Source organism: Alkalimonas delamerensis, assembly GCF_030717955.1.
GTDB classification, from domain to species: Bacteria; Pseudomonadota; Gammaproteobacteria; order Enterobacterales; family Alteromonadaceae; genus Alkalimonas; species Alkalimonas delamerensis.
The window spans coordinates 1-230,686 of record NZ_JAUZVY010000005.1 but is presented as its reverse complement, the minus strand read 5'-3'; the positions used below and the strand labels follow the sequence as shown (position 1 = coordinate 230,686).

Annotated in this window: 204 protein-coding genes, 3 tRNA genes, 1 other RNA gene and 3 pseudogenes (1 of these 211 cut by a window edge); 92 read left to right on the top strand and 119 right to left on the bottom strand. The window is 53.9% G+C overall.

The features are described from left to right. The 3 genes in view from Q3O59_RS12785 to Q3O59_RS12775 are tightly spaced (at most 9 nt apart) and all read right to left on the bottom strand, a layout consistent with a single transcriptional unit that may run on beyond the window. Positions 1-47: the 5' end (the start) of an efflux RND transporter permease subunit gene (locus Q3O59_RS12785; protein ID WP_305945942.1), read on the bottom strand. The gene continues 3,022 nt to the left of window position 1, outside the view; the window shows 47 of its 3,069 coding nt (coding positions 1-47); the start codon lies at positions 45-47; its stop codon lies beyond the left edge, outside the window. Next, positions 40-3,348 (bottom strand): efflux RND transporter permease subunit, encoded by a 3,309-nt coding sequence (locus Q3O59_RS12780; protein ID WP_305945941.1) that lies wholly within the window; start codon positions 3,346-3,348, stop codon positions 40-42. The genes Q3O59_RS12785 and Q3O59_RS12780 overlap by 8 nt, the downstream gene beginning before the upstream one ends. A 9-nt stretch (positions 3,349-3,357) precedes the next feature. Then, positions 3,358-4,416: an efflux RND transporter periplasmic adaptor subunit gene (locus Q3O59_RS12775; RefSeq protein ID WP_305945940.1), complete on the bottom strand. Its 1,059-nt coding sequence runs from the start codon at positions 4,414-4,416 to the stop codon at positions 3,358-3,360. A gap of 269 nt (positions 4,417-4,685) precedes the next feature. On the opposite strand from Q3O59_RS12775, the gene Q3O59_RS12770 reads away from it, so the two are divergent. Then, positions 4,686-5,042, top strand: coding sequence for a thiol-disulfide oxidoreductase DCC family protein (locus tag Q3O59_RS12770; protein WP_305945939.1), 357 nt, complete (start codon positions 4,686-4,688; stop codon positions 5,040-5,042). 135 nt (positions 5,043-5,177) lie between these two features. On the opposite strand, the gene Q3O59_RS12765 is transcribed toward Q3O59_RS12770, so the two are convergent. The 6 genes from Q3O59_RS12765 to Q3O59_RS12740 all read right to left on the bottom strand — a co-directional run bounded on the left by Q3O59_RS12765 (position 5,178) and on the right by Q3O59_RS12740 (position 12,802). Beyond that, positions 5,178-5,432 (bottom strand): Txe/YoeB family addiction module toxin, encoded by a 255-nt coding sequence (locus Q3O59_RS12765; protein WP_305945938.1) that lies wholly within the window; start codon positions 5,430-5,432, stop codon positions 5,178-5,180. Further along, positions 5,429-5,680, bottom strand: coding sequence for a type II toxin-antitoxin system Phd/YefM family antitoxin (locus Q3O59_RS12760; protein WP_305945937.1), 252 nt, complete (start codon positions 5,678-5,680; stop codon positions 5,429-5,431). Before Q3O59_RS12760 ends, Q3O59_RS12765 begins: the two co-directional genes overlap by 4 nt. 276 nt (positions 5,681-5,956) lie before the next feature. Further along, positions 5,957-6,904 carry a tetratricopeptide repeat protein gene (locus Q3O59_RS12755; RefSeq protein ID WP_305945936.1) on the bottom strand — a complete coding sequence of 316 codons (948 nt, stop codon included), beginning with the start codon at positions 6,902-6,904 and terminating at the stop codon, positions 5,957-5,959. A gap of 238 nt (positions 6,905-7,142) precedes the next feature. Then, positions 7,143-9,707 (bottom strand): EAL domain-containing protein, encoded by a 2,565-nt coding sequence (locus tag Q3O59_RS12750; RefSeq protein WP_305945935.1) that lies wholly within the window; start codon positions 9,705-9,707, stop codon positions 7,143-7,145. An 81-nt stretch (positions 9,708-9,788) separates the two neighbouring features. Further along, positions 9,789-10,979, bottom strand: coding sequence for an acyltransferase family protein (locus tag Q3O59_RS12745; protein WP_305945934.1), 1,191 nt, complete (start codon positions 10,977-10,979; stop codon positions 9,789-9,791). After that, entirely contained in the window at positions 10,976-12,802 is a 1,827-nt protein-coding gene (locus tag Q3O59_RS12740; protein ID WP_305945933.1) for a glycoside hydrolase family 3 protein, read from the bottom strand. The genes Q3O59_RS12745 and Q3O59_RS12740 overlap by 4 nt, the downstream gene beginning before the upstream one ends. A 138-nt stretch (positions 12,803-12,940) precedes the next feature. Here Q3O59_RS12740 and Q3O59_RS12735 point away from each other — a divergent pair, with 138 nt between their 5' ends. From Q3O59_RS12735 to Q3O59_RS12720, 4 genes are all read left to right on the top strand, one after another. Beyond that, a complete protein-coding gene (locus Q3O59_RS12735; protein ID WP_305945932.1) occupies positions 12,941-14,146 on the top strand; it encodes an exo-beta-N-acetylmuramidase NamZ family protein in 1,206 nt (401 codons plus the stop codon). Positions 14,147-14,191: 45 nt separating this feature from the next. After that, positions 14,192-14,743 carry an NADPH-dependent FMN reductase gene (locus Q3O59_RS12730; RefSeq protein ID WP_305945931.1) on the top strand — a complete coding sequence of 184 codons (552 nt, stop codon included), beginning with the start codon at positions 14,192-14,194 and terminating at the stop codon, positions 14,741-14,743. Positions 14,744-14,895: 152 nt separating this feature from the next. After that, positions 14,896-15,609, top strand: a complete 714-nt coding sequence (locus Q3O59_RS12725; protein ID WP_305945930.1) for an OmpW/AlkL family protein — start codon at positions 14,896-14,898, stop codon at positions 15,607-15,609. Positions 15,610-15,728: 119 nt separating this feature from the next. Continuing rightward, positions 15,729-17,120 (top strand): Na+/H+ antiporter NhaC family protein, encoded by a 1,392-nt coding sequence (locus Q3O59_RS12720; RefSeq protein ID WP_305945929.1) that lies wholly within the window; start codon positions 15,729-15,731, stop codon positions 17,118-17,120. A gap of 63 nt (positions 17,121-17,183) precedes the next feature. Here Q3O59_RS12720 and Q3O59_RS12715 read toward each other — a convergent pair whose 3' ends face one another. The 5 genes from Q3O59_RS12715 to Q3O59_RS12695 form a co-directional block, all read right to left on the bottom strand. Beyond that, the gene (locus tag Q3O59_RS12715; RefSeq protein ID WP_305945928.1) at positions 17,184-18,038 is read right to left on the bottom strand and encodes a universal stress protein; all 855 of its coding nucleotides are present in this window, start codon (positions 18,036-18,038) and stop codon (positions 17,184-17,186) included. Between the two features lie 10 nt (positions 18,039-18,048). Continuing rightward, the gene (locus Q3O59_RS12710; protein WP_305945927.1) at positions 18,049-19,533 is read right to left on the bottom strand and encodes a SulP family inorganic anion transporter; all 1,485 of its coding nucleotides are present in this window, start codon (positions 19,531-19,533) and stop codon (positions 18,049-18,051) included. Positions 19,534-19,771: 238 nt separating this feature from the next. Next, positions 19,772-20,062 carry a type II toxin-antitoxin system RelE/ParE family toxin gene (locus Q3O59_RS12705; RefSeq protein ID WP_305946023.1) on the bottom strand — a complete coding sequence of 97 codons (291 nt, stop codon included), beginning with the start codon at positions 20,060-20,062 and terminating at the stop codon, positions 19,772-19,774. Next, on the bottom strand, positions 20,062-20,289 hold the full coding sequence (locus Q3O59_RS12700; protein ID WP_305945926.1) for an addiction module protein: 228 nt from the start codon (positions 20,287-20,289) through the stop codon (positions 20,062-20,064). Before Q3O59_RS12700 ends, Q3O59_RS12705 begins: the two co-directional genes overlap by 1 nt. Positions 20,290-20,472: 183 nt before the next feature. Further along, positions 20,473-21,921, bottom strand: coding sequence for an NAD-dependent succinate-semialdehyde dehydrogenase (locus Q3O59_RS12695; protein ID WP_305945925.1), 1,449 nt, complete (start codon positions 21,919-21,921; stop codon positions 20,473-20,475). Between the two features lie 158 nt (positions 21,922-22,079). Here Q3O59_RS12695 and aceK point away from each other — a divergent pair, with 158 nt between their 5' ends. The 6 genes from aceK (at position 22,080) to Q3O59_RS12665 (ending at position 28,826) form a co-directional block, all read left to right on the top strand. Further along, a complete protein-coding gene (aceK, locus tag Q3O59_RS12690; protein WP_305945924.1) occupies positions 22,080-23,828 on the top strand; it encodes a bifunctional isocitrate dehydrogenase kinase/phosphatase in 1,749 nt (582 codons plus the stop codon). A 152-nt stretch (positions 23,829-23,980) separates the two neighbouring features. Beyond that, complete coding sequence (locus tag Q3O59_RS12685; RefSeq protein WP_305945923.1) at positions 23,981-24,718, top strand: tRNA-uridine aminocarboxypropyltransferase; 738 nt, start codon at positions 23,981-23,983, stop codon at positions 24,716-24,718. Between the two features lie 119 nt (positions 24,719-24,837). Continuing rightward, positions 24,838-25,389, top strand: coding sequence for a GbsR/MarR family transcriptional regulator (locus tag Q3O59_RS12680; protein ID WP_305945922.1), 552 nt, complete (start codon positions 24,838-24,840; stop codon positions 25,387-25,389). Positions 25,390-25,399: 10 nt separating this feature from the next. Next, a complete protein-coding gene (locus Q3O59_RS12675; protein ID WP_305945921.1) occupies positions 25,400-26,773 on the top strand; it encodes a cytochrome ubiquinol oxidase subunit I in 1,374 nt (457 codons plus the stop codon). Next, positions 26,770-27,774 carry a cytochrome d ubiquinol oxidase subunit II gene (cydB, locus tag Q3O59_RS12670; RefSeq protein WP_305945920.1) on the top strand — a complete coding sequence of 335 codons (1,005 nt, stop codon included), beginning with the start codon at positions 26,770-26,772 and terminating at the stop codon, positions 27,772-27,774. The genes Q3O59_RS12675 and cydB overlap by 4 nt, the downstream gene beginning before the upstream one ends. A 110-nt stretch (positions 27,775-27,884) precedes the next feature. Continuing rightward, complete coding sequence (locus Q3O59_RS12665) at positions 27,885-28,826, top strand: LysR family transcriptional regulator (protein ID WP_305945919.1); 942 nt, start codon at positions 27,885-27,887, stop codon at positions 28,824-28,826. Between the two features lie 104 nt (positions 28,827-28,930). Here Q3O59_RS12665 and aceB read toward each other — a convergent pair whose 3' ends face one another. Beyond that, on the bottom strand, positions 28,931-30,550 hold the full coding sequence (gene aceB, locus Q3O59_RS12660) for a malate synthase A (RefSeq protein ID WP_305945918.1): 1,620 nt from the start codon (positions 30,548-30,550) through the stop codon (positions 28,931-28,933). A gap of 220 nt (positions 30,551-30,770) precedes the next feature. On the opposite strand from aceB, the gene Q3O59_RS12655 reads away from it, so the two are divergent. From Q3O59_RS12655 to Q3O59_RS12645, 3 genes are all read left to right on the top strand, one after another. Then, complete coding sequence (locus Q3O59_RS12655) at positions 30,771-31,466, top strand: DUF2726 domain-containing protein (RefSeq protein ID WP_305945917.1); 696 nt, start codon at positions 30,771-30,773, stop codon at positions 31,464-31,466. Positions 31,467-31,710: 244 nt separating this feature from the next. Beyond that, the gene (locus tag Q3O59_RS12650) at positions 31,711-32,085 is read left to right on the top strand and encodes a response regulator (RefSeq protein WP_305945916.1); all 375 of its coding nucleotides are present in this window, start codon (positions 31,711-31,713) and stop codon (positions 32,083-32,085) included. Positions 32,086-32,155: 70 nt separating this feature from the next. Further along, complete coding sequence (locus tag Q3O59_RS12645) at positions 32,156-32,350, top strand: hypothetical protein (RefSeq protein WP_305945915.1); 195 nt, start codon at positions 32,156-32,158, stop codon at positions 32,348-32,350. A gap of 26 nt (positions 32,351-32,376) precedes the next feature. Here Q3O59_RS12645 and Q3O59_RS12640 read toward each other — a convergent pair whose 3' ends face one another. Both Q3O59_RS12640 and Q3O59_RS12635 read right to left on the bottom strand, forming a co-directional pair. Further along, positions 32,377-35,538 carry an efflux RND transporter permease subunit gene (locus Q3O59_RS12640; RefSeq protein ID WP_305945914.1) on the bottom strand — a complete coding sequence of 1,054 codons (3,162 nt, stop codon included), beginning with the start codon at positions 35,536-35,538 and terminating at the stop codon, positions 32,377-32,379. A gap of 5 nt (positions 35,539-35,543) precedes the next feature. Further along, positions 35,544-36,560 carry an efflux RND transporter periplasmic adaptor subunit gene (locus Q3O59_RS12635; RefSeq protein ID WP_369812392.1) on the bottom strand — a complete coding sequence of 339 codons (1,017 nt, stop codon included), beginning with the start codon at positions 36,558-36,560 and terminating at the stop codon, positions 35,544-35,546. A gap of 264 nt (positions 36,561-36,824) precedes the next feature. Between Q3O59_RS12635 and Q3O59_RS12630 the strand changes: the two genes are divergently transcribed. From Q3O59_RS12630 to Q3O59_RS12615, 4 genes are all read left to right on the top strand, one after another. After that, positions 36,825-37,844, top strand: coding sequence for an SPM autocatalytic domain-containing protein (locus Q3O59_RS12630; protein ID WP_305945913.1), 1,020 nt, complete (start codon positions 36,825-36,827; stop codon positions 37,842-37,844). Between the two features lie 356 nt (positions 37,845-38,200). Next, the gene (locus tag Q3O59_RS12625; protein WP_305945912.1) at positions 38,201-41,563 is read left to right on the top strand and encodes a TonB-dependent receptor domain-containing protein; all 3,363 of its coding nucleotides are present in this window, start codon (positions 38,201-38,203) and stop codon (positions 41,561-41,563) included. 126 nt (positions 41,564-41,689) lie between these two features. Next, on the top strand, positions 41,690-43,150 hold the full coding sequence (locus Q3O59_RS12620) for an AlkA N-terminal domain-containing protein (protein WP_305945911.1): 1,461 nt from the start codon (positions 41,690-41,692) through the stop codon (positions 43,148-43,150). A gap of 12 nt (positions 43,151-43,162) precedes the next feature. After that, complete coding sequence (locus Q3O59_RS12615) at positions 43,163-43,633, top strand: methylated-DNA--[protein]-cysteine S-methyltransferase (RefSeq protein WP_305945910.1); 471 nt, start codon at positions 43,163-43,165, stop codon at positions 43,631-43,633. Between the two features lie 36 nt (positions 43,634-43,669). On the opposite strand, the gene Q3O59_RS12610 is transcribed toward Q3O59_RS12615, so the two are convergent. Then, the gene (locus tag Q3O59_RS12610; protein ID WP_305945909.1) at positions 43,670-44,206 is read right to left on the bottom strand and encodes a hypothetical protein; all 537 of its coding nucleotides are present in this window, start codon (positions 44,204-44,206) and stop codon (positions 43,670-43,672) included. A 165-nt stretch (positions 44,207-44,371) separates the two neighbouring features. Between Q3O59_RS12610 and Q3O59_RS12605 the strand changes: the two genes are divergently transcribed. The 5 genes from Q3O59_RS12605 (at position 44,372) to Q3O59_RS12585 (ending at position 52,547) form a co-directional block, all read left to right on the top strand. Next, positions 44,372-45,256, top strand: a complete 885-nt coding sequence (locus tag Q3O59_RS12605) for a pirin family protein (protein WP_305945908.1) — start codon at positions 44,372-44,374, stop codon at positions 45,254-45,256. 49 nt (positions 45,257-45,305) lie between these two features. Next, complete coding sequence (locus Q3O59_RS12600; protein ID WP_305945907.1) at positions 45,306-46,007, top strand: 5'-methylthioadenosine/adenosylhomocysteine nucleosidase; 702 nt, start codon at positions 45,306-45,308, stop codon at positions 46,005-46,007. 5 nt (positions 46,008-46,012) lie between these two features. After that, a complete protein-coding gene (locus Q3O59_RS12595) occupies positions 46,013-46,975 on the top strand; it encodes a cobalamin biosynthesis protein (protein ID WP_305945906.1) in 963 nt (320 codons plus the stop codon). Between the two features lie 218 nt (positions 46,976-47,193). Beyond that, positions 47,194-51,633 (top strand): EAL domain-containing protein, encoded by a 4,440-nt coding sequence (locus Q3O59_RS12590; RefSeq protein WP_305945905.1) that lies wholly within the window; start codon positions 47,194-47,196, stop codon positions 51,631-51,633. A gap of 65 nt (positions 51,634-51,698) precedes the next feature. Beyond that, positions 51,699-52,547 (top strand): DMT family transporter, encoded by an 849-nt coding sequence (locus tag Q3O59_RS12585; protein ID WP_305945904.1) that lies wholly within the window; start codon positions 51,699-51,701, stop codon positions 52,545-52,547. Between the two features lie 38 nt (positions 52,548-52,585). Here the strand turns inward: Q3O59_RS12585 and Q3O59_RS12580 are convergent, their stop codons facing one another. From Q3O59_RS12580 to Q3O59_RS12565, 4 genes are all read right to left on the bottom strand, one after another. Next, positions 52,586-53,701: a metallophosphoesterase gene (locus tag Q3O59_RS12580; protein ID WP_305945903.1), complete on the bottom strand. Its 1,116-nt coding sequence runs from the start codon at positions 53,699-53,701 to the stop codon at positions 52,586-52,588. 114 nt (positions 53,702-53,815) lie between these two features. After that, a complete protein-coding gene (locus tag Q3O59_RS12575; protein WP_305945902.1) occupies positions 53,816-55,993 on the bottom strand; it encodes a winged helix-turn-helix domain-containing protein in 2,178 nt (725 codons plus the stop codon). 143 nt (positions 55,994-56,136) lie between these two features. Beyond that, complete coding sequence (locus Q3O59_RS12570) at positions 56,137-58,956, bottom strand: TonB-dependent receptor domain-containing protein (RefSeq protein ID WP_305945901.1); 2,820 nt, start codon at positions 58,954-58,956, stop codon at positions 56,137-56,139. A gap of 313 nt (positions 58,957-59,269) precedes the next feature. Further along, the gene (locus Q3O59_RS12565) at positions 59,270-59,920 is read right to left on the bottom strand and encodes an outer membrane beta-barrel protein (RefSeq protein WP_305945900.1); all 651 of its coding nucleotides are present in this window, start codon (positions 59,918-59,920) and stop codon (positions 59,270-59,272) included. Between the two features lie 249 nt (positions 59,921-60,169). Here Q3O59_RS12565 and miaB point away from each other — a divergent pair, with 249 nt between their 5' ends. From miaB to Q3O59_RS12535, 6 genes and pseudogenes are all read left to right on the top strand, one after another. Continuing rightward, positions 60,170-61,594: a tRNA (N6-isopentenyl adenosine(37)-C2)-methylthiotransferase MiaB gene (gene miaB, locus Q3O59_RS12560; protein ID WP_305945899.1), complete on the top strand. Its 1,425-nt coding sequence runs from the start codon at positions 60,170-60,172 to the stop codon at positions 61,592-61,594. Between the two features lie 48 nt (positions 61,595-61,642). Then, positions 61,643-62,674 carry a PhoH family protein gene (locus tag Q3O59_RS12555; protein WP_305945898.1) on the top strand — a complete coding sequence of 344 codons (1,032 nt, stop codon included), beginning with the start codon at positions 61,643-61,645 and terminating at the stop codon, positions 62,672-62,674. Further along, positions 62,674-63,135, top strand: coding sequence for an rRNA maturation RNase YbeY (gene ybeY / locus Q3O59_RS12550; RefSeq protein WP_305945897.1), 462 nt, complete (start codon positions 62,674-62,676; stop codon positions 63,133-63,135). Before Q3O59_RS12555 ends, ybeY begins: the two co-directional genes overlap by 1 nt. 35 nt (positions 63,136-63,170) lie before the next feature. Further along, the gene (locus Q3O59_RS12545) at positions 63,171-64,043 is read left to right on the top strand and encodes a CorC family transporter (protein WP_305945896.1); all 873 of its coding nucleotides are present in this window, start codon (positions 63,171-63,173) and stop codon (positions 64,041-64,043) included. Positions 64,044-64,049: 6 nt separating this feature from the next. Further along, the gene (gene lnt, locus Q3O59_RS12540; protein ID WP_369812389.1) at positions 64,050-65,630 is read left to right on the top strand and encodes an apolipoprotein N-acyltransferase; all 1,581 of its coding nucleotides are present in this window, start codon (positions 64,050-64,052) and stop codon (positions 65,628-65,630) included. A gap of 188 nt (positions 65,631-65,818) precedes the next feature. After that, a pseudogene (locus Q3O59_RS12535) lies at positions 65,819-67,754 on the top strand (S8 family serine peptidase). A 57-nt stretch (positions 67,755-67,811) separates the two neighbouring features. Here the strand turns inward: Q3O59_RS12535 and Q3O59_RS12530 are convergent. From Q3O59_RS12530 to Q3O59_RS12520, 3 genes are all read right to left on the bottom strand, one after another. After that, positions 67,812-69,725, bottom strand: coding sequence for a TIGR00341 family protein (locus tag Q3O59_RS12530; protein ID WP_305945895.1), 1,914 nt, complete (start codon positions 69,723-69,725; stop codon positions 67,812-67,814). Then, entirely contained in the window at positions 69,715-72,108 is a 2,394-nt protein-coding gene (locus Q3O59_RS12525) for a Lon protease family protein (RefSeq protein ID WP_305945894.1), read from the bottom strand. The genes Q3O59_RS12530 and Q3O59_RS12525 overlap by 11 nt, the downstream gene beginning before the upstream one ends. Before the next feature lie 103 nt (positions 72,109-72,211). Then, positions 72,212-72,682 (bottom strand): zinc ribbon-containing protein, encoded by a 471-nt coding sequence (locus Q3O59_RS12520; RefSeq protein WP_305945893.1) that lies wholly within the window; start codon positions 72,680-72,682, stop codon positions 72,212-72,214. A 165-nt stretch (positions 72,683-72,847) separates the two neighbouring features. Here Q3O59_RS12520 and leuS point away from each other — a divergent pair, with 165 nt between their 5' ends. From leuS to lipA, 13 genes are all read left to right on the top strand, one after another. Further along, positions 72,848-75,436 (top strand): leucine--tRNA ligase, encoded by a 2,589-nt coding sequence (gene leuS / locus Q3O59_RS12515; protein WP_305945892.1) that lies wholly within the window; start codon positions 72,848-72,850, stop codon positions 75,434-75,436. Then, positions 75,437-75,928 (top strand): LPS-assembly lipoprotein LptE, encoded by a 492-nt coding sequence (locus tag Q3O59_RS12510; protein WP_369812388.1) that lies wholly within the window; start codon positions 75,437-75,439, stop codon positions 75,926-75,928. It abuts the gene before it with no gap. Next, complete coding sequence (holA, locus tag Q3O59_RS12505; protein ID WP_305945891.1) at positions 75,925-76,965, top strand: DNA polymerase III subunit delta; 1,041 nt, start codon at positions 75,925-75,927, stop codon at positions 76,963-76,965. The genes Q3O59_RS12510 and holA overlap by 4 nt, the downstream gene beginning before the upstream one ends. Beyond that, positions 76,952-77,605, top strand: coding sequence for a nicotinate-nucleotide adenylyltransferase (nadD, locus tag Q3O59_RS12500; protein WP_305945890.1), 654 nt, complete (start codon positions 76,952-76,954; stop codon positions 77,603-77,605). Before holA ends, nadD begins: the two co-directional genes overlap by 14 nt. A 77-nt stretch (positions 77,606-77,682) precedes the next feature. After that, entirely contained in the window at positions 77,683-78,003 is a 321-nt protein-coding gene (gene rsfS / locus Q3O59_RS12495; RefSeq protein ID WP_228591323.1) for a ribosome silencing factor, read from the top strand. 37 nt (positions 78,004-78,040) lie between these two features. Next, positions 78,041-78,511 carry a 23S rRNA (pseudouridine(1915)-N(3))-methyltransferase RlmH gene (gene rlmH / locus Q3O59_RS12490; RefSeq protein ID WP_305945889.1) on the top strand — a complete coding sequence of 157 codons (471 nt, stop codon included), beginning with the start codon at positions 78,041-78,043 and terminating at the stop codon, positions 78,509-78,511. Positions 78,512-78,513: 2 nt separating this feature from the next. Further along, complete coding sequence (mrdA, locus tag Q3O59_RS12485) at positions 78,514-80,376, top strand: penicillin-binding protein 2 (RefSeq protein WP_305945888.1); 1,863 nt, start codon at positions 78,514-78,516, stop codon at positions 80,374-80,376. 5 nt (positions 80,377-80,381) lie between these two features. Further along, a complete protein-coding gene (gene rodA / locus Q3O59_RS12480) occupies positions 80,382-81,488 on the top strand; it encodes a rod shape-determining protein RodA (protein WP_369812391.1) in 1,107 nt (368 codons plus the stop codon). A gap of 18 nt (positions 81,489-81,506) precedes the next feature. Further along, positions 81,507-82,391 carry a septal ring lytic transglycosylase RlpA family protein gene (locus Q3O59_RS12475; RefSeq protein WP_305945886.1) on the top strand — a complete coding sequence of 295 codons (885 nt, stop codon included), beginning with the start codon at positions 81,507-81,509 and terminating at the stop codon, positions 82,389-82,391. 36 nt (positions 82,392-82,427) lie between these two features. Next, a complete protein-coding gene (locus Q3O59_RS12470) occupies positions 82,428-83,579 on the top strand; it encodes a serine hydrolase (protein WP_369812387.1) in 1,152 nt (383 codons plus the stop codon). A gap of 86 nt (positions 83,580-83,665) precedes the next feature. After that, positions 83,666-83,947, top strand: coding sequence for a DUF493 family protein YbeD (gene ybeD / locus Q3O59_RS12465; protein ID WP_228591313.1), 282 nt, complete (start codon positions 83,666-83,668; stop codon positions 83,945-83,947). Positions 83,948-83,972: 25 nt separating this feature from the next. After that, positions 83,973-84,662, top strand: a complete 690-nt coding sequence (gene lipB, locus Q3O59_RS12460) for a lipoyl(octanoyl) transferase LipB (protein ID WP_305945885.1) — start codon at positions 83,973-83,975, stop codon at positions 84,660-84,662. Next, entirely contained in the window at positions 84,655-85,638 is a 984-nt protein-coding gene (gene lipA / locus Q3O59_RS12455; RefSeq protein ID WP_305945884.1) for a lipoyl synthase, read from the top strand. Before lipB ends, lipA begins: the two co-directional genes overlap by 8 nt. Here lipA and Q3O59_RS12450 read toward each other — a convergent pair. After that, positions 85,625-87,154, bottom strand: coding sequence for a sensor domain-containing diguanylate cyclase (locus Q3O59_RS12450; protein WP_305945883.1), 1,530 nt, complete (start codon positions 87,152-87,154; stop codon positions 85,625-85,627). The two genes, lipA and Q3O59_RS12450, sit on opposite strands and share 14 nt — an antisense overlap. A 149-nt stretch (positions 87,155-87,303) precedes the next feature. Between Q3O59_RS12450 and Q3O59_RS12445 the strand changes: the two genes are divergently transcribed. Then, positions 87,304-87,660 carry a PilZ domain-containing protein gene (locus tag Q3O59_RS12445; protein WP_305945882.1) on the top strand — a complete coding sequence of 119 codons (357 nt, stop codon included), beginning with the start codon at positions 87,304-87,306 and terminating at the stop codon, positions 87,658-87,660. Here the strand turns inward: Q3O59_RS12445 and Q3O59_RS12440 are convergent. From Q3O59_RS12440 to rlmE, 17 genes are all read right to left on the bottom strand, one after another. Beyond that, positions 87,572-88,858 carry a hypothetical protein gene (locus Q3O59_RS12440; RefSeq protein ID WP_305945881.1) on the bottom strand — a complete coding sequence of 429 codons (1,287 nt, stop codon included), beginning with the start codon at positions 88,856-88,858 and terminating at the stop codon, positions 87,572-87,574. The genes Q3O59_RS12445 and Q3O59_RS12440 overlap by 89 nt on opposite strands. Further along, positions 88,845-89,741 (bottom strand): lipoprotein NlpI, encoded by an 897-nt coding sequence (gene nlpI, locus Q3O59_RS12435; RefSeq protein ID WP_305945880.1) that lies wholly within the window; start codon positions 89,739-89,741, stop codon positions 88,845-88,847. The genes Q3O59_RS12440 and nlpI overlap by 14 nt, the downstream gene beginning before the upstream one ends. Further along, the gene (pnp, locus tag Q3O59_RS12430; RefSeq protein ID WP_305945879.1) at positions 89,734-91,857 is read right to left on the bottom strand and encodes a polyribonucleotide nucleotidyltransferase; all 2,124 of its coding nucleotides are present in this window, start codon (positions 91,855-91,857) and stop codon (positions 89,734-89,736) included. Before pnp ends, nlpI begins: the two co-directional genes overlap by 8 nt. A 407-nt stretch (positions 91,858-92,264) precedes the next feature. After that, positions 92,265-92,534, bottom strand: coding sequence for a 30S ribosomal protein S15 (gene rpsO, locus Q3O59_RS12425; RefSeq protein ID WP_305945878.1), 270 nt, complete (start codon positions 92,532-92,534; stop codon positions 92,265-92,267). 100 nt (positions 92,535-92,634) lie between these two features. Then, positions 92,635-93,606 (bottom strand): tRNA pseudouridine(55) synthase TruB, encoded by a 972-nt coding sequence (gene truB, locus Q3O59_RS12420; protein WP_305945877.1) that lies wholly within the window; start codon positions 93,604-93,606, stop codon positions 92,635-92,637. Further along, positions 93,607-94,041, bottom strand: a complete 435-nt coding sequence (rbfA, locus tag Q3O59_RS12415; RefSeq protein WP_305945876.1) for a 30S ribosome-binding factor RbfA — start codon at positions 94,039-94,041, stop codon at positions 93,607-93,609. Positions 94,042-94,116: 75 nt separating this feature from the next. Next, positions 94,117-96,798, bottom strand: a complete 2,682-nt coding sequence (infB, locus tag Q3O59_RS12410) for a translation initiation factor IF-2 (protein WP_228589731.1) — start codon at positions 96,796-96,798, stop codon at positions 94,117-94,119. 25 nt (positions 96,799-96,823) lie between these two features. Next, complete coding sequence (gene nusA / locus Q3O59_RS12405) at positions 96,824-98,320, bottom strand: transcription termination factor NusA (protein WP_305945875.1); 1,497 nt, start codon at positions 98,318-98,320, stop codon at positions 96,824-96,826. Positions 98,321-98,352: 32 nt separating this feature from the next. After that, complete coding sequence (rimP, locus tag Q3O59_RS12400) at positions 98,353-98,808, bottom strand: ribosome maturation factor RimP (RefSeq protein WP_305945874.1); 456 nt, start codon at positions 98,806-98,808, stop codon at positions 98,353-98,355. A 342-nt stretch (positions 98,809-99,150) separates the two neighbouring features. Beyond that, positions 99,151-99,227 (bottom strand) — tRNA-Met (locus Q3O59_RS12395). Between the two features lie 82 nt (positions 99,228-99,309). Beyond that, positions 99,310-99,394 (bottom strand) — tRNA-Leu (locus tag Q3O59_RS12390). Positions 99,395-99,407: 13 nt separating this feature from the next. Further along, on the bottom strand, positions 99,408-99,734 hold the full coding sequence (gene secG / locus Q3O59_RS12385) for a preprotein translocase subunit SecG (RefSeq protein ID WP_228589737.1): 327 nt from the start codon (positions 99,732-99,734) through the stop codon (positions 99,408-99,410). Positions 99,735-99,740: 6 nt separating this feature from the next. Next, complete coding sequence (tpiA, locus tag Q3O59_RS12380; protein ID WP_305945873.1) at positions 99,741-100,484, bottom strand: triose-phosphate isomerase; 744 nt, start codon at positions 100,482-100,484, stop codon at positions 99,741-99,743. A 78-nt stretch (positions 100,485-100,562) separates the two neighbouring features. Then, positions 100,563-101,897 carry a phosphoglucosamine mutase gene (gene glmM / locus Q3O59_RS12375; RefSeq protein WP_305945872.1) on the bottom strand — a complete coding sequence of 445 codons (1,335 nt, stop codon included), beginning with the start codon at positions 101,895-101,897 and terminating at the stop codon, positions 100,563-100,565. Then, positions 101,894-102,733, bottom strand: coding sequence for a dihydropteroate synthase (gene folP / locus Q3O59_RS12370; protein WP_305945871.1), 840 nt, complete (start codon positions 102,731-102,733; stop codon positions 101,894-101,896). The genes glmM and folP overlap by 4 nt, the downstream gene beginning before the upstream one ends. 64 nt (positions 102,734-102,797) lie before the next feature. Further along, entirely contained in the window at positions 102,798-104,717 is a 1,920-nt protein-coding gene (gene ftsH, locus Q3O59_RS12365) for an ATP-dependent zinc metalloprotease FtsH (protein WP_305945870.1), read from the bottom strand. Between the two features lie 49 nt (positions 104,718-104,766). Beyond that, positions 104,767-105,399: a 23S rRNA (uridine(2552)-2'-O)-methyltransferase RlmE gene (gene rlmE / locus Q3O59_RS12360; protein WP_228589747.1), complete on the bottom strand. Its 633-nt coding sequence runs from the start codon at positions 105,397-105,399 to the stop codon at positions 104,767-104,769. 83 nt (positions 105,400-105,482) lie between these two features. Between rlmE and yhbY the strand changes: the two genes are divergently transcribed. Continuing rightward, entirely contained in the window at positions 105,483-105,779 is a 297-nt protein-coding gene (gene yhbY, locus Q3O59_RS12355) for a ribosome assembly RNA-binding protein YhbY (protein WP_228589749.1), read from the top strand. On the opposite strand, the gene Q3O59_RS12350 is transcribed toward yhbY, so the two are convergent. The 6 genes from Q3O59_RS12350 to Q3O59_RS12325 form a co-directional block, all read right to left on the bottom strand. Then, positions 105,761-106,186: a hypothetical protein gene (locus Q3O59_RS12350; RefSeq protein WP_305945869.1), complete on the bottom strand. Its 426-nt coding sequence runs from the start codon at positions 106,184-106,186 to the stop codon at positions 105,761-105,763. The two genes, yhbY and Q3O59_RS12350, sit on opposite strands and share 19 nt — an antisense overlap. A gap of 136 nt (positions 106,187-106,322) precedes the next feature. Next, a complete protein-coding gene (greA, locus tag Q3O59_RS12345; protein ID WP_305945868.1) occupies positions 106,323-106,796 on the bottom strand; it encodes a transcription elongation factor GreA in 474 nt (157 codons plus the stop codon). Beyond that, positions 106,793-110,014, bottom strand: a complete 3,222-nt coding sequence (carB, locus tag Q3O59_RS12340) for a carbamoyl-phosphate synthase large subunit (RefSeq protein WP_305945867.1) — start codon at positions 110,012-110,014, stop codon at positions 106,793-106,795. Before carB ends, greA begins: the two co-directional genes overlap by 4 nt. Positions 110,015-110,045: 31 nt before the next feature. After that, the gene (carA, locus tag Q3O59_RS12335) at positions 110,046-111,176 is read right to left on the bottom strand and encodes a glutamine-hydrolyzing carbamoyl-phosphate synthase small subunit (protein ID WP_305945866.1); all 1,131 of its coding nucleotides are present in this window, start codon (positions 111,174-111,176) and stop codon (positions 110,046-110,048) included. Between the two features lie 196 nt (positions 111,177-111,372). After that, positions 111,373-112,182, bottom strand: coding sequence for a 4-hydroxy-tetrahydrodipicolinate reductase (gene dapB, locus Q3O59_RS12330; RefSeq protein WP_305945865.1), 810 nt, complete (start codon positions 112,180-112,182; stop codon positions 111,373-111,375). A 75-nt stretch (positions 112,183-112,257) separates the two neighbouring features. Beyond that, positions 112,258-113,412, bottom strand: coding sequence for an iron-containing alcohol dehydrogenase (locus Q3O59_RS12325; RefSeq protein ID WP_305945864.1), 1,155 nt, complete (start codon positions 113,410-113,412; stop codon positions 112,258-112,260). A gap of 210 nt (positions 113,413-113,622) precedes the next feature. Here Q3O59_RS12325 and Q3O59_RS12320 point away from each other — a divergent pair, with 210 nt between their 5' ends. Together Q3O59_RS12320 and Q3O59_RS12315 are read left to right on the top strand one after the other, a co-directional pair. Beyond that, positions 113,623-114,054: an NfeD family protein gene (locus Q3O59_RS12320; protein WP_305945863.1), complete on the top strand. Its 432-nt coding sequence runs from the start codon at positions 113,623-113,625 to the stop codon at positions 114,052-114,054. A gap of 21 nt (positions 114,055-114,075) precedes the next feature. Then, positions 114,076-115,005, top strand: coding sequence for an SPFH domain-containing protein (locus Q3O59_RS12315; protein WP_305945862.1), 930 nt, complete (start codon positions 114,076-114,078; stop codon positions 115,003-115,005). A gap of 53 nt (positions 115,006-115,058) precedes the next feature. Here Q3O59_RS12315 and Q3O59_RS12310 read toward each other — a convergent pair whose 3' ends face one another. Beyond that, entirely contained in the window at positions 115,059-116,081 is a 1,023-nt protein-coding gene (locus Q3O59_RS12310; RefSeq protein ID WP_305945861.1) for an SGNH/GDSL hydrolase family protein, read from the bottom strand. A gap of 347 nt (positions 116,082-116,428) precedes the next feature. On the opposite strand from Q3O59_RS12310, the gene Q3O59_RS12305 reads away from it, so the two are divergent. Further along, positions 116,429-117,772, top strand: coding sequence for a Na+/H+ antiporter NhaC family protein (locus tag Q3O59_RS12305; RefSeq protein ID WP_305945860.1), 1,344 nt, complete (start codon positions 116,429-116,431; stop codon positions 117,770-117,772). 7 nt (positions 117,773-117,779) lie between these two features. Here Q3O59_RS12305 and Q3O59_RS12300 read toward each other — a convergent pair whose 3' ends face one another. The 7 genes from Q3O59_RS12300 to hrcA all read right to left on the bottom strand — a co-directional run bounded on the left by Q3O59_RS12300 (position 117,780) and on the right by hrcA (position 127,513). After that, positions 117,780-118,595 carry a M48 family metallopeptidase gene (locus Q3O59_RS12300; RefSeq protein WP_305945859.1) on the bottom strand — a complete coding sequence of 272 codons (816 nt, stop codon included), beginning with the start codon at positions 118,593-118,595 and terminating at the stop codon, positions 117,780-117,782. Positions 118,596-118,730: 135 nt separating this feature from the next. Then, positions 118,731-119,864: a molecular chaperone DnaJ gene (dnaJ, locus tag Q3O59_RS12295; RefSeq protein WP_305945858.1), complete on the bottom strand. Its 1,134-nt coding sequence runs from the start codon at positions 119,862-119,864 to the stop codon at positions 118,731-118,733. 56 nt (positions 119,865-119,920) lie between these two features. Then, entirely contained in the window at positions 119,921-121,828 is a 1,908-nt protein-coding gene (dnaK, locus tag Q3O59_RS12290; protein ID WP_305945857.1) for a molecular chaperone DnaK, read from the bottom strand. An 87-nt stretch (positions 121,829-121,915) separates the two neighbouring features. Continuing rightward, entirely contained in the window at positions 121,916-124,732 is a 2,817-nt protein-coding gene (locus Q3O59_RS12285) for an FAD-binding and (Fe-S)-binding domain-containing protein (RefSeq protein ID WP_305945856.1), read from the bottom strand. A gap of 80 nt (positions 124,733-124,812) precedes the next feature. After that, the gene (locus tag Q3O59_RS12280) at positions 124,813-125,748 is read right to left on the bottom strand and encodes a sugar kinase (RefSeq protein WP_305945855.1); all 936 of its coding nucleotides are present in this window, start codon (positions 125,746-125,748) and stop codon (positions 124,813-124,815) included. A gap of 103 nt (positions 125,749-125,851) precedes the next feature. Beyond that, entirely contained in the window at positions 125,852-126,439 is a 588-nt protein-coding gene (grpE, locus tag Q3O59_RS12275; RefSeq protein WP_305945854.1) for a nucleotide exchange factor GrpE, read from the bottom strand. A 60-nt stretch (positions 126,440-126,499) separates the two neighbouring features. Beyond that, entirely contained in the window at positions 126,500-127,513 is a 1,014-nt protein-coding gene (hrcA, locus tag Q3O59_RS12270; protein ID WP_305945853.1) for a heat-inducible transcriptional repressor HrcA, read from the bottom strand. Between the two features lie 140 nt (positions 127,514-127,653). Here hrcA and nadK point away from each other — a divergent pair, with 140 nt between their 5' ends. The 3 genes from nadK to Q3O59_RS12255 all read left to right on the top strand — a co-directional run bounded on the left by nadK (position 127,654) and on the right by Q3O59_RS12255 (position 130,735). Beyond that, positions 127,654-128,535: an NAD(+) kinase gene (gene nadK, locus Q3O59_RS12265; RefSeq protein WP_305945852.1), complete on the top strand. Its 882-nt coding sequence runs from the start codon at positions 127,654-127,656 to the stop codon at positions 128,533-128,535. Positions 128,536-128,645: 110 nt separating this feature from the next. Continuing rightward, entirely contained in the window at positions 128,646-130,313 is a 1,668-nt protein-coding gene (recN, locus tag Q3O59_RS12260; protein WP_305945851.1) for a DNA repair protein RecN, read from the top strand. A 62-nt stretch (positions 130,314-130,375) separates the two neighbouring features. Continuing rightward, positions 130,376-130,735, top strand: coding sequence for an outer membrane protein assembly factor BamE (locus Q3O59_RS12255; protein ID WP_305945850.1), 360 nt, complete (start codon positions 130,376-130,378; stop codon positions 130,733-130,735). Between the two features lie 68 nt (positions 130,736-130,803). Here Q3O59_RS12255 and Q3O59_RS12250 read toward each other — a convergent pair whose 3' ends face one another. Both Q3O59_RS12250 and Q3O59_RS12245 read right to left on the bottom strand, forming a co-directional pair. Next, entirely contained in the window at positions 130,804-131,175 is a 372-nt protein-coding gene (locus Q3O59_RS12250) for an RnfH family protein (protein ID WP_305945849.1), read from the bottom strand. After that, positions 131,168-131,611, bottom strand: a complete 444-nt coding sequence (locus Q3O59_RS12245; RefSeq protein ID WP_305945848.1) for a type II toxin-antitoxin system RatA family toxin — start codon at positions 131,609-131,611, stop codon at positions 131,168-131,170. The genes Q3O59_RS12250 and Q3O59_RS12245 overlap by 8 nt, the downstream gene beginning before the upstream one ends. A gap of 104 nt (positions 131,612-131,715) precedes the next feature. Here Q3O59_RS12245 and smpB point away from each other — a divergent pair, with 104 nt between their 5' ends. The 4 genes and pseudogenes from smpB to Q3O59_RS12225 form a co-directional block, all read left to right on the top strand. Next, positions 131,716-132,195: an SsrA-binding protein SmpB gene (gene smpB, locus Q3O59_RS12240; protein WP_305945847.1), complete on the top strand. Its 480-nt coding sequence runs from the start codon at positions 131,716-131,718 to the stop codon at positions 132,193-132,195. Positions 132,196-132,352: 157 nt separating this feature from the next. After that, positions 132,353-132,713, top strand: a transfer-messenger RNA (tmRNA) gene (ssrA, locus tag Q3O59_RS12235). 203 nt (positions 132,714-132,916) lie between these two features. Beyond that, a complete protein-coding gene (locus Q3O59_RS12230) occupies positions 132,917-133,174 on the top strand; it encodes a type II toxin-antitoxin system ParD family antitoxin (RefSeq protein WP_305945846.1) in 258 nt (85 codons plus the stop codon). Positions 133,175-133,275: 101 nt separating this feature from the next. Then, a pseudogene (locus tag Q3O59_RS12225) lies at positions 133,276-133,479 on the top strand (type II toxin-antitoxin system RelE/ParE family toxin); the annotation flags it as partial. 63 nt (positions 133,480-133,542) lie between these two features. Here Q3O59_RS12225 and Q3O59_RS12220 read toward each other — a convergent pair. Both Q3O59_RS12220 and Q3O59_RS12215 read right to left on the bottom strand, forming a co-directional pair. After that, positions 133,543-133,950, bottom strand: coding sequence for a YccF domain-containing protein (locus Q3O59_RS12220; RefSeq protein WP_305945845.1), 408 nt, complete (start codon positions 133,948-133,950; stop codon positions 133,543-133,545). A 172-nt stretch (positions 133,951-134,122) separates the two neighbouring features. Further along, positions 134,123-134,986, bottom strand: coding sequence for a MaoC/PaaZ C-terminal domain-containing protein (locus Q3O59_RS12215; RefSeq protein ID WP_305945844.1), 864 nt, complete (start codon positions 134,984-134,986; stop codon positions 134,123-134,125). Positions 134,987-135,111: 125 nt separating this feature from the next. Here Q3O59_RS12215 and Q3O59_RS12210 point away from each other — a divergent pair, with 125 nt between their 5' ends. Further along, positions 135,112-136,005, top strand: a complete 894-nt coding sequence (locus Q3O59_RS12210) for a hypothetical protein (protein ID WP_305945843.1) — start codon at positions 135,112-135,114, stop codon at positions 136,003-136,005. Here Q3O59_RS12210 and Q3O59_RS12205 read toward each other — a convergent pair. After that, positions 136,002-136,865 carry a DUF1028 domain-containing protein gene (locus Q3O59_RS12205; RefSeq protein WP_305945842.1) on the bottom strand — a complete coding sequence of 288 codons (864 nt, stop codon included), beginning with the start codon at positions 136,863-136,865 and terminating at the stop codon, positions 136,002-136,004. The two genes, Q3O59_RS12210 and Q3O59_RS12205, sit on opposite strands and share 4 nt — an antisense overlap. Positions 136,866-137,011: 146 nt before the next feature. Between Q3O59_RS12205 and Q3O59_RS12200 the strand changes: the two genes are divergently transcribed. Next, positions 137,012-137,866, top strand: coding sequence for an MBL fold metallo-hydrolase (locus Q3O59_RS12200; protein WP_305945841.1), 855 nt, complete (start codon positions 137,012-137,014; stop codon positions 137,864-137,866). A gap of 63 nt (positions 137,867-137,929) precedes the next feature. Here the strand turns inward: Q3O59_RS12200 and rluF are convergent. Together rluF and Q3O59_RS12190 are read right to left on the bottom strand one after the other, a co-directional pair. Next, positions 137,930-138,724: pseudogene (gene rluF, locus Q3O59_RS12195) on the bottom strand (23S rRNA pseudouridine(2604) synthase RluF); the annotation flags it as partial. Beyond that, positions 138,721-140,679, bottom strand: a complete 1,959-nt coding sequence (locus Q3O59_RS12190; RefSeq protein WP_305945839.1) for a bifunctional 2',3'-cyclic-nucleotide 2'-phosphodiesterase/3'-nucleotidase — start codon at positions 140,677-140,679, stop codon at positions 138,721-138,723. The pseudogene rluF and the gene Q3O59_RS12190, both read right to left, overlap by 4 nt. Positions 140,680-140,858: 179 nt before the next feature. Here Q3O59_RS12190 and Q3O59_RS12185 point away from each other — a divergent pair, with 179 nt between their 5' ends. The 3 genes from Q3O59_RS12185 to Q3O59_RS12175 all read left to right on the top strand — a co-directional run bounded on the left by Q3O59_RS12185 (position 140,859) and on the right by Q3O59_RS12175 (position 142,643). Next, positions 140,859-141,134, top strand: a complete 276-nt coding sequence (locus Q3O59_RS12185) for a Rossmann-fold NAD(P)-binding domain-containing protein (protein WP_228592520.1) — start codon at positions 140,859-140,861, stop codon at positions 141,132-141,134. A gap of 91 nt (positions 141,135-141,225) precedes the next feature. Then, positions 141,226-141,621 (top strand): cupin domain-containing protein, encoded by a 396-nt coding sequence (locus Q3O59_RS12180; protein ID WP_305945838.1) that lies wholly within the window; start codon positions 141,226-141,228, stop codon positions 141,619-141,621. Then, entirely contained in the window at positions 141,621-142,643 is a 1,023-nt protein-coding gene (locus Q3O59_RS12175) for a metal-dependent hydrolase (RefSeq protein WP_305945837.1), read from the top strand. The genes Q3O59_RS12180 and Q3O59_RS12175 overlap by 1 nt, the downstream gene beginning before the upstream one ends. A 9-nt stretch (positions 142,644-142,652) precedes the next feature. On the opposite strand, the gene Q3O59_RS12170 is transcribed toward Q3O59_RS12175, so the two are convergent. Next, positions 142,653-144,296, bottom strand: coding sequence for a diguanylate cyclase (locus tag Q3O59_RS12170; protein WP_305945836.1), 1,644 nt, complete (start codon positions 144,294-144,296; stop codon positions 142,653-142,655). Between the two features lie 585 nt (positions 144,297-144,881). On the opposite strand from Q3O59_RS12170, the gene mgtE reads away from it, so the two are divergent. The 4 genes from mgtE to Q3O59_RS12150 all read left to right on the top strand — a co-directional run bounded on the left by mgtE (position 144,882) and on the right by Q3O59_RS12150 (position 148,470). Beyond that, positions 144,882-146,234 carry a magnesium transporter gene (mgtE, locus tag Q3O59_RS12165; protein ID WP_305945835.1) on the top strand — a complete coding sequence of 451 codons (1,353 nt, stop codon included), beginning with the start codon at positions 144,882-144,884 and terminating at the stop codon, positions 146,232-146,234. Positions 146,235-146,375: 141 nt separating this feature from the next. Further along, on the top strand, positions 146,376-147,092 hold the full coding sequence (locus tag Q3O59_RS12160) for an MgtC/SapB family protein (RefSeq protein WP_305945834.1): 717 nt from the start codon (positions 146,376-146,378) through the stop codon (positions 147,090-147,092). Between the two features lie 16 nt (positions 147,093-147,108). Continuing rightward, complete coding sequence (locus tag Q3O59_RS12155; protein WP_305945833.1) at positions 147,109-147,447, top strand: magnesium transporter MgtE N-terminal domain-containing protein; 339 nt, start codon at positions 147,109-147,111, stop codon at positions 147,445-147,447. Between the two features lie 270 nt (positions 147,448-147,717). After that, positions 147,718-148,470, top strand: coding sequence for a substrate-binding periplasmic protein (locus tag Q3O59_RS12150; protein WP_305945832.1), 753 nt, complete (start codon positions 147,718-147,720; stop codon positions 148,468-148,470). Here Q3O59_RS12150 and Q3O59_RS12145 read toward each other — a convergent pair. Together Q3O59_RS12145 and Q3O59_RS12140 are read right to left on the bottom strand one after the other, a co-directional pair. Further along, positions 148,454-149,710 (bottom strand): ABC transporter permease, encoded by a 1,257-nt coding sequence (locus Q3O59_RS12145; protein WP_305945831.1) that lies wholly within the window; start codon positions 149,708-149,710, stop codon positions 148,454-148,456. The genes Q3O59_RS12150 and Q3O59_RS12145 overlap by 17 nt on opposite strands. Next, positions 149,704-150,417 (bottom strand): ATP-binding cassette domain-containing protein, encoded by a 714-nt coding sequence (locus tag Q3O59_RS12140; RefSeq protein ID WP_305945830.1) that lies wholly within the window; start codon positions 150,415-150,417, stop codon positions 149,704-149,706. The genes Q3O59_RS12145 and Q3O59_RS12140 overlap by 7 nt, the downstream gene beginning before the upstream one ends. Positions 150,418-150,464: 47 nt before the next feature. Here Q3O59_RS12140 and Q3O59_RS12135 point away from each other — a divergent pair, with 47 nt between their 5' ends. Continuing rightward, positions 150,465-151,004 (top strand): DUF3299 domain-containing protein, encoded by a 540-nt coding sequence (locus Q3O59_RS12135; protein WP_305945829.1) that lies wholly within the window; start codon positions 150,465-150,467, stop codon positions 151,002-151,004. A gap of 72 nt (positions 151,005-151,076) precedes the next feature. Here the strand turns inward: Q3O59_RS12135 and Q3O59_RS12130 are convergent, their stop codons facing one another. Both Q3O59_RS12130 and dksA read right to left on the bottom strand, forming a co-directional pair. After that, on the bottom strand, positions 151,077-151,745 hold the full coding sequence (locus Q3O59_RS12130) for a ZrgA family zinc uptake protein (RefSeq protein ID WP_305945828.1): 669 nt from the start codon (positions 151,743-151,745) through the stop codon (positions 151,077-151,079). 80 nt (positions 151,746-151,825) lie between these two features. Further along, positions 151,826-152,239, bottom strand: a complete 414-nt coding sequence (gene dksA / locus Q3O59_RS12125) for an RNA polymerase-binding protein DksA (protein ID WP_305945827.1) — start codon at positions 152,237-152,239, stop codon at positions 151,826-151,828. A 128-nt stretch (positions 152,240-152,367) separates the two neighbouring features. On the opposite strand from dksA, the gene Q3O59_RS12120 reads away from it, so the two are divergent. Together Q3O59_RS12120 and Q3O59_RS12115 are read left to right on the top strand one after the other, a co-directional pair. After that, complete coding sequence (locus tag Q3O59_RS12120) at positions 152,368-153,900, top strand: cryptochrome/photolyase family protein (protein ID WP_305945826.1); 1,533 nt, start codon at positions 152,368-152,370, stop codon at positions 153,898-153,900. After that, a complete protein-coding gene (locus Q3O59_RS12115; RefSeq protein ID WP_305945825.1) occupies positions 153,897-155,399 on the top strand; it encodes an FAD-binding domain-containing protein in 1,503 nt (500 codons plus the stop codon). Before Q3O59_RS12120 ends, Q3O59_RS12115 begins: the two co-directional genes overlap by 4 nt. Here the strand turns inward: Q3O59_RS12115 and Q3O59_RS12110 are convergent. Further along, complete coding sequence (locus tag Q3O59_RS12110; protein ID WP_305945824.1) at positions 155,396-156,364, bottom strand: M28 family peptidase; 969 nt, start codon at positions 156,362-156,364, stop codon at positions 155,396-155,398. The genes Q3O59_RS12115 and Q3O59_RS12110 overlap by 4 nt on opposite strands. After that, on the bottom strand, positions 156,348-156,686 hold the full coding sequence (gene glnB / locus Q3O59_RS12105; protein WP_228593571.1) for a nitrogen regulatory protein P-II: 339 nt from the start codon (positions 156,684-156,686) through the stop codon (positions 156,348-156,350). The genes Q3O59_RS12110 and glnB overlap by 17 nt, the downstream gene beginning before the upstream one ends. A gap of 77 nt (positions 156,687-156,763) precedes the next feature. Here glnB and nadE point away from each other — a divergent pair, with 77 nt between their 5' ends. Both nadE and Q3O59_RS12095 read left to right on the top strand, forming a co-directional pair. After that, positions 156,764-157,612 carry an NAD(+) synthase gene (gene nadE, locus Q3O59_RS12100; RefSeq protein ID WP_305945823.1) on the top strand — a complete coding sequence of 283 codons (849 nt, stop codon included), beginning with the start codon at positions 156,764-156,766 and terminating at the stop codon, positions 157,610-157,612. A gap of 60 nt (positions 157,613-157,672) precedes the next feature. Further along, positions 157,673-158,164: a pilus assembly FimT family protein gene (locus tag Q3O59_RS12095; RefSeq protein WP_228593432.1), complete on the top strand. Its 492-nt coding sequence runs from the start codon at positions 157,673-157,675 to the stop codon at positions 158,162-158,164. Between the two features lie 13 nt (positions 158,165-158,177). Here Q3O59_RS12095 and Q3O59_RS12090 read toward each other — a convergent pair whose 3' ends face one another. The 19 genes from Q3O59_RS12090 to murJ all read right to left on the bottom strand — a co-directional run bounded on the left by Q3O59_RS12090 (position 158,178) and on the right by murJ (position 176,954). Further along, positions 158,178-158,582 carry a type IV pilin protein gene (locus tag Q3O59_RS12090; protein ID WP_228593434.1) on the bottom strand — a complete coding sequence of 135 codons (405 nt, stop codon included), beginning with the start codon at positions 158,580-158,582 and terminating at the stop codon, positions 158,178-158,180. Continuing rightward, positions 158,582-159,412 carry a hypothetical protein gene (locus Q3O59_RS12085; protein WP_305945822.1) on the bottom strand — a complete coding sequence of 277 codons (831 nt, stop codon included), beginning with the start codon at positions 159,410-159,412 and terminating at the stop codon, positions 158,582-158,584. Before Q3O59_RS12085 ends, Q3O59_RS12090 begins: the two co-directional genes overlap by 1 nt. Then, positions 159,405-159,773, bottom strand: a complete 369-nt coding sequence (locus tag Q3O59_RS12080) for a hypothetical protein (RefSeq protein WP_305945821.1) — start codon at positions 159,771-159,773, stop codon at positions 159,405-159,407. The genes Q3O59_RS12085 and Q3O59_RS12080 overlap by 8 nt, the downstream gene beginning before the upstream one ends. Before the next feature lie 3 nt (positions 159,774-159,776). Beyond that, the gene (locus tag Q3O59_RS12075) at positions 159,777-160,742 is read right to left on the bottom strand and encodes a PilW family protein (RefSeq protein ID WP_305945820.1); all 966 of its coding nucleotides are present in this window, start codon (positions 160,740-160,742) and stop codon (positions 159,777-159,779) included. Beyond that, positions 160,739-161,200 carry a hypothetical protein gene (locus Q3O59_RS12070; RefSeq protein WP_305945819.1) on the bottom strand — a complete coding sequence of 154 codons (462 nt, stop codon included), beginning with the start codon at positions 161,198-161,200 and terminating at the stop codon, positions 160,739-160,741. Before Q3O59_RS12070 ends, Q3O59_RS12075 begins: the two co-directional genes overlap by 4 nt. A gap of 83 nt (positions 161,201-161,283) precedes the next feature. Continuing rightward, positions 161,284-161,694: a type IV pilin protein gene (locus Q3O59_RS12065; RefSeq protein ID WP_305946018.1), complete on the bottom strand. Its 411-nt coding sequence runs from the start codon at positions 161,692-161,694 to the stop codon at positions 161,284-161,286. A 5-nt stretch (positions 161,695-161,699) separates the two neighbouring features. After that, the gene (locus Q3O59_RS12060) at positions 161,700-165,158 is read right to left on the bottom strand and encodes a pilus assembly protein (protein WP_305945818.1); all 3,459 of its coding nucleotides are present in this window, start codon (positions 165,156-165,158) and stop codon (positions 161,700-161,702) included. An 18-nt stretch (positions 165,159-165,176) separates the two neighbouring features. Continuing rightward, a complete protein-coding gene (locus Q3O59_RS12055; RefSeq protein WP_305945817.1) occupies positions 165,177-165,677 on the bottom strand; it encodes a pilus assembly PilX family protein in 501 nt (166 codons plus the stop codon). Continuing rightward, positions 165,674-166,708 carry a PilW family protein gene (locus Q3O59_RS12050; RefSeq protein ID WP_305945816.1) on the bottom strand — a complete coding sequence of 345 codons (1,035 nt, stop codon included), beginning with the start codon at positions 166,706-166,708 and terminating at the stop codon, positions 165,674-165,676. Before Q3O59_RS12050 ends, Q3O59_RS12055 begins: the two co-directional genes overlap by 4 nt. Then, positions 166,705-167,124 carry a type IV pilus modification protein PilV gene (gene pilV, locus Q3O59_RS12045; RefSeq protein ID WP_305945815.1) on the bottom strand — a complete coding sequence of 140 codons (420 nt, stop codon included), beginning with the start codon at positions 167,122-167,124 and terminating at the stop codon, positions 166,705-166,707. Before pilV ends, Q3O59_RS12050 begins: the two co-directional genes overlap by 4 nt. A gap of 13 nt (positions 167,125-167,137) precedes the next feature. Beyond that, complete coding sequence (locus Q3O59_RS12040) at positions 167,138-167,698, bottom strand: GspH/FimT family pseudopilin (protein ID WP_305945814.1); 561 nt, start codon at positions 167,696-167,698, stop codon at positions 167,138-167,140. Between the two features lie 100 nt (positions 167,699-167,798). Continuing rightward, entirely contained in the window at positions 167,799-168,509 is a 711-nt protein-coding gene (locus tag Q3O59_RS12035; protein ID WP_305945813.1) for a LytR/AlgR family response regulator transcription factor, read from the bottom strand. A gap of 38 nt (positions 168,510-168,547) precedes the next feature. Then, the gene (locus Q3O59_RS12030; RefSeq protein WP_305945812.1) at positions 168,548-169,570 is read right to left on the bottom strand and encodes a sensor histidine kinase; all 1,023 of its coding nucleotides are present in this window, start codon (positions 169,568-169,570) and stop codon (positions 168,548-168,550) included. Between the two features lie 80 nt (positions 169,571-169,650). Next, positions 169,651-170,580 carry a 4-hydroxy-3-methylbut-2-enyl diphosphate reductase gene (gene ispH, locus Q3O59_RS12025; protein WP_305945811.1) on the bottom strand — a complete coding sequence of 310 codons (930 nt, stop codon included), beginning with the start codon at positions 170,578-170,580 and terminating at the stop codon, positions 169,651-169,653. Beyond that, positions 170,580-171,032, bottom strand: a complete 453-nt coding sequence (gene fkpB / locus Q3O59_RS12020; RefSeq protein ID WP_305945810.1) for an FKBP-type peptidyl-prolyl cis-trans isomerase — start codon at positions 171,030-171,032, stop codon at positions 170,580-170,582. Before fkpB ends, ispH begins: the two co-directional genes overlap by 1 nt. Further along, a complete protein-coding gene (gene lspA, locus Q3O59_RS12015; RefSeq protein ID WP_369812386.1) occupies positions 171,004-171,516 on the bottom strand; it encodes a signal peptidase II in 513 nt (170 codons plus the stop codon). The genes fkpB and lspA overlap by 29 nt, the downstream gene beginning before the upstream one ends. Then, a complete protein-coding gene (ileS, locus tag Q3O59_RS12010; protein ID WP_305945809.1) occupies positions 171,516-174,347 on the bottom strand; it encodes an isoleucine--tRNA ligase in 2,832 nt (943 codons plus the stop codon). The genes lspA and ileS overlap by 1 nt, the downstream gene beginning before the upstream one ends. Before the next feature lie 20 nt (positions 174,348-174,367). Next, complete coding sequence (gene ribF / locus Q3O59_RS12005) at positions 174,368-175,321, bottom strand: bifunctional riboflavin kinase/FAD synthetase (protein WP_305945808.1); 954 nt, start codon at positions 175,319-175,321, stop codon at positions 174,368-174,370. Between the two features lie 73 nt (positions 175,322-175,394). Further along, positions 175,395-176,954: a murein biosynthesis integral membrane protein MurJ gene (gene murJ / locus Q3O59_RS12000; RefSeq protein ID WP_305945807.1), complete on the bottom strand. Its 1,560-nt coding sequence runs from the start codon at positions 176,952-176,954 to the stop codon at positions 175,395-175,397. Positions 176,955-177,165: 211 nt separating this feature from the next. Between murJ and rpsT the strand changes: the two genes are divergently transcribed. Then, positions 177,166-177,435: a 30S ribosomal protein S20 gene (gene rpsT / locus Q3O59_RS11995; RefSeq protein ID WP_228591907.1), complete on the top strand. Its 270-nt coding sequence runs from the start codon at positions 177,166-177,168 to the stop codon at positions 177,433-177,435. An 88-nt stretch (positions 177,436-177,523) separates the two neighbouring features. Here rpsT and Q3O59_RS11990 read toward each other — a convergent pair whose 3' ends face one another. Further along, a complete protein-coding gene (locus tag Q3O59_RS11990; protein WP_305946016.1) occupies positions 177,524-177,817 on the bottom strand; it encodes an ArsR/SmtB family transcription factor in 294 nt (97 codons plus the stop codon). Between the two features lie 126 nt (positions 177,818-177,943). Then, a complete protein-coding gene (locus Q3O59_RS11985; RefSeq protein ID WP_305945806.1) occupies positions 177,944-178,315 on the bottom strand; it encodes a response regulator in 372 nt (123 codons plus the stop codon). Between the two features lie 200 nt (positions 178,316-178,515). On the opposite strand from Q3O59_RS11985, the gene Q3O59_RS11980 reads away from it, so the two are divergent. Together Q3O59_RS11980 and smrA are read left to right on the top strand one after the other, a co-directional pair. Then, positions 178,516-178,851 (top strand): hypothetical protein, encoded by a 336-nt coding sequence (locus tag Q3O59_RS11980; RefSeq protein ID WP_305945805.1) that lies wholly within the window; start codon positions 178,516-178,518, stop codon positions 178,849-178,851. Between the two features lie 53 nt (positions 178,852-178,904). Next, entirely contained in the window at positions 178,905-179,492 is a 588-nt protein-coding gene (gene smrA, locus Q3O59_RS11975; RefSeq protein WP_369812390.1) for a DNA endonuclease SmrA, read from the top strand. 334 nt (positions 179,493-179,826) lie between these two features. On the opposite strand, the gene Q3O59_RS11970 is transcribed toward smrA, so the two are convergent. Next, complete coding sequence (locus Q3O59_RS11970; protein WP_305945803.1) at positions 179,827-180,753, bottom strand: 2-hydroxyacid dehydrogenase; 927 nt, start codon at positions 180,751-180,753, stop codon at positions 179,827-179,829. A 118-nt stretch (positions 180,754-180,871) separates the two neighbouring features. Between Q3O59_RS11970 and Q3O59_RS11965 the strand changes: the two genes are divergently transcribed. The 5 genes from Q3O59_RS11965 to Q3O59_RS11945 all read left to right on the top strand — a co-directional run bounded on the left by Q3O59_RS11965 (position 180,872) and on the right by Q3O59_RS11945 (position 189,034). Continuing rightward, positions 180,872-181,672, top strand: coding sequence for a UDP-2,3-diacylglucosamine diphosphatase (locus Q3O59_RS11965; protein WP_305945802.1), 801 nt, complete (start codon positions 180,872-180,874; stop codon positions 181,670-181,672). An 86-nt stretch (positions 181,673-181,758) separates the two neighbouring features. Next, positions 181,759-183,465 carry a bifunctional ornithine lipid synthase OlsF gene (gene olsF, locus Q3O59_RS11960; RefSeq protein WP_305945801.1) on the top strand — a complete coding sequence of 569 codons (1,707 nt, stop codon included), beginning with the start codon at positions 181,759-181,761 and terminating at the stop codon, positions 183,463-183,465. A 148-nt stretch (positions 183,466-183,613) separates the two neighbouring features. Beyond that, entirely contained in the window at positions 183,614-185,287 is a 1,674-nt protein-coding gene (locus Q3O59_RS11955) for a DUF3300 domain-containing protein (RefSeq protein WP_305945800.1), read from the top strand. A 286-nt stretch (positions 185,288-185,573) separates the two neighbouring features. Beyond that, positions 185,574-187,745: a glycosyl hydrolase family 18 protein gene (locus Q3O59_RS11950; RefSeq protein WP_305945799.1), complete on the top strand. Its 2,172-nt coding sequence runs from the start codon at positions 185,574-185,576 to the stop codon at positions 187,743-187,745. A gap of 68 nt (positions 187,746-187,813) precedes the next feature. After that, positions 187,814-189,034, top strand: coding sequence for a lytic polysaccharide monooxygenase (locus Q3O59_RS11945; protein ID WP_305945798.1), 1,221 nt, complete (start codon positions 187,814-187,816; stop codon positions 189,032-189,034). A gap of 9 nt (positions 189,035-189,043) precedes the next feature. On the opposite strand, the gene Q3O59_RS11940 is transcribed toward Q3O59_RS11945, so the two are convergent. Next, a complete protein-coding gene (locus Q3O59_RS11940) occupies positions 189,044-189,400 on the bottom strand; it encodes a hypothetical protein (RefSeq protein ID WP_305945797.1) in 357 nt (118 codons plus the stop codon). A gap of 58 nt (positions 189,401-189,458) precedes the next feature. Next, on the bottom strand, positions 189,459-193,352 hold the full coding sequence (gene purL / locus Q3O59_RS11935) for a phosphoribosylformylglycinamidine synthase (protein ID WP_305945796.1): 3,894 nt from the start codon (positions 193,350-193,352) through the stop codon (positions 189,459-189,461). Positions 193,353-193,696: 344 nt separating this feature from the next. Here purL and Q3O59_RS11930 point away from each other — a divergent pair, with 344 nt between their 5' ends. The 3 genes from Q3O59_RS11930 (at position 193,697) to Q3O59_RS11920 (ending at position 195,208) form a co-directional block, all read left to right on the top strand. Further along, positions 193,697-194,122, top strand: a complete 426-nt coding sequence (locus Q3O59_RS11930; RefSeq protein ID WP_305945795.1) for a hypothetical protein — start codon at positions 193,697-193,699, stop codon at positions 194,120-194,122. Positions 194,123-194,555: 433 nt separating this feature from the next. After that, a complete protein-coding gene (locus Q3O59_RS11925; protein WP_305945794.1) occupies positions 194,556-194,933 on the top strand; it encodes a hypothetical protein in 378 nt (125 codons plus the stop codon). 95 nt (positions 194,934-195,028) lie between these two features. Further along, positions 195,029-195,208 (top strand): hypothetical protein, encoded by a 180-nt coding sequence (locus tag Q3O59_RS11920; protein WP_305945793.1) that lies wholly within the window; start codon positions 195,029-195,031, stop codon positions 195,206-195,208. A 111-nt stretch (positions 195,209-195,319) separates the two neighbouring features. Here the strand turns inward: Q3O59_RS11920 and Q3O59_RS11915 are convergent, their stop codons facing one another. Continuing rightward, positions 195,320-195,817, bottom strand: a complete 498-nt coding sequence (locus Q3O59_RS11915; RefSeq protein WP_305945792.1) for a GNAT family N-acetyltransferase — start codon at positions 195,815-195,817, stop codon at positions 195,320-195,322. Further along, a complete protein-coding gene (locus Q3O59_RS11910; RefSeq protein ID WP_305945791.1) occupies positions 195,814-196,086 on the bottom strand; it encodes a type II toxin-antitoxin system TacA family antitoxin in 273 nt (90 codons plus the stop codon). The genes Q3O59_RS11915 and Q3O59_RS11910 overlap by 4 nt, the downstream gene beginning before the upstream one ends. 202 nt (positions 196,087-196,288) lie before the next feature. Here Q3O59_RS11910 and Q3O59_RS11905 point away from each other — a divergent pair, with 202 nt between their 5' ends. The 5 genes from Q3O59_RS11905 (at position 196,289) to Q3O59_RS11885 (ending at position 198,174) form a co-directional block, all read left to right on the top strand. Next, positions 196,289-196,567, top strand: coding sequence for a type II toxin-antitoxin system RelE/ParE family toxin (locus tag Q3O59_RS11905; RefSeq protein ID WP_305945790.1), 279 nt, complete (start codon positions 196,289-196,291; stop codon positions 196,565-196,567). A 10-nt stretch (positions 196,568-196,577) separates the two neighbouring features. After that, on the top strand, positions 196,578-196,865 hold the full coding sequence (locus Q3O59_RS11900; RefSeq protein ID WP_068998402.1) for a HigA family addiction module antitoxin: 288 nt from the start codon (positions 196,578-196,580) through the stop codon (positions 196,863-196,865). Between the two features lie 269 nt (positions 196,866-197,134). Continuing rightward, positions 197,135-197,386, top strand: coding sequence for a type II toxin-antitoxin system Phd/YefM family antitoxin (locus Q3O59_RS11895; protein ID WP_305945789.1), 252 nt, complete (start codon positions 197,135-197,137; stop codon positions 197,384-197,386). Beyond that, positions 197,376-197,660: a type II toxin-antitoxin system RelE family toxin gene (locus Q3O59_RS11890; RefSeq protein WP_305945788.1), complete on the top strand. Its 285-nt coding sequence runs from the start codon at positions 197,376-197,378 to the stop codon at positions 197,658-197,660. The genes Q3O59_RS11895 and Q3O59_RS11890 overlap by 11 nt, the downstream gene beginning before the upstream one ends. 337 nt (positions 197,661-197,997) lie before the next feature. Then, on the top strand, positions 197,998-198,174 hold the full coding sequence (locus tag Q3O59_RS11885) for a hypothetical protein (RefSeq protein WP_305945787.1): 177 nt from the start codon (positions 197,998-198,000) through the stop codon (positions 198,172-198,174). Here the strand turns inward: Q3O59_RS11885 and tadA are convergent. Further along, positions 198,141-198,653, bottom strand: a complete 513-nt coding sequence (gene tadA / locus Q3O59_RS11880) for a tRNA adenosine(34) deaminase TadA (RefSeq protein WP_305946015.1) — start codon at positions 198,651-198,653, stop codon at positions 198,141-198,143. The two genes, Q3O59_RS11885 and tadA, sit on opposite strands and share 34 nt — an antisense overlap. 206 nt (positions 198,654-198,859) lie before the next feature. Here tadA and Q3O59_RS11875 point away from each other — a divergent pair, with 206 nt between their 5' ends. Beyond that, positions 198,860-199,072: a hypothetical protein gene (locus Q3O59_RS11875; RefSeq protein ID WP_305945786.1), complete on the top strand. Its 213-nt coding sequence runs from the start codon at positions 198,860-198,862 to the stop codon at positions 199,070-199,072. Here Q3O59_RS11875 and Q3O59_RS11870 read toward each other — a convergent pair. Then, a complete protein-coding gene (locus Q3O59_RS11870) occupies positions 199,067-199,531 on the bottom strand; it encodes a YaiI/YqxD family protein (RefSeq protein ID WP_305945785.1) in 465 nt (154 codons plus the stop codon). The two genes, Q3O59_RS11875 and Q3O59_RS11870, sit on opposite strands and share 6 nt — an antisense overlap. Next, positions 199,531-199,965 (bottom strand): DUF2784 domain-containing protein, encoded by a 435-nt coding sequence (locus Q3O59_RS11865; protein ID WP_305945784.1) that lies wholly within the window; start codon positions 199,963-199,965, stop codon positions 199,531-199,533. Before Q3O59_RS11865 ends, Q3O59_RS11870 begins: the two co-directional genes overlap by 1 nt. 144 nt (positions 199,966-200,109) lie before the next feature. On the opposite strand from Q3O59_RS11865, the gene Q3O59_RS11860 reads away from it, so the two are divergent. Then, the gene (locus tag Q3O59_RS11860) at positions 200,110-202,134 is read left to right on the top strand and encodes an alpha/beta hydrolase family protein (protein ID WP_305945783.1); all 2,025 of its coding nucleotides are present in this window, start codon (positions 200,110-200,112) and stop codon (positions 202,132-202,134) included. 82 nt (positions 202,135-202,216) lie between these two features. Then, positions 202,217-202,723 carry a DUF3087 family protein gene (locus tag Q3O59_RS11855; RefSeq protein ID WP_305945782.1) on the top strand — a complete coding sequence of 169 codons (507 nt, stop codon included), beginning with the start codon at positions 202,217-202,219 and terminating at the stop codon, positions 202,721-202,723. Here the strand turns inward: Q3O59_RS11855 and Q3O59_RS11850 are convergent. From Q3O59_RS11850 to rluD, 7 genes are all read right to left on the bottom strand, one after another. Further along, positions 202,720-203,658, bottom strand: a complete 939-nt coding sequence (locus Q3O59_RS11850) for an arginine deiminase-related protein (protein WP_305945781.1) — start codon at positions 203,656-203,658, stop codon at positions 202,720-202,722. The two genes, Q3O59_RS11855 and Q3O59_RS11850, sit on opposite strands and share 4 nt — an antisense overlap. 111 nt (positions 203,659-203,769) lie before the next feature. Then, positions 203,770-203,994: a VF530 family protein gene (locus Q3O59_RS11845; protein WP_305945780.1), complete on the bottom strand. Its 225-nt coding sequence runs from the start codon at positions 203,992-203,994 to the stop codon at positions 203,770-203,772. Positions 203,995-204,083: 89 nt separating this feature from the next. Then, entirely contained in the window at positions 204,084-205,043 is a 960-nt protein-coding gene (locus Q3O59_RS11840) for a PA2778 family cysteine peptidase (RefSeq protein WP_305945779.1), read from the bottom strand. Between the two features lie 47 nt (positions 205,044-205,090). Then, positions 205,091-205,447: a PA2779 family protein gene (locus Q3O59_RS11835; protein ID WP_305945778.1), complete on the bottom strand. Its 357-nt coding sequence runs from the start codon at positions 205,445-205,447 to the stop codon at positions 205,091-205,093. 271 nt (positions 205,448-205,718) lie between these two features. Next, positions 205,719-208,289: an ATP-dependent chaperone ClpB gene (gene clpB / locus Q3O59_RS11830; protein ID WP_305945777.1), complete on the bottom strand. Its 2,571-nt coding sequence runs from the start codon at positions 208,287-208,289 to the stop codon at positions 205,719-205,721. Between the two features lie 101 nt (positions 208,290-208,390). Continuing rightward, entirely contained in the window at positions 208,391-209,131 is a 741-nt protein-coding gene (gene yfiH, locus Q3O59_RS11825) for a purine nucleoside phosphorylase YfiH (RefSeq protein WP_305945776.1), read from the bottom strand. Further along, on the bottom strand, positions 209,124-210,098 hold the full coding sequence (gene rluD / locus Q3O59_RS11820) for a 23S rRNA pseudouridine(1911/1915/1917) synthase RluD (protein WP_305945775.1): 975 nt from the start codon (positions 210,096-210,098) through the stop codon (positions 209,124-209,126). Before rluD ends, yfiH begins: the two co-directional genes overlap by 8 nt. A gap of 128 nt (positions 210,099-210,226) precedes the next feature. Here rluD and Q3O59_RS11815 point away from each other — a divergent pair, with 128 nt between their 5' ends. Next, positions 210,227-210,994: an outer membrane protein assembly factor BamD gene (locus tag Q3O59_RS11815; protein ID WP_228592272.1), complete on the top strand. Its 768-nt coding sequence runs from the start codon at positions 210,227-210,229 to the stop codon at positions 210,992-210,994. A gap of 46 nt (positions 210,995-211,040) precedes the next feature. Here Q3O59_RS11815 and radA read toward each other — a convergent pair whose 3' ends face one another. Then, positions 211,041-212,405, bottom strand: coding sequence for a DNA repair protein RadA (gene radA, locus Q3O59_RS11810; protein ID WP_305945774.1), 1,365 nt, complete (start codon positions 212,403-212,405; stop codon positions 211,041-211,043). Between the two features lie 148 nt (positions 212,406-212,553). Between radA and Q3O59_RS11805 the strand changes: the two genes are divergently transcribed. Then, positions 212,554-215,097 (top strand): PilZ domain-containing protein, encoded by a 2,544-nt coding sequence (locus Q3O59_RS11805; RefSeq protein ID WP_305945773.1) that lies wholly within the window; start codon positions 212,554-212,556, stop codon positions 215,095-215,097. Here the strand turns inward: Q3O59_RS11805 and Q3O59_RS11800 are convergent. Both Q3O59_RS11800 and serB read right to left on the bottom strand, forming a co-directional pair. Beyond that, positions 215,057-215,959, bottom strand: coding sequence for an alpha/beta fold hydrolase (locus tag Q3O59_RS11800; RefSeq protein ID WP_305945772.1), 903 nt, complete (start codon positions 215,957-215,959; stop codon positions 215,057-215,059). The two genes, Q3O59_RS11805 and Q3O59_RS11800, sit on opposite strands and share 41 nt — an antisense overlap. An 8-nt stretch (positions 215,960-215,967) precedes the next feature. Next, complete coding sequence (serB, locus tag Q3O59_RS11795; RefSeq protein ID WP_440132271.1) at positions 215,968-216,873, bottom strand: phosphoserine phosphatase SerB; 906 nt, start codon at positions 216,871-216,873, stop codon at positions 215,968-215,970. Positions 216,874-217,222: 349 nt separating this feature from the next. On the opposite strand from serB, the gene Q3O59_RS11790 reads away from it, so the two are divergent. After that, positions 217,223-219,307, top strand: a complete 2,085-nt coding sequence (locus Q3O59_RS11790) for a TonB-dependent receptor family protein (protein ID WP_305945770.1) — start codon at positions 217,223-217,225, stop codon at positions 219,305-219,307. Here Q3O59_RS11790 and Q3O59_RS11785 read toward each other — a convergent pair. The 5 genes from Q3O59_RS11785 to Q3O59_RS11765 all read right to left on the bottom strand — a co-directional run bounded on the left by Q3O59_RS11785 (position 219,291) and on the right by Q3O59_RS11765 (position 225,055). Further along, a complete protein-coding gene (locus Q3O59_RS11785) occupies positions 219,291-220,085 on the bottom strand; it encodes a TatD family hydrolase (protein WP_305945769.1) in 795 nt (264 codons plus the stop codon). The two genes, Q3O59_RS11790 and Q3O59_RS11785, sit on opposite strands and share 17 nt — an antisense overlap. Continuing rightward, entirely contained in the window at positions 220,076-220,714 is a 639-nt protein-coding gene (gene pdxH, locus Q3O59_RS11780; RefSeq protein WP_305945768.1) for a pyridoxamine 5'-phosphate oxidase, read from the bottom strand. The genes Q3O59_RS11785 and pdxH overlap by 10 nt, the downstream gene beginning before the upstream one ends. Beyond that, positions 220,714-222,453, bottom strand: a complete 1,740-nt coding sequence (gene argS / locus Q3O59_RS11775) for an arginine--tRNA ligase (protein ID WP_305945767.1) — start codon at positions 222,451-222,453, stop codon at positions 220,714-220,716. Before argS ends, pdxH begins: the two co-directional genes overlap by 1 nt. A 12-nt stretch (positions 222,454-222,465) precedes the next feature. Continuing rightward, positions 222,466-224,052: a peptide chain release factor 3 gene (prfC, locus tag Q3O59_RS11770; RefSeq protein ID WP_305945766.1), complete on the bottom strand. Its 1,587-nt coding sequence runs from the start codon at positions 224,050-224,052 to the stop codon at positions 222,466-222,468. Positions 224,053-224,173: 121 nt separating this feature from the next. Next, complete coding sequence (locus Q3O59_RS11765; protein WP_305945765.1) at positions 224,174-225,055, bottom strand: LysR family transcriptional regulator; 882 nt, start codon at positions 225,053-225,055, stop codon at positions 224,174-224,176. Between the two features lie 209 nt (positions 225,056-225,264). On the opposite strand from Q3O59_RS11765, the gene Q3O59_RS11760 reads away from it, so the two are divergent. Next, the gene (locus Q3O59_RS11760) at positions 225,265-226,164 is read left to right on the top strand and encodes a cation diffusion facilitator family transporter (RefSeq protein ID WP_305945764.1); all 900 of its coding nucleotides are present in this window, start codon (positions 225,265-225,267) and stop codon (positions 226,162-226,164) included. 114 nt (positions 226,165-226,278) lie between these two features. Beyond that, on the top strand, positions 226,279-227,217 hold the full coding sequence (locus Q3O59_RS11755; RefSeq protein WP_305945763.1) for a sodium-dependent bicarbonate transport family permease: 939 nt from the start codon (positions 226,279-226,281) through the stop codon (positions 227,215-227,217). A 6-nt stretch (positions 227,218-227,223) separates the two neighbouring features. Here Q3O59_RS11755 and rimI read toward each other — a convergent pair whose 3' ends face one another. From rimI to Q3O59_RS11735, 4 genes are all read right to left on the bottom strand, one after another. Then, positions 227,224-227,664 (bottom strand): ribosomal protein S18-alanine N-acetyltransferase, encoded by a 441-nt coding sequence (gene rimI, locus Q3O59_RS11750; RefSeq protein ID WP_305945762.1) that lies wholly within the window; start codon positions 227,662-227,664, stop codon positions 227,224-227,226. After that, a complete protein-coding gene (locus Q3O59_RS11745) occupies positions 227,651-228,022 on the bottom strand; it encodes a hypothetical protein (protein ID WP_305945761.1) in 372 nt (123 codons plus the stop codon). The genes rimI and Q3O59_RS11745 overlap by 14 nt, the downstream gene beginning before the upstream one ends. Before the next feature lie 44 nt (positions 228,023-228,066). Beyond that, a tRNA-Trp gene (locus Q3O59_RS11740) sits at positions 228,067-228,143 on the bottom strand. A 151-nt stretch (positions 228,144-228,294) separates the two neighbouring features. Further along, positions 228,295-230,325, bottom strand: a complete 2,031-nt coding sequence (locus Q3O59_RS11735; RefSeq protein WP_305945760.1) for a S9 family peptidase — start codon at positions 230,323-230,325, stop codon at positions 228,295-228,297. Positions 230,326-230,686 lie beyond the last annotated feature (361 nt).

The following is a 230,686-nucleotide window of genomic DNA, read 5'->3' as shown; positions in this document are numbered from 1 at the left end:
GGCCGGCTTAATGCCAGCCGGGTTATGGCCAATGGTTGCTCAGTCATGCTGCACCTCCGAAAGTACTGCAGCATCGGTTGCTGCCGGCTCAGTGCCAGGCGCACGATCCGGGCTCACCAGCGCATACAGCACCGGAATAAACACCAGCGTCAGCAAGGTAGAGAGCAAGAGGCCAAAGATCACGGTAATCGCCATCGGTGCCCGTACCTCGCTGCCTTCGCCGGTGCCAAGAGCCAGTGGCAACAAGCCCAGCACCGTGGTCAGAGTGGTCATCAGTACCGGGCGCAAACGACTCTCGCCGGCTTGCAGCACCGCATCGGCCAGCGCCAAACCGCTCTGACGCAATTGATTGATGCGATCAATCAGCACGATGGCGTTGTTGACCACAATACCGGCCAGCATGATAAGACCAATAAACACAATCACCGACAAGCCGGTACCGGTCAGCCAGAGCCCAAGGATGGCACCGGCACCCGCCAGCGGCACGGTAAACAGGATCACCAGCGGCTGCAGCAGATTTTCGAACTGCGAGGCCATCACCAGATACACCAGGAACACTGCCAGCAACAAGGCCATCAGCAAGGACTTATAAGCCCGGCTCATTTCTTCACTTTGGCCGACAACTTCGGCTACCACGCCAAAGGGCAGCATTTGCTCGGCCAGCAGCTGACGCGCCAACTGGGTGGCCTGCTCCAGATCGCCATAGGCCAGATTGGCGCTGACCACAGCTACCCGCTGCTGGGCAATGCGGGTGATTTCGCTGGGGCCGAGTTCACGGCGAATATCGGCCACTGCAGCCAATGGCAGCGGCGTGGCACTGCCCGGGTTGATCACCAGCTCGGCCAGTTGCTGCTCGGTCTGACGGTAGGCCTCGTCCAGCCGCACCCGAATATCAATTTTCCGATCCTGCACTGAAAACTGCCCGGCGACATCGCCGCCGACATAGACAGCCACCCGCTGCGCCACTTCTCGGGCCGTCAGGCCAAGCTGTGCCAGCCGGCTGTGATCAAAGTACAGCGTCAGCTCCGGTTGGCCGGGACGCAGGCTGCTTTTCACGTCGCTAAAACGCCCTTGCTGCTGCAAGCGCTGCACCAGTGCATCGGCTGCGTTTTTTAGCTCGGCCAGCTCGTAACCGGCCAGCTCAATTTCCAGCGGTGTGCTAAAACTCAGCAGCTGCGGCCGCTCAAAGCGGGCCTGCACATCCGGGTAACGCGCCAGGAAGCTGCGCAGCTGCTCAATGCTGCGCGCTTCGGCCGAAGGATCGGCGCCACCCGCCAGTACCAGCGACAGGCGACCCCAGTGACTGCCGCCAATGCTTGGATCCACCGTCATCTGACTACCAGTACCGGCCTGGCCATAACTGCGCTCAATCTCCGGCAACCCTGCGGCAAAGACCGCCAGTTCGGTCATCAGCGCATCGGTTTGCTCGATGGCCGAGCCTATCGGCAATTGAACTTCCAGGTAAAACTCGCCCTGTGCCATTTCCGGCAGCACATTGGCGCCAAGGCGTGGCAGCACACTGTAGCAAAGCGCGGCCAGTACCAAGGTGATGCCGATGGTGGCGAGCTTGGCTTGCAGCGCCAGCCCCAACAGTGTGCGATAGGCCCTGGTCAGGTGGCGCAAAGCGCCCTGCACCAGCCAGAGTAAAGGCGAGAACAGACGTCCCAATAACCAGCCAAGCGCCCTCCATAGCAGCAATAGCAGGGCCAGCACCGCTTGCAGCGACGTCTGCAGTCCTTTCAGCGCCCAGCGCAGCGGCATCAGTGGCCAGCGCTGCGGCTTCAGTGGCAACAGACACCAGCGTTCAGGCAACCAGCGGAAACTTGCTGGTTCTGTCAATAGATCTGCATCGCCAGAAGCTTGCGGGCGGCGCAACTGCCGCGCGGCCATGGTCGGAATTAAGGTCAACGCCACCAGCAAAGACACCAGCAGCGCAAAAGTAACGGTTAACGCCTGATCGCGAAACAGCTGGCCGGCAATGCCCTCGACAAAAACCAGCGGGAAAAACACCGCTACTGTGGTCAGTGTTGAAGCGGTAATGGCCATGGCCACCTCGCCGGTGCCTTTGCGGGCCGCCGTCGGCGCATCCGCGCCCTGCTCCCGGTGACGGGCAATGTTCTCCAGCACCACGATGGCGTTATCGACCAGCAAGCCGACCGCCAGCGCAATGCCGCCCAGGCTCATCATATTCAGGGTAATGCCCTGGCCATACATCAAATTAAAGGTGGCAATCACCGACACCGGAATGGACACCGAAATAATCACGGTTGCCCAGACATTGCGCAAAAACAGATACAGCACCAGCATCGCCAAAGCGCCACCTATCATGGCCGCGGATTTGACATCGGCAATGGCTTGCTTGATAAAGGCCGACTGATCGTACACCAGCGTCAGTTGATAGCCGGCCGGTAGCCGCTGTTGCAGCCTGGGCAGCTCGGCCAGCACCCGCTCGGCGACCTCGACGGTGTTGGCATCGCCTTCTTTGTAGATGGCGACTTCAATCGCTTCCTGGCCATTGACGTAGGTGACACTGCGCCTGTCGGCGAAGGCATCGCGCACTTCAGCCACGTCTTTTAGTAAAATGCGGCTGCCATCAATGGTGGTCAGGTACAGATTTTCCATATCGCTCAGTTGCTGAAACTGATTGATGGTGCGCACCAGGTAATCGTAGCCCGGCGTTTCTAAGCGGCCACCGGCCAGATTGAGGTTTTCCTGCTTTAGCCGACTACTGATCAGGTGCACATCCAGTTGCAACTGACTGAGTTTATTCGGGTCGACCAGCACCTGAATTTCCTGGCTCAAGCCGCCATCCGGGCGGACCGCCGCCACACCGGGCAGGGCTTCCATCCAGCGCCGTAATTCTTCGTCGGCAAAGGTGCGCAGTTCGACCAGCTGGCGTTCGCTTTGCAGGCCTTGCTCGCGGCTTAGCGCCAGTCGCAATACCGGCTCCAGATTGGGGTTAAAACGCAGCAACACTGGTTTGTCGCTATCGAGTGGCAGCATCAGAATGTCGAGCTTTTCCCGCACATCCATGCTGGCCAGATCCATATCGGTGCCCCAGTCAAACTCCAGCACCACATCGGAGCGACCCGCCCGTGACACCGACTGCACCCGGCGCACGCCTTTGACCACGCCAAGTGCTTCTTCAATCGGCTTGCTGATCAGCTGCTCCACTTCGGCCGGCGCTGCGCCGGCAAACTCGGTGCGCAGCGTCAGGGTTGGGTAGGACAAGTCCGGTAATAAATTCACCGCCAAACGGCTTAACGACACCAGACCAAACAACAGGATACCAAAAGTAAACATCCAGATAGCAACAGGGCGGGCAACCGCGACATCAACCAGTTTCATAGGGCGTCCTTAGTGAAAATCGCGGGTGTGAACAACCTGCACCAGGCTGTCATTTTTCAGCGCTGCATGGCCGGCAATCACCACCTGCTGGCCGCTTTCAAGGCCAGATACCACTTCAACCGCCTGCTCAGCCTGATAGCCCAGCACCAGGGTTTGGCGCTGCACCCGGCCTTCGCTGTCCAGCACATAGACACTGTGCTGATTGTCGCTACTCATCAGCGCCCGTTTCGGGATCAGCAAGGCATCGGTTTTGACATCAAACTGCACTTCGACCTGCGCAAAGAGCCCCGGACGCAGTTGGCCATGCTGGTTGTCCAGCAGCAAGGTCGCCCGCACGGTGCCGGATTGCGCATCCACCACCGGAGCAATGCGATTCAGCTCGGCCCGCAGTGGTGCATGACCTGCCAGCTGCAGCAACACGCCCTGGCCGACTCTGGCCTGTGCCAACTGCTGCTCTGGCAGGTGCACCACCGCTTCCAGCCGCTGATTGGAAATCAGATGAAACAGCGATTTGCCGGTAAACTGATTGATCAGCTGGCCAGTTCTGGCATAACGGCGCGAAATCACCCCGGCAAAAGGTGCACGGATTTCAGTTTCAGCCAGCGCCAGCTCGGCCAGATCAACCGCTGCTTTGGTGGCATCCAGCTGCCAGCGCAGTTTGTCGTACACCTCGGTGCTGACCAGTTGGCGCTGATGCATTTCGCTCATGCGTTGCAACTCGCCTTCCAGCCGGCTTAGCTCGGCCCGCTCTTTGGCCAGCATCAGCCGCTGCCGCTCGTTATCCAGCACCGCCAGCAGCTGACCGGCCTCTACCGCATCGCCTTCTTCGACCAGAATTTTTTCAATCACACCACTGGCCTTGCTGATCAAATCCGCTTCTTCGGTGGCTGCCAAAGTGGTGGTGGTACGGTAGCTGCTGCTGATTTCGCCCTGGCGGCTGATAGCCACTTCGACCGGAATGGCAATGTCATCTGCCGAGGCTTTGTTAGGACTGCTTTGCGCCTGATTGCAACCGGTTAAAACCAGACCGGCGGTGAATAGGGCACTGATAAAGAGAAGCTTGTTCATGATGGTGTTCCTTGCTAGAAGCTGAATCATTTCACCAGCTGGTGCAGCCATCGTGCCAACACAACAAAAACACCATAACATCATGAATTAAAATCAAATAATCAATTGACCATGATAGAGGGTGTCTGTTTTAATTTTGCTTAAATGGTCAAATCCCCCACTTTTTTAGTCAAATTATTCACCGATGCAGCAACCTGCCAGGCTTGGTGCTAATGGCCACACTATGGCATAGTGTTTTAGATTGGACAGTGTCTTTGAGAACAGCAGCGATGCCAAAAATAGTGGTTTTTTACGACGGCGCCTGCCCCGGCTGTGTTCGCGATCGGGCCTGGTATCAGAAGCATGCCGGCCAGGGTGTGCAGGTCGAATGGCTGGATATCAACGGGCGTGACGACGAACTACGGGCACTGGGCATCGAGCCCCGTGCAGCACTACTGGAGCTGCATGTCCAGGATGAGCAAGGACGGGTGCTGCGGGCCCTACCTGCCTACCAACTGCTGCTGTCCCGCCTGCCCGGCTACCGCTGGCTGGGCTGGTTGATTGGCCTGCCGCTGATACGATCTATTCTTTCCTGGCTCTACCGGCATTGGGTGCGCCGTCGTCTGGCGCGGGAGGGACGGCTTTAGAGTACTCCAAATTGTCGTATCGCTGTTACGACATTTGAGCAGGCCGCATATGCTGGCGCTCTTGCCGCTACGACAATCCACCTGCTCGCGGTATCGCTCAGCCTTGGTAAGTTTAGAGTGTATTAACCTGGTAAATCAGTAGTGATATCGAAGCTGAGCAATCAGCAAAGCATCGTCCGTGATCTTGTACACCATGCGGTGCTCTTCGTTGATACGCCGAGACCAGTACCCGGCAAGGTTGTGTTTCAGCGGCTCTGGTTTACCGACGCCCGCAAAGGGTTCCCGCATCACTTCCTTGATCAGCTTGTTGATGCGGCTGATGATCTTTTTGTCGGTTTTCTGCCAGTACAGATAATCTTCCCAGGCATGCTCGGAGAAGATCAGCTTCATTCAAGCAGTTCCTTTTCCTGCCCCCTGCCTTGCTCCAGCTCCGCAATGGACTCCAGCAAGCGCCGGGCATTGGTGGGTACACGAAGCAGATAAGCCGTTTCTTGCAACGCTTCGTAATCTTCAAGCGAGATCATCACCACGGATTGCGCCTTATTGCGGGTGATAATGACCGGAGCATGGTCTTCACAGACCTGCTGCATGGTTTTTGCCAGGTTGGTTCTGGCGGCAGTATAGCTAATGGCATCCACTCGATTACCCCTGTACAGGATGTTGAACATGGACAGAATACAGTACAAATTGATATTGTTCAATGCGCTAACCGGTAACCATGTTGGTAGCAACTTCGCGGCCAATCAGCGCACTATTTAGTTTTCATCCAGAAACGGGCTCCTGCCCTTATTCAGGAACGACAAATGAAAATTTCGATTTCCATTTATCTCACATTTTCAATGCGTTACCACGCAATGAAAATGGCAGCGCATCCCTGCGCTGCGCTAGTGCCCACCTTTCTGGACGGACACTATTTAAATCGAAAGCTTATTGATCTCAGCCAAAATCCGCTGATCCTGACTGCTGGCCTTTAATGGCTCCAGCAAGGCACGCGCCAGCTCGGTTTCCTCCTGCAGCAAATACAGCTGCGCCAGGCGCAAATCTGCCCAGTCCATATCAGGCAGTGCTGTGAATTCTGCTGTATCCAACTGAGTGCGGTAATGCTGTAAGGCGGCAATGCCCTTCTCCAACTGGGTTTTCCCCACTAAGGCGCTTCGACCCAGCTGGTACCAGGCGGTCAACACCTGCGCTACGGCCGCCTTATCGTCTGGATCGATACTGAGCTGAGTCGCCTGCTCAAACTCTGCAATGGCCTGTTCATGCGCATCCTGCTGCTGTTGGTAAATACCACGCAGCACAAAAGGCTCCGGTCGCGCTTGCAACAACTCGGATCCGCCCACCAGGGCTTCAAAAGCAGCCAGATCCTGATTGGCTACATGCACTTCCAGCGCCATCAACTCGCCTTGCAAGCCATCGATCTGCTTAACGTCTTGCGCAATCAATAAAGCCTGTTTTCTATCCCCCCCGGCGATAGAAGGTGCATGCATATGAAACTGAGCCAAGGCCCGCTGGTAGCTGATATTTTCCGGCTCAAGTTTCACAGCAGAAGCAAAGGCATCGCGACAGCGAATGGCAAAGCCTCGTGCTCTTAGCATATTGACGTTTTGAGCCTGATTGCAGCTGCTTTGACCGTACCAGAATTGATACTCAGCCTGATTGCTATTGAGCTCAGCGGCTCTTTTCAGATGCTTTTCCGCCGCAGCGGTATCGGACAAGCCCATAGCAGCCCGCCCCAGCAAATACCAATAACTGGCATCACGCCGGTACTGGCTCTGAACTGGCTCCAACAATGCCTGCAACTGTTGATAGTCCTTTTGCTCCATCAATGCACTGGCTTGTTCCAGGGGTGAGGGAGCTGCCAAAACGATACCGCTCCCGCAGAGTGCGGCGCCGAAAAGAAGTGTCCTGATGGATCTCATGATAGTGCTCCAAACGAAGATGACAGCCACATCCTACGCAGGATGTCGCTGTACCGCACCTAAAAAAGAGCATCAAGCTGCAACAAAGTGTAACCAGTTGTTTAAAAGTATCCACTAGAGCAGCAACACTGTTGGCTCGCAGCTATCCAGCCTCAACTCAACCGAGTTTTATCTGTTTGGCCTAGGAGCGTTCGTTCACCAACGTATAGAGTTGTTCAAGCGAAGCCGGGCGCCCCAGATAAAAGCCCTGAAACTGACGGCAACCGAGCTGGTGCAAGGCTTTAAATTGCGCAGCTGTTTCAACCCCTTCCGCTACGACTTCCAGCTCCAGGCTCTTACCAAGCGCCAAAATGGTTCGGACAATGGCCTCATCGCTGCTGTCATCCAACAGATCGCGCACGAAACTCCGATCTATTTTAAGTTGGCGCAACGGCAAGTTTTTCAAGGATTGAAGCGATGAATAGCCGGTGCCAAAGTCATCCATCGCAATCTGAATGCCCATCCTGGCAAGCTGATACAACTGCTTATGCGCCAGCTCGGTATCATCCAGCAATTGACTTTCTGTGATCTCCAGCAGCAAGCGCTGAGGTGGTGCCTCGGTCTGCGCCAGCATATCGGCCAGCCCTGACACAAAATGACTGTCCAACAACTGACGCGCGCTAATATTCACCGCTAGCTGCCAGTGTTGGTAGCGCGCATCGTTCGACCAATCCGCCAGCGTAAAGCAGCTTTGCATCAACACCCAGTTCCCAATCGGCACGATTAAACCCGTTGCCTCAGCAACCGGAATAAAATCAGCCGGGGCATAATGACCATGCTCAGGATGATGCCACCGCAGCAGCACCTCGGCTCCAATCATGCCCTGTTGCTCATTAAACTGCGGCTGGTACTCGAGATACAACTCCTGATTGCCAAGTGCAGTCCGCAACCGATTGGTCAAAACGGCCCGCTCTGTAACATCCAGCTGCATCTGCTGATTAAAAAAGCGCAGCCGGTTGCGGCCACGGTTCTTGGCATCGTACATCGCCATATCGGCCCGCTGCATCAACTCATCCACGCTGTTGCCATCGGAGAGCATGGCTACACCGATACTGGCTGAAGCCTGATAGGGTTTCTGTTGCAACAGCACTGGCTCGGCCAGCAGCTGCAAGACCTTGTCACCGATCACCTGCACCCGCTGCCAGGCACGTTGGTGGTCATCGGGCAACTCCAACAGTAAAATAACAAACTCATCGCCTCCTAACCTGGCCAGGGTGTCGCATTGACGAAGCCCCTGCTGCAAACGCCTGGCAATTTGCAATAAAAACTCATCTCCTACCGCATGGCCCAGGGTATCGTTTAAATCCTTGAAGTGATCCAGGTCGATAAACATCAGGGCACCTTGCTGCTGCTGACGCTGAAACAGCGCATAAGCCTGCTGCAGCCTGTCGAGCAGCAGCCTACGGTTCGGTAAACCGGTCAGCGCATCGTAAAATGCCAACTTATGAATGGCTTCCTGTTGCTGTTTGTGCTCGGTGACATCGGTGGAAATACCGCAGAGCGCATATATCTTGCCAATGGCATCCCGCAGCGGAATCTTTACGCTTAAAAAAGTTTGAGTGACCCGGCCATCGCTGGTGGTATTTTCCTCTTCATGCACCCAGCGCTTGCCACTTTGCAGCACCAAATGATCGTTGTGCTGCAGCTTGCTCGCGGTCTGATGATCAAAAAAAGCAAAGTCATCATGATCCACGGCTTGCTCTGGCGTGCAACCAAATAACTTAGCGACATTGTGATTGATGTATTGGTAGCGCAGCTGGGTATCTTTGATGTAAATATAGGCATCGACCGAATCAAGGATGGTATTGAGTCTGGCTTCGCTGGCTTTCAGGTGCCGGGTTTGCTGTTTTACCTGCCACCGCAGCACCAAAGCACCGGTAAAAACCAGCATCAGTACGATCATCGCAACCAGCAGCAGGCTGCGGTATAGCTGTCCACTTTGCTGCAGTTCCGGCTCTCCACTGCCCCAGCGCTGCAGAATTTGATAGTAAGGTGAGTCCGGCTGCTGCTGCCAGCGCTGCAGGTAGTTATCCAGCGTGCTTAACACCTGCTGTTGCTGCCCCAGCCGACTGGCATAGAACAGCCGACTGGGTTGAAACAACCAGGGGCTGGGGGTCAACTGGTAGCGTTGCGCTTGTTGCTGACCAAAATAATGATTGGCTGCCACCAAATCCGCGCGTCCGGCCTGAACCAGAGCAAATGCCTCTGCCAGAGACTCGACCAGCACCAGCTCTGCTTCCAAATGATGCGTTTCCAGCAATGCCTGCAGGTAGCTTTGCTGCACGGAATCCAGCAACACAGCGATGCGTTGTCCGCCTAACTCCGCAATCTCGGTGATCTGCACGCCGCTACGACCATACAACTGAGACCAGCTGTACAACGCCGGCGTTTGGTGAAAATGAAACTGTTCAGCTCGCTGCTCACTAAAGGCCATATCCGGCAATAAGTCGATCTCGCCATCCAACAAAAAACGCAGGCAATAACTCCAATCGCATGAAACCGTATGCAGCTGCCAACCTTCCCGTCGGGCAATTTCCACCAACAGCTCACCCAGAATACCGCTGGGGCTGCCATCAGCTGCAGTTTTGAGTTTAGGTGGGTTGTGGTACACGCCTACCACCAGTGGACGCTCACTGGTATCGGCCAAAAGCTGTGCCCAGAGCGGTTGCAACCATACCAGCAACACCATCATTGAAAGTAAGCGCATGGTTTCATTTTTGTTGACGGATAATTTAGAGCTTATGCCATCCTGCTAAAAATGCAAACCTTGCTGCCAGAACGAGCACCGTCATACTTTCCAAATCCAGCCTTTGCGGTAACAGCCGTACATGGCCAGATAAGCCAGCAACAAAAAGCACAGTGCAAACATCAAAGAGCCAAGCTCATTGCCAAAGAATGGCTGAAACCAGCTGCGGTACAACCAGGGCTGCAGCACCGTCGTGCCAATCGGGATCATGCCAAGCAAGCGGGCCACCAGCCCGGCCGCCACAAAGAATAAAATGGCATTGGCACCAAAGACCACAAAAGGTGCGGTCCAGCGGCGATACCCGCGGATATCACAGAGCCACAACGACAGCGCCAGCACCAACCAGGCATAGCCGGTACTAAGCAACACAAAGCTCGGCGTCCACAAAGCTTTGTTGATGGGCAACCAGCCATGCCAAAGCTCGGCCAGCAACACCGCAGCGACACCAAACAGCAGCAGCGTCTTAATTTTACTGGTCAAAGCTCCCGGCTGTTGCAGGTACTGGGCGGTGAGCACCCCGGCCAGGCAACTGCTGATGGCAGGCAAGGTGGACCAGAGCCCTTCCGGATCGAAGCTAAAAGGGGTCGCGCTCCGGTAGAGCAGATGATTGGGCCCCAGCAGCCGATGATCCAACCAGGCGGCAAAGTTGTTGCCATACTCCAGCAAGCCACGATAACTGTTGCCGGCATCATCCTGATAAGTCAGGCCAAACATGGCCAGCAAATAAACACCGCATAGCAGCAAAGCGGAAAGCAAACGCCCGCGCCAGGCAAGCACTAGCACCAGCAACAAACTGATAAAATACACCACACCAATGCGCTGCAAGACCCCTGGGTAACGCAGCACCAGCAAGCGCTGCTCGACCCAGTCAAAGTTGGGATCCCTCAGATTGTAGTAGGCCAGTGCCAGCATCAGACCCAGAGCAATCAGCTTGAGGCTGCGCAGGCTTCCGCTCAGCAGCTGAGCGGGTCGGCTGCGCTGCTGCTTGCTTAAGCTGAGCTGCATGGAGACACCGACAATATAGATAAAAAACGGGAAAATCAGATCGGTTGGGGTCCAGCCGTGCCATTCGGCATGGCGCAGCGGCGCATAGATGTGTACCCAACTGCCAGGATTATTCACCAGAATCATCGCGGTGATGGTGATACCACGAAACAGATCAAGCGCCAGCAGTCGATCGGCGGGCAGCTGCTGCAAAATACCATCGCAGTGACGCTGCCACCATGCTTTCATCGTGCAGGCTCCGCCGGCAGTTGCACCGGCAACTCCCCCCGTGCTGGATAGCGGCCAAGCAGCACATCGGCCAGGGCTTCAAAGGCTGGCCCGCTGTGCGTCCCCGTTGCAGGGTCAACCCGGGTATGGTAATCGTAACTGGCCAGCACCGCTGCCGCATTCGCCCCGAATTGTTGCAGATCGTAGGGGCTGCGTAAACTGAGGTAAACTTCCGGGATCTTCCGGACTTTGGCCTCGGCACTGAGTTGTTGCAGACGCTGTTCCAACTGCTGGTAGGCCCGTTGCAAACCACCCAAAGCCGCCACATCGTCCAATCCGCCCAACTCCGCCAGGCTTGGCATCGGAGTCACCATGGCGGTGATCAGCACAGCGCTGCTATCCAGCGCCGCCAATACATCGGGCCAATGCTCCGTCAGAGCACTGAAGCAGTGCAGCTGCCCGGAGGCGACGCCGCGAGCGCTCAGTGCCGCCAGCATGGCTTCACAGCGGCTTTGATCCGGCATCAACAGCAGCCAGGGTTTGGCAGCATCCGGCTTAAGCGGCAGCAGTTGCTTGTGGTTGCGCACCAGAGTCATGCTGTCACGCGCCAGTGCCAGCTCCAGCGCCCTATGTTCCGGGTGTGCCAGCACAGAGAGCTCCGGCAACTGGCTGGGCAGCTGCTGTTTTAACCGGTGCACACGAGCAAACGAGGCTCTTAACTCCGTTTCATCCAGCTTGCCAGCCGAAACGGCTTGTTCCAGCACATCAAGCAGAGCATCCAACTGCCCCAGCTCTGCCGGGCTTTGAATTTTTACCGGCATCAGCGCTATGTCGGCTCCAGCCGCAAAGGCCTGGATCACCGCTTGCTCCGGACTGAAAAAGTCGGTGATGCCTTTCATATCCAGCGCATCGGTCACCACCACTCCCTGATAACCCAGTTCGTTGCGCAATAAATTGGTCAGAATGTCCCGGGACAAGGTCGCAGGTTTGATAAAAGTGTGGCCATCCCGGCCCTCTAAGGTACTGCTATCGAGCGCCGGAAACTGAATGTGGGCGGTCATGATCATGGCCGGTGGAGCCTGGTCGATAATGTGGGCAAAAGGTGCCAGCTCGATGGCATCAATGCGCTCCCGACTGTGGCGCACCACAGGCAGGCCCAGATGGCTATCGACCTCGGTATCGCCATGGCCAGGAAAGTGCTTCAGCGCCGCCATCATACCCTGCTGCTGCATGCCGGCCACTTTGGCAGCGCCCAACTCGGCCACTCGGCTTGGATCGTCGCCATAGGAACGCACGTTGATCACCGGATTGGCCGGGTTGTTGTTGACATCCACCGTTGGGGCAAAATTCAGATTAAAACCCAGCGCCAGCAACTCTTTGGCCTGCACCTGCCCCACCTGAGTGGCATAACGCACACCATGCCTGGCGTAGGTCGCCCCTATGGCCATATTGCCACTAAAGGTGGTCGCCTGATGTCTGGGTAAGCGAGCCACCCGGCCCCCTTCCTGATCCACCGCAATAAAGAGCGGCAACCGATGTTGGCTTTGCCGGGCCGCCTGCTGCAGTTGCCGGTTCAGCCGCTGGATTTGACCAATCTCCTGCACATTCTCGGCAAAATGAATAACCCCGCCCAACTCGGTGTCGCGGATCAGCTGCGCCAACTCTGCCGGCAGCTCTGTCATCGGCGTACGGCAGTGGTTTGCGGCCACCGGCTCGGCGCAGTAGTAACGCAGGTCCAGCATGATTTTTTGTGCCAACACAGTACGCAGTGGTACTGATTCCAGCTGATGTGCCATCGCCTGCATCCCCACCATCAAAACCCCCAGTCCAATCCAGCAACGCATCCGCTACTCCTATCCTCTCTTAGCGCTGACTTCAGCATAGAGCCAAACCACCCTACAGTTTATACCCCAGCAGGGGGTTCGCACTCTTTTGTCACCATGCTATAAAGAGAGTCACTGTTCAGTTGCCCGGATAATACCATGTTTTTGCTGCGCTTCTCCTGCTTGCTGCTGTTGCTGACCGGCTGTCAACCTGCTCCAGAGCCAACGCCCCCCTCCTCCGCACAGCCTCAGGAAACAAGTTTTCTGCTCGGTGCCGAACAAAGCGGGCTTTATCTGCCGCTGCTGCGCGATAAGAAAGTAGGGCTTTTGGTCAATCAAACCTCGCGTCTTGGCGAGCAGCACCTGGTGGATGCTTTGTTGGCCGAGGGCATCGCCATTCAGACGATTTTTGCACCGGAGCACGGCTTTCGCGGCGATCACGATGCCGGCGCCAAGGTGGATCACAGCGTGGATGAGCGCACCGGCTTACCCATAGCATCGATGTATGGCAGCAACCGCAGGCCATCTGCCGAGCTAATGCGCGCTTTGGATGTGGTCATTTTTGATATCCAGGATGTTGGGGTGCGCTACTACACCTACATCAGCTCCATGCACTACCTGATGGAGGTTGCCGCCGCCGAAGGCACCAAAGTCCTTATTTTAGACCGTCCGAACCCCAATGGCCGTTATGTCGATGGCCCTGTGCTGGACCTGGCGTTTCAATCCTTCGTTGGCATGCATCCCATTCCCCTCTTGCATGGCATGACCGTGGGGGAACTGGCACTGATGATCCAGGGCGAGGGCTGGATCCCCAATGCCGAAGCCCTGCAACTGACCGTGATCCCCATGCAGCAATACCGCCGCGATAAACCGTACTCCTTACCGATACGTCCCAGCCCCAACTTACCGAACGACCAGTCGATTGCGCTTTATGCCTCGCTGGGCTTTTTTGAAGCCACCCCGATGAGTGTCGGCCGCGGTACGCCTTACCCCTTTCAGGTGTTGGGCTTTGACCAATTCGCGCTGACCGACGATCTGGACCAGGCGTTTTCCTTTCGGCCGGTGTCCACGCCTGGCGCGGCCCTGACCCCACCACTGCAGGACAAAGCCGTGTTTGGTCAGGACTTGCGTGACGTCAGCGCACAGGGGCTTGATCTCAGCTACCTGATCCATTGGCAACAACGCTTTGCTGAGCAAGGACAACCCTTGTTTACCTCACCGGGCTTTATGGACCGCCTGGCAGGCACAGATCAGCTCAGGCTGCAGCTGGAGGCGCAAATCCCCGAAGCCGAAATCCGGGCCAGCTGGCACGATGATCTGGCGCATTTTCTGCGCCAACGTCAGCCCTATTTGCTTTACCCCTGATGCCCATCTAGGCTTGAAGCAGAACAGCAAACTACAGGAAGCATCATGACAGTGCGGGTACTTGGTCTCAGTGGCAGCCTGCGGGCAAAATCAACCAACCGCGGCTTGCTGCGTTATGCGCAGGCGCATGCTCCATCCGGCATGAAAATTCACATCGCCGATTTGCTGGATGTGCCTTTTTACAATGCGGACCTGGCAGAAAAGCCACCAGCCGTTCAGCACTTGCTGCACGAATTTGCCGAAGCCGATGCCCTGCTTTTGGCCTGCACCGAGTACAACTATTCGATAGCCCCAGCGCTGAAAAATGCGCTGGACTGGGCCTCACGCGAGCCGGACAACCACCTGCTGCGCGGTAAAGCAGCCGCCTTGATTGGCGCCGGTGGTGGCATGGGCACTGCCCGGGCGCAGTATCATTTGCGGCAGATCTGCGTTTATCTGGATCTGCAGGTGATGACCAAACCCGAGTTTTTTGCCAGTGCCTTTAACAATAACTTTGATACCGATGGCAGCCTGCAGGATGAAAAGCTGCAGGAAAAACTGCTGCAAAGCCTGCAAGGGCTGCAGGACTGGCACCAGCAGTTGCACGGTATAAGCTAACAATTTCTCCCTTCCCCCTTCAAAAACTTAATCTGCATCAAAGTTTTGCTTTCTGACCATCTACCCTGGGTGCAAAGCTTGATCTGGCGCAGGTTTTCCTGGTGGCAGATGCGCACAATAAGCGCCAGAACCTATCCCAAATGGAGTACACCATGCGCAACAAGACAACTGCTTTGCTGCCACTGTCCGCTTTGACTGCGGCTTTGTTTTCCCCACTGGCACTGGCCAACTTCAGTGTGAACGTCGGTGCCATCAACGTTAGCCCGAATGATGACAGCAGCTACCTCAATGTGGTAGAAACCGTGGCCGGTCTGCCAGCCAACTCGGCTAAAGTTGGTGTCAACAGCAATACCCAGCTGGGTCTGACCTTTGATTATGCACTGGACGATCACTGGAGCGTGCAACTGATTGCTGCCACCCCTTTCTCCCATAATATCCGGGTGAAAGGTTCAGCGGTGGATGGTCTGCCTGTCGGCAAAACCAAACATCTGCCACCCACCTTACTGGCGCAATACAACTTTGGCAGTGCCAATGCTGACTTCCGCCCCTTTGTCGGTGCTGGCGTCAACTACACAGTATTTTTCTCCGAAAAAGTAGCCCCTGAGCTGGTGAATACACTGGTCGCTCTGGAAGCCGCTCAGGCCAGTGATGATGTGTCTTTATCGCTGAAAAATTCGGTTGGCATTGCGCTGCAGGCTGGTTTTAATTACAAGCTCAGCGACAACTGGGGCTTGCATGCGATGATCGCCTGGGCCGATATCGATACCGATGCCAAGGTCAAAGTCAATGGCACTACGGTGCAACCGGTGGATGTCAGCATCGATCCGACCATCGTGATGGTTGGTCTGCGCTACAGCTTCCGCTAAACTGTCAGGAGCAGCTTTCGCTGCTCCCCCTCATTCAGGGAATGACAAGCCTGAGTTGGTCCTCTAAAGTACAGTAAGATAGCACCCTGGCACTGCCCCGTACCCAAGAGGATCCAATTTTGTCTGACTGGTTGACCATTCTGCCCGCCCTGGTTGCCATTGCCGTCGTGCTGTGGCGCAAAGAAGTGATCCTGGCCTTACTGGTCTCGTTGTGCAGCGCTGAACTCTTGTTGCTGCTGCGAGCGGGCCAATTTGGTGTAAGCTCCGCCCTGCTGGATGGCCCGGTGCAAACCCTGGAGCGCATTGTCGGCGTGACCTCCTCCACCGACAACGCCCGCTTGCTAATGTTCTCTCTGATGGTTGGCGCTGTGCTGGCGTATATGCGCTACTCCGGCGGGGTCTCGGCCATGGTCGAGCTCTTTGTGAAAAAAGGCATTGCCCGCAATCAGCGCCAGACCGGCCTACTGACGTTTTTTATTGGCATCATGGTGTTTATTGAGTCCAACTTAAGCTCGCTGACTGCCGGTATTACCGCACGCGGTTTGTTCGATAAATTTCACATGAGCCGGGCCCGGCTGGCCTACATCATCGACAGCACCAGCGCGCCCATTTGTATCCTGATCCTGCTCAACGGCTGGGGCGCCTTCATTCTTGGCCTGGTTTCCATGTACGAGCTGGAAAAAAGTGCCGTTGCGGTGCTGATTGGCACCATACCGCTGAACTTTTACGCCATCATCACGCTGGTCGTAGTGCTGTACACCATTGTCAGCGGCAAAATTTATGGCCCGATGCGCCAGTCGGAAAAAGAGCTGAACACGCTGGATAAACACACCGAGCTGGAAATTGCGCCCAGCCACCCAGCCTTTATGCTGGTGCCCTTATTTACCCTGGTGCTTGCCATGGTGGGTTTTATGCTGTGGACCGGCGATGGCAAGCTGGTCGATGGCTCCGGCTCGAAATCGGTGTTGTACGCCACCACCCTGGCTTGTCTGATTGCCTACAGCATGATGCTGATTAGCCGCCGCTTCAGCCACAAAAAGCTGGTGGGCATTGGTTTTAAAGGCATGAACGAACTGCTGCCGCTGGTCACCATTGTACTGCTCTCCTTAGCCCTTGGCGCCAGCATGCGCCAATTGGGTACCGGTGACTTTATTGCCTCCATTGTCAGCGATGCCCTGCCACTGTTCCTGATCCCAGCGTTGCTGTTTTTAGCCGGCGCCTTGATTTCCTTTACCACCGGCACCTCCTGGGGCACCTTTGCCATTTTGATTCCGATTGGCATGCCGATGGTGATGGTATTGGGCCTGCCGCCCGAGCTGGTGTTGGCCGCCATTTTAAGTGGCGGCGTCTTTGGCGATCACTGCTCACCTATTTCAGATACCACCGCCGTCAGCTCAGTGGCTGCTGGCTGTGATTTATTGGAACACGTAAAAACCCAGCTGCCCTATGCGCTGTTCTGCGGCATTCTGGCGTTTTTCGCTTTTATGACGGCAGGATGGATCATGATTTGACGGGAAGGAAGCAGGGCATCGGTTGATGCCCTGTCACTGAAGAAGTTTGTAAAAAGACTAGGGCTAACGCAGTACCAGCAAAGAACTCTTGGCTTTGCTAATCATCGCCGTAGTGGTACTGCCCAAAAAGAACTGGCGAATGCGGCTGTGGCCATAAGCGCCCATCACCAACAAACCGATGTCATGATCCTGCTGGTACTGGTTCAGGACCACATCCGGCTCACCGGCCACAATCGCCACGGTCACTTCAAAGCCTTCGCTACGCAGCTTCCCGGCTGCCTGTTCCAGCTGCGCCCTGGCCGCCTCAACATCGGCACCGGCCATCACCAGATGGCATGGCAAGCCTTTGCATAAAGGACTTTCAGCCAGCATATTCAGGCTTTTCGTGGCGGTTTCGCTGCCATCATAGGCCATCAGCAGGCTGGTCGGCTCGACAAAGTGTTGTTGGGTCAGCAGCACCGGTTTTTGCGTGCTGCGGATCAAGCCTTCGACATGCAGCCCCAGCTGGCCGTGCGCATCGGCACTGCTGAAGCCACGCTTGCCCAGCACCAACAAACGGGTTTCCTCTTCCAGCTCCAGCAAACTCTGCACAAAGTGGCCATGCCGCAAACGCTCATCGACCTCAGCAATGCCAGCGGTTTCCGCTCGAGCTTTGGCAGCGCTTAAAATATGACGACCGCGCTCTAACGCCAGCTTGGCATGTTTCTCATCCAACTCGGCCAATTGCTCCAGCAGAATTTCCTGCGATCCAAGGCCAATGGTGCCGCTTAAATCCGGCGTATTGGTGTGCTGGGCTTTATCCAAAATATGCAGCATCGACAAAGGTGCACTCAGGCGATTGGCCGCCCAGACGCTGTAATCACAGACCGCCTCGGCATAGGGTGAGGCATCAATGCAGGCCATGACTTTTTTGATCATGCTATTTCTCCTAATGTCCCATCAGTTTTTCGACCGCATCCGGGCGGTTGTGCACAGCAAATTTATCCACCAGGGTAGCGCTGGCTTCATTCAGGCCAATCAATTCAACCTCGGTGCCTTCACGGCGAAACTTCAGCACCACTTTATCGAGCGAGCTGATGGCGGTGATATCCCAAAAGTGAGCCCGGCTTAGATCGATGCGAACTTTTTCCACCGCTTCCTTAAAATCAAAGCCCGCAATAAACTGCTCGGCCGAGGTGAAAAATACCTGACCCACCACCTGATAACTGCGCTCTTGGCCGTCGCCAGACAAGCTGGAACCAATGTACAAAATCCGGCCCACTTTGTTGGCAAAAAACAACGCACTTAGCAGCACACCCACCAGTACACCATAAGCCAGGTTATGGGTAAAGACCACCACCACTACGGTCGCAATCATCACCACACTGGAGCTTTTCGGATTGGTGTTTAAGTTTCGTACCGAGCTCCAGTCAAAGGTCCCAATGGACACCATAATCATCACCGCCACCAGAGCCGCCATCGGGATCAGACCCACCCACTGATCCAGAAAAACCACCAGAATAAGCAACAAGATCCCGGCCAATAAGGTGGATAACCGGGTGCGGCCACCGGATTTGACGTTAATCACCGACTGACCAATCATGGCACAACCGGCCATACCACCAATCAAACCCGAGCCGATATTGGCGACGCCCTGGCCCACGCACTCACGGTTTTTATCGCTGCTGGTATCGGTTAAATCATCGACAATAGTGGCGGTCATCAAGGATTCCAGAATACCCACCACAGCCAGCGCCAGCGAGTACGGGAAAATGATGGCCAGGGTGTCAAAGTTCAGCGGCACATCCGGCCACAGGAAAATCGGTAGGCTGTCCGGCAGCTCGCCCATATCAGCGACAGTCCGAAGATCTAAACCAAAGTACAAAGCCAGTGCGGTGAGTACCACAATACAGACCAACGGTGAAGGTATGGCTTTGGTGACATAAGGGAACAGGTAAATAATGGCTAAACCCAGAGCCGTCATGCTGTACACCAGCACAGAGCCATGCTGGCCGGTCAGCTCCGGCAACTGCGCCATAAAGATCAGAATCGCCAGCGCATTGACAAAGCCGGTGACCACCGAGCGCGACACAAAGCGCATCAGCTCACCGAGTTTGAGTAGCCCAAACACAATTTGCAGCAGACCACAGAGCAAGGTCGCGGCCAACAGATACTCCAGGCCATGCTCGCGTACCAGAGTCACCATAAGCAAAGCCATGGCACCGGTAGCCGCCGAAATCATCCCCGGCCGGCCACCGGCAAACGCCGTGATCACGGCAATGCAAAAAGAAGCGTACAGGCCGACCTTGGGGTCGACCCCAGCAATAATGGAAAAGGCAATGGCTTCAGGGATCAGCGCCAGCGCCACCACAATGGCAGCCAGCACATCACCGCGCAGATTGGAAAACCAGTTTTGTTTGATAGAAGCAAGCATCTTGTTCGTCCCGCGTCGTTCGGTTGAAAGTAACAAGCGCCAGAAATGACCAACTGTCAGTGACAGCATGCATTTTTTCCAGCAATTTCATAGGATCGTACGTAGGAAAAACACTTACATTGGCCCGCGCCCTCACAGACTGGTATCAGAAAAGACGCGCAGTGTAGTGGAAAGATGGCTTAAAAGCCAGAAAGTGGCTGTTTCAGAGCTCGTTTTAGAACAAAGTGACCAATACTTTTTATGCTCGTGAAGCCCAGTAATTTGGTTTGCGTGAGTGGTTTACCACAGCAAAAACCACAATGCCCTCATGGTCTGGCCGATACACCACTGAAAATGGGAATTTATTAACGAAAACTCGTCTGGTATTCGTGCTAGCAGGAGAACCTGCTTCCGGAAATGCAAGCGCTCTGGCTGTGGCTGCTTCAATCTCCAGCGCAAATGCAGCGCCTAGTCCTGGCTCTTGCTGATGGTAATAGAGGACTTGTTGCAGGAACTCACGCCGTGCCGGCGCAACAAATTTTACCTGCATCACCTGATAATACGCTTTGCTTCAGCAAACACGTCTTCAGCAGCAAAAACAGGCATTTCGCCTTTGTCATAGGCAGCAACACGCTCTGCAATCTCTTGCGCCCAAGCAGCCTCTACTTCTGCCAGTGAGGGACTCAACGACTCGAGCATCACTTCTGCTAATTTCGCCCGATCTTCAGAGTTCAAACCCAGAGCTTGCTCTTCGATTTGCTTTAATGAAGTTTGCATAAAAAACCTCCTGCCTGATGCATCAAGTCTACACCATTTCTGCACCATGCTGAGTAAAAATCAGTATTGACATTGCGGGCCCACTCAACATAAACCGTTTACAATTTGCTCTGGCCACTACTGCTGGTTTACGTGACTGCCACGCTGCATTGTTCATTGCTGCTCCCGGAAATGCCAGGCGGCTTAGCCCAAGCCCCCTAAACAGAGGTATTTGATATCCAGATAATCATCCAGACCGTATTTCGACCCTTCCCGACCGTAGCCGGATTGCTTAACCCCACCAAAGGGGGCCGCTGCATTGGAAATAATGCCTTCATTCACCCCCACCATGCCAAACTGCAGCCCTTCGGCGACCCGGAAAATACGGCCAATATCCCGGCTGTAAAAATAGGCTGCAAGGCCATAGTCGGTGGCATTGGCTTTGCCCAGCACTTCGGCTTCGGTATCAAATGATTGCAGCGCCAGAACCGGGCCAAAAATTTCTTGCTTGGCCACCGCCATGCGGTCATCCACCTTGCTCAGCACCGTTGGCTGATAAAACAGACTGTCCGGGCTTTGCCGCTGGCCGCCACAGATCAAATTGGCCCCGGAAGCTAGTGCGTCCTGCACCAGCGCTTCGACTTTGCGACAGGCCGCTTCATCAATTAAAGGACCAAGATCCACGCCGTGATCACAGCCATTGCCAAGTCGCAAACGGGCGACCGCTTGCTGCACCTTCTTACTAAAAGCCTCGGCAACCGAGGCCTGCACATAGACCCGATTGGTGCAGACGCAGGTTTGGCCGGCATTGCGAAATTTCGATGCCAGAAGCCCTTGCACGGCGGCATCCAGATCGGCATCGTCAAACACGATAAAAGGCGCATTGCCGCCGAGCTCCATCGACACCCGTTTCACGCCTTGTGCACACTGTGCCAGCAAGGTTTTTCCAACCGCCGTCGAGCCGGTAAAGCTAAATTTCGCTACCCGCGGATCCTGAGTGAACACCTCACCAATGCCTTTGGCATCGCTGCTGGCCAGCACATTAAAAACCCCGGCCGGGATCCCCGCCTGCAGCGCCAGCTCTGCCAGCGCCAGCGCCGAGAGCGGTGTTTGCTGCGCCGGTTTGACCACAAAGGTACAACCTGTAGCCAAAGCTGCCGCGGCTTTACGCACAATCATCGCATTGGGAAAATTCCAGGGGGTAATGGCCGTCACGACTCCGACCGGCTGTTTCAGCACCAGAATGCGCTTATCGGTTGAAGCAGCAGGTATGGTATCGCCATACACCCGCCGGGCTTCTTCAGCAAACCATTGCAGGTAGGAGGCGCCATAAGCAATCTCGCCTTTGGCTTCCGCCAAGGGCTTGCCTTGCTCCAGCGTCAAAAGCAGCGCCAGCTCACCCTGATGCGCCAACAACAACTGCTGCCAGCGCTGCAGCAAAGCCGCTCGCTCATCGGCAGCTGTCGCCGACCAGCTGGCAAAAGCATCGAGTGCTGCCTGCACCGCCAACCCGGCTTGCTCTGGTGTCGCATCCGCCACCTCGGCCAGTTGTTCACCCGTGGCCGGGTTGGTCACGGCAAAACGCGTCGGTGCACCCTGCCACTGACCCTGCCAGAAATTTTCGGTTTTTAACAACGGCACAGATGCATTCATCAATCGACTCCTCGTGATTGTCAGCTTAAAGAAGGTCTCGGTTCGTTGCCACCTCCGGGTATGTGACCCGGGATCCATGCGCTCCCCTATTCGGGGGAGGCTTGCATTTCGACAGTTTCATGCGAAGATGACCTTTTGATGCCAACTATCATAGCAAGATGCAGCCAAAACACATTGCCGAGTTGATTTTAAAAGGCTTTAAACGCCATTTTGCGCTGTTTGAAGACAGTACAGCCGCCGCCAGCCGCTATTTTAACCAGGCCGATTGGCCGGGCTTTTTGCAGCTCAGCTCAGAGCGCATTTCGTTTTATGATCAACGGGTTAATGAAACCCTGCAGCAACTAAAACAACAGCTGCCGGATCCGGGTGGCTCCGCTGGTTTCTGGCAGGACGTCAAACAGCAGTACAGTGACTTTTTGCAGATGCACCCGCAGGCGGAGCTGGCCGAAACCTTTTACAACTCGCTGTTTTGTAGGCTTTTTGAGCGCAAGTACTTTCACAATCAGAATATTTTTGTCCAAACCACGCTCAATCGCCAGCAACTGCCGGCTCCGGTTGCTTCGGTGTACGACAGCTACTTTCCCATTCAAAACAGCCTGAAACAAACACTGCGCCAGATCATTGCTGACTTTCGCTTTGGTCCCGACTTTATTGATTTGGAGCGCGATATCCGTTATCTGGTGCGCAGCTTTTTGGACCAGTCCAGCCACGGCAAGTACCCGCTGCACCTGATCCGCTTTGATATTTTAAAAAGCGCTTTTTACCGCAACAAGGCTGCTTACATCATTGGCCGGGTGGTGACGCCAGAGGGCCAGCAGCCCTTTGTGATCCCGGTGTTGCATCAGCAGGCCTGCTCCACCGCCCCCAGCGAAGGGCTTTACCTGGATACCCTGATCACCGAGCCCGAGCAACTTTCGGTGGTGTTTGGCTTTTCCCGCGCTTATTTTATGGTGCAAAGCCCGGTGCCTTCGGCCTTGATCCAGTTTCTGCGTGAACTGATGCCGCACAAAACCCTGGCCGAGCTTTATGCCAGCATCGGTTTGCACAAGCAAGCCAAAACCGAGTTTTACCGCGAGCTGCTGCAGCATTTAACCCGCTCCAGCGATCACTTTGTCGCAGCGCCCGGGATCCGCGGTTTGGTGATGATGGTATTCACCCTGCCGTCGTTTCCTTATGTGTTTAAAGTGATCCGCGATGAGTTTCCGGAAAGCAAGCCCATCAGCCGCGCCACTGTCAAAGCCCGCTACCTGCAGGTGAAAAAGCACGATCGGGTCGGCCGCATGGCCGATACCATGGAATACTCGGATGTGGCGCTGCCCATCGACCGCTTTGCGCCCGAACTGCTGGAAGAGCTTAAGCAAAGCATTGGCGGCTCGCTGCGTATTGAAGACGAGCTGGTGGTGATCAAGCACCTGTACATCGAACGACGGATGATCCCGCTTAATTTGTACCTGGAGCAGGTGGGCAGCGATGAAAAAGCCCGCATCATGAAAGATTACGGCCAGGCGTTAAAAGACATCATTGCTGCCAATATTTTTCCCGGCGACATGCTGCTGAAAAACTTTGGCGTAACCCGCCACAAGCGGGTGATTTTTTACGATTACGATGAAGTGCAGTACCTACTGGATGTGAACTTTCGCGCCCTGCCCAAAGCCAAAAGCATCGATGACGCGCTTTACAGCGATGTCTCCGTCGCACCGGGCGATGTCTTTCCGGAGCAAATCAGCACCTATGTTACAGCGCAGCCCGAACTACGGGATTTACTGCTCAAGTCCCACCCCGAGCTGATGGACCCGGCTTACTGGCAACAGATGCAGCAACGCATCCGCGCCGGTCAGTTCGACGATGTGTTTCCCTATCCGGATGGCATGCGCTTTAGTGCCCGTTTTCACGAGAAATCAGCCTGAGCTTGCCAGGCAAATCGTTACTCTGGCTAGCAAGGTGGCCGACATTGCGTCGCCAGAGTGCCTTGCATTGAAAGCGCCCAAAGGCGCTGAAACTCGCATCTTGAGGTCACTTGGGTATATACTGCCGCCTCTTTGCCCTGGAGTCTGGCCCTTTGACCTCTGCTGCCAAACCACATAATGCCGTCCTAGCTTTGCGCGAGCGCGAGTTGCTGGCATCCAAACGGGTGTTTTTGGCCCGAGGCGCCAAACTCAAGCGCTGCCCGGCCTGTTTGCTGGCCGAGGCCCACTGCATCTGCGCGGCCAAACCCGAGCCACAACAGGGGGCTGCGTTTTGCCTGCTGATGTACAAGGGCGAAGCCTACAAACCCAGCAATACCGGCCGCTTAATTGCCGATGTGATGGCCGATAACCATGCTTTTTTATGGCAGCGCACCGAAGCAGACCCTGATTTGCTGGCGCTGCTGGCCAACCCGGCTTATGCCCCGGTGCTTATTTTCCCGCATGAATACGTTGAGCCAGCCCGCTGCATTTATACTTCGGCCCAGCTTGCCAACCACACGGATGGCAAGACCCCGCTGTTTGTGCTGCTGGATGGCACCTGGCGCGAAGCCAAAAAAATGTTGAAAAGCCCTTACTTGCAATCCTTGCCAGTGCTTGGCATCGCGCCAGAGCAGGCCTCGGATTACCGGCTGCGCGAAGCCGCTCACCTGCACCAGCTGTGTACTGCTGAAGTGGCCATCGAAGTACTGCACCTGGCAGCTTTGCCGGAAGCTAGCACCGCTTTGCAGCAGTATTTCCGGGCCTTTCGCGCCGCTTACCTGAAGACCAAACCCCACTTGGATCCAGCCCGACAAGTGGCCACCAGCAGCAGCGAACCTGGCCGCCGATAACAGCGTCCATCGACTTCAGCCAGCATAAAGTCCCCCTATCGCAGCGATTTTGATTGATCTGGATCAAATCTCACTTATAATACTTTCAGAAATTTCTGAATATTCAAAAAGAGGTAGCTATGCGGATGACACCGATGATCGAGTCCTTTGTCTGTCATTTTGGGGAAATGGGCAGTCGCTGGGGTTTTAACCGCACCGTTGGCCAGATCTATGCGCTGCTGGTGATCAGCGAACAACCACTGAGCGCCAATGACATTGGTGAAATGCTGGGGATTTCCCGTGGCAATGTCAGCATGGGTTTAAAAGAGCTGCACAGCTGGCAGCTGGTGCACACCACCCACCGCCCCGGCGATCGCAAAGATTACTACCAAAGCCGCGGCAGCATCTGGGATATGGCCAACCGGGTGTTTGAAGAGCGGCGAAAGCGCGAAATCGACCCAACCCTGTCGTTGCTGCGCGATATTCTGCTGGATGAAGCCGGCAATGCCGAAGAAGCCTATGCTCAGGAGCGTATCGCCGAAATTCACGACTTGCTGGAAAATATCACCGATTGGGCGCAAAGCCTGCAATCCTTGTCACCGGAAAAGCTCAACACCCTGATGAAACTCGGCTCTGGTGTGGGCAAGGTGCTGGAATTTAAAGACAAACTGATTGCAAAAAAAGCCGATTAGCGAGGTCATTATGTTGGACACTCTTATCCTGTCGCGGATCCAGTTTGCCGCCAATATCAGCTTCCATATCCTGTTTCCCACCATCACCATTGCCCTTGGCTGGTTGCTGTTTTATTTCAAAGTCCGCTTTGATATCTCCAAACATCCGGTCTGGATGCGCGCCTACCGCTTTTGGGTGAAAGTCTTTGCCCTGAGTTTTGCTCTTGGCGTGGTCAGCGGCATTACCATGTCGTTTCAGTTTGGCACCAACTGGCCCGGCTTTATGGAAACCGTCGGCAATATTGCCGGGCCTTTGCTGGCCTATGAGATCCTGACCGCCTTCTTTTTAGAGGCCACCCTGCTTGGCATTATGCTGTTTGGCTTTCACCGGGTGCCAGGCTGGGCCCATACCGGCGCCACCTTTTTAGTAGCGCTGGCAACCACCTTGTCGGCCTTTTGGATCCTGGCGCTGAACTCCTGGATGCAAACGCCGGTCGGCTTTGAAATGCGTGATGGCGTGGCGCATGCCACCGACTGGCTGGCGATTATTTTCAGTCCATCTTTTCCCTACCGCCTCACTCATATGCTTTTGGCTTCGGCTCTGACGGTCTGTTTTTTAGTGGCGGGCCTGTCGGCTTATCGTCTGCTTCGCGGTGATAACAAAAAAGCACCGCAACTGACATTAAAAACCGCTCTGTTCAGTGCCGCCTTGCTGGTCCCGCTGCAGATTTTTGTTGGCGATCTGCATGGTTTGAACACCCTGGAGCACCAACCGCAAAAAGTGGCCGCGATGGAAGGTTTGTGGGAAACCCAACAAGGCGCGCCACTGGTGCTGTTTGCGCTGCCGGATGAAGAAAACCGGCAAAACCGCTTTGCACTGGAAATTCCCAAGTTGGCCAGTCTGATTTTAACCCATCAGCTGGATGGCGAGTTGCAAGGCCTGAATGACTTTAAAGGCGAGCACCCGCCGGTAGCTCCTGTGTTTTACAGCTTCCGGCTGATGGTCGGCATCGGCTTGCTGATGCTGGCCATCGCCTGGTGGTGCAGCGCCCGCTTGTACCGCCATGGCAGCCTGACACCGCTGCAACTCAAGTTGTTGGTTGGTATGACCTTCTCTGGCTGGGTGGCGACTTTGGCCGGCTGGTACGTTACTGAAATCGGCCGTCAGCCTTATCTGGTCTATGGTGTGCTAAAAACCCGCGATGCGGTGACCACCATCGCCAGTGAGCAGGTGGCCATTACTTTGACCTTGTATTTGCTGCTGTACGCCGTGCTGCTGTTTGCCTACATCAAAACCCTCTTTGTCTTGGCCAAGCGGGCCGTCGATGTCGAAGAGTACGATCTCACCCAGCCTGGCCTGCCTGAGCGAAAAGCCAGTGCGACAGCAGAAGGAGCCTCCGCATGAGTTGGTTAACTGCAGAAAATCTGGCGCTGGTGTTTGCTGCTCTGACCGCCCTTTCGCTGCTGCTGTATGGGATCTTGGATGGCTACGATCTGGGGGTGGGCATTACCCTGCCGATGCACAACGAAGCCTGGCGCGATACCGCCATTGCCTCCATCGGCCCCTTTTGGGACGCCAATGAAACCTGGTTGGTGATGGCGGTGGGTCTGTTGTTGGTGGCTTTTCCAGCTGCCCACAGCGCCATTTTACACGCTATGTACTTACCCGCCGCTCTGCTGCTGATTGGGCTTATCCTGCGCGGCGTAGCCTTTGACTTTCGTGCCAAGGTTAAGCCAGCGCAAAAACGCAACTGGGACTGGACCTTTAAAGCCGGCTCCTTGCTGGCGACCTTTAGCCAGGGCTTTATGCTGGGCATTTACGTAATGGGGCTGAACTACCAGCTAAGCAGTGTGCTCTTTGCCAGCTTCAGTGGCCTCTGCGTCACCGCCGCCTACGCCATGATTGGCAATGCCTGGCTGATAGGCAAAACCAGCGGCGAGCTGCAGCGCCATGCGATTGCCAGCTGCAAAAAATCCGGTGTGCTGACTTTTGGTGGTATTTTGGCGGTCAGTATGATCAACCCGCTGGTCAACGCCAATGTTTATGCGGTCTGGACCGAGCCACCACTGGCGTATTTTTATGCCGCCATTCCTTTATTGTGCTTTGGCATGTTTGCGCTGGGTTATCTGGTGTTAAAGCGTTTGCCACTGCCGGATGACAAAGGCGCCTGGCTGCCCTTTTGGCTGACACTGATTATTTTTGTTTGCTGTTTTGCCGGCCTGGTGCTGAGTTTCTACCCCTTTGTGGTGCCAAACGACATGACGTTGTACGAGGCCGCCAGCTCGAAAGAGTCGCTGCAGATTATTTTCTTTGGCGCCATCTTCGTGCTGCCCTTTATTCTGGCTTATACCGCAGTCGCCTACTACGCCTTTCGCGGCAAGGCCGATGATTTGAAGTACTATTGAGCAACTCTCCAACCAAACACAGAGGGCGCTGCTAGAAATTTTAATGCAGCGCCCATTCACCGGTGTTATGATTCAGCCAATCAATGTCCAACTAAATAAGCATTGAACGGATGAATATCAACAAAGTCGATTTAAACCTGCTGGTCTATCTGGATGTGTTGCTGCGGGAGAAAAACGTCACCCGCGCCGCCAACCAGCTCAACATCACTCAGCCGGCGATGAGCAATGGCTTAAAGCGCTTGCGCGATTTGCTGAACGATCCCATTTTGGTCCGCACTTCCGAAGGCATGGTGCCAACCGAGCGCGCCAAAGAGCTGGCACCCATTGTGCGCGGTGTGCTGCTGACGCTGGAAGAAAGCCTGCAGCCGCACAAGGATTTTGATCCCAGCCAAAGCAGCCGGGTGTTTCGCATTATGTCCAGCGACTACGCCGCTTCCACTCTGATCCCGGCACTGCTGAAAAAAATGCGTGAGCAAGCTCCAGCCACCACGCTGGACATTATGACGCCATCCGATGTCACTTTTCACGATGTGGAAAACGGCAAGGTCGATATGGCGATCAACCGCTTTGACCAGCTGCCGCAGTCTTTTCATCAAAAAACCGTCTGGCGCGACAGTTTTGCCTGTCTGGTCAACCGGCAAAACCCGGTGCTCAAGCAGTTTAACCTGGAAAGCTACCTGAAAAGCCGCCATATCTGGGTCAGTAAAACCGGTTTTGGTGTGGGCGTTGGCATGGATCCAAAAGACATTCAAAAGCTCGGCTGGGTCGATGAAGCCCTGGCCAAGCTGGGCAAACAGCGTACCATCAGCGTTTTTACCCGCAATTACCATGTCGCCATGCATCTGGCGGTGGAAATGGACTTAATCGCCACCTTGCCACTTCGGGCGGCGCGGCTGTATGAAAACGACGACAGCATGGCGATTTTAGACCCGCCCTTTGCCATCCCATCGATTGAGCTGAAAATGATCTGGAGCCCGCTGCTGCATCAGGATGCCAGCCATATCTGGCTGCGGCGGCTGATCACTGAAACTGCTGAAGAAATAAACGCTTAACAAAAAACGGCCCCAAAAGGTCAGCCACTGCTGACATCAGCAAGATCAGCAGCGGCTGCAGTGGCTCCCAGCATCCCGGGGGGAGAGCCAAAGTCGTTGAAACTTTAGGGCAGTAAGTCGTAAGCCGGTAAGGTTAAAAAGTCCACCAGTTCATCGGCGGTGGTGATGTCGAGCAGCAGACTTTTGGCCCGTTCAAAGTTCTGGCTGGCCCAAGCGTCGCTGCCCACTTCTCCTTTCACCACTTCAGCTTCTTCATCCAGCATGCTGGCAAACAACTGCTTGGTGACCAGCTGGCCATTGCTCAGTTTCTTGCCATGTTGGATCCACTGCCAAATCGAGGCGCGGGAAATCTCGGCGGTGGCGGCATCTTCCATCAGGCCGTAAATCGGCACACAGCCCTTGCCGCTGATCCAGGCCGCCAGATACTGCAGCGCCACCCGGATATTGGTGCGCATGCCGGCTTCGGTGCGCTCGCCCTCACAGGGTGCCAGCAAGTCGGCAGCAGTGACCGGCGCATCCTGCTCGCGCAGCACCTGCAATTGATTCGGTTTATCCCCCAGATGCTTGTTCAGCACAGCGCCAGCCGTGGCGGCCAGGCCCGGGTGCGCTATCCAGGTGCCATCGTGGCCATTGCTGGCTTCCAGCTCTTTGTCGGCGGTGACTTTGGCCAGAATGGCTTTATTTTGCTCCGGATCTTTGGCCGGAATAAGGGCTGCCATGCCGCCCATCGCCAAAGCACCACGCTTGTGGCAGGTTTTGATCAGTAAACGGGAATAAGCGCTTAAAAACGGCTTGTCCATGGTGACCACCTGCCTATCCGGCAGCACCCGATCCGGGTGGTTTTTCAGGGTTTTAATGTAGCTAAAAATATAATCCCAACGGCCACAGTTCAGCGCTACGATGTGATCGCGCAGGCTGTAGAGGATTTCATCCATCTCAAACACGGCGGGCAGGGTTTCAATCAATACAGTAGCGCGAATAGTACCGACCGGCACGCCAAATTTCTGTTCGGTGTAACGAAACACATCATCCCACCACTTGGCTTCCTGATGGCTTTGCAGCTTCGGCAGGTAAAAATAAACACCGGTGCTCATCTTCTGACGCTGTGCCAGATTGTGAATAAAGTACAGGGCAAAATCCATCAGCGCACCCGGTATCACTTCGCCATCAACCTGCAGGTGCTTCTCCCACAGGTGCAGGCCCCGCACCCGGGCAATTAACAAGGCTGGGTTTTCTTTCAGCGCATACGCTTTGCCGCTGTTCGGATCGGTGTAGCTGATGCTGCCCAGATTGGCGTCGCGCAAATTCACCTGGCCTTCCACCACCCCTTGCCAGGTCGGCGACTGGGCATCTTCAAAGTCGGCCATAAAGACTTTGACATCGGCATTCAGGGCATTGATCACCATCTTGCGATCGACCGGGCCGGTAATTTCCAACCGACGGTCCTGCAAATCGGCTGGAATAGCCGCCACTTGCCAATCGGACTCGCGAATGGCTTTAGTTTCTGACAAAAAGTCCGGCAAGTCACCCGCATCAAAGCGCGCTTGCTTGCGTTGACGCTCCGCCAACAGCTGCTGCAACCGGGGACGAAACTCACGGGTTAACTCCACCAGCAAAGCGCAAGCATCCTCAGTGAACACTTGGTCCAATTGCTGCTGAAATTCGGCATCAACCGGATTGGTTTGGATGGACAGACGTTGGCGTTCAATCGTGGTGGTTGTCATGGGCATCTCCTGAATAGCGCGCCGAAACGCGCCTGAACCTTGGCAATACCCCACTATAGGCCGCGACCAAACATAATTAAAATCAATGCGACATATACTTATGATTCATACGTGAAATACCAGGGAAATACTGCCCTGGAAACTTTGGCACAGCTTATGCTTAGTAACTGCCAGTACAGGAGACAGCGGCAAATGCTGTCAATTTCTTGTCGGAGGAGTTATGGAGTTTATCTTACTGTTGTTGGTGGTGCTGGTGGTGGTTGCCGCTCTGGTGGCCAGTCGTTTTGTCGAACAAGGCAACCCGTTCCCATTCCAAAAGCGTGGCCCGGTCTTTACCCAGGTGGAGCGTGGCTTTTTGCGCTTGCTCGAACAAGCCGTCGACAAAGAGTACAAGGTTCTCAGCCGGGTCAAACTGGCCGATGTGCTGGATTTTAAGAAAAACACCAGCAATAAAACCCGCCGCACCGCTTTACTCAAACTCAATGGCAAGTATCTGGACTTTGTGTTGTGCGATCCGAATGACATGTCCATTGTCGCCGCCATCGATTTGGTCAACCCCAACAGCAAACAAGGCCATAAAGCCAGTCATGACTGGTATGTCAGTGGTGCATTGGAAGCCGCTGGCCTGCCTTATCTACGCATGAAAATCAAGCAAGGCTACAGCATTGGTGATATTCAACAATGTCTGATTAACCGTCTGGGTGCCAACATCAAGAAAACCGAACCCTTGATTAAGGGGCGCTTTAAGAAAGGCCCAACCCGCCCGGTACGCTCACTGCGCCCTCTGGTGGCGAGCCGCACAGAATCGGATACAATAGAGGCATTGCCGCTTAAACCGGCCCTGCCCCGACTTACCCCAGCGTTGTCGCAGTCACAAATTCGTGCCCAATCGACAGCTCTGGTCCAGGCTTCTTAACGCATTGGAGAAATGAGTCACTCCTGCGATAAGTCGGATGCCGCCTGCTGCAACAGGCGGCATCATTTTTCCCCTGCCAGCCCCACCACCGGCAATGTTTCGCAGCTCGATTGCCGAAAATATTCCGATGAAAACATGATAAATCGCGGATAATTCATCCAACAACGATGGATGCGCGTAGCTTACTCTACACTTAAGCAGTCTGTACCAAAGCACCTGCCTTCAAATTGAAAGGATACACTGTATGAAATCGGCTTTAATCATCGATGACAACGCTTTAATCCGCGAAGTATTGCGCCAAATCCTCAGCTCGCTCAAGGTAGAACAGATTGTGGATGCCCCTACTGGACGACTCGGCTTGCAGCATGCGATGCAAGACAAGTGCGATGTGATTTTCCTGGATTTGGAGCTGCCCGATACCCATGGCATCACCTTGCTTAAGCAGCTTAAAGCAAGCATTAAAACACCCATCGTGGTGATCACGGCCCACAGCACCCGTGACAACTTGCAAGACGCCATGGCAGCAGGTGCCTCGGGCTTTATTACCAAACCCTTTTTCGGGCAAAAAATCGCCGAAGTACTAAGCAAACTTAAAAAACAAGCTGTCTCCGTGGCTTGAAAATAAATCCTAAAGCTTTGTCAGGCAGTGCCGATAACGAGACGACGCTTTGATCCTAAAGGAGGTATCGATGAGTCAATCTGTTGGTGCTGCGGCTTCGGCCCAGGCCTTTGAAGTACTGGGAGCTGTGATGGCAAAAAAGCAGCTCAATCAAGAAGCCCAGATGACCAATTTGCTGGTGGAAAGCGCGATGCAAAGCGCAGACGCCATGCAAAAGCCAACCCCGGTCGGCAATCTGGGTATGAATATCGACATCAAAGTCTGATGCGATGCCAAGCCCATCCATAGCGGTTAGCCGCTGGATGGGCTTTTTCCTGTGATTGAGTAAACCAACTTTTCACTGGCGCCAATAATCAACACATAGAGCACCGGCACCAGCAGCAAAGTCAGCAACATCGCGCCGAGCAAGCCACCAATCACGCTAATCGCAAGTGGCTGCATGATCTCAGCCCCCTCGCCCAGTCCTATTGCCAAAGGCGTCATGCCCAGCACGGTGGTGAGCGTGGTCATTAAAATAGGGCGCAGCCTGACCTGGCCTGCATCAACCACAGCTTGCTGCATGGTCTTGCCTTCAGCGCGACCAAGCTCAATGTACTCCACCAGCAAAATGGCATTGTTTACCACGATACCAATCAAGAGCACCACCCCAATCAGCACAGGTGCCGACAGCAAGCTACCGGTGAGCCACAAGGCCAATACCACGCCCATCAATGACATGGGTGCCGCAGCAATAATCACCAGCGGATTGCTCAGCTTTTCGTACTGCACCGCCAGCACCACAAACACCAGGAAAATCGACAATAGAATCACCAGGCCAAGCTCACGCTGGGTTTCCTGCATGGTTTCCCACTGTCCCCCTAAAATCAGGCTAAACTGATCCGGCAACTCCAAGCTTTCCAGCCGCCGCTCCACTTCAGCCATCAGACTGGCGACATCCGACTCAGCGGTATTGATATCGGCATTCATCCGCAGCAAACGGCTTTGATTCTCCCGCTCAATATGGGCCGGGCCATCGGTGAGTTCAAACCGAGCCAAATCGCGTAAAAACACCGTTTGCCCCTGCTGACGAAACAGCAGCAAATTCCCCAGTTGTTCGGCATCCTGCACCTGGGTACGGGGCAGTTGCACCCGAATATCGTATTCACGGGTTTGATCGACAAAACGTGATGGCACAGCGCCATGCACCGCTTGCCGGATGGCCTGGCCAACCTCTGCCACGCCCAAACCAAAATCTGCCGCTCGCTCACGATCAACCCGGATTTGCAATAAGGGACTTTGCTCTTCACGGGCAGTTTCCAGCCCCTGCAAGCCCGGCACATCCTGCAGCAGAGCAGCGATTTGATTGGAGACACGGTGCAAGCCGGCCAAGTCCTCGCCAACGATAGCCACCGAGAAGTCTGCTCCGGCGCGACCAAAACGCAAACCACGGATGCTGGGTGGGCGCACACTGATACGAGCCCCAGGCAAAGACAGCTGCTGCAATGCCTGTTGGGTATGGCTGACCCACTGCCCTGCCGTCATCTCAGGCCGCTGACTGGCCGGGGTAAGCTGCATGCGAAAGTTCGCCACCCCCGGGCGTTCATTGACAATGCCACCACTTAAGTGCCCGCCGACCAAAGCGAACAGGGTTTCAACATGCGGCATGGAGGCCAGCAGAGCTTCAACTTCACGGCTCATGGCCTCGGTTTCCTGTGGCGGTGTCCCCGGCGGCAAAGCGATCCGTACCGACACACTGCCATCATCGACCGGAGGTAAAAATTCCCCACCCAGTTGCTGAAACAGTTGGTAACTGCCGAAAAAGGCTACAGCAGTCGCCGCCAGTACCCACCAACGCGCTTTTAGCACCCAGCCAAGCAAACGACCGTAGCTCAACCTGAGTGTGTCCAGTAATCGATGAAAGCTCCGCACGGGCAGACTCTGGCCCAAACCACTTTGCCAACGCACCTTGCCCAGCAAAGCCGCCAACATCGGCACCAGGGTCAGGGCAGCGACTAAAGTCGCCAGGATCGCAAAGGAGATGGTCAGAATCATTTCCCGAAACACCAGCGCCGCCATACCGGTAATCAGTAAAAAAGGCACCACAGCCGCCAGATTGGTCATGGTACCGGCAATGACTGCCGAGGCGACTTCCGCCGAGCCTTCCTTGGCCGCTTGGTTTGGTGCTTTGTGCAACTTTTCGTGATGACGAAAAATGTTTTCCAGCATCACAATGGCATTGTCCAGCAATAAGCCAACACCCAGTGCCAAACCACCCAGGCTGATGATGTTGATGGTCAGTCCGCCTTGCCCCATCAGGGCAAAGGTCGCCATCAAAGCAATCGGAATGGATAAGCCAATCACAAAGCTTTTGCGCACACTGCCCAAGAACAGCCAGACCACCAGCATCGCCAGACAGCCGCCTAAAATGGCAGCACTGGAGACACTGGCAATGGCGCCGCGAATAAAAAAGGCTGGATCATTGATGGCCTGAACCGCCATATCCGCCGGAATAAACCCTGAGCGCTCCAGCTGCGCAATGGCATTTTGTACCTGCTCAACCACTTCAACCGTATTGGCTTCCGGCAGCTTAAAAACCGACAACTGCACCGCAGGTACGCCATTTAACCGGCTGAAAACCCGCTGCTCACGAAAGCTGTCCGTGACTCTTGCCACTTCACGCAAACGAATGCGCTGATCCGAGCCCGGCAGCGGCAACATCAACTGCTCGATATCGTCGACGCTACGAAAACGACCTTCGGTTTTGGACATCACATCAAAGCGATCCGAGGTGACCCAGCCACCAGCAATATCGACATTTTCTGCGGCCAGCTGCTGCACCACATCCTGCATGGTCAGCTGATAGGCGGCCAGGCGGTGCTGGTCCAATACCACCTGCACTTCCCGCTCCAAACCGCCAGCAGCCTCGACCGAGGACACCCCTTCGATGGCGATCAAATGCGGTGTCAGGCGATTTTCTATCCAATCGCGTACTTCAACTTCGGTTCGAATGGGCGAGCTAAAACCAGCCTGCCAGATAGGGGCCTGGGAAGGATCAAACTTATACAGTCGAGGTGGCTCGATATCCCGTGGTAACTGCGTGCGCGCCAGCTCCAGCGCTCGGGATGCATTTTGCAAGGCGACATCCAGATTGGTGCCATAACTAAAATGCAAATTGACATTGGTACGACCTTCCGATGCCCGGCTGTCGATATGCACCAGATTTTCAACCGAGGCCAGATTGCGCTCCAGTACCCGGGTGATCTGCTCTTCCATCACCTCCGGTGCCACCCCAGAGTAATTCACCGTGACCCGAATTTGTGGGTATTCAATGTGCGGCAATAAGTCCACCGGCAGGCGCTGGATGAAAAACAGCCCCAGCACCAGAATAACCGATGCCAGTGCCAAGGTGCCCACCGGGCGATCGATGGCCCAACGGGTAATTACGGACGTGCTGCTGGCTGTGGTTTTGCGCATAGCACTTAACCCCGCCAACCAACGATACGAACGCGCTGGCCTTCGTTCATTTCACTGGCCAGTGCTGCCAACACCACTTCGCCGGCTTCAACCCCTTCGGTAATTTCCAGCCACTGGCCGCGCTGCACCCCGGTTTGCACCTCGCGCTTCTCCAGACGCTCATTGGCAATGACCATCATAAAAGCACCGCCCTCTTGTTGCACTACAGCCGAAGCTGGCACCGCCAGCGCATCCTGCCGGGCATCTATCGTCAGATTTACCCGCCCCAGAAAGCCTGGCCGAACCCCTTGCTGCCAGGCCTTTTCAGGCAGAACCACTTCCACCGTGATAAAACGGCTGCTAAGTTCAGCGGTTGGAAAAATCCGGCGGACTTCAGCGGTCAGGATGCGACCCGGCATCGCATCCAACTGCACCTCCACCTGCTGCCCCAGGGTCAGATAAGCCACATCGAGTTCGGACACCCCCAGGTGCAGCACCAATTGGGATACATCGGTCAGCTCCAATAGAGGATCCTGCTCACGAATGCTTTCACCAAGTTCAACCCAGCGCCGGCTCACCACCGCATCACGCGGTGCCAGCACAGTGCCAAAAGCCACCCGGGTTTGCCACAATTGGTACTCACTTTCAGCGACCCGCAAGGCTGCCGCCTGCGCCTGATACTCCGAAGCACTGGTCAGTTCACGCTGATAAAGCTCGGCCTGGCGCCGATACGCCAACTGAGCCTGCTCCAGCAATGCCTCTGCCCGCGCCAGTTCAGCCCGCTGCTCCGCCTGGTCAAGGCTAAGCAGCAATTGGCCGGCATGGACAGAGTCGCCTTCTTCAACCAGCAATTGCTGCACAATACCGCGGGTTTGCGCTGAAATGCGCACAGTTTCCCGTGGCCGTACGCTGGCAGAGAGCAGCAGACGGCGGGATAAGTCCCGATACTGCACTTCAGCAGCAGCCACGGCAATGGCCCGGCTTTCCGCTGCGGTACCGGTCGCGTTGCTGGTCGGCTCAGCAGACTCACAGCCCGCCAGCATTGCCAGGACCAAAAGCACCAAAGCTTGCTTCCAACCAATTGCTTTGCATCGCCTCACACATTTCCCCTTCGAATCATTCCTCAACGGCCAAGACGTCACTCATAATGTTACTAATAAACTATACCAATGGTTTTTTACAATTAAGACGTTTATCGGTTCTACAACCGTTCAAACAGGATGGAACACAGCAATATTGTTCAAAAAACACTCAACCCATCCAGATTCCAGCCGATAAAAAGACTTCATCCCCAGCCGGAGCCTGTTATGGAACTTCTGACAGCAACCCAACAACTCCGGGCGACGGAAATCAGTGCAGTCTTTCAAGGTCGCCAGGAGCAACGCAGCCAGGTAGCTGCTAATCGGGCGGCAACGCCAATCTTGCCTGCGCAAGCAGCGGAGCAAGCGCAGTTGGCGCTGCAGCGCAACCGCATCGAACTTGTAGCGACGGAGCTCAGTGACGATCAAGTATTGGACGACGAACAAGCACTGGAGGAAAAGACCTTCAATGCCTATCAAACCGTAGGCATGGTCAAGCGCATTCTGGAGCAGTTGTCCGACCGCCAGATTGAGCTGTTTCAGCTTAATCCTACGACAGCGAAGCTTCAAGCCGAGCCAACAGAACCAGCAGCCAGCAACGATGAACTGATCCGCATTACCGAGTGGGAGCTTGGCTATCAAGCTGTTTCCGCCAGCTTTACTGGTACAGCCCAATTGGCGGACGGTCAGCAAGTCAGTTGGGACTTATCATTTCAAATGGAATACAGCTGGGCTTCTATCAGCAGCCAGACTCTGCTTGCGAGCGAGTTGCAGGATCCTATTGTGATCAGCCTCAATGGCATGCCGGCTCAACTGACCGGCGATAGCTACAGTTTTGATTTGTTCAATACCGGGGTGCCAGTGCAACTGCCCAATCTGGCAGCGCAGCAGTTTTACTTAGGTTTGGATAGAACCGGCAATGGTCGGGTTGAGTCCGGTGCCGAATTGTTTGGTCCCCATACCGGAGAAGGTTTTGCAGAACTCGCCGCTTATGACCTGGATGGCAATGGCTTTATCGATGCACAGGATGCCATTTGGCAGGATCTTTATTTGTGGCGTCCTGATGGCATGCAGCTCAGCATGGCTGAGGCCGAGCTAGGAGCTATTTCGGTGCAATCGGTCCCCACCAGAATGCCATTATTTTTTGAGGGCAGTAACCAACTGGCTGGCATGTTGCAGCGCAGCAGTGTCTTTATCGACACCCGGCAGCAGGTAGGCTTGGTCCAGCAAATCGATTTGGTTGTTTGAATTAGCTGCAATGTAAACAAGGTAATGGCTGGAAATAGAAAAAGTTAAATCTGGCTTTTTTTGCAAAGTGCATAGCTATTTCCTGCGATGCACTCCCCTTTTTTGTGCAATTGGTACTAATTTAGGGATACCGTAACTTAACCAATTGCTTTTTATGAATAAACAGACAGACTCCTCGCTCAATTTAAGTGCATAGACTCACTCGACACTAAGATAAACAAGCAAAAAACCACACTAAACCGAATAAATATGCAAAATATGACGTTAATAACGGCAATTTGGTGCATAAAAAAACTTGTCAACGGCATAGATTTTGCCATGCTCTTAAAATAACCCATGCGATAAATGGAGCAAAAATGAAGACGAAAAGCGTTGACTCGTACCAAAAATCGATAATTGCAATTGCGCTATCCACCCTTTTTGCCAGCCCTATGCTACTGGCTGAACAAAACGAACCCGCTGCAGAAGAGACCGACAGTGTCGAACGGATCTTTGTCACTGGCTCACGGATTGCCCGGGATGCCAATTTGGCCTCTCCCTCACCGGTGCAGTCCATCAGTGAAGAAGAAATCCGGATGTCGGGTGAGTTTTCCATCGCCGATGTGGTGAATGACATACCAGCGCTGTTTTCCTCCACCACCAGCTCTATGGCCAACGAAAGTGGCTTTGCTGCAGGCACCAATGTACTGAACCTGCGCAGTATGGGCGCAAACCGTACCCTGGTGTTGGTGAATGGCAAGCGTCATGTCGGCGGGACTCAAGGATCCTCAGCAGTGGATGTCGGTAGCATCCCGATGAGCCTTATCCGCCGGGTTGAAGTACTGACAGGGGGCGCCTCCGCTGTCTACGGTGCCGATGCGGTGACTGGGGTCGTGAACTTTATTTTGCGTGATGACTTTGAGGGCTTTGAGTTCGATGCCCAGGTCAGTGCGGCCGATGAGGGCGATGCCCAGCAATACACCCTGGATGGCACCTGGGGCACCAACTTTGCCGATAACCGCGGTAATTTTGCCATCAATGTCTCGTATGGCAAAGACAAAGGCTTGCGTGCCAATGAACGCCGCAACGGCGTCTTTGTCGGCTCAGGCCGTGACTGGGTGAACCCGGACCGCCGCTTCCAAATTGGTGATTTAACATCGGCTGAGACCCCACACTTCCATGCTTTTTACAATCCATCCCAGGGGCGCCCTGGCTATGGTTTGAACATTCCTGGCTCAGCTGAAGCCTTTTTGAATAACTATGAAGCAACCTTCGGCAATCGTCCTAGCCTGACTGCCGCCGAGATGGCACTGATTGACCGGGCAGCCAATGCTCCGCAGCGGGCAATATTGCCCGGCCGCACCTTTCCCTTTACCTCCGGCTATGGTTTGATTGCTCCGGGTAATGGCTTTACTTTTGCTGGCTTCGATGAGTTTACTCCTATCGATTTGGATGGCAATGGCGTGCCGGACTGTCTGGATTCCTTTACCGGCTGGACCTCTTCCTTTGCGCCTGGCGCTTTCGGCGCTTTGGGTGGCTGTTGGACTATTTTACCTGACGGGACCTACCGCCCGGTTCAGGATGGCTTGGTGGCCAGCCCAACCCAGGGCTTTGGTGGCGATTCCTTTGATACCATCCAGCAAGACACCAGCTACCTACTGATCCCGGAAGAGCGCATTGCCATTAACCTGCTGGGCAGTTACGACCTGACGTCGGATATCGTGCTGCGCGGTGAGCTGAAATACACCCGTCAGGAAGCAAAGAATACCATTCACCCCACTTCATTCTGGGATTTATTGCTGGGCGCTCCGGACAACCCATTTTTACCGGAGTTTATTCGTCCTATCGCTGAGCAAACCGGCGGTGTTAGCTTAACCATCGACCCGATAGGCCTGGGAGATGCGATGAACACCAACAAGCGCGAAACCGTGCGTGGTGTGGTTAGCATCGACGGCTTCCTCGACAATGGTTGGAGCTGGGATGCCAGTGCTGTTTATGGCCAGTTTACCCGCAAAAGTGAGTCTACCCACCAGGTCATCGTGGACCGTTTCTTTTCTGCCATTGACGCGGTGACCAACCCTGCAACCGGACAGCCAGATTGCCGGGTTAATCTGGACCCAACAACACCACCAGGCGATACGCCTTTTAATATTCCAACGTACGATGCCGGCTATTTTACCTTTACACCGGGTGATGGCAGCTGTGTGCCACTTAATATCTGGGCTGGCCGTACAGGAGTAACCCAAGAAGCTCTGGATTGGGTTACCCGCACCAACGACAGCAAAATCACGCTGGATCAAACGGTGTTAAGCGCCTCACTGGCCGGTGATTTTGGCGATTACTTTGAACTACCAGGTGGTGCTATTGCTTTCGCTGCCGGTGTCGAGTACCGCCGGGAGACCTCCAAAGCCGAGTTCGATGAGTGGCGCCGCGGTATTATTCCAGCCGGTGCTCCCTTCCCGGCTGGCACCAATGTGGCCGATGTTTCCAGCAATGCCAGCCTTACGTTCCGGCCGGAGACCATAGTCCGTAATGAGCGCGGCAACTACCATGTGTATGAAGCTTTTGCGGAAATCTCGATTCCCTTGCTGTTCGATGCACCTTTGGCCGATGAACTGACACTGGACTTGGCAGCACGTATTTCGGATTACTCCACCATCGGCAACACCACCACCTGGCGGGCCAACCTGCTGTGGGCGCCAGTGCAAGACCTGAGAATACGCACCAGCTACTCCGAAGCCGTGCGGGCACCGAACATCACCGAGCTATTCGGACCCGAAACAGGCACTACCTTCCGGCCGGCTGACCCATGCGATGCCGCGCAAATCAATGCCATCCGTGCTGATGATCCAGAACGAGCCAACAACACCCAAGCCAACTGTGTGGCTTTCTTTAGCACCATTGGTTTGGATCCCTTTGATGCGGATGGCAACTACAGCTTTGCTGACCCTCTCACCGCAGCTTTTGGTGGTGTGGTCGGCGGCAACCCGGACTTGCAGGAAGAAACAGCAGAAACCTTGACCGTTGGTTTTGTCTACACACCAGACTTTTTGCCAGGCTTCAACATGAGCCTGGATTACTGGCGCATCAACTTAAAAGATGCCATCAACGCCGTCAGCGGTCAGAATATTGCCGATGGTTGTTTTACTGGCAGCAGTTTAAATGCCCAATTTTGCGATTTGCTAACTCGAAACTCCGATCCAAACTCGCTGTTCTTCGGTGGTTTTAATTTTATGAAGTCAACCGACATCAACTTCGCCAAACGCGAAGCGGCAGGGTATGACTTCAGTGTCGGCTACGACTTTTCAGTCGGGGATCACGATTTTACTACCCGTGTCGCCGGTACCCGGATGTCCAAACTGAATGACTTTACCAATCCGCTCAATCTGGAGGATGTGGATAACCGGCTGGAAGAAAACCGCAATCCAAAACTGGCCGGTAACTTTAGTCTGGGCTGGACCTATCAGGATCTAAAGGTCAGCTGGCGTTCTCAGTACCATGGTCGTCAACTGCTCCGATTTGCCCGCAAAGACACCTATCAATCCTTGTACGGCGATGTGGTCATGATGCCATCAACCCTGGTGCACAACATCAATGCCAGCTATCAGTACAGCGCTGAATTGATGTTCTATGGCGGTGTCAACAACCTGACCAACGAAGAACCCTTTATTACCAACTACGCTTACCCGGTCAGTGCCCGCGGACGCTCCATCTTCCTCGGCGTCAACTACCGGCTGTAGCTGTCTCTTTTAGCAACACCAAAGCCCTGAGTTATGCTCAGGGCTTTTTTATTGAGTGCCGGATCCGGCCAATACCTGGTCTGAAAATTGGTATACTGCCGATATCAGTCACTTTTGGGGCACGCCATGCTAACGCCAGCACTTTGCCAACAAGCACGCCTTAGCCGCGATCCTCGTTTTGATGGACTATTTTTTACCGCAGTCAAATCGACCGGTATTTTTTGTCGCCCGATTTGCCCTGCCCGAGCGCCGCTGGAAGCCAATGTCGACTATTTCGCAACCGCTGCAGCCGCCAGCCAGGCGGGCTATCGCCCTTGCCTGCGTTGCCGGCCGGAGAGCGCCCCCGGCTCACCAGCCTGGCAAGGCAGCCAAACCACTTTGCAACGTGCCCTACGCTTAATTGATCAGGGCGCCTTGCAGCGCAACAATCAAACCCAGTTGGCAGAGCGACTTGGCATCAGCCCCCGCTATCTTCGCCAATTGTTCAAACAGCATCTTGGCATAGCCCCCAAGCAATATGGGATTCAACAGCAGGTGCTGTTCGCCAAAAAACTGCTGCATGAAACCAAGCTCCCCATCCACCATATTGCCACCATGGCCGGCTTTCAAAGCATTCGCCGTTTTAATGATGCGTTCGTCAAACAGCTGCAACTGAGTCCACGTCAAATCAGACGAACTACTCAGCAAACGCCAGAAGGCAGCATTCGGCTGGCACTCAGTTATCGCCCCCCGTTGGCCTGGTCGGCTTTGCTGGCTTTTTGGCGGACACGAAGCCTGGATGGGGTGGAATGGTGTACGGAAACAGGCTATGGCCGGAGCTTTCAGTGGCAAGGACACACTGGCAGCTTCTACGTTGAAGCCGGCAGGGACCATCAGTTGCAATTGCAACTGCACTACCCGGCTGCTACTGAAATTTGGTCGCTGATCCAGCAAATCCGGCGACTGCTGGATTTGGACGCCGATTGCCAGTTAATCGAACAGCAGCTGAGCCAACACCCCTGGTTTCAGCAATCCCTGCTCGCAGGTCTGCGTATCCCCGGCGTCTGGAGTCTGTGGGAAGCGGGTGTCAGGGCCATTTTAGGACAACAAATCACTGTGGCAGCCGCCAGAACCCAACTCAACCGGTTGGTCGCAGCCCTGGGCCAGCCTGTACCGCAACAGCCCGAAAAGCGCTTGTTTCCTACCCCGGCTGCCGTAGCAGCCAGTGATTTGCAGATGCTCAAACTACCCCAGGCTCGTCGTCAGACCTTGCGTGATTTTGCCGCCTTGCAGCTGCAACAGCCAGACTGCAGCCCGGAGCAGTGGCTTGAAATCAAAGGCATTGGGCCCTGGACTTGCAACTATGCCAGCATGCGTGGTTTACAGCACAGCGATATCTGGTTGGCGGGCGATGTCGGCATTCAAAAAGCGCTGAAGCAGCACAGCCAAGACCTCAGCCATCAACAGCTGGCCCCTTGGCGCAGCTATGCTACCTTGCAACTTTGGTTTCAAACAGCGGGGGTTTCAAACAGCAGCAGTCTCAAACAACATCAGTCTCAAACAACAGCGTTCTCACACAGCACCCGCTGCAATCAGCAACCACTTTGACAGGACCAAACAATGACGGAATGCATAATTCCCGGCCCCTTCGGAGCCATCTCGATCAAGGCCAGTCCGCAAGGGATCAGCGCCATTCGTTTTTTAACCGAAGCAACCAGGCTAAAGCCCCCAAGCTCAGCACTGTTGCTGGAAGCCGCGAAGCAGCTAGAGCGCTATTTTGCGGGCAGCCTGCAAACATTTACCCTGCTACTGGCACCGGTGGGCACCGCTTTTCAGCAAGCAGTCTGGCAAGCACTGCAACAAGTGCCCTATGGCACTACCCGCAGCTACCAGCAAATTGCCCATGCCATTGGCAACCCAAAGGCCGTTCGGGCCGTTGGCATGGCCAATAGCCGCAACCCGATTGCCATTGTGATCCCCTGTCACCGGGTGATTGGTGCCAATGGCAAGCTGACGGGTTATGCCGGTGGCTTGGATAAAAAAGCCTGGTTACTGCAGCATGAGCAGCAACCAGGCCAGACGCGCTGCTGAAGGATGGGCAGCAGCGCACAACGTTAAAGTCCGTGGTTAAAAACTGTAAGAAACACCCAGTCGAAACTCATTCGAGCGATTGCCGCTGTTCAGCGCCACACTGGTACGGGCCGCCCAGTCCGGGCTAATGTAAAAGGCAATACCGCCGGCCAGGCTGCTGTAATCACGGCCAATGGTGTGGTAGCTCAGTTCGGTAAACCACTCCACCTCAGGCGTTAACTTGTGGGCTAAGCCTACGCCAGCATAAATACCTGTGTCACTGGCGTCTTCAAAGGCATGCTGCAAGCCACCCAGAATGTAAGTTTGTACCTCAGGGGCAAAATCGAGCTTAAACTCGGTCAGGTAATTGGCTCCCAGTGAAAACTGACTGACATCGACCGAATGCTTCGACACCCGCTCCAAGTCGGCACGCACCACCCAGCGGGGTTCCAGCTGATGGCTTAAGTTCAGATAAGCGCCAGAGCCAAAGTGATCAACATAGCCAACACCGACATAGTCCCAGTTCACAGCAGTGGCTTGCATCGAGGCAAGACCCAAGGCGACAGCGCAACCAACGCCCATTAATTTTTTCATTGTTTTACTCCTTTTATCCATTTCAGGCAGGCTAACAAGCAACAGCTTAACCAAAGCTGAACCCAACCATTCAGTAAAATTGAACAATCCATGCCAGTTTATCTAATATTCTTTCGAATCAATTTGGGATTTAATGACGATACCAAGCTAAGCAAGGAATTCATCATGAGCATTCGAACCGTACAACAGCTGATCCCAGCCCGGCAGGTATCCGATGGTGCCGGTGTAAAAATTAAGCGCAGCCTTGGGCTTAGCCAACAGCTGCGGCTGGATCCATTTCTGATGTTGGATTGCTTTGGCTCCGACGAGGCCAGCGATTACATTGCCGGCTTTCCGGCACACCCACACCGGGGCTTTGAAACCGTGACCTACATGCTGCATGGCCATATGTTGCATCAGGACCACATGGGCAACAAAGGCCATCTGAAAAGTGGTGGTGTGCAGTGGATGACTGCGGGCCGGGGGATTATTCATTCCGAAATGCCGCAACAGGAGTCCGGCCTGATGCAAGGCTTCCAACTGTGGCTCAATCTGCCAGCGGCTGAGAAGATGAAAGCCGCTGCCTATGTCGATATGGCACCAGAGCAGATCCCGCAGGCAGCTTTAGCAGATGGCGGCCAGGTTAAAGTCATTGCCGGGCGCTTCCAGGCAGGCGAAATGGCACTCGATGGCGCCATTCGTGGCTTGAGTACAGATCCTCAATTTTACGATCTGCATTTGCTAGCCGGCCAGCAAGTCAGCCTGAGCTTGCCAGCGGATTACAATGCACTGCTGTATGCTTATGAAGGCAGTGTTGAGCTGCCCGCAGGTCAACAAGCAGCCAGCATTGCAGTGCATCATGCGGCCATTCTCGGGCAAGGGGATAGGGTGCAGATCAAAGCACTAACCGACACCAAGGCTATTGTGCTGGCCGGTAAGCCGATTGGTGAGCCTGTGGTGCAGTATGGGCCCTTTGTGATGAATACGCCCGATGAAATTGAGCAGGCCATCCGTGACTATCAGGCAGGGAAACTAACCGGCGACCAGCCGCTGCAAGCCATTCAAATCTGACTGGGAAAGCCGTATACTGCGGCTTTCCCATTTTAAAAGACGAATGACAATGCAGCGGATAGGAATCATTGGCGCCATGGAACCGGAAGTGGCGCTGTTAAAACAGCAGTTGACCGATGCCCACAGCGAACAACTGGGCCCGTATCAGTTTTACAGCGGGCAACTGGCCGGTAAAAACGTGGTGCTGGTGCAATCCGGTATTGGCAAGGTGGCCTCGGCCCTGGCCACCAGCCTGATGATTCAACACTTTCAGGTCGATGCCGTCATCAATACCGGTTCTGCCGGTGGGTTTGACCCAGAGTTAAAAGTAGGCGATATCGTCATTGGCACCGAATTGTGCCACCACGATGTCGATGTTACCGCCTTTGGTTACGCCATCGGCCAGGTGCCCCAGATGCCGGCAACCTTTCCTAGCGACCCGCGTCTGGTCACAGCCGCAGCAGCCAGCATTGCGCAATTGGGCTTCTGTCAGACCAAACAAGGCCTGATTGCCACCGGCGACAGCTTTATGTGCGACCCAGTGCGCATTAAGCAAACCCGCCGCCTGTTCCCCTCGATGCTGGCCGTCGAAATGGAAGGCGCTGCCATTGCCCAGGTCTGTTACCAAATGCAGGTTCCCTGCGTGGTCATCCGCAGCTTAAGCGACATTGCCGGCAAAGAGTCACCCGACTCATTTGAAACCTATCTGGAAGTCGCTTCCAAACACAGCTCCGCCATGGTGGTGGGCTTGTTGCAGCAACTGGCCAGCTGATCACGATGCCCTGGGCAGAGCTGCTGCAATCCAGCCCGATTTTGCTGTGGCTGCTATTGCTGCTGGCCGCCTGGCTGCCTTTGCCTGCCAGCTACCACCCCCTTACCTTTTATCGCTTTTTTGCCCAGCGGCTGGCTTACAAGGTAAACCCGGATCCGACACGGCCGGTAAATCAACTGCGCTTATCCGGTGGCCTGGCTTTGCTGCTGGCCACCCTGCCCTTTCTGGCTTTGCTCTACACCGCCAACTGGCTGATGGACTGGCCTGAGCTTTACCAGCTGTTGCTGCTCTACCTCTGTTTGGACTTTGCTCCCCTGCGCCAGCGCGCTCAGCGCCTGCAACAAGCCCTGGCTGGCCAACAGCTGAGCCTGGCCCGGGATCTGGCCAGTCAGCTGCTGTTGCGCCAAACCCATTCACTCTCGGCCATGGGGCTTAGCAAAGCAGGCATTGAAAGCCTCTGGCTGCAGTTTGCCCGCATCTGGTTAACCACCTTGTTTTGGTATCTGCTGGCCGGGATCTGGTTGGCGCTGGCGGTCCGGCTGATTTTGCTGCTGCAGCAAAGCTGGAACCCAAAGCTGAGCCACAATCGGCATTTTGGTGCCCCGGTCGCACTGCTGGCCAGCTGGCTCTGCTGGCCAGGCTACGTATTGTGCTTTGTGCTGGTCTGTATTCGGCTGCGCTGCCGTGCATCATACCGCTTACTCCGCCAAGCACCCCGGCAGTATTTTAATTGGGCACAAAGCGCTTGCCTCAGCGCTGCCTGTGCCAGCCTGCGTTGCCGCCTGGGCGGGCCTGCCATTTACGAAGGCAGCATCAAAACCAACAGAGATCGGCTTGGGCTGGAGTATGCCGAGCCCGATCATCGTCATCTGCAACAGGCGCTGAAGGCTCAACAGCAGTTGCTGCAGCTGGTATTGTTGCTGTCTGGCCTTGCTGCTCTGGGTTGGGTCCTGCTCAATTTTTTGTGAAGCTGGACTTATTTTGACAGCTTAGTATAGTGAATCATGATCAGGCCTATTGCCTGATTTTAGCAAGCGAGTAAATGCATTAGGATGATTCAACAACCCATAATAAGAATTTCGCCTGATAAGGATACTCAGTGAGTGTTGTGCGCCATCTTTTGGCTTTTATAGTATTGCTTTGTTCAGGAGCCTTGCTCGCCGACAATAGCCCGGTACTCTTCCCTTTGACACCTGAACATGGTTTATCTCAGGGCACGGTCCCGCACATGATGCTGGATGCCAAAGGCTTCCTCTGGCTGGCAACGAATGGTGGCCTGAACCGCTACGACAGTGCCAGAGTCAACCCGGTGGTCGATGCTCAAAAATCCTTGCAAGATACCTACTTCAACAAAACCATTCAGCTGAGCGATCAATCCATCTGGGCCGCAACTCCCATTGCCGGTGTTTTTCGCTACAACTTTGATTCCGGCTGGTTAGAGCCCTACTTTGATTTACCAGCCCTACCGGAAGGCAGTGGCCAACACTATTTGACGGATTTAATTGAATTCTCTTCCACTCAGCTGCTGGCAGCTACCAATCAGGGCATTTTTTTACTGGATATTGCTACAAGGCAAAGCAGTCCTTTGTTTCAGTTGCCTGAGCAAGCACCGGCCGATGAGTTTATTCGGGTATTGCACCCTTACCAGGACTGGTTGTTCATTGGCACCTCGCATCAATTGTTGCTGATGGAGCTGACCACTCAGCAGGTTCATCCTATCCCCTTCCATCAGGCAGATGCCAACGCGGATCAGCGCCACCTTAAGTTTTTCTCCATTCAGGATGAACAACTCTGGTTGGGGACGGTAGAAGGCCTTTATTCGTTACCCCTGGCAGACATCACTGCTTTTTTGCATGAACAAACTTCCATCACGGCGACTGAGCGCATCGCAGAGCGCAATATCTGGCATCTGGAGTGGCGCGAACAAGATGCCTTGGTTGCCACCGAGCGGGGACTGTATCGATTTGACCCAGCCAACAACAAGCTGAGCTTTCTCTGGCGATTCAGTGACAGCCAGCATCAGCTGCTCGACAACAACATCATCAGCATGGTCGCCGACCGGCAAGGCGGTTATTGGCTAGGCAGTCGTTATGATGGCGCTTACTACTGGCATCCGCGTAGCCAGGCATTCAGCCACCTTGGTGCTCAAACCAGTGGTGACAATCTTCTTAGCAGCATTCGGGTTTTGGTGTTGGCAGAAGCAAAGCCGGGTGAGCTTTGGGTCGGAACCGACAATGGTTTAAACAGGCTGCAGTTGCAAAGTGGCCACATTGACGCCTATTTAAAAAACCCGGATCCCAAAGCCGTTTGGCATGAAAGCACCATCCTGAACCTTTTTCCCGATGCAGAGCTTGGTATCTTCTTTAGTTCAGCAACCGGTTTGCATTTATTTGACCCAGTCTCGGCCAGGTTGCAACCCTTACCTTTCGCTGAAAAAAGCGATGCAGAGTTACTGGCTGCAGGCAGCTCGCATTACTGGCGAGACCTGCAAGGTGCCTTTTGGTTTTTTACCAATGAGGCTTTTTATCGTTATCAACCTGCCGATGGCAGCATTCAGAAACTGCCTGCTCTGCAACCACTTGCGGCCTATCAGTTTGGAGGCTTCCTGGGCTATGTGCCGGGCTCCGATGATCAACTGCTGCTAACCACAGCCGATAAGTTATGGGTATACCACCAAGCTTCCGGGCGGCTGGAGCAGGTGTTCATGGCAGAGCATTACAACCCAGGGCTTTACCGCATTGCAGAAAATACGCTGCGCGATACCAAAGGGCGACTCTGGGTAGCGTTCAATGGTGTTGGGATCTTAATCTTTGATCAGAATTTCACTCTGCTGCATCACTTTCATCAGCACAACAAATTAATCAGCAACCTGGTCTTTAGCTTGCAACAAGACAACGCTGGTTACATCTGGTTTTCCAATCATCATGGTCTGTTTCGCATGCACCCAGGCAGCTTTCATATTGAGCGATTTAACCGCCACGATGGCCTGCTGACACACGAATACAATGGCCGGGCAGGCATAAAACTGCATGATGGTCGTCTGGCTTATGGCAGCATGCGCGGCCTGACCCTGATTGAACCTAGCTATCTGCATGGCTACGATGAACAAAATCAGGCTGTGATCACAGGGTTAAGTCTACTGGATGGCAGCTTTACAACTCCCTATGGTCATCTGAACAATCGAGTGATCCAGCTGCCGGCCCGAGCCGAGGGGATACAGCTCAACTTCAGCAGCATGAGCTTTCGTGACAGCCAAAAAGCAAGCTTCCGGGTGTGGCTGGAAGGCAAACAGGCCTTTCACTTTCCTGAGCAATCCGACCATCAGGTCATTATTCCTCGCCTGCCGGCCGGAGAACACCGCTTTCACGTGGTTTCTGTTTCACCCATCACCGGAGCCGAAAGCGACACAGCTAGCCTGACACTGCGCATTATGGCCCCCTGGTGGGCTAGCGGTCCGGCTTATGCAACTTATGCCCTTCTCAGTTTGGCCCTGTTGCTGGTTTGGCTACGCAATCGCCAACAACAGCAGCGCATGCTGACCATGGCGCACCGAAAGCTTAAAGCCAGCGAGCAGCGAATGAAACAAGCGCTGGCAGCGGTCGACAGCGGTACCTGGGAGTGGCACGCCAGTAAAAACAGTCTTTACGCCTCACGTATCTCCAGCATGCTGGGGTACCGCGAATCCCTTAATCCACTGACGCTGGAGCAACATTTGTCGCTGATCCACCCGGATGACAAACCGCAGTTCGAGCACAAGTGGCAAAGTTTTCTAACCCAAAAAGCCAACAGCTTTGATCACACTTATCGTCTGCAGCACAAAGATGGGCATTGGCTTTGGTTCCGTGATATTGGCAAAATCGCCGAGCTGGACGACGAGCAGCAGGTCATGCGCGTGCTGGGGACTTTTAGCAACATCACCGAAACCAGGGCCAGTCAGGAAAAAGCCCGTTTATTCGGCGAGGCTTTTCAAAAAACCCGTGACTGGGTAGTCATTTTGGATGAGCAACAACGAATGATTGCCGCCAACCAATCCTTTGCCGATGCCTTTGGTCCGGTTGAGCATTACCTGAGCAACCCGCAAACCCACCACTTGGGCATCAGCCTAGACCGACGTCGCTACTACACCCGACTGCTGCGGGATTTTCAGGTCAATCAACACTGGCAAGGCGAAGAAATCATAGTCACACCGGATGGACGGGAGCGGCCAACCCTGATCAACATCAGCGGCATTGGCGAGCAGAATAAAGTCGCTTTTTTTGTGTTGGTCTTTACCGACATCACCGATCAGAAACTGGCCGAAGACGAACTGCGCTACCTGGCCAATTATGATGCCCTGACCGGCCTGCCCAACCGAGCCCTGCTGATGGATCGGATCCATCATGGCATTGAAACCGCCAAACGCTCCAAGCGATCGTTAGCGCTGTGTTTTTTGGATCTCGATAGATTCAAGCACATTAACGACTCGCTGGGCCACGACATTGGCGACTTACTCCTTAAAGAAGTTGCCAGGCGGCTAAACCTGACCCTGCGTGAAAGCGATACCGTTGCTCGCCTTGGTGGTGATGAGTTTGTGGTGTTGTTAGAAGGCTACAAGTGCAACGACAACATCAGCCATGTCGCCCGCAAAATGCTGCAAATCATTGGCGAGCCGATGAAGTTAGGCCCCAATACCGTCGGCGTCTCGCCCAGCATTGGCATTGCCGTCTACCCGGATGACGCTTACACCGCTTTTGAGTTGATGAAGCATGCCGATGTCGCCATGTACCATGCCAAAGAGGCCGGTCGCAACAACTTCCAGTTTTTTACCCGCGAAATGAATGAAAAAGCCCACATGCAGCTGGCCCGGGAAACCCGCTTGCGTAAGGCATTTCAGCAGCAAGAGTTTGTTAATTATTACCAACCCATCATAGACAGCCGGCACAAGAGCATCATTGGGGCCGAAGTACTGCTGCGCTGGTACAGCAGCGATGGTGTGGTCTCTCCTGCCGAGTTTATCCCGCTGGCCGAGGATTTGAGCCTGATCATTCCAATGACGCAGCACTTGCTGGAACGGGCCTTGGAAGATCTGCAACAATGGCATAAAACGGGTCATCCGCTGTATTTATCGGTCAATTTATCGGCTCGGCATTTGGAGCAACCTCAGCTGGCTGAGCAAGTCGAAGCCCTGCTCAGCCGTTTTCAGCTGCCTGCCGGCAGCCTGCGGTTTGAAGTCACCGAAAGCGCCCTGATGCGCGACCATGCCAGTGCCATTGCCACCATGAACGACTTGAGTGCCCTCGGCATTAAACTGGCACTGGATGACTTTGGCACCGGCTACTCTTCATTAAAATACTTAAAAGAGCTGCCGATCGACGCCATTAAAATTGACCGCAGTTTTGTCAAAGACATCGGCATCGATCAAAACGATGAAGCCATCATTGAAACCATGCTCAACATGGCCGCAACCCTGGGCATGTATTGCGTGGCCGAAGGGGTCGAAACTGAGCAGCAACTGCACTTTTTTAACGAGCGCGACTGCCACTTTATACAAGGCTACTTATTTGCTCAGCCGATGCCGGCCAATCAACTGAAACACTTGCTAGACAGCAAGCGTTTTGACAGCGGCGATAAGAGCGGCACAGGCTAAGCCGAAAGGCGCCATCTTCATCCCTGATTCTGCTACAATGCCTGCTTTTCATCGCAGGATTATCGATGCGTAACCCCCTGGTGCAAGGTGCTGTCTTACTGCTGCTGGCTGAAGCCTGCTTTGCAGGCATTGGTGCCCTGGTCAAATACAGCAGTGGCATGGCCACTGAGGCGCAGGTGGTGTTTTTTCGCAACGCCTTTGCACTGTTGTTGCTGCTGCCTTTTCTCTACAGCCGGGGCTGGCAACTGCTGAAAACCAGCCGCTGGTACCTGCATGCGTTTCGGGCCCTGACCGGACTGGTCTCAATGTATTGCTTTTTTTATGTGCTCGGCCAGTTGCCTCTGGCGCAAGCCATGGCGGTGCTTTTGCTCACCCCCTTTATCATCCCCATTATCGCCCGGGTCTGGCTAAAAGAGCGGCCAACTCAGCTGACCCTGGTCGCCATTGCGCTTGGTTTTGTCGGTGTCTTATTGGCCTTACCGGCTCCGGCGCCCGGTATGACGCTGGTGCTGTTAGTTGCCTTGGCGGCCGCTTGCCTGGTGGCGGTGACTAAAACCACTATTCGCTACATGTCGAGTACCGAGCCGGCGGTGCGCACCGTGTTTTACTTTTCGCTGCTGACCGCTGTGTTCTCAGTCATTCCCCTGCCCTTTTACTGGCAACCCCTGCCATCGGAGGCCTGGCTGGCCTTTATCGGCATGGGCCTGTTGGCAGCCATCGGCCAACTGGCCATGACCAAAGCCTATGCCTTGGCACCGGCCAGCTCCATCGGCATCTGGACCTACAGCAGTGTTATTTTTGCCGGTTTGTTTGGCTACCTGTTCTGGCAGGAGCCAGTCACCATGAGCTGGCTGGCCGGTGTGCTGGTTATTTTTTACGCCGGCTATGTCAGCACCCGTCAGAGATTGCTGTAGAGGGATTGAAGGCATTGCAAAATGCACCGAACAACACACTAGGGCTTATAATGCGTAATAGGTCGTAATTTCCCATCTTTAGTACCGCGCCAAAGCTGCTGATTATCCCAGAAAAAAAGCTCTCCGCTGACTCCCCGCTTTAAATCACTGTCAACCGATATGACATGCCCGTTGTAATGCATGTAGATTTTATCAAAGGAGGTGTGTCCAACCACAATATGTTCAACACCAAAATGATGCAATACCGTCTTCAGCTGGCTAAATGGCAAAGCTTCATCGCCAGCAAAATATTGGCGCAACCAAAGAGGTCCATAACGCCCATACAAAAATGCCAGATCGGGTTCCTCTGCAGCCGCTGAGCGGGTTATTCCTAAGGTATCGTTGAATCGTTGATTGATCTCTGCCATGTTCATTTGCAATAACAACAAATCTGGGTGCACACCAGCATGCACCATCAGCATGTTATTGATCTTCAACATGACAGGTTTCGTTCGTAACCAGCGACCCAGTAAAGTGCTCGTATCGAACAAGTCTTGGTATTGTTGCTTTAACAGCAATGAAGAGCGCTGGTATTTCTGATTCGCAAAGCGAATATCCCCTTGCATTACCATAGACTCATGGTTGCCAATCATCACGTGCACCCTTCCACCCGCACGTTTAGCTTGCTGTTCGAGTTCATACAAAAACCAAAGCAGCTCGGTGACTTCAGCCCCACGCCCCATCATGTCTCCAAGTACTACCAAATGGTTTTGGCCAAATTGCCACTCAAACTTGTCGTCGATGATATGATGCGCTTTCAACAGTGTTGTCGCCAACTCAAACTGGCCATGGATGTCGGCAATCACCGCAACTTTCTGCGCTTCAAATTCAGTTTGCGGATCCGCGTTCAACTGCTCAGCCAGGTAAATTGGCCAACGTTGATGACAACGCACAGGCACTAGGCGCCCCTCGATTACAGAAGCAACCTGCGTATAAGCCTCCCCACGGCATATCCATTGGATAGCTACCAAACTGTCATCTTGAAGAAACCGGATGTAAGGCCCGTCATTCAATTCATCCAAAGAGTCCGCAGACACCGTAGCTACCATCAGCAGTGTCAAGAAGCACCCAACTAATCTAGCAAACCACTGGAAGGCCATTTTAAATGCCATCATTTACCTCTATTCCATCATCTCATCAATGACTGTGTATGATGCTGGCCAAGTTTAAATTTACACCTCTTTTAATATCTTGTACCTACAAGATATATCTTTTAATATAATTAATGGCTATTTTAACAAAGGATGCATCAACTTTTTTAAATCGATCCTTGGCAATGGTTCCACTTCAAGAAAAACACGCTGAATGTCTGCATTAAAACTCAGCGAGTTGTACATAGCGATATTTTCGTTGGGCAACACGATGCTGCTCAGAGGCTGATTCGTCGCTAAATCATAAAATGCTAAACTTAACTTATCTTCCACGTGTTGAAGATAAGCAAGGATACCGTCGCTGTAGGACCAAGCATAGAGTGCTGAAAAGGAGGTTGCATCAAGGACCAAACGCTCACTGCCATCAGCATGTCGTTGCCACAATCCCTGGTTTAATCCTTTTGTAAAAAGAAAGTCTCCATTTGGCAGACCTTGCGCCAAAAGCCCTCCGTCCAGAGTCAGTTGCTGCACCCGATTTGAATGCAACTCGATTTGATGCAGCTGCCCATCAGAGCTAAACAAAATGGCTTGATCATCCGCTCTGAAGCTGGGGCGGCTGTGCCATTGCAACCCAGTATTGAGCAAGGTTAACTTGCCAGTATCGACCTGCAACAGCATCAACTGATCGTATCTTTTACTGGGCAGGCGACTGACAAATACAATGTAGTCGCCGGAGTTGGACCATTGTGGGTACTTAATGCCACTGGCCAGATGCGTGAGTTGTCTCTTGTTTTGCATATCTGGATCAGCTCGCCACAATTCGGTGTGACCGCTGCGATTACTCACAAAGGTGATTTCTTGCCGGGCAGAGTTAAAATTTGGCATTTCGAAACGATGTGCACTCGCTGTTAGTGGAAAGACCCCCGCCGGGGCCTGAGGCTGCCAAGGGACATAACCAAGCTGTAACGAATGTGGTAACTGGTGGAAATACACCTCACCATCACGGGTTATGGCGCTGTGGCCACCAAAGTTAGATACCCCTAATGGATCGATTTTATTTTGTGCCAAATCGTAAACATACCCCTGTCGCTGGCCATGCTTAAACGTTGCATAAAGCAATCGCTCATTGTCCGGGTGAAAAACAACGCCGATGATGTCCTCTTCACCAAACGATAGCTGTGAGACTGAGTTTTGATGCAAATCATACAAAAAAATATCTTCCGACAACCGATGAAAACGACGAGTCAATGCCAAATAACGTCCGTCGGATGAGAAGGCAACGTCACGCACCATTCCATCACACAAATCAGGACAGCTCCAGCGGCGGGGCTTGCTCTCACTGTCATCCAAATCAATAAGATATAAACTATTGGCGTCCCCATGCAGATACCCGGTAAAAGCTAAATACCGCCCATCCGCACTAACATTCAAATACACCCGACCATAATGCCGACACATCGCCAGCTCTTTTACTTCCAAAGTTTTCAGAGTAAGCATGATCAGACTGCAACGTCCATCATCAGGCGCAATTCGGGAAGAAAAAAGATGCAACCCGTCGCTAGACCAGATGGCTGCACCATGATCAAAGAACTCAAATGTCAATTGACGAGGAGCCGAGGATGCATTGAGCTCCTTCAGATATAGTTGCGCCGGCTGACCGAACCGTTGCCAGCTAAATGCAAGAAGTGTCTCGTCCGGGGAAAGACTTGGGTGCATCGCTCGCCCACTTCCTTCGAGGACAGACTCAACATGATAAGCCCCAAAAGACAACTGCCTGCTATCAATACTGAACAGCCATAAAAGCCATGTTGTCAGGCAAACACCAAACAACAGCATGAACAACAAAGGTGAACGTACCGTCTTATTTTTTACTGGGTATAGTTCTGAAACCTTGGCTGGCGCATCCTTTAACAATAGTTGATCAGAGTCAGCAAGGGATAATTGCTGAGTGATGTTCTCGGGTGTCCGAACAGCATCCGGTTCAATGGCAGCCTGTTTCCAAACCGGCGCAATTTCGAGGCGGTAACCTTTTTTGCGTACCGTAGTAATAACATCCGACAAACCAAGCAGCTTGAATTGATGGCGCAGCTGCCACACAACATTGGTCAGGGCTTTATCACCAACGTAATAATTACCAGCCCATACAGCAGCGATTACCTCATCCCGACTGACCAAACGTGGGTATTGGCTCGCTAAAAAATGCAAAACTTCGATGGGCTTATTTTGCAGGTGTACAATAGGCTGCGTGGAATGAGTTAAGGTAAGCTTTCGGACATTGACCCGCACCGCTCCAAGCTCGAAAATCTCAGACATCATCTTGCAACCTTTTTGTACACCAAACCCAAACATGTTAGCAAAAATTACAACTTAATATATGACAGTTTGATGACTTGATGCCTTGTAACAACGGCAAAGGGTATCCTCCGATACCCTTTGCGACAGTAAGGCAGAGCGATCCTTTAAAAACGGTAACGCACTTCTCCATAAAAAGTCCGGCCAATGGCATTGTGTCCACTGGTCATGGAGTAGTATGGCCAGGAATTTCGCCACGGATGTCCCTCAGCATAAGTCCCAGGCATCGCGTTAAACAGGTTTTGGATGCCTAAGGTGAGACGCAAATCACGGCTTACACTGTAAGTAGTTACCCAGTTGACACGACTGAAAGGAGCGACCTTGCTGCGAACACTTTCACGATATGAATTGCCTTCATCATCGGTGAGTGTCCAAGTATTAACGCCTTCTGTGCTACCGATGTAGCTCCAACGAACATAGCTCGACCACTTATCTTTTGAATACTGCACATAGGCACTGGTGCGGTATTTTGGGAAATACCAATCTTTTAACGCATTGACTTTATCTAAGTCGGCAAAGGCTTGGTATTCTTTTGAAAGTGATTGCGACACATCAGCACCTAAACGCAGATCGCCTAAATCGCCCAAAGACAAACTGTAGCGAACTTTCACGTCAACGCCTTTGGAGTTTTCATAGGCACTGTTGATAGCACCATTTTTCACGCATAAAATATCTCTGTAATCGTTGCCCGGCTGCTGTTGCATGATAAAGCCAACACCTGGTACATCATTGCAATTGCTGTAGCGATCACTGACATCAAAAACATCCGGTTCATTGAGCATTCTGGATACGGATCCAGTGCGAACCGCCCCTCTCAACGAAATACGCCAGTAATCTACATCGACACTCAGGTTTTCAGTAAGTTGCGCGATGATGCCAAGATTGTAAAAGCGACCTCGCTCTTCACTCAACCCCAAACTGCCGGAGGTAATTTGCTCGTAGCGATCATCTTCGTCCACCGGGTGATTGGGATCAACGTGGCGGGTCGTACTGCTAAAAGATCGGGTAGGTAAGGCATAAACCCGGTGCAAATCGGGTGCACGGAAGGATTTTCCTCCGTTTAAACGTACCAAAATATTTTCAGTAGGCCGATAAGTAAAGCCTGCCTGCGGCGTCACTGCCCCACCAATTTCAGATTTATCATCGTAGTAGTCGTAACGCAAAGCAACACTGGCATCCAGTTTGCCTATGCCGCCACGGTCGTCCAGCAAGGGTATGGCCAACTCAGCCGCTGTAGCATAGCGTTTACGTTCACCCCGCCCCTGGGTTCCCCCCTGCCCTAAGAGGTTGCCGCTCAACGTATTTTCATCTTTGTGGTCAAAATACCACTCTTTGGCCCATTCAGCAGACCAAGCAAACTGCAAAGGGCCGGCTGGCAAGTCCATTAAGTCACCTGATAACACTGCTGTGAATTGATTTAACCCAGAACCTGCATCGGTGAGTGTTTCTGCATAAAGTGTCTGAACCTGCTCGGGCGTCATTTTATCCATCGGATACCATTTCGCCGGATTGGCTGAGTCGGCTGGGTCAAAACTAACCACATCGAGCAGCTTGTCTGCCAACATCTGGTTGCGCCCGATGCGCTCAAAGGAACTTTTGCCGTAGGCCCAAGTCAGGTCAAGGTCAAAGTCGTTAAGGGTTCCACTCAAACCAAAGGCTGTATTCAACGTTTGCTGCAAGCCCGTGTAATCTCTACGTTGGCCATAGTCATCGAGGCGGCGAAACAACCTAAACTCGGTCGGGTTTAAGAAATCAGCTCTGTTGTAGCTGTAAACTCCAGGATTATCCTGGTCCATATATATTCTTTCACCGATTGACTTTTGGCCATTCCCCCTTAATGTTTCACGATCGCTGGCTTGAACCATGGCATTGTAGGTCCAGCTTTGACCGAGCTCACCATGATGGTTAACCACTAAGTTCCATTCTTTTTTTCCACTTTGCAAATGCAAGTCACGAGTAGAATCGTAACGGCATTTAAAAGTGCTCTGTTCATCCTGCCAAATGCCGTAGCTGCCAAAAAGATCCTGACATTGCTCTTGCGTAGCTACCACATTGCTATTTTCGTGATAAAAACGACTCCTATCCTGAATGACTGCAGAAGTTGAACTAAAACCATCGGTGCCATCCGGCCCACCCTGACTGGTGAAGTTACGGTCACCACTGCGCAATATTTCGTCATTCCGGTGCTGCAAAACTACGATAGTCTGACCCAGGGAGCTATTGAACCCACTGGTTAAGGTCATACGAGTTTTATCTCCACCGCCTTGCTGTGGGCTCTCATGGCGAACATCGAACTGGTTGCGTTCAAACCTGCTTTTAAGAATAATATTGACCACACCACCGACTGCATCAGAGCCATAGATTGCTGAAGCGCCACCACTTAACACTTCAATACGCTCTATTGCACTGGTTGGAAAGGTAGAAATATCCACAAAATTTGTAGTACCTCCTGTCGCAGTAGGGTATTGCGGAATACGTTGGCCATTTACCAGAACCAAAGTACGATTTTCGCCCATGCCACGCATGTTGATAGTACTGGCACCTTGCGTCCAGCTTGACTCGTTGCCTTGAACCGTTCGACCGCTGTTAAAAATTGATGCTTGAAGTAAGTCTTCAATACTGGAAAAGCCACTGAACTCAATATCCTCAGCGGTAATGACTGTGACCGGTGCGACACCCTCTATATCCAAACGACGAATACGCGACCCTGTGACTTCTATTCGCTCCAAGGGTTCATCGACAGATGCTGCGGCAACTTGTTGAGTCTGCTGAGGGCCGGATTGCTGTCTTGCCGTTTGCTTGGTTGGTACCTCATCACCAAGGACTGTTTGGCTGCTTGCAAAAGCCGGATGAAATAATCCAGTTGCTGCCATGCTTGTACCAAGCAGCAAAGGAATCGATGCTGCAAGAGGTTTTATTCTATTCATCGTTTTTCCCGAAATGATATCAATGAGCGCGGCATACCGCATAGTTGTTGGAAAACTTGAAGAGGCCGTAACGGCCTCTTCAAGTTAATATTTTGGCGTTGATACCTACTAGCCTACCAGGTACGTTCAGCATCTCGGCCGCAGCTATGATGGTTTACTCGGGTCACAACACAAGGGGCTTTATCTCTTTAATTACCTCTTTTAATCTCTTTTTACGACTTCTATTTCTGCAATAATGCCGGTATTTTGATGAAGCAAGGCCATGGTCTTGGCTGCGATCAAACTGAGAGGGGTAAAGGTGTCACGCTGCCGCTCAAAAACGATAGCTTAAACCCGTTGACCAGCTATTTTGTCCGTCGCTGAAACGCACCGCTGTGGTAATTTGAAGTGATTGTGTTAATGCGACTTTGGCACCAAGATCCAAGAAAAGTCGACCATGATTCTCGTCCAGACCGCGCCACTTTTGGTCATACCGATAACCGGTCTTGACACTTAGATCCCAGGAGTCTGCTAACCAATGACTGAATCCTATCGCTGCTCCGTAAGCGTCGAAACGCTGAGAAAAATCACGCTGACTTAGAGTTTCACGGTGTTTGTTGGTACTGTAATGCAGGTATGTATTTAAATCGGTATTGCGCATCAAGGGAAAACGATACCCTACTTGCATCCCCAACTCAGTCAGTTTCACATTTTGTTGTTCAGAAAGCAGATCCGCCAGTAAATCACTTTTAACACCACCCGTTAGATGCTGATAAAGCCCACCCAACCAAATATGGTCCGTCAACATAACCCGACCATCCGCTCGCCATCCGGTTGGACTAAATGGACTGTTTCTGAAGCTCGTATCCTGATAGCTCACTCCGATAAAGTTGTAGGCGAGCGGCGAGGATGTATCGTACGCCATCGCCGGAACAAGCACGCTTGCAGTGATCAGTGTGGCCAAGACAGCCTTGCATTTGTTCATAAAGTACTCCAGGGTGTTTTAAAGGGGCGGCATGGTAATCAGCAAATCATGAATAGAAAATGAACAATAGAATTTTAGTGCATTCTTTTGAAGCTGCCATGCGTGAAACTACTACCCATGCATGAAATAACCGCAACCTGACAAACTTTGACTGCATTGATGATGGCAATTCAAGGCTGGTACTTCGCGATCAGCTAGGCTAAAATATGCGCCCTTTATGCGCAGTAACGACACAGGGTCCACCAAAGCATGAGCAAAAAGCTACACATCAAAACCTGGGGCTGTCAGATGAATGAGTACGATTCATCGAAAATGGCAGACCTGCTGGATGCCACCCATGGCTACAGCCTCACCGAGCACGCTGAGGAAGCCGATGTGATCCTGCTCAATACCTGCTCCATCCGTGAGAAAGCGCAGGAGAAAGTCTTTCACCAGCTAGGTCGCTGGCGACCGCTGAAAGAGAAGAAACCCGAACTGGTGATAGGTGTCGGCGGCTGCGTTGCCTCACAAGAGGGCGCAGCCATTCGCGAGCGGGCACCTTTTGTCGATATCGTCTTTGGCCCGCAAACCCTGCACCGCTTGCCGGAAATGATCAAAGCCGTTACCGGTGATCGCGCCCCGGTGGTGGATGTGTCCTTTCCTGAAATCGAAAAATTCGACCGCCTGCCTGAGCCAAAAGCCGAAGGACCGTCCGCTTTTGTCTCCATTATGGAAGGCTGCTCCAAGTACTGCAGCTTCTGCGTGGTGCCCTACACCCGAGGCGAAGAAGTCAGCCGGCCGCTGGACGATGTGCTGTTTGAAATCGCTCAACTGGCCGAGCAAGGCGTCCGTGAAGTCAACCTGCTTGGGCAGAATGTCAACGCCTACCGTGGCAGCATGCACGATGGCAGCATTTGCAGCTTTGCCGAGCTGCTGCGTCTGGTCGCCGCCATCGACGGCATCGATCGCATTCGCTACACCACCTCACACCCGGTGGAATTTACCGACGACATCATTGAAGCCTACCGTGATATCCCAGAGCTGGTTGATCACCTGCACCTGCCGGTGCAATCGGGCTCGGATCGGATCCTGACATTGATGAAACGCGGCCATACCGCCCTGGAATTCAAATCCCAGGTGCGCAAACTGAAAAAAGTCCGGCCCAACCTCAGCATGTCGTCCGACTTTATCATTGGCTTTCCTGGCGAGACAGCTGATGACTTTGCCGCCACCATGGCCTTGATCCAGGCCATCGACTTCGATATGAGCTTCAGCTTTATTTACAGTGCCCGGCCCGGCACGCCTGCTGCCGACTTGCCGGATGATGTCAGCGAGGATGAGAAAAAGCAGCGGTTGTACATTCTGCAAGACCGAATCAACCAACAGGCCCTGCGCATTGCCCGCGGCATGCTGAACACCGAACAGCGGATTTTGGTGGAAGGCCCATCAAAGAAAAACCTGATGGAGCTCTGTGGCCGCACCGAGAACAACCGGGTGGTCAACTTTGAAGGCGATCCAAAGCTCATTGGCCAGTTTGTCGATGTGCGCATTACCGATGTTTTCGCCAACTCGCTGAAAGGCGTGCTGGTGCGCACCGAACCAGAAATGGGACTGCGCCGCGATGTCTCGCCGCAGCAAATTCTGGCCCGGCAGCCGAAAACGGATGACTTAGGGGTGACTCGCTTTGCTCCTTAACCTTCCAAAGGGCTGGCGCTGCCAGCCTGTTACCACACGAGGCCGCCTTTGAGCAGCACAGTCAATGAAAAAACCTTCAGCGCCAGCCCAGCCGATCAACAACGGCTGCTGTCGCTTTGCGGTCCTTTCGATGAGCATCTGCGTTTGCTGGAGCAGCGCCTGAAAATCAACATTGCGCACCGGGATGAGCACTTCCGCTTGCAGGGCGATGCGGCTGCGGTACGCGCTGGCTACTTTGTCCTTGATCACCTCTACCGCGATACCCAGCAGCAAGGTAAAGTGGTGGAACTCAGCATAGAGCAGGTCCATTTAATGATTCAACAGGCACAAAATGCCAGCCCGGAGTCCTCCGCATCGGCCGACTTTAGTCTGAAAACCAAGAAAGGTTTGCTGACACCGCGCAACCCGCATCAAAAACGCTACGTCGGCAATGTGCTCAAGCACGATGTGATCTTTGGCATAGGCCCGGCCGGCACCGGCAAAACCTACTTAGCCGTCGCCTGCGCCGTGGACGCGCTGGAGAAAAATCTGGTACGGCGTATTGTGTTGACGCGGCCGGCGGTTGAAGCCGGTGAAAAGCTGGGTTTTTTGCCCGGCGATTTATCGCAAAAAGTCGACCCTTACCTGCGCCCGCTGTACGACGCCCTGTTTGAAATGCTCGGCTACGATAAGGTCGAAAAATACCTCGAGCGTGGCATCATCGAAATTGCGCCGCTGGCTTACATGCGTGGTCGTACTTTAAACGATGCCTTTATTATTCTGGATGAGGGGCAAAACACCACGGTCGAACAGATGAAAATGTTTCTGACCCGGATTGGCTTTAACTCCAAAGCCGTCATCACTGGCGACGTCACTCAGGTCGATTTACCCCGTGGCCAGTACTCCGGCTTGAAACATGCCATTGATGTGTTGTCCAACGTCGAGGCCATCAGCATGAATTACTTTGACGCCAAAGACGTGGTTCGTCACCCCATCGTGCAGCAAATCGTCCTGGCGTACGAAGCTCATGAAGCCGAAAAGTTGGCAACCACAGAGTCCGAAGCACCACAGTCAGCCAAAGCCCGCAGGTCGCGCAGCTGATGTTGCTTGAACTGGACCTGCAGCAGGCCACCGACGCTGCAGAGCTGCCGACAGAGTCCCAGTTTCAGACCTGGGCCAGTTTGGCACTGGCTGACTATCGGGATCAGGCAGAGCTCACCATCCGACTGGTGGACAGCGAAGAAAGCCGCCAGCTCAATCATCAATATCGCGGCAAAAACAAAGCCACCAATGTGCTCAGCTTCCCCTTTCAGTGCCCACCTGGCCTGGAGCTGCCGCTGTTGGGCGATCTGGTGATTTGCGCCGAAGTCGTGGCTACTGAAGCCAAAGCCCAGGGCAAAACAGCAGAAGCACACTGGGCCCATATGGTGATTCATGGGTGCTTGCATTTGCTGGGATTTGACCATATAAAGGAGGACGAAGCCGAGCAGATGGAGCAGCTGGAAATAGACTTGCTGGCCAAACTTGGTTTCAACAACCCTTACCTGACGGATGCAGAGTAAGATCCCAATGACTTGCTGGAGCATAGTATTCATTCATGAGTGACGACAACCCCCACTCGGGCCGCGGTTCGGCGCCGAAATCCTGGCTGGATCGACTGGCCGGAATGTTCAACGCCGAGCCACAAGATGTCTCAGAACTTGAAAGCGTGATCAGCGAGGCTGCCAACAACCAGCTGATCGATGAAGATACCAAAGGCATGCTGCATGGCGTGCTTGATGTTTCCAAAATGCGGGCCAGGGACATCATGATCCCCCGCTCGCAAATGACCACTTTGGATATCGAGCAATCCATTCAACAAATTTTACCCACCCTGCTGGAAAACAATCACAGCCGCTACCCGGTCATCAATGAAGACAAAGATCACATTGAAGGCATCTTGCTGGTGAAAGATCTGCTGCGCTTTGCTTTCCAACCTGACTCGGTGGAATGTCACTTGCGTGACATTATCCGACCTGCAGTGATTATCCCTGAAAGCAAGCGGGTTGATGCCCTGCTAAAAGAGTTCCGGCAAAAACGCTACCACATGGCGCTGGTGGTCGATGAGTATGGCGGTGTCTCTGGCCTGGTGACCATCGAAGATATTCTCGAGCAAATTGTCGGTGAAATTGAAGACGAGCACGATGACGACGAAGACGTCGATATCAAAAAAATGGCCAGCAATGTCTTTCAGGTCAGTGCCTTGACGCCACTGGATGAATTTAACCAGCATTTTGGCAGTCGCTTTAACGAGACAGAAGCCGATACCATTGGCGGCATTGTGCTGCATGCTTTTGGCCATATGCCAGAGCGTGGCGAAAGCATTGAGCTGGAAGGGCTCTTGTTTAAAGTCAGCAAAGCCAACAGCCGCCGTTTGCTGCAATTGCAAGTGATCAACGGCAAGGCACCGCAGTGCAGCGAGCAGGACTAGGGGTCCGTGAGCACCACTAAGCTGCACTCAGGGTTAAATCGGCTGCTGCAATCGCGCTGGTTATCCGCGGCGGTGATGGCAAGCATCGGTGCCAGCACTACCTTTGCGTTTGCGCCTTTTACCTTCTGGTGGCTACCGCTGCTTACTTTGACGGCGCTCTGCACTCTGGTCTCATTCAGCCAGCGCTGGCAGCAAGCGGCCTGGCTGGGTTTTTGCTGGGGCCTTGGCTACTTTACCGCCGGCCTTAATTGGGTGCACATTCCAATCGAACAGTTCGGCGGCCTGCCCTTGCTGCTGAGTCTGGCTTTATTGCTGCTGCTCAGTGCCTATCTGGCCCTTTACCCACTGCTGTTTGCTCTTAGTGCTTTTTGGTTTCGGCAACACAGAGCGTTGCCGTTGCTGTTGGCCGCCTGCTGGGTGCTGCTGGAGGCCCTGCGCTCCTGGCTGCTGACCGGTTTTCCCTGGCTGTCGCCCGGCTACAGCCAAATCGAGGGGCCGCTGCGCCAATTTGCGCCCTTGATTGGTGAAACCGGCATCACCTTTGTGCTGTTGCTAAGCACAGCAGCCCTCAGTCATGCGCTGCTCAAAAGACACTATCGAATGCTGCTGCTGGCGGCTGCACTTTGGCTAAGCACGCCTTTTATCGGCAACTGGCATGGCTGGCAGCTAAACGGCAACACCTTGGATGTGGCCCTGGTGCAAGGCAACATCAAACAAGAGCTGCGTTGGGATCCGGCGCAGGAAGTCAGCACCATGCGGCTGTATCTGGAGCTGACCACGCCGCACCTGGGAACTCCGCTGATTATCTGGCCTGAAGCGGCCATTCCACGGGTGGAGGTGCTAGCTGAGCCGTTTTTGTTCGAGCTCGATGCCTTGCTGGCGGAGTATCAAAGCAGTTTGATCACCGGCATTATCGACTACAACTTTTACAGTTTAGAAGCCTGGAACAGCCTGATCACCCTGGGCAAGCGCCGCCAAAGCGATCCGGGCGGTCACTACCAACCGGGCCACAGCAACCGTTTTGAGAAACACCACCTGCTGCCCATCGGCGAGTTTGTTCCCTTTGAAAGCCTGTTGCGGCCTTTGGCCCCGATTTTTGATTTGCCAATGAGTTCTTTTAGCCGCGGCGACTTTGTGCAGACCAACCTGATCGCCAACGATGCGGTGCTGCTGCCAGCCATTTGCTTTGAAATAGCCTTTCCACGGCAGTTGGCCGCCAATTTCAACCCCGATACCACCGACTTGCTGCTGACCGTCAGCAACGATGCCTGGTTTGGTGACAGTATCGGCCCACACCAGCACCTGCAAATTGCCAGGATGCGGGCACTGGAGTTTGGCCGCCCCTTGTTGCGTGCTACCAACAACGGCATCACCGCCACCATAGCGGCCGATGGCAGCATTCAGCAGCAATTGCCGCAGTTCGAAGCAGGCGTGCTGACCGACACCATGCAGCTCAGCAGCGGCAGCACCCCCTACAGCCGCTACCACGACTGGCCGCTCTGGATCCTATCCTTACTGTTGCTGCTCTTAGCCGTCTATCCAGCCAGCTTAAAGTTAACTCAAGACGCTCGAAAGCAAATCAAATAGCCCACTGTAAACACTGAATAAACAAGCCACTATAAATTAGTAAAATCTGTAATTAAGTGTTGCTTTGAAACGCCGCCTCCTGCTATAAAAAATTACCGTTGGCAATGATCAACGAGATAAAACGCACCTTTGTTGCGATAAGCAGCACAAGACGTGACATTATAATAAAATACCAGGAACTACGACCCATGAAACTACGTCACTACACACCTGTAGCAGCTTCCTTGCTGCTCGCTTTAGGTTTGTCTGCTCAGGCAGCGGATAATCATCGCTACATTATTCAGGTCGACAACGACAAAAAAGGCCTGATTAAAGCCCTTAGCGTCCGCTTGGGTGGTCAGATTGAGCTGGATGCCGATGGTTTTATTGCAGCAACCTTCGATGGCAAAAGTCTGAACGATGTTCGGGGCCTGTTAAACAACCCCCCATATCAAGCTGATTGAAGTGGATCAGCGTCGCTATCCGATGTCGCTGTATCAAGATGATGCCGGCAACCCCAATACCATGCAGTTGACCCCTTATGCGGTTTACCAGTCCCAGGCCAACCTGCTGGATCTGCAGCTGCACAATGCCAAGAAAGTCTGTGTTATTGACTCTGGTATCTCCCGTGAAACCGGTGAAACCGGCGGCTACAACCCGGATTTTGTCTGGTCTCGTATCACCGGCGACAGTGACTCCGGTACCGGTGACTGGTTCCGCGACGGCGGACCACATGGTACCCACGTTGCCGGCACCATTGCAGCGGCCGACAATACTTTCGGCGTGGTCGGTATGGCTCCGGGCAACCCATTGCACATCATTAAAGTATTTAATGAGCGTGGATGGGGATACTCCTCCAGCTTGGCCCATGCGGCCAACCTCTGCGCTGCAGCTGGGGCCGAAATCATCAATATGAGTTTAGGCGGTGGCGGCTCCAGCAGCACCGAAGAAAATGCCTTTAACAACTTTACTGCCAATGGCGGCCTGGCCATCGCAGCAGCTGGCAACTCAGGCAATACCACCCGCTCTTACCCTGCGGGTTACAAGTCTGTGATGATGGTCGGTGCCAACGATGCCAACAACGAGATTGCATCCTTCTCGCAGCACCCAAGCTGCACCATTACCACCGGCCGTGGTAATAACCGCACCACTGAAACGCACGATGGTCTCTGTGTTGAAGTCACAGCCGGTGGCGTGGATACCCTATCAACTTACCCATCCGGTGGCGCTACTCTGGCCAGCCTGACGATCAATGGCAATGGCGTCGCTGCCTCCGCCATGGAAAACATGGGCTCAGTCAGTGCTCAAACCTATTACATGGGTCTGGCAACTGCCACCGACTCCGCAGCCGCCGGTAAAATCTGTACCATCGATCGTGGCCAAATCTCCTTCCACGACAAAGTACGCAACTGTCAACTGTCCGGTGGCATTGGCGCCATTCTGATCAACAACGAACCAGGCATGCTGTACGGCACTCTGGGCACCAGCAACCAAACCTCCATTCCAGCCGTTGGTGCAGCGCAGGAAGACCGCAGCAGCATTTTGGCGGCCAACAACGCCAGCATTGAGATTGGCGCTGCCGATTATGGCTACATGAGCGGAACCTCGATGGCCACGCCTGCCGTTGCAGGTGTAGCAGCTCTGGTTTGGTCGCATCACCCACACTGCACCGGTACCGAAATCCGTGACGCCTTGAAAGCCACCGCAGAAGACGCCGGCGCCCCAGGCAAAGACGTCTACTTTGGCTACGGCATCGTCAAAGCTCTGGAAGCCCATCAGTACCTGAGCACCTTCGGCTGTGCCGGTGGTGACAATGGTGGCGATGATGGCGGTGACAATGGCGGCGACGACGGTGGTGATAACGGTGGCGACAATGGGGGTGATAACGGCGGTGATGACGGCAACAGCATCCAGCTGGACGCCTTTGTCTACAAAGTACAAGGCCGGGTTCGCACCGATCTGAGCTGGTCTGGCGCTTCCACCAGCCAGGTGGATGTGTTCCGTGACAACAGCAAAGTTGCAACCCTCAGCAACACCGGCAGCTACACCGACGTGACAGACATCCGAGGTGGGGGCAGCCTGAGCTACCGCATCTGTGAAGCCGGCACTGACAGCTGCTCGGACAGCGTGACTGTTTTCTACTAACAGATCACACAGCAACACCAAGGCCTATATGTGCAGGCCTTGTTTTTTATCGCCAACCTAGCGAATCACCCGGGTGCCGATTTCCAGCTCCACGTCCTGCGCCAGCTTTTGCTCTATCAAGCGCTTGATGGCATCCATCTGCTGCTCATCAATGGTACTGCGCGACACCAGGGTCACCGATATATTGACCGGTTTACCAGGGCGCACCTGCACCTGGCGCAGCTGAACGTCGTCCAGCACCAGGCCTTCCAATTGCTGCTTGATACGCCCTTCCTGCACCATGTGCGAAAAACTAAGCGCCAGCGGAATGCTTAGCAACACCACCAGCAAGAAGGTCAGGGCCAGGCCACGCCGCGCCCGGTGAAATGGGCTGTAGCCCAGCAGTAAAAAGGTTAAAACGGCCGCCAGAATAATGCCAACCAGGTTGGTCAGGTACAGCAAAAAAGCGCCCCAGAATACGCTGAAATCACCCCAACCCAGCCCAATACCGGCAACGGCCAACGGCGGTACCAGTGCCACCGCTATCGCCACCCCGGCCAGACTTTTCGCCACTTCAGCCCGGGCATGAGCGTAAGCACCGGCAATGCCGGACACCACCGCCACTCCCAAATCGAGCAAGGTTGGACTGATGCGGGCAGCAATTTCACTGTTGATGGTATTGAGCGGAATCAACCAGGTGGCCAGCACAGCGCAGCCAATGGCAAGGCCTGTCCCTACCGCAATGCTGCGACCGCTGGTCAGCATCAGGCCTTCATCCTGACGCAGTGTGCCAAGCGCCATTGAGATAATGGGGCCCATCAGCGGGGCCAGGATCATCGCGCCAATAATCACCGGGGTTGAATTGGCAAAAAGGCCAAAGGTGGCCAGCAAGGTCGCCAGCACCATCAGGGTTAAGTAGGCAGGCGTGGCTTTGGCACTCTCCCGCAGCGCTAAAAACAGCTCTTTAAATTCTTCGGTGGCCGCATGATGGATCCAGGGCAGCGGATAGGTCACCAGCTCGGTCTTGGCTTTGCCGGCTGGCAGCGGCTGGGTTTTAAAGACCTCTTTTTGTTCGGCTGGCTGGTCTTCTACTGCCAGATGACGACCAGGCACCATCTTCAGACAGCGGGGCTCCACCCGCAGCATCAGCTCTTTGGTTTTCTCCAGCAAGCCATCGTGGGTATAACGGATCAGTTTCGGGCTTTGAATGCGCAAACTGCTGGTCTTGATATGGCCCACAAAGGATGGGGTGCCCTTGTTCCAGTAATCCCGTAAAAACAAGGCCGCAAACAAAAAACGCAGCATCTCAAACACACTGCGCGGCACCAAGACCAGCGCATGCAACATGCCATCGTTGGCACTGGAGTCATCCACCAGCCGCCGTGACAGCACCGAGCTTCGGCCATGCTCCACCGCAACAATGCCCAGGGCCGCCGTATCCAGCTCTTTGCCTTTGTGGGTGCAAAGCTTGACCGCACTGAAGGTTACCTGACCAACTTTTGCCAGCAGCCGAAAAAAACGTTTTACCCGCAGCGCCAACCGCTCGGCCAGCGCTTCGCCTGGGATCAGCGAAAAGGTATCGCCCACCACCACCGAGTTAAACACCGGCGTTTCATTGCACAGCATCAAATCCAGCGCTTCAGGATCGCGATACAGAGCATCCTCAATGGCCTGTGCCATATCGCCGCTGATGCCAAAACCATAGCGGGCATGTTTCATCTCCGGGTGCGGCAACAAAGCCAGCGGCCATTGATTCTGCCGCGCCTGCTGCACCAGCTCGCGCAAGGCTTCATCGGGCAGATAACACAGCAACCGCTGCTCCGGCTGAAACAGATGGCTTTGCTTGCTGCTCCAAAGACACAGCTCTGGCTCAATGCCCTGCTCCGTCAAAAGTGGCACGATCTGTTGCTGCACCAGCTGCTGGTCCATCGGCTGGCACAGCAGCACCCAAGGCACCGGACTGGCCGGTGCCGGCGCTTGCTCACTCGTCATCAGCGCCTCCGTTGACGATATCGGCAATTTCGGTCAAGCGCTTCAGCACCATGGCATTGAGGGTTTTCTTTGGATAAGCACCGCGCCGGCCCTGCTCACCCGGTTCAACGCCGGTCAGCAGGTACAAGGCCTCATCCACGTTTTTCACTACATAAATATGAAAGAGCCCATCACTTACCGCCTGGCGCACGGCTTCGTTCAGCACCAGGTTCAGCTGATTGCTGGCCGGGATCACCACGCCCTGCTCGCCTGTCAGACCGCGCAGCTGACATAAGCGGAAAAAGCCTTCGATTTTTTCATTGACGCCACCAATGGCCTGCACTTCACCATGCTGGTTGATGGAGCCGGTGACGGCCAGACTCTGTTTAATCGGGATCTGGGTAATGGCAGAAATCAGAGCGCAAATCTCGGCCAGGGAGGCACTGTCGCCATCGATGTGACCGTAAGATTGCTCCATCGCAATATTGGCCGAGAGCGTCAGCGGAAAGTCGCGGGCATAACGCGCGCCTAAAAAGCCATTTAAAATCAGCACGCCTTTCGAGTGAATGGCTTTGCCCAGCTCGACCTCCCGCTCAATATCCACCACGCCAGAGGCACCGGCAAAAACAGTGGCACTGATGCGGGCCGGGGTGCCAAAAGTGGTATCGCCAATTTCCAGCACCGTCAGGCCATTGACCTTGCCAACCGCCAGGCCACTGCTGTCAATCAGGATCTGTCCCTGCTCAATATCTTCCAAAAACGCTTCGCTGATGCGGCCGGTGCGGTATTGCTTGCCCGCCAGTGCCGCGCGGACGTGATCGGCAGTCAGAGTGTCGCTGCCCGCCTGAGTGGCGTAGTAGCAGGCCTCACGCACCAGCTCCAGCACATCGGCAAAACGGGCCGATAATTTGTGCTGATGCTCGGCCTGGCGAAAGCTAAATTGCAGCAAGCGTTCAAAACCACATTCGGACAACTGCTGCAACCCCAGCTCCTGCATTTGCAGCCGGATTTGCCGCATCATGTAATTGAGGGTGTGTTGCTGATAGGGCAGGTAATGCTCGAAATCGGCCAGCACCCGGAACAACTCATTAAACTCCTCATCCACTTCCTGGATCAGGTAATACAGATCGCGCGATCCCATCAGAATCACTTTGACCTGCAGCGGTATGGCTTTGGGGGTAATGATGGTGGAATTGGTGACCGCGTGCTCGCTTAAGGTATCGATTAACAGCTCACCACTTTTTAACGCTTGCTTGAGCGCTTCCCACACCTGCGGTTGCGGCAACAACTTGTCGGCGTCGAGGATCAAATAGCCACCATTGGCCCGGTGCAAGGCGCCGGGTCGGATCATCCGGTGGTTGGTGTACAAGGAGCCACCGCTGGTGGCGTACTCCACCCGGCCAAAGAGGTTGCCATAGGTCGGCATTGGCTCGAACACCACCGGAGCACCATCCATCGCAGCATGATGCACCAGCACATTGGGCACAAACTCCTCGATAAAGAGGGTGCGTATATCCAGCTCTTCGTTTTTTTCCGGCTCGGTTTCTTCCGGCAAGACTTCCAGCACCAGCTTGGTTAAATGGGGCCGCATATCGCGCAAATAGCGCAACACCCCAAGCTCGGCCACGTAGTGATGCTCCAGCGCTTTAAACAGCGGTTTTAGCACCTGCTCGATGGTGGCTTTGCGCAGTTCGCGCAGCTGCTCGGAGACATCCCGCTTCCACTGCGGCAGTTCAATCAATTGCTCGTTTAAGATGGTTTCCAGCTCACCAACCAGATCGTAAAAGTACTGGCGCTGCTCGTCGCTGAGCTTGTTAAACTCGCTGTCGTCCAGCGGCTTGCCATCAATCAGCGGGGCGAAGCTGACGGTGCCGTTTTCTTCGTACAGCACCACTTTTTTCTCCAGCGCTTTTTGCTCTACCGCTTCAAGTGCCGCTTCGTAGCGCTGATCAAAGGTGCGCTGAATGGCTTTTTTCTGCCGCTGATAGCCGGGGTTGTCAAAGGCTGCCGGAAAGGTATCCAGCACTTCATCCATCAACTCTTCCACCCGCTTGACCAGAGCTCTGCCCTCACCCGGCAACAACCGCAGGGTCAGAGGCAAGCGTTCGTCGTCAAAGTTTTTCAGGTAGCACCACTCGTCCGGTGTGGCTTTCTCGGCGGCGGCATGCTGCAAAATATCCTGCACCAGGGTAAAACGCCCCAGCGCCGGCTCGCCCATCACGTACAGGTTGTAACCGGGCATGTCCATGCCAATGGCAAATTGCAGCGCGGCTTTAGCGCGATCCTGACCAATAAAGGCCGGGGTGAGATCGGTTTCGGTGATGCTGTGTTTTAACCAGTCATTGCGAAGCTGAGGAACCAGCTGATGCGGCGCAAGCGCCAGAGAATCTAAGGAATGGGCCATGAAAGTCCTTGCAATCCATGAGGTTCATGCGAAAAAAGCTATTATACGCACAGCCACCTTTCGGCGACCAGTGAATTTCTGGCCGCAAGCCTGGGTCGGTACTTTAATCGAGCGGCACCCCTTCGCGGTTAAAGCGCACCCCACCGCACTGACTGCAGGCCAACAATTCAGCCGGGTGGTAGTAATTGGCCCGTTCACCGCACTCCTCACAGCGATAACAGCCCATGCCAACGCGCTCGCCTTGAAAGTAGACGCCTTTGTGGCGAAAGTCTTCCAAAATTTCCTGCCACTCGACCTGACTGCGATCGGTGATCTGGGCCAACTCGTACCACAAGGCTTCGGGCCAGAGCGATGGCTGCTCTTCGCCCGCATCGGGGTCGGCCTCCTGCCACTGCCGTTTTAGGGTTTCGACAAACAGCCGGGTTTCATGCGCGGTTAAATCTTTCCCGGCCTGAAAATAGGCCCGGATATCCTCGTTCAACGCCATCAATTGCTCCACCGACTCTTTCTCGGCACTGCTAAGCATCTCGGTCAATTGCGTTAACCACGTCTGGTACTTCTTTTTCAGATCCATACTTCCTCCTGACAACGGCTGTAATCACCAGTATAGCAAAGCTGTTTTCAAGTTGTTGTCAGCCGGTGGCTGCGGTATCCTATAGCGAATTTTTCCGCGCCCTCACACACCCTGCCGAACCGGTGGCTGAGAGCCCCTTTTTGATGCTTAGTTTGGAAGACGTTAATGCACGAACAGTACAATCCGCACCAGATAGAAACTGCTTTGCAGCAGCAGTGGGAGAACGATCAGGTTTTCAAGGTGGTCGAAGACGACAGCAAAGAGAAATTCTACTGCCTCTCGATGTTCCCCTATCCAAGCGGGCGACTGCACATGGGGCATGTGCGCAACTACACCATTGGCGATGTGATCAGCCGTTTTCAGCGCATGCAGGGCAAGAATGTGATGCAGCCGATGGGTTGGGATGCTTTTGGCCTGCCGGCGGAAAACGCCGCCATCAACCACAAAACAGCACCGGCCAAGTGGACCTACGAAAACATTGACTACATGCGCACCCAGCTGAAGCGTTTAGGCTTTGGCTACGACTGGTCGCGCGAGCTGGCCACCTGCCAGCCGGAATACTACCGCTGGGAGCAGTGGTTCTTTACCAAGCTGTACGAAAAAGGCCTGGTGTACAAAAAAATGTCGACGGTGAACTGGGATCCGATCGATCAGTGCGTACTGGCCAACGAGCAGGTGATTGATGGCCGGGGCTGGCGCTCTGGCGCTTTGGTCGAGCAGCGCGAACTGGCGCAGTGGTTTATTAAAATCACCGATTACGCCGAAGAGTTGCTGGCCGATTTGGATCAACTGGACGAATGGCCCGAGCAAGTCCGCACCATGCAAAAAAACTGGATTGGCCGCTCAGAAGGGGTCGAGATCACCTTTGATGTGGTTGGCTCCGAGCAGCAAGTCTCTGTGTTTACGACCCGACCCGATACCCTGTATGGCGTGACCTACATGGCGGTGGCTGCTCAGCACCCACTGGCGCTGCAGGCGGCGGCAACCAATCCGGCACTGGCGGCCTTTATTGATGAGTGCAAAGGCGGCAAAGTCGCTGAAGCCGAGCTGGCGACCATGGAGAAGAAGGGCATGGCCACCGGCTTGTTCGCCCTGCATCCGCTGTCCGGCCAGCAAGTGCCGATTTGGGTTGCCAACTTTGTGTTGATGGACTATGGCTCAGGTGCCGTGATGTCGGTGCCGGCGCATGATCAGCGCGATTACGAATTTGCCGGCAAATACCAACTGCCGGTGCAGCAAGTCATTGCCCCGCTCGACGACAGCAGCACAGTGGACTTGAGCCAACAGGCGTATACCGACAAAGGCAAGCTAGTCAACTCCGGTGAGTTCGACGGGCTGGATTTTGCCGCAGCCTTCAGTGCCATTGCCGCCAAGTTGGCAGAGCTGGGCCGTGGTGAAGTCAAAGTGAACTACCGGCTGCGCGATTGGGGCGTGTCTCGCCAGCGCTACTGGGGTACCCCAATCCCTATGCTGACGCTGGACGATGGCTCCCAAGTGCCGGTACCTGCCGAACAGCTGCCGGTTCGCTTGCCGGAAGACGTGGTGATGGATGGTGTGCAATCGCCAATCAAAGCCGACCCGGAATGGGCCAGGACCAGCTATCAGGGCCAGACGGCCTTTCACGAAACCGATACCTTCGATACCTTTATGGAATCGTCCTGGTACTATGCCCGTTACACCTGCCCCAACAACGATCAGGCGATGCTGGATCCGGCCAAAGCCAACTACTGGCTGCCGGTCGATCAGTACATCGGCGGCATTGAGCATGCCATCTTACACCTGCTGTATGCCCGCTTCTTCCACAAGCTGCTGCGCGATGTCGGCCTGGTGCAATCCGATGAACCGTTCAAGCGCCTGTTGTGTCAGGGCATGGTTTTGGCCGAGACTTTCTATCGCGAGCACGACAACGGCAGCAAAAGTTGGTACTCGCCGCAGGACGTGCACGTCGAGCGCGATGACAAAGGCCGGGTGCTCTCCGCCGTCTTGCGGAGCGATGGCCAGCCGGTGCAATCGGCTGGCATGAGCAAGATGTCAAAGTCGAAGAACAACGGCATCGACCCGCAGCAGGTCATTGAACAGTTTGGTGCCGACACCGTGCGGCTCTTTATGATGTTTACCGCTCCACCGGAGCAAACTCTGGAGTGGTCCGATTCGGCGGTTGAAGGCGCTCACCGCTTCTTGCGCCGTATTTATGCCCTGGTGCAGCAGTTCAGTCAGCAGCAACCCAGCCAGCCGCTGGATACCAGCAAGCTGACCAATGAGCAAAAAGTACTGCGCCGAGAGCTGCACAAGACCATTGCCAAGGTCACCGACGACTTGGCCCGGCGTTACACCTTTAACACCGCCATTGCCGCCATTATGGAGCTGAGCAACAAGCTGCAAAAGGCACCGCTGGACACCGAGCAGGACAAAGCGGTGATGCAGGAGGCTGTGCTGGCGCTGCTGCAGATGCTGAACCCCATCACGCCTCACCTTTGCCAATTCCTGTGGCAACAGCTTGGCCAGCAAAGCCAGCTGGAACAAGGCAACTGGCCCAAGGTCGACCAGCAAGCTCTGGTGGAAGATGAAAAGCTGGTAGTGGTGCAGGTCAACGGCAAGGTACGTGCCAAGCTCACCATGGCGGCTGATGCCAACCAGGAGCAGGTGTTGGCACAAGCCAATGCCGACGAAAATGTGCAGCGCTACCTTGAAGGCGTCAGCATTCGCAAAGTCATTTATGTGCCGGGCAAATTGCTGAATCTGGTGGTGGGCTAAGTGAAGGCCTGCCCCAGACTGACCGCCTGCCTGCTGACCCTGCTGATGCTGGGCCTGTCTGGCTGCGGTTTTCAGTTGCGTGGCCAGCTGCCATTGCAGCTGTTTGATGGTGTCTATCTGGAAGCAGAGCGTCATTCGGAGCTGGCGGCGATTTTGCGCCAGCGCCTGCAAAGCCATCAGATCACCCTGCTCAGCCAGCCGGCCAAAGACAGCCCCAGTGTGGTGCTGCTGCGCGACAGCCTGGAACGCCGCACTTTGTCGCTGTTCCCCAACGGCCAGGTAGCCGAATACGAGCTGATTTATCAGGTGCAGTACCGTATTCAGTTGCCGGATGAGGACGCGCATTACTTCGAGTTCGAATTGTTCCGCGATTACCAGGACGATCCCAACCGGGCACTGGCCAAAGCCCGCGAGCTGGAGCTGATGCTGGCCGAACTGCGCGAGCAGGCAGCGCAGCGTATTTTGCGTCAGCTGGGGCGTTTAAGCGCATGAACAAACTCTATGCCAGTCAGCTGTCGCAGCACCTGCAACAGCAGCTGGCCAGCTGTTATCTGGTGTTTGGTGAAGAGCCGATGCAGCGTCACCAGGCCTTGGATCAGATCCGTGCCAAAGCCCGCCAGCAGGGCTTTGATGAACGCCAGTCCTTTCGCCTCGATCCCCAGTTTGACTGGGAGCCAGTCTACAGCGCACTGCAAAGCCAATCGCTGTTTAGCAGCCGTCAGCTGGTCGAGCTGGATTTCCAGGCACAAAAATTCAGCGCCGCCATTGGCACGAACCTGAAAGCGCTGTTTAATTTGTTGCATCCCGATGCCTTGCTGCTACTGCACGGCGAACGCAGCCCAGCCGAAGTCAGCAAGCTCAGCTGGATCAAAGCCCTGCCCAAAGACACGGTGCTGCTGAGTTGCTACCCGCTGGATGATCAGCAGTTCCAGCGCTGGTTGCAGCAAGAGTGCCGCCAGCTGGGTCTGCAACTCAGTCCCGAAGCCAGCCAGTTGCTGTTGCACCATTGCAGCGGTAATCTGCTGGCAGCCCGGCAAAATCTGGATAAATTGCTGCTCACCTTTGGCGGTGGCCGGCTGGATGAAGCCGTGTTATCCGATTATCTGGCCGATCAATCCAGCTTCACGGTGTTTCAGCTGACCGACAGCCTGCTGGCCGGTCAGAGCGTCCAGGCCATGCACCGGCTCGAGCGCCTGCTGGGTCAGGATGATGAACCCACCCTGCTCTGCTGGCAACTGCAACGTGAAGTGCAGCAACTGCTGCAACTGCAACAGGCCCCAGCCACAGAGCGCTCAACGCTGTTCAAGCAACTTGGCATCTGGCCCAAACGCCAACCGCTGTACCTGCAAGCCTTGCAACGATTACCGCTCTCCTGGCTGCAGTACCTGCTGCTGGAGCTGGCCAGTTTTGACCGGCTCTACAAAGGTGGCCAGGGGATCTCGCTGCCGCTGGCATTGACCCATCTGTGCAGCCTGTTTCTGGCCCCGGTGCCAAAAACCTTCTCGTTGCAACGTTATGAACAAGGCTAAACCACTGCTTGGTATCTTTGGTGGTACCTTTGACCCCATCCATTACGGCCACCTGAACTGCGCTTTGCAAGTGCAGCAACACTGTGGCTTGCAACAAGTCCGGTTGATGCCTTGCCACCTACCCCCTCACAGAGCAAGCCCAGGGGTGTCCGCAGCACAGCGCGCCCAGATGGTAGAACTGGCCATTGCCGACTACCCCCAACTGGCGCTGGAGCCTTTGGAGCTGCAGCAACAACGCCCATCGTACAGCGCCATCAGCCTGGCTCAGTTGCACCAACAGTTTCCCGAGCATCAGTTGGCCTTTATTTTAGGCATGGATGCCTTTAATCAGTTTACCCGGTGGTACCGCTGGCAGGATATTTTACAGCGGGCGGATTTAATTGTTTGTCAGCGCCCGCAGCATGCCACCGTTTCAACCGCTAGCCAGCCCCTGTTGCAACAGCATCAGATACAAACAGCCGCCGAGCTGCAGCAGCCGGGTCATGGCCGTATTTTGCTGTTCAACAACGCGCTGCAGGACATCTCCGCCACCGAATTGCGGCAACAAATTCCCAGTTTACAGCAATGCCCGGATTGGTTGCCGCAGTCCGTATGGAACTATATCCTTCAACATCGACTCTACACGTTAAGGACCCCGTAAAGAGTTGGGCAAAGAGGGGACAAGGCTGGCGAAAAAGTGATAAAATTCAGTTTTAGCCCATCTTCAAAGGAAACAAGGTGCAAAGCAGCGAATTACTCAATTTTGTGCAGCAAAAAGTCGAAGACATGAAAGGCCGCGATATCGTCACCCTGGATGTGCGAGGCAAATCCAGCATCACCGACTTTATGCTGATTTGCTCCGGCACATCCAACCGCCATACCAAATCCATTGCAGACCACGTGGCCTTAGCCAGTAAAGAGGCCGGCATTGCCATTATGGGCATTGAAGGCGACAAGGCGGGCGAGTGGGTCTTGTTGGACCTGGGCGATGTGGTGGTGCACGTGATGCTGGATGACAGCCGAAACTTCTACCAGTTGGAAAAACTCTGGAGCGCTTAACCGCCATGACCAGTAGCAGTAACGGGCCCTTGGCCCGATGAAATTGCTGTTGATCGCTGTTGGCAGCAAGATGCCGGCCTGGGTTCAGACCGCTTATCAGGAATATGCCCGTCGCTTTCCCAGAGATTTGCCACTGGAACTGATTGAGATACCGGCGCAAAAGCGCGGCAAAAATGCCGACATCAAACGCATTTTGCAGCAAGAAGGTGAAAAAATGCTGGCGGCGGTGCCCAAAGGTGCCCGCATTGTGACACTGGAAGTCACCGGCAAGGCCTGGGATAGCACCACCCTGGCCAGCCAGTTGAGTCAATGGCAGCTGGATGGCCGGGATGTCTGCTTGCTGGTCGGTGGCCCGGAAGGGCTGGCTCCGGAATGCATTGCCGCCAGTGAGGCAAAGTGGTCGCTCTCCGCCCTGACCCTGCCTCACCCACTGGTGCGGGTAGTGCTGGCAGAATCGCTGTACCGCGCCTGGAGTATTTGCACCAATCACCCTTATCATCGCGAGTAAGCATGCGACGTCAACGAGAAGCCATTCAGGATTATGCCGCCGAAGCGCAACTGTTTAAGCGCCGTGCCTTGGTGGCTTTTAGCCTGGTGGTGCTGGCTTTTCTGCTGATTTTTTTCAACATGTACCATTTGCAGGTGCGCTCTTACTACGAGTACCAAACCCGCTCGGAAGGCAACCGCATTAAAGTGGTTCCTGTTGCGCCCAACCGCGGCCTGATCTACGATCGCAACGGCATTTTGCTGGCAGAAAATACCCCGGTACACTCGCTGGAAATTATCCCCGAGCAAGTTCGCAATCTAGAAGAAACTTTAACCGCCCTCGCTGAATTAATCGAGATCAGCCCAGAACAAAAACAAAGTTTTTTGCAGGATGTCCGCCGTCAGCGGCGCTTTAACAGCATTGCTCTAAAAGAGCAGTTGACCGAGCAGGAAGTTGCGATACTGGCCGTCAACCAGCATCGTTTTCCGGGTGTCACGCTGGAGGCCCGGCTCAGCCGCACCTACCCCTTTGGGGATTTATTCACCCATGCCATTGGTTACATTGGCCGTATCAACAGCAACGATCTGCAGCGCTTGCGTGAGCAGGAGTTAGCCGCCAACTACGCTGCCAGTCGCAACATTGGCAAAATAGGGCTGGAGCGCTACTACGAACAGCTGTTGCATGGCACCGTCGGCTATCAGGAGGTCGAGGTGAACAACCGCGGCCGGGTGATCCGCACCTTGCGCTCTGAGCCCGCCATTTCCGGCAAAGATTTAATCCTCAGCCTGGACGTCGGCCTGCAACTCACCGCTCAGCAGGCACTGGAAGGCTTGCGCGGTGCCGTGGTGGCGCTGGACCCACGCAGCGGTGCCGTGCTGGCGCTTTACAGCAACCCGGGCTACGATCCCAATCTTTTTGTGCACGGCATCAGCAGCCGCGATTACAACGCCCTGCTGAATTCACGCGACAGACCGCTGATCAATCGGGTCACCCAGGGCATTTATGCACCGGCATCCACCATCAAGCCGCACTTAGCCCTGGCCGGGCTTGATCGGGGCTTTATCACCCCCAGTCACCGGATTTGGGATCCTGGTTACTACCAGCTGCCGAACTACTCGCGCCGTTTTCGCAACTGGCGGCGGCATGGGCAGGGCTGGGTCAATGTGTATGGTGCCCTGATCCAAAGCAACGACACCTACTTTTACGACATGGCGGTGCGGATGGGCATTGATACCATCAACGATGCCATGACTGCCTTTGGTTTTGGTCAACGTACCGGCATCGACATCCATGAAGAATCTGCCGCCATTATGCCGTCCCGTGGTTGGAAGCAGGCCCGCTTTAACGAGCCCTGGTTCGTCGGTGACACCGTATCGCTGGGCATTGGGCAAAGCTACTGGACCGCAACACCGCTGCAATTGGCAACCACAACCGCTGTGTTGGTCAATCGTGGCGACGCCATTGTGCCCCAGCTGTTGCAAGCCAGCCGACTGGGGGAGCAACTTAACCCGGTTGAACACCAGCGACACCAGGCGGTGACGGTGCAAGACGCCAATCACTGGCAAGTGATTCTGGATGCGATGGAGCAAACCATAAGTACCCCGGAAGGCACCGCATTCCGCGCCTTTCGCAATGCCGCTTATACCTCTGGGGGGAAAACAGGCACCGCTCAGGTGGTAAGCATTGCGCAGGATGCCGAATACGATGCCGATGCGCTGTACGAACGCCATCGCGACAATGCATTGTACGTTGGCTATGCGCCAGCACAGGATCCAACCATAGTGGTGGCAGTGGTGGTGGAAAATACCGGTGGCGGTGGCAGTACCGCCGCCCCTATCGCCCGTCAATTGTTTGATTATTACTTCAGTGCCGGAGTGAACCAGTGAACGACGTGATCAGTGAATCGCAACGGCCCAAAGGTCTGGCCATTTTTCACATTGACACCCCTTTATTGCTGGGTCTGTTGGCACTGATGGGCTTTGGCCTGATGGTGCTCTACAGTGCCAGTGGTCAAAGCCAGGCCATGATGCAAGCCCAGCTGGTTCGTCTGGGCGTAGCCCTGGCGGTGATGGTCATTTTTGCCCAAATCAGTCCTCAAACCTTCAAGCGCTGGGGCTTGCCGCTTTTTGTGGTAGGTCTGCTGATGCTGGTGGCCGTTCTGCTGGTGGGCGAGGTGGGCAAAGGTGCCCAGCGTTGGCTGAATTTGGGCTTCATCCGTTTTCAGCCCTCAGAGATCATGAAAATAGCCGTGCCGCTGGCCATTGCCTGGTTTATCTCCAGCCACAGCCTGCCTCCCCGGCTCTGGCGCTTGCTGGTCGGTTTCGTGATGTGCCTGATCCCCACCCTGTTGATTGCCAAACAACCCGACTTAGGCACCGCACTGCTGATTGCCACCTCGGGCGTTATGGTGCTGTTTCTGGCCGGCATGAGCTGGCGATTGATTGCGCTGATTGCCACCTTGATTTCGGCACTCTTGCCGGTGATGTGGTTCTTTGTGATGCACGACTACCAAAAGCGCCGGGTGCTGACCTTCTTAAACCCGGAGACCGACCCACTGGGTGCAGGCTACCATATTATTCAATCCAAAATCGCCATCGGCTCTGGCGGCTTGCAAGGCAAAGGCTGGCTGCAAGGCACCCAGTCGCAACTGGAGTTTTTGCCCGAGCGCCACACCGATTTTATCTTTTCGGTGCTCAGTGAAGAATTCGGCCTGATGGGTGTCACGGTGCTGATTAGCCTTTATCTGTTTGTGATTGGCCGTTGCTTGTTGATTGCCACCCGCGCCCAGGATAACTTTTCCAAGCTGGTCGCCGGCAGCGTCACCATGACTTTTTTCGTCTATATCTTTGTTAATATTGGCATGGTGTCCGGCTTGTTGCCGGTGGTTGGAGTACCGCTACCGCTGATCAGCTATGGCGGCACCTCCATGGTCACGCTGCTGGCTGCTTTTGGCATCCTGATGTCCATTGGTACCCACAAGCGCATGCTGGCTTCCTAACAAACAGGAGTTCTGTTGATGCCCTTTCGTTCTATAGTGCTATTGGTGACAGGCTTGGTGTTAACGGCATGCAGCCATCGGCCGGCACCGCCGTCTTCGGATCATATCTCCCCCAATGCCGGCCGCTACCAGTTTGAGCAGGATCACAAACCCGAGCGTCTGCCGACCTTGCTGGAAATGGTCGACCCCGAGCCCAGTATCCAACCTCTGAGCCGGGGTGGCAACCATGCCTACCGGATTTTTGGCGTCGATTATCAACCTAAAACTGAGCTGACCGAGTACAAAGCTACCGGCATTGCGTCCTGGTATGGCATGAAGTTTCATGGCCACAAAACCTCGAATGGCGAGGTGTACGACATGTTCAGCATGAGCGCGGCCCACAAAACCTTGCCACTGCCTTCCTACGTTCGAGTCACCAATCTGGTCAACCAGAAAAGTGCCATAGTCCGGGTCAATGATCGGGGGCCATTTCATCAGGACCGCATCATCGATTTGTCCTATGCCGCCGCTCACAAAATCGGCATGCTGCAACAAGGTACAGCGCCGGTTCAGGTTGAGCTGATAGCCTCTCCGGCGATGCAGCCAATGCAGCAGGCTGAAGTACAGCTGGCTCAGGCCCGGCCAGAGCTGACAGAAAGCACGCCCGTTGCCGTGATTGAGCAACAGCCGCTGCCGGCTTGTTACATCCAGGTCTTTGCCAGTCAGAACGATCAACGCGCCGAAGAACTCGGCCAGGCGATCGAACAGCAACTGGCTTTTACCACCAAAATCAGTCACCATAATGGCCTTTACCGTTTGCTGGTGGGGCCGGTGCCAGCGCAACAGGCGCAGGACTGGTTGCAGCAACTGCAGGCCGATCGTTATCCTTCGGCTTACTTTACCGACAGCCGGGCATGCAGCTAACCCGATTGGTTTATTGATATCAGAAAGAAAGGTGCTATGAAAACTGTAATGCGTTGTCTTGCTTTTATTGTCGTCGGCTTGTTTATCAGCCAGGCGGAAGCGATCTCTGTGGTGCCGGCACCGCCCGAGGTGAATGCCAAAGGCCACTTGCTGGTCGACTTTGATACCGGCCGGGTACTATCGGAGCACAATGCCGATATGCTGCTGTCACCAGCCAGCCTGACCAAAATGATGACCGCCTACATCATTGGTACCGAGCTCAAAGCGGGCAACATCAGCGATCAGGACATGGTCACCATCAGTGAACAAGCCTGGGCACGGAATTTTCCCGGCTCATCGCTGATGTTTATTGAAGTCGGCACCCAGGTCTCGGTGGCCGACCTGAACCGCGGCATTATGATTCAATCGGGCAATGACGCCTGCGTTGCCATGGCCGAGCACATTGCCGGCAGCGAAAGCGCCTTTGTTGATCTGATGAACGCCCATGCAGCCCGTCTGGGGATGCACAGCACCACCTTCGGCAACAGCCATGGTCTGCAGCACCCCGAGCAACGCACCACGCCCCGCGACATGGCGATTTTATCCAAAGCTTTAATTCGCGACGTACCGGACATGTATGCCCTCTATTCCGAGCGCGAGTTTACCTACAACGACATTCGACAGTACAACCGCAACTCCCTGCTGTGGGATCGCAATCTGGCGGTCGATGGCATTAAAACCGGTTTTACCTCCGAAGCAGGCTTTAGTTTGATTACGTCAGCAACCCGGGATGGCATGCGACTGATCTCGGTGGTGATGGGCTCTCCCAGCGAGCAGGTTCGTGCCCAGGAAAACCGCAAATTGCTGAACTACGGCTTTCGCTTTTTTGAGACCACCGAGCCTTTCACGCCTGGTCAGGTGTTCGCAGAGCACAGAGTCTGGCAAGGAGCGGTGAGCTCGGTCCGGCTGGGTGTCCGGCAGCAGGGCCTGGTGACCATTCCTCGCGGCCAACGCGCCAATCTGCAAACCGAGGTGGTGATGGACCAACAGCTGGTGGCACCGCTCGAACGCGGCCTGGTGGTCGGCTCACTCAGAGTCAGCCTGGATGGTGAATTGCTGGCCGAATACCCGCTGTCCACGCTGGAGCCGATTGAGCGCGGCGGCTTCTTTAAGCGACTGCTGGACTATCTGCGCATGCTGTTTAGCTAAACGCTTTAACGCACAACCGTTAGCCCCCCTGTTACAACCCGGCGAAATGCAGTAAAATAGCCGGGTTGTTTGATCTGGAGGCCGGTATGGTAACCCCTGTAAAAAATACCAACTTTGACGCACTGCTGGAATTTCCCTGCCAGGTTCATTTTAAAGTCATGGGCGTGGCGCATGAGCGCCTGGTGGATGACATCATCGAAGTGCTGCAACAGCACGCAGCACCAGCCGACTACAGCCCCAGCATTCAACCCAGTGCCAAAGGCAACTACCACTCGGTGCGGATCGCTGTGCAGGTGGAAGACAAAACCCACATGGAACTGCTGTACACCGAGCTCAGCCGACTGGAGCTGGTACGCTACGTGCTTTGATGCATGCTAGCAGTACGCACTCACAATGCAGACACAGACACCGGAATCCAGCATAAATCAAGCCCTGCCCCCGTTGATCATCCGTCAACTTGGGCTGCAGCCCTATTTGCCGATTTGGCAGGCCATGCAAGCCTTTACCGATCAACGCACAGCAGAGAGCCCGGATGAATTGTGGTTTGTGCAGCATCAGCCTGTCTTTACCCAGGGCCAGGCCGGCAAAGCCGAGCACATTCTGGCCAGTGGGGATATCCCGGTGGTGCAGGTTGATCGCGGCGGTCAGGTCACCTACCATGGCCCTGGCCAGCAAATGGTGTACGTGCTGCTGGATATCAAACGGCGCAAAATGGGTGTCAGGCAGCTGGTGACCCTGCTGGAACAGGTGCTGATTGACACCCTGGCCAGCTTCGATATTGCGGCTTACGCCAAAGCCGATGCACCCGGTGTTTACGTGGATGAGCGTAAAATCGCTTCGCTGGGCTTGCGCATTCGCAAAGGCTGCAGCTTTCATGGCCTGGCATTGAACGTCGATATGGATCTAGCGCCTTTTGGCCGCATCAACCCCTGCGGTTATGCCGGCCTTGAAATGATCCAATGCCGTGATTTTGGCCCTATAACACTGGCCGACATTGAACAACAACTTATTCAGCAGTTCAGCCAGCAACTTGGCTGCAACCAGCTAAACTACTCGACCGAATTGGACTGTCAGCATGACTAAAACCGCACGTATGCAACCTGGCGTTAAACTCCGTGACGCCGAAAAAATGGCTTTAATTCCCGTTAAGGTACTGCCGACAGAGCGGGATAAAATGCTGCGCAAGCCGGACTGGCTGAAAATCAAGCTCCCAAAAAGTTCTGAGCGCATTGATGAAATCAAGGGCGCCATGCGCAAACATGGCTTGCACTCAGTGTGTGAAGAAGCCGCTTGCCCAAATTTGCCAGAGTGCTTTAACCACGGCACCGCCACCTTTATGATTTTAGGTGCCATTTGCACCCGGCGCTGCCCTTTCTGCGACGTGGCCCATGGCCGGCCTTTACCACCCAGTGCCGAAGAGCCGGAAAAACTGGCATTGACCATTCGGGATATGAAACTGAAGTACGTGGTGATCACCTCGGTCGACCGCGACGATCTACGCGATGGCGGTGCTCAGCACTTTGCCAACTGCATTCGCGAGATCCGCAAGCACAGCCCGGCGATTAAAATCGAAGTGCTGGTGCCGGATTTTCGTGGCCGGATGGACACGGCGCTGGATATCCTGACGCAAACCCCGCCGGATGTATTCAACCACAACCTGGAAACCGCACCCCGGCTCTACAAGCTGGCACGTCCAGGTGCCGACTACAAATGGTCCTTGCAACTGCTCAAGCGCTTTAAAGAAGCGCACCCACATATTTCCACCAAGTCTGGCTTAATGGTTGGCCTGGGTGAAACCACGGAAGAGCTGATCGAAGTGCTGAAAGACTTACGGGCACACGATGTCGACATGCTGACCGTGGGCCAGTACCTGCAGCCCAGCAAGCATCACCTGCCGGTAGAGCGTTATGTACCGCCTGCTGAGTTTGATGAGATCAAACGCATTGCCTACGAGCTGGGCTTTAAGCATGCTGCCTGCGGGCCTTTCGTCCGCTCCAGCTACCATGCCGATCGTCAGGCTGCCGGTGAGGAAATTGTCAGCAGCTTTAGTCCGGCGTAGCCTTGGCTGCGGCTTTTCGTTCTTGTTTCACCTGATACATGGCCTGATCCGCTTGCAGGATCAGGCTCTCCATATCAGCACCGCCCGGTTGCCAATGCACAATGCCAATGCTTGGCCCGGCATACTCAAGCGCCACGCCGGGCAGTTCAAAACGTCCAGTGGTAGCCTGCTCCAACCGGCTGCGCAAACTGGCTTCTGCCTGGCTTTCATCGGCATCGGCGGCAACGCAGGCCATCACAATAAACTCATCCCCGCCATAGCGGGAAACCAGATCGCCATCCCGCATCGTGCCCTGCAAGCGACTGGCCAGCTGCTGTAAAAAGGCATCGCCGGTCTGATGGCCGTAATGATCGTTGATGGCTTTAAATTTATCCAGGTCAATAAAGGCCAACAACAACTTCCCTCCATGCCGATTTTTTTGCGCCATGGTACGTTGCAGGCTTTCAAGCAAATACCGCCGGTTGGCCAGGCCGGTTAAAGGATCGTGCAAGGCATGGACACTCAACTCTTTGTTCATTTGCAGCAAGCGGCTCTGGTCGTACAAGCGGGTTGCCAGCAAAGAGAGGTAATTGGTGCAACTCAGTAAAAAGGACGGGTCTGGTAAGTCGCGGCGGTCGCTAAGCAACAAAATGCCGCCATCAAGCTCATGGTGATTTTCTGCAGTGATGCAGGCCACAGCCCCGGTTGGCTGCAAGCCCAGAGTAAGGCGCATGGCTCTCACCACCTCCTGATCGCTATCGCACAACCACAGCAGTTGCTGACTATTCAAGGCCTGCTGGCTGTAACAGCGGATCAGGTAAAATACCGCTTCTTGCTGTGCCTCGGTCAGTGGAACCGGATTCAACAACTCGGGGGTATCTGCCCGTTGCCGAAATGGCAGCACCAGCGACCAATCGGCCAATTGCTGCAGCAGCACACTGGTTTTGGTCAAGACTTCGGTCAATGAGGTCGCCAACAAGCAAAGATCACCCAGCTCCGCCAACAAGGACATGGCATGCAGCCGGGTTTCTGCTTGAACGGCCCGAGATGCCTGCAGCGTTAGCTGACGCTCTCGTTCCAGTTGCCAGGCAATCAGCTGGGCAAAAAGCTGCAGAATACGGCTATGCTTTTCATCCACCTCGGCTTTGTCGGCGCTGGCACCACACAAAGTGCCATACAATTCGCCACTACTCAAATAGACTGGCACACTGACGTAGGTTTGTAAGCCGAGCTCACGCGCAGCCTCCGAGTCGCCCCACACAGCCGGCACATCCTGAGTAATAAAGCACTCGTCTTCCAGCGCACGCCGACAGAGCGTATCCTGCCAGGGAACAGTCAGCCCTTCCGGCAGCTGCAGTTGGCGGCTATTCACCGCGTAGAGGATCTGTTGAAAGCCAGCCGCTTCATCAATTCGGGTCAGGTAGGTGGAGTCCAGGCTGGTCATTTCCTGCAGCAAGGCCAATAAGGGCCTTGTTAAGCTCTCAAGATCAGAGGCTTTGCTGACGGACTTGGCTAATTGTTCTAAATAGGCATTCATTTAAGTACAAAGCCTGGTTGCGGTGGCTTCAGGGCTCTGATTCAAGTGTAATGCAGGCTTTGTTTCTTTACCAATTTCACCCTAAAAACAGATGATAAAGTGGCATGAACCGGCTATGCTTGAAGCAATCTCAGCCAATGAGGGCTTTTATGGACAACCGCCGTTTTCACCGCATTGCCTTTCAGGGGCCGGCCAGCCTGCATCTTGGAAAGCAACATTACGAAACGACCCTGTTGGATTTGTCGTTAAAAGGCGCTCTGGTCACCAGGCCCGAAACCTTGCCCGAGCATGTGCAGCAGATGGAGCTGCATTTCCCGCTGCAAGACAGCCAACTGAGTATTCAGATGCTGGTCAGCATTGCCCATCAACGGGAAAACTTGTTGGGTTTGCACTGCGAAAAAATAGATCTCGACAGCATCAGTCACTTAAAACGACTGGTGCAACTGAACCTGGGTGATGATCAGCTGCTGGAGCGTGAGCTCTCTGAGCTAACTCATAAAGATTAAGCAAGCGACTGGCATCGGGGTAGCCCAACTCCTCAGCCAGCTGCATCAGCCGCAGCCAATCCGCATCATCCTCATGCAACCGGGCCTGATAGGCCAGAAAATACTGCACCGGCATCAACTGCTCGGGCTGCTGCAGTTGCTGCTTCACCAGTTGCAGGTAGTAATCCGGCAAGTCCAGCTGGTGCCATTCCATGCTGTTGCTTTGGGCTATCAGTCGATAGGCCTGATGAGGGCTGTTGTTGCAGGTATCGACCGGTGTCAGCGCCAATGGCTCTGGCAAGCGGCCCCAGTGCTGTTGATACGCCGCCAGCTGGTCACGGCCTATCAGAATGTTGGGATAGAGGCGATCGGGCTGACAGACTTCTTGGGCGGCTTCGGCGGGCAGCGCATACTCATCCATAAACTGGAAAATATGCATGAACTCATGCCGCAGAAGTGATAACCCGGCCCGCTCGGGCAGCTGAATGATGCCATTGTTGTAGCTTGCTTTGCCACGGCCCCCCACAATCACCAACTGCTGCACCGAAGCATCGCGCACATAAGGAATTAAACGCTGGTAATCACAGCCAATCCGGGTATCACTGCTCTCGGTACAGGCAAGCTCAGTGCTGCTGATCAGTCGAAGTGGGGTAAAGCAGACCGCCAGCTGGCTCAACTGGCTATCCTGTTGCCAATCATGCTGCAGTTGTTGCCATTGACGGGCCGCGGCGCTGTTGACCGCAATAGGTTGAATGCGCAACTGGCAGCCCTGTTCAGGAAACCAGCCAGGCTGGTCGGTCAGTCCCGGATAGAGCCAGAACGGCCAGTCGGCTTGGGAGCGGGCTTGCAGATGCCAGAGCCCGAGCGCGGCTAAATCGAGTTCCGAGTCCTCAAGCGACTCCTGATGCTGCTGTTCCAGCCATTTAGCCGTAGCCAGAGCCCCTTGCTGGCGTTGCCGTAACATCACGGCACCGGTTGCGGCTGCGGGCTCGCCAAGCGACCAGGCGTGTTCAAACCAGTACTGGGCAGCGTCGAGTTCCTGATTGGCTAACCGGCGCTGCGCCAAACGATGAGCCGCCTGGGCATCGGTCTGCGCCGCATCCAGCAGCGCCTGTTCCGGCCCTGGCCCTTTGGGCTGACAACCCAACAGGCCCAGCAGCAGCGCCAGGCCAACTAGCCTTGGGCGTACGCTGCCAGCCAGCATCTTAGAAAAAGCCATCCTCAGCACTCAGGGGTTCATCGCGCAGCCGGGCCAACTCCAGCCGGGCGAAGCGATGCTCGAGGAACTCGAAGACGTTGGTGGCCAGCGACAACTTAAAGTTCTGCATGGCGCGCTCGGCATCGCCTTGCATGCTGTGCCACTTGGCCAGGTAGAAGTAGGCTTCACAGAGTCGCTCAGCCAGTTGGCGCGGACTGGTCAGATCCTGACTGACACTGAGCAGCAATTCGCTCTCATTGATGCTACCCAGAAAAAAGTCGGCCAGCCAGGTGCCCCAATTGGACTCGTCCAGTTCTTCGCGTTGCAGCAGCAGCTGCGCTCTGGCCTGCTCTGGATCCAGTTCGGCGGCTGCCAGATAGAGCCAGACCGCCCGATAAGGATCGGTGGACTCGCGCTGCTGAAACTCAACAAAGTCGTACAATGAGAGGTCAATACGACCGGCATAGTACAGCGCCAAAGCCCGGTTCAGGTAAGCAAACTCGTAGCTGGGATCCAGCTCCAGCACCGAGTCAAAAGCCTCATAGGCTTGCTCAAAGTTGCCGGCCAGGGTGTAATGGATCCCCATGAAATTGTAGGCACCCGCCAAGTCCGGCTGCAGCCGCAGCGCCCGCATAAAATCAAAGCGTGCCAATACCGTTAAACCGACACTTTCGTACATTACACCACGATCGTAATGCAATTGGGCCAGTTGTGGTTCGGTCAGTTCAGCGCGATGGAGGATTTCAGTCAGACGGGCAATCGCCACTTCCGTGCGTTGCTGTACCGGTAAGGGCTCGGGGGTCAGCCAATAAGGAGAGGGGTGGCTGTGCTGGCTGGCACAGCCACTCAGGCCCAGCAGCAGACAAGCTGCTGCCAGAGCCCGCCAGGGCATGCGATTAGGCATCCGCTGACTCAGCAGGTGCGTCCTGCTTGCTTTGTGCTTCTTTGATGCTCAGACGAACCCGTCCTTGCTTGTCGACTTCCAGCACCTTCACTTTGACCTTCTGGCCCAGGGTCAGGTGATCCGACACGGTGTTGACCCGCTCTTCCGCAATTTGCGAAATGTGGACCAGGCCGTCTTTGCCAGGCAGCACGTTGACGAAAGCACCGAAATCAACAATACGAACCACTTCGCCGTCGTAGATACGACCCACTTCCAGCTCGGCGGTGATCAGCATGATCTTGTCGATGGCAACCTGAGCTTGCTTGCTGTTGGTCGCCGCCACTTTGACCGTGCCATCGTCTTCGATTTCGATGGTACAACCGGACTCTTCGGTGATTTGACGGATCACAGCGCCACCTTTACCAATCACATCACGGATTTTCTCCGGGTTGATGCTTAAGGAGTAAATGCGAGGCGCGTGCTCAGACAACTCTTCACGGTGCGAAGAAATTGCCTGATCCATCACTTGCAGAATGTGCAAACGAGCCGCTTTGGCTTGCTTCAGGGCAATTTGCATGATGTCGCGGGTAATGCCGTCAATTTTGATGTCCATCTGCAGCGCAGTGATGCCTTCGGCAGTGCCGGCCACTTTGAAGTCCATGTCACCCAGGTGATCTTCGTCACCCAGAATATCGGACAGTACCACAAAGTTGTCGCCTTCTTTTACCAGACCCATGGCAATACCAGCCACAGAGGCTTTGATCGGAACACCGGCATCCATCATCGCCAGGGAAGAACCACAAACAGACGCCATCGAGCTGGAGCCGTTTGATTCGGTGATTTCAGACACCAGACGTACTGTGTACGGGAACTCATCAAAGGATGGCATCACCGCTTGCACACCACGCTTGGCCAGACGACCGTGGCCGATTTCGCGACGCTTGGGTGAACCGACCATGCCAGTCTCGCCCACACAGTACGGAGGGAAGTTGTAATGCAGCATGAAGTAGTCTTTTTTCTCGCTCAGCAAGTCATCGACGTTCTGCGCATCACGGGCAGTCCCTAAAGTACAGGTGACCAGCGCCTGGGTTTCACCGCGGGTGAAAAGTGAAGAGCCGTGGGTACGTGGCAGTACACCAGTCATCACGCTCAGGGCACGTACCATGTCTGGTTCACGGCCATCGATGCGTGGCTCACCGGCAATGATACGGCTACGAACGGTTTTGCTTTCCAGCTCGTGGAACACATCACCGACTTCGTGCTCATCCAGGCTTTCACCTTCGGCCAGCTCAGCGGTCAGCTTCTCAATCAAATCGGCTTTGATTTCTTTGATGCGGTCGTAACGCTTGGCTTTTTCAGTGATCTGATAGGCTTCGCTCAGAGCCGCAGCACAGTGGTGTTGCACCTTTTCAATCAACGGCTCGTTTTTCGCCGGAGCCTGCCAATCCCAGGCTGGTTTGCCAGCTTCTGCTTTCAGCTCGTTGATGGCGGTGATAGCGACCTGCATTTGCTCATGGCCATAGACCACAGCGCCCAACATGATGTCTTCCGACAGCAGGTTGGCTTCGGATTCCACCATCAGCACGGCGTTGTTGGTACCAGCGACCACCAGATCCAGCTTGCTTTCTTTCAGCTCTGCTTCGGATGGGTTCAGCACGTACTGGTCGTTGATGTAACCAACACGGGCGGCACCGATAGGGCCAGCAAATGGAATACCTGACAGCGCCAGCGCTGCGGAGGTACCCAGCAAGGCTACGATGTCCGGCTGAATTTCAGGCTGCACCGAAACGACCGTTGCAATCACCTGAACTTCGTTGGTGAAGCCTTCTGGGAACAGTGGACGAATTGGGCGGTCAATCAGACGCGCTGTTAAGGTTTCGCCTTCTGATGGACGGCCTTCACGCTTGAAGAAGCCGCCTGGTACCCGACCGGCTGCGTACATTTTTTCCTGGTAGTTGACCGTCAGCGGGAAAAAGTCCTGGCCTGGCTTGGGTTGTTTTTTACCAACCACGGTCACCAGAACCGAGGTGTCGCCGATGCTGGCCAAAACTGCTGCGTCGGCCTGACGGGCGATAACGCCGGTTTCTAAAGTACAAGTGTGTTGGCCAAACGGGAAAGATTTAATGATGGGTGTCACGTGGGATTTTCCTTACAATTAACGCCTCATGGCGCGTTCTATCTATTTTCATTTCATTCCGGGCTAGTATACGCCTTCAGCGCGGGAAAAAGAAGCAGTGGGCTAAGGTTTCATCGGATTGACACAATCGGCGGATGGCTTAACGGTCGTTTTCAAGCCCATGCCATAGCCTTAGCACGATGATCGTGCTTGCATGCAGCGAATAACGCACTATGTAGTTGCCAAAGATCATATCGCGGATGTCAGCGGGGGCTGGTGCGCTTCGTCAGGTCTTGAGCGCGGTGATTTTTTTACGGCAGCCTACAAGAGCATTGCTACACGTGGCTGGTGTGGCGGGAAGGTTTGTCAGTGCTGTTTTTCAGGCATAAAAAAAGGGCTGAAATTCAGCCCTTTTTCTCTGCGTTGAATTAACGACGCAGGCCAAGACGCTTGATCAAATCAGCGTAACGGCTTTGATCTTTGCCTTTCAGGTAGTCCAGCAATTTACGACGCTGGCTAACCATACGCAGCAGACCGCGGCGTGAGTGGAAATCGTGCTTGTGATCAGCAAAGTGACCTTGCAGGTGGTTGATGTTTGCAGTCAGCAAAGCAACCTGCACTTCTGGTGAACCTGTGTCACCTTCTTTTTGTGCGTATTCCGCAACGATTTTCGCTTTTTCAGCAACAGTTAAAGCCATGGTGTACTCCAATTCTGAGTGAGTTAATGAATGTATTGCCGCCGATCACTCATTCAGCCAACAATAAAAAGCGCGCGCATTGTACCATGCCAGCGCTGCTTTACAAGTTTTTGTTGGTGCTCAGCAGCCGCCGGGGCTTCAGCTCGCCCTGCTCCCGTTTGCCGATACCCAAAAATTGCTGCTCAGCACTGTACAAGCGCACCGCTTCAGCATCCGGCAGCTCGCAGCCAAAACTTTGGCCGTGAGCAATACGGCGCTGCTGCTCGGCGCTTAGCGTTAAGGCTTCCAGGCCATGCAAGGCCGCATCCAACGGTAGCAGCAGCTGATCCAGCGCCGAGAAATCCCGGCTCTGATGGCAGGGCTCTGCCAAGGCTTCCAGACTGGCTAAATCGTGCATGGCTTCGGCCAGAAATGGCCCGACCTGGGTACGGTGCAAGGCACTGACGTAAGCGCCGCAGCCGAGGGCTTCGCCCAAGTCATCAATCAGGGTGCGGATGTAGGTGCCTTTGCTGCAATGCACTATAAAGTCGGCCTCGGTAAAATCAGCCGCGGTAAAATCAGCATGGTTCTGCTCGCTGCTTTGGCGCAGGGCCAGCAGCTCAAAACGGAAGATGCTGATCGGTCTGGCTTCACGCGGTACTGTAATGCCTTGCCGGGCATACTTGTACAGCGGCTGGCCCTGGTATTTTAGCGCCGAAAACATGGTTGGCACCTGCAGGATATCGCCACGAAAGGCCTGCATCGCCTGCTCCAGCTGCGGTTGATTGAACGCCACTGGCCGGGTGCTGACCACCTCGCCAGCGGCATCGCTGGTATCGGTGCGGATGCCAAAACGGGCGCTGACCAGATAGGTTTTATCGGTATCCAGCAAGAACTGACTGAACTTGGTGGCCTCGCCAAAGCAAATTGGCAACAAGCCACTGGCTAAAGGATCCAGCGCGCCGGTATGGCCGGCTTTTTGCGCCTGATAGAGCCAACGCACCTTTTGCAAAATGCCGTTGCTGCTAAATTCCAGCGGCTTGTTCAACAACAAAATACCGTCGACAGGGCGGCGTTTCGAACCTTGAGTCATTTAATCCTGCTTGTCGTCGCTGTTGTTGGGTTCAGCCGGCTCGTCTTCAGTACTGGCTGCCGGACGCTTGGCTTCATCGGCACGACGGGCAGACTCGACCAGCGCCGTCAGGCGAATGCCCTCATCCAGGGTGCTGTCGTAGTAAAACTGCACCTGAGGCACAATGCGGGTTTGGATCCGCTTGCCAATCAGGCTGCGAATAAAGCCCTTGGCATCGTTTAAAATTTTCAGGTTGTCTTTGATTTTGTCCTCTGCCAGGCCTAAAAAGGTGACGTAAATTTTGGCGTAGGACAGATCGCGCGACACATCGACCTGAGAAACGGTAATCATGGTGTGCAAGCGGGGATCTTTGATTTCGCGTTGCAAAATCACCGCCAGTTCTTTTTGCAGCTGTTGCGACAGCCGGTCGACACGGGAAAATTCTTTGTGTGCCATTTTAGTTTCCTTTAAAAACACAAACACCATCAGCAACCCGAAGGCCCTGATGGTGTTGTTATTTGCGCGGTCAGATTACAGCGTACGCTCGACCTGCACCACCTCAAAGACTTCGATCTGGTCGCCTTCGCGAACATCGTTGTAGTTCTTCACACCGATACCACATTCGAAGCCATTACGAACCTCGTTGACGTCGTCTTTAAAGCGACGCAGCGACTCCAGCTCGCCTTCGTAAATCACCACGTTGTCACGCAGCACCCGGATTGGGGCATTGCGCTTGATCACGCCTTCGCTGACGATACAACCGGCAATGGCGCCAAACTTCGGTGAGCGGAACACATCACGAACCTGTGCCAGACCAATGATCTGTTGCTTGAATTCAGGTGCCAGCATGCCGGTCATGGCCTGCTTCACTTCATCCAGCAGCTCGTAAATGATGCCGTAGTAGCGCAGATCCAAACCTTCCTCTTCGACAATACGACGTGCCGAGGCATCGGCCCGGACGTTGAAGCCGATAATGATGGCTTGCGAGGCTGCCGCCAGGCTGACGTCGGTCTCGGTGATACCACCGACACCGCTGCCGATGATTTTGATTTTCACTTCATCGGTCGACAGTTTGCTCAAGGCTTCGTTGATGGCTTCTACCGAGCCCTGAACATCGGCTTTTAGGACGATATTCAGCTCGGCGACATCGCCTTCTGACATATTGGCAAACATGTTTTCCAGCTTGGCTTTTTGCTGACGCGCCAGTTTAACATCGCGGAACTTGCCCTGACGGTACAACGCGACTTCACGGGCTTTACGCTCGTCTTTCACCACGGTCACTTCATCACCAGCCTGGGGGACACCCGACAAGCCAAGGATTTCGACCGGAATGGACGGGCCAGCCTGGCTGACGGTACGGCCATTCTCATCACGCATGGCACGCACTTTACCGTACTCAAAACCACAGAGCACCACATCGCCCTGATTCAACGTGCCTTCCTGCACCAGGATGGACGCGACCGGACCACGCCCTTTGTCCAGGCGGGATTCGATAACGACACCACGCGCCAGACCGGCTTTCACTGCGGTCAGTTCCTGAATTTCGGCCAAATCAAGCACCGCATCCAGCAATTGGTCGATACCGGTACCGGCTTTCGCAGAGACAGGCACGAACTGCGTATCGCCGCCCCACTCTTCTGAAATAACGTCGTACTGCGACAACTCGTTGCGCACCCGATCCGGATCGGCTTCTGGCTTATCCATTTTGTTGACGGCAACAATCAAAGGCACACCGGCCGCTTTCGCATGCTGAATGGCTTCTTTGGTTTGCGGCATCACACCATCGTCGGCGGCAACAACCAAAATAACGATATCGGTTGCTTTGGCACCACGGGCCCGCATCGAGGTAAAGGCTGCGTGACCTGGGGTATCCAGGAAAGTCACCATGCCGCGATCGGTATCGACGTGATAAGCACCAATGTGCTGGGTAATACCACCGGCTTCACCGGCAGCGACCTTGGCTTTACGAATGTAGTCCAGCAAGGAGGTTTTACCGTGGTCAACGTGACCCATCACGGTCACCACCGGCGCACGTGCTTCCAGCTCACCGGTTTCGCCACGCTCTGAGATCACGGCTTCTTCCAGCTCATTCTCTTTGGTCAGGATAAACTTGTGGCCCATCTCTTCACAGACAATGGCCGCGGTTTCCTGATCGATGACCTGGTTGATGGTGGCCATGGCCCCCATTTTCATCATCACCTTGATTACTTCGGTCGCTTTCACCGCCATCTTGGCCGCAAGCTCCGCTACCGTAATGGTTTCCCCTATGCGGACTTCACGCTCAACCGGCTGGGCTGGCTTGTTAAAGCCGTGCTGCATGCTGGTCGGGGTTTTCTTTTTCTTGCTGTGCTTGTTGGCACGGTTAAAAGCTTCACGATCGTTGCGATCATCTTTCTTTTTGCCTTTGGCAGCAGTGGCTTTTTTCGCCGGCGTGCCACGTCGACCAGCACGCTCTTCGCGGGCGTCGACTTCATCTTCGGCTTGCTTGGCAAATTCATTGCTGGTCAGGTGATAATCGCCTTCCTCAGCGCCTTTGGCCTTTTCTTCCTGCTCCCAACGCTCGCGGTTTTCTTCCGCCAGACGCTTGGCTTCTTCCGCCTGTTTGCGGGCTTCTTCTTCCAGCTTACGCAGCGCTTCGGCTTCTTGCTGTTGTTTCAGACGCTCGGCCTCTTTGCGTGCTTCTTCGCGGGCAGCTCGACGGGCCGCTTCTTCCGGATCGTCTTTTTTCTGCTCTTCACGACGCTTGGCTTCGGCGGCTTTACGTTCAGCTTCTTCTTTGGCACGACGCTCGGCTTCAGCTTTCGCTTTACGCTGTGCTTCCTGACGCTCACGCTCGGCACGTTCGGCTTCCGCTTTGGCTTTTTCTTCAGCCAGGCGGGCTTCTTCCTGCGCCTTTAAGGTCGCTTCGTCCAACATCGGCTTTTTGATGTAGGTTTTTTGCTTGCGCACTTCCACCGTGACTTCACGGTTACGCCCAGCACCACCTGGCACGCTCAGGGTGGTTTTTTCTTTACGCTTTAAGGTCAGCTTAGACGGTGTCGCAGCCTCGGCACCGTGCTGACGACTCAGGTGCTGCAATAAGGTGCGCTTCTCATCTTCGGTGACCATCGAGCCGGCTGTTTTGCTAATGCCGGCATCGGCAAATTGTTGCACTAAGCGATCAACAGTTGTGTTCACATCTGTGGCGAGCTTTTCTATGGTGACTTCTGCCATATAGGTTGTTACCTCCGTTGATCCATTAATTCTCTTCGCTGAACCAGACAATGTTTCTGGCAGCCATGATCAGCGCCGCAGCCTGATCTTCTTTGATATCGGTTAAATCCAGCAAGTCATCAACGCCTTGCTCTGCCAGGTCGTCCAGAGTGACGACCCCTTTACTGGCCAATACATAAGCAGTGTGGGTATCCAGACCTTCCAGGGCCAGCAACTCTTCCGAAGGCTTGGCACCTTCCAGTGACTCTTCTGACGCCAGCGCCTGCGTGGTCAGGTAAGCCTTGGCACGGCTGCGCAGCTCTTCGACGATGTCTTCATCGAAGCCATCAATCGACAGCAGCTCAGAAACCGGGACATAAGCAATTTCTTCCAGGGTCGAAAAGCCCTCATCCACCAGGACTGAGGCAAAGTCTTCGTCCACTTCCAGCGTGCTGGTGAACAAATCAATGACTTTGCTGGCTTCTTCCTGATGCTTCTTCTGCATGTCTTCAACCGTCATCACATTCAGCTCCCAACCAGTCAGTTGACTGGCCAGACGAATGTTCTGACCGTTACGTCCAATGGCCATTGCCAGGTTGCCTTCTTCCACCGCGATGTCCATCGAATGGGCGTCTTCGTCCACCACGATGGAAGCCACTTCGGCCGGGGCCATGGCATTGATTACAAACTGAGCATCGTTGTCGTCGTACAACACGATGTCTACCCGCTCGCCACCCAGTTCACCGGAAACGGCTTGCACCCGTGAACCACGCATACCAACACAGGCACCGACCGGGTCGATCCGACGATCGTTGGTTTTGACGGCAATTTTGGCGCGTGAACCAGGATCACGTGCGGCACCGCGCAGCTCGATCATCTCTTCACCAATTTCCGGCACTTCGATGCGGAACAGCTCAATCAGCATTTCCGGACGGGTGCGGCTTAAAAACAACTGAGCACCACGGGCCTCCGGCTTGACTTCGTACAACAAAGCACGGATGCGATCGCCGGTACGGAAGGTTTCCCGCGGCAACATGTGTTCACGCGTCAGTAAGGCTTCGGCATTGTTGCCTAAGTCGACAATGATGTTCTCACGGTTGGCTTTTTTCACCACACCGGTGACCAACTCACCCACTTGATCCAGATAGGCTTCCACCACTTGCGAGCGCTCGGCTTCGCGGACTTTTTGCACAATGACTTGCTTGGCCATCTGAGTGGTGATGCGATCAAAGACGATGGACTCGATTTGCTCTTCAACAAAATCGCCGACCTGTAGCTCAGGTTGCTCGTACTGAGCAGCCGAAAGCGTGATTTCACGATAAGGGTGCTCAATCGGCTGGTCATCTGGCACCACTTCCCAGCGACGGAAGGTATCAAAAGAGCCTGTCTTGCGATCAATGCTGACCCGAACTTCAATGTCGCCTTCGTTTTTCTTTTTGGTGGCAGCTGCCAATGCGTACTCCAGCGCTTCGAAAATTTTCTCTCTCGGCACGGACTTTTCATTTGAAACCGCATCAACAACCAATAAAATTTCTTTTGCCATTTTCTTGCTGCCTCTGTTGGACCTGTCTGTTGTCAAAACACAGGTACAATATTTGCCTTTTCAACATTATCCATCAGCAAACGGAATTGCTTGCCATCGATTTCTACTACCAGCATATCGTCTTCAATCGCCAACAACATGCCCTTGAATTTGCGGCGGCCATCTTGTGGAATCGCCAGCTTTAGCTCCACCTTGCTGCCTACGGCTTTGGCAAAGTGCTCGGGCGTAAACAAAGGCCGATCCAGACCTGGCGACGAGACTTCCAGCACGTACTCGTGCGCGATGGGGTCTTCCACGTCCAAAATGGCACTGACCTCGCGGCTGACCACAGCGCAGTGATCGACCGTCACTCCATCCGGATGATCAATATAAAGCCGTACCGTTGAGTGCTTGCCGGCACGAATAAATTCGATGCCCAGCAACTCAAACCCAGCGGCTGCCACTGTGGGTGTCAACAGGGCTGTTAACTGTTGTTCCTGTTTCGCCAAGAAAACCTCCAGAGCCACCGGCACAAAGAATGCGTGCCAGCTACAGGGATTAAACAAAAAATGGGCGCAACGCCCATTCTACAAACTTAGTTTGCAGATATAAAAACGCCCCGAACAAGCGGGGCGAATTTAGTATCCGAAAGCACTGATTTATCGCCAAAATCAATGCTGAATTAATCGTGGCGAGCATCACTACTGACGATCGCTCCACAGTTCGGTGACTGTGAACTAGCTAATTTAAAATTAGCGAAATTGGTTGCGGGAGCCGGATTTCGACCTTCGCCCCGTGGTTATAAAGAGGAGCCCGAGGGCGATTCAGTATAACCATGGATACCATTAAATTGGTTGCGGGAGCCGGATTTGAACCGACGACCTTCGGGTTATGAGCCCGACGAGCTACCAGGCTGCTCCATCCCGCGTCCGTAATTGCCAACTATTATATAGTTGTGAGCTTAGTACCGCAACAGCTTAGACGATTTATGCCGGCTGTTGCCTGATGTTTGGTGCCGAGAGCGGGACTTGAACCCGCACGTCCGAAGACACTACCCCCTCAAGATAGCGTGTCTACCAATTTCACCACCTCGGCTGAGTTGTTCGAATTAATTTCCGAACGGAATTTCGTTTTCTTCTGGCTGTGCTGGAACAGATTCAGACATGGGCACCGACAGATCTTGCCAGGAGTCAACCTGACTGCTTTGACCCGCAGTGTAACGACCCAACACAATGCTCAGCACAAAGAATACCACCGCCAACACTGTGGTGGTCTTGGTGAGGAAATTACCCTGACCTGCCGAACCAAAGACAGTAGAAGATGCTCCGGCGCCAAAAGCTGCGCCCATGTCGGCACCTTTGCCGTGCTGGATCAAGATCAAGCCAATCAGCGACAAGGCCACCAGCAAATACAACACCATAAAGACTTCAAACATAATTCGTTAACCCTTTGCACTTTGGCAAATTTTCAGAAATTCGTCCGCATTCAAACTGGCACCACCGACCAAACCACCGTCGATATCGGCCTGACGAAAAAGTTCTTCCGCGTTGGCGGCTTTAACACTGCCACCGTACAAGATACGAACGGAATCAGCGGCCTCGGCATCGTAATTCGCCAGTTGTTGGCGGATAAACGCATGCGCTTGTTGCGCTTGCTCCGGACTGGCGGCTTCTCCGGTACCAATGGCCCAAACCGGCTCGTAGGCAACGACCGATTTACCAATGAATTCGGGATGCGAAGCATACACTGCAGCCAATTGTTTCGCAAGCACCTCGCTGGTTTTTTCTTGCTGTCGTTGCTGCAGATTTTCACCCAGACAAAACACCGGGATCAGTCCATGGGCGATGGCTTGTTCCATCTTCGCCAGCACCACGGCATCGCTTTCGCCAAACAAGGTACGGCGCTCGGAATGGCCCACCAGTACATAGCGCACACCCGCTTCAGATAATAAAGCCGCACTTAACTCCCCAGTGTAAGCACCGTCGCTGAACTGACTCAGATTCTGCGCGCCGAGCAGGCAATGCGCGCTGTGCGCCAATGGCTGCAACAAGGTGGCAGGCGGGCAAATCAGCACATCAAGCTCTGGTAAGGCGTGGCCGGCTAAAGTCTGCAACATATCCTGCGCCAGTGCAGCATTGCCATTCATTTTCCAATTGGCGGCAACCAGTGGCTTTCGCATTGTCATCTTGATTCCTTGTTGTAGCAGCCGGACGATAGTACCGAATGGCTCCGGCTATCTCAAGTTTCCGGCATTCATTCAGTGTTAACTGGCGATTTTAACCGCATCGGCGATGGTCTGAGCATAGTGCTCGACCTCGGAGCGGACTTCGCCTTCCACCATCACCCGAATCAAAGGTTCAGTACCGGATTTCCGAATCAGCACCCGGCCTTTGCCCGCCAATTTTTCCTCGACATCGGCAATGGCCTGCTTGACGTTTTGCTTATCCAGCGGTGCGGTGCCTTTTTCAAACTTCACATTGACCAGCACCTGTGGCAACTTGCTCATGCCCTGACTTAACTCGGCCAGACTCAGCTGCTCCTGAATCATTGCCGTCAGTACCTGCAATGAGGCGATGATGCCATCGCCGGTGCAGGTATGATCCAGGTTCAGCACATGACCTGAGTTTTCACCGCCAATCCGCCAGTCGTGCTCACGCAACAACTCCATCACATAGCGATCGCCGACTTTGCTGCGCACAAATGGGATCTTCAGCTCAGCCAGGGCCAGCTCCAGTCCCATATTGCTCATTTGGGTACCGACCACACCGCCGTGCAAACGATTCTGTTTCTGCGCAGCCCGGGCAATCATGTAAACAATTTCATCGCCATCAATCACTCGACCGGATTGGTCAACCATCATCACCCGGTCGCCATCGCCGTCGTAGGCAATGCCCAGATCAGCTCCGGACTCCACCACCTTTTGCTGCAAGGCCTGCGTGTGGGTCGCACCGCATTCAGCATTGATATTCAGGCCATCCGGACTGGCACCAATCACGGTAACCTCGGCGCCAAGTTCGCGAAAAACATTGGGCGCGATGTGGTAGGTCGCGCCATGGGCACAGTCCAATACCAACCGAAAACCTTTTAACGACATATGGTTCGGCAAGTGGCTTTTGCAAAACTCAATGTATCGACCCGCCGCATCATCCACCCGCACCGCTTTGCCCAGTTGCTCCGAAGAGACACAGACCATCGGCTGTTCCAGTTCGTTTTCGATGGCAAGCTCCACCTCATCCGGCAGTTTGGTGCCATCGGCTGAGAAAAATTTGATGCCATTGTCGTAATAGGGGTTGTGCGAAGCGCTGATCACAATGCCGGCTTCGGCCCGAAAGGTTCGGGTTAAATAAGCCACGGCAGGGGTAGGCATGGGGCCAAGTAAACGCACATCAATACCGGCAGCCACCAGTCCAGCTTCAAGCGCCGTTTCCAGCAAGTAACCAGAAATCCGAGTGTCTTTACCAATCAAGACTTTACGGGTACCACTTTTTGACAGCACCCGGCCTGCGGCCCAACCCAACTTCATCGCAAATTCGGGGGTGATTGGAAACTCACCAACTTTGCCACGCACCCCATCGGTGCCAAAATATTTTCTACTCATGCAGTTACTCCATGCAGGCTTGCCCTGACCACCGCCATGGCATCCACCGTCGCTTTGACGTCGTGCACCCGAATGATACGGGCTCCTTTGATGGCGGCTATTGTGGCACAGGCCAGACTGCCTGCCAATCGCTCAGAGACCGGCTGATTCAGTAAATTGCCTATCATCGACTTACGGGACATCCCAACCAGCAAAGGCAAACCAAGCGGTAGCCAGTGCTCCAGCTGCTGCAACAATTGATAATTTTGTGCCAGTGTTTTGCCAAAACCAAAGCCAGGATCCAGCAGCAATTGGCTTGGTGGGATCCCGGCATCCACACAGGCAGCAATGCGCTGCTGCATAAAGCTCAGCACCTCACGGGTCACATCGTCATACTCAGGCGCCTGCTGCATGGTTTTCGGCTCACCCAACATATGCATCAGACAGACCGGCACCTTCGCCTTCGCTGCCGCCTGCAAGGCACCTTCCGCCCGCAGTGCGTACACATCGTTGATCATATCCGCTCCAGCCTGAACGGCCGCTGACATGACATCGGCTTTGCTGGTATCAATGGAGATGACCGCATCGAAGCGCTGACGAATGGCCTCAATCACTGGCATCACCCGATCCAGCTCTTGCTGCAGCGAAACAGGCTCTGAGCCCGGGCGGGTCGACTCACCGCCGATATCGAGCACAGCAGCCCCCTGCTGCAGCATCTGCTCAGCCTGGCGCAGCGCTGCATCCAATTGAGTAAAATGACCACCGTCGGAAAAGGAATCCGGGGTGACATTAAGGATCCCCATCACCTGGGGATGAGTTAAGTCCAACTGACGCTGGCGGGGTAACTGTAATTTCATCAGCAATTCTCTGGCGGTAAGAAAAAACCCGGCAAGCCGGGTTTTTTGATGGTGCTGGACAGGCTTAGTGCATCTTCCCTTCCGATGGTTCGGCATTGGGAGCTACGGCTGCCTTTTCGTCCTTGTCGTCGTCGGAGCTGCCTTTGTCGCCCTTATCACGTGGCTCCCAGTTCTCCGGGTCACGCACAGGGCGCCGCTCCATTAAGTCGTCAATCTGGCGGGCATCGATGGTTTCGTACTTCATCAGTGCATCTTTCATCGAGTGCAGAATATCCATATTCTCTTTAATCAGATTGTAGGCACGCTCGTAGTTGCGGTCGATAAAGCTACGGATTTCAGCGTCGATGGTTTTGACGGTCTCTTCCGACATGTGCTTATTCTTGGCAACGGAACGTCCCAGGAAGACTTCACCATCTTCTTCGGCGTACAGCAAAGGCCCCAACTTTTCGGAGAAGCCCCATTGGGTGACCATTTTACGTGCCAAATCGGTCGCACGCTCAATGTCATTGGAGGCTCCGGTCGTGACCATTTCGGAGCCATAAATCACGTCTTCTGCAATCCGGCCGCCAAACAAAGAGCTGATCATGCTTTCCAGCTGTTGCTTGCTGTAGCTGACCCGATCCCGCTCTGGCAGGTACATGGTGACCCCCAGCGCCCGACCACGTGGAATAATACTGACTTTGTAGACCGGATCGTGTTCCGGTACCAGACGGCCGACAATGGCATGACCCGCTTCGTGATAGGCTGTCATCTCTTTGTCTTTTTCCGTCATCACCATGGAACGACGCTCGGCACCCATCATGATCTTGTCTTTGGCTTTTTCAAACTCGTCCATGGTCACAGTGCGGCGATTACCACGCGCTGCAAACAGCGCTGCTTCATTGACCAGGTTGGCCAGATCGGCCCCGGAGAAGCCTGGCGTGCCACGGGCAATCACCGATGCATCGACATCGTCACCCAGCGGTACTTTGCGCATGTGGACTTTCAGAATTTGTTCACGGCCCTTCACATCCGGCAAGCCCACCACGACCTGACGGTCAAAGCGGCCCGGACGCAACAATGCAGGGTCCAGCACGTCCGGTCGGTTGGTGGCGGCAATGACAATGATGCCTTCATTGCCATCAAAACCATCCATTTCGACCAGCATTTGGTTCAGTGTTTGCTCACGCTCATCGTGACCACCACCCAGGCCAGCGCCACGCTGACGCCCGACCGCATCAATTTCATCAATGAAGATGATGCAAGGCGCGGCTTTTTTCGCTTGGTCGAACATATCGCGCACCCGGGAAGCACCGACACCGACAAACATTTCGACGAAATCAGAGCCTGAAATGGTAAAGAAAGGCACCTTGGCTTCACCGGCAATGGCTTTGGCCAGCAAGGTTTTACCCGTGCCTGGAGGTCCCACCATCAAAATACCGGTTGGAATTTTGCCACCCAGCTTCTGGAAACGACTGGGATCGCGCAGGTAATCAACCAGCTCGGTGACTTCTTCTTTGGCTTCGTCGCAACCGGCTACGTCTTTGAAGGTGGTTTTGATCTGATCTTCGCCCATCAGCTTAGCTTTACTCTTGCCAAAGGACATAGCGCCTTTGCCACCGCCGCCTTGCATTTGCCGCATAAAGAAGATCCAGACGCCAATCAACAGCAGCATCGGGAACCAGGAAATAAAAATGGTACCCAGCAAGCTGCCTTCTTCCGGTGGCTTGCCGACAATGCGCACATCGTGCTTGTACAGATCGTCAATTAGCTTGCCATCGTAACCGCCGGGGATCACGGTTTCAAAACGATCGCCGCTGCGATTTTGTCCCCGAATCACGCCAGAGCGCTCAATCTGCACTTCACGGATCTGGCGCTGCTCAACCTGTTTTAAAAACTGGTCGTAGCTGACCATGCGGTCAGAGCCATCACTGGGGCCAAAGCTGTTGAAGATCGACATCAAAACGACGGCGATCACCAGCCAGACGATAAGATTTTTAGCCATATCACTCAAGGTTGTAACCTCTTTCTTGCCGTTAAATACATTCAGGCCACTAGTGCGACTTGAAACCTGTTGCCACGATGTAAGCCTCACGGGAGCGGGAACGAGACGAATCCGGCTTTCGTGATTTTACGGTGGTGAAGACCTGTCGGACTGCTTTTAAGTAGTCTTCAAAGCCTTCGCCATGAAATACTTTGACCACAAAACTGCCATTTTGCTTCAATACCTGATGGCACATGTCCAGTGCCAACTCGATCAGGTACATGGCTCTTGCCTGATCGGTGGCCAGATTGCCGCTCATGTTCGGCGCCATATCCGATAATACCACATCTACGTTGCGCCCTTCGATCCGGCTCAGTAATGCCTGCAAAACTGCGTCTTCACGAAAATCACCCTGCAAAAATGAAACGCCGGGCAAGGGGTCCATTGGCAGTATATCACAGGCAATCACCTGGCCCGAAGCCCCCACCAGCTTTGCCGCCATTTGCGACCAACTGCCCGGTGCCGAACCCAAGTCTACCACGGTCATACCGGGTTTGATCAGCTTATCCTGCTGTTGAATTTCTTCCAACTTAAAAGCGGCGCGGGATCGCAACCCCTGCTTCTGTGCCTTTTGCACAAAATGATCATCAAAATGCTCTTTCAACCAGCGGGTTGAGCTGGCTGAGCGCTTTTTTCGTGTCATCTTACTACTCTGAAATGGCTATGACCTCTAGATGGCGGTACAATAGCACGAATTCAAGATTAAATTGTGGAAATCGTAGCAAGATGGCACTGAGCAATAAACAGAAACAGTTTTTAAAATCCAAGGCCCATGATCTGAAACCGGTGGTACTGCTTGGCGGTAATGGCTTGACCGAAGGGGTTCTGGCCGAGATCGAGCAGGCACTGGATCACCATGAGCTGATTAAGGTCAAAGTACCGGGTGAAGATCGCGAGCAAAAAGTGCTGGTGATGGATGCCATCGTCCGGGAAAGCAAAGCAGAGAAGGTGCAAGTGATTGGCAAAACTCTGGTGCTGTATCGGCCGGCGAACGAGCCTAAGCTTCAGCTGCCTAAAGCCTGATTATCGGTTTCGCTAAAAAAGCCAGTCTGCGACATCAATGCTCTGGCTTCTTCCAGGCTATCCACCAGGTTGCGATGATAATGGGCAGGCTTCTCGACCTTGGTGGCCTGCATGAACTGCCAGCGCAGCAAGGCATCTTCCGGCAATAAAACCACGCCGTGACTCAGCCGATGCTCAAAGCACCAACTCGAATTTTCCCGCAAGGTTTCAAACACATCTGCTGGACACGCTTGCCATTCGCGCCCATCCAGCACCATGGCCCAGGGCTGACCATTCAGGGTGGCGACCAGGGCGCGTAACTGGCGGATGTAGTCCTCTACCGTCCGGCTGCTCCAGGTTCCGATCGCTGTTAACCAAATCACCCTGGCTTCACGTTTTAACTGAAATTTCTGCTGTCCTGCAACCATCGGCATTCCATGTTGTTTAACACAACGGCGATTTTAGTGGATTTGCTTTGTTCAGGAGGTCGGACCCATACTCTGCTTGCGGTAAAGCGCAGAAAAAAAGCGGCCAAAGCCGCTTTTTACAGATCCGAGGATGCCGTTACCGGTACTGAACATCGGTTATCTCAAACTCGACCATGCCTTTCGGCGTTTGAATGCTGACCACATCATCCAGCTCTTTGCCAATCAAGCCACGGGCAATCGGAGAGTTCACCGAAATCAGGTTCTTTTTGATATCGGCTTCATCATCACCCACAATGCGGTAACTGACTTCTTCTTCGGTATCCAGATTTAAAATGGTCACCGTGGCGCCAAAAATCACCTTGCCATTATTCGGCAGGCTGCTGACATCGATAATCTGAGCATTGCCCAACTTGCCTTCAATGTCCTGGATCCGTCCCTCGCAAAAGCCCTGTGCTTCACGGGCAGCATGGTACTCGGCGTTTTCTTTCAGATCACCATGTTCACGAGCTTCGGCAATGGCCTGAATAATTTCAGGCCGCTTTACCGTTTTTAGTTCATTCAATTCAGCGCGCAGCATTTCTGCGCCCTGAACCGTCATTGGTATTTTCATCCGTTTACTCTCTTATGCAACTCCTGCACAGAGGCAACCCGCTCAAAAGCGCTGGCTGCGCTGGCTTTGCAGGTGGCAAAAGCTGCATTTAATGTCGTTGTATAATTGGCCTTGTATTGCAGCGCACCACGACGCAACACTTTGGAGTCTTCAATCGCCTGACGTCCCTCGGTGGTGTTGACCATGTAGCTGTACTCACCATTTTTAATGCGATCCAGAATGTGTGGCCGCCCTTCCGAAACCTTATTGACGACCCGGCACGGGATCCCCGCCTGTTGCAAGGTAGCTGCAGTACCTTTGGTGGCGTCAAGCTCAAAACCAAGCTCCAGCATGCGCTTGGCCAGTTCAATCACCCGCACTTTATCGCTGTTGCGTACTGAAAGTAAAGCCCGGCCTCCGGTTGGAATCAGGCTGCCACAACCCAGCTCAGCCTTAGCAAAGGCCTCTTCGAAGGTATCGCCCACGCCCATGACTTCACCGGTAGAACGCATTTCCGGGCCAAGAATCGGGTCGACGCCTGGGAATTTGTTAAAGGGAATCACCACCTCTTTCACCGAGAAATAAGGTGGGATCACTTCTTTGGTGACACCCTGCTCGGCCAGAGTGCGGCCCGCCATGCAGCGGGCACCAACTTTGGCGATTTGAATGCCGGTGGCCTTGGAGACAAAAGGCACAGTCCGTGCTGCCCGTGGGTTCACTTCAATCAGATAGACTTCACCATCTTTGACGGCAAACTGGGTATTCATCAAACCAACGACACCCAGCTCCAGCGCCAGTTTCCGCACCTGCTCGCGCATCACATCCTGAATTGCCGGCGACAAACTGTGCGGTGGCAAGGTACAGGCTGAATCGCCTGAGTGCACGCCCGCTTGCTCAATGTGCTCCATGATGCCGCCAATCACCACATCCTTGCCATCGCAAATGGCATCGATATCGACTTCAATGGCATCATCCAGGAAATTATCCAACAGCACCGGCGCTTCATTCGACACGCTGACTGCGTCAGTCATGTAGCGTTTTAAATCGGCTTCATCGTAGACGATTTCCATCGCCCGGCCACCCAGTACGTAAGAAGGACGCACCACCATCGGGAAGCCGATATCGCCGGCTTTTAGCAAGGCCTCTTCCAAACTGGTGACGGTGGCATTTTTAGGCTGCTTCAGGCCAAGCCTATCAACCGCTTGCTGGAAGCGCTCGCGATCCTCAGCCCGGTCGATGGCATCAGGCGAAGTCCCGATGATTGGCACACCAGAAGCTTCCAGCGCCCGTGCCAGTTTCAGCGGGGTTTGTCCACCGTACTGCACAATCACGCCTTTCGGCTGCTCTTTGGCGACGATTTCCAGCACATCTTCCAGGGTGATAGGCTCAAAATACAAGCGATCCGAGGTATCGTAGTCGGTCGAGACTGTTTCCGGGTTGCAATTGACCATGATGGTTTCAAAACCATCTTCGCGCAGTGCCAGAGCTGCGTGCACACAGCAGTAATCGAACTCAATGCCCTGACCAATGCGGTTAGGGCCACCGCCCAGGATCATAATCTTATCGCGGCTTGAAGGCGCGGCTTCGCACTCTTCATCGTAGCTGCTGTACATGTAGGCGGTGTTGGAGGCGAACTCAGCTGCACAGGTATCCACCCGCTTGTACACCGGGTGCAAACTGTAACCATGCCGTTTTTTGCGCACTTCGTGCTCACTGACACCCAGCAAATCGGCAATACGTTTGTCTGCGAAACCTTTGCGCTTGTAGCGGCGCAGATTCGATTCATCCAGTCCAGAGAAGCCTGCATCGTAAATGGCTTGCTCTTCCAGCACCAGGTCTTCCAGTTGCACCAGGAACCAGGGATCAATTTTGGTCAGCTCAAAGATTTCCTGCTGGCTCATGCCAAAGCGAAAGGCATCGGCAATGTACCAGATACGGTGTGCGCCAGGCTCTTTCAGCTCACGCACCAAACGCTCTTTGGCATCCGGTGCAGTCAGATCCTGCATCGGATCCAAGCCTGACACACCAATTTCCAGACCACGCAGCGCTTTTTGCAATGATTCCTGCTGGTTACGGCCAATGGCCATCACTTCACCCACCGATTTCATCTGGGTGGTTAATCGATCGTTGGCACCGGCAAACTTTTCAAAATTAAAGCGTGGCACCTTGGTCACCACGTAGTCGATGCTGGGCTCAAAAGAAGCCGGGGTGATACCACCGGTGATCTCATTGGCCAGTTCATCCAGGGTATAACCAACAGCCAGTTTGGCGGCAACCTTAGCGATTGGAAAGCCAGTGGCTTTGGAAGCTAAGGCGGAAGAGCGCGAGACCCGCGGGTTCATTTCAATAATCACCATGCGGCCATCATCCGGGTTGATGCCAAACTGCACGTTGGAGCCACCGGTTTCTACGCCAATCTCACGCAATACGGCCAGGGAGGCGTTGCGCATTAACTGGTATTCTTTGTCGGTCAGGGTTTGCGCTGGGGCAACTGTGATGGAGTCGCCGGTATGGACACCCATGGGGTCAAAGTTTTCAATCGAGCAGACAATGATGCAGTTGTCGTTTTTGTCGCGCACCACTTCCATTTCGTACTCTTTCCAACCAATCAGCGACTCATCAATCAGCAGCTCTTTGGTCGGTGAGAGGTCCAGACCACGGGTACAGATCTCTTCAAACTCTTCGCGGTTGTAAGCGATGCCACCGCCTGAACCGCCCATGGTGAATGACGGCCGGATAATGCACGGAAAGCCGATGTCATCCAAAACGGCGTAGGCTTCTTCCATCGAGTGCGCCATACCTGCGCGCGGGCATTCCAGACCAATGGCACGCATGGCTTTATCGAAACGGCTGCGGTCTTCGGCTTTGTCGATGGCATCGGCGGTTGCGCCAATCATTTCAACCTGGTATTTCGCCAACACCCCATGACGCTCAAGATCCAGCGCACAGTTCAGCGCGGTCTGACCGCCCATGGTTGGCAACACCGCACAAGGCCGTTCTTTTTCGATGATTTTTTCCACCACCTGCCAGTGAATCGGCTCGATGTAGGTGGCATCGGCCATTTCAGGATCCGTCATGATGGTGGCTGGGTTGGAGTTCACCAGAATAACCCGGTAGCCTTCTTCACGCAGGGCTTTGCAGGCCTGGGCACCCGAGTAGTCAAATTCACAGGCCTGGCCAATGACGATAGGGCCGGCGCCAAGGATAAGAATGCTTTTTAAATCAGTACGTTTTGGCATAATAAACTCTGTCTTTCCTCGCTAGCCTGAATTAATGCTGACGCTGGCGCATCAGATCGATAAAGTGATCGAACAGCTCTGCCGCATCGTGTGGTCCAGGGCTTGCTTCCGGGTGGCCCTGAAAACTAAAAGCCGGCTTGTCGGTACGGTGAATGCCTTGCAAGCTGCCATCGAACAGCGACTTGTGGGTGGCCCGTAAGTTGGCCGGTAAGCCTTCTTCTTCCACGGCAAAGCCATGGTTCTGGGCGGTGATCATCACTTTGTTGTTGTCGAGGTTTTGCACCGGGTGGTTGCCACCGTGGTGACCAAATTTCATTTTGCTGGTGCTGGCACCACTGGCCAGGGCCAGCAACTGGTGACCAAGGCAGATGCCAAAAATAGGCAGTTCGGTTGCTAACAGTTGCTGGATGGCAGTGATGGCGTAGTCGCATGGTGCCGGATCGCCCGGGCCATTGGATAAAAAGATGCCATCTGGATTCAGCGCCAGGACTTCACTGGCCGGTGTTTGAGCCGGTACCACCGTCAAGCGGCAACCACGGTCGACCAGCATCCGCAGAATATTGCGCTTTACGCCATAGTCGTAGGCCACCACATGAAACTCTGTGTCGGCTGGGCTAACAAAGCCTTGACCCAATTGCCAGCTGCCTTCGCTCCAGCTGTAGGCTTCTTTAACAGAGACCTCTTTGGCCAGATCCATGCCTTTTAAACCTGGGAATTCACGGGCTTGCTGCAAGGCTTTGGCTTCATCAAGAGCAGAGCCGGCCATCAAACAGCCATTAAGTGCGCCTTTTTCCCGCAGAATACGGGTCAGCTTGCGGGTATCGATGTCGGCGATGCCCAAAATGCCACGCTGCTTTAAGTAATCGGAAAGTGACGCTTGGTTGCGGAAATTGCTGGCCAGCAGCGGGAGGTCTCGAATGATCAGGCCTTTGGCCCAGATCCGGCTGGATTCTTCATCTTCATCATTGGTGCCGGTGTTGCCAATGTGCGGGTTGGTCAGGGTGACCATTTGTTCGGCATAGGAGGGGTCGGTTAAGATCTCCTGATAACCGGTCATCGAGGTATTGAATACCACCTCTCCGACTGAAACTCCTTCGGCACCGATGGCCGTACCATGAAATACAGTGCCATCTTCTAAAACCAGCAAGGCAGACGTCGTCAAAATAACCTCCAAACAGCAAAAAACGGGCTTAAACTAACTCGTTCAACACCCGTTTTTAATCCAAAGCAACTATCCCCAATTTGCCCAGGCAAATTCTCGATATTTTATGTCAACTTGGCTATTTCGTCTAATGCTTTTTTGGATTTATTGAAAAATGATCCTTTTGACTATTTTTTCCAGGCTAAGCGGCAAAAAACTAGCTCAACTCAGCCAATCCCAGCACTTGTTGCATGGAATAAAGTCCTGGCTGTTTATTTTGCAACCACACAGCAGCCCTGATAGCGCCTTGGGCGAAGGTGGTACGGCTGCTTGCTTTGTGAGTAATTTCTAATCTTTCACCCAAATCAGCAAAGAGTGCGGTGTGATCCCCTATGATGTCCCCACCCCGCACGGTGGCAAAGCCAATGGTCGCTTGCTCACGCTCGCCAGTCATGCCTTCGCGGCCATAGACAGCGCAGTCGGCCAAATCACGACCTAAAGTCTTGGCAATGCTGGCACCAATGGCCATCGCCGTGCCGGAGGGTGCATCCTTTTTAAAACGGTGATGCGCTTCGATAATCTCAATATCGGCGGTCTGCCCCATTATTTTGGCGGCGGTTTGCACCAGATGCAGCAATAAATTGACTCCCACGCTCATATTGGGCGCCCAGACAATGGGGATCTGCAAACTGGCTTGCTGCACCCGCTGGTACTGGGCATCGGTCAGGCCGGTCACACCAATCACCATGGCTTTTTTGGCGGCTACTGCCAAATCCAGATGCGCCAGCATCGGCTCGGGCATGGTAAAGTCCACCCAGACATCGGCACTTTGCATCGCTTCAGCAGAAGTAGCCACCAGCGGTAAACCGAGGCGGCCACAACCCGCTAGTTCACCGGCATCCTGCCCCACCCAGTTGGATCCTGCCCGAACCGTAGCCGCTGCCAGTTCCAACTGCTGCTGCTGACAAACTTGCACCAAAGCACGCCCCATCCGGCCGTTGGCGCCAAAGACTCCGATTTTGGACATAATGGTATTCCTTAAAACGACAATGGCCGGTATTAGAACAAATCAGCGCTCTGGATGTCCAGAACTTGTTGATTGCTATAGCGCCTGCTGCAAAATACGCCGGGATACCTCCGGCGTAATATCGCCATGCTCGCCCAGTTTTACCATCTTGTGCTGCACCAAACGCTCTACCATGGGCTCAATGGCACTGGCGTCGATGCTATAATCGGCTAACCGGGTTGGTACGCCCATTTGCTCGAAGAAAGCCCGGGTATGGCTAATGGCTTCATCAATCAAACGCTCCTCATCCTGATGGGCCAGCTGCCAAACCCGCTTGCCGTATTGCAGCAGCTTATCCCGCTTTTGCTGGCGCTGTTGCTGCATTAAGGCAGGCAGCACAATGGCCAGGGTTTGCGCATGATCCAGGCCATGCAAAGCGGTAATTTCATGGCCTATCATATGGGTGGCCCAATCCTGCGGCACCCCCACCCCAATCAAGCCATTCAGCGCCATGGTCGCCGCCCACATCACATTGGCACGTACCGCATAGTCTTCCGGTTGTTGCAGCGCCTGCGGCCCTTGCTCAATCAAAGTTTGCAGCAAGCCTTCGGCAAAACGGTCCTGCACTGGTGCATTCACCGGGTAGGTCAGGTACTGCTCCATCACATGAACAAAAGCATCGACCACACCATTGGCTACCTGGCGGAGCGGCAGACTGTAGGTTGTGGTTGGATCCAAGACGGCAAATTGCGGATACACCAGCGGGCTGGAGAACGCCATTTTCTCCTGAGTGCTGTAACGGGTCACCACCGAGTTGCCGTTGCTCTCAGAGCCGGTTGCTGGCAGGGTAAGCACACAGCCCAGCGGGACTGCTTGCTGTACTTTGGCTTTGCCGCAGAGCAAATCCCAGCTGTCCCCATCGTAGCAGGCTGCTGCCGCGATAAACTTGCTGCCATCAATGACGCTGCCACCACCAACCGCCAGAATAAAGTCCAGTTGTTCGCTCTTCAGCAAGGCTGTTGCTTTTAATAAGGTATCAAAGGATGGATTGGGCTCAATGCCGGCGAACTCAAAGAACACTTTGCCCTCAAGGGCTGCCACTACTTGATCATAGACCCCGTTCCGCTTGATGGAGCCACCACCATAGGTCAGTAACACCTTGGCTTCATCCGGGATAAGGGCAGCCAGCTCAGCGATTGTCTGCTCACCGAATACGATGCGGGTAGGATTATGAAAGGTAAAATTTTGCATAAAGACTCCTGAACAAGTTGGCTGATTGGTACGTAGCAAAGCAGCAACGGTATCATTTTTTCAGGCACATCCGCTGAATTCCCCTGCAGACCGCTGCTGTTTTGTGCAATACAACATTTTTCGCCACACCCTGTTACAAAAAGACGGTAGGGCTTCAGGGCAAAGCTTAGTATAGTACTATGAACCTAGTTGCAATTTAAGGAAATCAAGATGTTGGCACTGGTCTGGCTTATTATTGCCATCGCTTTTGGCATTGTGGAGTTAATGACAGGTACTTTTGTCATTCTGGCCATTTCCATGGGGGCCTTTTCGGCCGCCATCAGCAGTTGGCTATTTGCGCTCGGTTTTACTCAATCACTTTTCGTATTTGCTTTTGGCTGTCTGATGTTCTTGCCACTGTCGCTTTGGTTGCGTAAAAAAGGCTTGGGCACGTCCAAAGCCGTCAATATGGCTGAGCCTGGCTATCAGCAAAACGTGATGCTGGAGCTGCATGGCGATAAGCTGGTGGCAAAAATGGCCGGTAGTTTTTACCCGGTTAAAGCTGAATCCGGCAGTTATGACAGCAGCTGGCTGCAGGCAGGGCAAGAGGTGAAAGTGTGTCGGATAGATGGCATTACGTTATTGGTAGCCCCAAAAGACTAATTCAATCACAAGGAGTACTTTATGGATTTAGCGTTGATCTTACTACTTGGGATAGCTGGCTTTGCCATTATCCTGATTTTAAATAATATTTTTATTGTCCGAAACAGCGAGTGCATGGTGATAGAGCGGCTGGGTACCTACAACCGCACCCTGCAATCCGGCATTCAGATCACGGTGCCTTTTATTGAAAAGCCGCGCCCTATCATTATGCTGCGCAACCTGAAGTTTGTCGAAACCCCGCGAATTGATTTGCGCGAAGCCGTGCTGGATTTCCCGGGTCAAAGCGTGATCACCAAAGACAACGTCACAGTAACCATCAATGGCGTCTTGTACTTCCGTATCATGGATCCGGTCAAAGCCGTGTACGAAGTGGAAAACATCATCCAGGCGGTGGAAGTACTGGCGAAAACCTCACTACGGGCTGAAATTGGCCGGATGGAACTCGACTCCATTTTTGAATCGCGCGAAGAGATCAACGAGCGCCTGCGGATGGTACTGGACGATGCCGGCAATGGCTGGGGCATCAAAGTGGTGCGAGTGGAGCTGTTGGATATTTCACCACCGGTCGATGTCGAAGAAGCCATGCGCAAGCAAATGACCGCCGAGCGGCAACGCCGCGCCACCGTGACGGAAGCAGAAGGTGAAAAACAAGCGGCCATTGCCCGGGCACAAGGTGAGCGGGAAGCGGCCATTTTAAGTGCTCAGGGGGAAAAGGAAGCGGCTATTTTGCGCGCTCAGGGCCAGCGTAAAGCGATTGAGGAAGTACTGGCATCCGGCGACGGCCAGCTGAGCTCGGATACGGTTATTGGCTACTTGCTTGGTCGTGAATACCTACAGACCTTGCCAAATATTGCCAAAGAAGGCGATCGCATCTTCCTGCCGATTGAGACCAGCAATGTACTGGGCTCCGTCGGGGCCATTCAGGAATTACTCAGCGGTAAAAAGTTCTAACAGTGTCATCCAACAATCGGGCCGCATTGCGGCCCGCTTTTTTTACTTAAAGTTTATCCCCGCCGACGCAGACGAATCACCACCAAACCCGCAAGCAGCAGCAGAACCGTTGCTGGTGCAGGTACCTGGAAGTTGACCGTTTGACCGGATGCCAGTAAAGCGGTGGCTTCACGGCCCAATACCTGATGTGCCCGACTGGTAGGATGAATTTCATCCCAAAACACGTAGGTATGCGCATCAGCACAGCTAACTTCACGGCGCGTAAATACATTGCCGGTCAGGGAACGGCATTCATCCGTCGTGTTGACGAACCCTTCTGAAGCCGGATCTGCCAGAATTGCGTTAAAGATACTAAAGACATCCAGCATGAAGATATCTACCTGATACTGATTTGCTAAATTTAGCAACATCAGCTGCAAGGCTTGATTCCAAAGAGTACTGACCTCATTACCCGAGTCACTATTTACTCCAGCACGAAACTCAGGGATACTGCCAAGATCCGGCAAATTCGGCACCAGCAATGTGCTAGCACCACCGAGGATCATCTCCGTCAACATTGCCTGATAATTGCCCATAATCGAGGCAATCGTCATCAGGGGAGCAGTACTTCCCACCAGATCACGCATATCATTACCGCCAGCCCACACCACGTAAAGCGCAGCTGGATCCATCACTGCACCGCCAAAACGGCTTTGATAGTTATCCCATTGCCAGAGTAAGCCAGCAGAAAAGCCGGTGTCATTATTTACCCGTGCACCACCATGAGCAAAGTTGTTTCCACCACCGCGTGAGTGTGAGGTACTAAGACCAAGATCATCTGCCATAAACTCATGCCAAAGATCGCCATTCGAAAAGCGACCATTCGAACCATAACCAGCTTCGGCAGCGATAGGCCCCAAACTGCCCAATGGAACTGCCGCTCTGGTATTGCCGGTATCGGACAAACTATCTCCGAAGATATACATATCCGAGAACATCGGCGCAGACAGTGCGGGAGTTGCCAATAAGGTGAAGACCAGCACGGTGAAAAAGGTTTGAAGCCTTGTGAGTTGTTGCTTAAAGATTTTTATTGTCATCGTTATCTACCCTGTTTGTTGTTTTTATTCAGGCGTTAAACTCGCCTTCGAAGATCTCATCGCAAAAATCGTGCCTATTTTTTAGACAAAGGTCGTATCGACTTATCGGAGGTCTTATCAGCTGGACGTTGACAATGTTGTAAAAATATCCGACACATCCTGTATTTGCATCATGCATGCGCAAAGCAAGTAATCACCACTGATCAGAGCAGTCAGTAGCTAAAAAAGCATTGAATACGCAAAGAAAATACCGTAAAGGATAGTGACAGGAAGATTGATCAGCCGTTGACAGGACGTCTGGACATCTATATAGTCGCGCATTTTAAATCACTGGTCGGAGATGATGCATGCCAGAACATTTGATGGTTACCCCACGCCAGTATGGCGTCCTGGCCTTTTTGCCGCTGGCCAGTTTTGTGCTGCTGTTTTTAGGCGCTGGCCTTTATTACCAAAGCCAGGGGGTAGATTACGCCTTTTATCAACTGCCGGCCCATATTGCCGTACTACCAGCACTGATTATTGCCATGCTGCTGCACCGCACCTCGATGCAACAGGCGGTTGAAACTCTGATCCGCGGTGCAGGCCAGAATACCATTTTGACCATGTGTTTGATTTATCTGCTGGCTGGTGCTTTTTCCAGTGTGGCGGTGGCTGCCGGCGGCGTCGATGCTGTGGTCAATGCAGGTCTGAGTTTGGTACCGCCTTCCCTGCTGGTTGCTGGCCTTTTTGTCATTGCGGCACTCATTGCAGTGGCAATGGGAACCTCGATGGGCACCATCGGCGCCCTGGCCCCGATTGCCGTGGTGCTGGCCGAGCAAACCGGCTTATCGCCGGTGCTGCTGGCGGGCGCCTTGCTGGGCGGCGCTATGTTTGGTGATAACCTGTCGATTATTTCCGACACCACCATTGCCTCAACCCGAACCCAGGGCGCACGGATGAAAGATAAGTTCCGTGAAAACCTGAAGCTGGCCCTGCCAGCAGCTGCTGTGGTGCTGTTTGGCTACATCTGGTTTGGCAGTGTACCAGCCGAGATCAATCCGCAAGCCTTTAGCTGGAGTGCTGTGCTGCCCTACGCCGCCATCCTGGTGTTGGCTGTAGCAGGCTTGAATGTCTTTGCAGTGCTTAGTCTTGGCATTGTCCTCGCGGCGCTGCAAGGTGCATTCTTTGGCGACTACCCACTTGGTAATCTGGGGCAGGACATGGCCAGTGGCTTTGCCTCGATGCAGGAGATTTTCTTACTGTCGATGTTTATTGGCGGGCTGGGGGAGTTTATCAAACAGCAAGGCGGTCTTGGCTGGTTGTCGTCACGACTCAGTGCTTTTTTTGATAAAGTGAAGATGAAAGCCGAGCGCAGTGGCCAGCTCGGTATTGCCAGTCTGGTGTTTGGCACCAACCTTTGTGTCGCCAACAACACCGTCGCCATTGTGATTAGCGGTGATATCAGCCGTAAACTGGCCGAAAACCATGGCATCACGCCAAAGCGCAGTGCCAGCTTGCTGGATATTTTTGCCTGCATCAGCCAAGGGTTGCTGCCTTATGGCGCTCAGGCCCTGCTGCTGGCCGCCAGCTTTGGTTTAAGCCCATGGCAGGTGGTGAGTGCCAGTTTTTATTGCATGGCGCTGGCAGTAGTGGCCTTGCTTTGGTTGCTGTTAAAACCAATCACAGCAACCAGCCCTGACTTACAGAATTAAACCAACATTACAGCGGGCCTGGGCTGCCGCAGTTCGGCAGGTTGCCCTGAGCCCGGCGCTGCTGGTAAGTCGCAAGCGCTTGCGGCATCCGCTGTTGCAAGTTGCGAATACGATTTTCCGGTACCGGGTGGCTGGACAGCAATTCCGGACTACGCTGGCCACCACTGGCCGCCGCCATATTACGCCATAAATCAACCGCTTGCTCCGGGTTAAAGCCAGCTTGCGCCATCAAATCCAGGCCAATAATATCGGCTTCGGTTTCGTGCTCACGGCTAAAGGGCAGCAACAGGCCAACCTGTGAGCCCAGGCCCAGGCCTGCCATCATTTCCTGCTGAAAACGGACATTGGCCGCACGGGTCGCCGCATCGGTCAGCACCAGACCGGTTTGCACCAACTGGCTGCGCGATAGCCGCTCATTGGCATGGCCTGCCATCACATGGCCGATTTCATGGCCCATCACCGCCGCCAATTGGTGCTGATTCTCGGCAACTTTTAGTAAACCGGTGTAGACGCCGATTTTGCCCCCAGGCAGCGCAAAGGCATTGACCTGATCATCAGCAAACACCACCACTTCCCACTCATTACCCATGTACTGCTCTGGCGTCACTTTCAGCAAGGCATCGGCAATGCACTGCACGTAGCGCTGCGTTTGACGGTTGTCGGAGATGGTCAGCTCTTCCTTCATCGCTTCAAAGGTCTGAGCCCCCATGCCACTGAGCTGGCTTTCATTAAACAACATAATTTGCCGGCGGCCGGTCGGTGACTGAGCACAAGCCGCTAAAATCAGTACCGCCACGATGGCGGTCAGGAAGAACTTACGCATATGGATATCCCTGTAATAAATCACTGCTTTTATTGTATCTGAGGCTGGCTGGAACACCAAAGATAAAAAAACCGCAGCGCTACTGCTGCGGTTTAGGGCTGCGGTTTTAGACCAGGGTTACTTACAAAAAATGAGTTAGCTGGTCAAATCATCAAAAAACTTTTTCACACCATCGAAAAAGCCTTTCGACTTAGGCCGATGCTTGGCTTCGCTTTCGCCCGCCATGGTGGAGTCCAGCTGACGCAACCACTCTTTTTGCTGCTCACTCAGGTTGACCGGGGTTTCAATCACCACCTTGCACACCAAATCGCCCACTCCACCACCACGCACCGACTGCACGCCTTTGCCGCGCAGACGGAACATCTTATCGGTTTGGGTCTCGGCTGGGATTTTCAGTTTGACCCGGCCATCCAGTGTTGGTACCGCAATTTCACCACCGAGCGCTGCTGTGGCAAAGCTAATCGGCACATCGCAGTACAGGTTGTTGCCATCGCGCACAAAGATTGGGTGCTCTTTGACATGCACCTGCACATAGAGATCGCCTGCTGGGGCGCCATGCATGCCCGCTTCGCCTTCGCCGCTTAAACGAATGCGATCGCCGGTATCAACTCCGGCCGGAATTTTGACCGACAGGGTTTTGGTTTTCTCAACCCGGCCTTCGCCATGACATTTGCTGCATGGGTCAGGGATAATTTTACCGCGGCCATGACAGGTCGGGCAGGTTTGCTGTACGGCAAAAAAGCCCTGCCGCATCGTGACCTGACCGGCGCCATGACAGGTTGGGCAGGTCTTGGCTGACGTGCCTTTTTTGGCACCACTGCCATCGCAGCTGTCGCAAGTGACCCAGGTCGGCACCTTGATATCGACCGATTTGCCACGGACAGCATCTTCCAGGCTCAGCTCCAGGTTGTAACGCAGATCGGAGCCGCGCTGCGCCCGCGACTGACCGCGACGGCCACCGCCACCGAAAATATCGCCAAACACATCGCCGAAGATATCGCCGAAGTCGGCGCCACCACCAAAGCCACCAGCACCACGGCTGGGATCCACACCGTCGTGACCATAGCGATCGTAGGCCGCACGCTTTTGCTCATCCGTCAGAACTTCATGCGCTTCCTGGATTTCCTTGAATTTGATTTCAAGGTCCTTGTCGCCTTTGGTTCTGTCCGGGTGATACTTCATCGCCAGGCGTTTGTAGGCCTTTTTGATGTCTTTGACATCGGCGCCTTTCTCGACGCCCAGTACTTCATAATAGTCACGCTTTGACATAGATACGGGCTAACTTATGTTAGAGGGCTGCGTCTTAGCGCAGCCCGGGTGGAACATTACTTGTCGTCTTTGACTTCTTCGAACTCGGCATCGACCACGTCGTCAGCCGCACCCGCATCCGTCGCACCGGCGTCACCGCCTTGCTGAGCTTTTTGCTGTGCTGCTTCCATCAGTTTCTGTGCGGCCTGCATCAGGGCTTCGGACTTGGCATCGATGTCCGCCTTGTCGTTGCCTTTGATGGCAGTTTCCAGCTCACTGATCGCCGCTTCAATGGCTTCCTTGTCGTTGGTTGCCAAATCGCTGCCAGCTTCTTCCAGCTGCTTGCGGGTACCATGCACCAATGCATCGGCTTGGTTACGGGTTTGCACCAGCTCTTCGAACTTTTTGTCTTCCTCGGCATGCGCTTCGGCATCGCGTACCATGGCCTGGATTTCGTCATCGCTCAGACCTGAAGACGACTTGATGGTGATCTTCTGCTCTTTGCCGGTGTCTTTGTCTTTGGCCGACACGTGCAGGATGCCATCCGCATCCAGATCGAAGGTGACTTCAATTTGCGGCTCGCCACGACGACCAGCACGGATGCCTTCTAAGTTAAACTGCCCCAGCGACTTGTTGTCGGCTGAGCGCTTACGCTCGCCCTGCAGCACATGAATGGTGACCGCAGACTGGTTGTCTTCTGCCGTTGAGAACACCTGCGACTTTTTGGTCGGAATGGTGGTGTTTTTCTCAATCAGGCTGGTCATCACGCCGCCCATGGTTTCAATACCCAGCGACAGTGGGGTAACGTCCAGCAGCAGGACATCTTTCACATCGCCTGACAGCACAGCGCCCTGCACTGCAGCACCGACCGCAACGGCTTCATCCGGGTTGACGTCTTTGCGTGGCTCTTTGCCGAAGAATTCGGTCACCGCCTGCTGCACTTTTGGCATCCGGGTTTGACCACCGACCAAAATAATTTCGTCGATATCGCCAACGCTCAAGTCGGCATCGTTCAATGCTACTTTTAATGGATCCAGCGTACGCTTCACCAAATCTTCCACCAGCGACTCCAGCTTGGCGCGGGTGACCTTGATGTTCAGGTGCTTAGGACCGGAAGCATCGGCCGTGATGTACGGCAGGTTGACTTCGGTCTGAGAGGCAGAAGACAGCTCAATCTTGGCTTTCTCGGCCGACTCTTTTAAGCGCTGCATCGCCAATGGATCGTTGCGCAGATCAATGCCCTGCTCTTTTTTGAACTCATCGACCAGGTAGTTGATCAAGCGGTTATCGAAGTCTTCACCACCTAAGTGCGTGTCACCATTGGTGGCCAGTACTTCAAAAGTTTGCTCGCCATCAACATCGTCGATTTCGATGATGGAAATATCAAAGGTACCGCCACCTAAATCGTACACTGCGATTTTGGCGTCGCCTTTTTTCTTGTCCATGCCGTAGGCCAACGCCGCAGCGGTTGGCTCGTTGATGATGCGTTTTACATCCAGGCCTGCAATGCGACCGGCATCTTTGGTGGCCTGACGCTGCGCATCGTTAAAGTAAGCAGGGACGGTAATAACGGCTTCGGTAACCGCTTCGCCCAGGAAGTCCTCGGCGGTTTTCTTCATCTTTTTCAGCACTTCCGCAGAGATCTGCGGCGCCGCCATTTTTTTGCCTTTCACTTCCACCCAGGCATCGCCATTGTCGGCTTTGACAATGCTAAATGGCATGATGTTGACATCGCGCTGCACTTCTTCGTCTTCAAAACGACGACCAATCAGACGCTTGATGGCAAACAGTGTGTTTTTTGGGTTGGTGACCGCCTGACGCTTGGCCGGCTGACCGACCAGAGTCTCGCCATCGTCGGTGTAGGCGATGATGGAAGGGGTGGTGCGGGTGCCTTCGGCGTTTTCAATGACGCGTGGCTTGTCGCCGTCTAATACAGCAACACAAGAGTTGGTTGTACCCAAGTCGATACCAATAATTCTACCCATAACGGCTCTCCAAATCTAATTCAGGACAGATAATTTCGTGTTAGCAACTTTATGGGGATTATCCTCACAGGATTCAAGGATAGGGATTTAAATTTTTTCGGTAGTCTTAAGACGCTCTGCCAGCAAATACACCAGATGACGGTACTCAATGCCGCTGTGCTGGCTTAAGCCGATTTCACAAGTGCGACTGGAAGACACCCCCTGACTGCAGCCCTGCACTTGCTGGCGCAGTCCGTGCAGCGCAGAGGCATTGAGCTCAGGCAACAGCAAGCCTTTATCGCCGGCAAAACCACAACAGTGAATGCCCAGCGGTTGCACCGGCTGGCTGGTGCAGCCCTGCACCAGGGCGGTGAGTTTATCCTGTTGTTTTAGCCGTGCGGCGCTGCAGGTCAGATGCAGTGCCACCGGCTGCTGCTGCGGTGTAAGTGCCAACTTTGGCAACACCTTGTCGTGCAAAAAATCGACGCTGTCCCAGAGCGGCAAATCCGCTGGCAGCTGTTGTTTCAGGGTCAGGCTGCAGGGGCTGGTATCGCAATAAATCGCGAGTTCACCGTCATTGCTGGCTGCTTTGAGCGCCGCTGCCACCTCGGTGGCTTTTTGCTGTGCCAGCTTCAGCTGTCCCTTGGATTGAAACGCCATGCCGCAGCACAGCGCCTCGATGCCTGTTGGGTAAACCAGCCGGTAGCCGGCTTTGGCCAGTACCTCGGCAGTGACTGCCTGTAAGGAGCGCTGATCACGGTCACTGGCAGCCGGGCCCATCACCCGGCTGCCACAAGCGGCGAAATACACCACAGGTGTCAGCTGCTCAGCAGCCACCGGATTCGCTTTACTGCCTGGGACGCCTGGCATCGCCGGATACCAAACAGGCAAACGTTTTCCCGATAGCCGGTGCAAAGCGCTACTGAGCCGCTGCATCGCGTCAACACCAAGCACTGCACGGCCAGCTTGCTGCAGGCGAAGCCCAATTCGGGCCAGCCGGGTCATCCCGGCAAAATGGTTGGCAGCAAATATGGCCAGCTTGCTGGGCTTTGCAACCTGGCTGCGCAGCTGGTTGGTCAAATCGCCGGTATTGATGCCCACCGGACAAGCACTTTCACAAAAGCCGCAGGCGGTACAAGTTTGATCCCCCTGGTACTGGTAGTCATCGCGCAGCAGCGCCAGTCGCGGGCTGGTTGGTTCTTCACGGCTAAGCCGCTTGATTTCGCGCTGCACCACAATGCGCTGGCGCGGGGTCAGCGTTAACGAATTGGATGGGCAGACCGGCTCACAAAAACCGCACTCGATGCAGCGATCAATTAAAGGATCAGCTTCCGGTAAGGGCTTCAAATGCTTCAGATGGATCTCTGGGTCCAGGCTTAACACCACATCGGGGTTTAAAATGCCTTGTGGATCCAGCAAATGCTTGATTTGCCACATCAACTGATAAGCATCCTCGCCCCACTCCAGCGCGACAAAAGGCGCCATATTGCGGCCAGTGCCATGCTCAGCTTTTAATGAGCCGCCACAGCGCACCGCCACCAGCTCGGCGACATCGCGCATAAAGGCTTCGTAGCGCGCTACTTCCTCAGGGCTATCAAAGCGCTGGGTAAAGACAAAATGCAGATTGCCCTCAAGCGCATGGCCGAAAATAATGGCTTCATGGTACTGATAACGCTCAAACAGCTGCAGCAATTGTTGCACCCCTTCGGCCAATCGTTCTAACGGGAAGGTCACATCCTCGATAATGACGGTGCTGCCAACCGGCCGTACCGCTCCGACCGCAGGAAAAGTGCCTTTGCGAATGGCCCACAGCTGCTGATAGACCTTAGCATCGGTGCTGAAATCGACCTGCTGCTCCAGCTCAAAAGGACTGAGTGCCTGCCGGATGTCGGTCAGTTGCTGCTCCAGCACGTCGCCGTGTTCCGCTCGGCTTTCAATTAATAAGGCACAGGCATGGTCTGAGAGCCCGGCAACCCAGGCCGGCATACCCGCTTGTTGCTCCACCGCACGCAGGCTGCGCCGATCGAGCAATTCCACCGCAGAGACCGCCTGCTGTTTGAGCACTGTTACGGCCTGACAACAGCTTTGCACATCGGGAAACACCAACAAAGCCGTGGCTTTGTGCGGATGTTCTTCCACCGTTTTAAGCGTCACTGAACTAATAAAGCCTAAGGTGCCTTCAGAGCCCACCATTAAATGGCTGAGCATCTCGATGGGATCGTCAAAATCCAGCAACGCGTTGAGCGAAAGGCCAGTGGTGTTTTTCAGCCGGTATTTGTGACGGATTTTAGCCGCCAACAAGGTATTAGCGCGGGCAGCGTCAGACAACTGCTTCAGCTGCTGCAACAACTCAGCCTTTTGCTGACGAAATGCAGCCACTGAGTCAGAATCCGCCGTATCCAGCACGGTGCCATCGGCCAGCACCAATCGCATCGCGGCCAAGGTCTGATAACTGTTCTGGCTGGTACCACAGCACATACCGCTGGCATTGTTGGCCACAATCCCCCCGACTTTGCAGGCATTGATGGAGGCCGGATCCGGGCCAATTTTACGGGCCAGTGGTGCCAGCAATTGGTTGGCATGGCTGCCAATCACGCCAGGCTGCAGCCGGATGGCTTTGCCATCCGCCAGTACCTCACGCTGTTGCCAGTTGCGTCCCAGCAGCAGCAATACTGAGTCGGTAATGGCCTGGCCGGATAAGCTGGTACCGGCCGCCCGAAAGGTCACTGCCACTTGGTAGCAAGAGGCAATTTGCAGTAACGCCTGCACCTCAGCTTCGGACTCTACCTTGAGCACTAGCTGCGGGATCAAGCGGTAAAAACTGGCATCGGTGCCATAAGCCAGGGTGCGCAACGGATCGTCAATCCAGCGTTCGGCTGGGATCAGCGCTTTGGCTGCCGTTAAGAATTCAGCGGGAAGGGACATAACCACTCAGCATCTTGCCAACAAAGGGGTATAAGTAGCAGATTATGGCGTCCTTTGCTACGGCTACCACCTTCCCGAAATCAGGGTAAGGTGTCAAAACTGGCAAAAGCAGCCGCTCTGACAATGGCCCCGGGCTGCTGAACCACAAAAGCGGCCAGCCGGGCCGCATAGCGAGCCGATTCTAGCGCGCTTAGCCCATGCCAGCGCGCAGCAAGATAACCACCGTTAAAGGCATCCCCTGCCGACGTGGTATCGACCACCTGGCGGACCGGGCTGGCTGCAACCCGGGTCCGCTGACCATCGCAATCGCCAACAGCGCCATTGGCACCGTCTTTCAGCATGCTTTCTTTCACACCCAGCTGTTGTAGCCAATCGCAGGCTTGCTCCAGACTATCGTGGCCAAACAATGCCCGTTGATCATCCAGGCCACTGAGCACCAAATCCGCCAGCCTGTAAATCTCCAGACATGCCGTAGCGGCTTCCTCACTGTTTTGCCACAAGCTGGGACGGTAATTAGCATCAAACACCAGCCGACAGCCTTGCGTTTTTAAAGCGCGTATCAGCTGAAATAGCTGCTGACGATCCACCGGGGATAACATTGCCAAAGAAATGCCGGTCAGATACAACAACCGGCAGCCATCCAGGGTGCTGGGGCGGGGTTCTGCAGCATAGCACTGCATAACCTTTCGGGCGGCCGACGCTTCCCGCCAGTAGTGAAAACTGCGCTCGCCCTCGGCGTCATTCTGCACCAGATAGAGCCCCGGCAGGGCATGCTGCGACCGATACAGCAACTCGGTGCCGATCTGCTCGTGCTGCAAAAAAGCCAGCAGCTGATCGCTCAGTGCATCGGTCCCGATAGCAGAAAAGAACTGCACATCCAGTCTGGCTTTTGAGCTGCGCTGCAAATAAATAGCGGTATTGAGCACATCACCGGCAAAACTGTGTTGCAGTAAATCGGCACGATGCGGGCGGAGCTCCAACATGGCTTCGCCCAGCATAACCAGAGTATTTTTCATCGCTGTCCCGCCCAAAAAAATGTGAATGACAGCGTTATCATAGCAAGCTTTGCTCAAAAGAAAACCGGCGCAAGGGCCGGTTTCCATTCACAAAAAGCGGGGTTTACTCGCTGGCAGGCGCCTTGGACACACCCACCATGGCCGGGCGCAATAAACGGCCGTTCAGCTCGTAGCCTTTTTGCATCACAAAGGTAACGGTGTTGGGGGCCACATCGGCGGTTTCCATCATCGACATCGCCTGGTGCTGCTCCGGGTTAAAGGGCTGGCCTTGTGGATCCAGTTGCTGTACGCCGAATTTTCCCACGGTGTCGAGGAAGCTTTTAAGCGTCAGCTCCACCCCTTCGGCCACGGAGTTCATGGTTTCATTGTCTTTGTCGATAAAACCAAGGGCCCGTTCCAGATTGTCCATCACCGGCAGCAAATCGTTGGCAAACTTTTCCAGCGCAAACTTATGGGCTTTCTCCACATCCTGACTGGCACGACGCTTGGTATTTTCCGCCTCGGCTTTGATGCGCAGCATCGCATCCTGTTGTTCGGCGACCTGCTTACGCAGCTGGGCAATTTCTGCTTCCAGTTTGTCGATCACGCTTTGCTCGGAGGATACCTCGACCGTATCTTGCTCGGTTTGCTCCGGGCTGGTTTGGGCCTGCACGTCCTCTTCCGGGGTCTGGGGGGCTTGTTGCTCAGTCATTCACTCAATCTCCAAAAATAGCTGCGTCTTGGCTTAGTGTCTGCTATATGGGGATGGATTTTACGGATTCAAGTTTAAATTTAACTGCCGACTGCAGGCTTCGATTAAAGGCACGAATTGGCCATACGGCATGCGCCTCGGGCCCAGCAGCGCGATAAAACGATGCGGACTGGCCTGATAGCGCTGCACGATAAGACTGACACTGGCAAGCTCGGCAAAGCCGGTCTCTTTGCCCAGCACCAGCTTGACATGGCCATCGCTACTGAGGGTTTGCAAAAAGCGCACCAGACCAGTCGGGTTTTCCAGCATGGAAAATACCTGCTGCAGCGCCGGATTGCGCTGATACTCCGGCGAGAGCAGCAACTGATGCTGGCCATAGATCAGCGGCTGATGCTGCTGCATTTCATCCAGGCCCAATTGACCCAGCACCCGGCTGACCAGTTGCTGCAAGGTCCCCTGCTCGCGTTGCGCCATAACTTCCAGCCGTGACATGCCTTCCTGCCACTGCACACCGGACAAAGCGGCATTCAGCAAGCACAGGCCCTGGCTTAAGGTGGCGTTATCCACCTGAGCTTTGTGATGCAAGACCCGGTGCAAAATATCGCCATCCTCATCGATCACCACCAACAGCAGGCTATCGGCGGCCAGCCTCACTAAATCCACCTGGCGGATAATCCGCTCACCGGCCTTGGGTGGGCTGATAATGGCGACACAACCGGTTAAGTTGGTCAGCAACTGGCCGGCACGCTGGCACAGTAAAGACACCGGCAGCTCCAATGGCAACTGCTTTTGCACCTGCTGCAACCAGCGCATGGGGAGCGGCTGCAGCTGCAGCATCCGATTGAAAAACTCGCGAATGCCCTGGGTGGTGGGAATACGACCCGCTGAAGTATGAGGCGAGCGGATCAGACCGGATTGCTCCAGCTGCACCATGGTATTGCGCACTGTAGCAGGGCTGACATCCAGTCCTTCCTGAGCGGCGATAAACTTTGAGGACACTGGCTGACCATCGGTCAGGTACTGCTCTACAATCATTTTCAGAATGAGATCAGCGCGCTCAAGACGGGAATTCATAATCACTACCTGTTGTTCGTTCTGGCTTATCTGGGGGCAAATCTTTGAAAAACAAGCCAAGGGTTCTCAAGCAACGGCTCTTGTCCGCTGCATCATTCCGGGTATACTGACAGCATCCATTGCCGATCACCAGCTACCTTATGTCATCCGCATTTCAAACCATTGGCCTGATAGGAAAACCCAATCACGAAGGTGCCAACCAGACGCTGGTTGCCCTCTACCGCTTTTTGCTTGCCCGGGGCCTGACAGTCTATCTGGAACAAAAAGTTGCCCGCACTCTGGCGCTTGATGAAGCCAGTACGCTGGATCTGGCCGATATTGGCAAGCACTGCGACCTGGCGATCGTAGTAGGTGGCGATGGCAATATGCTGGGCGCCGCCAGGGTGCTGGCCCGTTCCGACATTGCCGTAATTGGTGTGAACCGGGGCAATCTCGGCTTTTTAACCGATCTTTCGCCCGAAGGCTTCGAACAACCATTAACCGAAGTGCTGGCGGGCAACTACCAGACCGAGCTGCGCAATCTGCTGGAAATTTCTGTCTACCGGGATGGCAGCATCAAAAGCAGCAACAGCGCCGTCAATGAAGCCGTGTTGCACGCCGATAAAGTCGCGCACATGATTGAGTTTGAGGCGTACATTAACCAGCAGTTTGTCTTTAGTCAGCGCTCCGACGGCCTGATTGTCAGTACTCCAACCGGCTCTACCGCCTATTCGCTGTCGGGTGGCGGCCCCATTCTGACCCCCGACATGGATGCCATTTCACTGGTTCCCATGTTTCCCCATACCCTGAGCAGCCGACCTCTGGTGGTATCGGGTAGCAGCGAGATCCAGCTTAAGCTGGCAGACAGCAACGATGCTCACCTGCAAATCAGCTGCGACAGTCATGTGATCCTGGCGGTGATGCCAGGTGATGATATTTTCATCCGCAAACACCCCCGCCCGCTGCGCCTGATCCATCCACCGGGTTACAGCTACTACCACGTGCTGCGCAATAAGCTGGGTTGGGGCAGCCGCTTGTATTAGTGCAACTAGGGCAGAAAATAATCAGCAGGACACTTGCAAAAAGCCAGAATACTGTATAGATTTACACTGTCTAAATAAACAGTAAATTTAACCTGCTTGCGAGGTGCCCCATGCTGTCCCATCTTCACATCAGTAACTTTGCCATTGTCCGGGCGCTGGAGCTGGACTGGCAGCAGGGCATGACCAGCATCACTGGCGAAACCGGTGCCGGTAAATCGATTGCACTGGACGCCTTAGCACTCTGTCTTGGTGAGCGCGCCGAAGCCAGCATGGTCCGCCCCGGTGCCGACAAAGCCGATATCGTCGCTAGCTTTGATGTCAGTCAGTTGCCAGGGGCTCAGCACTGGCTGGAACAACAGGACTTGGCCATGGGTCAGGAATGCATTATTCGCCGGGTGATCAGCAGCGAAGGCCGCTCCCGCGGATACATCAATGGTGTGCAGGTACCGGCGCAGCAACTTAAATTATTGGGGCAACACCTGCTGAGCATTCATGGCCAACATGCTCACCAATTGCTGCTGAAAGCCGATTACCAGCGTCAACTATTAGATGCTTTCAGTCAGGACAATGCCCCATTACTGCAATGCAAGCAGCACTGGCAACACTGGCAGCAATTAAAGCGCGAACAGCAGCAGCTGGAGCATGCCCGGCAGCAGCGGGAAGCTCAGCAGCAATTGCTGGAATATCAGGTTGCGGAGCTGGACCAGTTTGCCCCCGGCGAGCAGGAGTTTAGCGAGCTGGAGTCAGAACACAGCCGGCTGAGCCATGGCCAGCAGTTGCTGTGCGACAGCCAACAGGCGCTGGCCCAGTTGTACGACAGCGATGATACCACCATTTATCAGGCGCTCAGCAGCACCTGCCAGCAACTGGAGCAACTCAGCGGGCTGGATGGCAGTTTGGCTCCGGTGCAGCAAATGCTGGCCGAAGCACTGGTTCAGGTTGAAGAAGCCAGCCGCGAACTTCGGCATTACAGCGAAAAACTGGAGCTGGATCCCGAACGACTGCAGCTGGTGGACGAGCGGATGGGCCAGTGGTTGCAATTGAGCCGCAAACACCAAATCAGCGAACACGAGCTGTACCAACAGCATCAGGAACTGAGTGCGCAATTGCAGGCATTAAGCCGCGACGATGCCCGGTTGGATGAGCTGGCCTTGCAACTGCAGCAAGCGGAGCAGGACTACCAACAAAGTGCCGCCAGGCTTACGGAGCAGCGCCAAAGTGCTGCCCGCGAGTTAAGCCGCCTTATCAGCCACAGCATGCATGAACTCAGCATGCACAATGGCCAGTTTGCCATTGAGGTAAGCTCACTGCCGCTGGAGAAAGGCAGCGGCCTTGGCGCCGACAAAATCGACTTTTTGGTCTGCACCAACCCGGGTCAGCCGCTGCAACCGCTGCATAAGGTGGCTTCCGGTGGCGAATTGTCCCGCATCAGTCTGGCGGTGCAGGTGATTCTGGCAGACCAAATCACCACCCCGACGCTGATTTTTGATGAAGTCGATGTGGGCATCAGTGGGCCGGTGGCCGCCGGGGTCGGTCGATTGCTGCGCCAGCTGGGTGAGCGCTGCCAGGTGATTTGTATCACCCACTTGCCGCAAGTGGCCAGTCAAGGTCATCAACAACTCTTTGTCGAAAAGTACACCGATGGCCAGGCCACCGAAACCCGCATTCGTAGTCTGAGCGATGAAGAGCGGGTCGGCGAAATTGCTCGTTTGCTGGCCGGAGAAAACATCAGTGCCAGCGCACTGGCCAATGCCCGTGAACTTTTATGTGCCCCTTAAGTCAGAGGCTGTACGCTATCGGCTGCTTCAGGTATGATAGCCATCATCACACGGGTTAAAAGATGAAACGTATGCATGTAGTTGTAAAAAGGCTGATGATTTTAGCCACCGTCGTAACTTTAACAGCTTGCAGCAGCTGGATTTATCGAATTGATATTCCTCAGGGCAATTATCTGGAACAACGGGACATCGATAAATTGCGGGTGCAGATGAGCAAAGAGCAGGTTCGCTTTGTGCTGGGCAATCCGGTTGCGCAGAACACTTTTGACGACAACATCTGGCACTATTATTACGGCATTCAGTACGGCAATGGCAATCATCTGGAGCGCTCTTTGGTGGTGCACTTTGATAATGGCCGCTTAAGCAAAGTCGAAGGTGATTTTGAGCTCTCTGATGAGTTCGACACCCCACTCGACAACTGAGTCAGACTTCCGTCTGACCTAGAAACCGGCGATAGCGCCGGTTTCTTTTTAGGTATTAAGCAGGCGTGCTAACTGGCGTCACTTTCAGTGCTGGCAGTGCTGTCAGTGCTGCTTTTGCGAGGCCGCCCTCCGGTGACCTGATTGGCCCGGCCTTCCTGCTTGGCTTTTTCTGCCCTTTTCCGGCGCAACTCTTTCGGATCGGCGATTAAAGGCCGGTACAGCTCAATTCTGTCGCCTGCTTTTAATGGGTCGCGCAATTTAACCGCCCGGCTCCAGATACCCACTTTTTGGCTCGTTAAATCCAACTCAGGGTACAGCTCCAAAATGCCGGACAATCGGATGCCCTGCTCCACAGTGGCGTCGCTTGGTACCGTCACCGTTAACAAGGATTGTTTTTCCGGCAGTGCATAGACCACCTCAATGGTGATGCCATCAGACATTAGGGGCTCCGTAAATTTGCCGTGCCCGCTCGGTAAAGGCATTGACCATGGCTGCGGTCAGCTCTTTGAAGATTTTACCAAAGGCCAGTTCCACCAAGCGACTGCTAAATTCAAACTCCAGTTTCAGTTCCACTTTGCAGGCATTGCTTTGCAGCTCGGTAAAAGTCCAGCCGCCTTGCAGTTTTTTAAAAGGCCCATTCACCAGGGTCATGCCGATCCGATGCGGTGCTTGCAACTCGTTCAAGGTAGTAAAGGACTTCCCTAAACCAGCCTTCCCCAGCTCAAGCTCTGCTTCCATCTCTGCCTCGCTTTGCCGTAAAATACGCGCAGCTTTGCAGCCGGGCAGAAACTCCGGATAACGGCTGACATCATTGACCAGCTCAAACATCTGCTGTGCACTGAAAAACACTAGGGCACTGCGCTCTATCTGTGGCATAGGCACTCCTCGTACAACAAGGGGCAGATTGTAACAGAAAAGTTCGGCCCAACAAGGCCAGGACCGTAGCAATGAAACCCACGGATGCCGTATACTAGACCGCTATGACAAAAAAGAAACCGAAAACTCAAAGCAGTACCATCGCGCTGAATAAAAAAGCCCGCCATGAATATTTCCTAGAAGATAAATTCGAGGCCGGCATCAGTTTGCAAGGATGGGAAGTCAAAAGCATTCGCCAGGGCAAAGTCAACCTGTCGGATTCCTATGTCATTATCAAACAAGGTGAAGCCTACTTGTTCGGCGCCCAGATTCAGCCACTGAACAGTGCTTCCAGCCATGTCATCTGCGATCCGGAGCGCAGCCGCAAGCTCCTGCTAAAAAAACGCGAGCTGGCCAAGCTGATTGGTTTGACCGAGCGGGACGGATATACCTTGGTCGCGACCGCCATGTATTGGAAAGCCTGTTGGGTCAAAGTCGAATTCCATCTGGCTAAAGGCAAGAAGCACTTTGATAAACGCTCCGACTTAAAAGACAAAGACTGGGCGCGGGAAAAAGAGCGGATGATGAAGCATACCCACCGCTAATTTCGCCCGGGTCTTGAAACTTTCACCGCAAGCCCCCATCTAACCATTAACGGGCTGAGATTAGCCCGGAATATACCGGCAGTAACTCTTGTACAGCTCGCGACAAGCCCGTACAATGCCGGATACACGCTGAGTGGGCGTAATCACTACCGAATTCGGGGCTGATTCTGGATTCGACGGGATTCACGAACTCTTAGGTGCATGCCGAGGTGCGGTAGGCCTCGTAAAAAAACCGCAAACCAATAGTCGCAAACGACGAAAACTACGCAATCGCTGCCTAATAAGCAGTAGATAGCTCTCCCGCTCTTGCATGCCTGTAAGCAGAGGTAACGGGGGATCACCCTAAACAGGATCGCGTGGCGGCTTCGCCTGGAGCCAAGACGTTAAAACCAATCAGGCTCGCCCGACGATAGCCTGCCATTCGGCGCTCATAGGGTTAACTAAATGAATTGGCTAAGCATGTAGTACCGAGGATGTAGGTTTTTCGGACGGGGGTTCAACTCCCCCCAGCTCCACCAAACCAGAAGGCCAGCTCAATTGAGCTGGCTTTTTTTATGGGGCATTCATCTAGTAAGCCACTAAGCCCTTGTTTTGACAGAACTTCCCTAATTCGAAGCTTTGATTGAAGCTCTCTCCCGAACCCACAACTAACAAAGATTGGCAATCTTTGTTAGTTGTGCTAGTTTTTTAGAGTAACTTCTGTACCTTTTTAGAGGCCTTTATGCATATCTCACTGACACCAGAACTGGAATCACGCGTTAAGGCAAAGGTTGAAAGTGGCATGTACAATAATGCCAGTGAAGTCATTAGGGAAGCTCTGCGCTTTATGGACATTCATGAGGACTGGATCCACCAAGTTAAGTTAGCGCAATTACGTCAGCAACTTGAAGTGGGCACCGAACAACTTGCACGAGGCGAAGGAATTGCCGTTGAATCCAAAGTGATACTTGATGCCTTGTTTGATGACATTAAAAGCTGATTCTGATGATCACCCATCAGCTGGTTATTGCCCCAGCAGCAAAAGATGATCTGAAAGACATTTACCAATATGGTCTTTCTCGCTAGGGACAGCTTCAATCCGACAATTATCTGGAAAATCTTAAAAGTCAGCTGTGGTTGTTAACCGAACAGCCGCTCTTAGGTGTTGAGCGACCAGAGTTATTCCCCGGCATCAGAAGCCTGCCAATCGAAAGTCATATCTTGTTTTACTCTGTGAATGGCAACACGGTTGAGGTCATTCGTGTATTGCATGGCCGTCAAGACCCTAAAAGGCAACTGAAGTAAATCAAAGTTACTTCAGCCACTAAGATACTTTCATTGAGTGAACTAAGGCGTCATTTAAATCATTTAAGCCTTACTCACAATCGTTTGGCCAATAGGCGCAACGGTTAATGCGGCCAGCTTCAGGTGTTGCAGACCAAATGGAATGCCGATGATGGTGATAAAGCAAACCAGAGCATGAAACAGATGCCCTATCGCCAGCCAAATACCGATAAAAATAAACCAGATGATGTTGCCCAAGCTGCCTAAAGCGCCGGTGCCAATGTCTTCTGCCCGGTTGATGTACCGCCGGTTGATGCTTTCTTTGCCAAAAGGCCAGAACGCCATTTGGCCAATCACAAAGCAGGAGCGTCCAAACGGAATACCGATGATGCTGATAAAGCAAATCAAACCAGCCAGCCACCAGGCCAGGCCCATCACGAAACCACCCAGCACAAACCACAGCACATTAAAAATGAAGCGAAACAATCCCATTGTTCTATCCTTGATATTTATCATTCAAGCTTGGAGACTGCAGCAAGCATGCCATTTCTATCAGCGCTTATACATCAGCAAGTTATAGCACTTAGCTAGCTTAGGTGGTGTTGTTAAACACCACAAGCTGGTGTTTTTCACCAACACTCGTCGCTTTCCCAGCCAATCACTTTCACACAGCGCTGCTCAGCGGCTCGACCCGACCGGTTAAATGGCAAAGGGTGCCATCGGCCGATAGCAGCGCAAAATCAAGCCCCTCGCAAGCTGGCTGCCAATGACACTGGATCTGAGCCGGCAGCAAAATAGGCTTGGCAAAGCGCACCGCCACCCGATAGGGCGAATCCGGCAACACACCTTGAGCAGCCAGCTCGCTCAAACAGCGGGCCTTGCTCCACATCCCATGCGCAATGTTGCTTTTAAAGCCAAACAAACGGGCACACCAGGGGTGCAGATGAATGGGGTTCAGATCACCGGAAAGCCAACCGTAACGCCAACCCAAACGGCGTGGCAAAGCCCACTGGGCGCTTTGATTTGCATAGCCTGCGAAAGAATCGCCCTGCCGCTGCTGGTTGTGCGCCCCAGCCTTGCGTTGACGTTGCAAATAGACAGCCCTGCTGCGCCAGACCAGCGCATCGCCCTGCTTTGCTTCGGTCACCAGCGCAACGGTTTGCCCTTTCTCTTGCGGCTGCACCGGCTCACTGACACAACGAAAAGCTACAGCACTCCCCGCAACCAGTTCACCAAAACAGCTAATCTCATTTTCAAGATGCACCAGCCCCATGGCCGCCAGCGGGAAAGCAGGTGCAGTAAGCACAGCAAGCTGCATGGGAAATGACACTACCTGCAGCCAAGTTGGTAACTGAGTACGGCTTAATGCACCACAGAGGGAAAGGTAGTCAGGCAGCTGGTATTGCCACTGCTGACAATCCCACTGAGCCTGAATCGAGCCACTGCCGTTGTGATTTCGCCCTGCAAGTGCCAACAGGTAACATCGAGCCAAGCCCGGTAATGGGGAAGGAAGAAATGTACTGGTCATGCCTTAGGTTGTATAGGAGACGGCTTTGTCCTACCATGGTTGCGGAAAACCATGGCCAGTTCAAGCTTTTATCTGCTGCTCTGGTATCGAGCCTTTTAGGATCTGAGTAACAAGAACGAGCGATTATGAACAATCAGGCCGCGCATCCAAGACGCAACTTCAAGATCCGACAATACATAGCCTCAAAGAACATAGCCCGCCTGACGCTTGATTTTATTTTAATCAATGCCGTCTTAGCCATCCTGCTAGCATCCATCTTGGTGCTAATTACCCGGGATTATCATCTGGGGCTGGATTACATTTATCATATGTACACCGAGCTTTTCGGCAAAGAGCCTCGCTGGACATTGCCAGACGATAAATTTTTGTACCAAAATATCCGCGCTTTTCTGGCGACAATATCCTTGCTGTCCCCCTCGTTATTTTTAGGTATGATCATCTATAAGTTCTTCGTACTCCGACGAGACAACCTGGTATTCCGCCGTTACTGCGATTTAGGTATGGATGGTTCAGAGCAGTATCTGAATATTCACTTTTACATTTCGTCTTCACTGAAACTGCACAATGTGAAATTTCATGCTTTTATTCGAACCTATGAAAAAGCGCTGGAGAATGCGCCTACCGAGCATTATCCCATGAATACCTTTCCACTGGAGTTGCGCCAGGACTCATTTTTCCCACTGCCATTTAACTATGTACCCAGCCGTTTTCGGATCCCATTATTTAACTCGAAAAGTTTGGATGTGCCCTGTGCCAACCCGCAGTTGGAACTGCATGATGATGGTACCATGACAGTGCACACCTACGAGCGCCAAATCAAACTGAACCCCAAGTCAGGGGATTTTTGCCAGATTTATGTGGTAGGCCGTGGCGAAGTACCGGACTTGCAATCGAAGTTTAGCGAAATCGGCTGTTATCAAATTCCCGCCGATATTCGTTTTGAACCCTTACCCGAAATGAAAACAGCATACGATGCCCGCCGAAAACACTTTACCGTGAAGAACTGGCAGGACTTTTAGCGCGCTAGCCGAGCCAGCAATGCGGGGGCATGCTCAAGCAATAGCGAGCTAACGGCATGCTGCTCCGCGTCGTACAACGGCTCAAGGTTATGCTGAGCCAGCAGCTGGCTAAAATCCTGACTCGACTCAGCGTCTTGACCAAGCCTCTGAATCAACGTCTTGAATACTGCTTGTTGCTCTGGATCCAACGCATTGCAATCCACCCAATGCTGAGAATAATACTGTGGGTAATACAACTGAAAGATGCGATACAGCTGCTCGAGATCCTGAACAGGATCGGCCGCAGCATCAACCCGTAAGTCCAGCCAGGTATCAGAGCTACCAAGGTAACCTGCGCCGACTCGCTTGATTAACATAGCAGCCGCCAACTTACCTCGCTTGTCTCCACCAGCCTGTTGCCCTGCCCGCAAAGCGCTAAGCATAGCAGCCGCCAGATCCAGCCCATCCGATTTGGCCTGCTGATAAGCCAGTGCCATTGCATCAACGGTTCCAGCTTTCAGCATATTGCCTAAGCAAAACATACCAGGAGCCTGGTAGCTTTCCACCTCGGGAGTGCAATCCGAGCCGCTGTAAAGCACCGCCTCACCTGCGGTTGTCATCAACCCAAACTGACGCTGATTGGCCAACTTATCGGCTTCCAGATACTTTTCTTGTGCTTTACTCAACGAGTGGCTGCTGGCCAGAACGTCCAGCGCCGCAGCCGCAGCCGCAGGATTGGCGAAGGATTGTGATACCAGCAAACCACAGTCACTTTTTATCCATGGAACCAGGGAGCCGACAGCTAAGAAGTTGGAGGCTGTGGCGATGGCAAGCGATTGGCTCTCAGGTTCAGTAACAGCAATGGTATAAGTTGCAATCATGATACCTCCCAGAGATGGCGATAACGGCACCCTAACAGGATGATGCAGGCAGGTAAAGAACTCCAGTTTGCTTTAGCTGCACTTTAGCATCCGTTATTTCGCTCTTGGGCTACACTTGATGCCTGTAGAATAATGAAGGAAAACCCATGCGCCTTTTACTCGCTATAGTTCTGCTCATACTACTTTCCCCCAAAGCCCTGGCGGATCGCTTTGCCGATGTGCAGGTTGACGCAACCGAGCTGGCACCGGGCCTTTACATGCTGACCGGTGCTGGCGGCAATATGGCCGCTCTGACTGGCAAGGATGGCATCTTGCTGGTGGATGCCCAGTTTGCCGAAATGGCTGGCAAGATTGAAGCCCGGCTGAATGAGCTGGCCGAAGGGCAAGCGCTGCAAGTGCTGGTCAATACCCACTTTCATGGCGATCACGTCGGTGGCAATGCCAAATTGGCCGCAGACAGCCGAATTATCGCTCACGACAATGTCCGTAAGCGTCTGCAAGCCGATAGCAATTTCCCGGCAGAGGGGCTGCCCAACCTGACCTTTAACGACCAACTGAGCTTGCATATGAACGGCCACCACATCGTGCTGACCGCCATGCAGCCCAGCCACACCGATGGCGACACCATCGTCTGGTTTCACGATGCCAAGGTGGTGCATATGGGCGATCTGATGTTTGAAGGCCGCTTCCCTTTTGTCGATACCAATGCCGGCGGTAACTTTCAGGCGTACAAGGCCGTGACCCGCTTGGTGATTGAGCGCATTGATGATGATTTTCAGGTGATCCCAGGCCATGGCGCGCTCACCAACAGGGCAGGACTGAAGCGTGAGTTGCAGATGATGGAAGCCACCTTTGCCAAGGTCAAACAGTACCAAGCCGAAGGGCTATCACTCGATGCCATGTTAGAGCGCGGTCTGGGCGAGGAATGGCAAGCCTGGCACTGGAGCTTTATTACTGAAGAGCGCTGGATCCGTACTTTGTATCAGGCGCTGCAGGATTAAAGCAGCGCCCTGAAACCAAGGCTGTAATCGGGCTGGCTTATCAGGCTAGCCCGGACGGTACTGACGCTTTGGCCGCTCGATGCGCGGTTGGTGGCCCCGCTTCTTGATGCCAGCTCCTGCTCCTTGCGAGGCCTCTTCGGTTTTTACCGAATCTTTTAACAAATCGCTGAGCAAGGCAAACTCGGCCGGGGTGACTTCACGCCACTGGCCGGGTTTTAAATCGGCCAACTGAATGCTCATAATGCGAATGCGCTTTAACCGGGTGACTTCAAAGCCAAGATAGGCCGTCATCCGGCGGATTTGCCGGTTGAGCCCTTGAGTCAGGATAATGGAAAACCGATCCGGCCCAATTTGCGTGACCTTGCATGGCTTGGTGACCGTGCCAAGGATCGGCACGCCAGCCGCCATCCGCTGACAAAACTGACGGTTAATCGGTTTATCCACACTGACCAGGTACTCTTTCTCGTGCGCATTGCCCGCCCGCAGGATCTTATTGACGATGTCACCATCGTTGGTCAATAAAATCAGCCCGGATGAGGGTTTATCCAGCCGCCCTATCGGGAAAATCCGCTCCGAATAGCCCACCGCATCGACAATATTGCCTTTCACGGCCGTGTCGGTGGTGCAGACCACCCCCACCGGTTTGTGGTACACCAGATAAACGGCTTTGGGCTTAGCTTTAAGCGGCTTGCCCGCCACCGTAATGTTGTCAGCATCGCTAACTTTCATGCCAGTCTCAGCTGGCATGCCATTGACTCGAACCTGCCCCTGCTCAATCAGCCTGTCGGCTTCACGGCGCGAGCAAATACCGGTCTCGCTGATGTATTTATTCAGCCGGATGGCATTCTGATCGCTCAAGGCTGTAACTCCGGCAGGTAGCGAAAACGCCCATAGCCTTCATCATCCAGGCCAAGGAAGCGCACCCTGGGGTGCTGCTCTGCTTTGGTTTGCGCTGCATCCAGCCCGCTGCTGCGGAATTCAACCCGAGCAGCCGATGGCAACTGCAACTGCCAGTTTTGCTCAAAACGTACCGGGATGGCGTCTGGATGCGCTGCAGCCTGCTCGCGGGTATAGGCAGCGATGATCTGCCGTACTTCCATTTGGCCGCTGTAATGCAACGGGGCTGAACCTGCGTGCGGGAAGAAACCACCGCCACTGACCCGGTAATTGTTGGTCGCCAGCAAAAAACGCTGCTCAGGCTGTACCGGCTGCCCCTGATAACGCAGATCAACTATGCGGTGGCTGTCGCTGACCTGCTCCCCCTGGCCATTAAAGCGGGCTGGCTGACTCAGGTCGATGCGGTAACTGACCTCATTCATCATGTCGAAGTTGTAACTGGGGATCCGTGGTGCCAGCAGTTGCTGCCAGTTGTCCTGGTCTGCTTCAATGGTATTGAAGGTGCGGGCCGACATTTCCAGCCAGTCCCTTAACTGAGCGCCGGTTAACTCAATCACCCGCAAGGTATTGGGGTAAATGTACAGATCCGCAATGTTACCAAGCGTCAAAGGTCCTGCCGCCAAATGGGTGTAATCCTCTGGCCCGCCAAAACCACTGCGAAAAGGTGCAGCGGCACTGATCACCGGCAAGTCTGGCAGCTCGCCGTTTTGTTGCAATTGCCGCGCGTACCAGCTCTGCGCCTGATTGACCCAGGCTACGGCACTGTTGGGCGCCACCCGGGCAAAAAAGTTTTCAATGGCGCCATCGGTGGTGCCAAGCGCCTGATTGAGCATGGCCAGCGTCTGCTGCTGCTCTTCCTGCAACAAAGCCACCATCAACTCATCACGCTGTGGGCCAACCGGACGCAGCTCAGCATGGTTTGCCACCACTTGCCATTGCCCCTCGCTGCGCTGCAAGGTTAGATCGATCAGCCCCAAATGATTGCCATACTGACCTCCCATCACCGCAGGCACCCCGTGGATCAGGCCTCGCTCTGCGTCAACACCGGCAATGTCCTGGTAGTCCGGGCCTGGCAGCAAGCGGTGCTGATGCCCGAGCAGTATGGCATCCACGCCTTCGACCTGCGCCAGATAAAGAGCCGCTTGCTCGGCGCCTTCCGGGTAGTCGCCGTAATCACGAATACCGGTATGGGCAATCACCACCACCAGTTCGGCTCCTTTAGCCCGCATTTTTGGCACAAAGTGTCGAGCGGCGGCCACCATATCGCGCGCCTGCACCTGGCCTTTCAGATGGTCTCTGTCCCAGCGCATAATCGCCGGCGGTACCAGCCCTAAAACGCCCACCTTCAGGTCGTACCGCTGCAAATCATCGGCTACAAAACTGTGGGTCTGAATCACATAGGGGGTAAAGCGTGTGGCCTGCCAATCATCGTCTGCTGCATCGGGCTGCATCACATTGGCGGATAAAAACGGGAAGGTGGCACCGGCAATGGTGGCATCCAAATACGCCAGGCCATAATTGAATTCATGATTTCCAAGAGCAGCGGCATTGTAGCCCAGATAGTTCATTGCCCGGATCACCGGGTGACTTTGCCCCTCGAGATACTCCAACCCCTGAGCATGCGCCCAGTCACCCAGGGCACTGCCCTGAATGGTATCGCCATTGTCAAACAGCAGGCTATTTGGCTGTTCCAGCCGAGCCTGATGCACCAAAGCGGCGGTGTGAGCCAGGCCAAAACGATCGGTGTCTTGCTGCTGAAAGTAGTCGTATCCCAGCATGTAAGCATGCAAGTCATTGGTTTGCATAATCCGCAGCTCCAGCTGCACCTCCCGCTCAGGGGTGCCTGCTGGGCTACAGCCCATCAAGCCAGCAACAAGGCCAGCCAAAGCCAGGGTAAAGAAGGCATTTTTTTTCATAAGGCTCTCGGTCGTCCACTATCAAAATCGTGCCATTGTATCACTTTTTGCATGACATTTTGACGCATTCAACCGGGCTGCATCAATTTCAGAGCTTAACTTTCAGCTCAAGTTTTCCTGCACAGCGACGATAACCTTAACTGTAGCAACCAAGTTTTCATCCGAATGGAGTAGACATCATGAACGAGCAAAATCGATTGGAAAAGTTACGCAATCTTGGCGTTCGTCTGCACGAGCTGCAACTGGTGCAACCGGTTGCCGGCAAGTCTTACACCTCGGTTGCTCTGAACTATTTATTCAGCCGTCATGAGCTCACCCGCCCATCGGGCCAGTCGCTGGATGTCACCTTACGCTCTTTGGCGGAGGCCATCGTGCAAAAGCATCAATTGCGATTCAGCCGTTTTGATAGCGACGCCATCATCGACTACTTCTGCCGTTTGTACCGCGCCCACTAAGGCTAAGCTGCTTTGCTGCAACGCAGCAGATCACTGGACAGACTCCAGGCCTTCTTTTAAGCTGTTTGCTTTGCAGAAGAAGGCTTTGTCCATGAGTTTCATCACTTTCCTGCTCACTTTGCCAGCCATCGCCAGCTCATCGGCCGTCCTGCATTTACCCGAGCAGCCAGTGCCAGCGGATGCGCAGGCCATTTACAACCAACCTTTGGCGGAAACAGAGCACAGCAGCAGCTTTTTACTGACCATCAATGCTCCTGTGCCCAATCATTACCACCAACGTCATACCGAGCAAATCTATGTGCTGGCTGGCAGTGCCCGCATGCGGCTTGGCCATGAAGAGCTGGACATCCGGGCCGGTGATTACCTGCTGATCCCGCCGGGCACGGTGCATGGCGTGCTGGCGATTACCTCGCTCGAGCCACTCAAAGTCCTGTCCATTCAATCGCCGCGCTTTGATCCAAGCGATCGGGTGTTGGTGGACGACTGATGGACTCCATCACCCAGGCCGCCTTAGGGGCTGCGGTAGCGGTTGCGGTGGTTGGCAAGCAAGGCTCGGTCAAAAAAGCCGCCATCTGGGGCGCTGTGGTCGGCACCTTGCCCGATCTGGATGTTTTCTGGAATTACGGCGATGATTTAACCAATATGCTGCGCCATCGCGGCGAAACCCATGCCATCTTTTACCAAAGCCTGGCAGCCCCTCTGCTGGCGGCTCTGATTTGCTGGTGGCACCGACAAAGGGCATATTACGGCAGATGGCTGTTGGCCGTTTGGCTGGTACTGGTGACGCACAGTCTGCTCGATACCTTCACCACCTATGGCACCCAACTGGCGTTGCCGTTCAGCGACTACCCCTTTGCACTGGAAAGCATTTTTGTTATTGACCCGCTCTATACCTTGCCTTTGCTAGCCGGTGTGGCTTTGGCCTGGCGACGGCCTGTCACAGGCTTTCGTTTCAATCGCTGGGGACTTTGGCTGTCAACTGCGTACTTGGGCTGGAGCCTGTTGGCGCAGCAGTGGGTGCTGTGGCAATTGGAACAGCTGCATCCAGAGCTGGAATACCAAAGCCGACTGGTACAACCAACGGCTTTAAACACCTTGGTTTGGCGCATTGTGCTGGTGGATGAGCACGGCTATCGCGAAGGCTTTTATGCGCTGAATGATGGCCGCCGTCCCATAAAGTTTCGTAAGCACACCTTTCCTGCCAAAGCTCAGGCGCTCAAACAACTGCCGGAAGCACAGCAATTGCAACGCTTTAGTCATGGCATGGTTGGTTACTTTGAACGAGAGGAACTGCTTACCATGGCCGATTTACGGATGGGCATGCAGGGCAATTATGCCTTTGAATTCAGCTTGGCCTGCCACCACAACGGCAGCTTGCTGCCGGCAGAAGTGGTCCAGCTGGATAAGCCCTACCAAATGCTGGAAATGTGGACCTGGGCTTTCCGCCGCTTTTGGCTTGACACCCGACCGCTATCGCCACTGCAGGTGCGCTCTCAGCCGGGCTGCTAAATCGTAACGCTAAGCCAGCTCAACCCGATTGCGGCCATTGTGTTTGGCTTTGTAAAGCGCCTGATCGGCCCGCTCGATGTTTTCATCGCTCGACAGCTGCGTATCGACCCGAGCCAGACCTGCGCTGAAGGTGCAGGAAAAGCTCTGCTCTTGAGCGCTAAAGGGTATGGCCTGAAACGACTGCCGGATGTTGTTCAGAATGTCCGTGGCTTTTTGCAGCGAACAATCGGGTAACGCCAGCAAGAACTCCTCGCCCCCGTAACGGCCAATCACATCGGTTTTGCGCAGCTTTTGCTGCAGCAGATTGGCTAGGCTGCTGATCACCTGATCGCCAATCAGGTGTCCGTACTGATCGTTGACCTTCTTAAAGTGATCCAGGTCCAGCATCGCCACCACCAATTCCTGTTTGCTGCGCTTGGCTTTGGCAATTTCATCGCTCAGGCGATCTTTGACCGTAGCATGCTGCAACAAGCCGGTCAGGCTGTCGCGGGTCATCATTTCAGCCAGTTGCCTGGCGCGCTGCGCTCTAGCAAAGACTGTGACGGCCAGCGCCTGATCGGTAATGGGCTTGGAGATAAAATCATCACCGGCTTTCACCAGGGCATCAAGCTGGCGCTGGCTGTCGGTTTCAGAGGACAGGTAGATAATAGGGACACCGAGCCATTCATCTTTGAAGCGAATGATTTGCGCCAGTTCAGGACCGCTGCATTCCGGCATATTGACATCCAGCAAAATCACATCGGGCTGAAAGCCTTGCAAGCCTATCAGCATTTTGGCGGGATCATTCACCACCTTGGCTTCCATCCCGGCTTGCTCAATAATCAACTGGTAGTGCCGCGCCAGCATCACATCGTCATCCACAATCAATACCCGAAAGCGAGCTTGTTGCCGTTTGGTAAGCAAACGCTGAATACGCAGTTCAATCGCCGCTGCATTGACCGGCTTGATAAAGTAGCCAGCGGCACCAAGCCGCACCGCCGCCAGGGAATGTGCAAAGCTCTCTTTCTCGCCGACCACAAACAGCACCGTTGGATGCTGTTCATCCTTTTGCATGGTGTTGATTAAGGTCTTCAGCCCTTGTGGCACACGTTGCTGCGGCATATCCAGCATCAGCACATCCGGCTGACGCTCTAAAACGGCAGCACGCAAAAGCTCGAGTTGCTGCACACTCTGTACCTGGTGACCAAAGGGCTCAAGCGCCGAGTGCAATTGCTGCCCAAGCTGGCCATCTTTACTGAACACCAGGATCCGTGCTTTGCGGGTAAATTCATCATCGGAAGGCTGAAACAACGTCGAAGGCAGTTGCTGCTGTTGATGGCTGCTGTGGTTGCTGAGCTCTTGCACTCGCTCCAGAAATTGTTGCTTGCTGGTCAGATCAGGCCTGCGATCAATGTCGAGCCAGGCACCCAACTCCATTTCCAGTGCTTTCGCTTGCTGCCCAAGCTCGGGCAAACCAAAGGTGCCAGCAGAGCCAGCCAGGGTATGAAAGCGCAGCTTCAGTGCCTGGGCAATGCTTTGCCAACCGCTGTTGTCAGCTTCGAGCAACTGCCCCGCTTCGGCCATGACGTCTGACCAGCCTTGTTGCAGCTGAGCGAGATAGCTGGCGCGCAGTTGCTCCAATTGCTGCTGAATATCGTCTCGCTTTGCCGACATGCACTACCACCACCAAACTAGTTACTACCAGTAAAAGTAGCGAATTTTCGAAATAAAAGCCATGAAAACCACAGGTTCACAGGTAAATTTGGTAAGAAATACCACAACATAGAAAATCAAAAAAAAACCACAAAGCGGCTTGCACAATTTCATTACATCCGTATAATGCGCTGCAACTTTAACCACTGCGGAGACCCATCGTGGGCGAACAACCTGGTAGTAGGCGTTGGTCTGTCGATTGTCAGTCAACACACGAAATGTTTTAACGCTTCGCAGCACGGTCTATCGCACTGTTCTGCAAGCGCAGAATAGTGATGTCTCTGGTACTTCTTGTCACACTGGTTTCATTTCTGTTCATTATCATCGATATCTAGCACAGTGCTCACGCTCTGTGTCCAGCGCGGTTTTACGCCTGAATTGGCATGCCCGTCGGTATAGAAAAATCGATGCATTTCTTGTGCTGAGCTGACAACGTCAGACGGCTACATACAATCTGTTTTCTCATGCTGGCAACCGCTTCCACTGAAGAGGATAAGGCACCTGCTTGCTCATCAAGCAGTGTTTCTTATTGCAGGGAGAATCATCATGAATGCACAAGACTTAATTTTCAGCCTGCGCACCGCTTTGCTGAGCAAAGACAAAGAGGATATGGCGCACCTGACCCGGCGCTGCCACCCGGCCGATATCGGCGCGGTACTCAGCAGTTTTACCGTCGAGCAGATTGCGCAGCTTCTTAGCCTGACACCGGTCGAAGAGCGTGCTCAGTTGTTCGGTTATCTGCCCAAAGAGCTGGAGGCCGACATCGTGCCCAGCCTGGATAAAAAGGCTCTGGGTGAGCTGTTCCTGCACATGGCTTCGGACGAGCGTGCTGACTTGTTCAACCTGCTGCCTGAAGAACAGCAAGGCCGTTTGCTGCCGGTGCTGGCCAAAGCCGAGCGTGAGGATATCCGTAAGCTGGCGGCCTACGAAGAAGATAAAGTGGGCTCAGTGATGAGCTCGGAATACGCCCTGGTGGATGCCAAGCGCACCGCCAAAGAAGGCATTGCCCAGCTGCGTAAAGCGGCACCGGACACCGAAACCATCTACCAGGCTTATGTGGTGGACTCCGAGCGTCGCTTGGTTGGCACTGTGTCACTAAAAGATCTGATTATGGCCAACGAGGACGCCATCATCGGTGACTTTATGACCCGGGATCCGGTCTATGTGAAGGCGGATGCGCCACGGGAAGTGGCTTCGCAACTGATCGCCAAATACGATTTAATTGCACTGCCGGTCACCAATGGCGGCGACAAGCTGGTGGGCATTGTGACCTACGACGATGCGATGGACGTAGCCGCCGAAGAAGCCACCACCGATTTTCGCAAAGTCGGTGCGGTCAGTGAAATTGTCGGCAACATCAAGGACGCTTCCATCAACTTGTTGTACCGCAAGCGGGTGTTCTGGCTGGTGCTGCTGGTATTTGGCAACATCTTCTCGGGTGCAGGGATCGCTTACTTTGAAGACACCATCGAAGCCTACATTGCGCTGGTGTTCTTCCTGCCCTTGCTGGTGGACAGTGGCGGTAATGCCGGCTCTCAGGCCGCAACCCTGATGGTTCGAGCCATGGCAACCGGCGAAGTGATGATCAAAGACTGGGCCAAAATGCTGGGCAAAGAGTTTATCGTTGCCGGCTTACTGGGTTTAACCATGGCACTGGCCGTTTCCACCCTCGGTTTCTGGCGTGGTGGCCCGGAGATTGCGCTGGTTGTTGCTTTGACCATGCAAATTGTGGTGGTGGTAGGTAGTGTGATTGGTATGTCGCTGCCGTTTTTGCTAAGCCGCTTCAAGCTGGACCCGGCAGCTGCCAGTGCACCTTTGATTACCTCCATTGCTGATGCCTGTGGTGTGATCATTTACTTTGCCATGGCTACCTGGATTCTGGATATCCCGGTCGGCTGATTGTCATAAAACAGAGACACGCTCGTTGTACACTGCCGGGCCGGTCCCCAACCCCGGCCTGGCAGTGGTTCTCCGGGCTTCCGTTATCGGATGCTCCTTCACTCACTCAGCCGCGGATGGCTCAGCTACAAGGAGAACACCATGCTTGCAATTCAAAACATCCAACTGATCCCACTGCTCGACAGCCTGATTAGCCTGATCGCAGCCTTTGTGCTGGGCTCACTAATTGGACTGGAGCGACAATATCGTCAGCGAACCGCTGGCCTGCGGACCAATGCGCTGGTTGCTGTTGGCGCTGCCATTTTTGTCGACATTGCTTTTAACCTCAATGGCGCACAAAGTGCGGCCCATGTAATTGCCTATGTGGTATCCGGTGTTGGCTTTTTGGGTGCTGGCGTCATTATGCGCGAACAGGGCAATATTCGTGGCATCAATACCGCTGCAACCCTTTGGGGCTCTGCCGCCATTGGTGCCTGCGCTGGTGCCAGCATGTTGCCGCAGGCGGTTTTGGGCACTCTGTTTGTGCTCGCGGCCAATACCTTACTGCGCCCTATTGTTAACCAGATCAACCGGCAGCCTATTGACGTGGAGTCGACCGAGGTTACCTACATTTTGCATGTGATTGCCGATAAGCAACAGCAAAAGCATGCAATGGATGTGGTCGAGCTGGTGCTGGAGGCTGCTCAATTGCCCGCACGAGGCATGGAAGTCACGCCTTTTGGCAATGAGGATGTCGAAGTGGAAGCCATGCTGGCCGCCATTTCCATCGATGGTGAAGAGTTGGATCGCATCAGCAGAAAGCTGCTGAATAAACCCTTTATCACTCAGGCGTACTGGAGCACCAGTACGTCTGAATAACCACAGGAGAAGCGTCATGACCACCCTGACTTCATCCTTGAAAAAAGTTGCCGTCTCCCACGATAACGCCGCCTTGCAGCAGTTGATTGCTCAGCTGCCGTTGGCAGAGCTGGTAGATGCTATTTGCACCCTGACCATTTGGCAGCAACGCGCTATCCTGACGTTGTTATCGCTGCCACAACGCGCTTTGGTATTCAAAGCCATTCCTGCCAGCCGTCGGTACGATATTGCCCGCAGCATGGATTGCAGTGCACTGGCTGCGTTACTCAGCACTATGGATAGCCAACAACGTGCCAGCATGCAGCGTTTATTGCCGCGCAAGCAGCGCGATCGATTGGCGCAGCAGTCTATCTAGTTTTCATCCAGAAACGGGCTCCTGCCCTTATTCTGGAACGACAAATGAAAATTGCGATTTCCATTTGTCTCACATTCTCAATGCGTTACCACGCATTAAAAATGGCAGCGCATCCGTGCGCTGCGCTAGTGCCCGCCTTTCTGGACGGGCACTATCTAGGTACTGCAAGGGCTGCGGGTGGTTGTGCTGGGAAATATCAGCTTTTTATCAATTCAGTAAAAAGTCCTGGCAGCTATACTCTATTGCAAAGGAAGCTTGAGTACCGCCTAGATGAAATATTTTTTGCACTGCTTGCTTTGTGGTTGGTTGCTGCTGGTCTGGCCGTTAGAAGCCGAGCGTCTTGTGCTGGCCAGCAGCAACTATCACCCGCATTATGCCGATGACTTGCCGCAGCAGGGCGTGGTTACTGAAATTGTCCGGCAAGCTTTTGCTTTGCAAGGCATCGATGTCGAGGTGGTCTTTATGCCTTTTGGTCGGGCCTTGTACGAAACCCAACAAGGCAATTTCACCGGCTTAATTGCGGCCTGGTACGATGAAGAGCGGGTGGAGCACTTCTTGTATTCCCAGCCGATGTACGCCAATCAAATTGTGCTCTTTAAACGCCGCTCGATGCCGCTCAGCTTTCGCAACTACCAGCAGCTGGCGGAAAAGCGTTTACGGCTGGGGGTGGTCCAAGGGTATGCGCAACCAGAAGGCTTGCTGCGAGCCCGGCTGAATACCATTGCCGTTGCCAGTGATGAGCAGGTTTTTCGGATGCTGGCGCTCGGCAGAGTCGACCTGGTGCCGGCCGACAAGCACAACGGACTGTATTTGTTGCGTCACCAGCTACCAGAGTATGCCAGCCAGCTTGAGTACATTGAACCCGCACTGGAGCAACGGCCGATGTATCTGGTGCTGTCAAAGCAAGACCCGCGCTCAGAACAGCTGATGGAGCGTTTTAATCGCGGCCTGCTGGAATTGCAGGCCAGCAATCAATACCGGGCCATCATCCGAAGCTTGTTACCGGCTACAGGCGAACACTAAGGCCATCGGTCAGCGCTTTGCGGTAAGCCAACCAGGACGGGATGCAGCCCAACAACACTGCGAGCCCAAGCACCAGCCCCATCAATTGCAGGCTGCTTTCACGCACCGGGTTCAAACCAATAAACAAACCGTAACGACTGGCCAGCAGATCCTGCCCAAACCAAAGCCCGACCATCAGCACTGCCAGCGCCAGCAATAAGGACACCAGCGTAATCAACATCACCTCCAGCTGCACCAGCCAAAACAAGGTACGCGGATGCGCCCCAACCGCCCGCAAAATAGCAATTTCCCGTTGGCGCTCTTTCATCGAGGCCAACAAGGTGGTCGTCATGCCCACCAAGCCCGCCAACAGCACCAATAGAGTGATCACCAGCAACAGTCGCTCCACCATGCTCAGCATTTGCCAAAGCTCGGCCAGAGCCACCCCCGGTAAAATGGCCGTTAACGGCTCACCACGGAACTCATTGATTTGCCGCTGCACCAAAAATGTGGCGGCGCGGGAGTTTAACCCCACCATAAAGGCAGTTATGGCGCCCGGCGTTAAATCCATCTCCAGCGCTTGCTCGGCACTGACGCGCCGGCCTGGCATCGGAGCGCCCTGCTGCCAGTCAATGTGAATGGCTTCAATGCCTTCCAGACTAACATGCACACTCTGATCAACCGGCGTGCCGGTTGGCGCCAGAATCCCCACTACGGTAAAAGGTTTGTCTTTGTGCTCACTAAAGCTGACCTGGCCAATGCCATGCGCCAGCACAATCTCCTGCCCTAGTTGATAGCCCAATCTGGCTGCTACTTCAGAGCCGAGCACCGTGTCGTAGACCTCTTCAAACACCCGGCCCTGGGCCAGCTGCAACTGCTGCTGGCCAGCGTAGCGGTAATACTGAAAATAGTCCTGATTGGTGCCCACCACCCGATACCCCCGATGCGAGTCACCCAATGAAATGGGAATGGTCCAGGCAATTTGTGGGTGGCTTTGAATGCGCTGGTATGTCTCCCAGCTGATGTTGGCCGTGGCATTGCCAATCCGGAAAATCGAATAAAGCAATAAATTCAGCTGGCCAGAGCGAGCTCCTACGATCAAATCTGTGCCCGAAACCGTGCTGGTGAAGCTGTTCTTGGCTTCATGACGCAAATGATCGATACCCAGCAACAGGCTGATGCTGATGATCAACGACAGCACTGTCATCGCAACGGTACCGCGGCGATTCCATAAACTTAAACGTGCCAGTTTCATCAGCATGGCTGTACCCCCTGCTCCAGTTGATCCATCAGCAAGTGCCAGTTGAAGTAGCCTTGCAGCGCCTGATCATGGCTGACAAAAATCACCGTGGTACCACTTTCATCGGCTTCGGCCAGCATCAATTTCATAAAAGCATCGCGGTTGTCGGCATCCAGCGCCGAAGTGGGCTCATCGGCAATCAGCAGCGCGGGTCGCAGCAACAAAGCCCGGGCGATGGCAACCCGTTGCTGCTGGCCAACACTCAGGCTACTGGCTTTTTGACCATGCAAGGCCGCATCCAATCCCAGATGCTCCAGCAACAAGGCCGCACGCGCTTGGAGGCCAGGCACTTTTTCATTGGCAAAGCGGGCAATCAGCAGCACATTATCCAACACCGACAAGTAAGGGATCAGATTCAGTTGCTGGAAAACCACCCCAATCTGCCGCGCACGGAGCGTATCACGCTTGGATGGCGACAATCGGTGCATCGCGGTTTGTTGCAGCCACAACTCGCCTTCATCCGGTGTGGTAATGCCACTTAACAAGTTTAGCAAGGTGGTTTTGCCCGAACCCGAGGCACCGCGAATAAACAAATGCTGTCCGGCTTCCAGCTGCAACTGAGCCAGAGCTAGCTGCCAGCCTTGCTTGCCTGGCCAGCGAAAGCGCAGATTTTTGAGCTCAATGACATATTTTTTCGGCTTGTCGGTCACCTCTGCAGCACCCTTCATGGTAAGATGTGTGGGACGTTTATACCAAAGATCAGGAGTAAGCTCCAATGATGCGTGTTCTGTCTATAGCAATCCTGTTGCTGTCTGTCGCATTTACTTCCGCCCAGTTGCAGGCTGATGAGGTGCGCACCCTGGAATGGACCGATCTGATGCCCGAAGATGATCTGGCTCTGTTGGAGAGCCTGCCCGACATTGAGCATGACTACAGCCAGCCCTCGCCTTTTGACGATGCCTCGGACGATCCCTACGCCAGCTTATGGCAACAAGTTCTAACCTCAACCCGGGTGCGGGATGAGTTCAACAATCAGCGGATCCGCCTGCCCGGTTTTATTGTGCCGCTGGAGTTTGACCAAAACCAGAATGTCACCAGCTTCTTTTTAGTGCCTTACTTCGGTGCCTGCATTCATGTACCGCCACCGCCACCAAACCAGATTGTCTACGTCACCAATGCCCGTGGTTTAACGGCCGACATGATGTACACCCCGTTTTGGATCACCGGCACCCTGACCACGGATTCAATGAGTCATGATCTGGCATTTGCGGCCTACAGTCTGGAAGCCGATCACATCGAAGAGTACAGCTGGTAAGTTATTCCAGAAAAAAAGCGCCGACCGGCGCTTTTTTTATATGGGATTGTCCAGGTTGAATACAACCCAACTTTAGAAGCGAATACGGCCTTCACGTAAGGTAGCCGTTCCCATGCCCTGACGGTCATTAACGACCCACTGCACCTGCACCCGCTCAAGTGCAGGCATCAATTGAATCAGCGACAAATCCAAATACTGCAACCGGGCCGGATTATGACACAGCAGGGTAAAGTTGGCGTAAAAATCACCATGATTCTGATGGCCTGGCCGGGTTAAATCGGTACTGGAATCGGCCTGTTCAACCTGACAGCCGGTATCCCGGTTCAGCTCGAACCAACGGCCAGTGGCCAGCATACTCAAAGCAGACTGAACTTCCCGCTGCTGCTCATCGGTTGAAGGCGCGTGTTCAAAGCCAACAATGTTGTAGGCGGCGGTTTGCAGCGCAACAATGGCCTCATTGCCTTCCAACACAAAAGTCAGTAAGGCTTCGCCATGCACATGGGCGCCAAGCTGGGTAAACTCATCGTCGTGATAATGATCGTGATCATGGCTGTGCTGATGGTCGTGCTCGTGTTGATGGTCATGTTGATGAGCCTGCTGATGTTCATGCTCATGCTGAGGTTCAGCGTAAGGAGCCGCCTCATGCTGATGCGAATGGCTGTGATCATGAGCCAAAGCCTGAGCGCCAAGCGCCAAGCTGCTTGCCAAAGCGGTTGCCAATAAAGTGGTTGACGTCGTCATGGCCAGAATCCTTTGTTGATGTTGTCAATTTGTATCATACGCTGCTATCAGGCCGTTGCAAAGTACTCGGCCGTGTTGACCTAGCCACGGCGCTTGCTAAAGTGTTTTTCTTGCAGCTCCTGCCGCTCTTTGGCATCCAGGCACAACTCGGCGGTTGGCCGGGCCAGCAAACGTTTGAGCCCTATCGGTTGGCCCGTCTCGTTGCAAAAGCCATAGTCTTTACTGGCAATGCGATCCAGCGCCTGTTCAATTTTGCGCAGCAAAAAATACTCCCGCTCAACCAGCCGCAGGCTTTGGCGGTTTTCTTCTTCAATCAGCGCCCGGTCCAACTCGTCCGGCTCTGTTTCTCTGCTGCCTAACTGCTGCTTACTTTGCTCTATTCGCTGTTGCAGCGTTTGCCGCTGTTCGCGCAGTAGCTGCTCAAAGTAATGCAGCTGGGCCGCATTCATGTAGTCTTGCTTTGGCATCGCCAGTAATTGCTGTTCGGTTAGCATGGCACCCTCCACCAATGAGTAACAATATAACATAACATTAAGTACAGCTTAGTCGCCAACAGATTTTGCATGATCGCAATGCCATAACAGTACGTAACCTCCAATACGATGATTACCGGACAACCGCCATGCCCCGTCTTGTAGTGTTACTGGGTGACCAGCTCAGCCCTGCCGTTGCCAGCCTGAGAGCGGTCGAACCGGACGATGTGATTATGCTGGCCGAAGTGCAGCAAGAAGCCAGCTATGTGCAGCACCACAGCCATAAACTGGTGCTGATTTTTAGCGCCATGCGCCATTTCGCCCAAACCTTACAACAGCTTGGACACCAGGTGCTCTACCTCAAATTTGGTGAAGCCCCCGAAATCGCCAGTCTGACCGACGCTGTTGCTTACGCGCTCAAGCAACACCCTGAGCTAACCGAGCTGCTGATTACCGAGTGCGGTGAATACCGGTTGGAGCAAGAAATCGCCTGCTGGCAACAGCAGTTTGACCGGCCGGTGCAACAACTGACCGACGATCGCTTTTTGTGCACGCGCGAGCAATTTGCCCACTGGGCTAAGGATCGGCAGCAATTTCGGATGGAATATTTTTACCGTGAAATGCGGCGCTTTACCCGCTTGCTGATGACCGATCAACAACAGCCTGAAGGGGGGAAGTGGAATTACGACAAAGCCAACCGCAAGGCCTGCCCACCGGATCTTGAACAGGTGCCACCACTGCAGTTTGAACCCGATGCCATCACTCAGGACGTCATTGCACTGGTTGCTGAGAAGTTTCCAAGCAACATGGGCGATGCCCACCAATTCCGGCTTGCCGTCACTGGCAAAGAGGCCCGGCAAGCCTTTTTGCACTTTGTTGAAAAGCAGCTGGCTCAGTTTGGTGACTATCAGGACGCCATGCTGCTGGATCAGCCCTTTTTATTTCACAGCATCTGCTCTTTTTACCTGAATATTGGCTTGCTGGATGTGCGCTGGATGTGCCTGAAAGTCGAGCAGGCATACAAAGATGGCCAGGTGCCTCTGAACGCCGCCGAAGGCTTTATTCGTCAGTTGATTGGCTGGCGTGAATTTGTCCGCGGCCTGTATTGGCTGCTGATGCCGGAGTACCAGCAGCGCAATACGCTTGGCGCCAGCCGCCCTTTGCCACACTTTTACTGGAATGGCGATACGCAGATGCGCTGCATGCAGCAAGCACTGAAAAGCACCATCGACCATGCCTACTCGCATCATATTCATCGGCTGATGGTGACCGGCAATTTTGCCTTGCTGGCAGGATTGGCGCCAGATGAAGTGACCGACTGGTATCTGGCAGTTTATGCCGATGCCTTTGAATGGGTCGAGCTACCCAATACTCTGGGCATGGCCCTGTTTGCCGATGACGGCGTGCTGGCATCAAAGCCCTATGCCGCCAGTGGCAAGTACATCAAGCGGATGAGCAATTACTGCCAGCACTGCCCCTATCAGGTTGACAAGGCACACGGCGACAAAGCCTGTCCTTTTAACAGCCTGTATTGGGACTTTTTGGCGAGAAATGAAACGAAGCTGGGTGGCAACGCCCGTTTGCAACTGGCCTATCGACAATGGCACAACAAAAGTGAACAAGAGCAAGATGCCATTCTCAGCCGGGCCAGGCAGGTGTTGAGTCAACTGGATAGCTTGTGAGGCAATTGGTCTGGTTCAAGCGCGATCTTCGTTGCGAGGATCACATGGCTCTATCAGCAGCGGCTCAACAAGGTCCGCTGCTGCCGGTCTACATCATTGAACCCGATTACTGGCAACAACCCGATACATCACTGCGCCATTGGCACTTTATTCAAAAGTGTCTGATCAACTTGAATGACAAGCTGACTGCGCTGGGTCAACCTTTATTGATTGAAACAGGAGCTGCTAGCCGGGTCTTGCTTCGATTGTGTCAGCAACACGGTATCACAGCAGTCCACAGCCATGAAGAAACCGGCAACCTTTGGACCTATCAACGCGACCTGGCCGTTGGGCATGCCTTAAAAAAGCATGGGATAGCATGGCATCAGTACCGTCAGTTTGGTGTATTCCGTGGTTTGCACAATCGAGACTTGTGGCAAAAAGAAAGCGACGCCTGGCTGAGTCAGCCACAGGCAAAGCCGCCGGTAGCCTTATCGCCGCTGCATCAGCCTGAGCACTGGAGTTGGCCCAAGCTTAGCCGCATGCGTGATCTGCCTGCATGCACTCAAAGCTTTCCAGGACCATCAGCATCCTTGGTTTCTTCTTTTTTTAGTGAGCGCCATCGTCACTATCTGCATGGGATTGGCCGCCCTGCCGAAGCCTTTGAGTTCAGCTCTCGGTTAAGTCCCTACCTGGCCTACGGTCAACTTGGCTTGCGATCGCTGATCCAGCAAACACAGCTGGCCCGAGGGAAGCTGACAAACGCACGCGCATTGCAAGCCTTTATCTCGCGCCTGCGCTGGCATTGTCATTTTATCCAAAAGCTTGAGGACGAACCGGAACTTGAGTTTCAGGCCATGCATCCGGGTTTTTTGGGCTTTCGGGACAGCACCTTTGATCAACATCGCTACCTGAGTTGGTGTCAAGGCACCACCGGATACCCACTGATCGATGCTTGTATGCGTGCTTTGCTGGCAACCGGCTGGCTCCATTTCAGGGGACGGGCAATGCTGGTTTCTTTTGCCAGTTATTATCTCGGACTGCCCTGGCGCCCGCTGGCTTTGCATCTTGCAAAGTGCTTTATTGATTACGAGCCTGGTATTCATTACCCACAAATTCAGATGCAAGCCGGTGTCACTGGTATCAATGTCAACCGGATGTACAATCCGGTCAAACAAAGCCAGGAGCGCGATCCCAAAGGGCAGTTCATCCGGCGCTGGGTACCGGAGCTTCGCCGGGTACCAACCAGCTGGATCCATACGCCCTGGCTAATGCCGGTTAGCATGCAGCAGCAGTTGGGGTGTCAGCTTGATACCCATTATCCAGCACCCGTGATTCTGCCAGACATGGCTATTGCTGAGGGAAGAAAGGCGTTGAAAAACTGGCTGCAGCAACAGGATCCAAGCCTTTGGGCATCTCAGAAAGCCTGTGTATTGCAGCGCCATGCCAGCCGCAGAAGCGCTGGTAAGCGACCGAAAAGACGAGCAAATAGTCAACTGGCTTTGCCGGGGTTGGACTAATTTGAGTCGGACGAGAGACCAAGAACATCCGTTTCATTTTCAAGCCATAGGATGGTTTGACCAATGATCGTCATCACCTGACTTAAAAACTCTGCATCGATCCGCTGCCATTGATCATTCGGGCTATGATAATCCGTGAACGGCATCCCACCAAAAAACAGATAAGGGATGCCGGCCCGGTGAAAATACGCGTGATCGCTGCTATTTCGCCAATCATACAGCGGCTGTAGTGAGCCTGCTTGCAATGGCCCTCTGTCCGTTAAAAAGACAAGCCGCAACTGGCCCTGATGCTGCTGTAAGTGTGTTCTTAACCCTGGCACGCGTCTGGCACCCGTAATAAATAACTGCCCACGCGGCTCTGAGCGAGCCAGCATATCCAGGTTGATGTTGAGCACTATCTGTTCCAGAGCAACGGGTGGCTGACGAACAAAAGCAGCACTGCCATGCAAACCATTTTCTTCGGCATCCGTTGCCAGCAGGATGTAATGATAAGCGCGACAAGGGGCATCGAGTTGTTTCAACTGTCGGATTAACGCCAACATTGCGGCCACGCCGGAAGCATTGTCATTGGCCCCCGGGTAAATACGACGACCACGCTTGCCCAAATGATCGTAATGGGCGCTAATAACGATATAACCCGGTGCGTCAGGACAGCCAGGCAACCAACCTTGGAGGTTGACCCCTTCCTTGGTATGCCGTCCTTGCCGGTAGCGAAATGGAGCTGCATAGGAGTCCTGCCATGAAGCGACATCCAATTCTGCAAAGCGTTGCTTTAACCAGTCGCGCGTTAAGGCAGCGCCCTCGGTACCGGTTTCCCTGCCTTGCTTTGCTTCGGAGGAAAGCTGCTGAATATCCAGCAATACCTGTTCCAGAACTTCATTTGCAACAGAATGTGAGGCAAAGAGTGCATAAAGGCACAGCCAGCCTCCCCCAAGCAGCACAAGATGCTTAGATGGCTTCTTCATCTTCCTCGCCGGTGCGGATCCGGATCACCCGGCCAACATCCAGCACAAAGATTTTGCCGTCACCAATCCGGCCGGTATGCGCAGTTTTGGTAATGGCTTCAAGACAACGCTCCACCTGATCGTCGCTGACGACAATCTCCAGCTTCACTTTCGGCAGAAAGTCCACCATGTATTCGGCACCCCGGTACAACTCGGTATGCCCTTTTTGACGACCAAAGCCTTTGACTTCTGTTACCGTCATACCAGTGATGTTAATTTCGGCCAAGGCTTCCCGAACATCATCCAGTTTAAAAGGCTTGATAATTGCTTCAATTTTTTTCATGCACACGACCACCTGAACCCAGACTAACTCTATGATAGCATTATCTCAAAGCGATTGGGTATAAGCAGGAAACCATGATGACACCAGAACAAATTATCGCCGAAATGCGCGTCCAACCAAGTATCGAGCCAGCTCAGGAAGTCCGGCGGCGGGTCGACTTTATTAAAGCTCAGCTGCAACAATCCGGTTTGACCACACTGGTGCTTGGTATTAGTGGTGGTGTGGACTCCACCACCTGCGGCCGTTTGGCCCAGCTGGCCATCAATGAACTCAACGAGGCCGAAGCAGGCCGCTATCAATTTGTGGCCGTCCGCTTACCCTACGCCAATCAGGCCGATGAAACCGAGGCTCAACTGGCGATCGACTTTATCCAGCCAAACAAAGCACTCAGCATTAATGTTCAACCGGGCGCCGATGCCATTCATCAGGCGACATCCGCAGCTTTAGCCGCCACCGGATTAAATGTCGATGACGCCCATCGGGTCGATTTTAGCAAAGGCAATGTTAAAGCCCGGACGCGGATGGTGATTCAATATCACTTGGCAGGACTGCTGGGTGGTCTGGTGCTGGGTACCGATCATTCGGCTGAAAACATTACTGGCTTTTACACCAAGTGGGGCGATGGTGCCTGCGATTTGGCTCCCTTGTTTGGTTTAAGTAAACGACAGGTTCGCGCAGTTGCGGCCTGGCTTGGGGCTCCCGCACAGCTGGTGGATAAAGTGCCCACCGCGGATCTGGAGTGCTTGCAGCCACAAAAAGCCGATGAAGCAGCGCTGGGGTTGAGCTACGACACCATCGATGACTTTTTAGAGGGAAAAACCGTTTCAGCAGCAGAGCAACAGCAGTTAGTCCAGATTTACCTAAAGACACAGCACAAGCGCCAGCCAATCCCAACAATTTACGACCAGGATTTTTTATCACAATAAATTGACATTAAAAGCCTTCCAGCCCATAATTTAGCATTATTGTGAACAATATAATGAATTATGCGTCAGACTGGTTGGACTTTAGTTGAGATGATGGTGGCTTTGACCCTGGTCACCCTTTTTTCGACCGTTGGCGTCCCATCCTGGAATAACTTTGTTAGCCAACAGCGGGCAGAAAGCTACATGAAGCAGTTGAGCCAACAGTTAACCTACGCCAGAGTGCTTGCCAGCGGACAAGCGACTCAGGTTCGAGTTTGTCCTATCGATGGCAGCGATTGCAGCAGCAACTGGTCTGCCCATCCATTGCAAATCAGCTTGTGGCAGTCGCATGAGTGGCGGCCAGTGCGGGAGCTGCCGCCAGTGCATCCGTCGCATCATCTCAGTTATCACCGTGACCAGCTCAGTTTTCGCCGTGATGGCAGTCTGGGTCCACTGGAAAATGGCAGCTTTCGCTATTGTCCGGAAGCTGGCCGCTCCTGGCACTACAGCCTGACCATGAATCAAGCCGGACGCAGTCGCTTGCAGCACCACAATCACCCTTGCCCCTCTTAAAATTGTTCGTACCCTAACGCCAACATTGCTCTGGATATGACACCACAGTGTTGCGCTGTCCAAGGTGGTTCACACTAAAAGCTGCACAGGCAGTATCTTGACTCTGCAACCCCTGGGCATCCGCCTGCAGCAGAAAGCCCATCCCCTCCGCCAGCACTTGCACACTAAGTTGATAGCGTCCGGAAGGGGTGAGGCTCTCGTTCAAGCCAAGATCGGCCAAGGAGTCGCTGTAACGCCGTTGCTCACTGAAATAAAGTTCTTGACGTGAGGCCAGTGCCAATAAGGCTTCTGTCGCTTCGACACGGTGACTCCGCAATACAAACTGCACATAGGACGGGTACGCAATGCTAGCTAGCACAGCCATTATGACCACAGCCAGACACAGTTCGATCAAGGTGATGCCTCGGTTTGTATGCATTACCAGACTCCTTGCTCCAGCCAAAAATGAGCCAGTGGCCGGTACTTTGGCCAGGCTGTGTCTGAAATGGTCTCAGTGCAATCCAGACAATCCGGCAAAATTTGTTGCAGCTCCGGTTGTAACAACCAAAACTGTTCGGCCTGGTGCAGCCATAGCTCAAACACCTCGCCCTGCGGCTTTAAATGCCATTGCAAGGGAGCCGGCTCTGGCAGAGTCAGCTGTTGGGAGGAAGCCGTGCTGTGACCTGAATGCATATGAATGAAATGCACCACCAAATCCAACGGAGGCTCAGGACAATCATCAAAGCTGGATGTTGTAACAACAGGCAGGTGCAAAATCCCACCATAGAGTTCCGGCAACTGCATGGCTCTACCGGCCAAAGGCAGCCACCAGCCAGCAGCTAGCTGAAGCTCTAACCACTGGGCTGCGATAATCGCATCGTCAGCGGCTAGGGTGTCATCATCCAGATAGGGCCGCAAATCACTGAAATACCAGGGCGACGGCTGCTGGTGGAATAGCCGCACTGCCAGCAATTGCTCGGCTTGTTGGTCTGGATTATAAGCAAGCAAGATGAGCTGCTCAAAATGGCGCTGCCCGGAAACCGCTGTGACCGGCAATACCGTTCGAACCACGGTGTGTTGGGAGCTAAACAACCAGCCGCTGTCGCTCAAATCTGCCACTACGACCGCAGCCGGTAAGGGCACACCATGCTGAGACTCGCGTTTTATCACCCCCTGAGCTGAAATGCTATAGTCTGTCTCAACAACGGCCGGCTCAAAACAGTCAAGCGGAGCTTGCAACCAGATGCTGAGAAGTACCATCTTAATCATCGGACTTTACCTTCGACTGCAGTTGAATTTGCATCACAAGACTGGCTGCCTGACTGTCTAGCCAATGTTCTTGTGCTTTCGAGCTCACCTTAAGATAGCGCTGACAGACCAGCTGCTCAGCCTGCCAGGCGGCATAAAGTGGCGGACAAGCCACCTCAGCAACCAAAGGTGTCAGCTCTACAGCGACTTGCTGTTGCAGATGCTGTTGCCAGGCTTGTTGCCGTACCTGAAGAGCTTGCTGGCCTGCATCCGCAATTCGAAGACTGAGCTGACTGCTTTGCAATAGAGCCAGCACCAAAAGCACCATCACCGTGGCCAATAATAAGGTGGTGATCAGTGCAAACCCCTTGGATGATTTCATGCGTTATCCTCCATTAAGCTGCAATGCGACATTGTGAAAATACTGGGTTCCTTGCAGCGCCAGCCGACGATAGTGATCGCCGGGCGCCTGAAAGCCATACTGCCCCATCGGGTACCATTGTTCATTGACGAACTGTCGGTCGGGCTCCATCGAACGCAACAACACGTAGTAGCTGATTGCCACAATGCGGCTTTCTTGCTGCAACCACTGTGCTCCATCCATCTGGTGCAGTGGTAAAAAATAATTGGCTCGTCCATCCAGGGTGCTGTCGATACCGAATTCGAAGTACAAGATTTCAACCCCATCCATCACAGAATCGGTATGCATTCTTGGCTGTCCGGCATGATTTCGAATCAAGCGTCTGCGCATTAAAACCGGGATGTCGCCTTGTAGCTGCACGTAAAACAATTGATGCTGGTAAGGCCAAAACTCCGCTTCAGGAGCATCGCTCGCCATTGAGCTGTCAACGATGGCCAAACTGTCGGCTTTAATTTGTAAATAATATCGGTTGGGGGCTAGCTCAGAATAGTGGTGCGGCTGTGCCAGCAGACGCTTCCATTGCAAAATGGCAGAATCCGGCTTGATCGCTCCCAGACAGGACACTCCACCCTGATTGCCCAACTCGGAATAAAGTGGAATGAAGGGACGTCCAGGCTCGGGAAAGCTCCCGCTTTGCTCGCTGCCAATGGCACATTCGGACACCACCATCGCCTCTGGTGCCGAAGCCTGGCGCATTGCGTCCAGTGAAAAACCAGCCCAAAAGCCAAGCTGATGCAACTCGGCCTGAAGTAAGTTCAACAGCAACTGCCCTTGTTGCTGCAGCATCGCCAGCTGCATGGTTTCACGGCTCATTTGCACCTGTCTGCTGCTGGTGGTCAGCAGTACCGCAAGCAAGCTTAACGCCAAAACCGAGGCGATCATGATCTCCACCAGGCTCAGACCTTGTTGTCGGGAGATGGCCACTCTCATAGCGTCACCTGCAGTTGCAATGCCACCTTAGGACCACTTTGACCACAAGGGTTTTGCGATAAGGACTCTGACAGCAAGGAGCGACTGTGCCAATACAACACCAACTCTGCAGAACTGTCATCGAGCAGCTCGCAGTAGCCTCCCTGAGCCAGGGCATTGGGGCCAAGCCACCACTGTTGGTGCCATTGTTGGTGGAGCCAGTTGGCAATGGTCTCGGAAGGGCAAGGGAGACTAGCGGAGCATTCGGGAAATGGCGACAACTCGGCATGACTGGCTCCGGCGGCCTGCATTCGATTGAGCCAGTCCTCGGCCATAGCAACCGCCTGAGTTCGTTGCAGCGCTTCTGTCACCATTTGACGTGCATGCAGCTGGCCAGCCAAAGCACCCAAAACGGATACTTTGAGCAGCAATACCGCCAGCAACACTTCGAGTAAACTGATTCCTTGTTGTAACCGCATGTCCTTATGCTCAATAGTTAACCAAAGTTAACTATAAAATTACAACAAAAAACCAAAAGATCAATATTGTCAGGTTGTTTTTTTTACCAACAACGCTGAACCGTCGCTGGATCCGTGCCGCCTGCAGCACCTCGTTGCCCGGCTTGGTTCAATGTCAAAGTACCACACTCATCTGTAGCCTGTGGCCCTTGTGGGATGGCTGACAACCGATAAGTTCGGGCAGCCTGATCGGTTAATGTGAAAGAGTAGCGGGCAGCAGTGTCCGTTCTGCATTGCAGGGTTGGTAGTGTCGCCCCTTCATAGGTTAAGTTGGTGGTAAAGTGCCGCTCCATTACATGCGCCATTTCATACAAACAACCTGAAGCAGCTGTTCGATTGGAGCGCTCCACGTGGGCTTGATATGCCGGATAAGCAATGGCTCCTAAGATCCCAATGATCGCAACGGCGATCATCAACTCAATCAAAGTCACACCCCGTTGCTGGAACAAAGTCATATTTTTCAATTTGTCATCTCCCGCCAGGAAACTCTACCGCGGCGAACTCCTGAGCTCGTAAGCATCGACTCAATACTGGTATCCGTTAAACCAACCACCATTTCATCCCCCATAAAAAGAGGTTCCCCTGGCATGCTAGTAAAACCAACGCCACTGACTGGCACTTCTCCTTCAATGGTTGACATCATGTCACCATCATCCACACTGCCATCTTGATTCACATCAAAAAAGTTTCGAGCAAGCCGCCCGCCTTTGAACGGATCTATTGCCATCACGTAACCAGAGCCACCCGGGTTGCAAATATCGGTATCAGGTATAATAGTGTTGACAACCAAAGCCCGACCAATAATTTTGGGCTGATTGACAATTCGTTCACCATTTTTTTGACCACCCACCATTAGATCTATAAACCATCCTTTGTTCGTTACGGTGTCCGCTTCTTCAATTGAACGCGCCATACGGCCACTGACCAATGCCTCTTGGGTAATTTTCCGTTCGGACAACTCCCCTCGACTTGCAATGCGCTCACCATCGATCAGACCATACCAAGTCTGAACATCGGTGCTGGCTGGATCGTCATTGCTCAAATAGCTGCCGGTACCAAAAAATACCCATCGCTTACCTGTCTCAGGATCCGCCGCAACAGAAATTCCTCCAATAATACTTTGGCGTTGTCCTTCGGCATTTCTGGCTGAAAACAGAGGCAACGGCGTACTACCTGTTCTGTAGTAGGAACGCCAGTTACCGGTATTGGAGTGATTAAGGTCGAACTTCCACAGGTTACCTTGATAATCCCCGGCGAAGACATAATTGATGTTGCCATCATTGTCATCGTCCCAGGTTTCTACCTGACTCAACCCATTGGACAATGTCCGCCCCTCAGAGTCTGAGCTATTTTGCCCAACGGCAGTATCAATGTAGCGAATTAAAGAGCCATCTTGGATATCTATTAAAAACAAGCCTGCCTTATGGCTATTGCTGTTATAACCATTGCCAGTAATGACTGCCCAATCACCATTTTTAAGTCGACCAATCACTGGTTTTCCAACCACGGTGCCGAGTTCATTATGGGTAAACTCCCACATCACTTCTGGAGCTGCGGGATTGGTCACATCCAGCGCAAACAGCATGTTACCACCCCGACCAAGGCTGCCGACCAGGACTGAACGCCACTGCCCACCAATGTAAACATCTGCGACATTGGCATTGCCATCGACAAAGTATTCATGCAAATAGTCAGGATCTGCTAATTGAGCCAACTTAGGCAACAGCATTGAGGGTATGTACGCAAAAAGCTCTGCGCCAGTTTCAGCCGAAAAGGCATGCAACATGCCGCTGTTAGAGCCAACAAAAACAACTGGGGTGCGGTTTCTGTTATTTTGAACAAATGTCCGATAACCACTGAGCTCATCCCACTGAAAGCGGTCGTAAAACCGGTTTTCAGGCTCAGCTACATAGACCGGAGATGAGTGTGCAATATCCCCCAGGATGGAACTACGATTACGGAATTTGTAGGCCGGATCATTCTCACGAGCTTCTTTGGAGCGATCACCACGAATGAAGTTCAACAAAGCCTCGGATTGCAGCCACCCCTGTTGCGTCGATGTCAAATTAGCCCAGGTAAAAGCTTTTTGCGTATTGCCATCAAAAAACTGTATGTTACGACCACTCCAGTCTCTGGCATTTAGCTGCTCCGATACTTTCCATTTCGGCTCTGAGCCAATATTGTCGGCATCAAACCCCCACAAGTCCCCCGACCAATCACCGGATTGAAAGCGACCCTGGAACACCATTTGATCCGTTTCCAGAGAGGTTGTCGTGCCCGCTAAATTCGATGCTGACCCGACGCGATCAACAATCTGATTTAAGGTTCGTGTTAACTCACGCGCGAAAGTTTCGGGATCATTGGCACTGAAAAAACCGCCCCGACTGTTGACGGCCGCATGGAGCATATCATCGATTTTCGCAGCTAGAGCACCGGGTGCTGCAGGATTTGGCCAGCTAATTGACGCCCCAGTAGAAATGGCATCGAAGGCTGTTTTTGGATCAATCGAGCCCTGAACTCCTAAGCCAACAGTGTAGGTCACCATGTGCTGCCAAAACGCCGGGTTGATACTGTCATTCGGAGTTGGCACACGATTTTCAAGATCTGGCCGCAAATCATTTTTCCAATACTTCATGGCTACATCAGCCAGGGTATCAGAGTAACCATCGCTAAATGGCGCTTTGGGGGTGTATTGGAAAGGATCGCCTACTGGCCGTTTATGCTCTGGACCATTAGAGTTGTCCTGATTGCCAATACCGCTTGGCGTAGGACCATTCCAATACCCATCTGACATCAGAATGCTAAAGCTTTGCCGACAGGTTAGATGTTCAATCGACGGCTCAGTTCCAAAGCCAGGATTTAGCCCCCAGGGGCCACGGCTATCTGTCCGGGAGAAATATTGACCAGCACCGTCCAGGGCATTTCTAAGCGGAGTTCCTTGTGGAGGGACAGCCCTGTTGTAAAGCTCATTGAAAAAAGCATCTCTGTCAGCGCCGGTAAAGCGCCGAACCCCTCGTACAACCGTTCGGGTGGATACCCCATCGATGGTGGACTCCCCCGTATTGATAGTGCCATAACCGACCCGCATATTTTCACTTTGGGCTGCAAAAGCGCGCCCGATACCACCCCGTGACGCAAAAAGACGATTGCGATGGTAGGTATACCAGTTGGCAAAGTTTTGAATTTCTTCTGCGTAGGTACAGGCATTCGCCATGGCGCAGTCGGTTCGATTGCGATTGCCATTGGCATCCACCACTTCGCGACCATGACCGCTAAAGGGCGCATTTTCCGGTTTTATCTCAACCCGCTCATAGCTGGCTTCATCCCAAAGATCGCCACTTCCGTTGTAGTGGTAGTAAACTGCCGGATAGAAGCTGATACTTTCACTGGTATGAGTACCGTCTTCATCGACCCAGCGAGCCGTTTGGGTGTTTTCTACCGTTAGATTCCGGCTTCCTAAGCTCTTAAGTGGATGATGTGGAGCCGCTGTGGGGCTTGAAGCTGCCATCAGGGTCCCATCCGGGTTCGACCAGGGCTGATAGGTAAAAGCCGGGTTGTAGTAGACGGTATTGTTGTGCGGTGAGCGAAAATGCGCAGCCGTCCCCCCGCTGAAGCGCACCACTCTGGTGTTATTGTAATCATCGGCACCAAAAAGACCGGCTACACGCGGAAACATCCACATGGTGTAACGCGCATTGGCGCCTGTAAGAGTGGTTCCAAAATGCGTAGTTAGTTCATCAGGCATGGTTTCCCACATCATAGAGCCTGAGTCATCCAGGATAAACAAGATGTTGGGTTCTACAGCACTGCCAGTTTGCAACGGCATATTGGAAATTGCTACCGACGCTTCAGCAACTGAAAAGCCTAACCCGAGACTGGCAACGAGGCAGTATAACTTACTGGATTTCAATCTGGCCATTTCTAGCTCCTGTATTCATTAACGCCGAAACAATACTTGCAGCATAATACCGGCTCTGTCGGCAGCTGCACTGCGTGCGGTAATACGGTAGGTTTGTGACAAGCATCCCGGCGGAATGGTTGAGCCACGGGCACAATCTGGCGGATCAGGCCAGCGCCCCATATCTTCAATAATAAACTCCGCATCTTGCTGAAGCCCTCCCAACGCCAATCCTGCAGCCTGCCACTGAGTGGCAGGATCACGCCAGCGCGGCGGGTCATTAGGATCAGGCTGCGGGTAACGACCAGCAACGCCGGTAAAGTCCCCATGGTTTGGGTTGGCTTCCAGCCATTGCTCGGCAATACGAATGGCACTTTCGGTTGCCTGAAACGCAAGCTCACGGTCGTAAAGATTTGCAGTCATACGTTCTTGCTGCCCAGTTCCCCGACTGGCCGCCAAGACGATCATGGTAATGGCCAGTAAAAGCAGCAAACTGACAATAAGCGCCATACCCCGTTGTTGAGTGACTGAGTGTGTCATAAGACAGGATTCCTTAAAGCAACTTCATGAATCAGGGTTCTGTTTGCCCGCTCACCCTCACCTTGAAAATCAACATGAGCGGCCTCAACGGTCAGGTGTACCCGCGTCGACATCACATCCACCCAGCGGTTGGCCGGGACGGAAGCCGTATCGATAAAATTTGCTGAACCCAGTAATAAAAACTCAAACTGCAAATCACGAACGCCTTCAATGACCTCCTCCCGAATCACCACACCCCGTTCAACCCAGGTGCGGTAAAGAGAGCGGCCACCGGTTTCAGGTCGTCCATTGTTGCCCACATACCATGAAACAGACTCAAACTTCGACAACACTGCATTGGGCGGAAAAACATAGGGAGAACCTGAAGAAGCACTGCAGCTGGTGGGCACGGGAAACCCCAGTCGGTTTGTGCAATTCCCCGGGGTAACAGTACCACCGGTGTTATGAATGACATTGGAGCCACCCGCTCCCGTGATATTCGAAACCTGGAAAATTGTCGATTGGGACTGATCACAGACCATAATGATATCCCCCTGCACAATATTCGCACCGGGGGCTATCCGAAAGCTGGCATTCACTCCGGATGGAACATGCTCAATAGCAATGGTTTCATTACCATCACTCAGGGAATACATCATCTGAACGGCTGCAGTGCCGGCAACTCGCTCACCGACCGCAGAACCAAAATCAACGCCGGGATGAGTAGTGGTTCCGCTGTAGGCGATGAAGTTGCTGTTTGCCCAATTGCCCCACCAGGTATCACCGGCGAGTACATTGACAACCCTGCCATTATTGGTGCAGCCCGAACTTCCGGCATTTCGCAAGTCACGTGTCAACAGCTGAAAGCCTACTCGGAAACCATCTTGCATTCGGTTGAGGTTGTCATTGATGCGATAAGTTTGCTGAGCTGACAAAAAAACACCCGTCACACCACCCACCAAAATAACACCTAATAACATCGCAATCATCAGCTCAACCAATGTCAAGCCCTGCTGTGCACCATATCTTGGCATTTTATTGAACACTCTCATAGCACCACCGCCGTTCGAATCATGGTTTCGCTCATGTCGGTTTGCCGCTCATCTTGCCAGCGCACCTCCACCAGATAACGTCCGCTGTTGAACGAAATCGAGCACTGCACACTGCTGCCTAACTCAGCCTGCAACCGGGCAACCCAATGACTCAACTGCTCACCTACCAAGCCTCCTGAAGGGGCAGTACATCCACTCATGACATAAGCACCAGGTGCCGCGTTGGTATTTGCACGAATGCTCTCAATAATGGAGTCAACCATCACAACAGCGATGGTTCGTTCGTAAGCATTCTGAGTATTTCGTACTGAACTAGCCTGTAGAGCCGCCACACCTAATAGGCCAACACCTAACACCAGAGTGGCAATCATGACCTCCAGTAAACTGGCTCCTTTTTGCTGCTTTCTGCACTTCATAAGCATCAGCTCCTTAGTCCCCGGGCCTTGAACAACTGGCATCGATCACCGAAGTCACCGTCACTCGCCCGCCAGAAATAAAACGAACATCACGACTATTTTGCTCTGGCCTGCCTGACGGATGGCAAATACGCAGGCTGCCGGTTAACAAGTTGGCATTCGCCTGTTGTCGGATGAAGCCTTGCGAGTTGTAACGCAAAGCATGAGCCGCGTTGGCCAAATTAGAACTGGGAATAACCCGCAATTGAGTATTAAAACGTCCACTCGCCAAAATGACTGCCGGATCTGAAGCAGCAAACAGGATCCAGCCTTGCCAATTACCTGAAGGTGCAGAACAGCTTGTTCCGTTTGGACTGTGGCAAAATACAACATCGTCATTTCGGCGTATGGCTTCGCTGCGTGCATAGCTAAGAGCACTCAAAACCTCATTTGCCTGGCTCGTCAAACGATTGCCATTGATGAGTTGCGTAAAAGCGGGGACAGCAACCGTTAGCGTGATGGCCATTACCGCCACCGTCACCATCAGCTCAATTAAGGTAAACCCCTTGTCTCTGGGGAAGGCAACAACCGACATAAGCGTTTTCAATTATAAATTGATGGATAATGTCAGCATACTTAGGATACAGCCAATTGCCAGCATGAGCCGATAAACGGATGATCCTGCTGATAAACGGTTAAAGGCTGCCTTGTGCTAGGATTTGTTTTAACCTGGAAGCTTCACGACGACTGACATCAAGCCGCTGCGGGCAACCTGTCAGCTCAACCTGATAGCCCTGAGCCCCATGATGCAGTGCGCTAAAGTGCTGGCGATTGATCAGCGCCTTGCGGTGAATGCGCAACAGCTGTGGATACTGTTGTTCCAGTTGTTTCAGACTTAGCTCAAGCAAAGCTTCGCCCTGGCGGTGGACCATGCGAACATACTTATCTTCCGCCACCAGATACAACACTTCGCTGATAGGAACCTGACGCAGACAGCCCGCCAATTGAAAGCTGATGGCTGCTTCTTTTTGCGACTCCAGCTGGACACGGGTAAGCTTGCCCAAACGTTGCAGTACCCCAGCCAGGGCGTCGGCTTCTACCGGCTTCACCAAATACCCTGCAGCCGCCAATTGCAATGCATCCAAGGCATGCTCTGGATGGGCGGTGACAAAAACCACCGCTGGTGGCACTGGTAGACTGGCCAAGGTTTTGGCAACGGCAAGGCCCGTAAGGTTTGGCATTTCAATATCCAGCAGCACCAGATCCGGCTGCAGCTGAGCCGTTAACTGCAACGCCTGCTCGCCGTCTTCGGCTTCCGCCACCAGGCTAAAGTCATGATGCTTTGCCAGCAACCGTTTTAATCGTGCGCGTGCTAAGGGCTCATCATCAACCAGCAGTACTTTCATCGATCCTCACTCACATCCCTCCACTCTCTTTGACATGCTCAGGCTTTATTGCCCAGAACAGGCAATACCAACTTGACCCGGTACTGATCATCGGTTTTGCTGCAATGCAATTGGGCTTTATCCTGGTACAGCAAGGCCAAACGCTGGCGAATATTGGCCAGAGCAATGCCATTGCCGGTTGTGCTGCGAGTACTGGCTGCCAAGGTATTGGTAATAAGGATAGTCACCGCTTGGTTGGATGTCAGCAACTGAATGCCAATCTCCCCGCCCCCCCGGTGAGGCTCAATGCCGTGGCAAATGGCATTTTCCAGCAGAGGTTGCAGCGTCAATACCGGCATGTTCAAGTCCGGTAGCGGTTCAGTGAGCTGCCAGTTCAATCGCAACCGCGAGCCAAGCCGCCACTGCTCCAGCGAAACGTACTGCCGCGCCAGGGCCAGCTCCTCCGCTAACGAGGCTTGGCCACCTGCTTGCATGGCCGCTCGAAACAAAGCCGATAAATTGAGCAGAGCTTGTTCCGCAGCATCCGGGTTTTGGTGGATCAATTCGGCGACGGTATTCAGGCTATTGAAAAGAAAGTGGGGACGGATACGGGCTTGCAGTGCATCCAATTCAGCTCTGGACTGAGCTTCAATCCGCTCATTGCGCTCTAAATGCATCAGACTAAACTGAATGGCCAGGAGTCCAACAATTAACGCCACCAACAGGTTGGCAGCCAAAAAATGAGTTAACTCACCAGCGGGTTGCCAACCAAAACCCACCAAAAAGTGCCAGGCCATAGGACTGATAAGTCCGGTAAAGCCAATAAACACCAACAAGGTAAAACCACCTTGCAGCACCGCAGAAAAACGCCCCAGCCACTGCCGCAATCGACAAAGCACCGCGATGCTAAGCAAGGTAATCCAGTGCACAAAGAGACTGATGACCCCCAGCCGTTGCCAGGGATCGCCGCCAGCATCAGGCGCAAAAGCCAGCACGATAGCCACCGTCTGTGCCAGTACAATCACAGCCAGCACGCCACGGTTTTGGCAAAAATCGGGCAACAAAGGCTTGGTAACAGCCATGGGTTTCAAATTCATTGGGATGCAGCAGCAACAGTCATACCAATGACTATAGCGATCTCAGTAACTTAAAACCAGCCCTACTAGCGCAGCTCTGCCGGAATGGCAAAGACTATATTTTCTTCCCGTCCCGGGTTCTCAGTCACGGTGCGCCCGCCCCAGCTTTGCAGCTTGGCAACCACTTGCTGCACCAGCACTTCTGGCGCCGAGGCGCCTGCAGTAACGGCTACCCGCTCAATGCCATCCAGCCAGCTTTTCTGGATGTCTTCGGCGGTATCTATCAGGAAAGCTTTAGCGCCCATTTTCTCTGCCAGCTCACGCAAGCGGTTGGAGTTGCTGCTGTTCTTCGCACCGACCACCAGCAATAACTCGGCTTTGCCTGCCAGCTCACGCACCGCATCCTGGCGGTTCTGGGTGGCATAGCAAATGTCGTCTTTACGCGGCCCTTCAATATCGGGAAAGCGCTGGCGCAGTGCTTCAATCACATCGGCAGTATCATCCACCGACAGGGTGGTCTGGCTGCTAAAACAAAGCTGCTGTGGATTTTTCACCTGCAGGCTTTGCACATCCTCCACCGACTCGACCAGATAAATGCCGCCTTGCGGATTGTCGTACTGGCCCATGGTACCTTCCACTTCGGGGTGGCCAGCATGGCCAATCAGAATGCACTCAATGCCTTTGCGGCTGGCACGGGTCACTTCCATATGCACCTTGGTCACCAGTGGGCAGGTGGCATCAAAGACTTTCAGCCCACGGTCTTTGGCCTGCTGACGCACGGCCTGCGACACACCATGGGCGCTGAAGATCACAATCTGGCCATCCGGTACTTCGTCCAGCTCGTCTACGAACACTGCGCCGCTGCGACGCAAGCCATCCACCACAAACTTGTTGTGCACCACTTCATGGCGGACATAAATCGGATGGTCGTACAACTCCAGCGCGCGTTCGACAATGCTGATGGCGCGATCAACCCCGGCGCAAAAACCACGCGGGTTGGCCAGTAAAATATCCATTACTGCACCTCCAGAATTTCCAGCTGAAAGGTCAGGGTTTGACCAGCCAGCGGGTGGTTAAAGTCGACGGTGACCGACTGGCCCGCGACCTCTCGGATCAAGCCCGGCAATTCCGAACCATCCGGCATGGTAAAACCAATGATCATGCCAACTTCCGCCGGGCTGTCGCTGCTGAACTTGCTGCGATCCAAATAATAAATATTGTCCGGATTGGGCTGACCATAGGCATCCTCAGGAGCCAGGGTAAAGTTCAGCTTATCGCCTGCCACTTTGCCCAACAACTGCGCTTCAAACGCGGGGGATACACTGCTGTCGCCCATGGTTATGCGGGCTGGCTTGTTGTGCACCCGGGTGCTTTCCGCAGCGCTGCCATCGGACAAGGTAATATCGATGTGACAGGTCACAATGCTGGCGGGCCCAATACTAAGATTTGCGGGATTTGGCGTGGTCATTGCCCTGCTCCTGATGGCTGAAACTGTCCCAGATCAACAAACCGGCCCCGATCACGATGGCCGAGTCGGCAATGTTAAAGGCAGGATAGTGCCAGTTTTGATAATAAAGATGAAAAAAGTCGATGACATAGCCATGCCAAAGCCGGTCGATCAAATTGCCAACAGCGCCGCCAATAATCAGGCTTAACCCCAGCGTCAGCTTGCTGGCTTTGGGCGCCAGCCGGCTGAGCCAGACACTGAGTACGGTTATGATGACCACCGCCACCACGGTGAAAAACCAGCGCTGCCAACCGCCGGCATCGCTCAAAAACGAAAAAGCGGCACCAGGGTTGCGGACATAGGTCAGGTTAAAAAACGGCAGCAGCTGGATCGAATCGTACAACGCCATGCTGCGGTGCACCCACTGCTTGGTGACTTGATCCAGCACCAGCACCAGCAGTGCCAGCCACCAGAAAGCCCAGCCGCTTTGTTGAAACAACCGCATCAGGCAAACTCCCGCTGCTCGCCGGCGCCACTGACGTTGTCAACACAGCGCAAGCAAATGGTCGGATGGGCGTCATCGGCACCGACATCATGCCGGTAGTGCCAGCAGCGTTCACACTTCACCGCACTGCTGGCTTGCACCAACACCTTTAAACCTGAAATTTCAGTGGCTTCAGCTTCGGCTGGTGCCGCTTCGCTGCTGACAGTGGCGGTACTGGTGATTAACACGAAACGCAGCTCATCTTGCAACTTTTTCAACTGTGCCGCCAATTCAGCATCGGCAAATAAGGTCACCTCAGCTTGCAGTGAAGCCCCAATCAGCTCTTGCTTACGGGCTTTTTCCAGCACCCGGTTCACTTCGTCCCGCACCAACAGCAGTTGTTGCCAGAAAGCATTGTCAAAACGACCGGCAGGTACCGAAGCAAGCCCGGGGTACCAGACATCCATAAAGACATAGGGTTGCGGCTGGCCCGGCAACTGCTGCCAGATTTCCTGCGCGGTGAAGCTCATGATGGGCGCCATCCAACGCACCAGCGCCTGCACAATGTGGTACATCGCGGTCTGGCAAGAGCGGCGGGCCTGACTGTCCGCTTTGGCGGTGTACTGCCGATCTTTAATCACATCCAGATAGAAGCTGCCCAGCTCAATGGTACAGAAGTTCATCAGTTTCTGACTGACCTGGTGGAACTGGTAATGGTTGTAAGCCTCGATGATCTCCGCCTGCAATTGAGCCGCCCGATTCACCACCCACAGATCCAGTTCAACCAGCTCGCTAAACGGCAATTGATCCTGCGCCGGATCAAAGCCATTCAGGTTGGCCAGTAAGAAGCGCGCTGTGTTGCGGATACGGCGGTACTTGTCGGCGGCACGGTTTAAGATTTCATCCGACACCGTCATTTCCGAGGTGTAATCGGCAGTCGCCACCCACAACCGCAAAATATCCGCTCCCAGCTTGTTCATCACCTGTTGCGGGGACACCACATTGCCAAGGGATTTGGACATTTTCCGGCCCTGACCATCGACGGTAAAGCCATGAGTCAGCACCTGTTTGTAAGGTGCATGGTTCTTGATGCCGATGCCGGTCATCAAGGATGACATAAACCAGCCCCGGTGCTGATCCGAGCCTTCCAGGTACAAGTCGGCCTGAGTCGCGCCCTGAAACTCCGCCCGGGCATCCACCACACAGGCATGAGTCACGCCCGAGTCAAACCAGACATCCAGCGTATCCTTCACTTTAACGTAGCGACTGGCCTCCTCGGCGCTTAGCAATTCTTCCGGTTTTAAATCAAACCAGGCCTGAATGCCATGCTGCTCGACTTTTTGCGCCACTTGCTCCATCAAGTCTTTTGTATTGGGATGCAAGGCGCCGGTGTCTTTATCAACAAAGAGTGCAATCGGTACGCCCCAGGTGCGCTGACGCGAAATACACCAGTCTGGCCGGCCCGCCACCATTTTCTCAATCCGGCTCTGGCCCCAATCCGGTACCCAGCGGGTGTTGACAATTTCTTGCAACGAGGTTGCGCGCAGCCCTTGCTGCTCCATGCTGATAAACCACTGCGGCGTCGCACGGAAAATAATCGGCGTTTTGTGGCGCCAGCAGTGCGGGTAGCTGTGTTGGTAAGCCTTATGCACCAACAGCGCCTGCCGCTTTTTGAGCACCTCCACCACCGAATCGTTGGCTTTGAATACATGTTGGCCGGCAAACAGCGGGGTGTCGGGCAGGTAAACGCCATTGGCGCCAACCGGGTTGGCCACTTCAAGACCATACTGCTGCCCCACCACAAAGTCTTCCTGACCATGGCCAGGCGCGGTATGCACACAGCCGGTACCGGAGTCGGTGGTGACGTGCTCGCCCAAAATGACCGGCACCTCAAAATCGTAGAATGGATGTTTTAAGGCCACCTGCTCCAGCTGCTTGCCCTGGCAAAAGCCCAGTGCGTGGTAATGCTCAATACCGGCGCGGGCCATCACATCGGTGACCAGATCGGTAGCCACAATCAAGCGCTCCGGGCCATGCTCGCCCTGCTCCACCTGCACCAGGCTGTAGCTCAAATCCGCATGCACCGCTACCGCGCGGTTGGCTGGCAATGTCCAGGGGGTGGTGGTCCAGATCACCACCGACACCGGTCCCTGCCCTCGATGCGCTTCGGGGTGGTCAAAACGATCCACCACCGCCTCATCCACCAGCTTAAAGCGCACATCAATGGAAGGTGAGGTTTTGTCCTGGTATTCCACTTCCGCTTCGGCCAATGCAGAACCACAGTCGGTACACCAGTGCACCGGCTTAAAGCCTTGCTGCAAATGGCCATTGTCGATGATTTTGCTCAGCGAGCGAATAATGTTGGCTTCAAAATCATAATCCATGGTTCGATAGGGGTTGTCCCAATCGCCCAGCACGCCCAAGCGGACAAAATCGACCTTTTGCGCTTCAATTTGCGAGGCGGCATACTCCCGGCATTTTTGCCGAAACTCGGCATCGCTTAACTTCACACCCGGTTTGCCGTATTTCTTTTCCACCACCAATTCAATCGGCAAGCCATGGCAATCCCAGCCAGGAATGTAAGGCGCATCATAGTCCGACAAAGTCTTGGCTTTGATGATCATGTCTTTCAGAATTTTATTGACGGCATGGCCAATGTGGATGCTGCCGTTGGCGTAGGGAGGGCCATCGTGCAAAATAAATTGCCGCTTGCCCGCTTTGGCGGCGCGAATTTGTTGGTAGAGTCCATGCTGTTGCCACTCGGCCAGCATGGCTGGCTCCCGCTGCGCTAAATTGCCACGCATGGCAAACTCGGTTGCCGGCAGGTTCAGGGTATGCTTGTAGTCACTCATCCGTTGTTAGTCCGTCATCGTTATTGATTGGTGGCAACCTGCGCAGAGGCTGACGACTGAAAGTAATGGCGGGCTGCGGCTGCATCCCGCTGTATTTGTTGCTGCAAAGCGTCGACCGAAGCAAAGCTTTGTTCATCCCGGAGCTTGTGACGCAGCAAGACCTCAATCTGGCTGCCATACAAGTCTCCTTCAAAATCAAATAAATGGGCTTCGAGCTGCTCCGTTTTACCGGATACTGTCGGGCGGGAGCCGATGTTGGCAACGCCCTGAAAGCGCCCAAACACCGTATCGGCTTCAATCGCATAAACCCCGTGCACCGGCAGCTTCTTACGATACAACCAGACATTGGCGGTTGGAAACCCCAGCTGCCGCCCTAATCTGCGGCCATGCCGCACCTTGCCGGTCAGGGAGAATGGCCGTCCGAGCATGGAGTGTGCTAGCGGCAAATCATCGGCTGCCAAGGCCTGCCGTATCGCCGTGCTGCTGATACGCTGCGTCTGCTGTTTCAGGCTGGCCGTTGGGGTTAAGCCAAACTTAAAACGAACTGCCTCTTGCTGCAGCAAGGCAAAGTTGCCGGCCCGGTTCTTGCCAAAGCAAAAATCATCCCCAACAATCAGATGCTGCACCCCCAATTGCCTGAGCAGCAGCTGCTCCACAAAGTAGTCTGGCGCCAAATCGGCAAAGCGCTGATTGAAGTTGACGCACAACAAGCGATCCACCCCCAGCTTGGCCAGTTCGAGGTACTTTTCGCGTAAACGGCTGATCCTGGCAGGCGCTTTATCTGGCGCAAAAAGCTCCAACGGTTGGGGCTCAAACACCATCACGCAGGAAGGCAACTGCCGGTCTTTTGCCACCGTCAGCAACTGGTGCAACACCGCCTGATGGCCCAGGTGCACGCCATCAAAATTACCAATGGTCAGTACACAGCCACGATGCTCTGCTTTGATGTTGTGTAAGCCGCGAATAAACTCCATGCCTGCCTTAAAACGCTCTAACCCGCACCCAGGTGCAACAAGCAGGCGATTATACCTGTTAATCTTGGGTATTTCATCTGGTTCGCCGCAGATGAGCAGGACGTCCGCCCAGCAAGACCAGCAAGGCAAAATAGCCTGCTGCGCCAAGGCTGCAACTCAGTAGCAATTGCTGCAGCTGCCAGCCGGTACTTTGCTGGTACCAGTACGCCATGTCCGGCAACCACCACAGCAGTACCATGGCCATCCCCAGGCTGGCTGCCAGCACACGCAGCACAAACCAGCCGCTGTAGCCGGTCAGCTGATAAACCCCAATAGCTTTGAGCCCCCGATACAGTAAGAAGGCATTCAGGGTCGCCGACAATGCCGTTGCCAATGCCAGGCCGACATAACTTAAAAAAGGCGCCAGCAGTAAGTTCAGCCCCATATTGGCCACCATGGCAATGATGCCAATGCGTACTGGCGTTTTCATATCCTGTCTGGCGTAGTAGGCGGGGGCCAGAATTTTAATCAGCATAAAGCTGAATAAGCCACAGGCATAGGCAAACAGGCTGTAGGAGACGCGCTCAACGTCCAGCTCGGTAAACTCCCCCCGCATAAAGAGCACCGCAATAATGGGCTTGCCCAACACCATCAGCGCAGCCATCGCCGGAAACCCAAACAGGGCAATAAAGCGCAGTGCCCAATCCAGGGTGGCTTTGAACTCTTCGACACTGGCTTTGGCATGCATCCGTGACAAGGTGGGCAGGATCACCGTTGCAATGGCAATACCAAACAGACCCAGAGGAAACTCCAGCAGCCGGTCGGAGTAATAGAGCCAACTGACGGCACCGGTTAACAAAAATGAGGCGATAACGGTATCCAACAACAAGTTGATTTGACTGACAGAGACACCAAACATTGCCGGGATCATCAAGGTACGAATTTTCACCACCCCCGGGTCGTGCCAGCCCCAACGCGGCTTGACCAGCACTTTGGCTTTGACCAAAAAAGGCAATTGAAACAGCAATTGCACCAGGCCACCCAAAAACACGCCCCAGGCCAGCGCTAAAGCAGGCTCAGCAAACCAGTCGGAGGCATAGACAGCGGCCAGAATGATGGCAATATTTAAAAACACCGGGGTAAAAGCCGCCACAGCAAATTTGTTGTAGGTATTCAGCACAGCGCCGGATAACGCCACCAGGCTGACAAAAAACAAATAAGGAAAGGTAATCTTAAGCATCAAGCTGGCCAGCTCAAAACGCTCGGCATCCGGCCCACCTTGCAACCATTCAATAAACCAGCCCATACCAAACAGCATGGCCACCAAAGGCGATGCCACCACCCCAAACAGGGTCACCAACAACAAAATGACGCCCAGAGTACCAGCAGCCCTTGCCACCAAAGCGCGCACGGCGTCATCGCCATGCTTCTCTTTTACCTCACTAAGTACCGGCACAAAAGCCTGCGCAAAAGCACCTTCGGCAAAAAGCCGGCGCAAAAAATTAGGAATGCGGTTGGCAAAGAAAAAGGCATCGGCCGCAGCGCCTGCTCCGACAAAGGCGGCGATCACTACATCCCGGATCAGCCCGAGCACCCTGGAGATCAGGGTCATGCTGCTAACAATGATGCCTGACTTTAATAACTTTTCTGCCACCCACGAACCTCAATGTTTGAAATGATGTCTGGTAGTGCGCATTATTTTCGCCTCTAGCTGCATGCAAATACCAGCACTAAATTTGCCAAAGTCACAGTACCGACATCTGAACCTTCGGGTTAGCAGATAAATCATTTGACAAGCGCTGGTAAAGTAGGCATATTATGCGGCCTTTAAAGAGTCCGGTTTATCTAGTTTTAGGAGTGTTACCTTGGCTAACATCAAGTCTGCTAAGAAGCGCGCAATTCAGTCTGAAAAACGCCGTAAGCATAATGCCAGCCAGCGTTCTATGATGCGTACTTTCATCAAAAAAACCTATGCAGCTGTTTTGGTAAATGATGCCACTGCTGCTCAGGATGCGTTCAAGAAAATGGTCCCTGTTTTGGATCGTATGGCAGACAAAGGTCTGATCCATAAGAACAAAGCTGCTCGCCATAAGTCGCGCCTGAATGCCCACGTGAAGGGCTTGTCTGCAGCCTAACCGTTGCAGATACAAGAAACCGGCTTTTTAGCCGGTTTTTTTGTGTCTTTTTTTGCCATGGCGAAGACACTGCCATGGCATTTGCAACTTAAGCGCAATACAGATCGTGCAGTACTTTCATCACCGCTTTGACCTCATCGCTCTCGATGCGGTAATACACGGTTTGCGCTTCTTTGCGGGTTTTCACCAACTGATTGCGCCGTAACAGCGCCAAATGTTGCGACAGCGCAGACTGGCTGAGCTCTAACCGCTCATTCATCTCGCCAACCGACATTTCACCTTCCAGTAAATAGCAAAGGATCAGCAAACGGCGTTCATTGGCGATCGCTTTCAGAAGTTTGGCGGCCTTGGCAGAGTTTTTCCGCATTTCTTGTAAATTCATAGTCATTTTTACACCCACATGTCTAGACGGCTCATTATCACCCGTCTTCGTGAAGTTCACAAGTCCAACGCTGACAATTTTACATAATGTTACTTGAAGTATGGATAAAATGCGATAAGTGTTAATTCAGTTCAGATAAGGTTGTATCAAATGGGTGATACGCTGTACTGAAAATGGCTTCACCACAAAGCCGTTGGCGCCTGCTGCGATGCTGTCACGGAGGTTTTCAACGCTGGAGTAAGCAGACACCATCACCACCTGACTTTGACCATTGATGGATTTAAACTGGCGTAACAATTCTTTACCGTTGATATCTGGCAGTTGAATGTCTAAAAAAACCAGCTGCGGTTGCAACCTCTGGTACAGGGATACGGCTTCAACGCCATCGGCAGCTTCAGTCACATCAGGGATGCCCAAGCCAATTAGAATCTGTTTCAGATAACTGCGTACGGCAGCGACATCATCGACAATTAAAACCCGCAGTGTTGATTGGCTCATCCGTTATCCTATCCTTTGGCTGTAGATCCATTGCCTGAGAATTGTAGCAAAAACGACCATCCCCGGCAAGAAAGCTGGCCTTTATTCAGCACACCAAATCATTAGTTTAACTAATCAAAAAAATGCAAAATTACTCAGTTGATGGAACCCCCAGTTGCTCAGATAATGCGCGCCATTAATAGGGCAAACAGGAGTCGCTGATGGAAGCCATGGTGTACGATGTAATTAGCTGGATTGGTCTGGCAATCTGCATTGGTGCTTTTTTTATTAAAGATGTGTTCTGGCTTCGGCTGGCGACTCTGGTTGGCTGTGCACTGATGTTTGTCTACTACCTGTTTATTGCCATCCCGCAAGGGGTGATCTCCAACTTTCTGGTACTGCTGATCAATGCCTACTACCTGGGTTTATTTGCCTGGCAACGGCATAAAACCAATCAGCTGTTAGCGCAGGCAGTGGATGTTGAGCAGTCTCCGGCCGAAGAAGCTGTGTCTTTAGTTTCCGCCCGAACCAACCCGGATGCCGTCTCCGCCGCATGACGTTCGGCAAAGAACAACGTATACTAGAGCCATGGTCAATTGCATAAACGGTTCTGGTTGTGTCTAGTGACGAACTGAATGACTTTCTGAAAGAAATGGCCGATGTCCGGCCTTTAACACACAACGAAATTGCGCCAGAGACAGGGGATTTTCAACCCAGTCTGGCGCAACTGGCTCGCCGTGAAGCCGCCGAACAGGCGATGGAGTTTGATCCGAACTATTTGAGCACCGAGTATGTCGACTTGCTCAAGCCCGATGATCTGATTGACTACAAAAAAGACGGTGTTCAGGAAGGCGTCTATCGTAATTTGCGGCTGGGCAAGTACCAACTGGATGCAACCCTGAATTTGCTTGGTAAAAATTTGCAGGAAGCCCGTAAGCAGCTGTTTGACTTTATTCAGGACTGCCACCAACGCGGCATTCGCACTTTACTGATCCATCACGGCACCGGCCGCAACAGCAAACCTCACCCAGCGATTCTGAAAAGTTATTGCGCCAAATGGATCAGCCAGATCCCAGCAGTGCTGGCCTGTCATACAGCTCAGCGCCATCATGGCGGCTATGCGGCCAGCTACGTGCTGCTGCAAAAAAACCAGCAACAGAAAAGAGACAACCGCGAGCGTCACAGCAAGCGACTCTAACCATCTCATTTTCAATAAAAAACCCCGTAAAACGGGGTTTTCTGATCATCCTTAACCATCCACTCCTGACTTCAACAAAGGAAGCAGCAGGCTTCGGCTTTCGTCAAAAAGGCGGACAATGCCATCAGGCAAACAACCACGACGATTGCGGTAAAGCCAAAACCACGACTGGACGCTTTACTCATAAAACATACCTCAGCGCTTAATTTTTTATTGTTGTGAGCAAGTTAGCTTAACTTATTAAGCCGCTGGTTAGTGTAGACAACTTGTAGTTTATTTACAACAGGTGTATTTTTATACAGTCTTTGGTTTTGCGTGCCAGGGTGGAAACCCGCTAATACCCTTGCTCCAGCACAACCGGATGCAATAAGGGCTGAACCGCCTGACTGCGCCGATAATTCTCAGCAATTTGATCCGCTGCCGTTTCAATGTTGGTCACGGCTGAAATATGAGGCGTCACCGTCACTTTGGGGTGTTGCCAAAAAGGGTGCTCTGCCGGCAACGGCTCTTGCTGGAATACATCCAGACAGGCAGCAGCCAGCTGCTCCTGATCCAACGCAGCCAATAAAGCCCTATCGTCAACAATGGCGCCGCGCGCAACATTGATCAAAATGGCCCCTGGCTTCAGCTGCGCTAAACGCTGCGCATTCAAATAGCCTTCCGTTGCCGCGGTCAGCGGCAATAAGCAGATCACCAGATCTGCATCCGCAGCTGCCGCAGCAAAGCCCTCCTCACCACTGTATGTGGTCACATCCGTCCAGGCTTTGGGAGTTCGCGCCCAGCCCTGAACCTGAAAGCCAGCCGCAGCAAAATGCGTTGCAACTGCCTTGCCAAGCTCACCAAGTCCCAATACGCAGAGCTGCTTGAGTTTGCGCCGTCCTTTCGGCCGCCACTGCCCCAGCCGCTGCTGCTGCGCAAAGAGATCCAGCCGCAACCGATACATCGCCACCACTGTGTCCAGGTAGTCGATCATGGCAGCGGCTAACTTTGGATCAACAATCCGGCTGAGCGGTACTGCGGGTAGATGGGGATCCCGCAAAATGGAGTCCACTCCGGCGCCATAACTCTGAATCGCTTTCAGTGCTGGAAAACCTTTTAAACTGCCCGCCGGTTGTTTCCAGACCACAGCAAACTCTACCCGCTCAGGCTGTTTGATTTCAGGCCACTGCTGGATGGACACTCCCGGCAAGCGTTGTTGCAAAGCAGCAACCAAGGGGGTTAGATCCCTATCCGGAATGACCAGTGCTATCGACGACATCATCGAGCCTTCCCTATTGTCACAACAAAACGTTGTCATAAAAAGTTAAGTCTATTGTCATCCCGCTGTCGCAGTAGAACAACAGACTGACTCAGTCCCAAAGATACCATGGTGCCAGCTGATGCTAAACTGCCGAACCTTGTTTTTATCCGACATTCATTTGGGCTGCAAAAATTGCCAGGCAGGCTACCTGCTAAGCTTTTTAAAAAAATGCCAGGTCGACAAAATTTATTTGCTCGGCGATATCGTGGATTTATGGGCCATGCAGCGCCAGGTGTTCTGGAAAGTACAACAGAACCAGGTGGTGCGCCAATTGCTGAAAATGGCAGAGCAAGGCACCGAAATTATTTATGTGCCCGGCAACCACGACGAAGCGTTCCGACTCTATGCCGGTAAAAACTTTGGCGCCATTCAGGTTGAGCTGCGCAGCCAACACATTACCCTGAGTGGTCAACGCTTGTTGCTGGTGCACGGCGATGAGTTTGACAAGCATGTGCAGCTGGCACACTGGCATCGCCGGCTTGGCGATCACCTTTACGATCTGCTGTTGTTTTTAAACCGCTGGAACCAACGCCTGCGCCGGCTGTTAGGCCGCCCCTATTTTAGTTTATCGGCGCTGATTAAGAGCAAAGTTCCCGGAGCCCGTCAGGCCATAGCGCGCTACCGCGATGCCGCCATCGCACGAGCGAAGCGCGGTGGCTACGATGGCATTGTCTGCGGCCATATTCATCACCCGGAAATTACCTTGCAAGACGGCATCCTGTACTGCAACGATGGCGACTGGATTGACAGCTGTACCGCTTTGGTTGAAACACCGGACGGTAGCCTGGCACTCTATCACTGCGCCGAGCATTGCCAGCAGATTGCGGTCTGGCCTGAAGCCGAAGCAGGTCGGGTCTCGTCACTGACCAAGGTCGCCTGAGGCGTCATCGAAAGGTCATACAAACGCCATCAAACTGCCACAACCAGCCTTTAGTGTGAAAGCCTCCGGTTTGCAGGACGTCAATCATGTTCAATGTTGAACAAATGCTGCAGCAACAAATGCCGCAGCTCACCACCAGGCCCTTTCTCAGTAAAATTGGCACCTTCCTGCTACGACGCTTGCTGCATGAAAAAGACTTCATCCACTTTGCCGAGCACTACCCGCACCTGCAAGGACTGGACTTTGTCGAACAAGTCCTGGATTACTTTCAGTTTCAAACCACAGTCCGTGAGCAGGAGCTGGAACGGATACCCGCCGATGGCCGGGTGGTCATTATTGCCAACCATCCGATTGGCTCTTTGGATGGTCTGGCACTGATCAAACTGATCAGCGACATTCGGCCCGACGTCAAAATTATTGCCAACCAAATGCTGATGGCCCTGCCGCCACTGCACCCCTTGCTGTTTCCTGTCGATGCGATGCAAGGAAAGACACGGCGCGAGCTGTTAACCCAAATCAGCGGCCACTTGCAGCATGAAGGAGCCCTGATTATTTTTCCCGCCGGGGAAGTTTCCCGCTTAAAGCCCAATGGCATCCGGGATGGTCGCTGGCAGCATGGTTTCCTGCGCTTTGCAACGCAGGCCAAAGCCCCCATCTTGCCGATTCATCTGCAAGGCCGAAACTCCTGGCAGTTTTACTGCGTTTCCATGCTGTACAAACCGCTGGCGACCCTGATGCTGGTGCGGGAAATGTTTCGCCAACGCCAAAAGCAGCTGCACATTCGCATTGGTGAGCTGATCCCCTTTGAAAGTTTTGCCAGCCTGGCACTGGAGCCGCAATCCAGAGCCAAGTTGTTTAAAAAGCATTTGTACCGTCTGGCCAGTGACAAAGCCCCGCTGTTTAAAACCCAAAGCGGCATTGCCTTACCGGAAGACCGCAAGGCGCTGAAAAAAGCGGTCGAATCTTGCCAGTTGCTGGGGGAAACCGCCGATCAGAAACAAATCTATCTCTACCAGCATCAGGGAAGCTCGCCCATCCTGCGTGAAATTGGCCGCTTGCGCGAAATCGCTTTTCGCGCTGTTGGTGAAGGCAGCGGCAAACGCCGGGATTGCGATCCCTATGACAGCTGGTATCAGCATTTGATTTTATGGGATCCCAGAGAACTCGAGATCATCGGCAGCTACCGCTTTGCCGATACCGCTCAGGTGCTGGCAACGCAAGGCCAACAAGGGCTGTACTGCGATGCCTTATTCGACTTTTCCGCAGGAATGCAGCCCTACCTTGCTGCGGGTCTGGAACTGGGCCGAAGCTTTGTCCAACCTAAATATTGGGGCAAGCGCAGCCTGGATTACCTCTGGTACGGCATTGGAGCCTATCTGAAAACACGACCCGACATACGCTACCTCTATGGTGCAGTCAGCTTATCCAACAGCTACCCGAAAGCCGCCCGGGATTTGATGGTGTATTTTTATCACTTGTACTTTCACCACCCACAATCGCCTGCTGTCTCGCGCCACCCTTACCTGTTAAGTGAGCAACTGCTGCCCGAACTGCGGCAGCACTTCTCGGGCACCGACTATGGAGCCGACTTTACCCAGTTAAAGCATTTGCTGGCCAATATGGGGCTGACCGTTCCTACCCTTTACAAGCAATACAGCGAGCTTTGTGAGCCAGGGGGGGCGCACTTTTTGGATTTTGGCATCGATCCGGCCTTTGCCGATTGCATGGATGGTTTGGTACTGGTGGATCTGACCAAAATTAAAGCGCATAAAAAACAACGCTATATGCCCTAACTCCCCTGCCGGTTCTTGTTCCTGCCTGTTAGTTCAGGTTAAGTTAAGTTTACAGCGTCTATAAATTAAGCAATACCGTGCTGTGCACGCTTAACCTGCAGCCCTGTTAAGATACCTGGGCTTCGGACCAAACCAAGGAGGACAGACCATGTCTGACTTCAAAGTGACAACCGGCTGGTGGCTTTCCCTAGTGCTGGGCGTCTTGCTGTTTAGCCTGCCTGCGCACAGTGTTCAGGAAACAGAAGAGCAAGCGCAACTCGATCAGTTGCTCGCCCCAATTGCACTCTACCCGGATACCATCCTCAGCCATGTGCTGATTGCCTCCACCTACCCACTGGAAGTGGTTCAGGCTGCTCGCTGGGCAGAGCGTCATCAGGAGCTGGATCCTGAAACCGCGCTGGAGCGCGTCGAACAGCAGCCCTGGGATCCCAGTGTCAAAGCCCTGGTCGCCTTCCCTGATTTACTGCAGCGCATGAGTGACGATCTGGAATGGCTGGAGCAACTGGGCGAAATCTTTTTAACCGATGAAGCCTGGGTGATGCTGAGCATTCAGCAGCTACGGCAGCGTGCCTACGCCCATGGCGCTCTGGATGACGTCGAGCACATCGTCGTGCAGCGTGAGGTCGAGCAGCAACAGGAAGTCATTATCATTGAGCCACGCCAGCGTGAAGTGATTTATGTGCCCTATTACAACACCCGTGTGGTCTATGGCGACTGGTGGTGGCCACATCACCCGCCTTATTACTGGCACTACCCCGGTGCTTCCTACAGCTACAGTGCATTTTACTGGGGTCCATCTTATCGGGTCAGCCCACGCTTTTACTTCAGCAGTTTCCACTGGCATCACCGCCATGTGATCGTCAATCACCATCACTTCTACCACCCCCCACGTTATTACCCAAGGCGGGTGGTGCATATTCACCATGGCCAGCGCTGGCAGCACAACCCGGTGCACCGTCGTGGTGTCGTCTATCGCCGGGAAACATTGAGCCGCCAATACGATCCAAGGCCCAGAAGTCATACCCGTGAAGTGCGAGGCCCTGCCAGCCCCTCCAGAGAATGGCGTCGTCCAAGGCAACAACCAAGCGGGGACTTTACCACCAGCTCAAGGACGCATGAGCGCCGTCAGGCTACCGAAACCAGACGGCAAAGCAGTGGGCACCGAGACCGAGTCAACACGGAGCATCGAAACACAGGACGCACCGAGCAAGGTGCCAGCAGCCTGCGAGCGACGGGTTCACGCGAGTTAAGAGACAGCAATCTGCAGCAACGCCGCCAACAGCTACAACAACGCCAGACAGAGTCGGCGCAACCGGCTCACCAGCAGCAACGTCAGCAGCAGGCGGATCGTCAGGCCACAGGCAGCCAGACGCGCTCAACAGAGACGCTAAGACGTGATGTGCAGCAACAACGCCAACAAGCTTCGGAGTACCGTGGTGCCAACCGTTGGCAACAGCCTGTTCAGCAAACTGGCTCTGCGCAGCGACAACCCAGCGTACCTACAGAGCAGCGGCAAAGCACAGTGCCTCAAAACCAGCTCAGAGCGCAGCAGAACCAGCCAAGAGTGCAAGCCACCGAGCAGCGCCGTATCCGACAACCGGAGTCTGTTCGTCAGGTAGCAGCTCAGCCACCGCGGGTGCAACGAGCGGTCGAGCCGCAAGTCCGCAGCACACAGAGCTCGGCTCCGACCCAGGTGAGGCCTCAGGTCCGGGCTCAATCCTCAGCGCCAAGAGTGGAGCGGGCGCAGCCACAATCCAGGCCACAGTCCTCGGAGCGAAACCGCAACCGACCGACAGAGCGACGTCAGCGTCAGATCGAATAGCAATAACCTGCCACCGAGTGCCGCTACACCTCAGTAGCGGCCAATCGCTGTAAAATTTCCCGTCACAGGAACGTAAACTTTTTAATCAATCATTTCAGTTATTTAGCTATTTATCACTATTTTATCATTTGACAACGCTGTCAATTGATTAATAGTTAATGGCTGCATGCCAAACGTTACAGCAACAGGGAGCCGTCCGTCAGGCAGACAATCGTTCCGCATGTTGACTTACCCTTCACCAAAGAAGGGGCATACAACAAGAACAATGTTCCAATTGGAGGACACCATGCGACACCCATTCAACCAGCTTTGCCTGGCCAGTACATTTTTTGTCGTCACCACAAGTGCCATGGCAGCAACACCAGGCACGCCACAAATCAGCTGGATGCCGACCCAGTTCGATTTGCACAATGGCAGCGTCACTATCCCGGTACACTGGGATATGTGGTGGGGCAGCAATGGCAATCAATGGCGATTGCTGCAAAATGACAGCGTTGTCTACAGTGCTGCACTTAGCCCCAACGGCCAGCAAGCCCAAAGCGGCCAGGCCAATCTCACCCTGACGCAACCAGGCAGCTACCAATTCCAGGTAGAGCTCTGCCTGGTCAGCGATACAGCAGAGCACTGCCAGCCGAGCGGCATCACCACCATTCAGGTGCATGGCGCAGGCGGGACCGATCCGGTCGATCCGGTCGATCCGGTAGACCCAGTAGACCCAGTAGACCCAGTAGACCCAGTAGACCCAGTAGACCCAGTCGATCCGGTGGACCCGGTCGAGCCTGAACCCGAGGATCCGATGGCCCCGGCCAAACCGGTGATAGCCTGGCTCGACAACAACCAGACTCTGAACGACGGAACGGCCAGTTTTACCATCAGCTGGAATATGTGGTGGGGCAACAACGGCAATCTGTGGCAATTAAAACAAGACGACACCGTGATCCACAGTGCCTCGCTGACGCCCAGTGGCCAACAGGCACAAAGTGGCAGTGTGCAGGTAAATGTCGGCCAAACCGGCCAGTACCACTACCGGGTTAGCCTCTGCCAGCAAAGCAGCTCTGCCCTGCTCTGTACCGACAGTGATGCCACAACCGTCACCGTCTCCGCAGGCTCAGGCGGTGGCGGCGGAGGTGGCGGTACCAATCCAGACTTTGATCCCTGGACCGATCTGGACATGACCTACTGGCCGCACCCACTGAAAGAGCGCAACCGCAGCTACCAGAACACCACAGGTAAAAAAGTGGCCGCTTACTTCGTCGAATGGGGCATTTATGGCCGCGACTACCATGTGGCCGATATTCCGGCAGAAAACCTGACCCACATCTACTATGGCTTTATCCCGGTTTGCGGCCCGAATGAATCGCTGCGTCAGGCCAACCCGGAGGGCTATGCCGCCTTAAACAGCCAGTGCCAGGACAAACCGGATTACAGCGTGGTGGTGCACGACCAATTTGCCGCGCTGGAAAAATCCTACCCGGGCGATCGCTGGGATCAACCGATCCGCGGTATCTTTGCCGAACTGTACCGGCTGAAACGGGCGCATCCTGAGGTCAAAATCCTGCCGTCGGTGGGTGGCTGGACCCTGTCTGATCCGCTGTACGACATTGGGGTGGATCCAGCCGCCAGAGCCGTCTTTATCGAGTCGATGATCGACTTTATCCGTACCTACGACTTCTTCGATGGCATCGACATCGACTGGGAATTTCCGGGAGGCGGTGGTGCTTTGCCTGAGCTCGGCAGCCCACAAGACGGGGCCGGCTTTGTCATTCTGATGCGCGAACTGCGTGAAGCCCTGGATGCACTCAGCCTGGAAACCGGCCGCGAGTACGAGCTGGCAGCCGCCATGAGCGGAGGTATAGAAAAGCTCAGTATGGTCGATTGGGAAGATGCCCATCCGTACATGGATTTCATCAACCTGATGACCTACGACTACTACGGCGCCTGGAGCGGTACCCTGGGCCATATGACCGGCCTATACCCATCCGACAACTCCCCCATCGCAGGTTTCTCTGCCCACGAAGCGGTGCAGTACCTGCTGAACCGTGGCGTACCGGCAGAGAAAATTGCGCTCGGTGCCGCCATGTATGGCCGCGGCTGGACCAACGTCAGTGGCGTGGTGGCTGACAACCCCTTTACCGGCATTGGCGGCGATGGCATCAGCGGCGGCTGGGAGCGCGGCATCATGGATTACAAAGCCATCGAAGCCGACTTTATGGGCGGGCCTGAGGCCAGTGGCATCAACGGCTTTACCGTCGGCTGGGATGATGAAGCCAAGGCCAGCTATGTCTGGAACCCCACCACCAACACCCTGATCAGCCTGGATACCAAGCGCTCGGTGCGGGAAAAAGGCAGTTACATCCTGCAGCATCAGCTGGGCGGCATTTTCGCCTGGGAAATTGATGCCGATAACGGCGCCATCCTGAACTCGATGCATCAGGGGTTAGGCCACCCGGCACAGTAGATTGATAGCAACACGAAAAAACCAACAGCGGGGCCTGGCCCCGCATTACAACCATAAGGAGAAACTCCATGAACCATGTCATCACCCATTCCCGACGACTGCTTGCCATCGCCACCTTGCTGGCCAGCCCGGCCTTGCTGGCGCATGGCTACGTCGAATACCCCAAGGCCCGTCAGCAAATCTGCAAAGAAGATGGCGGCTACTGGTGGCCGGCCGATGGCTCCGGTGTATCCAACCTGGCCTGTCGCGCGGCTTTTCAGCAATCCGGCGGTTACATGTACACCCAGCACCATGAATTTGCCATCAACATCCGTGATTACCACAACATGGCTGCAGTACGTGCCGCCATTCCAGATGGCACCCTGTGCGCAGCCAATGATGATCGCAAAGCCGGCATGAACATCGCTTCCAGTCACTGGCAAAAAACCGAAATCAATCTGGCACAAACTCCGGTGTTGCCGGTGCGTTTTCGCGCCACCACCCCGCACAACCCGAGTTTCTGGCAGTTTTACCTGACCAAGCCAGGTATTGACCCGGCAGCCCGTCCACTGCACTGGGACGATCTCGAACTGATTTATGAAACCGGCAATACGCCAGCTGAAGCTGGCTACTATTTCTTCGATGTGCCCTTGCCACAAGACCGCTCCGGTCCAGCCATTCTGTACACCCGCTGGCAGCGCAATGATGTGGTCGGTGAAGGTTTTTACAACTGCTCGGATTTGCTCTTTACCGGCGGTGGTGGCGGCAGCGATCCGGTCGATCCACCGCCAAGCTGGTTTGATAAAGGTGCCTTTGTTGATTTGCAAATCCCGGTAGCGGCAGGCGACAGTGCCCAGCTGCGGGTGTTTGACAGCCAGGGCCAGGAATTGCTGGACCAAAGCTGGACCATCAATGCCGCCCAGTTGCCGCAGCAATGGGCCTTTGATATCGCCAATCAGGTCAATGCCCAGCACGGCTCGCTGATCCAGATTGGGGTACTCAGCAACAACAGCGTGCAGCTTAGCCCGGATTTAGCCAGCAATCGTTTCTACTTATCGGATAACAGCTACTTTGTGAATCTGGATATCCGGGCCGGTGAAACCAACCCGGTGCCGGATGACTGCCAGGGTCATGATCCGGCCACGGCTCCGGCTTACCCGAACTGGCCACAAAATGACTGGGCGGGTAACCCCAGCCATGCAGCGTCTGGCGATCTGATGCAACACCAGCAGGTGCTGTACCGCGCCAACTGGTGGACTCAGTCAGAGCCAGGCTCGGACGAAAGCTGGACCGAGATCTGCGCTTTCTAAGCGGCGTTTTTAGTCATTCTGCTCAGGCAGCCGGATCAATTGATGCACTTCGATCCGTCTGCCTTCTGTGGGGCTGGCCGTAAAGCGGCCCCGAACCCGAACCTGCTGCCCGACCAAATCCTGCACCAGAGCTTCCGGGTGAATGCCCACCCTGCGATGGTCATCGTCTTCCAGCCAATAATGCCTGGGCTCATCAAAGGAGCGCACCTGACCGGTGATCACCACCACATGGCCATGAAAGCGTTCGGGCTCTGCCACCAGTTTGGCTATCGGCACTTCCAGCACCGCGTCGCTGCAACTGCTAAGCAGCCACAGCACGGGCAGCCATAGCAGCACTGTGTGTAGTACCCGACCTATCCGTTGCATGCTTTGATTCCCCCAAAATAGCAAAAACCCGCGCCAGCGCGGGTTTTCAATCACGGCATTAGCCCAGCCAGACCCGGGCGTTGCGGAACATCCGCATCCAGGGGCTGTCTTCCTGCCAGTCATCCGGATGCCAGGAGTTGGCCACGGTGCGGAATACCCGCTCCGGGTGCGGCATCATAATGGTAGCGCGGCCATCACGGCTGGTCAGCGCGGTGATACCGGCCGCTGAGCCATTCGGGTTGGCCGGGTACTGCTCAGTCACTCGGCCGAAGTTATCCAGATAGCGCAGTGCTACGGTGCCACTGTCGTTGGCGGCAGCAAAGGCTTGCTGATTGGCAAATTCAGCATGGCCTTCCCCATGCGAAACGGCAATCGGCATGCGGGAACCGGCCATACCGCTGAAGAACAGCGATGGGGTTTCCTGCACTTCCACCAGGCTAAAGCGTGCTTCAAAGCGCTCGGACTTGTTGCGCACAAAGTGTGGCCACAGCTCGGCGCCCGGGATCAGGCTTTTCAGGTTCGACATCATCTGACAGCCGTTGCAGACCCCAAGCGAGAAGGTATTGTCACGCTGAAAGAAAGCTGCGAACTGATCGCGCGCCTGCGCATTGAACAAGATGGACTTGGCCCAGCCTTCACCGGCGCCCAGTACATCGCCGTAGGAGAAACCGCCACAGGCCACCAGGCCATCGAAGTCGCTCAATTGACGCCGGCCAGTCAGAATATCGCTCATATGCACATCGATGGCACTAAAGCCAGCCCGGTTAAAGGCCGCCGCCATTTCCTGATGCGAGTTGACGCCCTGCTCGCGCAGAATCGCAACTTTAGGCGCAGCACCTTTGGCAATGTAAGGGGCGGCAATATCGGCGTTCAGATCAAAGGTTAACCGGGTATTGAGGCCAGGATCGGCCTGATCGGCTTTGGCAGCGAATTCCTGCTCCGCACAATCCGGGTTGTCCCGCATCGCCTGCATCTGATAAGTAGTTTCGGCCCAGATGCAGCGCAGCTTGGTGCGGCTTTGCTGATATACCAGGGCATCGCCACGACGCACCAGAATGTCATCGCTGTTAGTGACACGACCCAGCAGATGGCTGCAAGCGGCCAGCTGATGATCCGCCAGCACCTGCTGCACATGCGCCAGCTTGTCGTTGCTGACTTGCAGCACAGCGCCCAGCTCTTCGCTAAACAGCACCGCCAAATCATCCTGGCCAAGGGCTGCGATATCAACGTCAAAGCCTGCCTTACCGGCAAAGGCCATTTCGGCCAGTGTCAGCAACAAGCCACCGTCGGAGCGGTCGTGGTAGGCCAGAATTTGCTGCTCGCGCACCAGTTGCTGCATCGCATCGAAGAAGTGTTGCAGCAGCTCAGGCGATGCCAGATCCGGCACGTCCTGGCCCAGTTGCTGGTACACCTGCGCCAGACAAGAAGCGCCCAGGCGGTTTTGGCCCTGGCCCAAATCAATCAGCAACAGGCTGCTGTCACCGCAGTCGGTGCGAAGCTGTGGCGTCACGGTTTTGCGAATGTCTTCGACCCGGCCAAAAGCGGTGATCACCAGGGACAATGGCGAAGTAACGGCTTTTTGCACACCATCTTGTTGCCACTGGGTTTTCATCGACATTGAGTCTTTACCCACTGGGATGGTCAGGCCAAGCGCCGGACACAGCTCTTCACCGATGGCTTTGACCGCCTGGTACAGGCCGGCATCTTCGCCCGGGTGACCGGCGGCGGCCATCCAGTTGGCGGAGAGTTTAATGCGTTTCAGTTCACCGATATCGGTGGCGGCAATGTTGGTAATGGCTTCGGCCACCGCCATCCGGGCAGAGGCGGCAAAATCCAGCAAAGCCAGCGGCGTGCGCTCGCCCATCGACATGGCTTCGCCGTGGTAGCTGTCGTACGACGCTGCCGTTACCGCACAGTTGGCGACCGGCACCTGCCAGGGACCGACCATCTGATCGCGCGCCACCAAACCGGTCACAGAGCGATCGCCAATGGTAATGAGGAAGGTTTTCTCGGCAATGGTCGGTAAGCGCAGCAGCCGCTCGGTGGCATCGGCCACTGTCACGCTATCGAGCTGCAACGGCTCGCCGGCCGTCTGGCTGCTTGCAACGTCGCGGTGCATCTTCGGCGCTTTACCCAGTAAGACATTGAGTGGCAAATCAATCGGCGTGTTGCCAAAATGCTGATCCGACAGCACCAGATGCTGCTCGGCCGTGGCTTCCCCCACTACTGCGTAAGGCGCGCGCTCGCGGCGGCAAATGTCTTCAAACACCGCCAGACGCTCGGGCGGGATCGCCATCACATAACGTTCCTGCGACTCGTTGCACCAGATTTGCAGCGGCGACATGCCCGGCTCATCGTTCGGTACCTTGCGCAGCTCAAAACGGCCACCGACACCGCCATCGTTCACCAGCTCCGGAAAGGCGTTGGACAAACCACCGGCACCGACATCGTGGATAAAGCAAATCGGGTTGGCATCGCCCAGCTGCCAGCAGCGGTCGATCACTTCCTGACAGCGGCGTTCGATTTCCGGGTTTTCCCGTTGCACCGAGGCAAAATCCAAATCCTCCGCCGACTGACCGGACGCCACCGAAGAAGCAGCACCGCCGCCCAGACCGATGTTCATCGCCGGGCCGCCCAGCACCACCAGTTTGGAGCCTGGTTTCATCTCGCCTTTTTGCACATGATCTTCACGGATATTGCCAAGACCACCAGCCAGCATAATCGGCTTGTGGTAACCGCGCACCTCCACGCCGTTGTGGCTGTTCACCTGCTGCTCGTAAGTACGGAAATAGCCCACCAGATTCGGCCGGCCAAATTCGTTGTTAAAGGCAGCGCCGCCCAACGGGCCTTCCAGCATAATGTCCATCGCATTGACAATGCGGCTTGGCTTGCCAAAATCGGTTTCCCACGGCTGTTCAAAGCCCGGAATGCGCAGGTTCGATACCGAAAAACCAACCAGGCCGGCTTTGGGCTTGGCACCGACACCGGTCGCACCTTCGTCGCGGATCTCGCCGCCAGAGCCGGTAGCCGCGCCCGGGTAAGGGGAAATGGCGGTTGGATGGTTGTGGGTTTCCACCTTCATCAGAATGTGGATCGGCTCGTGATGGTAATTGTATTCCTGGGTGGTCGCATCCGGGAAGAAACGGCCGGCTTCCGAACCCATCATCACAGCGGCATTGTCTTTGTAGGCCGACAGCACGTAATCCGGTGTCTGCTCAAAGGTGTTTTTGATCATCTTGAACAGCGACTTGGGTTGCTGCTGGCCGTCGATGGTCCAGTCGGCATTGAAAATTTTATGCCGGCAATGCTCGGAGTTGGCCTGAGCAAACATGTAGAGTTCAATGTCGTTCGGGTTACGGCCCAGCTGCTGGAAGTTGCTGACCAGGTAATCGATTTCATCGTCGGCCAGTGCCAGCCCCATGCTGCTGTTGGCCTCGACCAGGGCTTCGCGGCCACCGGCCAGAATATCCACCGAGCTGAGTGGTGCCGGCTCACCGTGCAGGAACAATTGCTCGGCCGCTTCCAGGCTATCAAACACCGCTTCCATCATGCGATCGTGCAACAGGGCTTTTAATGCGTCCTGCTGGCTGATGGTCAGGGTCTCGCTGCACTGCACATAGTAAGCAACGCCCCGCTCCAACCGCACCACCGACGACAAGCCACAATTGTGGGCAATGTCAGTCGCTTTCGACGACCAGGGCGAAATGGTGCCTGGGCGTGGTGTCACCAACAGCATCAAACCCTGCGGGGCATGACTGGCCAGCGCCGGGCCATAAGTCAGCAGTTGCTCCAGCGTGTGCTGCTGTTCTGCAGTCAAAGCGGCACTTAGCTCGGCAAAGTGCATAAACTCAGCGTAAATTTCCGTAACCGGCAGCGCCAGACGCTGGCATTGGTCCATCAGTTTGCGGATTCGAAAGTCTGACAGTGCAGGTGCACCACGCAGGATCAACATAGGCTTTTTTCCGTTGGTTGAACGACGAGGAATTTGAGCGCGCTATTATAAAGAAATTTGCTGTCTAGGGATAGAGCGGCAACTGGGGTGGGATTTGCCTATCAATGCACAAGATGGTGATTGGAAAGCCGTTCGTTTGTCAAAAAGGCAGCAGCTCAGGCTTGAGAAAAAAACGCAACATGATGTGTCTGAATCGGTAAATAAGCTGTTCCCTTAAAAAACAAATTGCATTAGCATCAGTTATACCAAAAATTAAGTTAGCCGGTCCGTTCAACAGGAGTCTATCCGTCACTGAACTGCGTGCCGGATAAAACACTAAGACGTTAGCATCATGGATGGGTAGCATGAACAAAATAAGATATAAATATATTGCTGTATTATTGGTTATGGTAATTGCATACATAATCAAACCGAAAGGAATGAGTGACGACTTCAATGCATTCAGAATAGGAACGTGGTGTGAGTCAGAACATAATGACAAAAAATGCGATACTACTGTTCAATTCTTTCATGATGGCACTTTTGAAGCAAAAGGAATAGATTTAGCGGATGACATAAAATATGAGTTTCGCGGAACTTGGAGAAGTAGAGGTCATGAGTTTTGCACTGAGATAATTGATTCAAAGTGGATTAGATTAAGTGATGGTGTAGAGGTTAATTATGGAGTAATTGAACCATTCTGCGATTTAGTAATTGATATTAATAAAAATGAGTACATATACATAAGCAACTTTAGTGGAAAGAAAGAAATTATGTATAGAGTTGATTGAAATAACAAAATGCGGTGGTTGATAATTGCATTTTTTTTGGGGTGGCTAACAAGGCTAGGCAAGCGACGCCAAACAGCGTCGCGCCTGCTGGCAGCGTTATGTGCTAGGGAGTGCACTTTGAGAATGCCGAGAGAAAAGATAGATTATTTTTTGCTATTAATGGCCTGTTTGGTATTTTGGTACGCATACTACTCATTCGAGAATAAATCCATCGGATTGAGAGGATCTCGTTTTAGTATGTTAAGTGAACCAGAACTTTACTGGTTAAGCATAACTTTTGTCATTGGTGTGGGCGGATACTGCGTATTTTTAGCTCTATCAGATCAATCAGAAAGCACATAACAAGGTGCTGTTGTCGCCACTATCGTGGCTGGGACGGCTTGCGCTGCGCTCCAGCCGCCCCAAAGCTTTGCGTTAGCTACTTAGGACGGTTATGAGATTTTTTCTGGCAATAATTGTATTGCTTATTTCAGGAACATCATTCGCATTTTCCTGTTCAAATAATATTACTAAGCGGGATTTCGAAAAAGCGGACTATGTTTATATTGGCCGGGTAATGTCTGCTGCGGTTACACCCGATGAAGTTGTTGAAAGCCAGCTGCAAGTTAAAGAAGTGCTAAAAGGTAAACCGGATAAATATGTTTTTTTCTCGGCTGCGAGTTTCAACGCTATGTGCGAAGGCGCGGTGCTTGTTGGTGCTGACTATATCGTATTCGGACGATACGGTGAAAAAACTTGGTTAACTGCTTGTGGTTCAACACAAGAATTTTGGCACAGAGAACAAATTGATATGTTTATCAGTGGTAGCTAACAATCCGCGTCATTCAGGGCCTTCGGCCCTTGCGACGCTCACAAGTTCGCGCGCATGCGCGGGGCGTTAGCCGGCTATTTATAACGGAGATATTTGTGAATCAGAAAAACAAAGAAGAAGTTGTAAATTACACACTTGGAATTACTGGTTTTGCCACATTGATTGCTTTGCTAAAGTCTATGGCTCAATCAAAAACACTAACAGCTATGGTTTTGGTTGGTGTTATTGCTGTAGTGACTTTTTTCTATTCTCTTTTAAATTCAGGTAGTGTTTAAAATCAATGGCTAACAAGGCGCTATTGTCGCCGCTAACGCGGCTGGGACGGCTTACGCTGCACTCCAGCCGCCCAAAAGCTTTGCGTTAGTTTGCTAAAGGTGAGCGGATAACTAGCCTAAGCTTGCCCTGATATCAGCAATGGTAATGAAGAGTTTATTTTCGGCATCTTGAAACGCTTGAAACCCATAGCGCTGATAGAAGTTTTTTGCACCGTCTTTGGCATCCACGATGACAACTGGGAACGCTACGCTGTCACTGGCTGCCAGTAGCTTTCGAAGGGCATCAATCAGCAGCCACTCACCCCACCCTTTTCCTTTGTATCTTTCATCGACAGCTAAACGAGCAATGAGACCACCTGAGGTTGAAGCTTGGTGTTTCTTCTGTAACTTGTCCGGCAATGCTTTTAAATCAATAGGTGTCATCGTCAGTGTATAAAAGCCGATGATATGGCTGCTATTGTTGGCATCTTCCAACACGAAGGTTCTGGTGTTGTCTTTTTTGGCGTGCTGACTCGCCATGAGCTTTAAGTAATTGTTGAGGGCTTCAATGCCACAATTGAAACGGTTCCTGTCGTGCTTATCTTTATCAAGCAGTACCGTATGCATCATTGCGTTTTGTTCTTATAACGCGCTGACGCCAGTTTGAGTTTTTCATTGGCTACCGCTGGATTATCTAAAGCGTCCATCAGCAATACGGCATCCGCCTGGCTGAGCTTTAGAGCTTGCTCACGTTCAATAACTTGATTTGCTTTTTCGATTGCCGCATTCAAAACAAATGAGTTAATACTGGACATGCCAGTGAGAGCGGCAGCCTTCGTGAGTAAATCTTGCGTATCGGCATCAACTCTGGCAGTGATGCGAGGCAAAGTCGTTGCCATAGTTTTATCTCCTACCGTGCCAAATTGGCACATGGCTATTATGGTGTTAAAGTGCGCAATAAGCAATCTTTGTGTCACTTTGGCACACAGGCTAACAAATAAATCAGCGTGATGATGCAACGTTTAAGGCGCTAATACGTGCAGGTATGGTTGCAAGCCCAGCTAATTTGACACCCGATACGTTACAAGTTACATTCAAAGAATGATTCGAAGCTTCAAACACAAGGGCTTGGCAAAATTCTTCAAGTCCGGCAGCACTGCAGGGATTCAGGCCGCCCACGCGAAGAGGCTTCGGCTCATTCTCGGTAGATTGAATGCAGCGGCGAATGCCAAAGATATGGACTTACCTGGTCTTCGTTTGCACGAACTCTCTGGTCACCGAGCCGGAATTTGGTCAGTGACAGTTAGTGGTAACTGGCGAGTGACCTTCCGGTTCGAAGACGGAGATGCCGAGATTGTGGACTACGAAGATTATCACTGAGGTACCGCAAATGTTAATGCACAACCCTCCGCATCCGGGTGAAGTACTGCGAGAGCTTTGTCTTGAGCCCCTTGGGATCTCTGTCACGGCGGCGGCAGAGGCATTGGGAGTCAGCCGAAAAACGTTGAGTGCAGTGTTGAATGGTAAGGCCGGTATCAGTCCCGAAATGGCGATCCGGCTCTCTATTGCTTTTGATACTTCTGCAGAAAGCTGGCTGAATCAGCAGTCGCAATATGAGCTCTGGCATGCCGAGCAGCATCGCAAAGAGCTCAACGTGAAGAAGCTTGTTGCAGCCTGAAACAACACTTAACCAGACAAGAAATTCGGGAGTCAGATAAAAATAAAATAGACTTAGCTTAAATCTATTTAATCCACAAAACCTAGAGGTTTAGTGATGGCACGACTTCCCCGAGTGCATCTGGCCTTTGCAGCGAGTGATACTGAGCGGCAACAAGCGTACCGCGACTTGTTTCGAATCGAGCCGAGCGTTATTAGTACAAGCACGTAGCATTCAGCGCCAATATGAGCTAATATATGACCAAAATATAGACCTATATAGAGGTTTTTATGCGTCAAGTATTGGCAGACCTTTCTGTAAGCATCTCAGAATTAAAGAAAAATCCTTCAGCCCTGCTTGCCCAGGCCAGTGGTTCACCTATAGCAGTGTTAAATCACAACAAGCCGGCGGCCTACCTGATTCCAGCGGAGACCTACGAGGCTCTGATGGACATGATCGACGACTATGAGCTAACCCAACTTGTTGAGGAACGTCGTGGCGACAAAGATCAGGCTATAACGGTGTCGCTGGATGACTTATAAGCTCCGCTTTCTTCCGGCTGCGCTGAAGGAATGGGAAAAGCTTGGTGCCCCGATCAGGAGCCAGTTCAAGAAAAAGCTGGCAGAGCGAATGGAAAATCCCAGAGTGCCAGCTGACAAATTAAGCGGCTATGACTCAGTGTACAAAATCAAACTTCGCTCCGCTGGGTACCGGTTAGCCTATGAGGTTGTTGACGATGAGCTGCTTGTGTATGTACTTGCTGTAGGCAAGCGGGAAAAGGGCAAGGTCTACTCATCTATCAAAAAGAGAACCTGAGATGGTCCAGTACAGGCATAACTGGGCGTCATGCAGCTTGACATCGTTGCGCAACACGCCACACTCTAATCCATGATTTGAACTTTCAAGCACAAGGGACTGAGTCTTTACTTCAAAACAGGAAGTACCTGGGGTATTCATAACCTTCGGGGCCAGATCCTTAAGGTGAGGCAAACGCCAAGCCTTCAACCAGCCAGCAGCAAAAAACAACCACTCACCAGCACGGAACTTGTTATACTGCCATCTTGTCTATACAGCAATAAGTGACCCAGCAACGCACCTTTAGCGTAAAGTCACCACCACTGACTAGACCCAATTTTCAGGCCAAGGAGGCCTTATGATGAAACGAAAAAAACCAGTGCAACTGCGCAAACGGCGCATTGTGAACGTCAGCTCAACCCGTCGGCGTATTCAGCGCAGCATTGAAACCTTAAAAATGCACCGCCGTCGCCGTAACTTTCAAATCCAACAAGGTTGTGCTCAACCCACATCCCCGGCTTGCTGCGGCGCCTGAGCCGCAGCCTGCTGCCGGGCCGCTTTTTTTTCCTGCCTTCTTTTTTGAAAAAACGCCGATAACTGGGCGCTGCACGCCTCTGCTAGGACCCCTGCTGTCACCTCAAGTTGGTGATTGAGCTGTGGATGCCGCACCAGATCCATCACCGAACCTGCTGCCCCGGTTTTGTAATCGCTGGCCCCAAACACCAGACGCGTGATGCGGCTATGCACCAACATGCCGGCGCACATGCTGCAGGGCTCCAGCGTGACGTACAGGGTGGTATCGAGCAGCCGATAATTGGCAATAGCAGCCGCCGCCTCACGCACGGCCTGCATTTCGGCATGGGCAGAAGGATCGTTACGACTGATCATTTGATTCCAGCCCTCGCCCAGAATGTTGCCATCCTGCACCAGCACAGCCCCTACCGGCACCTCCCCTTGCTGCTCGGCTCGCTCCGCCAGCAGCATCGCATGGCGCATCCAGTCTTCGTCGGTCATCGTTGTTTGCATTTTGCGGTGATTTTGCGCTTTAGTTTAGCATCCACAGGTGGTAAAACAGACTAAAATATTGCGATATCGACGAACTTACGCTCAGGCACATTTCATCAAAGCATTGATTTTATTGTGATTTCAGTTCTGGTATCTTTTTTGCTTTGCTTGTAAGTACACAGATTCGTCGAATTAAACAACATGGAGCAACACAGATGGGACCTTTTGAAATTGCAGCCATTGCCATCGTTGGCGGCCTGGCCTACTCGGCCTATGAGACCTACAGCAAAAACAAACACCGCACCAACAAAGCCGATGTGCAGGCATTGGAGGATGAAATTAAGCGCTTGAAAGAGCGGGTCAGCACGTTAGAAAGCATTGTCACCGACAAATCCTACCAATTAAAAGAGCAAATCAACCGGCTATAGCGCCGGTTTGCTGCGCTGGTAGCGGTTTAAAATGGTATCCAGTTCGGCAGCGAATGCTTTGCGATCGCTTTGACTTAAACTGGCCGGCCCACCGGTATGAATGCCGCTGCTGCGCATGGTGTCCATAAAATCACGCATGGTCAGCTTTTGCGCAATGGTGTCCTGCCGGTACAACTCGCCACGCGGATTCAGCGCCTGCCCCTGTTTTGCCAGCACTTCTGCGGCCAGAGGAATATCGCCGGTGATCACCAGATCGCCAGGCGCTACCCGCCGCACAATTTCATTGTCGGCCACATCAAAGCCCTGCTCTACCCGCAAGGAACGAATGTAAGACGACGCCGGTACCCGCAGCGATTGATTGGCCACCAGCGTCAGCTGAATTTTGGTGCGCTCCGCCGCCCGGTACAAAATATCTTTAATGACCGCAGGGCAAGCATCGGCATCGACCCAAATCTGCATTATTTATCCTTATAGCGCTTGCGCTGCAACAACCTCGGTGGAAACCAATACCAGCTAAGCAGCATACAACAAAAAAATACGCTGTAGCCGACCGTAAAAACCCAGGCGGGTGCATCGTAGTAAATCAGGTTGGAGACCCAGTACTCGATGAAGGAAACATCAAAACCGTCCTGTCCGGCTGCCCGGCGCAGATCAACCTCCCAGTAGGTCAGCGGGCAATAACGGCCGCGCAGGCTTTGCACCAGCACTACGGCCACCACAGCTAGTTGCGTCAGGCGGAAAGTGCTGTTGCGCACCCAGTGCCAGCCACGCCAACCACCGACTAAAGTCAGCAGCAAGCCACCCAGCACAAAAAGCACGATCAGGCCGTGCACCACCAGGACAATGTCTGCCAGCAAGGCTGGGGCTGGCACCCGTTCGTACCAGGGCGTCATGCTTCAAAGTGTACCATACCCAAAGCAAAAACCGCTCAAAACCCGCAGTGCTGCGACCAATAACCGCTCTGGGCTGCGTCTGTGCTAGTATACTAGGGCTGTTTTTTATCGACCCATAATAAGATCAACCAAGGAGACACGCCTGTGAGAAAACTAGGTATCCTGCTGCTGTGCTGGTTGCTGCCGCTGTCGGCAGTACTGGCAGAGCAAAAACTACTCAGTGCCGAGCTCATCTGGGAGCTGAAACGAATTGGCGCCCCGGTGATTTCCCCCAAGGGTGAGCACATCGTTGCGCCAGTGACCAGTTTTGATGTACCCGCCGATCAGGGCAGCACCCAACTGTGGTGGTTTGCTGCTGATGGCTCCGCCAAACACCCAATCACCGCTGAGGGTTTGCGTGTCAGTGAAGCGACCTTTTCGCCAGACGGCAAAACCCTGGCCTTTATCAGCCAGCGTCACAAAGACGATGCCGGCCAGATTTACCTGCTGCCGATGGACCGTCCGGGTGAAGCCCAGCGCTTAACAGAAGTACCCACCGGGGTTTATGGCATCAAATGGGTTGGCCAGCATCTGTATTTCATCAGCCGCATCTTCCCGGAGCAAAGCTGGGATGAAATGCGCGACCAATTAAAAGCGGACCGCGACAACAAAGCCTCGGGCCAGGAATGGAATGCACTGCCTTACTCGCACTTTGATCACTGGATTGATGAGCGTCGCCAGGCCCATGTGTTTCGGATCCCGGCAGCCGGTGGCGAAGTCGAAGCCATTACCCAGCCACTGGGAATTGAGTTACCACGCTCCAGCCAAGGCTCTGGCAGCTACGACATTGACCCATCCGAGCGTTACATCGCCTTTAACGCCAATGGCTGGGACAACCAAGTCGATGCCAAAATTGATATTTTCCTGGCCCGCATTGGTGGCAGCGAAGCTGAAAACCTGACCGCTGGCAACCAAGCACCGGATGCCAACCCACAGTTTAGCCCGGATGGCAAAACCCTGGCCTTTACCCGCCAGCGCATTCACGGTTTTTATGCCGATACCGCCAACCTGGTGTTGCTGGATCTGGCCCGTCGCAATGAGCGCGAAATTACCACCAACTGGGATCGCTCAGTGTCCAACTTCAGCTGGACTCACGACAGCCGTGGTTTTTACGCCGCCATTGACGATGCCGGTACCTCGCGGATTTACCACATCAATGCCCGCAATGGCAATGTCCGCGCTGTGACAGCAGACACCAACTTTGGTCGTCCGGCCATTGCCAGCAATGGCACTTTGGTCGCCACCAACGAAAGCTTCCTGTACCCGGCACGGCTGGTGCGGATCAACCCACGCAACGGCAACCTGACCCGACTGGACAACTTTAACGATGAGGTGCTGGCCGATGTCGACATGGGTACCTATGAGTCCGTCACTTACCAGGGCCACAACGGTCAGGACATTCAAATGTGGGTGCATTACCCACCAGGCTTTGACCGCAGCAAACAATACCCACTGTTTTTGCTGATTCACGGCGGCCCGCACAACGCCATTACCGATGGTTTCCATTACCGCTGGAATGCGCAGACTTTTGCGTCCTGGGGCTATGTTACCGCCTGGCCTAACTTCCACGGCTCCAGCGGCTTTGGCCAGGACTTTGCTGACAGCATCAACCCGGATTGGAAAACAGCCCCACTGTACGACGTACTGCGCGCTGCCGACTGGTTCAAAGAAAAAGACTGGATCGACAACGAGCGGATGGTGGCCGGTGGCGCCAGCTATGGCGGTTACTTAAGCTCCATCATTCTGGGCCAGGAGCATCCGTTTAACGCGCTGCTGATCCATGCGGCGGTGTACAACATGTACTCACAGATGTCGGCCGACTTTGCCGTGCACTCCACCCGTTTTGGCAATTACTGGGACAACCCGGAAATTTACAAGTCCATTTCACCGCACTACTTTGCCGGTAACTTCAACACCCCGACCCTGGTGATCCACGGTCAGCTTGACTACCGGGTGCCGGTGGGTCAGGGCTTTGAGTTGTTCCGTACCCTGCAAAGCCGTGGCGTCGAGTCAAGGATGATCTACTTCCCGGATGAAAACCACTGGATCTTAAAGCCAAACAACTCCATTTATTGGTACAATCAGGTCAAAGACTGGATGACGCGTTTTGCCGAACCCGGCCCACGCTAAACCACGTTAGATCGTGACGAAGGCGGCCTGGTGCCGCCTTTTTAATTCCATACCGAGCGAAAAATCAGGACCTTGGACAAGCATGCAACTTACGCCCATCAATAAAGAGCGCTACCGCAGCCGTTTAAACCGCATTATCATCGCCAGTATCCTGGCATTGGCTGGCATTAGTCTGGGCAGCTCTACGCTGTTGATCCAGCTGTTTTCAGCGCCTGGTGCGGGTAACTTTTGGCTGAATTTCACCGGGGTCGTCATTGGCTGCTTAGTGGTAGGCACTGCGTTAAAACGATTGAAAAGCCACCCGTACTTTTTTGAAGTGGCCTACATCTGGGATTTGAAACACGAGCTGAACCTGATCCAGCGCAAACTCAAGGCCATTCAGGCGGCGGCCGAGCGGCTGGAGCCAGAGGCGCTGACCATTCTGGCTTTTAGCTACGCTGGCTCAAGGCTGATCTGGCAACTGGATGACAATACCCTGGTGTTGTCGGAGCTGAATCAGGCCGACAGTGCGCTGCAACAAAAAATTGCCGATGCCGGCCTGAGCATTTCAGCCGAGGATTACCAACGATCGCTCCTGGCGAAGTACTAGGCCATCCCCTCAACTTTGGGTAAAAAAATCTCTGCCAACATGCAGCGGACACTGCCACCGCCGACATGCTCGATGGTATCCACCCGGCAGGGCAGCAAGCGGCCATACTGACTTAACTGAGCGCGTTGCGACGCCAAAAGCGCCTGATGCGCCGTTGCGGACAGCGCAATCAGTAGCTCGCCACTTTTGCTGCGCAGTTGTAGCAGGTTGGCGGCAAAGGCCTGCATTTGCTGGGCGCTGATCAGAATCAGCTCCCGCTGTTCGGCCAACTCGGCCAGAACCCTGTCGCGGTGCGCATCCGCAATGACTTCGGGACAGACCACCGCAAACTGCTCTCCGATGGAAAGCAGCACATTGGTGTGGTACACCGGCATGCCCTGACAGTCGGTATCGAAGTCCACCAACTGATAACTTGGCGGCAGCAGCCTAAATAGCGCCGGATCGCAGCGCTGCGATCGGGCGGCATAGACCTTGCCCAAACGGTGATCAAACACCAAAGCACCGGTGCCTTCCAGCGCCTGGCCAGGCGTTGCCTGTGGCCGTAAATCCAGCTGCTGCCGTACCTGATAGCCTGCTGCATTCAGGCAGGCAGTCAAAGGACCCGGTTGGACCTCGGCTTGCCGGTTGGGAGTCGCCATCGGGTACAGCACCAACTGACCATTAGCCGTTGTACTGAACCAGTTATTGGGAAAAACTGCATCCGGCGTTGGCTGGCTGGCATGGTGCGTATCTAGCAGCAGCACTTCGATACCCTGCTGGCGCAAGGTCGCCACCATGGTGTTAAACTCGGCCATGGCCTGTTGTTGCAGAGCTTCCGTTGTTAGCTGTGGCTGGTGCTGAAATGCATTGTCACGGCCAGTCTCTGGATTAAAACCAAAGTGGCACGGCGGTACCATCAGCACGGTACCGCTGCATTGCGATTGAGTTGTCTTCATGGTTTGCTTGCTTCATCTTCGTTAAGGCTGGTGACAAGCTAAGCTATCATTGTTATTTGTGCTCAGCGGCCGCCATTATACGAAGTTCAGCCAAGCTCTGAAACAGCCGATTTAGCGACTGTGAAAGGTCGTGATAAAAAGCTGTTCGACCTCAGCCCGGGCCCAAGGCGTTTTGCGTAAAAACTTCAGACTGGATTTAATCGAAGGGTCCTGCTTAAAGCAATTGATCCGCACCCGCACAGCCAGCTGTTCCCAGCCATAATGAGCCACCAGCTGCTCTAGCAGCTTTTGCAGTGTAATACCGTGCAGCGGATTGTTGATTTGTTGTTCACTCATACGAGATGCCCTTTGCCTGAACTGCCTGCATGGTACCCCAAGCGTGCTGTGACAGCCATCTTTGAGAGCGCTGGGGCTGGCTTTCCGGCTTAGTCCGACAGTGCCCGTTGCAACAACACCGATGCCTGGCTGTAACGTGGGTGCTCAGGGGCCAGTTGCGCACTCAACTCAGCCATACTGAGCGCTTCCGGTACTTTGCCAAGCCGCAGCAAAGCCCAGCTCAGGTTAAAAGCATAAGCCGCTTCAGCAGGTGCCAGCTCCAGTGCCCGGTAATAGTGCAGCTTCGCAGTGGTAAAATCCGCCTGCTGATAGGCGATATTGCCAAGGGCGAACAGGACCCGATCATCATTGGGCCAGCGCTGTTGAGCCGCAGTATAACTTAGCGCCGCCAGCTCCAGCCGCCCCTGCTGCTCCACCTGGGCCACAGCGCTCAGATAACGCCCAGGCTCGGCGGTCGCAGGCAAGCTGCCTGCTGCTGGCACCACCAAAGCCCAGTAGTCCGCCAGTTGCCAGCTTCGCTCAAAGCGACGCAACGACAGCCGCTGTCTTGGCTCAGTACCAGAGCGCAGCAGCAGCTGCTGCCGGCTTGGGTCGTAGCCAATCACCACCGCATAATGCCAGCGAGGAAAGCGTGCTAACCCCAGGTTTTTCAACACCAACACCGGATGCCCGGCATGCAATTCCGTGACAAGGGCTTCAAGCTCTGGCGACAATGGGTATGGTACCCGTTCAGCCCGCCGACTGGCCGCCATCAACTCTGCCTGCAAACTTCCCTGGCGCTTTGGCAAATACACCTGTTCAGCCAATAACTCCGGCTCAGCGCTAACGACACCGCTGCTTTGCAACACTGTGGCTAACGCGGCTGGACCACATTGATACTGCAATTGGGGATAAAACGGGGTTTCGGTCAACTCAATGGCCGGCAACCCGGCTGCAATCAAGCGGTGGTACTGAGCGGGAGGACGGGTTTGGCTGCAAGCTGACAACCACAGCAGCAACAAGCAGCCACAGAAACAACGCCAGCTAAGCTGCCGGAAATCTTGATGCATGAAAATGACTCTTTTTTATAAATGAAGCGCCCACAACGGGCGCCTGTTTAGCGGAAAAATACCAGCCAGATAATAATGCCCACTAAAATTACGGTGGTACTGATGCTGATACCGGCACCGGCCGGCAGCTCATGAATACTGGCGGTCAGTTCCATCACTTCTTCATCGCTGAGCGCTGCTACCCGCAGCAAGGCCTCATCCGGATCGACCCCATACTGCACCAAAAGATCACGGACTTCCTGCCGTTGCAACTGCTCGGTCAACACCGCCCGGTTTAAAACCGATTGCTGCTCCTGCACATACTGATGGGTGGTGACAATATCCGCCTGTGCTGAAGGGATCAAAGCAGGTTGCACCAATACGGCTGCCGCCATGGATGCTGTTAACAACAAAGATTTTTTCATGCTTACACTCCGGTTGATCAAACCTTTATAATTTAGACCATAGCCGTGAAATTTTCCTGTAAAGCATTAAAATCCTTGTTTTTCATTGCCACCAGCTCACTTAAACTGACGCCACTGCTGCATCAGGCCCAGTAGGTAACTCCCCTAGCAGCAGGCAAACCCAGAGCTAACCAGCCAAAAGGTCAGAAAAATAAGCCCACCAATAAGGTGGGCCTTCATTGCTTGCGAAACGGCATCGATGCCGTTTCAGGTTGCTAACTGGTCAGTGCCATCAACGGATGCTAAGGACATCACCTTCAGCATCAATCTGTACCGTGCTACCAGGGGCAATCTCCCCTTTAAGCAGCGCTTGCGCCAATGGGTTTTCCAGATGCTGCTGGATGGCCCGCTTCAGTGGCCGGGCACCAAACACCGGATCAAAGCCAACGGCCGCCAACGCATCCAAGGCTGCTTCGCTGACCTCTAGCTGATAATCACGCTCTTGCAAACGCTGGCGTAGCCGCGCCAGTTGAATGCCGGCAATGGCTTTGATTTGCTCGTGACCCAGCGGATGGAACACCACGGTTTCATCGACCCGGTTTAAAAACTCTGGCCTAAAGTGATTGCCCAGCACATCCATCAGCATGGTTTTCATTTCCTGATAGCTCGACTCATTGCTGTACTGCTGGATTAAATCCGAGCCCAGGTTCGAGGTCATGATGATGACGCTGTTTTTAAAGTCCACGGTGCGACCCTGACCATCGGTCAGCCGGCCATCGTCCAGCACCTGCAACAGAATGTTGAACACATCCGGGTGGGCTTTTTCCACCTCATCCAACAGGATCACCGAGTAAGGTCTGCGCCGCACCGCCTCGGTCAGATAGCCACCTTCTTCGTAACCGACATAACCCGGAGGCGCACCGACTAGGCGCGATACCGCGTGCTTTTCCATAAACTCCGACATATCAATCCGCACCATCGCATCCGGACTGTCGAATAAAAATTTCGCCAGCGACTTGGTCAGTTCGGTCTTCCCGACCCCAGTTGGACCTAAAAACAGGAAAGAGCCAATCGGCCGGTTCGGATCGGACAGGCCAGCGCGCGAACGGCGAATGGCATTGGCGACCGCAGCCACGGCTTCTTCTTGCCCGACCACGTTTTGGTGCAGTGCCTGCTCCATCTGCAGCAGCTTCTCCCGCTCGCCTTCCAGCATCTTGCTGACCGGAATACCGGTGGCTTTAGACAGCACATCGGCAATTTCCTGCTCGGTAACCCGATTCCGCAGCAATTGCATGTCTTGCATCTCGGCCTGACTGGCCAGATCCAATTGCTTTTCCAGTGCTGGAATACGGCCATACTGCAGCTCGGACATCCGCTGCAAATCACCGGCGCGGCGCGCCACCTCCATGTCCAACCGAACCTGTTCCAGCTCTTCTTTAATGGTTTGAGTGCCCTGCAGGGCTGCTTTTTCAGCCTCCCAGATTTCGTCCAGGCCCTTGTACTCTTGCTCCAACTGGGCAATTTGCTCCTGAATAACATCACGGCGTTTTTTACTGCCGTCATCCACTTCTTTGCTGAGCGCATTGTCTTCCAGCTTTAACTGAATGATGCGCCGCTCCAGCCGGTCCATTTCTTCCGGCTTGGAGTCCATCTGCATCCGAATGCTGGACGCGGCTTCGTCAATCAAGTCGATGGCTTTATCCGGCAACTGACGATCATTAACATAACGGTGCGACAAAGTGGCCGCAGCGACAATAGCAGGGTCGGTAATTTCCACCGCATGATGCAGCTCGTAACGCTCTTTTAAGCCGCGTAAAATGGCAATGGTATCTTCCACGCTTGGCTCTTCCACCAGCACTTTTTGAAAACGACGCTCCAAAGCGGCATCTTTTTCGATGTATTTGCGGTATTCATCAAGGGTGGTGGCCCCCAGACAGTGCAGCTCACCACGCGCCAACGCGGGCTTTAACATATTGCCGGCATCCATGGCACCATCGGCTTTACCCGCGCCGACCATGGTATGGATTTCATCGATAAACAGAATGACCTGACCTTCTTCTTTTGCCAGTTCATTCAACACGGCTTTGAGCCGCTCTTCAAATTCACCCCGGTACTTGGCGCCAGCCAAGAGCGCGCCCAGGTCCAGTGCCAGCACCCGCTTGTCCTGCAAACCTGCCGGCACTTCTTTGTTGATAATACGCAGCGCCAGCCCTTCGACAATGGCGGTTTTACCAACGCCAGGCTCACCAATCAGCACCGGGTTATTTTTGGTACGGCGTTGCAGCACCTGAATGCAGCGGCGAATTTCTTCATCCCGGCCAATCACCGGGTCCAGTTTGCCGGCCTCGGCACGGGCGGTCAGATCGACGGTGTATTTGGTCAAGGCCTGACGGGTGTCTTCGGCATTGGGATCGTCCACCTGCTGACCGGCGCGCATCGCATCGATGGCTTTACCCAGCGCTTCGGCGGTGACGCCCTGCTCACGTAAAATCGTGCCCAGAGTGCCTTTGTCCTCGGTGGCGGCCAGCACAAACAACTCGCTGGAAATGTATTGATCTTTGCGCTTTTGCGCCAGCTTGTCGCACAAATTGAGCAAAGTGCCCATCGCTGCCGACAACTGCACATCACCGCCGGTGCCTTCCACCGTTGGCAAGCGCTCGATGGCCTGCGTCACTTTCAGCCGCAGCTCGTTAAAATTAATGCCCAGTTTGTTCAGCAGCTCGCGCACGGTGCTGCCATCCTGATTGAGCAGCGCATGCATCAAATGCACCGGCTCAATAAACTGGTGATCGCGGCCAAGTGCCAGCGACTGCGCATCGGCAATGGCCTGTTGAAACTTGCTGGTCAGACGATCTAATCGCATGGGGTTCTCCAATCAAAACTGTAACAAAAGTTATAGCTTATATTGGGAGCCACTGGGCAGTTTTCAAGCAGTAGGCGTCAAATAATTGACTAGGATCAAAGTTAGGGCTGCAACCAAATGCAGCTAGCCATGCGGCCGGTTTGGCCATCACGGCGGTAGGAGTAAAACAATTCGGGTTCAGAAAAGGTGCAGTGATCGCCACCGTAAATGGCCTGCACGCCGGCGCGCTGCAAACGCAACCGGGCCAACTGGTACAAATCCGCCAACCATTTGTGCTCGCTTTGCTGCACAAAGGCCGCTGCGGCCTTCGGATCTGAGGTGGTAAATTGCTGCACAACTTCGCTGCCTACCTCAAAGGCCGAAGGCCCAATGGCAGGGCCAAGCCAGGCCATGATTTCCGTGCCGGCAGCAAAACTGGCCAGGGTGTTTTCCAGCACCCCCGCCGCCAGGCCACGCCAGCCAGCATGGGCTGCCGCTACCTGCTGACCACGAGCATCGCAGAACAACACCGGCAGGCAATCGGCGGTCATCACCGCACACACCTGGCCGGGGCGGTCGCTGTACGCCGCATCGGCAGTGATGGGCTCCGGGCTTGCTGCAGGTAAAGCAACCACCTGAACCCCATGCACCTGTTCCAACCAAAATGGCGGCTGAGGCATGGCAGCCGCAGCGCTCAACAGCTGGCGGTTGCCTGCGACCACCGTCCTGTCATCACCAACATGACTGCCCAGATTCAAACCGGCATAAGGTCCGTCAGACAGGCCCCCCACACGGGTGCTGCTGATGGCTTTCACCCCAGCAGGGGCTGGCCAGTCTGGCTGAATCAGCTGCACATCAGGCATCGTCCATGCCATGCTGCTGCGTATCGGAACGCAGGGTCTCGACCAATAAACGCATGTCCTCCGGGATTGGCGCCTGCCACTCCATCGGCTCACCACTGATAGGGTGCTCCAGTTTCAGCAAGGCAGCATGCAGTGCCTGGCGCTGAAAGCTTTGCAGCACCTGACGGAACTGCTCGCTGGCGCCGCGCGGCGGTCTGGGCCGGCCACCGTAAACAGGATCGCCCACCAAAGGATGATGCAAGGATTGCATGTGCACCCGGATTTGGTGGGTGCGACCGGTTTCCAGCCGCAATCGCAGCCTGGTATGAGCCCGGAAGCGCTCCATCACCCGATAGTGGGTGACCGCTGGTTTTCCGGCTTCGTCAATGGCCATCAGAGTGCGCTGGGTTTGATGCCGTCCAATGGGGGCATCGACGGTGCCACCACCGGTTAGCGTACCGTGACAAACGGCTTCGTACTCGCGGGTGATCAGCCGTTGTTGCATGGCTGAGACCAAGGCTGTTTGTGCCGGTATGGTTTTGGCCACCACCATCACGCCGGAGGTGTCTTTATCCAGTCGATGAATAATCCCAGCCCTTGGCACTTCGATAATATCCGGCACATGATGCAACAAGGCATTCAACAAAGTACCGTCCTGATTGCCCGCCCCAGGGTGCACCACCAAACCAGCCGGTTTGTTGATTGCCAGGATGTCGTCATCTTCGTACAAAATATTCAGTGCAATGGCTTCGGCCTCATGCTGCACTTCGTCTGGCAGCTCGGCGTCGACCAGCAGCGTTTCGCCACCCAGCAATTTGTGCCGGGGTTTGCTTTCGACCACCCCATCGATGAATACCTCCCCGGCCAAAATCCAGTTTTTTATCCGTGAGCGTGAATAATCGGGGAACAATTCGGCCAACACCTGATCTAACCGCTTACCGTAAAGATGGTCAGGCACGATTTCTGTCAATTTGATCTGTTTTGTCATAGCGGAAGCGGGTATCCTGTGTGCATTCCCGAAGGCTCTGGGTTAGAATCGGGTTTCTCTTGGAGCGTATTTTAACGGTTTTACCACCAACTGGACAGCCAAAGGCTGACGGAGATATGAATTTAACCATGACTAGTAAGTTTTCCACCCTGCTGTGGGTGATGATCATCGCAGTAACGCTCAGTGCCTGTGCTGGTAAACGGACACAAGAGCCCGTCTCAGTGACCCAAAATGCGCAAGCCATGTACGAAGAAGCCAAAGGTGTGCTGGACTCGGGTCTGTTCAATCGTGCCATCGAAATGCTGCAAGCCGTTGAGAACCGCCACCCCTTTGGTCCTTTGGCGCGTCAGGTGCAACTGGATTTGATCTATGCCTACTATCGGGCTAACAATTTACCGCAAGCCATTGCCAACATCGATCGCTTTATCCGGCTGAACCCAAATCACCCCAATCTCGATTACGTCTATTACATGCGCGGTCTGACCAACCTGAAAGCCGACGAAAATGCTTTTCAGTCGTTCTTTGGCATCGATCAGGCGGATCGCGATCTGGCCAGTACCCGCCAGGCCTTTGATGACTTCCGCATCCTGGTCACCACCTACCCGGACAGCCAGTACAGTGCCGATGCCAGGATTCGGATGCAACACATTCGTGAAACTCTGGCCCGCCATGAGCTGATTGTCGCCGATTACTACATGCGTCGTGGTGCTTATCTGGCTGCCGCCAATCGCGGCAAATACATTGTGGAGTTTTTCCGTGAATCGCCGCAAGTGGAGCAGGCGCTGGAGCTGATGGTGCAAGGCTACGACAAATTGGGCCTGTACAAGCTGCGTGATGATGCCTACGAAGTGCTGAAACTCAATTTCCCCAACAACAGAACCCGCATTGGTTCTTAAGCGCTTCAAGCTGAAAATACCGCCAACCGGCGGTATTTTTTCGGCGTTACTCCAGGGCTTCCAGTGCTTCGGACAAACGGCCAATGCCAGTGACCTGCATGCCTTCAATCGGCTCTTTCGGACAATTGGCTTTGGGCACAATCGCCCGTTTAAAGCCATGCTTGGCCGCTTCACGCAGCCGTTCCTGACCACTGGGCACCGGACGGATTTCACCGGACAGCCCCACTTCACCAAAGACCACCAAATCATGCGGCAGCGGCTTGTTGCGAAAGCTGGAGACCAGCGCCAGCAAGGTCGCCAGATCGGCACTGGTTTCCTGCACCCGAATGCCCCCCACCACATTGACAAACACATCCTGGTCGGCCATTTGCAAACCGGCATGGCGGTGCATCACCGCCAGCAACATGGCTATGCGGTTTTGCTCCATCCCCACAGTGACCCGTCGCGGATTATTGAGCGGTGAGTGGTCGACCAAAGCCTGGATTTCCACCAGCAAAGGTCGGGTCCCCTCCCACAGCACCATCACGATGCTGCCTGATTGCACTTCCTCACTGCGACTAAGAAAAATCGCCGATGGGTTCTTGACTTCCTTCATGCCCTGACCCGTCATGGCAAAGACACCCAGTTCATTGACTGCGCCAAAGCGGTTCTTGTTGCCGCGCAAGGTGCGGTAGCGGCTGTCCGCATCGCCATCCAGCAAAATAGAGCAGTCGATGCAATGTTCCAGCACCTTGGGACCAGCCAGGCTGCCATCCTTGGTCACATGGCCCACCATAATGACCGCGATGTGGTGCTGCTTGGCGAAGCGGGTCAGGTAAGCGGCACTTTCCCGCACCTGCGAGACGCTGCCGGGCGCCGACTGAATATCGGCCATATGCATCACCTGAATGGAGTCGATCACCATCACCCGGGGTTTTTCCTGTTGGGCCAGGTGGCAAATGCTTTCCACATTGGTTTCCGCCAACATTCTGAGCTTGCCGGTTGGCAGCCCCAGACGATTGGCCCGAAGCGCCACCTGTTGCAAGGACTCCTCTCCGGTTACATAGAGCGCCGTGCCCTGTTCCGCCAGGCCACACATCATTTGCAACAACAAGGTACTTTTACCGGCGCCGGGACTGCCGCCAATCAACACCGCCGAACCCGGTACGATGCCACCGCCCAGCACCCTATCCAGCTCAGAGAAGCCCGAGCTAAAACGCGGCACATCTTGCAAATCCACTTCATCCAGCCGAATCACCTTGGCAGCAGCGGCACCGGCATAGCCTTCAAAACGACTGCTTTTGCTTTTTACCGCTCCAAGTCGTACTTCGGTAATGGTATTCCAGGCACCGCACTCACTGCACTGCCCCTGCCAGCGCATAAAGTCGGCACCACAGTCATTGCAGACATAAGCCGTTTTATTTTTTGCCATTTAATTCCTCAACAGGTTTGCCAAAGATACGTGTGGGTATAGATATTGCATTGTTTACCTGACTATTGAAAATAATGCCACAACCACGTAGCGTACTGTCATTCTACCGGCAGTTGCACGGTATTTTGACGCTGAACTCAGTGAGATTATGACAGCACCGGACCTGCAAGAACACCTTAGCATCATCGAGCGGTTAAAAAGCTCAGTTCAGACATCTGATTTCGATCAGATGTTTGCTGTGCTGACCAGCGAACTGCCCAAATCCAAACAGTTCCTGCTAAAAATGGAGCTCAAGCGGCTGTCGCAGCCTTGTGACTTCTACATTGACTTACGTGGCCATGTCGATGGCCAAGTCCGGCCTTACGAGCATCAAGGCAAAACCCATTACATGGATGAGCATGCCATTGAAGTATTTGAACAAGGCATTCGTGAGTATGGCCGCTTTACCCTAGGTGTCTACGAAGACGTGATGAACACCGACAACAACTACCGGGTGATGCACCGCAAAGAAACCGAAGCTCGTATCAAAAAGGCTTTGGATAGTGATGATACGGCTGGGATTGAAGATGAGCTGGAAGCGCCGAGCAAACACCAGGCCCGACTGGTGCAATTTGGCAGCTACATCAACCGCAGCGGAGAGCGGATGAATTACAGCATTACCGTTGAGATCGTGCTGGACAACGGCAAAAAGTACAGTGCCCAAACCACTGACATTTCGGTGCAAGGCTGCAAACTGAAGCTGGCCCGCCAGGTGCAGCTGGAAGCCGGCACGGAGTTGGGTATTTTTTTCCGTGAGCTGGAACAAGAGTACACCCTGGATCGCAGCAACCCAATCCGCTATCAGCTGGTCGAAGCAAGTCCTCTGGACCAGCGCAGCCAGCAACTGCGCTTAAAGCGACTGGAGCAAAGCAACGAGCAGGAGCAAGAGTTCACCAGCTTTATTGACCGTTTTATCCGGGGCAACAAGCGCCGCTACAAGCTGAACCTGGACAATGCGCTGGATGCCGTCATTGTCAAAGGATACGAGCAGTTCTTTGTGCCAAGAACCAGCAGCCTGCACGTGTTTATTGCCGTCCATCAGGGCAAGTCAAACCCACAGTGCGCGTTAACCACCGAAAACAACAGAGCCAGCTTTCATTACTTTCAGGACGAACAGCAGCGCTCGGTGCTGCCTCAGGTACTGAGTGCCAAGCGGTTAAAGCAGCTGCTGCAGCAACCCGAAGGGCAACGGCAAACCCTGCTGTACTGCTTCACTCATGCCGCCAAAGGAAAATTGTACTTCTACACCGCAACCACAACCGAATTGCTGGCGGAGCCCGCACTGCTCACCTTGTTTCAGGGCTTTGGGGCCAGCAAGAAAAGCTGGAAAGTGTTCCAGCTTAGCTTTTTAACCACCTCAGCCGATTTCAGCCAGTTGCATTTTCAGCTGCCAGGCTCTGACACCAAAGCGCCAGCCAGCAACACCCGCTTGCTGGATGCCTACCTGAGCCCATTGCGTTTTATCGTCAGCATGACGGATCTGACCGACGACAGCAGCACTTCCTGGTATCAGCAGCACAGCTATGACAAATCCTTAATTCGGCAATTGAATCAATTTGCTCATCCCAAGCTCAATCAGCTGCCCTTTTGTGAAGCCGTCCCGGTCAAGTACGTCAATCTTCGCTCGGAAGACCGTTACCTCTACAAAACGACGGTGGAGTGTTTCAACGCCAAAGAAGAACCGCAGCCTGAAGCCTTTAGCCGCGACTTTTCGCCCAACGGCATGCAAATTGAGACCCTGCTGCCGGTTCACTTGCAGCGTGGGGATATCGTGCGGCTGAACCTGCCGGACTTGCAAAAAATCAGCAGCAAATACAGTCTGAAACAACTGCCATATGAAGTCATGGCCATCAGCAAAAGTGGCACCATCATGAATCTGAAAGTGCTGGAAAATGATCAGGGGCACGCCGGCAAGGAGTTTTTCCAACTGCTGATTCAAAACAACCGCAGCAAGCTGACGGTGGCAGAGGAGCAGGTCAAACATCCCGGCTTAGCGCCAGCCTTGCGTAACATGCTGATTAAAGCCGTGGATAGCTTTCCATTTTACCTACACCGCAAAGGCATCCGCTACGAGATGAAGGCCATAGCACAAGGAGGGCTGCCAGCCAGCTTGCATCAACTGCTCGACCAGCTGCCTTCCTTGCCAGAACAAATCAACATTGAGCCGCTGATCAAGCACAACGCCGTCAGTTTAACCTTTGCCAGCCAGCTGAAGCAGATGAAACGACAAGATCCGCCGCAATGTTACGAGCTGTACCTGAAAGTGTTGCCACAACCGGAAGGCCCACCGGAGCTCAACTGTCATTACGATTATGAATTTAACAAAGAGCCGGACAAGCATGCCTTTATCCAGCAGTTAATCGAGGACAAGGCTGCGGTTTTTTGTTACCGGATCTGGCTATCGCGCACCGGCCGGCCGGACAGCGACTTTATCGCCAAAGAACTCAGTTACATTAGCCAGTATGCCATTCACAAAGCCAAGCTGCTGGAAGAAGAACTCTGGAGTGTGGTGGGGGTAGGTGAATTGATTGATATCAGCGAAGAGTTGCTGTTGCGGCTCGGGATCCCAGAGGCGCAGCGTCAGCAGCAGCGCAGCTTACGTCTACGCTTGCTCAGCGCTCAGCCAACTGCTGGAGCCACTGCAGCAATTTAGGAAAGTGATCCTGCACCGCCATAGGATGCGTTAACATGCTGACATGGTCGTAATCCACAAGGGCACCTGACGCTTTGCCTAGGTGGCTGAAACGCGCCTGCTGTTGATGAGCTTCTGCGATAAAGGCTTTGACATCATCCGGATGCCCCAGCACCCGATCTTTTTCTGCCACAAAGTGCCACAACTCAGGCCAAGCCGTGCTTTTAGCCGCGCTTTGGTAATCAAAACCATCGCTGCAATCAACAAAGGCATCCTGCTCTATCCAGCGAATGCAATCGAGCAAGAATTGTCTGGGTTCATCATCAGCGCCCAAACGCCAGCGCCTGGCCGGAAAGTAGCCCTGCCGCTCTGCCAACCAGGGTGCCAATCGATTCCACAGCCAGTCGATTTTTAATTTTTTCTCCAGGCTTTGTGTCCGGATGCGGCGTTTACTGCCAAAACAGACTTTGGATTGCACCAGCGGCAACAACTCAGGATGACGACTTAAACTGGCCGCTGCCAGCACCCCACCCCAAGAGTGCGCGATCAGATGCAGCGCCTGCTGATTCGCTTCAGCAACATGGCGCACTAACGCCGGAATATCCTGGCAAATTAACTGCTGCTGGCTGTGATCAAAGCCACTGGAGCTGTGTGGTAAGGAGCGGCCCCGGCCGGCAAAGTCGGCACAGTAGACCGCAAAGCCCTGATCGGCCAGATAGCAGCCCAAGCCTTTGCCGGATTGACTGTAGAAAATCCGGCCATTGCCAATGGCCCCATGCAGCATCAGCACAGCGCCAACGGGCTGGTGCAGCGGCAACAAACGGCGGATATGCAACTGATAGCCTTTCACCGGTAAAAAGTACGAATGCTGTTGATGCTTCATCAGACAAGTTAGTCCAGCAAATACAGCAGCTGCAGCAAAGAGCCATGGCGAATCGCCGCTTTGGCCTTTGCCTGCACCAGTGGCTTGGCATGAAAGGCCACGCCCAATCCCGCTTCTGCCAACATTGGCAAATCATTGGCACCATCACCAATGGCCACTGTTTGATGTTTTGCCAGATGGTACTGAGTGGCCAACTGCCCTAACACCCTGGCTTTGGTGCTGGCATCGACAATAGCACCCTGCACTTCACCGGTTAGTTTCCCATCCACTATCGCCAGCTCATTGGCAAAGGTCGCCGACAAGCCCAGTTGCTGCTCCAGCGCCTTGGTAAAATAGGTAAAGCCACCGGAGGCGATGGCTACATGCCAGTTGTAACCCTTGAGCTGCACAACCAGCTCAGTCAGCCCTGGCATCAGCGGCAGCTCTGCCAACACCTCGGCCAGAATAGTGGCATCGGCGCCTTTCAGTGCCGCCACCCGCTCGCGCAAGCTGGCAGCGAAATCCAGCTCGCCACGCATGGCGCGGGCCGTGACCTTAGCAACTTCATCGCCAACACCGGATTTGCGGGCAATTTCATCGATGCATTCAATTTCAATAGCGGTCGAGTCCATGTCCATCAGCAGCAAGCCGGGCTCACTCAGGCTGGGTGCTTGCTCCAGATACACCAGCTCCAGCGCTTGTGCCTGCGCCCATTGCCGAACATCCTGCTGCTCATGCTGCGATAACAACATTGGCAGCTGCAACAACAGGGCTGGCGCTAAATCCGGATGCGGCTGATACAAGCGAAGCGCCAGCACCTGTTGCTCCAATGCAGGGCAGCTGGCAAAAAGCGCCGGCAACTGGGCAAACGTCAGGCTGCCGCCAAAAATCCGCAGGCTAGCCTGGGGAGTAACATTACTGAGTTGCGGCTGCAACGATGCTGCGCTCCAGCCGACGACAGGCGACTTGGTTTGGACCCTGAGCTCACCGCGCTCGGTGCACAGCAAGGCGGTGTCATGTTCTGAACAACAATCGGAGAGGTTCTGCGATGGCCAGTCAGCGGCCTGAAATTGATAGCAATGCGACACGACAATACCGTGGTTGGTTGCGGTTTCTCTATTCTACTCATAAAAGCCTTCGGCTGTCAGTGCTTTGTGGCAGTAAACTGCATGTCAGCTGCTATTAGCAACCAGAAACCATAAAGCGACACATTCATGCGATTATCTACAGTCGCTTTCTAAACTCTCAGCCGTATACTTGCTACCAAATTAAAAGGAGCCACAGATGTTTGTTACCTTAGTTGCCCTGCATGTGGCAGCCGCCGTCTCCACCCCGCTGGCCACACAAACCGCTGCCGAAAGCGCCGAAATAGAGCGCCTGGTCATCACGGCTACCCGCACTGCCCGCCCCTGGCTGGAAACCCCCGCTGCGGTGGAGCGTGTTGATATAGAAAGCCTGACACCCGGCATGCGCACCGATGCCGCCGAGTTGCTGGAAGGCATGGCCGGCCTGCAAGTCGACACCCGCTTTAACTTTGCCCAGGATACCCGCATTACCCTGCGTGGTTTTGGTGCCCGCGCCGCCTTTGGCGTGCGCGGTGTGCGACTGCGGCTGGATGGCATTCCCTTGTCGATGCCAGATGGTCAGGCGCAAACCTCCAGCATTTTACTGGACGAGCCAAGCAGCGTCGAAGTGTTGCGGGGCCCACTGGCAGCCATTCATGGCAACTCGGCCGGTGGGGTGATTGATCTGCAAAGCAGCCGGCCGCTGCCACCAGCAACAAAGCCAACCAATGTCTCGGCCAGCCTGAGCGCTGGCAGCGCCAAGCGTGAGCGCCAGCATCTGCGCGCCGTTTATGCCGATGAGCGCCAAAGCTTTAGTGGCGACTATGCCCGCTTTCGCACTGATGGCGACAGGCCCTTCAGCGCGGTAAAACGTGATCAGTGGGCATTGCGCTGGTACCGGGATCTTGGCGAGCAGGCGGAGCTGATTCTGCGGCTGGATGACAACGATGCGCCGCTGCTGCAAGACCCCCTGGCTTTAAGCCCCGAGCAGTGGCGGGAAAACCCAAAGCAGACCGCTCCCCAGGCAGCCACCTTTGGCACCCGCAAAAGCATTCGCCATCGTCAGCAGTCCATGACTCTGCGAGCACGAAATCTGAGTGAACCGTCTTGGCTCACTGACTGGCGGTTGTCGGCCTGGCATGGCAAGCGGGAAATTGAGCAGTACCTGGCGTTTCCTGGCACTGCCATCAGCTCATCGGGTGCCGTCATTGATTTAAGCCGTTCGTTTTATGGCACCAACCTAAGCGGCACAGTGCAACCTCTGGCAGCCACGCCGTGGCGCTTGACGCTGGCGCTGGATAATGAGCAGCAAAAAGACGAGCGGCTTGGCTTTGTCAATGACTTTGGCAACAGAGGCGAGCTGCGCCGCGACGAAACAGGCCGGGTCGACAGCCGTGATGCCACCCTCATCAGCGACTGGCAGTTCCATCCGCGCTGGGCCTGGGTCACAGGTGCCCGCTTGAGCCGCATCGACTTTACCGTGGCCGATCGCTTTATTGTGCCCGGCAACCCGGATGACAGTGGCGAGGTTCGTTATCAGGAAAATGCCTGGAGTTCTGCGCTGAACTTTGCCGTGCGCGATGATCTCAGCCTGTTTGCCGGCACCGGTGTTGGCTTTGAAACCCCGACCTTAACCGAAATGGCGTATCGCAATGAAGGTTCCGGCCTGAATACCGAACTTAATGCCGCCAAAGTGCGCCAACACGAACTTGGCTTGAAGCTGCAGCGCAGCAACTGGCTGGCGCAAAGCACCGTCTTTGTGATTGATACCGATGATGATTTGCTGGTCGATAGAAGCATTGATGGTCGCACCACCTACCGCAATGCGGCCAATACCAAACGTCAGGGCTTTGAGCTAAGCAGCCGCTTTAGCTTAAGCGATACCTTAAGCTGGCGTGCCAGTTACACTTGGCTGGATGCCAGCTTTGGTCAAAGTGAAGCAGATGCCAACAGTGGCAATCGTTTGCCCGGCTTAGCCCGCAGCAACTTTTTCCAGCAATGGCAATGGCAGCCGATTAGTAGTGGTGCCTTACAGCCGCTGAGTCTGCGCTTGAACCATCAGTACCGCTCGAGCGTGCCGGTCGATGACGCCAACAGCATCGATGCACCAGGCGCACATCTGTGGGGGCTGGCGGCACAGACCGAGTGGCAATGGGGCAGCAGCCAACTAGATGCCTGGCTACGGCTGGATAACCTGACCAACAAAGACTATGTCGGTTCGGTGGTGGTCAACCAGGGCAATGGCCGCTCCTTCGAGCCTGCGCCCGGCCGGCTTTGGATGGCCGGCATCACCCTGCGCTGGTAGCTTGCAGTCGAAGTACCTGTTGGGTATTGTGCCAGATCGCCTCGGCCAGTTGGGCTGGTGACTCTGGCCGTAACTGGCAAAAGTGTTGAAACACCAGCGCCAACTGGGCCGGTGTATTAGTCTGCCCCTGAAAGCCGGCCAGTGGCATGGCCGGCGCATCGGTTTCCAGCACAAAGGCACTTAGCGGCAACTGCTGCACCGCGCGCCTGGTTTTGCCAGCGCGTTCATAACTGATGGTGCCGCCAATGCCCAGCTTAAAGCCACAATCAATAAAAGCCTGGCCCTGCTCCGGGCTGCCGGAAAAGGCATGCAAAATACCGCCTTCCACAAAGTTTTCCCGCTTAATTGCCCCCAGCAGATGCGGTTGGGATTTGCGGTGATGCAAAATCACCGGCTTATTCAGCCGGGCGGCCAGTGCCAGTTGGGCTTCAAACAATTGCTGTTGCATGGAGAAAGTGTCAGAGGAAAGCGCGAAATCGAGGCCGATTTCGCCAATCGCACAGACTGCGTCCTGCTGCTCAGACAGCATGGTCTCCAGTTTTGTCACCGCCTGCAGACTGTGCTGTGCGGCCCACCAAGGGTGAATACCGAGTGCAATCTGCCACGCTGGCTGCTGCTGATGCAGTTGAAGTAACGGCTGCCAGGCAACCTGCTCTACCGCCGGGATCAGCAGCGCTGCAACCCCAACGGCCTGAGCAGCTTGCCAGTGAGCATCCATCTGAGGAGCCAGCTCGGGCAGGTTCAGATGGCAGTGACTGTCGAACAGCCTTAAGGACATAGCCGGTCAATCGACCAACGGCTGTCGTCCTCTTTGCGGTACATAAAGCGGTCATGCAACCGGTGCTCGCCGCCTTGCCAGAACTCAATCTGATGCGGTCGCACCAAAAAGCCGCCCCAAAACGAGGGCAGTGGCACTTCGCCATGTTCGAACTTGTGTTTGATTTCGGCAAACTTTTGCATCAAGGCCTGCCGGGTGGAGACCGGCCGGCTCTGCTCGGAGGCCCAAGCCGCTAACTGGCTTTCTTTGGGCCGGGATAAAAAGTACTTCATCACCTGCGTATTAGAAACCCGTTCAGCCGTGCCATAAACAATCACCTGACGCTCCAGCGGATGCCAGGGAAAGTGCAAACTGACTTTGGGGTTGGCCGCCAGCTCAGTCGCTTTGCGGCTGCCCAGATTGGTGTAGAACACAAAACCATCAGCACTGACATCCTTTAACAGCACCAGCCGCTGCGACGGCTGGCCACTTTCATCCACCGTCGCCACACACATGGCAGTCGGGTCCGGCAGCTCGGCAGCAATGGCGTCTTTGAGCCACTGCTCGAACTGCCGAATGGGATCAGCATGCAGCTTATCCAGATCCAGTTTGTCTTTGGTGTAACTGCGCCTGATGGCATCAATCTTCATTACATCCGCTCCATCACCTCAATGCCCAGCAAGTCCAGCCCCTGGCGTAACATGCGGGCGGTTAAAATACTCAGCATTAAACGGCTGGCTTTGAGCTCTGGTTCAATGCCGTCTTTGAGGATAGGGCAAGCTTCGTAAAAGCTCATAAAGAGACTGGCCAATTCATACAGGTAGTTGCACAGCAGGTTGGGCTGGGCCTCTTTCATCACCTGCTGCAAGGTTTCTTCCAGCCGCAGCAGTTTAACTGCCAGCTGTAGCTCCTGCGGCTGTTGCAGCAAAATCGCGGCCTGGAAGTCATCGCCAAGCTCTGCTTTACGCAAGATGCTGCGCACCCGGGTGTAAGCGTATTGCAGATAAGGGGCGGTGGCCCCTTCAAAGCTCAGCATCGCATCCCAGCTAAAGACGTAATCGCTGGTACGGTTTTTTGACAGATCGGCAAATTTCACCGCACCAATGCCCACTTTGGCTGCCACTTCCGCCTGCTCGGTTGCACTCAGTTCGGTAGCCTTTTCTGCCACCAGAGCACCAGCCCGGCTAATGGCCTCATCCAGTAACTCAGCCAGCTTAACGGTGCCGCCAGTACGGGTTTTGAAGGGTTTGCCATCTTCGCCCATCATGGTACCGAACGGGCAGTGATGGTACGCCGTGTCGTCACGAAGCAAACCGGCTTTGCGGGCAGTCAGCTCCACCTGCTTAAAATGCAGGCCCTGACGGGCATCGGTAAAGATAATGATGCGATCGGCCTTTAATTGCTGGCTGCGGTACTGACAAGCCGCCAGATCGGTGGTGGAGTACAAGAAGCCACCACCGGTTTTTTGAATAATAAAGGGGGATGGATTGCCGTCTTTATCGGCCAGCTCCTGCAAAAACACCACCAAAGCGCCCTGATCTTCCACCGCCAGGCCACTGGCTTTGAGCTGCTCAACAATGCCGTGCAGCATCGGGTTGTAGGCACTTTCCGGCTTGATGTCATCATGCGTCAGGGTGACATTCAGTTTCTGATAAACCTCATCGCTGTGCTTAATCGAGGTATCAATAAACAATTGCCACAGCTTCTGGCAATGGGCATCGCCGCTTTGCAGCTTCACCACATAATCACGGGATTTATCGGCAAAGCCGTCTTCATCGTCAAAGCGCTTTTTCGCTTCGCGGTAAAAGTTTTCCAAATCGGCCAGCGCCACCTGCTCCAGATCGATACCGGCTGCCAGCTTGTCTTCCAGGTGCGCAATCAGCATGCCGAACTGGGTGCCCCAGTCGCCCATATGGTTTTGCCGGATCACGGTATCGCCCCAGAACTCCAGACAGCGAACCACCGCATCGCCGATGATGGTAGAGCGCAGATGACCCACGTGCATTTCTTTGGCCAGATTGGGCGCGGAATAATCCACCACCACGGTCTGCGGACTGGCATTGGGTGCCACACCAAGACGTGGGTCCTGCACCGCCTGCTGCAACTGAGCAGCCAGCCACTCTGGCTTTAAGCTGATATTGATAAAGCCCGGGCCGGCAATCTCCGCCTTGGCTGCGATATCATCCAGCGCCAACGCATCCAGCAATTGCTGCGCCAACTGACGCGGATTGGTTTTCAGCGCTTTGGCGGCGCTCATGGCGCCATTGATTTGGTAATCACCAAACTCCGGCCGGGTGCTGATGGTGACCGCCGGGTTGGTGTCGGCCGGAACGCCGAGGGCTGCAAAAGCCGCTTGTGTTTTTTCCGTCAATAGGTGTTTGATATTCATGCGCTTTGCCTGTTAGTGCTCACGGGTTTTGCTAAACTGAATGTTTGGGTAACGCTCAATGGCCAGGTTTAAATTGACCATGGTCGGGGCGATGTAGGTCAGGTTGTCACCACCATCCAACGCCAGATTCTGGCTGGCTTTCTTTTTAAATTCCGCCATGGCTTTGTTGTCATCGCTGTAGACCCAGCGAGCAGTGGACACGTTGATGCTTTCGTACAAAGCATCAACGTTGTACTCGGACTTTAACCGGTGCACCACCACATCGAACTGCAGGATGCCAACCGCGCCGACAATCAGATCGTTGCTGTCGATGGGCCGAAACACCTGCACCGCCCCTTCTTCCGACAATTGCACCAGGCCTTTGAGCAGTTGCTTTTGCTTCAGTGGGTCGCGCAAACGGATGCGGCGAAACAGCTCCGGTGCAAAGTTTGGAATGCCGGTAAACTGCATGTCCTCGCCCACAGTGAAAGTATCGCCGATTTTAATGGTGCCATGGTTGTGCAGGCCAATGATGTCTCCCGGCCAGGCTTCTTCAACATGCTCCCGGTCACCGGCAACAAAGGTCAGTGCATGCGATACCTGCACCTCTTTACCAAGCCGGACATGGCGCATCTTCATGCCTTTTTCGTACTTGCCAGAGCAAATGCGTAAAAACGCCACCCGATCGCGGTGCTTCGGATCCATATTGGCCTGGATTTTAAAGACAAAGCCGCTAAAGCCAGGCTCGTGCGGTTGCACCACACGGCTGTTGGTTTCTCGAGGCTGTGGCGTCGGAGCCCATTCAGTCAAGCCATCCAGCATGTGATCGACACCAAAGTTGCCAAGGGCGGTACCAAAGAACACTGGGGTCAGCTCGCCTTTTAAGAACAGCTCCTGATCAAAGGGATGACTGGCGCCCTGCACCAGCTCCAGCTCATCGCGCAGGGTTTCGGCTAAAGAGCCAATGGTTGCATCCAGTTCAGGGTTATTGATGCCTGCAATAATGCGAACATCCTGAATGGTGTGGCCCATGCCCGATTTGTACAGGATAACTTCATCCCGCAGCAGGTGGTACACCCCTTTAAATTCCTTACCACAGCCAATCGGCCAGGTAATCGGTGCGCAGGCAATATTCAGGACGCTCTCAACTTCATCCAGCAGATCAATCGGATCGCGGATATCCCGGTCCATTTTGTTCATAAAGGTCAGAATGGGTGTATCGCGCAGCCGGGTCACTTCCATCAGTTTGATGGTTCGCTCCTCAACCCCTTTGGCAGCATCAATCACCATCAGGCACGAGTCCACTGCTGTCAGGGTGCGGTAGGTATCTTCCGAGAAATCTTCGTGACCTGGGGTATCGAGCAGGTTGACCAGGCAGTGGTTGTACGGAAACTGCATCACCGAGGTGGTGACTGAGATGCCCCGCTCTTTTTCCATTTCCATCCAGTCGGAGGTAGCAAACTGCCCCGACTTTTTGCCTTTGACAGTGCCGGCTTTTTGGATCAAAGCCCCGAATAACAACACCTTTTCGGTGATGGTGGTTTTACCCGCATCGGGGTGACTGATGATAGCGAAGGTACGCCGGCTGTCGATTTCCTGCTGTAACTGTTGGTTGCTCATTCAATACTCGTCGCGACAATAGCAAAATGCAGCGGCCCAGTTGGGTACCGCTGCCATTGAAAAAATTTGCTGCATTTTACCGCGAATGACGGAACGGGGGAAATTTAATTGCTTGTTTTGCTCAGGCAAACTGAGTCAGGTAGCGCACCACTTGCTGTTCCAGCCAACTGGCAACACGCCCCATGGCATAGCCTTGTTCGCAAATCAGTTGGTACGACTGCCAGCTGAGCGCCCCTGGATGTTTCAGCACCCGCAGTTGCTCGGCTTTAAGTTGTTCCATAATCACCGGTTGCGGCAGTCGCGACCAGCCGGCACCACTGATCACCGCATCCCGAATCAGCTCAAACTGAGTCAGTGCCAGGTAATTGGAGCCCCCGGACAGTTGCGGTACCAGCAAATCATCCTGCAAGTAGGCCGTGGTGACCTGGGTAAATTGCTGCAGGTCATCGTCATGCACCAGCGGCAGGCGACAGAGCGCGTGATCCGGCCCGGCCACCATCATCACCCGCAAACCGCCCAAGGGCTGAAAGCGCAAGCTTTCGTGCGGCTCTTGATGCTGAGCCAAGCCAAACGCCAAATCGACCGATTGCCAGTCCACCAGCTCGGTCAGCTCCTGCGGTGGCGCCAAATAGACAGAGACGCCGGTCAGTGGAAACTGTTGTTTAAGAGCAGTCATGGTTTCACGCCAGAAACGCTCCGGCAAGGCATCGTCCCGCGCAATCCGCAGAGTCGATTCAATGCCACTGCGCTGCTGCTGACAGCGCTGCTCGATTTGCCGGGCCGATTGCAGCAAGCGAATGCAATCGGGCTTAATGGCCCAGGCAATGGGCGTTGGCGTTAATTCATTGCCAGAGCGCTCGAACAAGGTCACCGCCAGCTCATCTTCAAAACTGCTGAGCACGCTGCTGATGGTGGTACGGCTGCGGCCAAGCTGCCGGGCCGCCTCGGCGACTGAGCCTTCGTCCAACACCACCAGAAAGACTTCCGCCTGTATCACTTTCATCAGCACCTCAACCTGCCACGGGCTTTCGCTGAAAGCCACGCGAGACAATGCATAGCAGCGCCGAGAAGTTCGTCGGCTAGCGATTAGTTGCCTCCAATAAATTTACCATAGAATAGCGCCAACAAAGTACATCAGCAAGCCGACTGACTGTATAGCCAGTCACTGCCGACGAATACTTTGTCACTTTTTTGCCATAAATCGAGGTTTTTATGTTGTCGCTGAACAGCCGTTCGGAGTCATCAATTCTTAAGTTTTCTGCTGCCGGTGCTGGTTTCTTTGCCCTGGTCGGCATAGGTTGGGGGCTTTGGGCCCATTCCATGGCCATCGTCTTCGATGGCAGTTACTCTTTGGTGAGTTTAGGCTTGTCGCTGTTGTCTTTATTGGCGTTGAAGGTATCCACCTCACCAGCCGATAGCCGTTTTAACTTTGGTCGTTTGCCAGCCGAGCCACTGGCCATTGCGGTCAAAGGCATGGTCATTCTGCTGGTGTGCCTGGTGTCTTTCGCTGCCGCAGTGATGGCGTTGCTGGATGGAGGCCGTCAGATAGCGGCCGATAAAGCTATTTTCTTTGCTTTGCTTAGTGTCTTGGTGTGCTTCGCCATTTGGTGGCGGCTGCGCCAAGCCAACATCTCATTGCAATCAGTGCTGGTGGAAGCCGAACAAAACCAGTGGTGGATGGACGCCGTGCTGAGCCTGGCCGTGCTGATTGGTTTCATTGTCACCTGGAGTCTTCAGTTTACCTCTTTTGCCGCCTGGGCCCTCTATGCCGATCCAGTGATGGTGATTCTGGTATCCGGTTACTTTATTCAGGTGCCGCTGCGCATGGTTTTCAGCGCCATTAACGAGCTGTTGATGATAAGCCCACCGGCAGAGCTGCGGAAACAGGTCTACCGAGAGTTGGAAAACCTGGGTATTTCCCATCGTCAATGCAAAATGGCGAAAAGCGGCAGTTACTTGCTGCTGGAAGTACGGATCGGTATCAGCCGGGTTGAACAAATGCAAGGTCTGCAGCAGCAGCTGGAGCGACAATTGGCGCACTTGCCGCTGGAGCCGGTCATTTGGTTGGACTTCTACTGTCAAATCGCACGCCCACAGCAACAAGCTGCTTAAGAGAACACTGTCAAGTATACCGATGCTGGTCTGCTGTGCGCATCGGGATTTCCATTTCCACTGTTCTAAGGATACAATGCGCAGGTTTTGCCGATTGCTAAACGAGGAAGCGTAATGCCTGATATTGTGGTGATGTTTTTTTTGTTGGGCCTGTTGGCAGGTATTCTGCGTTCCGATCTCACTATTCCTAAAGCTGCCTACGATACTCTGAGCTTGCTGCTGATGCTCACCATCGGCTTAAAAGGCGGGATGGCGCTGCATGGCAACCTCAGCTGGCAGTTGGTGCCCGAGCTTGGTAGCGTTATTCTGATCGGTGCTCTATTCCCGCTACTGCTTTATCCAGTCCTGCGCAGTCTGGTGCGTTTATCATCGGCCGACAGTGCCAGCTTTGCAGCCCACTATGGCTCTGCCAGTGCCGGCACCTTTGCCGTGGCCTTGGCTTATGCCGAAAGCATGCAACTGACGATAGGCGCTGAAGTCACCCTCTATCTGGTCATGCTGGAGCTTCCTGCCATTATGGTAGCCTTGGCGATTTACCGCTGGCGGCAAAGTGACGGTCCGAAAACCAGCCAAAGTGCCATTTGGCACGAAACCCTAACCAACCGGGGGGTGGTGCTGCTGGCCGGTGGCGTGCTGATTGGTTATATGTATGGCCCGCAACAAGGCTCCGCCGTGACCGAGTTATTCACCAATGCCTTTAAAGGGGTGTTGGCGCTGTTCTTGCTGGAAATGGGCTTAACCGCAGCAGAAACCCTGAATCGGATATCGTTACGGTATTGGCGGGTGATTTGTTTTGCGCTGATTACACCAGTACTCTTGGCTGTTTGCGGCATCTTCACCGGCATCTGGCTGGGCCTGCCCGATGGCTCCATTCTGATTTTAGCCAGTTTAACTGCCAGTGCCTCCTACATTGCAGCGCCGGTGGCCATTCGCACCGCTATTCCTCAGGCAGATATCGGCTTGTCCTTGCTGGCAGCACTTGGCATTACCTTCCCGCTGAATGTGCTGCTGGGTATTCCGATGTACCTGCAGTTTATTCAGTGGCTGCATTAAAGAGCACTAAAGCTGCTGTCCCATCACCAAGGCATCCTCTGATCCAGAGCTGCCTTGGTAGTAGTTCTTCCGCCGGCCGGCTAATTCGAAGCCAGCACCTTGGTACAAAGCGATTGCTGCTGCATTGGATGCCCGTACTTCCAGCCATACCTGGTAACAACCACGCATTTTTGCTTGCTGCAACAAATGCTGCAACAGCCTACGGCCAAACCCTTTGCCCTGCTCATCTGGCGCCACCACTATGTTAAACAGGGTAGCTTCATCCAGCACTTGCTGCGCCAGATAGTAACCACAGAGCTTGCTGTCTTGAAGCAGCACAAAATTGAAGTATTCCGGGCTCAGGCAACTTTCAAACAATGCCTGACTCCAGGGTGCGAAAGCAGCGGCTTGCTCAATCGTCAGGATCTGCAGCAATTGCTCGGCAGCAAGCGGCTTAATCTGCAGCATCAAAGTAACGACTTAAGCACTGCCACAGCTGGCGTTTCAATGCAGTAGCGGCCAAAGTCGCAAGCTCTGGGGTTAGCAGTTGGTGCTCGCTTAATTGGCAAGCTGTGAGCTCGGGTTGAATTGACCAATGCAAGGTACCGAGCAACAGCGCCTTTTCAGCGGCAACAGGCTGCTGCTGACAAAAAGCCAACACATCTTGAACCAGACCGTGGTTTACATCCGGACACAACAACTGAATGGAGGACCTGGAGTCAAGGTCTTCAGAGGCTGACTTGCTAGAGAATTGAAATTGCGCTCTTAGCTGCAATGGCTGGATGCCAAGGATTTTTAACAGCTGGCGTTGAGATGCATTAAACACAGGTGTCACCTTTGTCTGTGGCACATTCTGTGCTCAGACCAAAGTGGCAGGGGCAGAGGGATTCGAACCCCCAACCGTCGGTTTTGGAGACCGCTGTTCTACCAATTGGAACTATGCCCCTACATTTGGTGGCGCCATTATACAAAAGCCGACTAAAAGGTAAAGCAGAATTCATTCTATGCTCCTTTGACTGCATAGAAAACATACACGCTTTGCTAAAAAGAAGAAAGCCCGGTGTGTAGTACCGGGCTTATCAGGACTAGCGGCCGCTTTCAATCGGACGACTTGGTTTGGCGATAACGCTCAAACCAGTGGATCACATAAGCGGGTTTGGCCATCAAATTACTTGGCCGGGCATGCAAGGCATGCGATGCACCCGGGATCCGAACCATGGCGGTATCAATACCACGCAATTGCAGCGCCTGATAGTACTGCTCGGTTTCAGAGATCGGCGTGCGGTAATCGGCATCACCAGTAAACAGCATGGTCGGCGTTGTGACATTACCAACATAACTGATGGGCGAGTGCTTCAGGTAGTGCTCCGGCATCTCCCAGGGCAGACCAGGGAACCAGTATTGGGTAAAGTAGTTGTACATATCGGCATTCAGTACAAAGCTGTACCAGTTGATGACCGGATTAATGGCAGCCGCAGCGGCAAAACGATCGGTATGGCCAATGGTCCAGGTGGTGAGTACCCCGCCACCACTGCCACCAGTGATAAAGAGCTCCTGCTCATTAATAAAACCACGCGCAAGAACGGCATCAACGCCATCCATCAGATCGTTGTAATCGTAACTTGGGTAATTGTGATGAATCAGATTGGCAAAATCCTCACCATAGCTGGTGCTGCCCCTTGGATTTGTGTAAAGGACCACATAGCCCTGCGCTGCCATTAACTGCAACTCCATCGCAAACACCGGGCCATAAGCAGTGTGCGGGCCACCATGAATTTCCAAAATCAACGGGTATTGCTTGCTGGCATCAAAACCCGGTGGATACATCACCCAACCGTGGATTTGCTTGCCATCGACCGAAGACTCATACCAGATCTCCTCGACCTGGCCGATGGTCCGCTTAAAGAGCAAATCGCGGTTCAGATCGGTCAGTGTTCGCTGAGTACGCCGATGTTGGATAGCAAGCTCTGCCGGACGTTCAGTGCTGGCCTGGGTGTACGCAATCAACCCATTGTCTGCCACGCTGAACTGACCACCACTGTATGGACGACTAAAGCTGACTCCACCTAGATCGTCAACCCGTACAGAACGATTGCCCCTAAGCGGCTGCTCAGCTACTTTCCCAATGCCAAGGTCGTCGTACTGAATATAAAGCCCGCGACTGTTGCTTTGCCATTGAAAGGCATTGATATGACGATCCAGGTCTTCGGTCAGGTTGCGGACATTGCTGCCATCTAAATTCATCACATACAGCCGGTTGGCCTGATGAGCTAACTTTCTGTCTTCAAAACCAAGGAAAGCCAATTGACGACCATCCGGTGATAGCATCGGTTGGCTGGCAGGCCCGGCTGGGTCGTAGATTTGTTCAATGCTGCGATCAGCCAGAGTTAAGCGGTAAATAGCAGAGTTGAGTGGTGCCCGGTAGGCCGCCTCACGGCGGTTGGCCGCAAAATACACCGCATTGCCATCGGCTTGCCAACTTAAGTCACCACTGTGATTGTAATCACCCGTAGTTAATTGAATGGCAGAGCCACCTTCGGCAGCAATCAGGTAATGATGGCGATATCCGGATGGTAAATAACCAGCACCATCAGCACGGTACTGCATGCTGTCGATGTAAATCGGCGCAGGAGCCCAATTAGCATTTGCTGGCTTGCCAGGCAAAGTCACTGGTGGTGGAACTGATTTGGCAGTGAACATGTTGAAAGACAGCCAGTTACCGTCAGGAGACCAGGTCAGATTAGCGGGCGCATGCGGCAACTGACTGATTTGCACCGAGCGACCGGAGTCCAGCCACAGCACATGAATTTGGCCATCCTGCACATAAGCGATCCGCTTTTGATCCGGCGACCAGCGGGGTAAGCTGGCATTGCTGTCGGTTTGGGTCAGTGGTTGCATGGCTGAACCATCGGCATTCATGATCCAAAGCGCCATCCGGCGGCGATCGGTTTGTCTGTCAAACCAATTGCGTACAAACACGATTTGATCGCCTTTGGCATTAACCTGAGGATCAGTCACCAATTCTAAATGAAACACATCATCGTACTTCAGTGGATTAACTTGCTGCGCTATGGCAGTAGCCGTCCACAGCAAAAGCAACGGCAAACAGAGTTGAAGGATTTTTTTCATAGTTCGTTTCCTGGACCTTGGGAGCAGAAACATACTACTCCAGCTGACAGTGTCAGGAATACAATTTGCGGTTAACCGGAGTAAGAACAAGATGGAGTCAATCGAAGTAAGACTGCATTTGTTGCAAGCTCCAGGCTGAGACGCTCCTTCAGGCTCGCCACAACAACTCCTTCGCTAATCGCTCAGTCAAACATGTTGATGTCGATCTGAACGAGGCCTCAGCCTTCGCGGATAGATAGGAGTCAGGCGCTGCAACGCAAAAAGGCCTACCGGTGAGGGTAGGCCTTTTGCTTGAATAAGGTGCCTGGCGGTGTACTACTCTCGCATGGCGAATGCCACACTACCATCGTCGCAGCTGCGT

Excerpts from the sequence above, each read along its gene's own strand:
- Q3O59_RS11940 (WP_305945797.1), bottom strand. The coding sequence starts at position 189,400 with ATGCAACGGATAGGTCGGGTACTACACACAGTGCTGCTATGGCTGCCC.
- Q3O59_RS12130 (WP_305945828.1), bottom strand. The coding sequence starts at position 151,745 with ATGACGACGTCAACCACTTTATTGGCAACCGCTTTGGCAAGCAGCTTG.
- Q3O59_RS12765 (WP_305945938.1), bottom strand. The coding sequence starts at position 5,432 with ATGAAGCTGATCTTCTCCGAGCATGCCTGGGAAGATTATCTGTACTGG.
- Q3O59_RS11835 (WP_305945778.1), bottom strand. The coding sequence starts at position 205,447 with ATGAAAAAATCTTTGTTGTTAACAGCATCCATGGCGGCAGCCGTATTG.
- folP (WP_305945871.1), bottom strand. The coding sequence starts at position 102,733 with ATGAAATTACAGTTACCCCGCCAGCGTCAGTTGGACTTAACTCATCCC.
- Q3O59_RS12705 (WP_305946023.1), bottom strand. The coding sequence starts at position 20,062 with ATGCAGGTAAAATTTGTTGCGCCGGCACGGCGTGAGTTCCTGCAACAA.
- aceB (WP_305945918.1), bottom strand. The coding sequence starts at position 30,550 with ATGACAACCACCACGATTGAACGCCAACGTCTGTCCATCCAAACCAAT.
- leuS (WP_305945892.1), top strand. The coding sequence starts at position 72,848 with ATGCACGAACAGTACAATCCGCACCAGATAGAAACTGCTTTGCAGCAG.
- Q3O59_RS12575 (WP_305945902.1), bottom strand. The coding sequence starts at position 55,993 with ATGATGTCTGAGATTTTCGAGCTTGGAGCGGTGCGGGTCAATGTCCGA.
- Q3O59_RS12110 (WP_305945824.1), bottom strand. The coding sequence starts at position 156,364 with ATGAAGAAGCCATCTAAGCATCTTGTGCTGCTTGGGGGAGGCTGGCTG.
- Q3O59_RS11760 (WP_305945764.1), top strand. The coding sequence starts at position 225,265 with ATGTTGTCGCTGAACAGCCGTTCGGAGTCATCAATTCTTAAGTTTTCT.
- Q3O59_RS12615 (WP_305945910.1), top strand. The coding sequence starts at position 43,163 with ATGACGGAATGCATAATTCCCGGCCCCTTCGGAGCCATCTCGATCAAG.
- secG (WP_228589737.1), bottom strand. The coding sequence starts at position 99,734 with ATGTTTGAAGTCTTTATGGTGTTGTATTTGCTGGTGGCCTTGTCGCTG.
- Q3O59_RS12585 (WP_305945904.1), top strand. The coding sequence starts at position 51,699 with ATGCGTAACCCCCTGGTGCAAGGTGCTGTCTTACTGCTGCTGGCTGAA.
- mgtE (WP_305945835.1), top strand. The coding sequence starts at position 144,882 with ATGAATGCACAAGACTTAATTTTCAGCCTGCGCACCGCTTTGCTGAGC.
- Q3O59_RS12135 (WP_305945829.1), top strand. The coding sequence starts at position 150,465 with ATGATGCGTGTTCTGTCTATAGCAATCCTGTTGCTGTCTGTCGCATTT.
- Q3O59_RS12700 (WP_305945926.1), bottom strand. The coding sequence starts at position 20,289 with ATGCAAACTTCATTAAAGCAAATCGAAGAGCAAGCTCTGGGTTTGAAC.
- Q3O59_RS12040 (WP_305945814.1), bottom strand. The coding sequence starts at position 167,698 with ATGTCGGTTGTTGCCTTCCCCAGAGACAAGGGGTTTACCTTAATTGAG.
- Q3O59_RS12350 (WP_305945869.1), bottom strand. The coding sequence starts at position 106,186 with ATGGTTGCAGGACAGCAGAAATTTCAGTTAAAACGTGAAGCCAGGGTG.
- Q3O59_RS12030 (WP_305945812.1), bottom strand. The coding sequence starts at position 169,570 with ATGGCTGTTACCAAGCCTTTGTTGCCCGATTTTTGCCAAAACCGTGGC.
- Q3O59_RS11785 (WP_305945769.1), bottom strand. The coding sequence starts at position 220,085 with ATGTCCTTAAGGCTGTTCGACAGTCACTGCCATCTGAACCTGCCCGAG.
- nadD (WP_305945890.1), top strand. The coding sequence starts at position 76,952 with ATGAACAAGGCTAAACCACTGCTTGGTATCTTTGGTGGTACCTTTGAC.
- Q3O59_RS12060 (WP_305945818.1), bottom strand. The coding sequence starts at position 165,158 with ATGGCCAGATTGAAATCCAGTAAGTTATACTGCCTCGTTGCCAGTCTC.
- rluD (WP_305945775.1), bottom strand. The coding sequence starts at position 210,098 with ATGACAAAACAGATCAAATTGACAGAAATCGTGCCTGACCATCTTTAC.
- Q3O59_RS11895 (WP_305945789.1), top strand. The coding sequence starts at position 197,135 with ATGCGTCAAGTATTGGCAGACCTTTCTGTAAGCATCTCAGAATTAAAG.
- Q3O59_RS12650 (WP_305945916.1), top strand. The coding sequence starts at position 31,711 with ATGAAATCGGCTTTAATCATCGATGACAACGCTTTAATCCGCGAAGTA.
- Q3O59_RS12315 (WP_305945862.1), top strand. The coding sequence starts at position 114,076 with ATGGATTTAGCGTTGATCTTACTACTTGGGATAGCTGGCTTTGCCATT.
- nusA (WP_305945875.1), bottom strand. The coding sequence starts at position 98,320 with ATGGCAAAAGAAATTTTATTGGTTGTTGATGCGGTTTCAAATGAAAAG.
- Q3O59_RS12620 (WP_305945911.1), top strand. The coding sequence starts at position 41,690 with ATGCTAACGCCAGCACTTTGCCAACAAGCACGCCTTAGCCGCGATCCT.
- Q3O59_RS11900 (WP_068998402.1), top strand. The coding sequence starts at position 196,578 with ATGTTAATGCACAACCCTCCGCATCCGGGTGAAGTACTGCGAGAGCTT.
- Q3O59_RS12470 (WP_369812387.1), top strand. The coding sequence starts at position 82,428 with ATGAAAACTGTAATGCGTTGTCTTGCTTTTATTGTCGTCGGCTTGTTT.
- Q3O59_RS11885 (WP_305945787.1), top strand. The coding sequence starts at position 197,998 with ATGATGAAACGAAAAAAACCAGTGCAACTGCGCAAACGGCGCATTGTG.
- dksA (WP_305945827.1), bottom strand. The coding sequence starts at position 152,239 with ATGCTAACCGAACAGCAATTACTGGCGATGCCAAAGCAAGACTACATG.
- Q3O59_RS12625 (WP_305945912.1), top strand. The coding sequence starts at position 38,201 with ATGAAGACGAAAAGCGTTGACTCGTACCAAAAATCGATAATTGCAATT.
- Q3O59_RS12035 (WP_305945813.1), bottom strand. The coding sequence starts at position 168,509 with ATGAAAGTACTGCTGGTTGATGATGAGCCCTTAGCACGCGCACGATTA.
- Q3O59_RS12055 (WP_305945817.1), bottom strand. The coding sequence starts at position 165,677 with ATGACACACTCAGTCACTCAACAACGGGGTATGGCGCTTATTGTCAGT.
- Q3O59_RS12565 (WP_305945900.1), bottom strand. The coding sequence starts at position 59,920 with ATGAACAAATGCAAGGCTGTCTTGGCCACACTGATCACTGCAAGCGTG.
- lspA (WP_369812386.1), bottom strand. The coding sequence starts at position 171,516 with ATGCGGTTGTTTCAACAAAGCGGCTGGGCTTTCTGGTGGCTGGCACTG.
- Q3O59_RS11790 (WP_305945770.1), top strand. The coding sequence starts at position 217,223 with ATGTTTGTTACCTTAGTTGCCCTGCATGTGGCAGCCGCCGTCTCCACC.
- Q3O59_RS12065 (WP_305946018.1), bottom strand. The coding sequence starts at position 161,694 with ATGACTTTGTTCCAGCAACGGGGTGTGACTTTGATTGAGTTGATGATC.
- carB (WP_305945867.1), bottom strand. The coding sequence starts at position 110,014 with ATGCCAAAACGTACTGATTTAAAAAGCATTCTTATCCTTGGCGCCGGC.
- Q3O59_RS11800 (WP_305945772.1), bottom strand. The coding sequence starts at position 215,959 with ATGAAGCATCAACAGCATTCGTACTTTTTACCGGTGAAAGGCTATCAG.
- pilV (WP_305945815.1), bottom strand. The coding sequence starts at position 167,124 with ATGAAGTGCAGAAAGCAGCAAAAAGGAGCCAGTTTACTGGAGGTCATG.
- fkpB (WP_305945810.1), bottom strand. The coding sequence starts at position 171,032 with ATGACCACGCCAAATCCCGCAAATCTTAGTATTGGGCCCGCCAGCATT.
- greA (WP_305945868.1), bottom strand. The coding sequence starts at position 106,796 with ATGAAAATACCAATGACGGTTCAGGGCGCAGAAATGCTGCGCGCTGAA.
- Q3O59_RS12095 (WP_228593432.1), top strand. The coding sequence starts at position 157,673 with ATGCGTCAGACTGGTTGGACTTTAGTTGAGATGATGGTGGCTTTGACC.
- Q3O59_RS12445 (WP_305945882.1), top strand. The coding sequence starts at position 87,304 with ATGGACAACCGCCGTTTTCACCGCATTGCCTTTCAGGGGCCGGCCAGC.
- Q3O59_RS12080 (WP_305945821.1), bottom strand. The coding sequence starts at position 159,773 with ATGAAATCATCCAAGGGGTTTGCACTGATCACCACCTTATTATTGGCC.
- Q3O59_RS12310 (WP_305945861.1), bottom strand. The coding sequence starts at position 116,081 with ATGACAATAAAAATCTTTAAGCAACAACTCACAAGGCTTCAAACCTTT.
- Q3O59_RS12325 (WP_305945864.1), bottom strand. The coding sequence starts at position 113,412 with ATGCAAAATTTTACCTTTCATAATCCTACCCGCATCGTATTCGGTGAG.
- nadE (WP_305945823.1), top strand. The coding sequence starts at position 156,764 with ATGACACCAGAACAAATTATCGCCGAAATGCGCGTCCAACCAAGTATC.
- clpB (WP_305945777.1), bottom strand. The coding sequence starts at position 208,289 with ATGCGATTAGATCGTCTGACCAGCAAGTTTCAACAGGCCATTGCCGAT.
- Q3O59_RS11755 (WP_305945763.1), top strand. The coding sequence starts at position 226,279 with ATGCCTGATATTGTGGTGATGTTTTTTTTGTTGGGCCTGTTGGCAGGT.
- Q3O59_RS12175 (WP_305945837.1), top strand. The coding sequence starts at position 141,621 with ATGGACTCCATCACCCAGGCCGCCTTAGGGGCTGCGGTAGCGGTTGCG.
- hrcA (WP_305945853.1), bottom strand. The coding sequence starts at position 127,513 with ATGAATTCCCGTCTTGAGCGCGCTGATCTCATTCTGAAAATGATTGTA.
- Q3O59_RS12730 (WP_305945931.1), top strand. The coding sequence starts at position 14,192 with ATGACAGTGCGGGTACTTGGTCTCAGTGGCAGCCTGCGGGCAAAATCA.
- Q3O59_RS11870 (WP_305945785.1), bottom strand. The coding sequence starts at position 199,531 with ATGCAGATTTGGGTCGATGCCGATGCTTGCCCTGCGGTCATTAAAGAT.
- Q3O59_RS11890 (WP_305945788.1), top strand. The coding sequence starts at position 197,376 with ATGACTTATAAGCTCCGCTTTCTTCCGGCTGCGCTGAAGGAATGGGAA.
- Q3O59_RS12740 (WP_305945933.1), bottom strand. The coding sequence starts at position 12,802 with ATGCGTTGCTGGATTGGACTGGGGGTTTTGATGGTGGGGATGCAGGCG.
- Q3O59_RS12595 (WP_305945906.1), top strand. The coding sequence starts at position 46,013 with ATGCCCTGGGCAGAGCTGCTGCAATCCAGCCCGATTTTGCTGTGGCTG.
- rlmH (WP_305945889.1), top strand. The coding sequence starts at position 78,041 with ATGAAATTGCTGTTGATCGCTGTTGGCAGCAAGATGCCGGCCTGGGTT.
- Q3O59_RS12190 (WP_305945839.1), bottom strand. The coding sequence starts at position 140,679 with ATGAAAAAAAATGCCTTCTTTACCCTGGCTTTGGCTGGCCTTGTTGCT.
- Q3O59_RS12140 (WP_305945830.1), bottom strand. The coding sequence starts at position 150,417 with ATGAAGGGTGCTGCAGAGGTGACCGACAAGCCGAAAAAATATGTCATT.
- Q3O59_RS12640 (WP_305945914.1), bottom strand. The coding sequence starts at position 35,538 with ATGCGCAAAACCACAGCCAGCAGCACGTCCGTAATTACCCGTTGGGCC.
- Q3O59_RS11970 (WP_305945803.1), bottom strand. The coding sequence starts at position 180,753 with ATGATGTCGTCGATAGCACTGGTCATTCCGGATAGGGATCTAACCCCC.
- Q3O59_RS12120 (WP_305945826.1), top strand. The coding sequence starts at position 152,368 with ATGCCCCGTCTTGTAGTGTTACTGGGTGACCAGCTCAGCCCTGCCGTT.
- Q3O59_RS12725 (WP_305945930.1), top strand. The coding sequence starts at position 14,896 with ATGCGCAACAAGACAACTGCTTTGCTGCCACTGTCCGCTTTGACTGCG.
- Q3O59_RS11765 (WP_305945765.1), bottom strand. The coding sequence starts at position 225,055 with ATGAAAGTGATACAGGCGGAAGTCTTTCTGGTGGTGTTGGACGAAGGC.
- Q3O59_RS12600 (WP_305945907.1), top strand. The coding sequence starts at position 45,306 with ATGCAGCGGATAGGAATCATTGGCGCCATGGAACCGGAAGTGGCGCTG.
- Q3O59_RS12745 (WP_305945934.1), bottom strand. The coding sequence starts at position 10,979 with ATGAAAGCATGGTGGCAGCGTCACTGCGATGGTATTTTGCAGCAGCTG.
- Q3O59_RS11815 (WP_228592272.1), top strand. The coding sequence starts at position 210,227 with ATGACTAGTAAGTTTTCCACCCTGCTGTGGGTGATGATCATCGCAGTA.
- Q3O59_RS11985 (WP_305945806.1), bottom strand. The coding sequence starts at position 178,315 with ATGAGCCAATCAACACTGCGGGTTTTAATTGTCGATGATGTCGCTGCC.
- truB (WP_305945877.1), bottom strand. The coding sequence starts at position 93,606 with ATGACTCAAGGTTCGAAACGCCGCCCTGTCGACGGTATTTTGTTGTTG.
- Q3O59_RS12580 (WP_305945903.1), bottom strand. The coding sequence starts at position 53,701 with ATGATGGCATTTAAAATGGCCTTCCAGTGGTTTGCTAGATTAGTTGGG.
- Q3O59_RS11805 (WP_305945773.1), top strand. The coding sequence starts at position 212,554 with ATGACAGCACCGGACCTGCAAGAACACCTTAGCATCATCGAGCGGTTA.
- Q3O59_RS12075 (WP_305945820.1), bottom strand. The coding sequence starts at position 160,742 with ATGAGAGTGGCCATCTCCCGACAACAAGGTCTGAGCCTGGTGGAGATC.
- Q3O59_RS12155 (WP_305945833.1), top strand. The coding sequence starts at position 147,109 with ATGACCACCCTGACTTCATCCTTGAAAAAAGTTGCCGTCTCCCACGAT.
- pdxH (WP_305945768.1), bottom strand. The coding sequence starts at position 220,714 with ATGAAGATTGATGCCATCAGGCGCAGTTACACCAAAGACAAACTGGAT.
- Q3O59_RS12200 (WP_305945841.1), top strand. The coding sequence starts at position 137,012 with ATGCGCCTTTTACTCGCTATAGTTCTGCTCATACTACTTTCCCCCAAA.
- radA (WP_305945774.1), bottom strand. The coding sequence starts at position 212,405 with ATGGCAAAAAATAAAACGGCTTATGTCTGCAATGACTGTGGTGCCGAC.
- olsF (WP_305945801.1), top strand. The coding sequence starts at position 181,759 with ATGTTCAATGTTGAACAAATGCTGCAGCAACAAATGCCGCAGCTCACC.
- Q3O59_RS11850 (WP_305945781.1), bottom strand. The coding sequence starts at position 203,658 with ATGAAGACAACTCAATCGCAATGCAGCGGTACCGTGCTGATGGTACCG.
- Q3O59_RS11865 (WP_305945784.1), bottom strand. The coding sequence starts at position 199,965 with ATGACGCCCTGGTACGAACGGGTGCCAGCCCCAGCCTTGCTGGCAGAC.
- Q3O59_RS12735 (WP_305945932.1), top strand. The coding sequence starts at position 12,941 with ATGTTTTTGCTGCGCTTCTCCTGCTTGCTGCTGTTGCTGACCGGCTGT.
- Q3O59_RS12440 (WP_305945881.1), bottom strand. The coding sequence starts at position 88,858 with ATGGCTTTTTCTAAGATGCTGGCTGGCAGCGTACGCCCAAGGCTAGTT.
- Q3O59_RS12610 (WP_305945909.1), bottom strand. The coding sequence starts at position 44,206 with ATGAAAAAATTAATGGGCGTTGGTTGCGCTGTCGCCTTGGGTCTTGCC.
- Q3O59_RS12520 (WP_305945893.1), bottom strand. The coding sequence starts at position 72,682 with ATGGATCTGAAAAAGAAGTACCAGACGTGGTTAACGCAATTGACCGAG.
- grpE (WP_305945854.1), bottom strand. The coding sequence starts at position 126,439 with ATGACTGAGCAACAAGCCCCCCAGACCCCGGAAGAGGACGTGCAGGCC.
- Q3O59_RS12570 (WP_305945901.1), bottom strand. The coding sequence starts at position 58,956 with ATGAATAGAATAAAACCTCTTGCAGCATCGATTCCTTTGCTGCTTGGT.
- miaB (WP_305945899.1), top strand. The coding sequence starts at position 60,170 with ATGAGCAAAAAGCTACACATCAAAACCTGGGGCTGTCAGATGAATGAG.
- Q3O59_RS12170 (WP_305945836.1), bottom strand. The coding sequence starts at position 144,296 with ATGTCGGCAAAGCGAGACGATATTCAGCAGCAATTGGAGCAACTGCGC.
- Q3O59_RS12715 (WP_305945928.1), bottom strand. The coding sequence starts at position 18,038 with ATGATCAAAAAAGTCATGGCCTGCATTGATGCCTCACCCTATGCCGAG.
- Q3O59_RS12710 (WP_305945927.1), bottom strand. The coding sequence starts at position 19,533 with ATGCTTGCTTCTATCAAACAAAACTGGTTTTCCAATCTGCGCGGTGAT.
- purL (WP_305945796.1), bottom strand. The coding sequence starts at position 193,352 with ATGTTGATCCTGCGTGGTGCACCTGCACTGTCAGACTTTCGAATCCGC.
- argS (WP_305945767.1), bottom strand. The coding sequence starts at position 222,453 with ATGAATATCAAACACCTATTGACGGAAAAAACACAAGCGGCTTTTGCA.
- Q3O59_RS11965 (WP_305945802.1), top strand. The coding sequence starts at position 180,872 with ATGCTAAACTGCCGAACCTTGTTTTTATCCGACATTCATTTGGGCTGC.
- Q3O59_RS12180 (WP_305945838.1), top strand. The coding sequence starts at position 141,226 with ATGAGTTTCATCACTTTCCTGCTCACTTTGCCAGCCATCGCCAGCTCA.
- Q3O59_RS12530 (WP_305945895.1), bottom strand. The coding sequence starts at position 69,725 with ATGACGAGTGAGCAAGCGCCGGCACCGGCCAGTCCGGTGCCTTGGGTG.
- cydB (WP_305945920.1), top strand. The coding sequence starts at position 26,770 with ATGAGTTGGTTAACTGCAGAAAATCTGGCGCTGGTGTTTGCTGCTCTG.
- Q3O59_RS12605 (WP_305945908.1), top strand. The coding sequence starts at position 44,372 with ATGAGCATTCGAACCGTACAACAGCTGATCCCAGCCCGGCAGGTATCC.
- Q3O59_RS11735 (WP_305945760.1), bottom strand. The coding sequence starts at position 230,325 with ATGAAAAAAATCCTTCAACTCTGTTTGCCGTTGCTTTTGCTGTGGACG.
- Q3O59_RS12285 (WP_305945856.1), bottom strand. The coding sequence starts at position 124,732 with ATGTCCCTTCCCGCTGAATTCTTAACGGCAGCCAAAGCGCTGATCCCA.
- Q3O59_RS11980 (WP_305945805.1), top strand. The coding sequence starts at position 178,516 with ATGGAAGCCATGGTGTACGATGTAATTAGCTGGATTGGTCTGGCAATC.
- Q3O59_RS12280 (WP_305945855.1), bottom strand. The coding sequence starts at position 125,748 with ATGAAAAATACTCTGGTTATGCTGGGCGAAGCCATGTTGGAGCTCCGC.
- Q3O59_RS12450 (WP_305945883.1), bottom strand. The coding sequence starts at position 87,154 with ATGAATGCCTATTTAGAACAATTAGCCAAGTCCGTCAGCAAAGCCTCT.
- Q3O59_RS12680 (WP_305945922.1), top strand. The coding sequence starts at position 24,838 with ATGCGGATGACACCGATGATCGAGTCCTTTGTCTGTCATTTTGGGGAA.
- Q3O59_RS12320 (WP_305945863.1), top strand. The coding sequence starts at position 113,623 with ATGTTGGCACTGGTCTGGCTTATTATTGCCATCGCTTTTGGCATTGTG.
- Q3O59_RS11840 (WP_305945779.1), bottom strand. The coding sequence starts at position 205,043 with ATGCATCAAGATTTCCGGCAGCTTAGCTGGCGTTGTTTCTGTGGCTGC.
- yfiH (WP_305945776.1), bottom strand. The coding sequence starts at position 209,131 with ATGCCTGATGTGCAGCTGATTCAGCCAGACTGGCCAGCCCCTGCTGGG.
- rlmE (WP_228589747.1), bottom strand. The coding sequence starts at position 105,399 with ATGACACGAAAAAAGCGCTCAGCCAGCTCAACCCGCTGGTTGAAAGAG.
- yhbY (WP_228589749.1), top strand. The coding sequence starts at position 105,483 with ATGGCACTGAGCAATAAACAGAAACAGTTTTTAAAATCCAAGGCCCAT.
- Q3O59_RS12655 (WP_305945917.1), top strand. The coding sequence starts at position 30,771 with ATGGAGTTTATCTTACTGTTGTTGGTGGTGCTGGTGGTGGTTGCCGCT.
- Q3O59_RS12475 (WP_305945886.1), top strand. The coding sequence starts at position 81,507 with ATGCCCTTTCGTTCTATAGTGCTATTGGTGACAGGCTTGGTGTTAACG.
- Q3O59_RS12525 (WP_305945894.1), bottom strand. The coding sequence starts at position 72,108 with ATGGCCCATTCCTTAGATTCTCTGGCGCTTGCGCCGCATCAGCTGGTT.
- Q3O59_RS12255 (WP_305945850.1), top strand. The coding sequence starts at position 130,376 with ATGAAACGTATGCATGTAGTTGTAAAAAGGCTGATGATTTTAGCCACC.
- Q3O59_RS12545 (WP_305945896.1), top strand. The coding sequence starts at position 63,171 with ATGAGTGACGACAACCCCCACTCGGGCCGCGGTTCGGCGCCGAAATCC.
- Q3O59_RS12305 (WP_305945860.1), top strand. The coding sequence starts at position 116,429 with ATGCCAGAACATTTGATGGTTACCCCACGCCAGTATGGCGTCCTGGCC.
- smpB (WP_305945847.1), top strand. The coding sequence starts at position 131,716 with ATGACAAAAAAGAAACCGAAAACTCAAAGCAGTACCATCGCGCTGAAT.
- dapB (WP_305945865.1), bottom strand. The coding sequence starts at position 112,182 with ATGTCCAAAATCGGAGTCTTTGGCGCCAACGGCCGGATGGGGCGTGCT.
- Q3O59_RS12185 (WP_228592520.1), top strand. The coding sequence starts at position 140,859 with ATGAACGAGCAAAATCGATTGGAAAAGTTACGCAATCTTGGCGTTCGT.
- glnB (WP_228593571.1), bottom strand. The coding sequence starts at position 156,686 with ATGAAAAAAATTGAAGCAATTATCAAGCCTTTTAAACTGGATGATGTT.
- nadK (WP_305945852.1), top strand. The coding sequence starts at position 127,654 with ATGTCATCCGCATTTCAAACCATTGGCCTGATAGGAAAACCCAATCAC.
- Q3O59_RS11855 (WP_305945782.1), top strand. The coding sequence starts at position 202,217 with ATGCAACTTACGCCCATCAATAAAGAGCGCTACCGCAGCCGTTTAAAC.
- Q3O59_RS11955 (WP_305945800.1), top strand. The coding sequence starts at position 183,614 with ATGTCTGACTTCAAAGTGACAACCGGCTGGTGGCTTTCCCTAGTGCTG.
- Q3O59_RS12695 (WP_305945925.1), bottom strand. The coding sequence starts at position 21,921 with ATGAATGCATCTGTGCCGTTGTTAAAAACCGAAAATTTCTGGCAGGGT.
- Q3O59_RS12635 (WP_369812392.1), bottom strand. The coding sequence starts at position 36,560 with ATGCTGGCGGGCTGTGAGTCTGCTGAGCCGACCAGCAACGCGACCGGT.
- Q3O59_RS12230 (WP_305945846.1), top strand. The coding sequence starts at position 132,917 with ATGCATATCTCACTGACACCAGAACTGGAATCACGCGTTAAGGCAAAG.
- dnaJ (WP_305945858.1), bottom strand. The coding sequence starts at position 119,864 with ATGTCAAAGCGTGACTATTATGAAGTACTGGGCGTCGAGAAAGGCGCC.
- dnaK (WP_305945857.1), bottom strand. The coding sequence starts at position 121,828 with ATGGGTAGAATTATTGGTATCGACTTGGGTACAACCAACTCTTGTGTT.
- Q3O59_RS11905 (WP_305945790.1), top strand. The coding sequence starts at position 196,289 with ATGATTCGAAGCTTCAAACACAAGGGCTTGGCAAAATTCTTCAAGTCC.
- Q3O59_RS12250 (WP_305945849.1), bottom strand. The coding sequence starts at position 131,175 with ATGTCTGATGGCATCACCATTGAGGTGGTCTATGCACTGCCGGAAAAA.
- prfC (WP_305945766.1), bottom strand. The coding sequence starts at position 224,052 with ATGAGCAACCAACAGTTACAGCAGGAAATCGACAGCCGGCGTACCTTC.
- mrdA (WP_305945888.1), top strand. The coding sequence starts at position 78,514 with ATGCGACGTCAACGAGAAGCCATTCAGGATTATGCCGCCGAAGCGCAA.
- recN (WP_305945851.1), top strand. The coding sequence starts at position 128,646 with ATGCTGTCCCATCTTCACATCAGTAACTTTGCCATTGTCCGGGCGCTG.
- rbfA (WP_305945876.1), bottom strand. The coding sequence starts at position 94,041 with ATGGCACACAAAGAATTTTCCCGTGTCGACCGGCTGTCGCAACAGCTG.
- Q3O59_RS12780 (WP_305945941.1), bottom strand. The coding sequence starts at position 3,348 with ATGAAACTGGTTGATGTCGCGGTTGCCCGCCCTGTTGCTATCTGGATG.
- Q3O59_RS11910 (WP_305945791.1), bottom strand. The coding sequence starts at position 196,086 with ATGGCAACGACTTTGCCTCGCATCACTGCCAGAGTTGATGCCGATACG.
- Q3O59_RS12220 (WP_305945845.1), bottom strand. The coding sequence starts at position 133,950 with ATGGGATTGTTTCGCTTCATTTTTAATGTGCTGTGGTTTGTGCTGGGT.
- ftsH (WP_305945870.1), bottom strand. The coding sequence starts at position 104,717 with ATGGCTAAAAATCTTATCGTCTGGCTGGTGATCGCCGTCGTTTTGATG.
- Q3O59_RS12300 (WP_305945859.1), bottom strand. The coding sequence starts at position 118,595 with ATGCGTAAGTTCTTCCTGACCGCCATCGTGGCGGTACTGATTTTAGCG.
- glmM (WP_305945872.1), bottom strand. The coding sequence starts at position 101,897 with ATGAGTAGAAAATATTTTGGCACCGATGGGGTGCGTGGCAAAGTTGGT.
- Q3O59_RS12205 (WP_305945842.1), bottom strand. The coding sequence starts at position 136,865 with ATGATTGCAACTTATACCATTGCTGTTACTGAACCTGAGAGCCAATCG.
- Q3O59_RS11990 (WP_305946016.1), bottom strand. The coding sequence starts at position 177,817 with ATGAATTTACAAGAAATGCGGAAAAACTCTGCCAAGGCCGCCAAACTT.
- Q3O59_RS12215 (WP_305945844.1), bottom strand. The coding sequence starts at position 134,986 with ATGACCAGTACATTTCTTCCTTCCCCATTACCGGGCTTGGCTCGATGT.
- lipB (WP_305945885.1), top strand. The coding sequence starts at position 83,973 with ATGCAGACACAGACACCGGAATCCAGCATAAATCAAGCCCTGCCCCCG.
- holA (WP_305945891.1), top strand. The coding sequence starts at position 75,925 with ATGAACAAACTCTATGCCAGTCAGCTGTCGCAGCACCTGCAACAGCAG.
- rimI (WP_305945762.1), bottom strand. The coding sequence starts at position 227,664 with ATGCTGCAGATTAAGCCGCTTGCTGCCGAGCAATTGCTGCAGATCCTG.
- lipA (WP_305945884.1), top strand. The coding sequence starts at position 84,655 with ATGACTAAAACCGCACGTATGCAACCTGGCGTTAAACTCCGTGACGCC.
- Q3O59_RS11930 (WP_305945795.1), top strand. The coding sequence starts at position 193,697 with ATGAACAAAATAAGATATAAATATATTGCTGTATTATTGGTTATGGTA.
- Q3O59_RS12775 (WP_305945940.1), bottom strand. The coding sequence starts at position 4,416 with ATGAACAAGCTTCTCTTTATCAGTGCCCTATTCACCGCCGGTCTGGTT.
- Q3O59_RS11915 (WP_305945792.1), bottom strand. The coding sequence starts at position 195,817 with ATGATGCATACGGTACTGCTTGATAAAGATAAGCACGACAGGAACCGT.
- tadA (WP_305946015.1), bottom strand. The coding sequence starts at position 198,653 with ATGACCGACGAAGACTGGATGCGCCATGCGATGCTGCTGGCGGAGCGA.
- rpsO (WP_305945878.1), bottom strand. The coding sequence starts at position 92,534 with ATGGCTTTAACTGTTGCTGAAAAAGCGAAAATCGTTGCGGAATACGCA.
- Q3O59_RS12150 (WP_305945832.1), top strand. The coding sequence starts at position 147,718 with ATGAAATATTTTTTGCACTGCTTGCTTTGTGGTTGGTTGCTGCTGGTC.
- Q3O59_RS12160 (WP_305945834.1), top strand. The coding sequence starts at position 146,376 with ATGCTTGCAATTCAAAACATCCAACTGATCCCACTGCTCGACAGCCTG.
- Q3O59_RS12210 (WP_305945843.1), top strand. The coding sequence starts at position 135,112 with ATGAACAATCAGGCCGCGCATCCAAGACGCAACTTCAAGATCCGACAA.
- Q3O59_RS12090 (WP_228593434.1), bottom strand. The coding sequence starts at position 158,582 with ATGCATACAAACCGAGGCATCACCTTGATCGAACTGTGTCTGGCTGTG.
- Q3O59_RS12085 (WP_305945822.1), bottom strand. The coding sequence starts at position 159,412 with ATGATTAAGATGGTACTTCTCAGCATCTGGTTGCAAGCTCCGCTTGAC.
- infB (WP_228589731.1), bottom strand. The coding sequence starts at position 96,798 with ATGGCAGAAGTCACCATAGAAAAGCTCGCCACAGATGTGAACACAACT.
- Q3O59_RS12750 (WP_305945935.1), bottom strand. The coding sequence starts at position 9,707 with ATGCGCTTACTTTCAATGATGGTGTTGCTGGTATGGTTGCAACCGCTC.
- Q3O59_RS12070 (WP_305945819.1), bottom strand. The coding sequence starts at position 161,200 with ATGCGGTTACAACAAGGAATCAGTTTACTCGAAGTGTTGCTGGCGGTA.
- Q3O59_RS12245 (WP_305945848.1), bottom strand. The coding sequence starts at position 131,611 with ATGCCACAGATAGAGCGCAGTGCCCTAGTGTTTTTCAGTGCACAGCAG.
- aceK (WP_305945924.1), top strand. The coding sequence starts at position 22,080 with ATGCAGCCAAAACACATTGCCGAGTTGATTTTAAAAGGCTTTAAACGC.
- Q3O59_RS11845 (WP_305945780.1), bottom strand. The coding sequence starts at position 203,994 with ATGAGTGAACAACAAATCAACAATCCGCTGCACGGTATTACACTGCAA.
- Q3O59_RS12050 (WP_305945816.1), bottom strand. The coding sequence starts at position 166,708 with ATGAGAGTGTTCAATAAAATGCCAAGATATGGTGCACAGCAGGGCTTG.
- Q3O59_RS12665 (WP_305945919.1), top strand. The coding sequence starts at position 27,885 with ATGAATATCAACAAAGTCGATTTAAACCTGCTGGTCTATCTGGATGTG.
- nlpI (WP_305945880.1), bottom strand. The coding sequence starts at position 89,741 with ATGCCTAATCGCATGCCCTGGCGGGCTCTGGCAGCAGCTTGTCTGCTG.
- tpiA (WP_305945873.1), bottom strand. The coding sequence starts at position 100,484 with ATGACAATGCGAAAGCCACTGGTTGCCGCCAATTGGAAAATGAATGGC.
- Q3O59_RS12675 (WP_305945921.1), top strand. The coding sequence starts at position 25,400 with ATGTTGGACACTCTTATCCTGTCGCGGATCCAGTTTGCCGCCAATATC.
- Q3O59_RS12770 (WP_305945939.1), top strand. The coding sequence starts at position 4,686 with ATGCCAAAAATAGTGGTTTTTTACGACGGCGCCTGCCCCGGCTGTGTT.
- Q3O59_RS11945 (WP_305945798.1), top strand. The coding sequence starts at position 187,814 with ATGAACCATGTCATCACCCATTCCCGACGACTGCTTGCCATCGCCACC.
- ispH (WP_305945811.1), bottom strand. The coding sequence starts at position 170,580 with ATGGATATTTTACTGGCCAACCCGCGTGGTTTTTGCGCCGGGGTTGAT.
- Q3O59_RS12645 (WP_305945915.1), top strand. The coding sequence starts at position 32,156 with ATGAGTCAATCTGTTGGTGCTGCGGCTTCGGCCCAGGCCTTTGAAGTA.
- Q3O59_RS12630 (WP_305945913.1), top strand. The coding sequence starts at position 36,825 with ATGGAACTTCTGACAGCAACCCAACAACTCCGGGCGACGGAAATCAGT.
- Q3O59_RS11950 (WP_305945799.1), top strand. The coding sequence starts at position 185,574 with ATGCGACACCCATTCAACCAGCTTTGCCTGGCCAGTACATTTTTTGTC.
- ybeD (WP_228591313.1), top strand. The coding sequence starts at position 83,666 with ATGGTAACCCCTGTAAAAAATACCAACTTTGACGCACTGCTGGAATTT.
- Q3O59_RS12145 (WP_305945831.1), bottom strand. The coding sequence starts at position 149,710 with ATGCTGATGAAACTGGCACGTTTAAGTTTATGGAATCGCCGCGGTACC.
- ybeY (WP_305945897.1), top strand. The coding sequence starts at position 62,674 with ATGTTGCTTGAACTGGACCTGCAGCAGGCCACCGACGCTGCAGAGCTG.
- Q3O59_RS11925 (WP_305945794.1), top strand. The coding sequence starts at position 194,556 with ATGAGATTTTTTCTGGCAATAATTGTATTGCTTATTTCAGGAACATCA.
- ribF (WP_305945808.1), bottom strand. The coding sequence starts at position 175,321 with ATGGAGTTTATTCGCGGCTTACACAACATCAAAGCAGAGCATCGTGGC.
- ileS (WP_305945809.1), bottom strand. The coding sequence starts at position 174,347 with ATGAGTGACTACAAGCATACCCTGAACCTGCCGGCAACCGAGTTTGCC.
- Q3O59_RS11875 (WP_305945786.1), top strand. The coding sequence starts at position 198,860 with ATGGGACCTTTTGAAATTGCAGCCATTGCCATCGTTGGCGGCCTGGCC.